Genomic DNA, 230,686 nt, shown 5'->3' with positions numbered 1-230,686 from the left:
GATAAGAGTTTACTTGATTTTGCTAGTAAGCAATATAATTCTAGTATTTTACGATTCCATTACCGGTCAAAGTATAGTGAATTAATTAATTTTTCAAATGCTGCTTTCTATGATAATAATTTAATTATGATTTCAAATAAGACAAAAAAAGATTTTCCATTAAAATTAATTGATGTTCCCAATGGAGTATGAAAAAACCGCGGGAATATTCCTGAAGCAAAACGAATTGTTATGTTACTAAAAGAAATTATTACAATTCGAAAACAGCAAGAAACAATAGGAGTTGTTACTTTTAATGAAGTGCAAAAAAACTTAATTTGACAATATTTAACTGATGAATTTGAAAAAACACCAGCATTAGAACAAGAATTACATCGAATGCATAATGGCCGTAATGAAGGATTATTTGTTAAAAATCTTGAAAATATTCAAGGTGATGAACGTGATATTATTATTTTTTCAATTGGTTTTGCCCGAGATGAAAATAATAAATTTGCACAATTTTTTGGTCCTTTATCGCAAGCAGGTGGTGAGAATCGCTTAAATGTGGCAATTACGCGGGCTAAAGAAAAAATTTATATTGTTAAGTCATTTCCATCAGCATTAATTTCAGAAGATTCAAAACATCCTGGTCCGCGGTACTTTAAATATTATTTGGAATATGTTGAACAATTAAACCGTGGTAAAGATCAAGAAAACAAAGTATTAGCAAAGTTAACAACAGCAAAAAGCTATGACCAAGAACAGCAAATTTCTAAAATTAACCGACAATTTACAACAGAAGTTGCAACTGCTTTAACAGCAGCCTTAAGTGGTTATGAACGTTATCAAATTGCAACATATACAGTGCAAGGAACTTATCAAATTGATGTTACAGTATATGATCAGAAAAAGGACCATTATGTATTAGGCATTATTTGTGATGATTTAACATATCCAATTGGGGTTGAACAAAAAGAATATGATTTTTATCGTCAAAAGTATTTGGTTGACCGCGGATGAAAAATTGAAGCAATTTTACATAGTAATTGGTTATTTAAAAATTACCAAGCAGATATTATTAATAGGATTGTCCAAAAAATTATTGGTAAATAGGAGGCCTTATGAAATTTGATTTAACTAAAATTAAAAAAATAAAAAATCTTAAGGATTTAGAAATATATTTATTTAAAACATATTTACCAAAAAATGGTAATCGGATTATTAAAGCAGAATTATTAAATTTAATTCATACTTATTTTCCAACCGTAACTTCTGACCAGGCAAATCAATTTATTACATTATTAAAAGATAACCGGGTTATTTTTCTCCGCGGATATCATTATGTTGGTAATGAAACATTAGAATCATTTAGTCGACAAGAACAAGAAAAAGAAGACATAGTTGAACCATCTGTGTCGCCTTCAACAAAGTCAATTGCGAAGTTAAGTTCTAATTTTGAACAAAAAGAAAAATCTGAACCAACAGCAAAAGTAACATCACAACGCAAAACAATTGATTTTAGTAGTCTATCTTTCTCAGACCGGTATCTCAATTTTATTCAGTTATTATATCCAATTAAAAATGAAAAGGAAAAACCTGTAATTGCTTTACATGATATTCCTGATTTAATAGTTAATAATTCTTCTAATGAAGAAAAATATTTTAAATTTAACAAACAACATATTATGACAAATGATGACGATAATTATATTGACCCAACAAAACGGAATATTATTTTAAAAGATGACCCTGAACCAATTGACGAAGAACCTTCGGAATGAACAACTGTTAAATCAGAAAAGTTAACATTTGATTTTTCTAATCCAACTAGTTTTGAAGCAATTTGACGAAAAATGAGTATTAGTCAATATCGAAAATATTTTTTATCATATCATCAAATTAGGTCGTTTCAGTATCAAGGGTTGAATAAGTTTTTTATTGATTATTTATTATCTTTACCAATTAATGATAAATTAATTACAAATTATTATAATAATGTAATTGTGAATAAAAAAATTTATCAAGCTTTGTATGATAATTATTTACGAAACCGGATTAAGTATACCTTTTTAATTGATTATAATTTATTTTATGATGTTCCTTTAATTCAAAAGAACCTTGATAAATATCATAAAGAAGTTAAAATTGCTGCTGAAAAAATTATTCTTAATTTATTTATGCAATTTTTAAGTTCAATTTTTAATGTTAATGAAAAAAAATTACAAATTATTCCAGAAGTTATTAGTCAAATTAAATCTTTTTATTGATCATTTAATCAAAAAATGCATTTATTTGAATTTAAAGATTATATTTTTTCAACAAACCCAAAATGAAAAGAAGAATATGCAATGAATTTTATTAACTTTTTTGAAGGATATAAATTTATTTCAAATCAACAAGCAATTAATTTAATTATTGATCATTTGGAAAGTGATAAACTATTAGAATTATTAAAAAAAAATATTAATAAAATTAACTTTAAAAAAACAACAATTAATGACCATGTCCTATGATATGATGTTAAAACTAGTTGTCATTTATTAGATAATGAATTAACATATATTAAAGGAAACTTATTAAATAATATTCAAACTATTTTCGAAAAGACAATTAGTTAAAAAGTGCTATTAAGATTAACTTAATAGCACTTTTTTAATTAAATATTTATAAAAATATTATTTTATAACATTTTATCTACAAATTGTTATACTCTTTTAAAGTAATTATTGGCCGATGTCATATAGTTTTCTACTGTTTTTAATGATTCACTAGTAAAATGTTTAATACATCAGTCATAGTTTTAGGTGTAGGTGATGTTAAAAAAAAATAATCGCCGTTGTTAAATACATATACTTGCGATGAATTACTTTTTCTTGCTCCTTGTAATTTAATAAAACTATCATTAGGAAATAATCAAGTAGGTTTTTTAAACCTAGCATTATATTGATAATGATCACCTTTTCATTTTTTAGTAGGATTAAGAATTAAACCTATTTTATATAATGCATCTTGAATATCTTATTGCATTTCATCAGTATCAGCACTATTTAGCCGAAAACCATATATTGCTATTTTTTTATCTTTATGTGCTAATACTACACAACTTAATAATGCTATTAATTCATCAATAGAATATGTTTTACCCCGCTTTACGACTACCTGCTAAATTAATCTTATTTGCTATATATTCTGTATTATTTAATAAAATAACTACTATTCTAGTGAGATAACTATATTCATATAACATTGCCATTATATATCACGACCATTCGTTATATTAATTACTGGTGGAGTATAATTTATTTCAGTTTCATTTTCACTGCCATAATACTGTGCATATACTTATACATCCCCTTAGTTTCATTTAAGAGATATAATTTTATATTATTTTCTAATATTCGTATTTTCATTTTTAAGGTATTATAAGCAATAATATTGCTATTTTTAAGACTTGCATATTAATCTTCTTCTAATTCACAAAAGATTAATAAGGTTTCTTTTGTAGCAAGTTTGTAATTATTTTGTATACAATAATCATCAAATTTACTTATTTTTACATCAATATTCCGCTTTTTTGCATCTTTTCACCAATTAATTCCCACTTTTGCCATCTTTTTTACCTCTTTTGTCATCACCATTCTACAAAAAAATATCAAAAAGTAAAATAAAAAAAGACTTTTGCAAGTCTTTATTCTTAGTAATTTTTAAACAAGAGATTAAGGGTTGAATAATTCTACTTGTATTAAATTACATCATCATCTTAACATATTTTAATAAAATGTCAATAAAATTTTAATTTTAATGCATAAATATATATTAAGAAATGATTGAACAAATCTTATGAAAAAGAAAAAATATAAACATTTTATTCTTGATGAAAGATATAAATTAAAAGAATATTTAGAATGCGAAATATTTAAAAATAAAAATGGTATACCTAATTATTTTAAAATAGGAAAAGTAATGAATAAAAGCCCTAATACAATTAGATTAGAGGCTAAAAAACTTAAAGAAGAATATGATCCTGAAAAAGCACATAAAGATTATAAACGAAAGCGTAAAAAATCTATTAAATATCTAATAATTTCAAAAAAAGTTGTAAATTATATAAGAGAAATTTTAAGTAAAAAAATTTGGTAGTCGAAAAAAAGCTTATTTTTTATAAAAATTATAAATAAAGTAATTAAATACAAATTAAATTAATCGCTTATTAGAGCGATTTTTTTAATTGCATTATTCATCAGATAGTATCTTTAAAATTAAAAATTAACCTATTTTCTCCATCTGTGATTTATTATATTTTTTCGGTTTAACAGCTAATAATATCATTTTTTAATAAAGTGTAGTATACCACAGACATTTTAAAGATTACAAGAAAATAACAAAAATAATAAAAATATTTATTTATAATAATGTAAAAAGTGTTTAAGCATCTTTAATTACCTCATTTATTTTAGGTAATTCTTCTTTATAAAATTGAATAACAATATTAGAGTTAGAAACATTTATATCTTTAACATATTTCTCAACATATAACTTTTTACCCCCGCCATATTTGTCATTTAATAAAGCCAATTCCAATTCTATTTCTAATTTATTTATCATATCTTCAATAAAATCAGCAGTTTTTGTATCAATTTCATCTTTTCAATTATCAAATGGTAGTTTTAAATAGTATAAATATGCTCTTTTATTACTTAATTTGTCTCCTTTTTTCCTCAAAAAGTCCTTAGTTTTCCCTGAAATAGTCTTAAAAGTTACCATTTTTTACTTCTTTTTGCATATTAAAATTGCTATTATTTAAATAATATGTTTAAATAAAAGAGTAATATAAAACTTATCAAGAACTAAAAACTTAACAAAATGTATTAAAGAACTTAATATTATTTTTATTATGTTTATTTTACATCAAAATAAAAAGAAAGTAAACTTAATTACTTTCTTTTTTTTGATATAAACAGTTTTAATAGACAAAAATTACTAATTGTTTACATTATAATTTTATAACTTTAAAAATAATTGTCAATAGTTTTTTAAAAAATAGTGTATAAATAACTTTAAAAAGATTGGAGACAAAATATATGAAAGATTATACACATGTAAAATATGATGAACGAGATTTATTTGAGGATTTATTATCTTCTAATGCTTGTAAAAAGAAAAATGGAACAATTAATATGTCAGAAATAGCACGACAAACAAATCGTGGAATTAATACTGTTAAAAGAGAAATTAATCGATTTAAAAAAATAGAAGATTATACAGCAGTTGAAGCACATAAAGATTATTATAAAAAACGAAAAAAATGTATTAAAAAACTACCTGAATTTACAGAAGAACAATTAAATTTTATTCAAATTAGATTTAATAAATATCGTGATACACCTGAGCAACTTATTTATCGTTATTTTTTTAAATTTAATGTTAAATTTCCTGCTTGTGTTAAAACTTTTTATAAATGAGTTCGTTTGGGTGAGTTTGGATTAAAAAAAGAAAATTTACGATATAGGGGTAAAAAATTTAAAACAAAAGGAAAAAAAGATAATCGTGGTCAATTAACTAATTTTAAATCAATTTGAAACATTGAAAATAAATTTTCTAATGTTGGATGATTTGAAATGGATACTGTTGTTGGAAAAAACCATCAATCTTCTCTTTTAGTTTTAATAGAACAATCAAGTAAAAAATACTTTGCAATAAAATTAGAAAATAATACTGCTAATGAGGTTTTTGAAAAGTTTAAAGAATTAGTTAAAGTAAATAATTTAATTGGGAAAATGAAAGGAATAATAACTGATAGAGGAAGAGAATTTTATAAATGAAGAGAATTAGAAATATTCGCTGAAACACAAATATATTTTTGTGATGCTGGTAAACTTCGTCAAAAACCTTTAATTGAATATATGAATAGTGAATTAAGACATTGATTTTATAAGGGAACTGATTTTAATAAAGTTAGTCAGAAAAAATTAAATTGAGTAGTTAATGATGTAATTAATGAAAAAATACGGCCCTGTTTAAATTGAATAAGTGCAAAAGATATATTTTTACAGAATATTAAATAAATTTATTAAAATTACTTAATAAATCCTTTTTAGTGTGCTTAAATATGGTTAAATTAAGCTATATTTATAAAATATTTTATTTTTTTAAAAAAGAGTTGCATTTATTTTAAATGATGTTATCATCAAATTAACAAGAGACAAAATTTGCTGTTTGAATATACTTGATGCATTTAATTGATATATTATTTTGGATAATTTCTTTATATTGTGTTGGTTTGGTATTTTGATTGTTGTTTGCTTTGCAGTGTGTTTATTTTGTGTGATGATTGTGAAAAAATATTTTTTATCAGTTAAACGCTTTTCGGTTAGTTCAGTTTATTTGAGATAATCTGTTATCAGTTATTATTGGTAAATTAGGAACTGGTAAAACATTACTTTTAACTTATTTATTGCAAACTATGAAATTATTGACAGATGAAATTTATAGTAATTATCCGTTAGAAGATGATAAAGTTAAAGTTTTAACATTTAAAAATTTAGATTTTACCGATAGAGTTTAGGTTGACAATACAAATTATAAAATAAGGATAAAACACCACCAGCTATTTTTGCGAATATCATAACTATATTGATTATAATATTATTAGGAATTGTTAACTTTAATAATAATTCATTAAAATCATTATTTTTATATGTAATTAAAATAAAAATTTAATTTCATGTGAAATTAAAATTAAAAATATGATAACATCTAAGATATATATGACCATGTTTAAATATTACTTGGTAAATGATAATTAGTTATAAAAATTTAAATTAAATAACATTTATATTAACTAATTAAAATAGTAATTACTTATTATGTTATTTAATTTAAATTTTGGAAAGGAAAAATGAGAGCAATTGTTTTATTATTGCTGGCAAGTACATTATTTCCAAATTCAATGACATATTATTATTTTCAAAGCCAAAGTAACAAGTTACAACAAGATAATTATGCAATGAATAATATAAACCTAATGCGAACAAAATCTGTTGCTCCAATTTATCCAACTTTTACAAAAACTTTTAATAATGGTTTTTACAATTACCAAGTTCGCCAACAACAATCAGCTGTTAAACGATATGAATATGCGATTGATATTTCACAATATGCCAACAATAACAATGAATTTTTTAATTATTATAATTCAATTAACATTGACTTTAGTTTAAGTTTTTTTCATCATAGTGATTATAATAATACGATAACCAAAAAGATCCAAAATAAAAGTAGTGCTTACCCAGATAACTATAGTTCTTTTATTGGGCAAGTTAATTCACGTGGAGCAGATAGGGGTTGGAGTACTGATTGAAATGATTTTTTAGCAGTTTATAGTAAAATTTTTAGCGATGATACCAATACTCATGAAGGAATTGCTTGAGATTATCAAGTTAGTGGAAATATGTTTTATTTTTATGTTTATATTGTCGTTGTTGCTGGAGGAAATGACAAACCAACAAGTGCTGGAGCAGGGGTAAACATTAAATCATTAACCTTTAATTCTATTCATGATGCTAATAAATTAAAAAATAAATTAAATGCTGCCTTAAGTAAGACATTAGATTTTACATCGGATTATTCTGGTAGTTTAACAGATGCTCGTAATATTAATGATCCGTCGGGTCAGGATAATGATTTACCAACAAAATTAAATGAAATCATAAGAGAACAACTAGGTAATGAATATAGTAGTTGAAAAAATTTTATTTTACCACCGGCCTTTTCTGATCAAACCCGAAAAGCAACAACTTTAATTAAATTTCGTGACCCAGAAACTACCCAACAAGAAGTATGAGAATTTTTAACTCCAATTAATATTCGCTTAAGTAGTGGCTATTGAGTAAATGAAATTTCAAAACGATTACATATTATTCCAGGAAAAATTGTCGATAAAAATGATTCAACAAAGGGGATGGTTACTGATGAACCTGAAACATTAGTACCGCCAAATATTGCTAAAAGTTATGGTGGAAAATATCGTTATTATACTTCAGTGGGAATGGAATTTGATGCTTTAAAGCAAGCTGATGATGGAACAATTAATCCGGAATATGTTGAAATTAATGGTCAACCAGTTTCAGTACTAGATAATAAATTTAGTGCAACGTTAGAAGACACCCGCATTAATGGTAAAAATAACCAAAATACTTATTTAATTGATATTTACTATGAGGATAGAGCTTATCAAGAAAAATATACCGTTGAAATTGTTATTGAAACCCTTGTTCCTAATCTACAATTAAAATGATATGCTTGAGATCCAAATAATAATCCTGATCAAGCCGAACTGGTGAAAAAGACCTTACCAGATGGTAAGCCCAATCCAAAATATGACTCGGAAATTAATCCAAACACTGGAACTAAAACACAAATTTTGTGAGTTAAACATAAGTCAGAAGTGCCAACGCCACTTGACCCTTTAAATAAAAATGGAGAAGTAATTGACCCAAAGAAAAATCCACAAGATTATGACTTAGGTTTTATTGCAGAAGGTTCAATTTCCGAAATGGGAGTGAACCAAGTTTTTAATGATGTCAATATTAATTCAGTTTATCGCCGTGCTGTTAATGCTAACAATTTATTAGGGGTTGCGAATCCTACCAATCGTCAAAAAAACCAACAAATTCAATCTGATCAAACAGGTAATTATTGAGCAGATACTGGAATTTGACATTATACTGTAACAATGGCAGATTTAACAACTGCCCAAAAGTATGTGATTATTGGTGTAGAATATCAAAATAAATATCCTCGCTTTTTAGATATTATTAACAATAATCAAGCGGTTGAATTTTGATCAACTATGCATGGAATGCATTTAAAAAATTATTTAGTTGATATTAAAAAATTAAATACTGAACAAATGTTAGCTTTAAACTATGAACAAGTAGCTAGTTACTGAAAAGAATATGCTAGTGATATTATTGCCCAAAAAGTTCCTCCCGATCCAAATCCAGCAAATTATTATGATATTTCAGGAAATTTCCCAACAATTAAAATGAATGAAATTGACACAACTAAAATCCGTACCTTAGTCCTAGCTTATGCCCAAAATTATATTAATCAAAAAGTAAGCGGTGCTGTTTTAGGCAATGACTATGCGGTTGTTACGAAAGATGGGTTTGATATTAGTAGTAACCCAGATGCTTTACAACCATTGCTATATAACACAACAAGCCCAAAATATCTTTATATTAAAATTAAAGCAAAACCGTTATCATCATTACTAATTGGGGAAGCAAAGGGAAGCATTAAAAATTTAAAAAATTATGACCCCGAAAAAGTAGTTGATTTATCAAAAATTAATTTTAAAAATGGGAAATATAATTTTGAAGGTTATACTGTTGAAAAAATAAAACAATGAATTATTGGTAATATTAATAAAGGTTTATATCCAAAATATTCGCAATTAGTTTTTAATCAAGATTATGGCATTTCAATTAATAACATCCCACCTGAGGATGATAACGATAATAATGTTCCTGGATATTTTGATGATATTTTTTTTAAAGACTTTTTAGATAATACAACACAAACAAAGAAAATAACTATTTTTTTATATGCCAATAATGCTAGTGATTTAACAACCGGAATGACATCATTTAGTCTTGAAAATGATGTTAATGCAATTGTTCCTCCAGATATTCCTCCAGGACCAATTGATCCAATTGATCCTAATAAACCAATTATTCCGGAAGATAATTCAAATAATGGTTCTGATAAAAGATACTTGCGATGATTATTACCAGTTATTATTATTCCAATAATTGGAATAATAATTGGTGGAGTATGATTTTACTTTCGATTTAAAAAAAGAATCCGCTAGAAGTATTGAGATAACAGAAAAATAATTGTTAATTTAATTTAAATTTGGAATTAATTTGATAAAAGCATTATCGTGCTTTTTTATGTATTATTAATATAGTATTTTTCTTTTTCGTAAACTGACTATTATATGATGTAAGGTACCATATATATTTAAGACCACTAAGGTGGTTTTTATCGTTAAAAAGATATTTTAAGCAAAGGAGTATTTAATATATGGAAAAAATTAATAATATTGTTAAACAAATAGAACAAGTAAAACAAATCTGTGGTGATGATTTCAAAAATGATCTAACAAAATGGCACATGAGACATTAAAAATGGTTTATGAAGAATTAAAAGAGGCCCAAAATGGAAACAATTAAAAAATTAGTAAATGAAGCACTTGCTGAATCTTGAAGAGATGGAAATAATATTGTTGAAGATGAACCACATAAATATAACAGTTTGGAGGAATAATTATTCCAAAGAAAATGCAAAAATTGGTCAGAAGAAACTGCAATAGAACATGATTTAGAACCTTGTGATTGTATTAGCGCGGGGTGGTGGTGAATTATGTTGTGCTTGTTGTGAATAAGCAATGTTTGGATCAGAAGAAGATGAATAGTATATTTTAAAAAATATTTATTTAATATAAAATAAAAAGCTAGGGAAAAAATTATGAAGAAACTATTAAAAAAATAAAACAACTAAAAGAAATTAAAAAAATATATCAATATGCTGTGCGATGAGCAGCAGATATTCCACATATTAAATTTAAAAAAAGTACAACATAATTATTTCAAAATTTATTAATTTGCACTTCTATTACACGATGCCAATTATTAAAATGCTAAAAATGATTTGCTATTTTAAAAATTTTGTTAAATTTTTTAAATTATCAAAAATTATCATTTTCAACAGTTCCTAACAATATTATTAATTAATTTAGAGAATAAAATATGATAAAATAAAACAAGAAAGGAACGATAATCATGGCAAATAAAGTATTAGTAATTTATGGAACGGTTAGTCCTAATGAAAAATCATATTCAAAAGCTTTAGCAGCTCGTTTTCTTAAATATTATCAAGCAGCAAATGCAAACGATGAAATTATTCTTTTAGATTTAAACGAAACCCCAATGGCCCTTAAAACACTTACGCGTGATAATTTTGGCACTTATTTTAATGCAGAGGATACTGATGTTTATATTAATCAATTAAAAGAAGTGCAAAAAGTTATTGTTGTATGTCCAATGAACAACTTTAATGTTTCTGGCTTAATGAAAAATTACTTAGATCATGTGTTAGTTGCAGATAAAACATTTTCATATAAATATGCAAAAAAAGGTGATGCAATCGGGTTATTAACAAATTTAAAAGTACAAATTTTAACAACTCAAGGAGCTCCTTTTGGTTGATATCCATGGGGAAATCACACCGAATATTTAAAAGGAACATGAGAATTTGTTGGTGCTACTGTTAATAAACCAATTCTTGTTGCAGGAACGAAAGTTGCTCCAACCAATGTCCTAAGTCCAGATGAGTTAATTGACCAATATGATGAAGAAATTCAAAAAGTTGTTAAAACATTTTAATAAATAATAATTAAAAATAATATTTAAAGAAAATTGCAATGAAAAGAATCGAATTTATTAATAATTTAAAAGTTATTGCTAATGAATATGCAGATTTTAAAGCAGAATTAGATGAAAAATATAAAATATAGCAAAAAGTTATCTCAAATGATAATAATCTAAAAGAAATAATAATCTTAGAAGAACTATCAGACATTAAAAATTTTTATAATGAATTATTTAATGGGGTAGTTTTACAATATTTTCACAATTATAAAGATAAAGAAAATATTGTAATCTGAAACTGATAGCAAAAATGAAAACATATTACAAACAGGTAATTCAATCTTTTATACAGGGGTAATAAAACATGTCTCAAATGTAGTATATAAATCAGCAAGATTAGAAAAATTAACTAAAGAACAAACGATAAAAATTTATAAAGAACATATTGCAACACAGTAAGAACAAAACCAAGAAATTGAAAATAAAAGATAAAAAGAGCAAAGTGCTCTTTTTATTTGTTTAAATTTAGTTAAAAAATAAATTTAAAAACTGCTAGTTTATACTAGCAGTAGTGTAAATAATAAATTTGGGCCTTGTCTGTTTTTAATAATAAACTAATAACTTATTGTGCTCAAACAGAAGTTATAATTTGAGGAACTACTTCAATTAAGTTAATACCAACACTATTACCCTGATCATATGATGGAATATTTCAGACATATCATTGTGCAATTAATAATGCAGCAACAATTCCCGCGACAGTTACAATTTCTGGGATTGTGCTTAATAAGGCTGCAATAACTCCGCCAACTTATCCTAAATCATTTTGAACTTTGGTTAATAAAGCATGATTTAAGTATAAGTGTGAGTAAACAAAATAATAATCCCATTTTTTAAATTTTTAATATTTGTTAGATTAATATTTGATTTATTATTTTGATAAAATTGTTGATATGTTATTCCTAGTTTTTCCTCGGTTTTATATTATGTGCAGTTTTATTGTATGTATTATTGAAAAATGTTGTATTCGATAATAATAATGCCGGGGTAGTTGCCAACGTAATTGATTCAACACCAACTAAGATATTTTTATAACCAAACATTATTAATAATCTCCTGTAAAAATATCTATATTGACACCGTAAATATTATTTACACTTTAATTATATCCTTATCATTTTATGGCACAATTAATTTAGTGATAATTATTAAAATATCAATTTTTTTCCCATTTTTAAGCTTAAAATTGTAAATAATTTGCCTTTTAAAAAAATAAGTTATATTTACTTCCTAAATTATAAGTGAAAGTATAAATATTAAATTTTAAATATTAGGATAATTAATGCAAATAAAATTATTATCTAAATCTTTTTTGTTTATCCTAAATTTGGTATAATTACTTTAGTTAAATGGGTGATTAGATGGAAAATAACAAGTTTAATTATTATAATTGAGCAAATAACAAATGAGGGAAAAAGTGACAAATATCACAAGAAACTAAGCAACGGTTATTAACTTTATTGGGAAAAATCCACTATGTGCCATTATGAAAACCAGTTGATATTACAATTGACTTAGATACTCAACAGTTAATTATTCCAAAAAATCTTGCTTTTTTAGCACAAAAATATCAATTACCACAAACAACATATTATCTTTTTAAATATAATAATATTAATAACATTATGCTAGAATGTAATTACATTATTAGTAATTATTCAAAAATTATTGAAGCTAAAATTGATCAAAATTTTGTTTCATTAAAATGAACATTATCATATGGTGCTTACTTTTTTAAAGAAATTACTAATTATATCCTGGCACAAGATACAATCTTAGAAACTTATCGGGAAACAAAAAATCGAAAGCAACGATTATTATTTCGTTTTCAAAACCAACGTGCATTTAAGAAAAGTAAATGAAAGGAAGAATAAATTTTAATGAAAATTCGGTTAGACCAGTTAATGGTTAATAATAATTTAGCTCCTTCACGTGAAAAAGCTAAAGCAATGATTTTAGCAAACAATGTTTTAGTTGATAATGTCCCAGCTTTAAAACCAGGTGAACTAGTAAAAGAAAATAGTATTATTAAATTACGTGGTGAACCATTAAAATATGTTTCCCGAGCAGGGGAAAAGTTAGCCAAAGGTTTAACTGCTTTTAATTTAACCGTTAAGAACCTAGTTTGCCTTGACATTGGTGCTTCAACTGGTGGTTTTACCGATTGTTTATTACAAAATCATGCTAAAAAAGTTTATGCTGTCGATGTTGGGACAAACCAATTAGCTTGAAAGTTACGCAATAATCCACAGGTTGTTTCATTAGAGAAAACTAATTTTCGATATGTTACTAAAGCATTATTTGCCCCTGATGAAATTGAATTTGCTTGCTGTGATGTTTCTTTTATTTCATTAGATAAAATTATTCCATCTTTAAAAGATATTTTATTATTAAATCATTATGCTTTTTTCTTAATTAAACCACAGTTTGAGAATACAAAAGAAGCTGTGAAGAAAGGAAAAATTAATCATAAAGCAACTCACTATGATGTTATTAAAAAAATATTTACTTTAGGTATTAATAATGGTTTCAGTGTTATCAATTGTGACTATTCTCCAATTTTAGGAAATAAAAAGAAAAACATTGAATTTATTTGTTTATTACAACGAACAGTAAATCCGATTAATTATATTGCCGACGAAGTTATAGCAACAATAATTGAAAATACTTGAAATACTTTATTATCATAATAATATTTTAGTATATAATACTCTTATAAAAGAAGGGAGGAAGCAACTTTTATGGCAGTAGGAAGAATGAGCGGCGATGTTAAAAATTTGCTTGCAAAAGATCATCTTCAAGTTGGTGACAAAGTATCATTTAAAGCTGATATGGTTGATTGACAAGATTTTGAATTAGCAACCATAATAAAAGAATATAAAGTTATTTCCGCAGTACCCAGTATAGATACCAGTGTTTGTTTAACACAAACAAAACAATTTAATGAAACAATTATTAGTAAATATCCTAATTTTCAATTAATAACAATTTCACGTGATTTGCCATTTGCTTTGAAACGAGTATGTGAAGCTTTTATTAATTTAAACCATATTCTATTATCTGATACTAATTATCGTGAATTTGGAACACAAACAAAATTATACTTTCCATTTAATAACTTATTAGCACGAAGTGTAATGGTTTTAGATCAAGACAATAAAATTATTTATTTACAAATTGTTTCACCAACTTCTTCTGAACCAAATTATGAAGAAGTTTATCAATTTTTAGATACTATTTAAAAATAAAAACTTGTAATGAAATAAAAAAATGTTTCTTTTAACTAAATATTTCCAGTTAAAAGAAACATTTTTAATTTAAATATTGAGAACATTCAATATTTGAAAAATAATATTTATTTAACTTAATTTGTTAAATTGTTCTTATAAAAAAGATATTATTGAATTACAAGCAATAGCATTACTTGCTCCAATTGCCGAAAAACTAATTGCTCCTAGAATTGCTAAAATTTTTTTCATTTTTTATATGTTTCCTTTATATTCAATTAATATTATCGATAATCTTATTGTATTTTTTTCAAGTTTAAACTTAAATTAAATAATTATAAATTATTTTAAATAAAATAAGTTATTTTTTTAATTTTTAACATAAATTACCAAATTATTTCATCAAACCCTTAATAATCAACATTTTTGAAAGGAATAACATTGTTAATTTTTACTAAAAAATATATACTAAAATTTGTATTAACCCTTAAAGATAAGTTTTATCATTCATCGGCATTAATGTTTTTACTATTGGCGCCGATAATTTTTTGATAAGAGAGGTGTTTATTACAATTATTTTATGAAAGGAGAACACAAAAACTATGGCTTTCGAAAATAACAATTCAACTGAAACAAAAAAAAGATTAGCAATGCCAGATAGTGTCTTCATTGGCTGCGAACAACATGCTGAAGAATGTAAAAAATGTGCTGCAATGCAAGAATCACAAAAATCAATTTTATCATGCCAAATGTGTGAACAACCGGTTTTTTTCTGTCGCTCAAAACCTTGTGAGTATAAATTGCATTGTATCAATCCGGATTGTATTAAATCAAAACATAACTTTGTTTTTGTTGGCAAAAACAATATTAATAAAACAAAAAAATATTATGATCAACAATTACAAAAATAATTTAGGGAAAACTAATACTTAAACCTTCTTTCTCAAGAAAGTTTTTAATTTCTTAAATTTAGTATAAAATTTTTTTATAAAATGCATTTTGTAATCGAAGTGCAACGAATCAACTTTGAAAAGAGTTGATTTTTTAATGGAAAGAAAACATTATTTTATTTTGCGTTTTTTAGTAATTAAGTATGGAAAAGATAATATTATTAATATTGTTAATAAGATTACAAAACAGAAGATGACATTCGTTTTATTCGACGTTTAACACGTGTTTTATCAGAATGGGGGCAAACAGTTGAAAGTATTATTAATCAGTATTTAACAACAGTAAAAATAATGCATGAGTACTTTGTTGAGCAAAGTATTAAATATGCCGATATTATTGTACCATATTATGAAGAAAATGAAATTGCAATTGATATTATTGCAACAAAAATTAAGGTGTTATTACTTGATAAAAAATAAAAAATCCCATTATTATTGCTTTTTTTAAGGTATAATAATGATTGTTGTAATTAAAAAACAGAGAGGAACAGAGAGAACACCATGAATGAAGAAATTTTGTTAACTAAAGAGGGAATTAAAGACTTACAAGAAGAATTAGATAATTTAATTAATGTTATTCGTCCCGAAGTTATTGAAGAGTTAAAAGAAGCTCGTGCACAGGGAGACTTATCAGAAAATGCTGATTATGATGCAGCACGAAACCGTCAAGCAGAAGTTGAAGGACGAATTAAAGAAATTGAATCACTATTAACAAAAGCAAAAGAAATTAAGGAAGTTAAATCAAAAACAGGAATTATTAAATTGGGAAGTACAGTAACATTTACTAATTTATTGATTAATAAAAAATATGAATTAAAAATTGTTGGTGCTGTTGAAGCTAATCCTTTTGAAAATACAATTTCAAATGAATCACCAATTGCAAAAGCTATTATTGGCAAAAAAGCTGGAGATTTAGTTGAAATTAAGGGAATTCAAGAACCTTATAAAGTTAAAATTTTAACTGTAGAATAAATAATAAAAAAAACAATTTTGTATTGACATTGTCAATATTTTTTTTTTTTTTTTTTGCTAAAACAAAAATGATGTTCCAACTGAAATTTATATTTTAGAAGATTATTAACTGTAATAACACATTAATAGCATTTTTAACTTTTATCATTGTATTACTCAATCCAGTTCAAATAGAATCCATGTTATCTGAAATAGTAAAGTATCTGTACCTAGAAAATTAACAGCTGTTGTATTATTTTTTCCATACTTAGTTACTAAAAACCGCAAAATAAAATAATGTTTTCTTTCTGACAAAAATCAATTCCTTTGTTATTTTATTGAACTTTATATTATAATTTACAAAAAATATTATTAAATATTTAAAAACGGAAAATTATTTTCTTTGTTTTGAGGATATCATAGAATTATCTTAGTGTTGTCTAAGAAAGGAAGGAGTATAAAAAAAATGAAAAAACTTTTAAGTTTTAAGTACATTAACAATTGGATCAACTGCTATTTCAACAGAATATGCAATGTATACTTACAATTTAGAAAATAATAGTAAATTATCAGGAGAATGAAATTATGGCGGAAAATAATTTTATTGAAAGGATAATTATTTAATTACTAATGTTAGGAAACCAAAATTAAGAAATTTTATTCCAGTAATTTATGATACTGAAGTACAAATGAGGAAGATAAAACTGCTTTAGAACAAAGTAAAAAAGTTCTTGAAGTATAAATTACATATGATGCAACAAGTCACAATACTAGTCTTAAAGCAGAGATAGAACTAAAAAAACTAAAGATTAATAAGTTAACAAAATAATCACAAGAAAAAGTTTATACTTTGGAAATGGAAGTTACTTAGTTAAAAGCGAAGTTAGCAGATAGTGAACAAAATAAACTTTCTTTAGAACAAAAAAAAAAAAAAGCTTGAATCTAATTTTAGATAAAGTTATTGAGGAGAAAAATGCTTTAGAAGGTGACTTTAAAAGCGGCACAAGAAAAAGTTACTGCATTAGAAGCATAATTTGCTGATTTGAAAACTAAGTTAAAAGGTAGTGAGTAAGAGAAAGTTAATGAGTTAACAGAAAAAGCACAAGGATAATTAATAAAAAAGTTGCAAAAATAATGTTGTAACTTTTTTATTCAAATTGAAAGAAAAAAAGAAATGAAAAAATATTATCATTATATGGAATGATTAGTATTATTGGACATAGTATTTCAACTTCAATTGTAAATATTTCACATCAAAATCAAGATAAAAATATTATTATTATTTCATAAAATGAAGAACAAAATAAAGCAACTAAACAATTTGGAATAAAAATAGAATATAAAAATATAAATGAAGATTCAAAACCTAATGATTATTATAAAAAAAAAAAAAAAAACAATAAATTTAAAAAAATAACAAAGTAATGATGGAGTAAAATAAACGTTTGATGATACCTTATTTTAATAAATATTTATTTACTAAAATAAAATTTCTAAGAAAAAGATAAATTTATGTTTTTTAATTAATTTAATTATAACATAAAAGTAATAATTTACAATAAAAAAATAATAATTCGCAAATTATTTAATAAATTTATTTTAAATCATTGATTTTTACTTTAAATTAAAATAATAATTATATTTTTTTTTATTTTTTTGTTTAATTTATTAAGATAAAACTCAATTAAATTAACACCATTTTCTTTTGCCATTTTTTATTGCAATCATTTTTTTAAAAACTTTTTTACTATATGATTTAGCACTATATCCTTTTAATAATTTTACATTATGCGAAATTTGTGGTTCAGTATAAGACCCTATATATCAATCCTCTTTATAAATTTTAATACCCTCAGAATTATTTTTGATATATTTAATGAAATCTTTGATTTTATCTTTTTTATCTTTTAAGAATGGATATTCTTTAATATTTTTTCTTGTAATTATTTTTTTTAAATATTTTATTGTTTCATCAGGATTGCCATTTTTAAATAATTTATTCATATCTAATTATGAACAAATATTATTTGTTTAATTAGAAATGAAATTATTATCGTTGAAACAACAAAAAAATTTAACTGATGGTGGCGCTTGATTTGTTGGGTTGTTAATCTTAATTTCTTTTTTTGATATTATTAAAATTAGTTTAGATAGTTATCAGATTGCACAAGAAACAAAAAGATAAAATAATTTTTTACAGTAATTAAATAACAATGATGATAAAATAAGAATAAGACATAGTAGTTAAATTTTATATGTATAATGTTTAATTATAATAAAAATAATTTTTATTTATTTTAAAAATAAAAAACAAAAAAATTATTATAATTTTAACAATTTTAAACATTTTGTATTATACCACATACATTTTAAAAATTACAAGAAAATAACAAAAATAATAAAAATATTTATTTATAATATAAAAATATCATAAAATAAATAAATAAAAAATACAAAATTAAACAAACTAAAAATTAGTTTAAATACAAAAACTTAATAATTTAAATTTTAAAAAACCGAATTCCTAACTCAACATCCGACTTATGTTTTGCTCTTTTACCTTCTGCTGTTCGTTCTACTGATTTTGTTTTTTAAATTTCATAATCCGTTATATCTTGAAAAATCCCAATTCGCATAATAAAAAACGATTAAAAAAATTAAACCCTTTCTTAATAACTGGTTTTTTCAATGAAATTGGAATAATAATTCCACTTGCTAACTGGTTAATATTATTTCAAATCATACCCTCACGCTGAGCAGTAAACAACGCACGATTACCAAAATGTCTCGCTAAAACAATTCACGGTTATTTTACCACTATGAACTTTTTTCTCATCGTGAGGACTAGTTTCATCAATATACAAATAACTTTCATCAAATAAAATAACACTATCATCGGGTGGAACTGGTTTTGTTCTATCTGTAAAATCTAAATTTTTAAATGTTAAAACTTTTACTTTATCATCTTCTAACGGATAATTACTATAAATTTTATCTGTCAATAATTTTATAACTTGCAATAAATAAGTTAAAAGCAATGTTTTTCCAGTTCCTAATTTACCAATAATTACCGACAACGAATTATCTCAAATAAATTGAACTAACCGAAAAGCGTTTAACTGATAAAAAATATTTTTTCACAATCATCACACAAAATAAACACACTGCAAAGCAAACAACAATCAAAATACTAAACCAACACAATACAAAGAAATTATCCAAAATAATAAATTAACCAAACTAAACAAAAGCATTGAACCACTAATATAACAATAGTTTTTAAAGAAAAATATAAACTTTTTCATTATTTAAAATACCCAACTATCTTAAAAACCATTCACATTAAAAACCAAGTAAAAGACCAAATCACAATTCAAATACCAACCATTAAAGTTAAATATTCATTTTGTGTTAAATTCCACATTGTAATACTTTCAACATTCGTTTTATCTATAAACAAAAATATATGAATAAAAAACTCTTTTAATTTAATTCAATCATTTTGCATATTTAAAAACTCCACATTTTTTGAATAAGTTTAAAAAACATTCCAAAAAACAAAACAATAAATAACACAAACGATATAATATATAAAAACTCAGGACCATTTGCACCAATAATATAACTAACAAATTGAACTCAATAATCATATAAACTCATTTAATTTAAATCTTCCAAATCTTTAATTAATTGTTGCTCTTTTTCAACAGTTCAATTTATTAAATTATTATTGTTATTATTTGCTTTTACTTTTTTAGGTTCACTTGAAAATAATGCTTCTTTCATTTTAGTAAAATAATTTTGTTTATATTGATTATATAAATTGATTAATTCTGTTCCAGTTAAATATTTTCAAATATTTCGCTTTAAATTTTCATCATACTTTATAATAGGCTAAGAATTATCATAAATCAAACCGATTGCTACTTGCTCTAAATGTTTTTCACTCGAATAAATAAACTTATTACTCAACCAAAAACCAATATGGCGATTATGATTGGGTAAATTAATAAAACTTGCTTTATCTGTTGTAAAAGGGATAAATTCCTTACTAATAAAATAATTTTCTACATTCTGATTTTTCTTAATATAATTACTCAATTTTATCAACTCCTTCAATTTGTCAATATTGAATTAATTTTTCTTTTTCAACATCAAAATCCACCTTACATTCAAAAATATATTTCATATACATAATATTCGAAAAAATAATACTTATAAAAGCAAATACAGACATAATAATTTCAAAGAATGGAAAATCTTTACCATAACTTAATATTGAAATATAAATAAAAAAACTTAAAATAAATAAATTAATAATATGTCCAAAAAAACAAATCAAATTTAATCAAAAAATATCATTAATAAAATTTTTATTTATTTTTTTATATTCCTTAGTTGTTTTAAATTTCATATCCATAATATAATCTCCTAACTAAATATTTGTTTAATAAACAATGTTATAAATAATGTTTATATAATGTTTATTTATTGTAATAAACACTGATTATTAACAATGTTATAAATAATGCTAATATATTGTTTATTTAATGTTTAATAAACACTGTTAATAAACATTGTTAAATATATAAAATAATAAAAATTGGCACACTGAAAATAACTATTAAGAACTTTAATAGTAAATATAATAAGTTCATTTTTCTATTTAATAAATTCATTTTTTACATCAAATCACATATAAAAAATAGTGTGCCACAGTTAAAATATATGATAAATAATAAATACTAAAATTCTTTAACCATAAAACGGAAAAAGCTTAATACTTTAATAATCAAAAAAATTGCAAACGGAATTAAAATAATTCACGCATCGCCTAAAAAAACCATTATCTCAGGTAAAATATTTGTTATACCTTCTTTAACTTTTCATAATGCACTAGTTAATCCAGTTCAAATACCAGTCATCCCCTCAGTCATAGTTTTAGGTGTATTTGCTAAAAAATTAACTGCTGTTATTAAATACATATCTAACATTATTTTTTATCCTTCTTTCTTTCAATTATTTTTTTATCTTTTTTCTTTCCTCGAATTTGTTTAATTTTTTGAAAAATTGATAAACCAATTCAAGCAAAAATCCCCAATAAAATAATAATACTAAATATTATTGTTAATCAAGTTGGCACAATATAACTCCCTTCTAAAAAATTAAAAAATTGAAATTTGCAAACTCGCTCCGCTCGCTGTCTCTTCGCTCCATTAAAAAACATTATTGAATAAATTATTCCGCTAATAAATTACGCGGAATAATTTATTCTTTTACTTTTTAATTTCAATATCTTTTGCAATCTTATTAACAGTATTAATAACATTATCTTTACCATACTTTTTTACTAGCGACTGCAAAATAAAATATTGCTTTGTTTGCATAATTTCAACTCCTTAAATTAAAAATATTAAAAAAATTTACTTTCCAAAACTGTAAAAACCAAAAATACAAAATGTATGTGGTTTCTACACAATTTTAAACATTTTAATATTTGTCATTGATAATTAAGACAAAATACGATATAATAATTTTAGTTGTAAATAAACAATTTTTAGAAATTAAATATGAAAATAGAGGTGGAAAATAAATGATCGGCGTAATTTCAACAGCATATTTCACAATGAAAGATAAGCACAGTATTAAAACAGTAAAAAAATATTGGTGAAAGAACTGTGTAATTCAACATGTTAAATACCATGGAAAAACTTTCATTATAGCAACAGTAGGATATGGTAAAGCAAATGCTGCAATGGCAATTACTTACTTATTAGAAAAATATCCTGGTTTACAAACAATTTTAAATGTAGACTTAGCATTGTCAACAAACGATAAACATGACACAGGAGACACAACAATATCAACAAAATTTATTTATCGTGATGCTGACTTAACAGTTTTTAAAGATATTAAATATGGACAAATTGTTAATGAACCTGAATCATTCCAATTCGATGGTGAATTCGCTAAAGTTGTTAAAGACTTTAAATTAGGGTTAACAGAAGGAGTCACTGGAACAGCAGATATGCTGATTTATAACTCAAAACAATTTAAGGAAATGGTTGATAAATATGGGCATACTATTGATGTAATTGATACTGAAGCAGGGGCAATTGCACAAGTTGCTAAAAAATCAAGTATTAATTATATTGCTTTAAAAATTATTTATAATAATGCATTATCACCATGAGATAATGATCCAATTCATAAATTTAAAATGTATGAAACAGTTAATACATTAAAATATTTATTAAGAAGATTATTTAACTTATTAAGCTCAAATTATATTATTGATTTATCACAATCTTCACAAGATGATTTAGATTCAATTAATGAATTATTTGAAATTAAACATGACCAATGAATTAAATTATTTAAACCAAATACACATAAAGTATTATCAGGGTTTGGGCCTTCATTAATGTTAGTTGATAAACAAGAAAAAACTCCTGTTGCATTAGATATTATTCAAGTAATGCGTTCAAAAACAAAAGAAGCAGAAGGACCAAGTAAAGTAATTTTAGGGGAAGATGAATGAAAAAATGCTCCTAAAAAATGATTACGTAAATTATTATTTTTAGAACAAGTTCGTTTCAATGATGATGAATTATTATGAAATAAATCAGCAAAATATGATTTAAATAATGAAAAATTATATAAAATTGAAACAGTTGCAAATGAAATAGCAGCAACAATTGCTGAAAAATGTCAAGATAAATCATCATATACATATAATGGTGCAACAGTACAACAAAAATACTTATTAGTAAATTGTGATGCAAAAGTTTCGTTTTACATTACCCATAATCAATCACATGAATTTGTGGAAGATAAAAACTTTGGAACACAATTAGTAAGTAATGAATTTGTTAAATACTTAAATGAATCATTGAAAGATGTTGACTCACCATATCAACAAATTGTTGTTTATATGACAATTCCAGCATTAGATTATCGAAAAATTCCAGTGTTTATTCCTTCAAACAAAGGAGCAAACAGAGGTGTTAAATTTGGAACTTTAAACCAAAAGTTACAACGAGATTATACTGTAGTTGATATTACAAGAAATGATTATGATCCAATCAAAGTTGGTTCATTCAAAGTTACAATTCGTTTAAAAAGTGAATAATTAATTAATTTTATTAAAAAACAACCAAAAGGTTGTTTTTTAATTTTTAAATAATGTTATACTTATTAGTAATAATTAAGGTTAAGAAAGGGGATGGAATAACAAAAAATGGTTAACGAAGAAGAAAAAAGCTTAACAGCAGAAGGATATAGTAACAACACTGGAGTTAACCCTGATAGTATTACAAACAAACCATCAGATTTTTATCCGAAAGAAAAAACAACGGAAAGAAAAACCCGTAGTCGTGAACGGATTTCACGAAAAGAATTTAATTTACGTTTTAAAGATTATTTTAAATCACGTTTATTCCGTGATTATGCTTATATTATTTTTGCTGCTTTTTTAGGAATGGCTAGTTATGATTACTTTATTGCAGTAACAACAAGTAATGGAATTACTCCAAGTGGAATTGGAGGGATTGCCCGTGGAATTGCGGTTGGAATTTGACCAAACCAAGATCAGTTACAAATGCAAACAAGTATGTACTGAGTTTTTTATTTTGTGTTTAATATCCCATTATTTATTTTTGGTGTAATTAAAGTTGGACTTCGTTTTTCTCTTCGTACAATTGTTTATATTGGTTTGCAAAATGGTTTTCACTTTGTATTTGCTTATATCCCAATTATTAATCCGCAAAAATTATTTTTTATTGTTAATTATAATAGTTTAAATATTTTTAGTAATTATGGTGGAATGTACCAGATTTGATTATATGTTTTTGCAGCGGTAGCAGGAATTTTAAATGGAATTGCTTATGGTTTAGTTTATAAGGGGGGAGCATCAACAGCTGGAACTGATTTTGTTTTTGCTTATTATTCAGCTAAAAAGAAAATTTCAATTGCTAATTATAATCGAATTGTTAATTATATTATTATTGTTGTAATGTTAGCAATTTACACAACATTATTAAGTCGTAGTGAATTAACAAGTATTTATTTTGGAAAAAACTGAGCAGCACATATTGATCAAATTCAACGCCTTGGTTTTAAAATTGATGATGGTGGTTTATATGGTAGTGATTTCACTAGTCATAAAATTAAATACTTCTTTGGTCCCGCCTTATTTGCTTCATATTTATTTGTCGTAGTACAAGCAATTACAATTGATATTATCTTCCCGAAATTTAAATATCGTAGTTTAATGGTTATTACTTCAAAAGCAGATGCTATTGTCTCAGGGTTAAAATATGTTCATTATCCTAATGATATTATTCGTTTACCAGCACGTGATCATTATGAAGGCAATGATCTTAATAATGAAGTTATTATTGTTTCCACTTCATTTTTAGAATATAAGAAAATTAAAGCTGCGATTATTGTTTCTGATCCAGAAGCTAAAATTTTAGCTCATAAACTAGACAAACTTATTGCTAATTATAAAGTAGATAAATATTAATCTTTTTGGCTGTTATGTATTATTTAAGGGTTTTAATTAATATCTTAGAAATTGTGGAATAAAAAATACTACTTACTTATTTAGAATGTATTACTTTTAATTTTATTGTCAATATATTTTTATATTTTTTTAAATTTTTCCATGACAAAAATACATTTTTATTAAAGTTATTTAATTTATTAGATAAAATTAAAATGAAATGTGTAAAATGAAGTGTAACAAATCTTTACTAATTAAATAATATAATAAAAAATAAAAAAATCAACAATAAATTTAAAAAAATTAAAAATATTTTTAATTTTTCTTTATATTTTACATATATTTACACACTAAAAAATAATTAGAAAATAATTTTCTTAATTCACTATTCATATATTTAATTAAAGGTTAAAATAGAAGATTGATGGTTTTTACCAACAACAGTATCCATTTTAAATCATCCAACATTAGAAAGTTTATTTTAAATGTTTCAAATTGATTTAAAATTAGTTAATTGACCGCGATTATCTTTTTTTTCCTTTTGTTTTAATTTTTTTACCACTATAACATAAATTTTCCTTTTTTAATCCAAATTCACCTAAACAAATTCATTTATACAATGTTTTAACAGAAACCGGAAATTTAACTTCAAATTTCAAAAAATAATGATAAATAAATTCTTTCGGAGAATCATGATATTTACTAAGTCTAATTTTCATAAAATTAATCTGTTCTTCTCTAAAATTACATCTTTTATTATTCTTTTTTCTTTTCTCATAATACATTTTATCTGACTTATAAGGACTATATTCTTCAATCGTTTTAAAACTATTAATTTCTCGTAAAATAGTACTACTATGTCTATTCAAACATTTAGCAATTGCAAAAATATTCTGCTTACCATTATTTTTTAAAAACATTTTTGATAATAATAAATAATTGCTCTAATTTAACCTTATCCATAAAACTTAAATGACTATACATAACATTTATATACCTTTCATTAACTTATAAAATTTTTAATATTTAATACGAATAATTAATATATAATTGATATATAATAAAATCAATTATATATAAAACAATAAAAAAGAACAATATATATGAAAAAATTACTTAGCATATACTAACATATAATATTATTCGACAAGTTTTTTTTGTATTTCGTTAACTCAATGTAAAATAAAGGATGAAGTAGGACAAAAAAACCGACCCTTATTGGGTTGGTTTTTTTATTTAAAAACAACCATAAAAAGGAGATGAAAAAAATATGTCTAAAAATACTATTATTAAATGTAGTAAATGTGGAATACCAAAGCAGTTTCATACAGTTAACCATCGTGAAAAAACAGAATGATTTGAAGATGTTTATTACACTGAATATTAAAATTTTGTTTTTTTAAAAACCTTAAATTTTATAAAACAACTCTAAAAATTAAATATATTGGCTCTACAAGTGTTTAATTTAAAATTACATATTTTTTTAGGGAAGGTTCTCCAACAAGGCATTTCCGCCGGCATGAAACCATTAGAGCTGTTAACTTGTTTTTTTGCGATTTTGTAAATTAATGACTTTGATTAAGATAGACGCGTAGTGGTGCATTCATAACTATTAATTGCAAGGATAAAAATAAAATCGTGTGCGTAGAGGTTAAATAACTTTTAAGAACTGGGTAAGGATTTCTTAATTAATCTACTAGTGGGGACTTGATGAGGAGGTACTTAATACTACAAGTAACTACAAAATGTAGAACATTGTAGTACTTTGTAGTTAATTGTAAAAAGGAGAATTTAAAAATGACTATGAAAAAGAAACTTTGTTTAAAAAAAAGATATTGGGGTTATTGCTTTACATGTAATAAAGAAAATGAAGAAGAAATTGAAAATAGATTGATTAAATACACACTTGGACAAGATGAAATTACCCACGAACATTGAGCATTAAATACTAACTACACTTGTAATTTTATCGTGAATATCTATGGCGCTACTTACTTTGAATAAATTAAAGAAACTGTTCCACTATACTTATTTGGATTTCCAGTTGCTAATGCGCCAGTAGATGTAATATTAGTGAATGTTGCATCTCCAGTTTGATAACTAGTATTTTTTGTTTTAATAGCAGTTTCTAATTCTGCTGTTGTTGGTGTATTGCCTGCCATTGTTATTTGACCTAAATTAGGTTGTGTAATAACTGTTGATAAGGGTTGTAAATAATTATGTTTAATAATTGCTTTGGGTTCAACTACTGCTCCACCTAATTCTAAAATTCTTTCCATAATTAAAGTATTACCCATACCAGTACCTAAACCAGCAGGACCAATTCTTAATGGGGTATGGTCTTTTTTACGCAAAATTAATGGGTCATATTTTTTGCTAAATTTAAAGGCGATTGCATTAACACCATTTGGTAATAGGCTAATTGTTCCTTCTGAACCATCTTCATTAATAATTGGTAATTTTTTAGGAACCATATAGTATGTTGTTCCTTCAACGGTTTTCATTGCTCCACTTGTTGAAATTACACTGTTAATTTGGTCATTTGCTCCAAGTTGTAACTGTAATTTATTACGAATTCCACGGATAAAATTTGCTGAACCCAAGACAACTGTTTCTGATGGAGTAAAACCATTTTCATATATTTTATCCATAATTTCATCATGGATTTGTAAAGCATTTGTATCATCTGCTTTATTTCCTTTAATAGTTGTAACTTCTCCTTTATTAATAATTTCTAAAATTTTATTACGTTTATAAGCAACTTCAGTATCAATTGCTTGTTCAATATCAGCAGCTCAAAGATTAGGGTTAAAATCACTTTCTATGGGGTCTAATTTACGAGTAAAAAGTAAAATTGTATCTAATACAACAGTTCCATCCTCAAATTCTACTGCTGAATATTTTAACAAATTATCATCTGTATTGAATACTTGCCCATCTTTTCCTAAACCTTGTTTATATTTAATATTTTTCTTTATTTTATATTTTAAACTAAATTTATTTGAATCTAGTCAAGCAAATAATGCTTCTCAGCTTAATTTTTGTTGATAAGTTTTTAAGTATCATTGTTCAAATGTTTCTTTATCATTAACTGTTGCTTGGTTTACAATATCACCAAAAATTCTTTGTGGATTTTGTGCCATAATTTTATTCCTTCTTTCTATTTATTAAATACATTGTCTGTATCTAAAATATTGTTTTGTTTTTCTTTTGTTTTTGGTATTCCACCAGTATTAACTGTTTGTACCTTAATTAATTCATCATAAACACTTTGCAATTGTGTTTTGATAACTTCAATATCATCAGTAATGTCATAAGATTTTAATAAAACATTCTTAAATTATTCATTATCAGTTAAAGAATTAATAAAATCAATTATTTCAATTTGTTTTAATTGAATTGTTTGTTGTTCAATTTGTGAAGTTAATTCATTATTTTTTGTTTGTAATTCGGTTAATTGTTGATTACTATTTTCTAAATTACTTGCATTAAATTCTTCAACTTCATCAGTATTTTCTAAAATAATTTCAGCAGTTTTAATATCTAAGCTGCCATCTTCATTTTTAATTGGTTCATTATCTTCATTGATAAGAACATATTTTACATTTTTTAATGCCATTGATTTTTACTCCTATTTTTTAATATTTGTATTTGTTCTTTTTCTAATAGCTTTTTGTATAATTTCAAAACTATCTACCCTAAAAGATAAAAAATAGCGTTTAGTTTTTATATTTAACTGATTAAAAACTGAGCCTTTAATTTTTATTTCATCATCTTTTTTTAATTTCAAAAACTCATTTAAAATCAATGGATTATATATTGATAATGTTAAATAATTTAATCCCTCTCATTTACATTTAGCAGAGCAAGCATCAACTTCAACACCCCCCCCCGCAACCAGTTCCTTAATTTTAGTTTTAATCGGATTTTCATGTAATCTAACAGTTAATTCTAATTTATTAACTTTTTTATTTTTTATTTTAGGTTTATTAGTTATTGATTTTTTAGATAAATTACTTTTTGTTTGTGCCATTTTTATTAACTCTGTAGTATACAAGGCCTAGGAAAAGGTGGCCAAGTATTTAATACCGATGATAACTTATTAAAATACTCAACTGTTAAGTTTGAAGATGCTCTACTCCTTGTTTAAAAAATTCAATAATTGTAAAAATAAAACTAGTCAAAAATACTAAAACAACTAAACCAAAAAATGAATTTTATTTTTAACCGTGTTTTTAAAATTGTTTTTAAATAATAACTTAAAACCTGTCATTTTTCCACATTCTTTCTTCTTCTCTTTTGTTAATATTTGAATTTAGTTAAAATAAAGATTAGGTGGTGTTGTTTGTTTTTTAAATTGTGTTAATAATTCTGTTTTACGAAGATTATCAACAACCGTAGTTCTTGCTTGATTAATAGAACCAAAGTTAAAATTATAACCGTGATATTGGCCAATTATAATATTGTCATTTACTTTAAAATCAGATAAGTGTGGCAGATTATTCGGTGTAATTCTTCATTGGGAACTAATATCACTAATTGTTAATGTTTTAAAAATGGTTTTAAAGATATCATTATAGATATTAATTAATAATGTTTTATTTAAATTAATTTTAAGTTGATTAATTTAATCTTTTCTGATGTTTTTTAACAAAAATTAATAAGATAAAATTTATTAAAGTTATTAGTAAAAAAAACAATACCAAGAGGTAAGAAAACAGCTTTGCGCATAGTAAAATGTAGGTTATATGCTGCAAAAAAATTAAAAATTAAAATTAACAAGCATAATAGATTAATTCATTGTCAAGCTACAATTTTATCATTCTTTTTAAGAATAATTTTTTGGTAAATTTGATTAATTGTTAGTTTAATTTTTTCAATTTTTTTTCGTTAATCATTTTGATCCTTTCATAAATAAGTTATTTTTTTATCTTATATATGATATTATAAAATTAATTAGAAAAAAAGGGAGACCTTAAAATGAAAGATTATAATTTAATTATAGGAAGTTATGTTAGTATGAGCAAACAGCAAAATTATTTGCTTGGTGCTTTAAATGAAAGTTTAAATAATAATGCTAATGCAATGATGATTTATACAGGACCACCCCAAAATACTATTCGCGTTAGTACGGAGCAATTTTTTATTCCAGAATTTTATCAACAATTAAAAGAACATCATTTTGATATCAATAATATTATTATTCATGCTCCTTATATTATTAATTTAGCAAACACAACTAATCCTAGTACTTTTGAAATAGCTGTTGAGTTTTTAAAAAAAGAAATTATTCGTGCTGATGAAATTGGAATTAAAACAATTGTTTTACATCCCGGAAACTCAGTTGGTGCACCAGAACAAGTTGGATTAGATCGCATTATTGAAGGATTAAATTTAGTTTTAACACCTAATCAAAAAGCAAAAATTGCTTTAGAAACAATGGCTGGTAAAGGAAGCGAATTAGGAACAAATTTTACACAACTAAAATATATTATTGATAATGTTAAATTAAATGATAAATTAGGAATTTGTTGAGATACTTGTCATATGCATGATGCTGGTTATTGCTTGACAGAAGCATTAGATGATATTATTATAAAATTTGAGCAATTAATTGGTTTAAACCGGTTATTATGTTTACATATTAATGACAGTAAAAATCCTTTAAATGCCCATAAAGATCGGCACGAAAACATTGGTTATGGTTACTTGGGATTTGAAACCCTTTTAAAAATAATTTATCATCCTAAATTAGATGGGATGATTAAGATTTTAGAGACACCATATGTAGGAGAAAAGAATCATGCATTTGCTCCTTATAAGGATGAAATTGCGATGATTAAGGCAAAACATTTTACTGACCCATTTCAACAAAATTCTAAAATAAAAATATATTTAGGAGAATAAAAATGTCCGCAAAGAAAATTATCGATAATTTGTATCTTGGTGATCGTCATAGTGTTCCACAAGATGCTGCGTTAGTAATTAGTTGTGCTGAAGAAATTTATCGCGAACAAATTCAAAAATATAATATTAAAAATGATAATCAAGAATATCTTTGAATTGATGACAAACATGTTTATTTTAATTTTAAGGATTATCCAACATTACAAGAATTAGATCTTAATATTGTAATTCAATCATTAAAGATTATTGATAATAATATTAAAAATAAAAAAATTTATGTTCATTGTGTTTGAGGAATTAACCGTAGTGCATCAATTGTTTTTATGTATTTAGTAGCAAAAGGATACATTAATAATGATGACTTTGATAGTGCATTGGAGCAATTTGAACGAATTTATCCCTATATCAATCCAAATCCAGGTTGGTTTGATTTTTTGCTAAATGAGTTTCCATATAGTCACTTAATTTCGAATTAAAAAAACTAGGTAATTAAGTAGTTTTTTTAACGTTTATTTTTACAACACTCACATTTTTTATTAACACAATCTGTACAAGAAATACAAATTAAGCAAGAACGACAACCAACTTTTGGTTTACTACAAGTACGACACGAAAAACAATCATGATTTTTTGCGGGACAACACATATTCATATCATTCACCTCTATTTTCTTTCCAATTTTTATTTTATCATAAAAGGTTTTATTATTGTTGAATTTTTTTTTGTTGTCATTCTTGATAATATTCATCAATTAATAGTTTTAATTCTGGAACAAGATCTTCTTGTTTACATGATTTATAAATTTTACCTTTTTTAAAAATAATTCCACCATTTTTACCACCAGCAATCCCTAAATCAGCTTGTTTAGCTTCTCCTGGGACCATTAACAACACAACCTAAAATGGCAATTTTTAATGGAATTTTTAAATCTTTTGTATATTCTTCTAATTCTTTTACAACGGGGAAAAGGTCATATTCTAAACGACCACATGTTGGGCAAGCAATTATATCAACAATGTTATCATAAAGTCCTAATGAATTTAACATTCGTTTACCAACTTCCACCTCTGCTATTGGATCAGTTGATAAACTAATTCGGATCGTATCACCAATACCATTAAAAAGAAGCGGTGACAAACCACTACATGATTTAATTGTTCCGGTATGATGACTACCAGCTTCAGTAATCCCTAGATGAAGGGGATAATTTCATTCTTTACTAGCTAAGGTATAAGCTTCAATTGCCATTAATGGTTCGGTTGCTTTTAAAGATAAAATAATATCATAAAAACCAAGATGTTCTAAAATTTTAATATGACGACGAGCACTTTCAATCATTGCTTTGGGAGTTCAACCATATTTATTTACAAGATCTAATGGCAAACTACCAGAATTAACCCCAATTCGGATTGGAATCTTTTTTTCAAGACATTTTTTAACAACTTTTTTTGTATTTTCAATACTTCCAATGTTTCCTGGGTTAATTCTAATTTTACTAATACCAGCATCAGCAGCAATTAAAGCAAATTCATAATTAAAATGGATGTCTGCAACTAATGGACAAGGAGAACGTTTAACAATTGTTTTTAAAACAGCAGCATCATCTTTTCCTAAAACAGCAATTCGAACAATTTCACAACCTTCTTGATATAGTTGTTTGATTTGCGTTAAAGTAGCTTCAACATCGTGTGTTTTTGTATTAGTCATTGATTGAATAACAACTTTATTTTGTCCGCCAATTTGAACATTACCAACCATTACTTTTCGTGTATTATTTCGTTTATTCATTTTTTGCGCGTCCTTATCTTTTTAATCTTTTTGGTATGTTATTGTAAATGGTAGGGGAAATTCTAAACACCAGTAGGGGATTAAAATTCTACTAATAAACAACTCAGTACTTTAATTTATTACAAAATTGTTACCTAAATTCTTTAAAATAATTTCAAAATAATCATACGACTAAATGCAAAGAAATACAAGACTAAAATTAGTTTTTCATTATTTATGCTGTTTTGTTTTAATTTTATTTTAATTTTGTTCTAAAATGTAAATTGTAGAATAAAGTATAACAAATTTAAAAAATCTAAAAAGTTATTTAAATCTTATTGAATTTTATTTTTTGAACTATATAATAATAAATGTCTAGGGAAGTATAAGAATTGTACTTTTATTAAAATAATAAACAGCACAAGTTTAGCCCTATCAATATGACCATACTTTGTATTATATTATCTTATACTTCCATGGATACCCTAAAAAACAATTTCACCCGGATTGTTTTTTTTTATTTTAATTGCTTTTTGATAAAAAAGAAGTTATGATATAAGTATAAAAATAAATTATATACCTGTATATACTAATAATATGGTCTAGTGTTTCTACGTCTTACCATTGGAAAAAGACGCTATAGGTTAATGCTTTTGCTTTTTAAACATTAACCACTCATTTAAATGAAAAACCAGGTTGATCTTTTTTTTTTTTTTTTACAAACATTAAGTAAAAAAGGAGCAAAAAATATGAAACGAATTTTACAAAGTTTGATGATGATAAGTATCATTAGCACTTCATTGAGCAGTGTTTTTGCTTGTGTAAAGAAGTATAATTTTGATAATAGTATTTGGGTTATTACTGACGGGGGAACTGTAAATGATCTTGCTTTTAATCAATCCGCATGAGAGGGAGCAAGTAAATATGTTTTTGCACAAAAAAATCAAATTGTTCCACCACAAAATTGAAAAAGTTCAAACTGACGAGCAAGTTACTTTGAATCAGTTAGTCAAACGCCTGGTGATTATAAAAATGCTTATATTACATCTTCAATTACAGGAACAAAAACACTAGTTTTACCTGGTTTCAACCATGGTAATACCATTGGTTGAGCAGCGAGTTTAGTTGATAATATTATTTATATTGATGGAAGTAGTCAGAACATTCATCTTAATATGGACCAGAAGGCACCATTAGCAAAAAATATTATTGGAATTACTTATCAAGCTGAAGCTTCTGGCTTTTATGCGAGTTTAGCAACAAGCATTTATTTAAATGCGCACAAAAACGAATATAATGGACAATTAAAAGTTGGTAGTTATGGTGGGATGGATAATCCAGTTGCTGTTTCAAATTATATGTGAGGTTTTTTAGTTGGAATTGATTTATTTAATACTATTATTAATTCTTCAGTAAATAGTAAATGAAATAATATAAAACATAATATATTAAACCAAGTCCAAAATATTAATCCAGAAATAACAACTTTACAATCAATTGTTAAAGTGCAAAATGTTTTAAAACAGAATGAATCATGATTTTCACAATCATTTCAAGCTGGTGATGGCAAAATTATTAGTGATGAATTATTAGCTCGTGGCGCTAGTATTATTTTTCCGGTTGCTGGTGCACAAGTTCAAGATACAATTAATCAAATTAAAGTTAATAAAGTCAATGTTAAGATAGTTGGTGTTGATACCGAACAATCTAAAATTTATGGCGAAAATTATGTTGTGACTAGTGCTTTAAAACAAATTGCCACTTCAACTTTTGATGCATTAAAAAATATTTATTCAGCACAATGTGGGTATGATGCACAAAATAATATATGAGATGAGACAAAACAAACAAGTAATTGTTGAATTAATACTAGCCAAACTTCTCTTGACCATCCAAGTTGAACAGGGATTGAAACAACAAAATGAGTTAAACAAGATTTAGTTGATTTTTTACATAATACAACTGATGATCATAGCAAAGATACTTTGTTTGATAAGATAGTAAAAATATTACAATATGCTTACAAAAGTGGAATTGATAATCATGCCCCAATTTCCGCACAAAATTTTATAAATACTTTACAAAATACATATGAAACACAAACAAAATTAAAAACATATTTATTAGCAGCAATTGAAAAGGTGTTATAATTTTCTTAAGGCTTATGAAAAATGATTTAAATTATGTAAAATGAAGTGCAACAAATCTTTATTAATTAAATAATATAATAAAATTTTATTTTATCCATATTTAAACACACTAAAAAATAATTTATTAAATTTTAATTAATAAATTTATTTAATATTCTGTAAAAATACTTCTTTTGCTTTTTTTCAATTTAAACACGGTCGAAATTTATCATTTATAATATTAACTACTGAATTTATTCTTTTCTGACTAACATTATTAAAATCAATTTCCTTAGAAAATCAATGTCTGAATTCACTATTCATATATTTAATTAAAGGTTTTTGTTGTGGTGAACCAGCATCACAAAAATATACTTGTGTTTCATAAAATATTTCCATTTCTCTACTAAATTTTTTACCTATATCAGTTATTATTACTTTAATTTTTCCAACTAAACCATTAATTCTAACTAATTCTTCAAGTTTTTTTAAAACCTCATTAGCAGTATGATTTTTTAATTTCATTACAAAATAATTTTTACTTGATTGTTCTACTAAAACTAAACAACTAGATTGATGGTTTTTTTCAACAGCATCCATTTCTAATCAACCAACATTAGAAACTTTATTTTCAATATCTCAAATTGACGTAAATCTTTCATTTAATTTTCCACGATTATCAGGTCTTTTCTTTGTTCTATTTTTTCTACCACCATTTAATAAATTTTTCTTTAACAAACCAAAAAGACCTAAATGAATTCATTTATACAATGTTTTAACACAAGAAGGAAATTTAACTTAAAACTTTAAAAAATAACGATAAATAATTTCTTTTTACGCTTTTTTTATAGTCTTTATGTGCTTCAACTGCTGTATAATTTTCGATATTTTTAAATCTTTTAATTTCTCTTTTAACAGTATTAATATCTCTTCCTATTTGTCTTGCTATTTCTGATAAATTAAGCGTACCATTTTTCTTTTTACAAGAATTAGAAGATAATAAATATTTAAAAAATCTTCGTTCATCATATTTTACATGTGTATAATCTTTCATATATTGAATCTCCAATCTTTTTAAAGTTATTTATACACTATTTTTTAAAAAAATATTGACAATTATTTTTAAAGTTATAAATTTAAATTGTAGGAAGTTTAAAATTTGTATCTTTAAAAACTTTTTTTACAAAAAAATAAACATAATAAAAGTAATATTAAGTTCTTTAATACATTTTGCTAATTTTTTATTTCTTAATAAGTTTGTTTATACTCTTTTATTTAAACATATTGTTTAAATAAAAGCAATTTTAATATGTAAAAAGGAGTAAAAAATGAAAGAATTTAATCCAAAAACAGCAAGTTTAGCAACTTTTTATCGTAAAATAGAGCAATTTTGAGAAAATAAATCACCTAATAAACAATATACTTTGAATGATTTAACCAATGAATTCAATCTTTCTCGCAAGTGAAGATATTATAATTATGCGATCGAGAAGATAGTTTCTTTACTTGAAAAACAAATTTATAGAATTAAAAGTGAAATAATTAACTTTATGATGAAATCACCTCATGGTGCTAAATTATATTGACAACGAGCATTTAATTATAAATATTCACTGAAAGAAAAACAATTGGAACAAGAATTAAACTTAAATAATCAAAAACCAATAATAGTTAATTTACAAACTGATATTAGATATATTAAAAATGATGATAAGGATGAAAATGATGATGCTTAATCATTTTACTTATTTGTTAGAAACACCTTATTGGTTATTACAAAATAGTAGTATTGGTAATAAATATCCCTTTGCTAAGAAATATGAGTTAGTTAATGAAATTAATCAAATTGGAACACAATATAGTGGTAAGATTATTTAAAATATAAAAATGTTTGGTGAATTATTAAAAATTAGTTTATTAATTAAAGAACCAATTTGTATTATTGCTAGTATGTATTGGAGTAAAGAATTAAAAGATAGTGTATTTCAAAATATATGAAATATGTTAGATGAAAATCATATTCCTTATACTATTAATTCAAATAAAAAACAACTCTAACAAGAGTTGCTTTTTTGCCGCTTCATCGTACACGATGCCTGTACAAAATGAACAAGAGAATGTTCAAATCAATGTTATTCAAAATAAAAAGCCATATAATTTATGTCGAGCAGTATGTATTATAGCAATTGTTATATCATCGTTAGCATTGATAGGTTTTTCAATTGGTGGTTTAATATTAGGTTTAATATTATTAGTAACAGGCACTATGAGTTATGGTTTTTATATGGTTACTAGGATTTTTTATTTAATAATTGCTGGAATCGAAATAATACCAATTATTATGTGTAATAATGTTTTAAAAGGAAAAGCATAATCAAATATTGCAGCGGGCGTTATTGCTTTAATTTTTTAGATTTGATTAGTGGTCTTTTAATTTTAATTAGTAAATGTAAATATAAAAATGAAAAACCACAAATATTAGCTACTAATTAGTTACACTTTAATTAACAATTAAATTACTAACAAAGTTATTATTTCAATAATAACTTTTTAATTTATAATTTAAGCAAATAAATTACCAATTAGTATTATTTTTTTGCAAATAATTTGAAAAATAAGTTAAATTACTTTTTATTTTTCTTTTTACAAGATAATATAAATATATTATTTAAATAAAACGAGGTATAAATAATGAAAAAACTATTAAGTATTTTAAGCATTCTTTTATTAGGTACGACAAGTAGATTTGGAATGTATGGTTGTGTAACAAAAGGTAACAATTTAGCAAAAACTAATGAATATACATCAAAAGCGAATCAAGATATTGAAACGTTCTATGAAATAATAACATTAATTAAAAATAAAATCAAAACTTGATGAAATAGTAAGGAACTAATTGATACTAATAATTATTTTAATGATATTGCTAAATTCAATGAATTTATTACCACTTTAAAACCAGGTGAATCACAAATTTTTATTGGTGCGGAAATTAGCAAATGATCTTTTTTAGAACAGTTAATTAATGATTTTAAAAAAGAAATTAATAATATTAATAATGAACTTGTTATTACTTATCATAATTTTTATCGTAAAATAGAAAAAGAATTTCCAATATTATTGTCAGATGATAGTATTAGATTAAAAGTAAATAAAATTAATTTTAATAACATATCAAAATTAATTGCTAATAATGAAGAAAATTTAAATGCAATTACAATTAATTTTGATATTAATTATTCAGTTAAATTTAAAGAATTTGACCAAGTTTATGAAAGTAATGAGTTAGTTGTTGCAAGTAATAATATGAAAGTTCTAACTAATGTTCAAGAAAAAGTTGAATCATGATTTATAAACTTTATTAATGATTTATTTATTAAGCAAGAAAATAAAATTACTGATATTTCAAATCAACATTTTAATGATATTAATATGAATAATACAATTTGACGAACTATTAAACAAGAATTAGATAAAAACAATATAATAACTAATTCTCAACCTTATTTTTCTAAGTTTTTTGATACTTTAAATTTACAAAGTCGATTTTATAAACCTGATTCAATATTAGCCTTAGTGGGGGAAGGGTATCAACCAGATAAATTAACCGCAGAAAACTTTTTAAAACTTTATAAAGAACATAACAAGATTATTCTTAGTGAAGATAAATATTATTTAAAAGCAGACATAACAATTTTTTTGCCAACTAATTTAACAATTGAGAATTTACCTTTTAAAGATAAATCTTCACAATGAAGAACATTAAAAACACCAATTAAAGTTTTAGTACCAAAAGATAAAGTTGATCAACAATTACAGCAATTTGCAGAAAAAACAATGGCATTTTGACGTTATTATCAATTAGAAACTTATGATAATAAACTTGTTTTTAAGATGAACCAAGCAGATTTTGATGTTTTACTTAAAAAAGTTAGTTTATTTAAACCAGAAAATTTAATTGATGCAAAAATGACACTAATTTTTGAGACTATTTTTAATCTTTTTAATAATACTGTGACTGATACAGAAAAGATTAAATGATTAATTTATAAACCTAATATAGCAGATTCAACAGAAAAAGAAGAAGTTATTTCAAAATTTAAAATGGAAACAATAAATGATGATAAAAATATTACAATTAAACTATTTAGAAACCATTATTCTAATGGAGATTATCCAATTTACTTTATAAATCTATCTTACAATGATTTTGGTTATAGTTTCTTTTTTAATCCTAATAGCAAAGAAAGTAGTATTAAAAATGATGATTATTCATTTTTACAAACAATAGAATTTAAGGTTGTTTAAGTTTATATTAATTATTAAGAAACAAAGTGGTGTTATCGATTAGACAACACCACTTTGTTTCACAGTTTTTTATTAAACTTAATTTTACATTAATTTATGAATAATGTTATAATAATATGAGAAAAATATAATGAAAGTTATAAAGGTGATGGTAATGAAAATATATGTTCTAAAAAAATATCAAAAATTTATTAATATTTTCTTTATTATTTTTTTTGCTTATATTTTATTTTCATCATCGTTTTCAATTATTGATATTGTGGGTAATTATAGTTTTTTAAAAATTACATTAAATTTATTTTATCTTATTTGATCAAGTTTTATTTTTCTCTTTTTTATGGGAATTTTAGTTCAAATTTTGATTAATTTTAAACAATTAAAAAAGACAACAATTTCAGAGTGGAAATTAATTTTATTTTCTAATTGACAAATTATTATTTTATGACTTTGTAATATTGTTTTAATTTCATATATATTATTTTTTGGTTATACTTCAATAATTTTTCAATTGCAAAATATAATTACATATGAAACAATATATTCTTTTTTAGTTATTTTATGCTATGTTTTTTATGCAATTTTTACTATTAGTTTTATTGTAATGTTAATATTGTTTCGCTTATATATAGGTTATTTAAAAAACATTAATGATGTGATTGCTTCTAACTACTATACATTTTGTAAATGTACTTTAACTAGTATTGTTATTTTCCAACAAAGTCAATTAAAAATATCAATTTTACTAATAATTTATCCAAATTATAATTTTAATCAATGATTTATTAAAAAAACTAGTATTGTTGATAATCTTCGTAAAACAGAATTATTAACACAATTTAAAAAACAAACAACACCACCTAATCTTTATTTTAACTAAATTCAAATATTAACAAAAGAGAAGAAGAAAGAATGTGGAAAAATGAGATGTTTTAAGTTATTATTTAAAAACAATTTTAAAAATACGGTTAAAAATAAAATTCAATTTTTTGGTTTAGTTGTTTTAGTATTTTTGACTAGTTTTATTTTTACAATTATTGAAGTTTCTAAACAACGAGTAGATAATAACTATAATACTTTTATTTCTGAACAATTAAGTAATCAACATGATTTTGTTGTTAGTTTTACTAATACTACTTATGTTAAAAATTCAAATGGGGAATCAGATCAGTTTGAAAAAATTACAGATAGTGGGGTTCGTCAAAATGCAATTTTAGAATTTATTAAAGAACAATTAAAAAATTGAAATGAACATTTTATTTATAATCGTGTTGAAGCACGAACATTTAGTTTGGAAAAAAATAAAGTTATTAAAGCAGTAACATTAAATCCTTATCAAGAAATTGATAAATTTATTGTTGCTAATGGAATGCCGTTAAGTTTTTATATGAAATATTTATTATCGATTAATGAAGAAACAATGCATTGGATTTATTTGACGCCTGAGTTTGCTCGTAAAAATAAAATTAAAATTAATGATATTATTCGATTACAACCCGATAGATATGGAACAACAATTAAAGTTGCTGATAGTGAATTAAAAGGTGTTGATTTAACTTCATATGAAAGAGAAGATATTAATAAATGATTGCCAAAATCACCATATTCAAATGAAAATTGGTTTCGAGTGGTTGGGTTTGGACAATCAGCGGATTATGTTACACCAATTATTGATGCAGGACATCCGTTTCCAAATATGAAAAATGAAGGAATTGCATATTTAGATCCGCGATTATTTGGCTTAGTTGAAGATACAGTTGGTAATAAATATCCTGTAACAAAGTTAGATTTAACAGAACAAATTTTAATTCCAGAAAGTCAATTAGAACGAGAAATTTATTATATTGGAAAATTTCAACAGACAAAAGTTGACCAAATGCGAAGTAATTATAGTCAAACAATTAATAATTATTTAAATACTGAACAGGGAAAACATATTGGTTTAAATGGATATTATGTTAAAACACTATCAAATGGTTTACCAATTGCTACTTTTCGGACAGATAATCGTTATGAATTTGCAAAACGAATTACATACTTTACATCAACATTAAGTGATTTTATTAGTGGTTCTTATATTTTAATTACAATTTTACTAATTATTTCGTTCTTTGTATTAATTTTAGTTGTTCGTCGACAAATTGATGCAACTGGCCCACAAAATGGATTGTTACAAGCATTAGGATATCGTCGTTGTGTATTAACCTTTAGTTATATTTCCTATCCATTAATGATTGCATTAATTGGGGGAATAGTTGGTTATGGAACGGGAATTAGTGGCCAATTTACTGTTAAATATTTATTTGGTTCATATTTTAATTTACCATATGGAAATTTTGTATTTGCACCATTAGCATTAATAACTTGTGTATTATTTATTTTTGCTTTACTAATTTGTGTCACAATGATTAGTGGAACAATTATGATGGTTTCAAGAACACCACTACAATTAATTCGTAAAGAAAAAACAGTTTCACATGGTCGTTTTAAAAAAATTGTTTATAAAATGTTTGCAATTTGCAAAACATTTGATGCACGATTTCAATCAGTACAATTATCTAATTCAATTGGAAAAATGGTAGGGGTATCTTTAACAATGATTATTAGTACCATTATGATTACGGTATCAACAACAATTCCAATTATCTTACAAAATAATATTCGTTATTCATACGAAGGAGATAATTATAAAACCCTACTTGAATATAATAGTCCGATTTATAATTTACCAACAACTTTTTTGCGAACATATGATCCAAGTCAAAAACCATGAGATAGTAAAAATAGTTTTTTAACTAATACAAATATGACAACAGATGTTAATCAATATCTTACTGATTTTGAAACAGGGCAAATTAATTCTGAAAATTTTTCTCCAACTTATCAAGCAGATGATATGCGATCATTGTTATATAGTAATATTTCAAAAGAATTTTTGCAAAGTAATAAATTAACTTCAAGTAATCCGGGTTTATTCAAAGCAATTTGTAGTACGACATGAGGTGATTACAATGATTTTGCTCTAAATCTTTTAACAAAATCAACTATTGAAAAATATTTGCGAACAACAGAAACAGCTCGTGAACATATTAATATTTTAGAAAAATTTCGATTATTTTATTGAAAATATCGGGAAACTGTTGGTTTAAACATTAAACGTTCAGATTATTTTAATTCACGAGGAAATTTAAATCTAAATGATAAGTTAATAAACAATATTTTTACCCAAAGTGATTATAAACGAGATTTTGGAGAAGGAAATCCAACGATTACATTAGCTAATAATCATTTTCGTTCAGCATTAGAACAACCATTGTCGGTATCGTTTTATGATGTTTTAAATTCAGCAACAGGAAGTAACTTTAATACAAGTTTAAAAAAACCAATGTATGATTTATATAATTGAATTTATGCTTACTTTGTAGAAAATGTTAATCAATGTTTTATTCAAGGAGTATATTCACGTTCTACGCAAACTGTTCGGTTAAAAATGCAAGAAGCATTTAATCAAAACAATGGTAATTTTAATTTAACCTTCGGAGTAATTCCGTTTAATCCATTAACAGATGATCGGGGAACAATGATTAATGCTGAATTAAATAGTATTAAGTTTAAGATTTACGGAATTAATCGTACATTTAAAAACCAAGAATTAACTAATAAAAATGGTGCGAATTTAAATGAAAAATTATTTACAGCAAATAATAATATTGTTTTAAATGAATCATTAGCTAAACGATTAAATGTTACAGTTGGAAATCAAATTAGTCCGTATTTGATTCGCAAAGAATTAGTTGATAGGAATCAAGGTGTTATTTCTGATCAAATTTTACAAGGTTGAGATGGAAGTGATGTAACAGGTGATGATGATCAAGCACAAGGGCGAGTTGGTAAATTAATGTTTAATGGTGATAATAAATATAAAAATAAGGTTATAGATGAAAATAATGAATATGTTTTAGAAAGTAAAATTGATGCACTTGACCCAAATTTTACAAAACCATCAATTTTAAACAATAAAATTAATGATGGAAGTTATCGAGTAAGTAATCAAATGAACAATCAAACTTTTACAGTTGTTGGTATTACTAATCAATATGGTTCACCACGAGCTTGAATTAATGAAGAAAGGGCACAACAATTACTAAAATATGATAAAACACGGAATTATTTATTACAATTGTTTTTAAATGAATGAATGAATTCATTTATCAGGAAGAATCCTGAATTAACACCATCAAGAAAAGAGAGTTTAAACTTGTTAGAAAAATTTATTAAAGACCATTCAAGTACACCTGTTAATAACTTATGAAATAAGTTTCTTGAATATTGAAGCGTACATCAAAGTTCAGTTAATTGAATTGCTGTCTTTGAAAATGAATATCCGATTTTTAATTATAAAATTTCTAATAGTGCTAAAATTGATGATATTGAAGCAGGACTAGGAACAAGTCAATTATTTGGTGACTATAGTTTTTATGGTTTAAATGGTGGTATTAGAAGTGAAATTTCTTATCCATCATATGCAAATAGTACTTTTGGCAGTTTAATGCCAATTGCTTCAGCACAAGCAATTTTAGGAAATATTTCAAAAGCAGTTAATGGAATTATCTTCTTTATTATTGGAATTTCGTTTGTATTAAGTTTTATAATTATTATTTTAACAAGTAATATTATTATTGCAGAAAACCAAACAATTATTGCAACAATGAAAGTATTAGGATATCGAAATCGATATATCACAAAATTAGTTATTGGAATGTATATTCCTATTATTGTAATAATGACAATTACAGGTTTTGGTTTTGGATGATTATTCTTAATTATTTCTAATATGATATTAATCCGAATTGGAATAGTTTTACCACTGTTTATGAATGTCATGATTCCATTTATTGCAATTGTAAGTGAATTATTATTATACTTTATTGCATATTTAATTAGTTGATTCAATATGAATCGAATTAATCCATTGATTGCAATTATGAATGCGGATTAAGGAGGAATTAAAATAAAAAAATTATTAGCAACTATTGCCGTTGGAATTCTAGTTTCAGGACCAGTAATGTCTGTAGTTAGTTGTACTAAAAATGATAATTGAAATAATATTCCAGTTGATCCACCAGTTTTGCCAGTTGAAGTAGCTGGTTTTGTTGGAGTTGATTTTAAAAAAATTGATCCACAAAATAATAAACAAACTATTCCTGAATTATTCCGGCAATTAGCGCAATTATTTCAAGGAACAAAATGAAAATTTAATCAGTTAATAAAAAATTATAAATTTAATAATCAATCAAAACCAATTGATAAAATTGATTTGTATTGTAATGGTCAATATGAATTGAACTTTAGTGATGGAACAAATTTAAATACAATAAAAATTAATAAAATAGTAACAACTTCCAGCCATTTAGCTGATAAAGTAAAGAGTATTGATTTAGGACAAATTACTGATGCACGACCAAAAACAATTTTAATTGCCACTATTTTTAACAATATGCAACTTATTTCAGAATTAGATAAGTTTGGTGAGTATTTTATTGGACCACAAACATCAGAAATATGAAACCGACAAATTGATAAAGTTGATAAAATTATGATTGAACCTGATCAAACTGGAGCAATTTTAATTTCAGGAAAAGACCATTGGTCAGAAGATAATAACCCAAGAACAGATTATTATGGTTCAGTTAAAGTGTCTTTTTCTGTTGTCCCACCTAAACCTCCAATAGTAAAAGAGGATTTAGGACAAATGAAGTTAACAACAAATTTAGGTAAATTACCAAAAGTAAATATTTTACAAGTAATGATGATGTTTATTAGTGTTAATTTTGTTAGCCAGTTAAATCGACTAAGTGTTTTATTAAATGATTTATATTTAGAAATTAACCCTGATAACAAAGGTGGAACAATTACTGCTTATGATAAATCAGAATACTATACTGGTAGTATTAAAATAAGTTTTAGTTAATTACATATTAATAAAAATTATTTGCAGTAATTTTATAATTATGCAATTTAGACAGAATATTAAATTAGGTATCTCTCAAACCGCTTAACGGGCGGTTTTTTATTTGCAATCGTACGATAAAATAAGGATATTTTCAGGTATTTTAAAAGTTATATACTATTTTTCATTGTTGTCAAATTTTAATCAGTTTGTTATCTTTATATTATTTATTTAATAAGATGACTGAATAAGATGATATTTTGACTAGTTATAATTCCTTATTTTATATAATAAACAAATAGTAGGTAGAAATGATGCATCGTGTAATCGAAGTGCAACAAATCAACTTTGAAAGGGGTTTATTTTTTAATGGAAAGAAAACATTATTTTATTTTGCGGTCCTTAGTAATTAATAATGAAAAATAAAATGAATAAATTATCTGTGTAATTTATTAGCGGTAATTTATTCAACATAGTTTATTTTGAGCGTAGCGAACACGCGAAGCGTGTCGCGATATTTTTAGAAAAGAGATGTAATATATTATTTTTAGAAAGGAATTATATTATTTATATTGAAAGTTTTAAACTATTTATAGTTTCCTCGTACGAAACTTTTAAAAGTAATTTAGTGTTTTTTTATTTGGAAGGAGTTTATAAAAATTAATAATATTTTTATTCAAGATAATTTAACAAATAAAGGTATAAAACTGGAGTTAAAAATACTGAAAAAAATGATAAAAAACTATTAAATAATCGTATTCGCACCCAAGGAAATTGTATTCGTAAAGCATATCATAATTTTTCAAATTCAAAAAATTTAAGTTTTCTTACTTTAACTTATGCAAAAAATGAAACAGATATTAAAAAATGTAAAAAAGACTTAAAGTTATTTTTTAATAATATTAATCGTTGATGAAACAATCCTATTCGTTCTAAAAATCATAAAGAAATTTTAAAATATATGTATACTTATGAGTATCAAAATCGCGGAGCAGTTAACTTTCATATAATATTAAACCAAAAAATACCTAATAGTGTAGTACAACAATATTGAAAACACGGTTTTAATAAAAATATTAAAGTTCGTGCAGGTTCGAATGAAGATGTTGTTAAATATCTTGCCAAATATATTGTAAAAAATGCTAATAATGATAAGTCACAAAATCATTATTATTTTAACATTAAAGCATATCAATTTAGTAAAAATTGTAAGAACTTCAAAGTAAAAGTTGGTGTTATTGAATTATCAGAACAAGATTTAATTTATTCAGTTAAAAATAACTTGAATTATTTTTCTTTTGGTAATAAAAATGGTTATAAAATTGGTTTTAGTTGTAATAGTTATTATGGTTTAGAGAAGTTTAGAGAATATAAAAAATATGTTTCTACTGATAGAAAAATATTTAGAAATTTAGTTAAAAATACTAATTTTACTGTTAATAAAAATACCAATTTAAGGTGTTAAAATAAAAAAATGAGTAAAAACGATAGTCGGAAAAAAGTTGAGGTTTTATAAAAATTATAAATAAAGTAATTAAATACAAATTAAAGTAATCTCTTATTAGAGTGATTTTTTTTAATTGCATTATTCATCAGATAGTATCTTTAAAATTAAAAATTAACCTATTTTCTCCATCAATTAGTTAATTTTTATAATTTCCTTTCTGTGATTTATTATATTTTTTTGGTTTAACAACTAATAATATCATTTTTAATAAAGGTACTATCTGATGAATAATGCAATACTAAAACTTAATATTTTGAATGCTTAAAGATGAATAACTCATCTATGGCACGAAGCCTTAAAGAAAGTGTGAAAGCGATTGGATTTACCCATATTTATTTTTTTAATTCTCAGCGGGGTTAGTCGCCCGCGAAATGTCAGAGCGTGTGTTTTTGCTTGTTTCATAAAAAGAGTGCTGTTAAACCTAAAAAAACAATATCGGACACTAAAAAAACAAGAGGGAGGAGCTCCAAAAGGTTATTTTCTTTATATAAAGTTGTGTAGGGATGGATGAAACGTAATTAATAACTGGGTAAATTGTTTGTTTATTTCCGTGGAGGGGTAAACTCTATAAAAATATTCTACCGCCCCCGCTCACCCACAAAGTGAAGCGGGCGGCGAAGTAAATAAATAATAAAATAAATTATTTACTAAATATAAAAATATTAACTAATAAAGGAATATTATGTTTTTTTTACAGAAAGGAAAAAAATTAAATGAAAACATTAAAAGATATGATTAAAGATTTAACAGGAGTTACTGTTGAAAAAGAAAAATTAAATCAATATTTAGAAAGTGAAAGATTAGATTTAGAAGGTGCTAATTTAGAAGGTGCTAATTTACACCGTGCTAATTTAAAAGATGCTAATTTAAAAGATGCTAATTTAGAAGGTGCTTATTTAACTGGTGCTAATTTAAAATATGCTTATTTATGTGGTGTTAAAATCACCAAAAAACAATTAGAACAATTAACTATTATTGAGGAGGATAAATAATGACTATAACAGAATCAATTAAATTTGATAAATTACAAGAAGAAAATGAAGCACTTAAAAAAGAACTTGCTGAATTAAAAGAACAACAATTATATAAAGAAGATTTTGATGAATATTGTCAATATGTAAATGGTCGAAGAGAAGATACTTTTATTATAAAAGATAAATCTTTATATAAAAAATTACCTAGTAAGGATGTGGAATATGAAAAAGTTAAATAAAAAAATTATTAATAAATTAAATGAATTGATGCTTAGAGGTTATCCAGTTTCACAAAATAAAATTACTGATGAACACTGAACATTAGGTTTACGCAAAAATAATTAAGGAGTATAGATAAAATGACAGAATATAAAAGTTTGTATATTAATAAAACTTGAGATGAAATAACAACATCGTTTGACTGAGTTAATTATAAACCCACTAATTGCCGTATTTCACATCATAAAAAACATTATGATTTGCAATGTTTAGAATGAGCCAAAATGTATTTAAATTTATTTAAAGATAAATGAAATTTAATTGTTTCTTATATGGAACATTACAAAATTAACGATATTTTAGATTTAGCTTCCGATGGGTGAAAAATATTACAATTTGAGAAAAAAATAAATCAAATAAATTAAAATATATTATTGCAATTGACCCCGCTGGAATTGGGCAAACTGGTATTATTATTTATAATGTTTTGAAAAAGAAAATAATTAATAATATTACTTTTAATTCTAATTCTGAAGAAGAAGCAATAAATAATATCTATATATAACTCCTAAAGGTTGATGAGATTTTGGTGCTCATATTAAAAATGCGGTGATTTGGATTGTTAATACTATTCCGGGAGTTAAACAAGTTAACGAGTTAGCGAGTGGTGTTGGCAAGGTTTTTGAGACAGTATATAGTTTTTTTAGTCAAATATTTGAGGTATGAAAATTTAATCCTGCATTGTATAGTACAATAACAAATATTTTTTTATTAATATAAAAAAGGAACTGTTATTCAGTTCCTTTTTGTTCTTTTCAGTCAGTAATTTCACCAGTGTTTTCGTTGATTCCTGGTGTTTCAGGTTCACCAACCCCATTTCAATAATATAAACTATTTACTATATATCAAATGTCTTTAATTTTAACTCCATTATTTCACACATTACCAAATAGATTATTAATATCATCATTTTTAAATTTAATAATTTTTCAAGTTTTATCTTCTCGTTGTTTTTTTGCTGATATTATATAAAATTTATTATTACGTGTTTTAAATTCATGATTAAATGTGCTATTTATAGTTTTTCAATTACTATTTTCTGGTGGTTGTTGTGGTTTTAGTGTAGTTTCTGCTTTATTGCCCTCGTTTTTACTATTATTATTTGATTTAAGTGTTTTACAAGCAATTAAACTTGTTGTGCTTGTTGCTGTAATATTTAAAATGTATGTGGTATACTACAAGTAAAAAATACTTTGCAATAAAATTAGAAAATCATACTGCTAATGATGTTTTTTAAAAGTTTAAAGAATTAGTTAAAGTAAATAATTTAATGGGTAAAATAAAAAGAATAATAACAGATCGAGGAAGAGAATTTTATAAATGAAGAAAAATGGAAATCTTTGTTGAAACACAAGTATATTTTTGTGATACTGGTAAACATCGTCAAAAACCTTTAATTGAATATATGAATAGTGAATTAAGACATTGATTTCATAGGGGAACTGATTTTAATAAAGTTAGTCAGAAACGATTAAATTGAGTAGTTAATGATGTAATTAATGAAAAAATACGGTCCTGTTTAAATTGAATAAGTGCAAAAGAAATGTTTTTGCAGAATATATAAACAATAAATATTTAAAAATGTACATTAATTCATAAAATATGTCATTAAAATAATAAAATATGTATCTATTAATTAAAATTTAATAAATGCTTTTTTAGTGTGCTTAAATATGGTTAAATTAAGCTATATTTATAAATTAATTTAATTTTTTCAAAAAAGAGTTGCATTTGTTAAAAAAATTAGTAAAAAATATAATATAGAAATGATGTTATCATCATATTAACAAGAGACAGAACTTGCTGCTTGAATATACTTGATGCATTTTATTATTTTCTTGTAATCTTTAAAATGTATGTGGTATAACTACATTTTTAATATTAAAGGCAGCTAATTGCCCTGTATAAATTTGCGTTCCAGTCATTACCATTGTAAATTCATCAATATAGTCTTTAATTTCATCTAGTAAATGGGATGAAAAAAAGACATTTTTACCACGAAGTGTTAATTGTTTTAAGTAAAAAATAATTTTTTTTCGATTATTAATATCTAATCCCGCTTCTGGTTCATCTAAAATTAAAATTTCAGGATCATGAATAATACCTTGAATAATCATTACTCTTTTTTTCATTCCTGATGAAAATGAATTAACATCTTTATCACGGTGTTCTCAAATTTCTAATGATTTCATTAAATATTCAATGCGGTCACGAAGATATTTCTCTCTTAAACCATTTGTTTTTCCTAAATATTTTAAAAAATTATAAGAAATAATATTTTCAGGAAAAGTAACAAACTCAGGAACATAACCAATCATTTTTTTCATACTAATTTTTTTTGCTTTTTTACCAAAAATTATAATATCACCATGAAAGCCCTTTAAACCACCAATTAAAGATTTAATGAAAACTGTTTTTCCACTTCCAGAAGCACCTAAAATGACATGTAATTTTCCATGACTAACATTAAAATTAAATGGACCAACAATACTATTTTTAAACTTTTTGCTAAAATTACGCGAAGCAATTGCCACATCGCTAAGTACTAATGCATTATTATTCATGTTTTAACATCTCCTTTCACCCTGCTCTTAAGTAATATTTTTGCGACGTAAAATTAAATAAGCATTAATTAAAAATAAACCAGATATTCCTAAATAAACATATAACAATAAATTAATATTTAAAAATGGGAGTACATCAAGGTCAACTTTTTCATCTTGTTGTAATGTTATTGGAAAATCTTGATAACTCATTAAATAATTGTTTTGAATACTAAAATCAATATTACTTCGTTGCAATGGTTCAAATCAAAATGTAACATATGATAAAGAACTTGTTCAAATTTGATTTCAATGTTCAATAATATTAATTTTAGAAATTAATTCATAAGTTTGAATTAAATCATTATATTTTTGTCATTCGGTATTTATTTTAATTAGTACACTTTCAAGTAATTTATAATCCATTATTTTTTTTAAAATATTAATTTCAATTTCTCTTAAAACATAAAGTGTTTTAATTTCAAAACCATCTTCAATTTTATCTTCGGCGCCAAAATAATTAAGAATTCAATCTTGAAACTCAGTACCATTATCATATTCTGAATCAACTGGTAATATCCCAGTTCGAGCAAATTCAGAACGAAAAACATTTACTTGATTAAATCCATTTGGCTCAGATAACTTTCGTTCTTCTGTTCCTACTTTACTATCAGATGATGATAAACTATAATATGATTTATCTAAATCAAAGTAAAATAATGAATTTCCATTTAAATCATTTGTTCTAAGATACAATTCTCACGATTTTGCACTTCTTCCAATAAAGTTAATAGCATCAAGTAATTCTTGATGAATTTCATTATTTGAATCTAATTCTTCTGGTGATTTGAAAAAGAAATTTGTCGCAAAGTTTACTTTCATTTGAAGATTACTCCCGCCAACTTTATTAATAATTTCAAAAATGGTTTCATCCTTATTATCATATTTATATTTTGTTATTTTATCTCACTTATTAAGTTGGCTAATTGTATAACTATCTTCTTTTGGTTTTGTTAAACCTAATGATTGATAAAATTCTAATCGTTTAATTCGCAAAGTAGGATCACTTGTAATATTTTCATAGTCTCGCGTTTTAAAAACTTTATCTAAATCATCATAATCTCACGAATTATAAAAATCTCAAATTTTGCTAGTTAAATTATCATATTTAATTAATTTTTTTTCTAAATTTCTTTTAAAATTAATTGTACTTTTAATAATATTTACAGGATAAGGTTGCTTAGTCATATTACTGTCAACAAATGATAAATCAATTGTATTAGCCAAACTCATAATTAACGAATATGGCATCCCACCAACTAAAAATAAACTACAGAAAATAACAACAATTAATAAAACTACTTGTGAATTTAAAAAAGTTACCGCAAATAAAATACCACTTGATGCAAAAAAAGATAATGCTAAAGAATATAAAAATAATTTCAATAATAAATTTTGATAAACTTGTAAATATTTTGGATCATTTTTAATTAAATAACCAATATAACCAATTCCTAAAGCAAATAAAATAATTGTTCCTAAGAAAAAGATAATCAAAATTCAAAGTGAAATTAATTTTAAGAAAAATAAAGTAAATCGAGAATATGGTTTGGAAATTAAAAGTAAATATGTCCCATCTTCAAATTCTCGACCAAAAATTTTAATGATAACTAACAACACAAACAATAATAATAAAATATTATTAAAAATAAACACTCCGTATTGAAAATTTTTTAAAAAATCATAAATATTTGTTGAAGATAAAAAAAGAGCAATTGCAATTGCACCAAATAAAACAAGTGACAATAACACTAAAACTCAAACTGCCATTGAACGGCTAATTTTAAAAATTGAAAATGATATTATTGAATATCATGAATTTGATTTACCCTTTTTAAGCATTTTATTCTCCATCTATTTTCTTAAATTACTCAATTTATGTCTCTTAATTTTATAGCAAGGTATTCATACAATATGTATTTTATCATTTTTTAATTTGTTTTACTAGTATAACTAATTTTTAAATTATATTTAAAATTACCTTGTAAGTGAAATTGATCAAACGCTTGTTCATGAACATATGGCATAATATTAATAATTTTTTCATTATTTTTTAAATCAACAAATTTTAAAATAATTTTTAAGTATTTGATATCACCGTTTTGATAAATATTTGTAACTTCAAGTTTTACTCGATATTGTTTATTTAGTACTAATGCTAAATTATTTTTTTGGGCTTGGGAAATTTCAATTCTTGTCCCTAATGTTGGTAAATAAGCTTGTCATGCATCAATAGTAAAGACCATTTAGTTATTATCATATAATTTTAAAAGATAATTAAAACGTTTTGTAAAATCTGTTCGCTCATATTTTCCCACTATACCACCCTTTAAATCAACAACACCATTGATATTAATAACACCAGAAGCAATGTAGTTAATCAAGTTGGCATAATACATCTCCTTTCATAAATTAAAAAATTGAAATTTGTAAACTCGCTCCGCTCGTTATTTCTTTGCTCCATTAAAAAACACTATTTAATAAATTATCCGCTAATAAATTACGAGGAATAATTTATTCTTTACTTTTTAATTTCAATATTTTTTTGCAATCTTATTAACAGTATTAATAACATTATCTTTACCATACTTTTTAACTAGCGACTGCAAAATAAAATATTGCTTTGTTTGCATAATTTCAACCTCCTATAATTAACTTAAAAAAGTTAATTAAATTAATAGTTAACTTTTTATCGGTTCGCATTTACAATTTACACCGTTATAAAATGATTCGTTATCCAAGAGTTAAGTTAAAATAAGATAATTGAAAATTAATTAATTTTAATAATAGAAAAAATGAATTTTCAAAACCAAATAATAAATGATATGTTTATGTTCGTCAATTTTGTAGTGAATATAAATATGAAAAATTTTATTTTGATGATAATTTTATAAAAAATCAAAATACACACTGACAACATTTAAAAAATGGAACAGATTTTATATGAAAAAATAATTCTGTTTATTGTTTTAGCAGAAGCAATGAACCCCAAATACCAACTATCGACAAAAATACCGGTGAAATTAGTTACTGAAATACTTATCAAGAAAATTACGTAAAAAAAAATTATTGATTTTTCTTTAACTGTTGTTTTGCAAGAAAATATTAGAGTTTAACAAGGTGGTAGTACGGATTATGAAAATCCTAATAAGGTTGGAACAAAGCGGATAATTTTTGATTTTAAGACGGTTGATGAATTGGATGTTAAAAATATTAAAAAAGCAATTTATCGGATGATTTTGACTGTTGATGAAGCAAATATATTTATTTCGGGTAGTTTAGAGTTGAATAATGTTAATAGTGATGATTTGAGTTTTAATTTTAGTTTTATGCGAACGGTAACGGGTGAAGTTTTTAATTTTAATGGTTCAATTTATTCATTAATAAATAATAAATATTTAAGATATTATCAACAGTTTAACGGTCAATTTGATTTATTTAATTTTTTACAGTCGTTTTTTGCAAGTGCTTTGGTGCCAGTGTTTCAAAATCGTAGTTCGTTTATTGAAAATGGATATATTGATAATTTACAGTATGATACTGTTTTAGTTAACTTTTTTACGTTGAAATTGCAAAATTTTAATAATATTTTATTGAGTGAAAATATTAATGATAAATTGCAATTTGATAAATTATTAAATAGTATGTTTAAGATTTCACAGAAATTTTATACTAATTATTTACGAACGATTTTTGATTTATAAAATAATACTTATGTTTAAGATTATAATAAAAAATATGGTTTATTAGTAAATAATGGTTTTAAAATTTATCCACGATATTTTTATTTTTCAGATAAATATAAGCAATTAGATATTAAATTATATTCAGCATTTAAAAATCGGTTTTATACCATTAATAATTATGGTAGTTTTTTAATTATGATATTAAGTTAAATTCGGGTTATGTTTTTGGTGGTGATTTACAAAATAAATATGGTTTGCAATATAAGAAAATTGAAGAACAAAAAATCGATTATAATGTTTTTGAATTGCAAGCACAAAAAGAAAATGATATGTATCGTTATTATGATTTTAATTTTGGGATTTATAATTGACAAGAGATAAATAGTGGTGGTTTGTTCCCCGATAAACAATAATGACAAGTACAATATGTAACGCCTGAGGGTTGATGAGATTTTGGTGCTCATATTAAAAATGCGGTGATTTGAATTGTTAATACTATTCCGGGAGTTAAACAAGTTAACGAGTTAGCGAGTGGTGTTGGCAAGGTTTTTGAAACATTATATAGTTTTTTTAGTCAAATATTTGAGGTATGAAAATTTAATACAGCATTGTATAGTACAATAACAAATATTTTTTTATTAATTATCTTTATGAAATTTGTGCGATTAATATAAAAAAGAAACTGTTATTTAGTTCCTTTTTGTTCTTTTCAATCTGTAATTTCACCGGTGTTTTTGTCGATAGTTGGTATTTGGGGTTCATTGCTTCCGCTAAAACAATAAACAGAATTATTTTTTCATATAAAATCTGTTCCATTTTTTAAATGTTGTCAGTGTGTATTTTTATTTTTTATAAAATTATCATCAAAATAAAATTTTTCATATTTATATTCACTACCAAATTGACGAACATAAAAATATCATTTATTATTTGGTTTTAAAAATTCATTTTCTCTATCATTTTTATCAATTAATTTTCAATTACTATTTTCTGGTGGTTGTTGTGTGTTATATGATAGTTCTGGTTTATTATTTCCTCTGTTTTCATTATTATTTCGTTTTTCACAACTGATTAGTGTTGTTGTGCTTGTTACTGTTAATCCGATTGCTCCTATTATGCTAAGTCATTTTTTCATATAGATTACTCCTTTTTATTGTTTTATATATAATTGATTTTATCATATATCAATTATATATAAATTATTCGTATTAAATATTAAAAATTTTATAAGTTAATGAAAGGTATATAAATGTTATATATAGTAATTTAAGTTTTATGGATAAAGTTAAATTAGAACAATTATTATTATCAAAAATGTTTTTAAAAAATAATGGTAAGCAGAATATTTCTGTAATTGTTAAATGTTTGAATAGACATCGTAGTACTATTTTACGAGAAATTAAGCGTTTTAAAACGATTGAAGAATATAGTCCTTATAAGTCAGATAAAATGTATTATGAGAAAAGAAAAAAGAATAATAAAAGATGTAATTTTAGAGAAGAACAGATTAATTTTATGAAAATTATACTTAATAAATATCGTGATTCTCCGATAGAATTTTTTTATCGTTATTTTTTAAAATTTGGTGTTAAATTTCCGGTTTCTTTTAAAACATTGTATAAATGAATTCGTTTAGGTTTTTATGGATTTTTAAAACAAAATTTACGATATCATGGTAAAAAATTTAAAACAAAAGGAAAAAAAAGATAATCGTTGTCAATTAATTAATTTTAAGTTAATTTGAAACATTGAAAATAAACTTTCTAATGTTGGATGATTTGAAATGGATACTGTTGTTGGAAAAAACCATCAATCTTCTCTTTTAGTTTTATTAGAACAATCAAGTAAAAAATAATTTGCAATAAAAGTAGAAAATCATACTGCTATGGAATTTTAGCAAAATTTAAAGAGATGGTTATAAATAATAATTTAATGGGTAAAATAAAACGAATAATAACGACCGCGTAAAATATTCGGTTGGTATAAAATTTCCAAAAACTAAGAAAAAGATAAATATAAAATTCTATCTTTTTTAATTAGGTTAAAATTGTCGTTAACCTTGTTTAGTTTAAAAAAATAACAGCAAAACCAGTCAAATAAAACTCTCCTACTTGGAATATCGTAAAACCAAGCAAGCGAGGATAAACAATATAGGGGTGGTCGTACCGCTACGACATAATGCAGGCAATTCTTTTAGGCAATATAAAATAGTTATTGTGGTTTCGGGATAAATCTTTAACCTGCAATATTTAATGGGTAAGTGTTCCACAATAAAAAAATTTAGAAATCTTACTATTTGTAAGGAGGATTTGAAAGTGTCTTTAAAAGAACTCTGTTGAAAAGAGTTAAAAATTAAATTAGCAAATAAAACAATATCGATTAATAAATGTCAGTGTTATATCAATGAGTACTTTACAAAATTAACCAAAAACAAAAAAGGTGGCTGATATTATAAAAAGTATGCTCGGCATTGCTTAGCAAGATTAGAATTTATTAATAAACAAAAAATAAGTTATAATCTTTGATTTTTTACTTTACAATGCCAAAATAATCATCAAGTTGTTAAAAAATTAATTTTTAAAAAAATAAATAATGAATTATTAATATCAAAAATTAGAAAGGAAAAATTATATGGTTGAAAATAATATCAAAAATACAATTAGCAATTTAATTAACGAAATTAAAACAACAACAGAAAATAATTTAAGTAATTTAGAACAAATTATGGAAGCTTTAATTGACAAAGTTAATAATATTGAAAATATTTTAAATCAAATACGATAAAAAAAAATAAACCAACTATTTATTGAAATTAGTTGGTTTATTATTTCTGATAAATAAAAAAAGAAAGGATATGAAAAAAATATGTCTAAAAATACTATTATTAAATGTAGTAAATGTGGAATATTAAAAAAGTATCATAAAGTTAATCATCGTGATGTAAATAAATGAATTGAAGATTTTTATTATACTGATTATTAAAATTTTTATTTTTTTTTTAAAAAACCATAAAAAATTAGAATTATTGAGGAAGATAAATAATATGAAAACAATACAAAATATGATTGCGGACTTAACAGGAGTTACTGTTGAGCAAGAAGACATATATTTATATTTAGAAAATGAAAAATTAAATTTATATGATGCTAATTTACCTTTTGCTAATTTAGGGCATGCTGATTTAACGAATGCTTGTTTAGAAGGTGATAAAATTACAAAAAAAACAATTAGACCAATTAATTATTGAGTAGGATGAATAATGACTATAACAGAATCAATTAAATATGACAAACTTGAAGCAGAACATGAAGCACTTAAAAGCAAAAATCGAACATTTGAAGCAGAAAATTAAGAACTTAAAAAAGAACTTACTGAATTAAAACAACAACAATTATATAAAGAAGATTTTAAAACATTTGATTATTGTATTAATTGTGGAAATTAATTTTCTTTTGACCGGTGCATAACTTGTGGGTGAAAAAGGATAATTGATTTAAAAGATAATTCATTATATGACAAATTACCTAGTAAGGAGGAGTAAGGAGGATAAATAATGGATGTAATAAAAAGTGAAAATCAAATTATTAAAACAAAAAAAGATTTAGAAAATATTGAAAATGATAATTATTGAGATAATGGTTTTTATTTAGGATACAACAAATATGAAAAAATTACTTAGTTTATTAACGATATTTTCATTATCTTTTACAAACACAGTGAATTTGATTAGTTGTGATAATATTGCAAATAACAAACCAAAATTGCCACCATCAAAAACAAAATTACCAATAGTAAAAGATGTTTTTTTACTATGAAAAATTAAAACAAGAAATTACAGCAGAAATTAAAGAATATGATGAAGTAATTAAATAAATTGAAAATAGTAAAAATGATTATGAAAATGAAGAAGAATATCAAACAGAATTAAAACAAACGCAAGTAGAAAAATTTATTAAAATGTCTGAACTAAATAATTGTGAATATCAAATTTTACTATGTCAAAAAGAAAATGATTTTACAGACGAACAAAAACAACAAGTAATTAAGTTGTTAGAAAAACAAATAAATAACTTAAATAGTGCTTTAAATTCACTAAGTGAAATTAAAAATAGTGATTTTAATCAGAAAGATTTAGAAAAAATTAAAACAAAGATTAAAAATACAAAAATTATTTTAGATGAAATTAAAAACAATTAAGAAAGGAATGAATTTAATGTGAAAAAATTTTTTAAAAAAGTATGAAAAAATGATATTTTTAAAATTTGTTTAATGAGTTTATTGATAACAATAATAACAATATAATTAAAAATAAATACGGATTATTAATAACACTTGGGTTAAGTTTAGGTTTTTATTGTTGGTTTTTTATTTTGTTTTATTTAGTAAAATGAAGAGTAAAGAAACTGCAATTAAAACAACTGATAAAATAGATTTTGGAGATAGTAAATGATTAAGTATAAAAGAAATTGATGATATTAGTGATAAAGTTAATATCAAAGATAATTATAAAATACTGGTTTTGTTTTTAACTGTAATAAAAACAAAAAAAATTTATTGTTTAACTTAAAAAATAATATTCATAGTGTTATTGTTGGTTCAACAGGAAGCGGAAAAACATAAGGAATAGTATTGCCAAAAATTTATTTAAACGGAAAATCAACCACTAAACCAAATATTATTATAACCGACCCTAAGGGAGAATTATATAATTTAACCAGTGGATTTTTAGTAGAAAATGGTTATAAAATAAAAGTTATTGATTTTCGTAATTTGGAAAAAGGAAATACTTGAAATCCACTAAAACTAATTTACCACGACTTTATTAAAATTTTAATTACCAATAACGAAAAAGAAAAAATAAAGTGAAAAATAAAATAATCATACTTGCTGAATTATTTCAAAATTCATCTTCAATATTTTTGTCAATTAACATACGACTAAGTGATCTAATCTTATCTTGAATTAGAATATTATGAAGATAAAATAAGCAAAAATAATTTAACAACAGAAATCGAAGAAAATTTAAACAAAGAATTATTTTTCAACAAATTTAATATGGCGTCTGTTGCTGCCATTGCTAGTATTAAAAAAGATCTAGTTAAATGACTTAATAATCGAAAAAATACCAGCATTGCCAAAATAACCGCAAGCCAAGTTTTGGTTGATAGTAAAGAAAATCGAACACTAGATGCTATTTTAATGACTGTGGAAAAAAGTTTAGAAATATTTAACAATGATTTTATTCGCAATTTAACATCCCAAAATGATATTAATTACAATGATTTTATCGAATATCCAACAGTTTTATATATCATATTTAGTGACAAAAATGATAATTACTATAAATTAATAGCAATATTAATTAGTCAAATTTATCAATTTTTAACAAATAAAGCAAGTGAAACAATCGAACAAAAATTAGAAAAATCAGTATATTTTATATTAGATGAATTTGCTAATTTAACAAAAATAAAAAACATTGAAAAATGAGTTAGTATTTCGCGCAGCATAAACATATTTTTTCAATTTATTTTACAAGATATTAACCAATTAAAATTAAATTATGGTGATACAATAGCAAAAATTATTTTAAATAACTGTGGGATGCATATTTTCTTACATACCAACGTTTTAGAAACAATAAAATATTATAGTGAATTATTTGGAACAAAAACAATTGAACAAATTAGTATTAATGAAAATAAAAGCAATATTAGTATTTCAAAAAATTTAAAAAGTCATCCCTTAATGTTAACTAGTGAGTTAGCAAATTTAAAACAAGGGCAAGGAATTGTTAAAATAGCACGCTATAAACCAATGAAAATAACTTTAAAACTATGAAAAGATTTAAAGTTAGTAGAAAAAACAAACATATTTCAATTAAAAGAAATTAATTATATAAATTTTAATAAATAATATTTTTATGATATTAAAAATAACAAAAAAGAAATAAAAAAAATTAAATTAATGAATTTGTCAATTTAACAACAACAGAAATTAAGACAAATATTAATAATTTAAAAATGCAATTAAGAGAGTATGAAAATACAAATTATAAATCTATTCAAAATAAAACAATGATAAATTTACTTTTACAAAAAATCAAAAACCTTGAAATAGAATTAAACAAAAAACAAGAAAATCAATAATTATTCTGAAAAGGAATAATTATTTTTTATAAATAGTAAGATTTCACAAAGTGGTCAAGCTGGAACACTAAAAAATAAACGAAGTGGGAGGATATCTGTAAGGTTAATCAACTAATTAAATTAGTACTACATGGGGCAGAAGAGTAGTCGCAAGTGATTAACTAAACCATACCTAGGGGAAACTATACTTAAATGAGAAAAAGCAATAAAATTATTTAACAAATAACTAGTAAATCTATCTTTTTCTAACAATTTTAATATAATAAAATTAAAATATTATTACTTTAATAAAAATTTGGTTTTTTATTATATAATGAAAATAATTAAGTATTTATAATCAAAATTAATAGAAAGAGTTAAAGATGGAAAATAAATATATTAGTGAATCAGAATTAGAAAAAAAGCTTATTAGTAAATTAAAAATTGAAGGTTATGAATATATAAAATTAAATAATGAAGAAGATATTAAAACTAATTTTAGAAATCAAATTTTTAATCATAATAAAAATGAATTAAATAATAAACCATTAACTGATAAAGAATTTGAAAAATTATTATTTAAAATTACTGGTAAAAGTACTTTCAATTCTGTAAAAATATTAAGACAGAAAATTACAATTGAGCGTGATGATTTTGAAAAAGTGGATTTAGAATTATTTAATAAAGATAAATGATGTGATAATATTTTTCAATTTACTAATCAATTAAAAATAAAAAGTATTTTTCAAAATAGATATGATATAATAATTTTAATTAATGGTTTACCTTTAATACAAATTGAGTTAAAAAAACCAGGAATAAATTTTAAAGAAGCTTTTAATCAAATTAATAAATATAAAAAAGAATCTCATAAAGGATTATTAAAATTTATTCAGTTTTTTATAATTTCTAATCTTATAGATACTAAATATTTTTCAAATAATGATGGTAATATTTTATTTGAAAATTATTTTTATTGAACTGATGAATTAAATAATAGAATAACTAATTTATTTAATTTTACCAAAAATTTTTTAAATAAATGTCATGTTAGCAAAATGATTGCAAGATATATGATTATTAATGAAAGTAAAAAAATATTAATGATAATGAGACCTTATCAAATTTATGCATTTGAAAAACTTATTAAAATAGCAAGTGAAACTAATAATAATGCTTATATTTTAAATACAACTGGATCTTGAAAAACTTTAACTTCTTTTAAATTAAGTCAAATTTTAAAATATATGCCAGAAAAAGAAAAAATATTTTTTTTAGTTGATAGAAAAGATTTGGATTTTCAAACCATTGAAGAGTTCAATAAATTTGAAAAATATAGTGTTTATTATATTAAAAGTATTTATAATTTAATTAAAAATATTCAAGATTCCACTAAAAAAATAATATTAACTACAATTCAAAAAATGACTAATGCTTGTAAAAATGAAAAATATAAATCAATAATGGCTAAATTTAAGAATAAGAAAGTGATTTTTATTATTGATGAATGTCATAGAAGTCAATTTGGAAAAATGTATGTTAGTATTAAAAAAATTTTCGAACATGCACAATATTTTGGATTTACTGGCACACCACGATTTGAACAAAATAAATCAGAAGATGGAAGAACAACAGCTGATATATTTCATAAATGTATCCATAAATATTTACTTAATAATGCAATAGCAGATGGTAATGTTTTAGGTTTTAATGTTGACTATATGGAATTAATTAGAAATAAAAAAGACACTAATGATGAATTGATTGAAGATATTAATAATGATGAATTATTAATAGTTGATTCCAGAATTAACTTTATTTCAAAAAATATAATTGAAACATTTTCAAAAAAAACACACGGAAAGAAATATAATGCTATATTTGCTGTTAAAAATATTAATATGGCAATTAAATATTATAAAACATTTAAAAATTTAAAACATAATTTAAAAATTGCTTCAATTTTTACATTTGAAGCAAATGAAGATTTAAATAATAAAGATTTTTCTTTTAAAATAGAATTAGAAAAAATAATTAAAGATTATAATATAAACTTTGATACTAATTTTAATATCAGCAGATTTAATGATTATTTTATTGATTTACAAAAGAAAGTTAAAAACAAAGAAATTAATTTATTAATTGTTGTTGATATGTTTTTAACAGGTTTTGATTCACCCTTAACTAGTTCATTATATTTAGATAAATTATTAAAATATCATAAATTAATCCAAGCATTTTCACGAACAAACAGAATTATAAATATTACTAAACCATTTGGTAATATTTTTTGTTATCAAAATACTAAAAAAACTGTTGATGAAGCAATTTTATTGTTTTTTAATAGTATAACTACTGATCAAATATTAATGAAACCATTTGATTATTATGAACTAGAATTTATTAAGTTAGTGAATAAATTAAAAAAAGATTATAGTTTTGCTTATGATGTAAGAAATGATGGTTACGAAGTTAAAATTAAAGAATTTATTTTTTTATTTAAAGAAATAGCAAAAATATTATTAAAATTAGAAACATTTATTGAATTTGATATTAATCAAAGTAAATATAATTTTAGTGAAAATGAATATAATGAATTTAAATCTCGTTATTTATCATTTAGTGATGAAAAAATTAAAAAAGAAAAATTATCTGTATTAGCAGATGTTGATTTTGAACTAGAATTAATTTATAGTAATAAAATTAATGTTCATTATATTTTAGAATTATTAAAAAAAATAGATTTAAACAATATTAAAAGAAAAGAAAAACAAATTAAAGAAATAAAAAAAGGATTATTAGAATCAACTGATCCAGTATTAAAATATAAATCAGAATTAATAAATTCATTTATTGAAAGAGTTATTCCTACTCTTAAAAATACTGCAGATTTATAAGTATTATATGAACAATTTTGTGATAAAAAATATGAACAACAAATAATTAAAATTAGTAAAAAATATAATATAGATAAATTAGATATTAATGAAATTATTAGTGAATATCGTTTTATTAATCAATTGCCTTCTAACTTAATTAGAGAAAAAATTAATCAACAATATACTGAAAAAATAGCTATTAATAAAAATATTTCTAAAATAAAAGCAAAAAATAAAGTAAAAAAAGAATTAGAATTAAATATAATTAATTTAATTAATGAGTTTGAAAGTTAGGAAAAAAATATTATGACAACACATGAAAAACAAAATTTACAACAACAACAATTATTTTCTAAATTATGAGATATTTCTAATACTCTACGAGGGACAATGGAACCATCCGAATATAAAGAGTATATATTAGGATTAATATTTTATCGTTATTTATCAGATAATGTACAATCTATAATAGAAAAAGATTTAAAAATAGAAGGAATTGATTATCAAACCGCTTTAACTAATGAAAAATATCGCAATGATTTTTTAGAAGTTTTATATGATAATGATAGTGCTGGATATTATATTGAACCAGAATATTTATGACAAGAAATAATTAATAAAATTAATATTGGAAAATTTGATATCTTCTTATTAAGAAAAGCATTTAAAAAATTAATTGAATCAACAACTGGTCATTTGTCAGAAAAAGAATTCGAAAATTTATTTTATTCTGTTGATTTAGATTCTAGTAAATTAGGAAAAACAGAAACAGAAAAAAGTAAAATAATTGCTAAAGTAATGTTAAAAATTAATGAAATTAATTTTGAAATTAATGAGTCGGAAATTGATATTTTAGGTGATGCTTATGAATATTTAATTAGTAAGTTTGCTTCTGAATCAGTAAAAGCAGCAGGTGAATTTTATACACCACAACCTGTTTCTAAATTATTATCTAAATTAGTTAGTCAAGGAAAAGCGGAAATTAAAACTGTTTATGATCCAACATGTGGTTCAGGTTCATTATTATTAAGAGTATATAAAGAATTAAAAATTGGTCATTTATATGGTCAAGAATTAAAAAACAATTCATATAATATAGCAAGAATGAATATGATGTTGCATGGTTTAAAGTATAATAAATTTGATATTTATAATGGTGACACATTAGAAGATGATGGTTTTAAAGGACAACAATTTGAAATAATTGTTGCAAATCCGCCATATAGTGCTCATTGATCGGCAAATCAAAAATTTTTAAGTGATGAAAGATTTAGTGCATATGGAAAATTAGCACCAAAAACAAAAGCTGATTTTGCTTTTATTCAAAATATGATTTATAAATTATCTGATAATGGCGTAATGGCAGTTGTTATTCCTCATGGCATTTTGTTTAGGGGCAATGCTGAATTAATTATTAGAAAATATATGATTGAAAAAAATTGAATTGATACTATTATTAGTTTACCAGCTAATATGTTTTATGGTACATCAATTCCAACTTGTATTATTGTGATGAAAAAATGTAAAATTGATAATTCAATTTTGTTTATTGATGCTTCGAAAGAATTTCAAAAGCAAGGAAATAAAAATACTTTAACCGATGAAAATATTATTAAAATTATTAATATTTTTAATAAAAGAAAAACTATTGATAAATTTTCTAATTTAGTTGATATAGAAATAATTAAAGAAAATGATTATAACTTAAATATTGCTCGTTATATTGATAATACAGAAGAAAGAGAAATTATTAATATTAAAGAATTACAAGATAAATTAATTAATAATAAAAAAGAAATTCAAAAATTAGATGAAGAATTTAATTTAATGTTAAAAGATTTGGTGATTAATAATGAATAAATCTCTGGTGCCAAAAATTAGATTTAAAGAGTTTATTAATGAAAATAATTTTCAAAAAATAATATTTAAAAAAAACGATATTATCAAAATTAAAACAGGAAAATCTGATACAAAAAATGCATTAGAAATTGGTAAATATACATTTTTTGATAGATCTGAAAAAATTAAAAGAAGTAATAAATATATTTTTCATGGTGAGTATATTATTATACCAGGTGAAGGTTCATTTTTGCCTACTTATTTTAACGGTAAATTTGATTTACATCAAAGAGCTTATGCACTTACATCTGTTAATAAATCAAAAATTATAAATAAATATCTTTTTTATTTTATTATTAAAAATAATAAAAATTTTAATACATTTTCTGTTGGAACAACAGTTTCATCTTTACGATTATCTAGTTTTGAATGAATTTTTAAAAAAGAGTGACCCAAAATAAGTGAACAAATAAAAGTGGCACATTTTTTTACTATTATTGATAGAAAAATTGAATTAATTAAAGAACAATTAAGTTTATTAGAAAAACAAAAACAATATTACTTAAAGAATATGTTTACAAATGAAAAAAGTTATCCAAAAATTAGATTTAAAGACTTTAATGATGAATGAAAAAAATATAAAATTAATGAAATTTATAAATTAAAAAGAGGATGTGTTATAAGCAAAGAAATACTTTTAAAAAATAAAGAAGCTAATTTTTTTCCTGTATATTCATCTCAAACATCAAATAACGGAATAATGGGTTGAACTAATAGTTATCTTTTTGAAAAAAATAAAATTATTTGAACAACCGATGGTGCTAATGCTGGTACTATTAGATTTGTGAATGAAAACTTTTATGCATCTAATGTTTGTGGAGTTTTAATTGGTAAAAAAGATCATTATAATAATTATTCATTTGCTATTTCAATTAGTTTAGAAGCAAAAAAACATATAAATAAAAATGGTAATCCAAAGTTAATGAATAATATTATGGGAAATATTAATTTTTATAATTCAAAATTAAAAAATGAACAAAATTTAATTGGACATTTTTTTAGTATCATTGATAGGAAAATTGAATTAGTCAAAGAACAGTTAAGTTTCTTAGAAAAACAAAAACAATATTACTTAAATAATATTTTTATTTAATTTATGGTTTATATCTGATTTTTACATAATTTTGTTGTTTTTGTAAATGTTTATATTTGAAAAATATAAGAGTATTTAAATAGAATAAATTATTTTTTTAAAAAATTAAAAAACTATTTCTGAAATATATTTTGAATCATTATAAAATTTTACTATCATTTAATAATTTAAAAGGAATACAGGTATATGTTAAATATTTTTAGTAGTATTAATTTTAGAAAAAAAGTAAATATTGATATTAATGAAACAGGAAAAAGATTAATATTAAAAGAATGATCAAAAATTGATTAAGAATTACGAAAACAAAATTGTAATGGCCAAAATGGCTATATTATGTGAGGTAAAAGACCTTTTACAGAAAAGACAGAGTATGGTGATATTACCTTTTTTAGAACATTATTTCGTTTTTTTTAATAAAGATACTAACAAATATCAATTTGTTTTCTTATTTGATAAGAAAGTCGGAAGAAAAAAACGAAGTAGAATTAGTATTTTTATTAAAATAGCAATTTGAAAATTAATGGATAGTGCTAAAAGACAAAGAAATATTATGGATATGTACCCAAAATTAAATATATTAAAGATGACAATCACAAACATTAATAAGGAAATTAATTTTTATAAATTATTTAAAGAACAATTAAAAAAAGACTGAAAAAATAATTGTTCAAACACCATATTTGTATGCTGGCGTTGATGATTCTTTTAGTAATTTAACAAAATATAGAAAAATAGAAAAAAATATGTTTAAAACAGCATATTTTCATACTGGGTATGATGGAATAAAAAGCACTAAAAGTAAAAATGTTATAAAAGATAAAAAAATTTTTATTGTTATAAAATCAGTAAAAAATAAATACTATATTATTAAAAAATATAAAAAAGAATTTTTACATTTTTTAAATCAAAATTTTAATATTGAAAATTATATGTTAACGCTGGCTGGTGATGGAGCAAAATGAATCCAAAAATTTGCTAATAAAATTGGTGCAATTTTTATTTTAGATCAATTTCATTTAATGAAAGAATTAAAAACAATATTTCCTTACAGAAGAAGAAAACTTACTAAAAATTTAACCGATAATGAAAAAATAAGAAAACAAATTTATTGAGATATAAATAAATTATTTAAAAATGGCGTTCCTGATGAAGCAATAAAATATTTAAAAAAATTAATTACAAAAAAATATTAAAGAATATTCATTCTTAAAAGATAAAAAGGAAAAAATCAAAGATTTCATTAAATATATAAAAAATAATTCTGAGTGTATTAAAGTTTATAAAGAGGATTGATATATGGGGTCTTGTACTGAACCACAAATTTCGCATAATGTAAAATGATTAAAAGGATATGGTGCTAAATCATATAGTGAAAAAGTTTTTAAAAATATGATTGCAATAAAAATGGCGAAAGAAAATGGTGTTAATTTAATTGAGTTTTATATTAATAAATTAAACAAAAAAAATGAAAAAGAATATAATTATTATTTTAAAAATGAATATAAGCATAATAAGCAATTTTTGATAAATAAAAATGTTGTTCACCAATCACAAGGTTTTGTTTAAAATTTAAAGAAAAAATCAATAATTTAAAATAAATTTATTAAATAATTTGCGAATTATTATTTTTTTGTATTGTAAATTATTACTTTTATGTTACAATTAAATTAATTAAAAAAGATAAATTTATTTTTTTCTTATAAATTTTATTTTAATATGTAAATATTTATTAGAATAAGGTATCACCAACCTAGTAATTTACTCTCTCAATAATAACTGATAGAGGTAAAGATTTTAGTAAATGAAGATAATTAGAAATATTCGATAAAACACAAGTATATTTTTGTGAAGCTGGTAAACCTCGTCAAAAACCTTTAATTGAATATATGAATAGTGAATTAAGACACTGATTTCCTCAGGGAACTGATTTTAATAAAGTTAGTCAGAAACGATTATATTGAGTATTTAATGATGTAATTAATGAAAAAATACGGCCCTATTTAAATTGAATAAGTGCAAAAGAAATATTTTTAAAAAATATTAAATAAATTTATTGTATCGTGTATATTCAAGTTCCAAATTTATATCTCTTGTTAATTTGATGATAACATCATTTAAAATAAATGCAACTCTTCATTTATAAAATTCTTTACCTCTGTCAGTTATTACGCCTTTTATTTTACCCATTAAATTATTTACTTTAACTAATTCTTTAAACTTTTCAAAAAATTCATTAGAAGTATTATTTTCTAATTTTATTGCAAAGTATTTTTTACTTGATTGTTCTACTAAAACTAAAAAAGAAGATTGATGGTTTTTTCCAACAACAGTATCCATTTCAAATCATCCAACATTAGAAAATTTATTTTCAATGTTTCAAATTGATTTAAAATTAGTTAATTGACCACGATTATCTTTTTTTTCCTTTTGTTTTATATTTTTTACCCCTATATCGTAAATTTTCTTTTTTTAATCCAAACTCACCCAAACGAACTCATTTATAAAAAGTTTTAACACAAGCAGGAAATTTAACATTAAATTTCAAAAAATAACGATAAATAAGTTGCTCAGGTGTATCACGATATTTATTAAATCTAATTTGAATAAAATTTAATTGTTCTTCTGTAAATTCAGGTAGTTTTTTAATACATTTTTTTCGTTTTTTATAATAATCTTTATGTGCTTCAACTGCTGTATAATCTTCTATTTTTTTAAATCTATTAATTTCTCTTTTAACAGTATTAATATCTCTTCCCGTTTGCCTTGATATTTCAGATAAATTAATTGTTCCATTTTTCTTTTTACAAGCATTAGAAAATAATAAATCTTTAAAAAATCTTCGTTCATCAAATTTTACATGTGTATAATCTTTCATATATTGTATCTCCAATCTTTTAAAGTTATTTATACACTATTTTTTTAAAAAACTATTGACAATTATTTTTAAAGTTATAAAATTAAAGTATAACAAGTTTCAAATTTGTATCTCTAAAAACTTGTTTTACAAAAAAGACTTGAAAAATTCTTTTTTTAATTGTAAAATAAACATAATAAAAATAATATTAAGTTCTTTAATACATTTTGCTACGTTTTTAGTTCTTGATAAGTTTGTTATTACTCTTTTATTTAATCATAATGTTTAAATAATAGCAATTTTAATATGCAAAAAGGAGTAAAAAATGAAAGAATTTAATCCAAAAACTGCAAGTTTAGCAACTTTTTGTCGTAAAATAGAGCAATTTTGAGAAAATAAATTATCTGATAAACCATATACTTTGAATGATTTAACCAATGAATTCAACCTTTCTCGTCATTGAAGACAAGAAATTTATCGGAGCGAAAAGATAGTTCCTTTGCTTGAACGACAAGTTGATAAAATTGAAAGTGAATTAATTAAAGCAATGGTTAAAACACCTGATGGAGTAAAAACATATTGACAACGAGCATTTAATTATAAATATTCACTACAAGAAAAACAATTAGAACAAGAATTAAACTTAAATAATCAACAGCCAATAATAGTTAATTTACAAACTGATATTAGAGATATTAAAAAAGAGAGTGATAATGATGCTTAATCATTTTACTTATTTGTTAGAAACTCCTTATTGGTTATTACAAAATAGTAGTATTGGTAATAAATATCCCTTTGCTAAAAAATATGAATTAGTTAATGAAATTAATCAAATTGGAACACGATATAGTGGTAAGACTATTTCAAATATTAAAATGTTTGGTGAATTATTAAAAATTAGTTTATTAATTAAACAACGAATTTGTATCATTGCTAGTATGTATTGGAGTAAAGATTTAAAAGATAGTGTATTTCAAAATATATGAAATATGTTAGATGAAAATCATATTCCTTATACTATTAATTTATCAAATTTTACTTTTACTTTATCAAATGGTAGCAAAATATATTGTAAAGGTTTACATTCACCAAGTCGAAAAGAAAAATTAAAAGCTTTTGCTGATTTGAATAAATATAAATTAGTTATTGATTGAAGAGAAGAATGTGACCAATTTCAACAAAAAGATTTAATTGATTTAGAATTTGCTATTCGTGGTTATCAAAATAAAATAACAATTAATACTTGTAATCCTGAAAGTTTAAAAAGATATATTGTTGGTTATTGTAATGAATTATTACCTTTTAATGAAGAAATAATGCGTAGTAAATATGAACAAATTAAATATATCGAAAAATGAAATATGAAGATTATTATTCATTATTCTAGTTGAAGACTTAATACTTATTTAAGTAATGATATTGTAAGAGATCAATTAGAAAAGGAAAGAAGATGACCATCAAGAGCAAGAGTATGAAGTTGAGGATTACCTGGACAAGTACAAGGTGCTGTATTTGCTAAATATCTTAAATTTACTAAATTAACTTGAACTTTTGATAAAATCCTTGCTGGTGTTGATTATGCTCAAGCAGATAGTCCAAATGCACATAAAACAAGTGCTAGTTTATGAGTAGTACCATTTCCTGATGGGTCAATACCTATTTTTATCAAGTTGCTCAATCCTCATCATTATTATTAATTACTGGTGTTACATTTGAGATATCATCTTCTTTAACGACATTATCATTTGTGTCTGCTATTTCTGGATAAGATGGGGATTATTTATTATTATTTGATAATGGTTCGTCGCTAATTTGCCTCTTATTTTTGGCGACATCAATATCTTTAAATGAAATATATTCAAAATTACCATCTTCTTTAATTTCTTTTTCATCTAAATCAATATCTGAAATATCAATTCCCATTTCTAATGCTAATTTACGATATAATTTTTATTCAACCATTTCTTTTGGTCATTTATTTCAAGGTGAATATTCACTATTTCCACTTGGACTACTATTTTTTAATCGTTCAATATCTGCTTTTCTTAATAAAATACCTTGATAATTTCCATTTTTATCTTTTGCAAAAGCATAAGCACCAATAATCTCATTATAATCACTAGTATTTGCATTAAAATTAATTTCATGTATTTTAGGACATGAATTTAAACTATCTCATTCAAATTTCTCACCTTACCAAAAATTAACCATTTATTACTTAATTTAATAATACTTAATGCTGTAATTTTATATTATCAGCAGTATTAACTAACTGCATATAACTTTGTCCATTTTTCGTTTTTAATTCTTCAAGTGCTAAAATATTTTCTTTTAAATATTTATCATTAACTTTTAATTCATATTTAATAATTGCACCTTTAATATATTGTTGTAATTCAGTTATCATTTTATTTCACTCCTTTATTTATTTTGAATTTAATACCTTTAATACCAATAGTATTAGTATTTACATTACTATCTCATTGTGCTTTAATTTCATTTTTAACAATTTTTTCATCAATAACTAAATAAGTTTTAATTAATTGAACTAATTCATATTGATTAGCATTTTCTAAAAAATCATTATCAATGCCCAGTATTTCAATATCTTTTATTAATATTTTTTCTTTTATTAAATTAATACCAATTTTTTTAATTCTTTTTGTTCTAATGATTTATCAATTTGCTCAATTTGTTCCATTACACGAACTTGTTCATCTTGAATTTGGTCTATATCAAGACCCATATCTGGTGTTAAACTATTTGTTTTTTCAAGTAATTCTTGTTTTTTTAATTCTTGTTCTTTAAATAATTCATTTTGTTTTTTAATGCGTACTTGATTAATATTATTTTTAATTTCAATTTTATGATTTTCAATACATTTTTCTAAATTAATAGTATTAGTACAAATCCGATTTAAATCACCTTTAAATGGTTTAATTATTTCTGATAGTTCTTTAAAAACAATATATACTTTACTTACAAGACTAGGAATATCTTTTAAATACACATCTTTATAATCATTAGTATTATATAATAATTACGATGACGATAAATAAATTCTGCTAATTCTTGGCCATTTTCATCCATTCATTTTTTAATATTTAATGCTTTTAAACTTAATTCTTTAAAATCATTATCTTTAATAACAAAAGGAAAAGAAATATTTTGAACTATATTATTCATTATTTAATTTATTCTCCTTATTAGGTAATTGTTTTTGTTTTAATTCAGTAAGTTCTTGTTCAAGTGCATCATTTTCTTCTTGTAATTTATCAAATTTAATTGATTCTGTTATAGTCATTATTCATCCTCCTCAATGTTGACATTTAATCACATCCCTTTCTAACAATATTTATCTGTACAACTTTCACACACATATCTTAATTTTGCTTTAAAGTTTTGCCTTAATTCTCTTGAAGAACATTCATGAATAATAAATTTAATTTCTTCTAGTGTATATCTATCATCAGGAAATATTCAAACAGTAGTATAATAAGGAATTTTTTCATAATTGTCTTCTTGACAATCTTCACAATATTTTCTATTTGCCATTAGTATTATGCCTTTCTAAAATCTTCTTTATATAATTGTTGTTGTTTTAATTCAGCAAGTTCATTTTCGTAATATAACATTTTATTTCTAATTTCATATAATTTAAATAATTTATCATCTACATTTGTTTGATGCTTAGAACAAATAAAATCTATAATATCTTGTATTTGTTCTATTTCTTTAACTGTTTTTGTCATTATTAATCCTCCTCAATAATAGTTAATTTTTCTAATTGTTTTTTAGTGATTTTAACACCAGTTAAATAAGCACCTTCTAAATTAGCATCTCATAAATTAGCATCTTCTAAATCTAATCTTTCACTTTCTAAATATTTATTTATTTTTTGTTTTTCAACAGTAACTCCTGTTAAGTTTTTAATAATTTCTTGTATTGTTTTCATTTTATATTTCCTCAAAATTCTTTTCTTCAATTAATGTCTCAATATAGTCATAAGCACTCTCTTCTGAATGACATTCTTCTAATGCTTCATTAAATAAATCTTCTTCAGTATAAATATTTCCATTTTCATCTTTATACATATTATTTATTCTCCTTGTCATTCAATTTTTTCTAAATTAATAATAGTTTTTTCACTGTAAAATATATTTTTAGCAGTAAGCTCTGCTTCAATATATGTATAAAAAAACTGAATATTAAATCCAAATTTATCTTTTGATAATAATAAGTATTTATATTTTTTCATAATTTAATTCCTCCTAATTTTTTTAGTATTTAATGCTCAATATTCGTGGGTAATTTCATCTTGTCTAAGTGTGTATTTAATCAACATATTTTCAATTTATTCTTCATTTTCTTTATTATATGTAAAACAATAACCTCAATATCTTTGTTTTAAACATATTTTCTTTTTCATAATCATTTTTAAATTCTCCTTTTTACAATTAACTACAAAGTACTACAATGTTCTACATTTTGTAATTACTTGTAGTATTAAGTACCTCCTCATCAAGTCCCAACTAGTAGATTAATTAAGAAATCCTTGCCCAGTTCTTAAAAGTTATTTAACCTCTACGCACACGATTTTATTTTTATCCTTGCAATTAATAGTTATGAATGCACCACTACGCGTCTATCTTAATCAAAGTCATTAATTTACAAAATCGCAAAAAAACAAGTTAACAGCTCTAATGGTTTCATGCCGGCGGAAATGCCTTGTTGGGGAACCTTCCCTAAAAATATGTAATTATAAATTAAACACTTGTAGAGTCAATTATTTAATTTTTAAAGTTGTTTTATAAAATTTAAGGTTTTAAAAAAACAAAATTTTAATATTCAGTGTAATAAACATCTTCAAATCACTCTGTTTTTTCACGATGGTTAACTGTATGAAACTGCTTTGGTGTTCCACATTTACTACATTTAATAATAGTATTTTTAGACATATTTTTTTTCATCTCCTTTTAATGGTTGTTTTTAAATAAAAAAACAACCCTTTAACAAGAGTTGTTTTTTTGGAGCTTCATCGTACACGATGCATTTTTATTTATTTATTTTATGATATTTTTATATTATAAATAAATATTTTTATTATTTTTGTTATTTTCTTGTAATCTTTAAAATGTATGTGGTATACTGCACCTTTCTGTTTATTTTTATCTTTTTTTACTATTAATTTCTTGTTCTTTTTCTAAAATTTGTTGTAAATGTTTAATTATTGTTGTAGTAATTATTGATTGGTAAACATGACAAAGTTTAATTTCAATGTCATTAGTATAGTAACAATACTGCCTAAAAAAAACATGACTAGCATTTGGAACATTAGTTATATAATGACTAAAAAGATCTCCTGTTATTGATTCATATGCTGCAATTGTCATTTGTTTTTGTTGGAGTAATTGTACTAGTTCTTTAATCATTTTTCCTTTTACCTCATAAACTTTCTTTAATATTATACATTTATATAATATAATATAATATGTAAGTAATATTAACATATCAAGAATAAGATATTTTTAGAAAAGAGGACTTAAAATGAATTGAGCTAATCGTATTACATTAATTCGGATTTTTTTAATCCCATTTATTATTGCTTTAATGGTAATTGTTCCATTTGAAAATAATTCCTTATATAATAATGTATGAGATCAATGTTTAACAATTAAAGGAGATAATGTTACTTATTCATTACCAATTAGTTATTTAATTGCTGGGATTTTATTTATTATTGCTAGCTTAACTGACTTATTAGATGGTTTTATTGCTCGTCGCTACAATCAAGTCACAACATTTGGCAAATTTTTTGATTCAATTGCCGATAAATTACTAACAAATACTGTTTTAATTGTCTTTGCTTGTGCAAACATTATTCCAGTTTGAATGGTTGTATTGTTAATTGCTCGCGATTTTGTAATTGATGTTGTTCGCCAAATTTTAGCAACACAAAAAGTGATGATGGCTGCTAATCAATTAGGACGTGTGCGAGCAGCAATGGAGATGTTTGGAATGACAATTTTATTTTTTATTGGTTTTCGTATGTTTAAAGGTCATTCTTTAAAAACGGGCCAATGAGATGAATTTGGTTGAATAAACCAAATTATTATGATTCCAATGTATTTAGCAACTGTATTATCATTAACGGCAGCAGGAAATTATATTTTCTTAAATCGTAAAACATTATTTGATATGACAGTTATTAAAAAACCAAAATTAGAAAATGGACAAGAAAATAATGAAAAAAACAAATAGTAATAGTTTAGAATGAGCTGTTGTTACTGGCGCTAGTAAAGGATTAGGATATTGTTATTGCGAAGAATTATTAAAACTTGGTTATAATGTTGTTGCTGTTGCTCGTGATACAACCCCTGTTACTGCTTTACAACAAAAATATCCAACACAAACAATTAAAATGATTAATTATGATTTAAGTAATTTAGAAAATTGTGAAAAATTATTTAATAATGTTGCAAAAGATAATGTAACAATTTTAATTAATAATGCTGGATATGGTGTATGAGGTTATTTTAATGAATCTAATTTAGAACAAGAAATGAATATGATTGATTTAAATATTAAAGCGCTCCATATTTTAACAAAATTATTTGTACAACGTTTTATAGCGCAACAACAAGGACGTGTTTTAAACATTGGTAGTTTAGCGGCATTTACGCCAGCCCCAGTTTTTGCTAGTTATTATGCTTCAAAAGCTTATGTCTTAAGTTTGGGAGTGGCTATTAATACTGAATTGAAAAAAACAAAATCACCAGTTCGAGTTATTGCCTTATGTCCAGGACCGTTAAAAACTGATTTCTGAAATCGAAGTAGTAACCAGAAAAATGCAAAATATCATTCAACAGTAAAAGTTATGAATACATCTACTTATGCTCGAAAAAGTTTATTAAAAGGATTAAAAGTAAAAAGAAAAAATTATATTGTAACAGGTGGTGTTAATAAAATTGTAAAAAAATTAACAAAATGAAGTCCCCAAAATTGAGTATTAACATCGGTTTACAATTATCAAAGAAAACGAAAATAAAAACAACAACATTGTTGTTGTTTTTATTTTTTATATTTCATGTTCTTTATCTGAGATACATATCCTTCTCAATATTATCAATTTCGTTAAGAATTTTTTGATATTGTTGACCTTGTTTCGAAATATTAGATGTTATCTTTTTTCCTCGCAAAACAAAATCTTCCCCATTTTATTTTGCTATTTTAGCAAGGGCTTCATAATATTGTTTTTCTAATTCAGCATTAGTCGTTCTGATCTCATAATAGTTTCAGCTTTGTCAAAACCCATTTTAATTAAAACATGATTAATTGCACCACGTGCTATTTTAAAAGCTTGTTATAGATCACCAATTACTTTCCAACTTACTCTTTTTAGTTTGTTTTTTACTTTCATATTAAATTTTTCTTTTAATAAAAAGTTATTTATTTTAAAATATTAAAATATCAAGGAAAGGGGCTTTGCCCCTAAGTCGCTACGCGACTTTTGCCCCTTTAAGTAAGGTGGTGCGTGGATAAACCACCATACCACCTTACTTTTTTACCAATAACATTACATTAAAAGTCCGTTAACCATTGCTAAAACCAATATAGAACTTAACATAATATTAAATGTAATATCAAAAGCAAATAAATTACTAATATTATTAAACAATTCAGACACATTACTAAACACATGTACTATTTCATTAACAAATTTATAAATTTCTTTCATACCAGGCAAATTATTACAATCTAAATTGTCGCATTTTAAATGTGAATATCTAAACGGTATCAAACACCTTTTTTATATGGTAATTTTTAAATTTTTCCACCATTAATTTCATTTTGTTAATCTTTAACATTATATATACTAAAATTAAAACCATTAATTAAAATAGACCCATCTTCTGTTAATCTGTTTGTATTAAATCTAATTAAATTAAAACCTTGATATTTTGACCTATCTGTCATATATAATAATTTTATTGATTAAGTTCATTTTCATTATTAAAAGGTAAAATACGTATAAGCATTATACAACTGCACTTTTGGTTTTAAATAATAAATATTTGTATCAGGAAATCTTAAAATATTAAAAACCATTGATTTTGGATATAATAAAAAACCATTTTTTACAAAAAACACAAAACCTAAATTACCATTATCAGATATAAATAAATACATTTTCTAAAATTAGAAATATCAAATATAATTATTAAAACATTAGAATAAAAATAATCTAAAACTTGAAATAAATTATCCAATGAATAAAAATTTTGTTTAAAATCATTAATAAAATAATTACTGTTAGTTTTTTTAAGAATATCCATATTAATCAATTCTTTATAATTAAAATTTAAAACTAAATAATTCATATCAAAATGTTTATAATTTTGATTAGCAGTAAGACAGAGTTATCTGTTTTAAACTCATCTGTAATATTTTCAAAGTTTTTAAAAAAGTTAGATGATGAAAACAACTTTATTAATGGTTATAAGTTTGCATCATCGCAAAAAGGTTATATTTTAACTAAAAATAAAACTATTCTAAATGTTATGGCAAAGTCATTAAGAGGAAGAGCTTTTAAACTTTTAGAAAGATCAAACAAAAAATCTGGTATGGATATTATGGATTTAATGAATGAGAGAATATTTAAGAATGAATAGAATAGTATTAGAGGGTATTGAGGTGTTGTAAAAACAACTTTTGCAAATAAATTAATGAATAATTTAAGTTCAAAAGGAATGATAATTCATTTAGATTCTAAAACACATAATACTTATGAATTATATTCAGAATTAAATAATAATACTTGTTCGAATATAATTTTTGATAAATATGCTTATGGCTAACTTGTATATTCAAAATTATTTAATAGAAAGGCTAAATTAACTGTTAATGATCTTGAAAAATTAGAATTAGAAATTGCTAATAAAAATGGATATATTGTTTATTATCAAGCTACTAAAAAAATAATTAAAAAAGCACATTTAGAAAGAAAAGAAGATTTTAATTGAAAACAATTAAAAAGAGCTGATAAATTATTTAAAAAATTATTTCTAAAAAGAAAAACAAAATGTTATGTCTTTATTATGAAAAAAAATGATAATTGCAAAAAATGCTACAGATGCTTTTGAACAAATATTAAATCAATTAAAAACAACAGGAATAAAAACATCACCACGAAACTTTTCAACTTTAGAACTTATTAATTGTCACATAGAAATTAAAAACCCTAATGATAACATTATTAATTCAAGAATTAGACAACCTAATTTGAATTACTTAAATGGAGAATTGGATTGATATTGATCTGGTAAGTCAGACTTGCCATCAGTCGCTAAATATTTAAAATTTTGAAATAAATTATATTCTAATTCAAATGAAGAATATGTTAATAGTGCTTATGGGTATCGAATAATGGACAATTCATATTTTACAAATAAAGGTTCATTTAACCAACTATAATGAGTAATTAATGAATTAAAAAATGACAATAATTCTTGTAGAGCAGTAATTAATATAAAACTTCCTCAAAATATGGAAGAAAGACAGGGAATAAATGATAACTAATACAAAAACATCAATTTTATTTGCTCAAAAGAAGTCAGTTATTAGAATTAAAGAATGAAATGATATATGAAATAAATATTCAATTATCTATCAAATTTAAAACGTAAAGTTGAAAATATTGTTGCTGTTTTTGATAATAAAAGTAAAAAAGAAAAATTAAGTTCAATTAAAAATTTAACTAGTGAAGAAGAAAAACAAATATTGGTTGAATTTTTAGGGCAGTATATATCATCTAATGATGTAGAAAAAAACGCAAAGATGGTGTTATTGCATATAAATATGAATGATGTCTAAGCGCATGTGCGGAGGCATTAATATCACATACAATAAAACCACAGCTAGGCCATGGAAACTTAGTTAAAGAAATGTTTAAAGAACAGCTTGAAAATAAAGATATTTCATTAAAAAATATGAAAATGGCTAAATGAAATAATGATGCTAATAATTCATTATATGAGCCTAAAAAGGGAGGTATTCCTATAATGAATTATCATACTACTGGTATTAGTAAAGCATTAAAAGAAATAACAGCAGTAAGATAGTAGTTCAAAAATTATTAATCTTACGAAAAAAAGAATATTTTAAAAATATTATCATTTTAGTATTACCTTTTTTAAGGAAATGTGTTTTAATAAATGTGTAAATAAGATACTTTTAAATTAAGCGTTTTAATGATTTACTATTTTTAAAAATAGTCTAAAATTTTTGTTAAACTCGTACCTAAAATAATATTCGAACAATATATATCCCCAACTTGTTTTCTTTTTTTTGTTTTAATTAATTTGTGGTAATTGTTGTACGAGGCGATTACCACATTTTTAAATGAGTTTTTAACTCATTTTTTTAATTTTAACACCTTAAATTTTTATTTTTATTAACAGTAAAATTATTATTTTTAACTAAATTAAAATAACTATCAGAACTAAAACCAATTTTATAACTATTTTTATCACCAAAAACAAAATAATTTAAGCTATCTTTAACTGAATAAATTAAATCTTGTTCATATAATTCAATAACAGCAACTTTTACTTTGGGGTTCTTACAATTTCTACTAAACTGATATGCCTTAATGTTTAAATCATAGTGATTTTGACTTTTATTATCATTTGCAGTTTTAATAATATATTTAGCAAGATATTTAACAACATCTTCATTTGTACCGCTACGAATTTTAATATTTTTATTAATACCATGTTTTCAGTATTGTTATACAACACTATTAGGTATTTTTTGGTTTAATATGTTGTGAAAATGAACCGTTCCGCGTTTTTGATACTCATAAGTATACATATATTTTAAAATTCCTTTATGATTTTTAGAACAAATAGGATTGTTTCATCAACGATTAATATTATTAAAAAATAACTTTAAATCATTTTTACATTTTTTAATATCTGTTTCATTTTTTGCATAAGTTAAAGTCAAAAAACTTAAATTTTTTGAATTTAAAAAATTATGATATGCTTTACGAATACAATTTCCTTGGGTGCGAATACGATTATTTCATAGTTTTTTATTATTTTTTCAGTATTTTTAACTCCCGTTTTATACCTTTATTTGTTAAATTATCTTGAATAAAAACATTATTCATTTTATAAACTCCTTCCAAATAAAAAAACACTAAATTACATTTAAAAGTTTCATACGAGGAAACTATAAATAGTTTGAACCTTTCAATATGATTAAGTGTTTATATTATAATTAAGTGTTTATATTTGAAAGTTATTTTTATTCTAATATATTATTTTTAATTTTGCAATATTTATTTTAGTAGTGATGTGCAGTTGTGGTAAAACTAAAATAATAAACATTCTTTTACCAAAAGCAATTAAAAATAATTAAATAAATTATTTAATGGTTTTTAATATTTTAAGATTTCCTGATACAGATATTTATTATTTAAAACCACAAGTGCAATTGTATAATGCCTATATGATAAATAGTACTAATGATTATTTTTCTTATTATTCAAATTGAGATTATAAGACTGATATTTTACCTTCTAATAATGATAAATATACTAAATCAATAAAATTATTAGACATGACAGATAGAACAAAATATCAAGGTTTTAATGTAATTAGATTTAATACAACTAGATTAACAGAGGATAGGTTTATTAAATTAATGGTTTTAATTTTAGTCTTTATAATGCCACTGATTGAAATAATGAAATTAATAGTGGTAATATTTGAAAAATACATTATAAAAGTTGTAGTTGATATAATATTGCTTGTCATATTCAAAATGCAACAATTTGGATTGTAAATAATTTTCCTGGTATGAAAGAAATTTATAAATTTGTTAATGGAATAGTACATGTGTTTAGTAATGTTTCTGAATTGTTTAATAATATTGGTAATTTGTTTGCTTTTGATATTACATTTAAGATTATGTTAAGTTCTATATTGGTTTTAGCAATGGTTAATGGACTTTTACGCTATTTTTAGTAGTAGTAAAATAATGTTGTTAAGAAAAAAAGTAAGGTGGTGTGGTGGTTTATCGACGCACCACCTTACTTAAAGGGGTACAGGTCGCAAAGCGACCTAGGGGCGAAGTCCCTTTTACTTGAATTAAGTAACACAATAGTAGAAAACAAAAATAAGTAAATTTGACAAAATAAAAATAATTAAATATAGTTAAATTATGTATATTAAATACATATAAATAAAAATAGAAAGGAATAATATATTATGAATATAAAAAAAATATTAAGTTTAATTGGAGCAACAGCGATAACAACAAGTGGAGTAGCACCATTAATGGCAATGATGCCAAATAATAAAAGTTCAAATTTTTCAACAGCAGAAAGTAGCAGCTCTGTTACTCGTGGAGAAGATAAAGTATTAAAAAATTATTCATATAAAGATGATAAAAAACAAAAACATTTTTTTGCAGATTGAATTATTTATTTATCTTTAGGAACAATTCAAAATCTTTATCAAATTTTAAATAATGTTGAATTAAATGATACACAAAAATCAGAACAAATGATACAATTTGTAGTCACAAAATTAATAGAAATTAATCCTAATGATGATACCAATGATTTTGTATCAAATTTGAGTAAAATTTCACCAACAGTACAACAACAGATTTTTTATAATGATTTTTTTTGATCACTTCCTAAAATTTTTTCTAAAACTTTAATAGAAACTAGTAATAATGGTATTGCAATTATTTTAAATAGTAATGGAGAGGTTATTCATCTATTTCCTCAATAATTATTTTTTATTAAATTAATATTTTTAATTAAATTAAAATTGTTAATTACAATAAATTAATAATATTAAAATTAACAATATAATCTAAATTAGAATAAAAAAACATTTATCTAAATGTTTAATGTATTCAAACCAATAAAGGTTTTCTGACCGGAAACTTTAAATATAAGTAAATGTTTTTTTTATTTTTATTTTAGATTATTTTTATTTTAGAAAGGAAAAACAAAATGAAGGTAAATATGAATCCTTATAATCGTTTGACTGGAGAAGTTCTATACAGACCTTATATTGATAGTAGTAATTTTGTTAATCAAAAATATTATGTTAAAAAAGTATATTTTGGTTAAAAAAGTATATTTTGGTCCTTATATTAAAACGATTGTATTACCGTTAGAATGTATTAATAAATTTGGTAAAGGCAATCTAAATGGTATTAAAAATACTGGCAAAAATGAAACTAAATTAGTAAATAGTCGTATTCGTTCACAAGCAAGTTGTATTCGTAAAGCAATTCATAATTTTAGTGGTTGTAAAAATATGGGTTTTTTAACCTTAACTTATGCTGAAAATATCCAAAATATTAAATTACTTATGAATATCAAAAAAAGGAAGAATACATTTTCATATCATATTTAGTGAATATATCCCTAATAAAGTAGTTATAAAATGTTGGCCTTATGGATATAATAAAAATTTACCGGTTGAAACTGGTACAAATGAATTTGTTAGTAAATATGTTGCTAAATATATTGTAAAAGCACAAAGCGAAGAAAAAAAGTAAAAATATTTATGACTTAAATATAAAGGAATATCAGTTTAGTGCTAATTATACTGACTCTATTGTTAAAGTTGGTGTTATTGAAATGTGTGAAATGGAATTAATTGTTTCATTAAAAGCAACAAAACATAATTTTATGTTTAATAATAAAGATGGTTATTTAATGGGTATTAGCATTGATGGTGATTGAAATAAAGATTATTTTTGACAAATGTAAGAATATCTCCCATATTATAAAAAAATATTTCGTTTTTTTCATAAAATATCTGATTTAGATAGATATCTAATACGGAAAAAATACGATAAATACCTTGATTTAGGTAAACAAAAGTACATTTAAAAAAGTACCTTCCAAATGGAAAGTACTAGTGTGTAGCATAGTTCTGGCCGAACTTATACCACAATATTAATTAAAACAAAAAAACAAGTTGGGGATGTAAATTTATAAATAAATTTATTTTTTGCTTTGAAATATGTAGTTGACATATTTATTTTGTTATGTAAAATGAAATTAGAAATAATAATATAGCATTTAGTTATATTTATTGTTTCAAACCAATAAAGGTTTTCTGGACGGAAACTTTAAATATAAGTAAATGTTTTTATTTTGTATTTATATTTACATTCATTTTGTATTAATTTTTTATTAAATTAGTTTTTATTTTTTAACATTTATATTATTTAAAGTTTTAAACCTTGTGAAACCTTTATTTACATATATGTCCTTTAACAAGAGTTGTTTTTTTGGAGCTTCATCTTACAGGATGCATTTCTTTATTTTTAAAATTTTTTTCAACTTTAACTTAATTAATTTTGATATCACCCTCAATATGACAAATAATATTATATTTTAATGCTATCTTTATTTTTTTAATTAATTCAATTGTTTTTAATAAATTTTTTTTGTTATCAATAACATAAGGTAAATGACAAATTAAAAAATCTAATAATAACTCATAATTTCCAGTAAAAAAATATATTTTTTTAATTTATATTTTAATTTATGAATTTTGTTTTTATTTCGATATGGGAATAAGTCTTTAAATATTTTTGCTAAATGAAATTTATCTAAACTATTATTGTTTGAGAAAATGGTTCTTGTTATTGCTGAAATTGTGTTAATGAAAATATTGCTTTAATTAATAATTATTATTCTAGGTTAGATTATGACAAAAAATAAAGATAAATTAATTGCTAAATTAGAGGAATTAATGTTAAGGCCATATTCAGTTTCAGCAGATAAAATTACAGATGAATATTGAGTACTACCGGAAAAAAAATTAGAATGAAAAAGAATGAAAATAAATTAAATATTAATTGAGACTGAATTATTTTTATAGTTTCTTGTTTGTTATTAGTTGTTTTGTTTATATTGTTTTTTGTTTATGTTGGAGTTTTTTAATGAAAAAACAAACTAAGTTATATAAACAGTGATTAGAATATTTAGTTAATGTTATACTTCAATGTTTACCTATAAAAATACCATTATTTATGTTAATAAAAGCAATTAAATTGTATCTTAATCATAACGTTATTGATATTGGTGTTATGGAAGAACAACATTTTAAGTTATTAGTGGAGCAAGTCAAAAATTATATGTTAAATATGGAAAGTGAGAGTGATAATTAATGACTGTTTTTGCAACAATTATTTTAGTAATTACAATATTAATGTTATTAGTTTTTTTAACAATTAATACGATATTTAAATTTAAAAATAAGTATTTAATTTGTCCGCATTGTTCTAAAAAAGTAGAATTTAAAGAATGGGGAAAACGAAAAATTAAAAAAGCAGATAAGTTTGTTGAATAAGTTAATATCAATAAAGTACCTTCTCAAGTATAAAAATTAATTTTAGTTTTTAATGTTAATTACTAAAATCAAGATTAGAGTATGCGAAGGTTTTATTATTAAATAGAAAGTGTTTTAAGTGAGGTGTTATTGATGAATGTAAATTTCTTAGCTGGTTCTGTATAACTAGTTTCATCTTTTTTAATCATTTCTTTAATATATTGTGGTGTAGTTTGTTTTAATTCAACTTTTAAACATGCTTCACGAATTATTTTGGAATATACCATTTTAAAATAATATGTTCCTCAACCACCATTACCATTTTTTTCCACTAGGTGATAATTGTTGTAATGCTTCAATTTCATCTTTACTTAAAACAGCACCAGTTGTTGAATTATCTTCAAAAATAATAGTACAATATGCACCCAATACCTTTGTTTTATTATTTCTATTTCTTTTAAAAGGATCAGTATTATGTTTTACCATTTTAAAATTAATATTATCTCATTCATAAATATCTCCATCCATAACTATGTCATATTTAATATCTTTAACTGGTTTTTTACTAAAATTACGAACAATTTTTTCTCAACTATAACGATTACGATTATATCTAATTCCTCCCTTAGCATCTTGATAAATATAATAATCTTCGCCAATTAAATTACCAATTAATGTTTCTTTAAAAATATTAACAATAACAGTTGCTTGATTACTACGACTAGATAAATTTAGATTAACACTACTAGTTAATATTTCATTAATTTTATGTAAAGCTAATTCTACATTTATATTTTTATTAATTTGTTCTTGATTTTTTATAAAAGCAATTTTTAATTTATTTATTATTTCTCCAATAGGAGTTAATTTTGTCTTGTTATTTTGTTGTAAATTTATTATTTTATTTCACTCCTTTATTTATTTTGAATTTAATACCTTTAATACCAATAGTATTAGTATTTACATTACTATCTCATTGTGCTTTAATTTCATTTTTAACAATTTTTTCATCAATAACTAAATAAGTTTTAATTAAATTAATTAGTTCTAATTTATTTGCATTTTCTAAAAAATCATTATCAATTCCAATTATTTCAATATCTTTTATTAATATTTTTTCTTTTATTAAATTAATACCAACTTTTTTTAATTCTTTTGGTTCTAATGATTTATCAATTTGCTCAATTTGTTCCATTACACGAACTTGTTCATCTTGAATTTGGTCTATATCAAGACCCATCTCAGGTGTTAAATTATTTGTTTTTTCAATTAATTCCTGTTTTTTTAATTCTTGTTCTTTTAAAAACTCTTGTTGCTTTTGTATGCGTGCTTGCGTCATATTATTATTAATTTCAACTCTATATCTTTCAATATAATTTCTATAATTAGTAATTATTTTTCCAATTCTATTATGTTCATCTAATAATTTTTGAATAAGTTCTAATCATTCTTTAAAAACAAAATTATTTTTAGTAATAGCACTTGGAATATCTTTTAAATGTACATTTTGATAACCATTTAAAGCATAATGATTAATATGTCTAAAAATATACTCAGTTAATTCTTGTTTATTTTCTTCTTTAAATTTTTGAACATTATATGCTAAAATACTTTCATTTTTAAAATCATCTACTTTTAAAGGAAATTGAAATGTAATGCTATTTACTGTATTTTTTACAATATCACTCATTTATTTCACCTCCTTATTAGGTAATTTTTTATATAAAGATTTATCTTTTATAATAAAAGTATCTTCTCTTCGACCATTTACATATTGACAATATTCATCAAAATCTTCTTTATATAATTGTTGTTCTTTTAATTCAGCAAGTTCTTTTTTAAGTGCTTCATTTTCTTCTTGTAATTTATCAAATTTAATTGATTCTGTTATAGTCATTATTTATCCTCCTCAATAATAGTTAATTGGTTTAATTGTTTTTTGGTGATTTTAACACCACATAAATTAGCACCAGTTAAATTAGCATATGCTAAATCAACACCAGTTAAATTAGCAACATATAAATTAGCACCACATAAATTAGCACACCCTAAATAAGCATCTTCTAAATTAGTACCACGTAAATGAGCACCGCGTAAATGAGCAAATCCTAAATCAGTACCTTTTAAATTAGCACCAAATAAATCAGCACGGTGTAAATTAGCACCAGTTAAATTAGCTTCTTTTAAATCAGCACCTCTTAAATGAGCATCATATAAATAAGCATCTTTTAAATATAATTTTTCACTTTCTAAATATTGATTTAATTTTTCTTGTTAAACCTCAATACTAGTTAAGTCCGCAATAACATCTTTTAATATTTTCATTTTATATTTCCTCCAAATTCTTTTCTTCAATTAATGTCTCAATATAGTCATAAGCACTCTCTTATGAATAACATTTTTCTAATGCTTCATTAAATAAATCTTCTTCAGTATAAATATTTCCATTTTCATCTTTATACATATTATTTATTCTCCTTGTCATTCAATTTTTTCATCTTCTAAATCAATAATAGTTGTTAATCACTCTTGTTGATTTTCAACTTTAGCAGTTATTTTTGCCTCTTTTAATGTATAAAATGATTTAGTTATAACTTCATTTTCATATTTCATTACTAATAAGTATCTTTTTTCCATAATTTAATTCCTCCTAATTTTTTCTAGTATTTAATGCTCAATGTTCAGCAGTAATTTCATCGTGTGAAAGTGTTTATTTAATCAATCTATTTTCAATTTCTTCTTTATTTTCTTGATTACATTTAAAACAATAACCTCAATATCTTTTTTTAAAACATATTTTATTTTTCATAGTTACCCCCATTAATTAACTAAAAATGACTACAACTTTGTAGTTGTTTTTTCTTTGTTGTGCCAGAGAATTATCTCTCTTCATCCGCACCATTTCAGGTTAAAGCGTTCAGTTTTTAAAATAAATCTACTTGCACCTTGAAGAGCCTAATGCTATACGCAAATTTATTTATAAAGTCACTATCTCTATTTTTATTGTCGTTTGATATTAACCTTGGACTTATCACGACTATCACTTGTTAAAGTGTCTATTATTTCCAGACTGTTTACTGTTGGGTTAGACCACCAAAATATCTATTAAATTGTTAGATTGATTTTCAAATAAAAAAACAACCCTTTAACAAGAGTTGTTTTTTTGGAGCTTCATCGTACACGATGCAATTTTATAAAATTATTTATTAAATTTCCTTAGGAACTGCGTTCATAATCTATTTGATTAGACTCTAATTCTTCTACTGTATCAAAAAATTCATCATTATCATCGGTTCTATCATTATCAATCATTTGTTCACTATTTGAATGTGAAGGTGAAGCTGTATTAACTTCAATAATAATTTCTTTAAATTTATCAGAAAGATCTTGATTTGAAGCTGAAATATGTGACATCATTTTTAAGATGTCAAAATTATCTAAAACAATTTCAATTTGTCTAAAGTCAGGTTCTAAATACTCATATATATTATCTCTTTTTGCAATCTTCTTCATTTCTTCAAGTTTACGCTTTGCCTTTCTTTCAACTTGTTTGTAATATATTTGAGCATTAATAACAATATCTTGTTGAACATTAATTTTTTTTCTTTCTTCTTTTGTTCTTATATTAACTCATTTATTATAATTAGTTCAATAGTATTTTTTTTTCAATAACCAATTTTTTGCACTATTTGATTTTTTGCTAATTTTATCAGCAATAAAATTTCATGCTGATTTAGTTTTTTTATGTACATTATTCGTTCATACTATTACTTTATATATTAAATATATTTTTCCTAAATTTTCAAACATTTTTTCTAAATAGCCCATAATATTAATATGCCCCTTTCGCAACTGAAAAGAATAAAATTGATATTTTATTACTTTTCCATTTTATATTTTTAATTTATGTTTTTTCTACTCTTTATAATATATATCATTTAATGTAATTATTTTTTTAAATGAAATAATTTATAATAATTTATTAATAAAAACAGTTAATTAAAGTCATTTATTTTAAGAAATATTAACCATTTCATAAAATCATTTACAATACTAACTTTACCATATTAATTTTAAATTAACAAACCGCTAAGTTAAAAATCTGATTATGAAACGTGTAAAATGAACTGCAACAAATCTTTATTAACTAAATAATATAATAAAAATTACAAAAATCAACCATAAATTTAAAAAAAATTAAAATATTTTAATTTTTCTTTTATTTTATCCATATTTAAACACACTAAAAAATAATTTATTAAATTTTAATTAATAAATTTATTTAATATTCTGTAAAAACATTTCTTTTGCACTTATTCAATTTAAACAGGGTCGTATTTTTTCATTAATTACATCATTAACTACTCAATTTAATCGTTTCTGACTAACTTTATTAAAATCAATTTCCTTAGAAAATCAATGTCTGAATTCACTATTCATATATTTAATTAAAGGTTTTTGTTGTGGTGAACCAGCATCACAAAAATATACTTGTGTTTCAGCGAATATTTCTAATTCTCTTCATTTATAAAATTCTCTTCCTCTATCAGTTATTACGCCTTTAATTTTCCCAATTAAATTATTTACTTTAACTAATTCTTTAAACTTTTCAAAAACTTCATTAGCAGTATGATTTTCTAATTTTATTGCAAAATATTTTCTACTTGATTGTTCTACTAAAATTAAAAGAGAAGATTGATGATTTTTACCAACAACAGTATTCATTTCAAATCATCCAACATTAGAAAATTTATTTTCAATGTTTCAAATTGACTTAAAATTAGTTAATTGACCACGATTATCTTTTTTTCCTTTTGTTTTAAATTTTTTACCACGATATCGTAAATTTTGTTTTAAAAATCCATAAAAACCTAAACAAATTCATTTATACAATGTTTTAACAGAAACCGGAAATTTAACACCAAATTTTAAAAAATAACTATAAATAAATTCTATCGGAGAATCACGATATTTATTAAGTCTAATTTTCATAAAATTAATCTGTTCTTCTGTAAAATTACATCTTTTATTATTCTTTTTTCTTTTCTCATAATACATTTTATTTGACTTATAAGAACTATATTCTTCAATAGTTTTAAAACGTTTAATTTCTCTTAAAATAGTGCTACTATGTCTATTCAAATATTTAGCAATTACAAAAATATTCTGCTTACCATTATTTTTTAAAAAAATTTTTGATAAAAATAACTGTTCTAATTTAACTTTATCCATAAAACTTAAATGACTATACATAGCATTTATATACCTTTCATTAACTTATAAAATTTTTAATATTTAATACGAATAATTTATATATAATTGATATATGATAAAATCAATTATATATAAAACAATAAAAAAGAACAATATATATGAAAAAATTACTTAGCATAATAGGAACAATCGGATTAACCGCAACAAGTACAACAACATTAATCAGTTGTAATAAAGAAAATAATAATGAAAACGAGGCAAGTAATAAACCAAAACCATCACCAAAACCATCACCAAAACCATCACCAAAACCATCATATAACACACAACAACCACCAGAAAATAGTAATTGAAAATTAGTTGATAATTCTAAAGAAAATTTAGAAAAAGAATTTAAAGTAAAAAATGATAAATGATATATTTTAATATTTGCTAATAAATTTATATTAAAAGAAAAATATGATGAAAATAATAAAATTAAACTTTTTGATTTTAATAATACAGCTGATGGAAAAACATATAAAGGAATAAAATTTGGTACTACAAAATATGTAACTCTAGATAACTTAGTTTTTTATCGTTGAGATGGTGGTTTAAATGAACCTGAAACATCACCAATCAACAAAAAAACCGGTGAAATTACTGATTGAAAATAACAAAAAGGAACTAAATAACAGTTCCTTTTTTATATTAATCGCACAAATTTCATAAAAATAATTAATAAAAAGATATTTATTATTGTACTATACAACGCAGGATTAAATTTTCATACCCCAAATATTTGACTAAAAAAACTATATACTGTCTCAAAAACCTTACCAACACCACTCGCTAACTCGTTAACTTGTTTAACTCCCGGAATAGTATTAACAATTCAAATTACGGCATTTTTAATATGAGCACCAAAATCTCATCAACCCTTGGGAGTTACATATTGTACTTGTCATCATTGCTTATCAGGGAATAAACCACCACTATTTATCTCTTGTCAATTATAAATCCCAAAATTAAAATCATAATAACGATACATATCATTCTCTTTTTGAGCTTGCAATTCAAAAACATTATAACCGATTTTTTGTTCTTCAATTTTTTTATATTGCAAACCATATTTATTTTGTAAATCACCACCAAAAACATAACCAGAATTTAACTTAATATTATAATCATTAGAAACCGAAAAATCATAATTAAAAACACTACCATAATTATTAATCGTATAAAACCGATTTTTAAATGCTGAATATAATTTAATATCTAATTGCTTATATTTATCTGAAAAATAAAAATATCGTGGATAAATTTTAAAACCATTATTTACTAATAAACCATATTTTTTATTATAATCTTAAACATAAGTATTATTTTATAAATCAAAAATCGTTCGTAAATAATTAGTATAAAATTTCTGTGAAATCTTAAACATACTATTTAATAATTTATCAAATTGCAATTTATCATTAATATTTTCACTCAATAAAATATTATTAAAATTTTGCAATTTTAACGCAAAAAAGTTAACTAAAACAGTATCATATTGCAAATTATCAATATAACAGTCATAAAACCAATACCAAATATCGCAATTGCTGCCACCAATAAAACTAATTTAATCATTATTTAACACCTCTTTTAATTTTTGCTTGTTGTCTAATATTTTGACGTTTAATTTCTCGTTTAACTTGTTGCTTATTACTATTGTGATAAACTTTTTTACCTATTCCAATATCTTTTCGTACGGTTGATGAATATGCTTGCAAAACACCATTATTAACTGTTGAACCTAAATTATTATATTGTGTTGATGTCCCGTGAATTGCATAAATCGATAATTTAATAACCATAAAAAATATTAAAAAATAAGCAATTGACGTATTTGTCATCGGTAATTTTGTATTTCAAATTACATCAAAAATAAACAAAAATATATCAAAAAAAATACTAAAAATCTTGTCTTAATTACTATTATTATTTTCATCTAATAAATTAATCATCTTTCTTGTTTCTTTTCTCTTTTTTAGGTTTTAAATTTTTTTTCAAAATATCAATATCAAATAACTCCAATCGCTCTTTAACACTCAATTTTGTTATTTTCAACCAATAATATTCTTTTTTATTAAAAATTTCATCATTTTTTTAATCAAGCACAAATTTTAACCATTGACTATCATACTTATTGGCAAATTCAAGCGGAATAATTATTTTAAAAAACCGAATTCCTAATCCAACATCCGACTAATGTTTTACTTGTTTACCTTCTGCTGTTCGTTCTACTGATTTTGTTTTTCAAATTTCATAATCCGTTATATCTTGGAAAATTCCAATTAGCATAATAAAGAAACTATTAAAAAAATTAAATCCTTTTTAGCAACAGGTTTTTTCAATGAAATTGGAATAATAATGCCACTTGCTAACTGGCGAATATTATTTAAAATCATACCCTCACGCTGAGCAGTAAACAACGCACGATTACCAAAATGTCTCGCTAAAACAATTCACGGTATTTTACCACTATGAACTTTTTTCTCATCGTGAGGACTAGTTCCATCAATATACAAATAACTTTCATCAAATAAAATAACACTATCATAAGGAGGGGCGGAATTAAAATAATTCACGTATCACCTAAAAAAACCATTATCTCAGGTAAAATATTTGTTATATCTTCTTTAACTTTTCATAATGCACTAGATAAACCAGTTCAAATACCAGTCATATCCTCAGACATAGTTTTAGGTGTATTTGCTAAAAAATTAACTGCTGTTGTTAAATACATACCTAACATTATTTTTTATCCTCCTTTCTTTCAATTTCTTTTTTTCTTTTTTCTTTCTTTGAATTTGTTTAATTTTTTGATAATTTGATAAACCAATTTAAGCAAAAATCCATAATATAATAACAACACTAAATATTGTCGTTAATCAAGTTGGCATAATATAACTCCCTTCTAAAAATAATATATTACATCTCTTTTCTAAAAATATCGCAGCACGCTTCGCGTGTTCGCTATGCTCAAAATAAACTATATTGAATAAATTAACGCTAATAAATTACGCGGATAATTTATTCATTTTCTTTTTCATTATTAATTACTATTTTATTTATAGTATTAATAACAATATCTTTTCCATACTTAATTACTAAGGACCGCAAAAGAAAATAATGTTTTTTTCCATTAAAAAATAAAGTCCTTTCAAAGTTGATTTGTTGCACTTCGATTACACGATGAAAAAAGCGGTATACTTAATCTAAGTTTCCACAAATAATTTGTTAATTTTAACTTGCATTTTAAAAGTAAACTTTATATTATTATTTTAACAACTTTAAAAAGCAATTTTGGATGTTACGGGAATTAGGTGTGAATCCTAGGCTGACCCAGCACCTGTAAAGTGGATGAAAGCTAACATCATTCCATTGAGAAAATATTTCTTGAGAAGGAATAGTGAGTAAAGTGAAACTAAGCCAGTAGACCGATCTAAAAAAACATTGGTAAAATATCAATGTTGCACTTATAGTTATTATCTCTGGGGTTAGATGATTAATTATTTATTAGTGAAAACTATTAAATAATAATTTGAAAGACGTCAAAAAGCGTTTTTTAGTTGTTAATTTAAAGCAGTAATCCTATCAAGAGGTATTATTTAAAAGATAATAAATAATAAAATTAATTAATAATTAAAAGTTTAATAGCATTTGATTTAAAATAGTTTTATTTTTGCTATTTGTCTTAAACTTTTAATTAAAATAATCGTAAAAATTAAACATCATTTATGTGAATATGCAACAATATTCTTTTTCGTTTTTTTTAAATATCCTTACTTTTTAAATAAAAATAGCATTGATAGGTATTTATTGGTAATTAAATTAAGCGGAAAAGAGAGGAATAAAAAATGACACCACATATTAATGCCAAAAAAGAAGAAATTGCAAAAGTTGTTTTAATGCCAGGAGACCCATTACGGGCAAAAACCGTTGCTGAGAAATATTTAACAAATTTAAAATTAGTAAATGAAGTTCGAAATATGTTAATGTATACTGGCAAATATAAAAACATTGAGGTAACAATTGCTGGAAGTGGAATGGGTTGTCCAAGTATTGGAATTTATTCATACGAATTATTTAAGTTTTATGATGTTGATTATATTATTAGAATTGGTTCAGCCGGAAGTTATAATCCAAATATTAAAGTTTATGATATCTTTAATGTTCGTGAAGCATTTGGCGAAAGTAATTATGCAAAAATTGCAGCTAATATTGATAATAATTTAATTGCTGCAAGTGAAAAATTATTTAATGAAATTGAAACTGTAGCACAAGAAAAAGGAATTAAAACTCACACGGGAATTGCTCATGCAGCAGATGTTTTTTATCGTTATGATGATTCATTAGACTTTACTCATACTCATAAGTTAGATGTTGTTGAAATGGAATCATATGCTTTGTTTACTAATGCAATTGTTACTCAAAAACATGCAGCAACATTATTAACAGTTTCTGACCATCTTGTAACTAAAGAAGTTACTACGGCATTGGAACGCCAAAATAATTTTATGACAATGGTTGAATTAGCATTAGATACTGCTGTTCAATTAATTGGTTAAAAACGAAAGGAGCAATAAAATGAAAATTGCAGTCTTTGGAACCGTTGGAGCAGGAAAAACAAAAGTTAGTGAAGAATTATGTAAACAATTAAACTATAATTTATTTAAAGAACCACTAGAAGAAAATCCATATTTTAAAGATTTTTACCAAGATATGGAAGGATTTGCCTTTAAAATGCAAATTTATATGTTAACAACAAGAATTGAGCAATTTTTCAACATTAATAATTTAGAGGATACTGTTTTTGATCGCACAATTTTAGAAGACCCTGTTTTTGTGCGAGTTTCCTACTTATTAAAAATTATGAATGAAATTGATTTTAAAGTTTATAATCGTTTTTTTCAAAATGTTATTGTTCCAATTTTGAATAAAAAATTAGGCTTTGATGTCATTATTTATTTAAAAGTTTCAACTGAAAAAGCGGTTGAACGAATTAAACAACGTGGACGTCAATTAGAATTAGAAACCCCATATTATTACTGGGAAAAGTTAAATGAACAATATGAAATTTTATATCATGAATTAAAAAATGATTATCAATTTATTGTTATTGATGCTGACAGTGATGATTTTTCAGAAAAAATAAGCATTATAAGGAGGAAATTAAAATGAAAAGCAAAAATAATAATATAGAAACAAAAAGTTTAAGTAATTTAAGAATTTTAGGACTAGATCCTATTATTTATAATAAAACTGGCCACCCAGGGATTGTATTAAGTGCAGCACCACTGATGCAAGCAATTTATTTAAATAATTTAATTGCTAATCCGGCAGTACCTGATTGAATTAATCGTGATCGTTTTGTATTATCTCCAGGACATGCTTCAACCTTACAATATGCAATTTTACATTTAGCTGATTATAATTTAACAATTGATGATTTAAAAAATTATCGTCATATTAATTCAAAAACGCCAGCTCATCCAGAATATGGTGTTACTCCTGGAGTGGATAATTCTTCTGGTCCCCTAGGACAAGGAGTTGGCTATGGAGTTGGAATAGCATTAGCTGAACAACATTTAGCAGCTAAATTTAATAAACCAGATTATAAAATCATTGACCATTATACTTATGTTTTATGTAGCGATGGTGATTTGCAAGAAGGCGGAGCAATTGAAGCAATCCAATTAGCTGGGGTATGAAAATTAAATAAATTAATTATGTTATATGATTCAAATGATTGCCAATTAGATACAAAATGTGATGATGTTTTAAAAATTGATTATCAACGTTTTTTTGAAGCACAAAATTGAAATTATATTCGAATTGAAAACGCAGATGAGGATCTACCAGCAATTCAAAAAGCAATTGAACAAGCACAAAAATCTGATAAACCAACATTAATTGAATGTAAAACAATTATTGGTTATGGGCATCCAAAACAAGGTTCACCTATGCATTCTTCACCATTTACTCCCGAGGAGATGGAACAAGTAAAAGCATTTTATGATTTTAATCATCCTCAATTTTATGTTGATAATGATGTTAAAAAACATTGACAAGACACTTTTGCTAAACGAGGAGCAACAAAATATGAAGAATGAAAGAAAAAAATAACTTCTTACAAAGCAGCATTTCCAAAGGAATATGAAGAATTATTTGTAATTCCATCGGTTGATTTAAAAGCTTTTGAAGCGTTATTAACAACTGATAAAGATAAAAAAGCAGGAACACGAATTATTATGGGTGATGTGTTTAAATATTATCAACAAAAGTGTTTAAATAATATGTTTGGAGGTAGTGCTGATTTGGGAACTGCAACCAAAATTATTGGTTATAATGGTTCATGAACAACATCAACACCACAAAATAATAATGTTCATTTTGGAGTGCGTGAATTTGCTGCCGGAACAATTAGCATTGGTGTTGAATTACACCAAGGTTTGAAAGGATTTAATTCAACATTTTTAATTTTTGCTGATTATATGAAACCATGTATTCGAATGGCTTGTATTCAAAACTTACCCGTAATTTTTGCTTTTTCACATGATTCAATAGGTGTTGGTTTTGATGGAAAATCACATCAGCCAGTTGAACAATTAGCAATGCTACGAAATTGTCCGAATTTAAATGTGTTTCGTCCAGCGGATATTAAAGAAGCAATTGGATGTTTGAAAGCAAGCGTAGAAGCAAAAAGTGCTCCATCAGCTTTAATCTTATCGCGACAAGATACCCCATATCAATTAGCAGAAACATGTTGAGAACAAACGTTAAAAGGGGGATATATTGTTGTTGCTGAAGATGAGACAAAACCATTGGAGGCAATTATTATTGCAACAGGAACTGAATTAGCACCAGCAATTGTTGCAGCTAAGACAATTAAGAAAAATATTCGTGTTGTATCAATGCCCTCTGTTGAATTATTTGAACAACAGTCAAAAGAGTATCGGGAAAAAATTGTACCAAATAATATAACAAAAGTAATTGCAATTGAATTTTCAAATGATTATGTTTGATATAAATTTGTTGGTAAAACTGGCTTAATGTTAGGTGTTGATGATTATGGTTTATCGGGAAGTGCGGATGCTGTTATTAAGTATAAGCAATTAGATCAAACTTCTATTATTAATAGAATTACAGCATATTTAGGAGAATAATGATTACATTAGAAAAACTATTAGAATATAAAACTTTTTATGTAATTCGAAATCATAATTATGTTGTTGCTCAACAAATTTGTGAACAGTTAATTAATTTACAAGTTAAATGTTTAGAATTAACTTTCACAATTCCTAATGTTGCAGAATTAATTAGTTTTGTTCGTAACAAGTATCCAACAATTGGAGTTGGAGCAGGAACAGTTTTAACATTAGAACAAGCAATGCAAGCAGCAACAGCCGGAGCTCAATTTTTAGTAGGGCCAGTTTTTAACCAAGCAGTTAGTGAATATTGTCATCAAAATAATTTACTGTATATTCCGGGGGCAATGACACTACAAGAAGTTAATAATATTGTTAATGCTAAATGAGAAATTATTAAAATTTTCCCAGCAACAGCATTAAAATTAAATTTTATTCAAACAATTAAAACATTTTTTCCAACAAAAGTTTATATGGCTTCAGGAGGAATTAATTTAACAAATTATGAAGAAGCAAAAAACTTAGGATATGATTTAATTGCTATTGGTGCTTTTATCACTGGTGATATTAATAGTACAGGTCTTGATATAAAAAAATTTAAAAAATTTGAAACAATAATTAATCAATAAAGGAGAAAAAATAATATGAGAGATAATAAAAAAGTAATTTACAATGCGGGTAGTATGTTTACTGAGGCCCAATGAAACACAAGAAAACGTGAAGGAGATATGTTACGTGAAATGTTTCCAGACTTTATTATTGAAAATCCAGTTGATTTTGAAACAAATCAAAAAGAACGTCCTACAAATAAAGCAATTTTTGAATTAGATTATGTTGGTTTAACTGAAGCAGATTATGTTATTTTAGAATTAGATGGTTGAGATTCAGGAACTCATATGGAATTTGGTTTAGTAGTTGAACAAGCAATTCATAATAAAAATAAATATTTATTCCCAATTATTTCTGACTTTCGTTTACATCAAGGAATATTAAAAGGAGAATATCCTGGTTTTGGTTTAAACGAAATGATTACAGGAGCATTATATTATGAACCATTAAATAATGGTGATGTTCCTCAAATGACATTATGTAATTCGCATAAATTATCTTGTGAAGCAATTAAAGCTATTGAAACGGGAAGAATTGAAGAGTATCGAAAAAGATATGATATTAAAGATATTTTTAAAGAAAGAGAAGATACTTTATATCATGGTTTTGATTGTTTTATTTAAATTAATTAATAAATTAATGAAGAGTTATATTATTTATAACTCTTTTTATTTTATGCTGTGAAATTAATAGAAAAGAATTATAAAAAAATTATTGGATATAAAAAATAAATAGTTAAAGAATAATAACCATTTTATTATTTAATGCATTTTGTAATCGAAGTGCAACAAATCAACTCAGAAAGGAGTTGATTTTTTAATGGAAAAAAACATTATTTTCTTTTGCGGTCCTTAGTAATTAAGTATGGAAAAGATAATGTTATTAATAGATTTGAAATAATATTCGTCAGTTAGCAAGTGGCATTATTATTCCAATTTCATTGAAAAAACCTGTTGCTAAAAAAGAATTTAATTTTTTTAATTGTTTCTTTATTATGCGAATTGGTATTTTCCAAGATATAGCGGATTATGAAATTTGAAAAACAAAATCAGTAGAACGAACAGCAGAAGGCATGCAAAAACAAGAGAACAAGGATATAGGAGAGTGCATAAATAATGATTAAATTAGTTTTATTGGTGGCAGCAATTGCGATATTTGGTACTGGTTTTATTACTGTTATTATTAATCAATTTACATCAGCAAAAATATTATTATGGATTTTTATAATTCTGATAATTGGTTGATTTGATTATTTGGCAGAATGGCAGTTTTGTTTAGTCATCCGTTAATGTTAACAATATTGAGTTTATATATGTCATAAGATAATAACCCAAGAATAGTTTATTATGGTTCAGTTAAAGTTTCTTTTTCTGTTGTCCTACCTGAACCTCCAATAGTAAAAGAGGATTTAGGACAAATGAAGTTAACAACAAATTTAGGTAAATTACCAAAATTAACTATTTTTAATTACATAAAAAACCGCTAATTAGCGGTTTTTATTTGTTTGAATAAAATATTTATTTTTAATTTAATAATATAGTATAATTAATTAAATTCCTTTTTTTGAATAAATGTGGTTTAATTACAATAAAAAAAATTGTTCCATAAGAAAATTATATAATGTAATAATTATAAAATGTATTAAATTATTTTAAATTAATTATATAAGGAGTTTTTATGTTGAAAGATATTTTTTATATTGTCGAAGAAGAAATGTGCAATAAATATTGAAATCAATTAGCACAAGCAATAAAAGAAGTTAAAAATAATAACCCGCAAGAAATTAATAATTTAATGTTTTTCAAATATTATTTGAAAGATCAAATTACTGCACTTGCTTCAAAGGTTATTATAATTATTAAATTTAATAATAATTTTTATACATTATTTTGAAAACAAGATTTATTAAAATAAGAGATTAATAGTGATAACGTGGAGTCAAAGTATCTTCCACAAGGTTTAATATTAAATGAAAAAATTGTTAATGATGTTATATTAAGCTTAAAAAATAAGAATAATCAACATTATAATTTAAATGATAACAAAAATTTAAATGTTTTAAGTAACAACAATTCAGTATTATTTGATGATAATATGTTAGGTTAATTTCTACCAATCCCCGTTTCTAATGCAGAAGTTATTCAAATTACTAATGTTAAACGAAAAAGTAAACATTAACTTTGAATTTTAGTAATTATTTCTGTTTTCTTATTAACAAGCGGGATTGGTGTTATTGGTTATGAAATGCATTGGCAATCATCTCATTCTAATTTAGTTAATTCTAAAATTATTGCAAGGGATGATAATCCGGTTGGTGAAGTTAAAGATTAAAATAAAGGGGATAACTATAAAGATAATGAGAATAAAGATACTATTTAAAATACAATAATTTTGATGACCAAATTATTGAGGAAGAAATAATTGATATTTCACAATATAGTTATGATTTTACTAAAAATCCACTGAATTTAATTGAAGTACAGGCATTAGATATTGATTTAATTAAACCAGAATTATTAAAATTATTAGAGGTTTTTCACCCATCAAACATTATTAGAAAATAACAAACTAAAAATTACATTACTGCAAGAACCAGAAATGATAAATGATAACGTCTAATATATTATTCTGCTGCAATTAGATGCAATAAATATTAAAAGATATACTGGGCAAGCAGCTTTACATCTTGGTGTTAAGATCAAACCAGTAGTTGCTTCTGGTGTTATTAATATCAATGGTGTTGTTGATTTAAACGGTGGTATAGTGGTAAAATATTAGCGAAAAGATTTTACAAAACGTTTTAATTCTATTTTAAAATTATATGATAATAACTCAATGATCTTTACTATTGATGCATGACAAGCTTATTTATCAGCATTAGGGACAAGAATTGAAATTTCCCAAGCCCAAAAAATAATTTAGAATCAGTACTAAATAAACAATATCGAGCAAAACTTGAAGTTACAAATATTTATCAAAACGGTAATATCAAACACTTAAAAATTAGTTGAAAATTTGTTGATTTAAAAAATAATGAAAAAATTATTAATATTATGTCATATGTTCATGAACAAGCGTTTGAACAATTTCACTTACAAGGTAATTTTAAATATAATTTAAAAATTAGTTATACTAGTAAAACAAATTAAAAAATGATAAAATACATATTATATGATTACCTTGATGAATACCTTGCTATAAAATTAAGAGACATAAATTGAGTAATTTAAGAAAATAGATGGAGAATAAAATGCTTAAAAAAGGTAAATCAAATTCATGATATTCAATAATATCATTTTCAATTTTTAAAATTCGCCGTTCAATGGCAGTTTGAGTTTTAGTGTTATTGTCACTTGTTTTATTTAGTGCAATTGCAATTACTCTTTTTTTATCTTCAACAAATATTTATGATTTTTTAAAAAATTTTAAATACGGAGTGTTTATTTTTGATAATATTTTATTATTATTGTTTGTGTTGTTAGTTATCATTAAAATTTTTGGTCGAGAATTTGAAGATGGGACATATTTACTTTTAATTTCCAAACCATATTCTCGATTTACTTTATTTTTATATTCTTTAGCATTATTTTATTTTGCATCAAGTGGTATTTTATTTGCGGTAACTTTTTTAAATTCACAATTAGTTTTATTAATTGTTGTTATTTTCTGTAGTTTATTTTTAGTTGGTGGGATATCATATTCGTTAATTATGAGTTTAGCTAATACAATTGATTTATCATTTGTTGACACTAATATTACTAAGCAACCTTATCCTGTAAATATTATTAAAAGTACAATTAATTTTAAAAGAAATTTAGAAAAAAAATTAATTAAATATGATAATTTAACTAGCAAAATTTGAGATTTTTATAATTCGTGAGATTATGATGATTTAGATAAAGTTTTTAAAACGCGAGACTATGAAAATATTACAAGTGATCCTACTTTGAGAATTAAACGATTAGAATTTTATCAATCATTAGGTTTAACAAAACCAAAAGAAGCTAGTTATACAATTAGCCAACTTAATAAGTGAGATAAAATAACAAAATATAAATATTATAATAAGGATGAAACCATTTTTGAAATTATTAATAAAGTTGGCGGGAGTAATCTTCAAATGAAAGTAAACTTTGCGACAAATTTCTTTTTCAAATCACCAGAAGAATTAGATTCAAATAATGAAATTCATCAAGAATTACTTGATGCTATTAACTTTATTGGAAGAAGTGCAAAATCGTGAGACTTGTATCTTATAACAAATGATTTAAATGGAAATTCAATATTTTACTTTGATTTAGAAAAATCATATTATAGTTTATCATCATCTGATAGTAAAGTATGAACAGAAGAACGAAAGTTATCTGAGCCAAATGGATTTAATCAAGTAAATGTTTTTCGTTCTGAATCTGCTCGAACTGGGATATCACCAGTTGATTCAGAATATGATAATGGTACTGAGTTTCAAGATTGAATTATTAATTATTTTGGCGCCGAAGATAGAATTGAAGATGGTTTTGAAATTAAAACACTTTATGTTTTAAGAGAAATTGAAATTAATATTTTAAAAAAAATAATGGATTATAAATTACTTGAAAGTGTACTAATTAAAATAAATACCGAATGACAAAAATATAATGATTTAATTCAAACTTATGAATTAATTTCTAAAATTAATATTATTGAACATTGAAATCAAATTTGAACAAGTTCTTTATCATATGTTCCATTTTGATTTGAACCATTGCAACGAAGTAATATTGATTTTAGTGTTCAAAACAATTATTTAATGAGTTATCAAGATTTCCCAATAGCATTACAACAAGATAAAAAAGTTGACCTTGATGTACTACCATTTTTAAATATTAATTTATTGTTATATGTTTATTTAGGAATATCTGGTTTATTTTTAATTAATGCTTATTTAATTTTATGTCGCAAAAATATTATTTAAGAGCAAGGGGGAAGGAGATGTTAAAACATGAATAATAATACATTAGTACTTAGCGATGTGGCAATTGCTTCGCGTAATTTTAGCAAAAAGTTTAAAAATAATATTGTTGGTCCATTTAATTTTAATGTTAGTCGTGGAAAATTACATGCCATTTTAGGTGCTTCTGGAAGTGGAAAAACAGTTTTTATCAAATCTTTAATTGGTGGTTTAAAGGGCTTTCATGGTGATATTACAATTTTTGGTAAAAAAGCAACAAAAATTAGTATGAAAAAAATGATTGGTTATGTTCCTGAGTTTGTTACTTTTCCTGAAAATATTAGTTCTTATAATTTTTTAAAATATTTAGGAAAAACAAATGGTTTGCGAGGGAAATATTTTCGTGACCGCATTGAATATTTAATGAAATCATTAGAAATTTGAGAACACCGTGATAAAGATGTTAATTCATTTTCATCAGGAATGAAAAAAAGAGTAATGATTATTCAAGGTATTATTCATGATCCTGAAATTTTAATTTTAGATGAACCAGAAGCGGGATTAGATATTAATAATAGAAAAAAAATTATTTTTTACTTAAAACAATTAACACTTCGCGGTAAAACTGTCTTTTTTTCATCCCATTTACTAGATGAAATTAAAGACTATATTGATGAATTTACAATGGTAATGAATGGAACGCAAATTTATACGGGGCAATTAGCTGCCTTTAATATTAAAAATAGTTATTATCTAGTGACTAATAATCCCCAATCAATGATTCGTTATTTTAATTCAAACCGAGTGCCAAACTGATATGATCGAGCAAATAATTCATTAAATTTTGTTTTAAATTCACCATTACATTTATATTATGTTACTCAATATGCATTAAAAAATCAAATTAAAATTTCTAAAATTAGTGAAGTTGAATTTTCATTTGATTTTCTATTACAAAAATTAAATATTACGCTACCTCCTAATATGACTACTAATCGTAAATTACGAAATAAACAGTTGAAGAAATAGCAACAAGGTTAATTAACCAGCATAAATTTTAAATGTAATTTTGTTTACCTAATGCTCAATGTTCATCTGTAATTTCATCTGCTGAAAGTGTATATTTAACTAATCTATTTTCAATTTCTTCTTCATTTTCTTTATTACATGTAAAACAATAACCTCAATATCTTTTTTTAAGACAATATTTCTTTTTCATAGTTACCTCCATTTATTTAATAATCTGAAATCATATTTTTATGTTTTCCACCAGACATATATTGTTTTCCTTCTTTCGTTCTCTTTTCAGGGATGCAACGCTCAGTTTTTGAAATTAAATCTACTTGCATACATATGAAGGACCGAATGCTATCTTTTTTTAAACTCCAACCAACCACACATTTCACAAATTTAATTATTTAAGTCACTATCTCAATTTTTATTGTCATTTGATATTAACCCTGGGTTTATCACGACTATCGTAATTTATTGCGTCTATTATTTCTAGGCTGATTACCGCTGGGCTAGACCGCCTGTGTGGAAAAAAACACCTAGTTATTTTAAAAAAATGTCCCACTCTGCTATTAAGTTGTTTTTCAAAAGTTGTTTTTCAAATAAAAAGCAACTCTAACAAGAGTTGCTTTTTTATCGGTTCATCGTACAGGATGTCTTTTATTGACAATATTTTTAAACCACTAGATTATAAAATTATTTGTACTGAAGACTTGTTTTTTAACAATATTAACCCAGATTTCTTAGTTTGGTCATTTATTAAAGAAAAACTAAAAAAGGAAAAAATTAAATTTTATGATAATGTTCACTTAACGCTGACAACTAATGTGAATAATAAATTCTTTTATATTACGAGTTGTTTATATAAAAGTGGTTTTTTTGTTGGCTTGAGAGGGAGAGGGGTATCATTAGAAAAAATTGACAGTAGAAAACTTTTTAAAATTTTATAAAAAAAATATGCCAACAGATGGTGATTATTAATTATATAAGAAGAATTCTATACAATTTTAGGCCAAACCAAAGTAGAATTGAAAATTTATTATTTCCAAAACCAAATAGTGCAATATTTTTTAAAACAAAAATTAGGGTTTTAGTTGTGAAAGAGAAAGTTGATTTAGATTTACAGGAATTTGCGGAAATAGTAATAGATTTTTGAAATTATTATAAATTAGAAACATGGAAGGATAATTATTGTTTGGTTTTTAAGATACGGCAAAATGAGTTTGATGCATTAGTTAAAAGTGCTAATGTTTGAAAGCAAAAAGTAGAAACAAAGGAATTTACGCCAATTTTTAGACCCATTTTTAATTTTTTTAAAGAAAAATATAAATTAGATTTAAATTCTAAGTTCAAGATATACATAAATAACCACCGGAATCAAAAATATAAAATTAATTTAATCAAAAAGCAAGGTTTTTTTTGCTGTAGAAGTATTTATATCATTATGATATAAATTTTTATAGTTTCTTTATTAGACCTAAGCAGTAAACAAGTTATTAATGGTTATTAATGATAGTGACTTTGTATTTTTACAGATGCTAGAATTTAAGGTTGGTTAATTTTTATAAAAATAAATTAAATAGTAAAAAAGATAATTACTGAAGAAATTAATAATATTCCAGCAATGATTAATAATATTTTTCGTGTTTTTTTAATTATTGCTTCTTCGTCAGTTAAAGTGGGTTGATAACGGCGACGATGATCATTAAAGTAAACTATAGCTTGCTTATTTTTATATCAGCCTAAAATTAATCAGATTAATAAAATTAAAACAAAGAAGCTAACAACAATTCATTCTGTTTTTTTTATATCTTTAAAAGCAAAAATTCCTAATAAAAAACTAATTCCAAGTAAAAATGCACTAGTTGAAATAGCAATTAAATAATGGTATCAAGTAATTTTTTTTAGTTTTTGATAAGTTTCTAATTTTATTGTTTGATTATGGTATGTTTCTTCAACAATTTCTTTAACTTCTTTTTCATGAATTTCTTTTTCTTCACGTTTTAATTTATTTAATTCTTTAAACATATTTTTCTTTTTTGACATTATTTCCCCCACATTAATATTTTTTAAATTTATTATTAAATTATATTGTATTTTTATAAAAAGTAAATTATAATTACATAATATAAAATTATATTTTGTATCAAGTACATTATTTTAAATAAGTTATTTTAAGCACATTATTTTATTAATATTTGATAAAAGGGACATTTTATTTTTTCTTAGAACTAGGGAGGGAAATATATGAAAAATATTAAAAAAGATAAAGATATTTCTAAAACCAATTTTGATATTAGTAAAGAATATGATAATAAGTTTGTTAATGTTGATTTAGATTATCAACAAGCAAATAAACGAACATCACTTTTTACTGAAATGAAATATAAAATGGCAATTTTTAATCATCACCGTCGGGAGTTTTTTGATCGTTTTCCATTAATAAGTTATTCATTAAAAAGAATCTTTTTTGCAATTATTACTTTATTGCTAGCAATTTGTGTAATTTTTATTTTATTGCGATTAGTAACTCCCGATGATATTTATATTAAAGACATTGATATTGATAAATTAAAAATTTTACCAGGTACACCAGAATATAATGCTTTATTGGAGCAAAAAATGAAAATTTTTGGAGTATATGGCTCAATTTGAAGTCAATTAGGAACATATTTACGAAATATTATGCCTTTTATTAAAAAAACAATAATTATTAATAGTGCTTTTGATACAATAACTGGTGAATTAGTTGGTGAAAAAGTTACAACATGATTTTACTTAGGAGTTGTTTTTTCAACAGCAGTAGCAGAACCAGGAGAATTAGTGTCAGATATCTTTGTAAGAGCAATTCCATATTCATTTGGTTTTGGGTCAGTTGCAGTGTTATTAGCTTATTTAATTGGTGTGCCATTAGGAATCAATGCGGCACAAAATAAAGAACGTGGCGTTGATAATACCATTAATTCTGGGTCAATTATCTTTTTAACAATTCCACCGGTTGTTTTAGTAGTGGGGATTTATTTAATTTCAATTAATGTTTTTTATGCTCATGGTTTATTTAGTTCGGGAACTTTTGATACTAAATTTTGGCCAGTATTTGCAATTTTTTTAATGATAACACCACCAATTGTTATTAATACAAGACGATATGTTATTGATGAAATGACTGCTGATTATACTAAGTTTGCCCTATCAAAAGGCATGACTAATCGTTATATTTTCTATATTCATATTTTCCGTAATGCTGGGATTCGAATTTTTCGTTTATTACCAGCAGCTTTTTTAACAACAATTTTTGGGGCAAGTATCTTTGCTGAACAAAATTGAGCAATTCCAGGTATGAGTAAATTTATTGTCTCGGGTGTTGGAAACAAGGATTCCTTTGTTGTCATGGGATATATTCTATTAACAGCAACGGCTGGAATTGTTACTAGTTTAATAGCCGATATTATGATGGCGATATTAGATCCAAGAGTAAAATTAACAAAATAAAAAGAGGAGAAAAAATGATGCGAAGAGTTACATATGAAGAGTTACTTGATTTTCAAAGTTATGATATTAATAATTTAGATCCAAGTTTATTTGAAATTGTTGGTCCTCAACTAGAAGAGAATGAACGAATTTTAACGAAATCATATCGTTATTGAAAAGTAGTTGGTCAAATTTTAATTACTAAAAAAACGTTTATTGTTTGTTTATTATTATTACTTGCAATTATCTTATTAACAGCGATTGTCCCAATTGGTAAAGTTGCGAACCCATTACCTGCTGATTTACCAATTACTAATTATCAACAACCTTTAGCTCCAAATGCAACTTATTTATTTGGACTGGGGATGAATGGTGAGAATTATTGAGATAAAATTTGAATTGGAATGCGAACAACCTTATTATTTACATTAATAATTGCCTTAATTCAAATTTTAATTGGTGTTATTGTTGGTTCAATTTGAGGATTTTCTAAAAAATTTGATATTTTATTTATTGAAATTACACGATTTTTAAATTTAGTACCAACACTAATTTTATGATTAATTATTATTTTTGCTTTAGGTAAAACAATGCCCGTAATTATTTTTGCCGTATCACTTACTAGTTGAATTACTTTGGCAGAGGTTATCCGAGTCCAAATTATTTTAGTCCGAAATACTGAATATAATCTTGCTTCAAAAATGTTAGGAACATCTGGATCAAAAATTGTGACAAAAAATATTATGCCACGAATTTTACCATTAATTATTCAAACAGCATCATTTGCTGTACCAATGGCTATTGCAATTGATTCAACATTAAATTACTTTAACTTTGGTTTTGTCCAAGGACGTGAAAATACAACATTAGGATTTATTTTAAATGAAGTATTAGCATCTAGTAAGTGACAAGATTATCCACATTTATTAATTATTCCTATTTGTTTTATTGCTGGAACATCGGTTTTATTTTTCTTATTCGGAAAAGTATTTGCTGACTCATTAGACCCCAAAAACCATTATAAATAAAAATAACGTATTAAAAGGAGATATTGCTTTATGGAAAAAGAAATTGTTATTTCAATTAAAAAATTAATAATAAAATTTAAAACTCGTGCCAATGTTTTAACTGCTATTCGAAATATTTCTTTTGATATTTATGATGGTGAAACATTAGCAATTGTTGGTGAGTCAGGGAGTGGTAAGTCAGTTATGACTAAAACATTTACTAATATGTTAGAAAGTAATGGCTGAATTAGTAATGGTTCAATTGTTTATTCGCCTTCAAAAAATATTTTATCGGATGATTTAGCGTATTTTCGAAAACCAGTTCATTTAGTTGATTTCCATAAAATTTTATTAGATAATAACCTACAAAAAAATATTATTAAGTATAATAAAAAACAAATTATTAGAACAACACAAAAAATCAAAATGATTAATAATTTGGAATTAACTAATTTGCAAACAGCAATTATTGATTTACAAAATAAAATTGAAGTGTTAAAAAAACAAATTAGTTTTAGTTATTCAAACCGAATTAATAATAAAATAGGAAAACTTAATGCACAATTAAAGGAATATAAAAATCAACAAGAGATGTTGTTAAATCCTGAATTAAAACAAAAAAAGATTGAATTTTTACAAAATCAAATTGTTGGTTATAAGAATGAAATTTACAAAATTAAAAAATTAACTTGAAGTGAAAAACGATTATTAGGGAAAAATATTCAGTTTTTAAAAAATTATTTTGAGCAAAAAATTATTCCTTTACCAACAGAATTTAGTAAAATTCAAACTTATTTTAGTAAAAAAACTTATACCGATGGGATTCGCTATCGGATTAACAAATTAAATCAGTTAATGGCAAGTGGAAAACCTTTGGATGCTGCTAATTTTGCTAATGTATATGAAGAATGAAATTTAATTAAAAATTTTGAATTTATCAATAAATTAAAAGCGGCAAAACAAATTAGTAAATTACGTGGTCCAACAATAGCAACAATTTTCCAAGATCCAATGACATCGTTAAATCCATTATTATCAGTTGGCTTTCAAATTTCAGAAGTATTACGAAAAAATCGTAAAATGTCACGAGCAATAGCAAAAAAAACAGCAATTGAATTACTAGAAAAAGTTGGAATTCCAAAGGCTAAAAAGCGTTATCATGATATCCCAGGAATGTATTCGGGTGGAATGCGCCAAAGGGTAGTTATTGCAATTTCTTTAGCTTGTCAACCAAAAGTTTTAATTTGTGATGAACCAACGACAGCCTTAGATGTTACAATTCAAGCACAAATTCTGGATTTAATTAAATCATTACAAAAAGAATATAAATTTACTGTTATTTTTATTACACATGATTTAGGCGTTGTAGCAAATATTGCTGATCGGGTTGCTGTAATGTATGCTGGTCAGATTATTGAGTATGGAACAGTGAATGATATCTTTTTTGATCCAAAGCACCCTTATACTTGAGCGTTATTATCTTCTTTACCACAATTTGGTCAAAAAGGAGAAGACCTTTATTCAATTTCTGGTTCACCACCATCATTATATGCAAAAGTATATGGAGATCCATTTGCTCCTCGTAATCAACATGCGATGAAAATTGATTATTTATTAGAACCACCAATGTTTAAAGTAAGTGAAACACATTATGCAAAAACATGACTATTAGATCCACGAGCTGCAAAAGTAACAAAACCAAAGCAATTACAACAGTTAGAACAAATTAAAAATGATACAAAGGTAGGTGATTAAGATGAACAAAAACGAACAAGAACAGTTTATTATGGTTCGCGATTTGTTAATTCAATTTCGCCAAAAAAATAAAAAAGTAAATGCAGTTAAAAGGGCAAATTTTGATATTTACCGTGGAGAAATTTTTAGTATTGTTGGTGAGTCGGGAAGTGGTAAAACAACGATTGGCCGTGCCATTGCTGGTGTGCAACCAATTAAAGATGGAACCATTTATATGGATAAGCATTTGATTCGGGGAAAACCACCACAATTATATAAAATTAATTTAGATATTAATGAAAAATTGCGATTATTACGAAATAATAATATGTTATTAAATAAAAATTTAAGTAACTATATTAATAATTTAAAAATTAGTTATTATCGTTATTTTGAAAATAAAAAATATGTTGTTAATACGAAAGAATTAATACCCTATACAAATAAGAAATATTTAATAACAACTAACCTTGAATTAAAGAAAGTTGATTTACTAAATTTTAATCATAGTAACAATCATTTTACATTAATAAAAGAAATGTATGAACATAATTTAATTTTATTAAAAGATATGTTAAAAGATTATCAACGAATTTTTTGTTTTATGGATAATTTGCATGAATGAATTCCATCATTATCTCTTGCCCTAGAAGAAGAAATCAAAGGTCGTGTCCGCGGAAATATTGAAATTATTGAAGGAAATATTTTATTAGGGCATCAAATTTATAAAGTTTTTTTAAAATTAGAAGAAAATCGTAATGCTCTAAAAGAAAACCTTGTATTAGAACAAGCACAAAAATATTATGATGCTTCTTTTGAACAATTAGCAAATTTATTATCAATTCATACTAAATTGTTAAATGAAATTTATTTTTTACATAAAAATCAACGGGCAGTTTTTATTCTTTTTGTTCCGAAGAGAAAACGAAAAAAATATATTTTAAGTTATAATAAAAGTTTTAATGTTTTTAAAAATGATTTTAAAAAGGCATATTTACAGGAATTACAAAAATTGGAATTAGAATCGCAAATAAATCAACAAGCAATTATTGCCTTACAGCAAGCATATCAAACTAGTACTTTAATGATAAAAATTGCAACAACAAATATGGCAAAGACATTGAATGAATTAGCAACCACGTCTAATTTGAAAACAAGTTTAGCAGCATTACCAAATAATGAATGAAAAGAAGGATTAATGATTTTGATTAAGAAAAGTGCAACAGTAGAACAGCAACAAATGATGCTTGCTGATTTATCATATTTAGCACGACATGGGGTTTTTCGTGATCAAACAACAATTAAATTATATTATCAATTAGTAGGTAAGAAATATAAAACTTCAGAATCGGAGATTATTACTTCTAATCGTTTATTAGATTTATTAGATTTACCATTAATTGATGAAATTGTTAAAAATGCGGAATTGTTTAAATTACCCACAAGGCGAGAAAAACGTTTACAAAAGAAAAAAATTCAAATGATTTTTCAAGATCCATCTTCGTCATTAAACGATCGAATTTCAGTTGAAGAAATTATTGGAGAAGGGTTAACAAATTTTCCTGAATTATATCAAAATGATACTGCTCGCCAGTTATATTTAACTTATTATAATAATAATTTAGGAAAAAATGAAAAACCATTAAAGTTAGAACAAATTAAAGATCGTGATGTTAAACATTTCTTAATTTTAAACATTTTAAAAGAGGTTGGATTACTACCAGAACATTTATCACGTTATTCACATGAATTTTCAGGGGGACAACGACAACGAATTGGTATCGCTCGGGCATTAATTATGAAACCACAATTTATTATTGCTGATGAACCAATTTCAGCATTAGATGTTTCAATTAGAGCCCAAGTTTTAAACTTATTAAAAAAATTTCAACAACAATATAATTTAACTTATATTTTTGTTGCCCATGATTTATCGGTTGTTCGGTTTATTGCTGACCGAATTGCTGTTATTTATCATGGTCAACTTGTTGAATTAGCAAAGGCTGAAGATTTATTTACTAATCCATTACATCCATATACGCGTGCATTATTATCAACAATTCCGTTACCTAATCCAAATTATGAAAAAGAAAAAGTTCATTTTATCTATGAACCAGAAAAAGAACATTGAGATTACTTATTTGATTTACCAGAGTTTACTGAAATTAAAACGGGGCACTATTTATTTGGTAATTCACGTGAAATTGCTGCAGCAAAAGCTAAACTTGCTTTGACAGTTGGCAGAAAGGAGGTGTAACGATGTTTAAAAATAAATTGGCATTTTTTGCTAGTTTTACGGCAATAACAACAGTAACACCATTAGTTGTTTCATGTGGAATTAGTTTAGATTTGTTAGAAAATCGTTTAATTACAGATAATGCTTTTCGTTCTATTTTTAAATCCCCCCTAACATCATGGTCAAGTGCATCAACAATGTTAGTTGATGATAATAAAATTTTAGCTGATGTTCTTGGAACATTAGTAGCAATTGATAAATATAATCGTAGTTTCGGTGATCTTGCTGAGCAAAAAGATAAAACATCAAAATATGTTGGAATTCCTAATGCTGATCAAAGTGAATGAAAATATAAAATTTCACCAAAAGCAAAATGATTTGATTATCAAGGTAATTTTAAACGGCAAGTTAAAGCTAGTGATATGATTAATACTGCTAAGTTTGCTTTATTTCCAAAGAATTTATCGGCAACATCAGGATTATGACGAACTTTTATTAGTGGGGCACAAGAAATTTGAGATTATTTTCAGGCAGGTAATTATCAACCAGATTATTATAATGATCCAAATTGAAAAAAATTAGGAATGACAATTAATGAAGCTGATGATGAAATTACCATTAAATTAACAAAGTCAGCAGAATATTTTGATACTTTAATGACTTATTTAGCTTTTGCACCATTACCAGAAAAGGCGTTACGACAAAGTTATAATTATGGGACCAATTATAAAAATATTTGATATTCAGGAGCATATTTAGTTGAAAAATATAGTTCAACTTCACAAATTTTATTGCGAAAAAACCCTGCTTATCGACATGCCAAATTAACATACATTGATAAATTAAATTATACTTATTTAGCAAATAATGATGTTTCGCGTGAACGTGTTTTATTTGAATCAGGTGATATTAATGATTTTCTAGTTGAACCAACAGATAGTAATGGTTGAAAGAAATATGTTGGTTCTAATCCTGCTAATCCAATTTTTAGTGGTTCATCAAGTATTATTAATCCTGAAGCAATAACAAGTACAATTATTCATAATTATGCGAATAGTGATATTTTAAATTCAAACCCAGCTCGTGCTAAGCAAGCATTAAATGCAAGTAAGGCGTTACAATATGATAAAGTTCGAAAATATTTAGCAACCCAACTAGACCGTAGTAAATATGTTAAATATTATTCCGAAGCCCTAGATGATTCACCAACTTCCAAGTTTTTACGAAATGTTTATACTGCACGTTATTTTGTTTATAATGGGGATGTTGATTATGCATCATATGTTGAAGAAGCATATGCAAACCATTTTTTAGATGGTAATGCAATGGCTGCCAGCCAACTATTAAAAGATGGTAGTGATGCTTTATATCATAACAAAGATTTATTAAAAAATGATGATAACATTTTAAATGATATTCGCACTTGATTACAAAAAAATATTGGTGCTTCACAAGTTGAATTTCGTTTTTTAATGAATGGAGCACACACATTAACAATTAATAAATTTTTATTGAATATGATTGACTCATTTAACGCTGAAAATGATGTAATTAAAATTATTCCAGATATTACTGTTGATGCTACAGAATATGGAACCCGTCGTAAAAAAGCCGATTGAGATATGCAAGCAGGAGGATGATTACCAGATTATGCTGATCCATATACTTACTTACATACCTTTTCCTTAGGTGGTGATTTACAATATTATTTTGGAACTTCACGGATTTTTAGTGACCTAAAATTAACGAATAACCTTGCACCAGACTATGCAACAATTAAGGATCAATTGAGTAATCCATATTGAAATCTTTTAAAAAATACAACAGCAATTGAAAATTTTTATAATGTTTTTAAAAATTATACTAACCAAGTTGTGGCAAGTGATGAAATTACTGATCCCGTTCACTTAGCTGATCGTTATCGAGGTTTTGCCGAAGTTGAATTTAATGCTATTTATACTAATTTTATGTTTATTCCAGTTTATGTTCCAAATGGATCATATCAAATTCGAATTTCATATGTAACACCACGAACACAAGTTACAATTGGGTATGGTAGTTCAAAACATAAACATTGAGGAATGGTTTTAAATCCGTATTTACTAACGACACAAGAGCGACAAATTATTGAAAAACGTTATCAACAACAATTAGCAATTATTCAAACTGATTATAAGGCGTTTAGGGAGGATTATTAATATGAAAAAGTTGTTAACATCTTTTACGGCTTTAATGATTATTAGTATTCCTGCGACTGTTGTTAGTTGTGTTAGAATGGAAACGCGTGATCGTAGTAAAATTTCGTTATCTTTATTTAAAAGTGAATTATCTTTAATTCCTGTTTTTGAAACACAACAACCAACCACAAAAGTAACTGAAACGATATTTCAAAATGCAGTTTATGATGCATTAGAAACAAACGAATATCATGGTGAAATTCGAAATGCGGAATTAAAATTTATTTATTATGACAAAAATGGCATTTCAAAATCGTGAACTGATTTACCTTGACAACCACTAACAAGTGGCGGTGCAAAGACAGCATTATTATGAGTACAAATTATTGCTAATAAGAATAGTATCCATTTTACAGATAAAACTGATATTATTTCAATAACATTATATCAAAACCAACCACTTGCATTAGATACCATTACATTTAATTATGAAGCGAAAGTGTTAAAAGCCTTATCAGTTGAGAATATGATGGCCTATTTTGCTATCTTAAATCCAAAATTTTATTTATCAACCCGTCATTTTGCAATTACTAAAACAACTGATTATGTTATTATTAAGGCATTATCAACCTCAAATCGATATTGTGGTGAAAATCGTATTAATATTTAGAGTTATCTTACAATTTTATAAAATTAAAATATTTGGAGAAAATTTGTTTAAAAAAAATTTTCTCCTTTTTATTGATTTTAATAACTATCTGTTTAAAATTACGATATAATTAAACTAGGAACAATAGAAAAGGAAGAAGAAGATGATTAGTGTAAACGATTTCCGCCCGGGATTAACGTTTCAATATGAGGGTAATATTTACGTAGTAATTGAAGCACAACATTCAAAATCTGGTCGTGGGCAAGCGCATGTTAAAACAAAAGTTAAAAATTTGCGTAGCAATGCAATAACAAATATTACTTTCACTGGTGGTGATAAAGTTAAAAAAGCAATAATTGATAAGGTTGAAATGCAATATTTATATGATGATGGTACGAATGTCATTTTTATGGATACGCAAACTTATGAGCAATTAGAAATTCCCTCAACTAATTTAGTTTGAGAAAAAAAATTTTTAAAAGAAGGAGTAATGGCTTCTGTTACCAAATATGATGGTGAAGTATTGGGAATTATTTTACCAGATAAGGTCGATCTAACAGTTACTGAGGCAGAAGTAGCAGTAAAAGGTGATACTAGTTCTGGTGCAATGAAAAAAGCAGTGCTAGAAACTGGCTGAGAATTACAGGTTCCGTTGTTTATTAAAAAAGGAGAAGTTATTACTGTTTCAACTAGTGATGGAAAATATTCCGGACGAGCTTAATTTTAACAATTTATAAAAGGAGAAATTGAAGATGAATAATAATTTTAATGAATTAACAATTGAAAATAATCATCGTGGGACAATTGTTGTTAGTTTATTAACAATTAAAAAGATTATTTTATATGCAATCCGGGATATGACTCACCAATATTTTGCAGATAAAGTTGAATGTCTCATGATTGATAATTCATTATTGTACATTTATATTAGTGGAAAAGTAATGGCAAAAGAAAACCTAAATGATTTAACAGTTGAAATTAATGAAGCAATTATGAAAGAATTAAGTTATTCGTTACAAATTAAACCAAAAAATATTAGTATCACTTATCATAATTAATAATTTAATAGCGAAGTAACTATAGAAAAAAATGTTGCTTTCAATGATAGTATTATTTTATATTAAAAATTTATCGAAACTTGTATGTAGTATGCCACATACATTTTAAAGATTACAATAAAATAACAAAAATAATAAAAATATTTATTTTATAATATAAAAATATCATAAAATAAATAAATAAAAAATATAAAATTAAACAAACTAAAAATTAGTTTAAATACAAAACTTAATAATTTAAAATTATTTAATTAAACTATTCAAAAAGTTAAATGGTGTCTTAAAATTTAAAGACTTATGCACTCTTTCAAAATTATAAAAATAATAATAATCATTTAATTTATTCTGTAAACTAACGACATTTAATATTTTTTCTTCAAATACAAATAATTTAGTATAATTTTGATGAAATCTTTCAATCTTACATATGAAAATATTTTTTGTTTTATTTTTTTATAATATTTATTTTTATAATTTTTACTTAAAAAATTTTTTAATTTTGCTTGTAAATCAAACAAATTAAAATTATGTAGAATACATATTATATTTTACGGCAAAAGCATAAATAAAATCAGTTAAATCATTTAAAAAATTTTCCTTTTTAACATCATAAAATTTTTCAACCATATATGTATTTTTTCAACTATCTCACATTTGATAAAAACTAAAAAAAGATGAACTTGGTTTATCATAAACAACTCCTGTTGAATAACTATCTTGTAAAAAATCCAAATACCATTTATCATTAAACAATAATTTTTTTGATGTTTTTAAAGTTGGATTAATAAAATAATTTGTCTCCGACCAATTTTCAAAAAAACTGCTGCGTAAAAACATCGTATTAATAAAATCAGTTTCATTAATACCTTTATCAGTACTATTCTCTCGTTTAAGCGTATAATGCTCTCCATTTAAGGGTATAAACGCCGTTAAAGTAATAAATGGAATAACCAAACCTAAAAAAGTTAAAATAAATATAGCAAATAAAGATAACGATTTTTTCATAAATTTAACTCCTAACTATACAATGTTTTTGAAACAATAAACCCAACAATATATAAACTCGATATTGTTAACATTAACGGATGACTAAACAAAACTGCCATTCTACCAAATAATCAAATCAACCAAGTATCAGAATTATATAAATCCATAATAATATTTTTTGCTGATGTAAGTTGATTAATAATAACAGTAATAAAACCAGTTCCAAATATAGCGATTGCCGCCACCAATAAAACTAATTTAATCATTATTTAACACCTCTTTTAATTTTTGCTTGTTGTCTAATATTTTGACGTTTAATTTCTCGTTTAACTTGTTGCTTATTACTATTCTGATAAACATTTTTACCAACATTAATACCTTTTCGTACAGTTGATGAATATACTTGCTAAACACCATTATTAACTGTTGAACCTAAATTATTATACTGTGTTGATGTGCCGTGAATTGCGTAAATTGATAACTTAATAACCATAAAAAAGATTAAAAAATAAGCAATCGACGTATTTGTCATAGGTAACTTTGTATTTCAAATTAAATCAAAAATAAACAAAAATATATCAAAAACAAAACTAAAAATCTTGTCTCAATTACTATTATTATTTTCAACTAATAAATTAATCATCTTTCTTATTTCCTTTCTCTTTTTTAGGTTTTAAATTCTTTTTCAAAATATCAATATCAAATAACTCCAATCGTTCTTTAACACTTAATTTTGTAATTTCTGACCAATAATATTCTTTTTTATTAATAATTTCATCATTTTTTAAATCACGCACAAATTTTAATCATTGACTATCATACTTATTGGCAAATTCAAGCGGAATAATTATTTTAAAAAACCGAATTCCTAATCCAACATCCGACTTATGTTTTACTCGTTTACCTTCTGCTGTTCGTTCTACTGATTTTGTTTTTCAAATTTCATAATCTGTTATATCTTGAAAAATTCCAATTCGCATAATAAAGAAACGATTAAAAAAATTAAATCCCTTTTTAGCAACAAGTTTTTTCAATGAAATTGGAATAATAATTCCACTTGCTAACTGGCGAATATTATTTCAAATCATACCCTCACGCTGAGCACTAAACAACGCACGATTACCAAAATGTCTCGCTAAAACAATTCACGGTATTTTACCACTATGAACTTTTTTCTCATCGTGAGGACTAGTTCCATCAATATACAAATAACTTTCATCAAATAAAATAACACTATCATCGGGTGGAACTGGTTTTGTTCTATCTGTAAAATCTAAATTTTTAAATGTTAAAACTTTTACTTTATCATCTTCCAACGGATAATTACTATAAATTTTATCTGTCAATAATTTCATAGTTTGCGATAAATAAGTTAAAAGTAATGTTTTACCAGTTCCTAATTTACCAATAATTACCGACAACGGATTATCTCAAATAAATTGAACTAACCGAAAAGCATTTAACTGATAAAAAATATTTTTTCACAATCATCACACAAAATAAACACACTGCAAAGCAAACAACAATCAAAATACTAAACCAACACAATACAAAGAAATTATCCAAAATAATAAATCAATTAAACTAAACAAAAACATTGAACCACTAATATAACAATAATTTTTAAAGAAAAATACAAAATTTTTCATTATTTAAAATACCCAACTATTTTAAAAACCATTCACAAGAAAAACCAAGTTAAGAACAAAATAACAATTCAAATACCAACCATTAAAGTTAAATATTCATTTTGCGTTAAATTCCACATTGTAATAGTTTCAACATTTGTTTTATCTATAAACAAAAATATATGAATAAAAAACTCTTTTAATTTAATTCAATCATTTTGCATATTTAAAAACTCCACATTTTTTGAATAAGTTTAAAAAACATTCCAAAAAACAAAACAATAAATAACACAAACGATATAACATATAAAAACTCAGGGGCATTTGCACCAATAATATAACTAACAAATTGAACTCAATAATCATATAAACTCATTTAATTTAAATCTTCCAAATCTTTAATTAATTGTTGCTCTTTTTCAACAGTTCAATTTATTAAATTATTATTGTTATTATTTGCTTTTACTTTTTTAGGTTCACTTGAAAATAACGCTTCTTTCATTTTAGTAAAATAATTTTGTTTATATTGATTATATAAATTGATTAATTCTGTTCCAGTTAAATATTTTCAAATATTTCGCTTTAAATTTTCATCATACTTTATAATAGGATAAGAATTATCATAAATCAAACCAATTGCTACTTGCTCTGAATGTTTTTCACTCGGATAAATAAGCTTATTACTCAACCAAAAACCAATATGGCGATTATGATTGGGTAAATTAATAAAACTTGCTTTATCTGTTGTAAAGGGGATAAATTCCTTACTAATAAAATAATTTTCTATATTCTGATTTTTCTTAATATAATTACTCAATTTTATCAACTCCTTCAATTTGTCAATATTGAATTAATTTTTCTTTTTCAACATCAAAATCCACCTTAATTTCAAAAATATATTTTATATGCATAATAATCATAAAAATAAATGATATAAAAGCAAATACAGACATAATAATTTCAAAGAATGGAAAATCTTTACCATAACTTAATATTGAAAGATAAATAAATAAACTTAAAATAAATAAATTAATAATATGTCCAAAAAAACAAATCAAATTTAATCAAAAAATATCTTTAATAAAATCTCTCTTTATTTTTTTATATTCCTTAGTTGTTTTAAATTTCATATCCATAATATAATCTCCTAACTAAATATTTGTTTAATAAATAATGTTATAAATAATGTTTATATAATGTTTATTTATTGTAATAAACACTGATTATTAACAATGTTATAAAAAATGTTAATATAATGTTTATATATTGTAATAAACAATATTTATTAACAATGTTATAGATGAGAATGTTAATGTACTGTTTTTTTAATAAACAATGTTATTAACAATGTTAAATATATAAAATAATAAAAATTGGCACACTTAAAAATACTATTTAATTTTTAACAATATTTATTAAAATATAAAATTATTCAATCAAATCATATAAATAGTTAGTGTGCCACAACTAAAATATATGATAAATAATAAATACTAAACTCCTTTAACCATAATACGGAAAAAATTTAATATTTTTATAATACAAAATATAGCAAACGGAATTAAAATAATTCACGCATCGCCTAAGAAAACCATTATCTCAGGTAAAATATTTGTTACACCATCTTTAACTTTTCATAATGCACTAGTTAATCCAGTTCAAATACCAGTCATCCCCTCAGTCATAGTTTTAGGTGTAGGTGTTGTTGTTGTTAAAAAATTAACCGCCGTTGTTAAATACATACCTAACATTATTTTTTATCCTTCTTTCTTTCAATTTCTTTTTTATCTTTTTTATTTCCTTGAATTTGTTTAATTTTTTGATAAATTGATAAACCAATTCAAGCAAAAATCCCTAATAAAATAATAATACTAAGTATTGTTGTTAATAAAGTTGACATAATACATCTCCTCTCTAAAAATTAAAAAATTGAAATTTGCAAACTCGCTCCGCTCGTTATTGCTTTGCTCCATTAAAAAACACTATTTAATAAATTATCCGCTAATAAATTACGCGGAATAATTTATTCTTTTACTTTTTAATTTCAATATCTTTTGCAATCTTATTAACAGTATTAATAACATTATCTTTACCATACTTTTTCACTAGCGACCGCAAAATAAAATATTGCTTTGTTTGCATAATTTCAACTCCTTAATTAAAAATATTAAAAAAAATTTACTTTCCAAAACTGTAAAAACCAAAAATACAAAATGTGTGTGGTTTCTACAAACAAATTAAAATTATTAATAATATATTTCATTAATTTACACCTACCATCAAAAATATATAAAATTAATATTTAATACAAAATAATTAATATATAATTGATATATAATAAAATCCACTATATATAAAACAATAAAAAGGAGCAATATATATGAAAAAATTACTTAGCATAATAGTAGTAATCGGATTAACCGCAACAAGCACAACAAGTTTAATTGCTTGTAAAACACTTAAATCAAATAATAATAGTAAAAACGAGGGCAATAAAGCAGAAACTACACTAAAACCACAACAACCACCAGAAAATAGTAATTGAAAAACTATAAATAGCACATTTAATCATGAATTTAAAACACGTAATAATAAATTTTATATAATATCAGCAAAAAAAACAACGAGAAGATAAAACTTGAAAAATTATTAAATTTAAAAATGATGATATTAATAATCTATTTGGTAATGTGTTAAATAATGGAGTTAAAATTAAAGACATTTGATATATAGTAAATAGTTTATATTATTGAAATGGGGTTGGTGAACCTGAAACACCAACAATCAACGAAAACACCGGTGAAATTACTGACTGAAAAGAACAAAAAAGAAACTAAATAACAGTTCCTTTTTTATATTAATCGCACAAATTTCATAAAAATAATTAATAAAAAAATATTTGTTATTGTACTATACAATGCAGGATTAAATTTTCATACCTCAAATATTTGACTAAAAAAACTATATACTGTCTCAAAAACCTTGCCAACACCACTCGCTAACTCGTTAACTTGTTTAACTCCCGGCATACTAGCAATAATACAAATTAGTTCTTTAATTAATAAACTAATTTTTAATAATTCACTTTTTAATAATTCACCAAATATTTTTATATTTGAAATAATCTTACCACTATATCGTGTTACAATTTGATTAATTTCATTAACTAACTCATATTTCTTAGCAAAGGGATATTTATTACCAATACTACTATTAGAAACTTTATTTTCAATATTTCAAATTGACTTAAAATTAGTTAATTGACCACGATTATCAGATCATAATAGGAGCAATCGGATTAACCGCAACAAGCACAACAAGTTTAATTGCTTGTAAAACACTTAAATCAAATAATAATAGTAAAAACGAGGGCAATAAAGCAGAAACTACACTAAAACCACAACAACCACCAGAAAATAGTAATTGAAAAACTATAAATAGCACATTTAATCATGAATTTAAAACACGTAATAATAAATTTTATATAATATCAGCAAAAAAACAACAAGAAGATAAAACTTGAAAAATTATTAAATTTAAAAATGATGATATTAATAATCTATTTGGTAATGTGTGAAATAATGGAGTTAAAATTAAAGACATTTGATATATAGTAAATAGTTTATATTATTGAAATGGGGTTGGTGAACCTGAAACACCAGCAACCAACGAAAACACTGGTGAAATTACTGATTGAAATACTTATCAACAAAATTTTGTAAAAGAATTTATTAATTATTCTTTAACTGCTGTTTTGCAAGAAAATATTAGAATTCAACAAGGTGGTAGTGCGGATTATGAAAATCCGAATAAGGTTGGAACAAAGCGGATAATTTTTGATTTTGAGACGGTTGATGAATTAGATGTTAAAAATATTAAAAAAGCAATTTATCGGATGATTTTGACTGTTGATGAAGCAAATACAATTATTTCAGGTAGTTTAGAGTTAAATAATGTTAATAGTGATGATTTAAGTTTTAATTTTAGTTTTATGCGAACGGTAACGGGTGAAGTTTTTAATTTTAATGGTTCAATTTATTCATTAATAAATAATAAATATTTAAGATATTATCAACAGTTTAACGGTCAATTTGATTTATTTAATTTTTTACAGTCGTTTTTTGCAAGTGCTTTGGTGCCATTGTTTCAAAATCGTAGTTCGTTTATTGAAAATGGATATATTGATAATTTACAGTATGATACTGTTTTAGTTAACTTTTTTACGTTGAAATTGCAAAATTTTAATAATATTTTATTGAGTAAAAATATTAACGATAAATTACAATTTGATAAATTATTAAATAGTATGTTTAAGATTTCACAGAAATTTTATACTAATTATTTACGCACGATTTTTGATTTAGAAAATAATACTTATGTGCAAGGTTATAATAAAAAATATGGTTTATTAGTAAATAATGGTTTTAAAATTTATCCACGATATTTTTATTTTTCAGATAAATATAAGAAATTAGATATTAAATTATAATTCAGCATTTAAAAATCGGTTTTATACCATTAATAATTATGGTAGTGTTTTTAATTATGATTTTTCGGTTGTTAATAATTATGATATTAAATTAAATTCTGGTTATGTTTTTGGTGGTGATTTACAAAATAAATATGGTTTGCAATATAAGAAAATTGAAGAACAAAAAATCGGTTATAATGTTTTTGAATTGCAAGCACAAAAAGAAAATGATATGTATCGTTATTATGATTTTAATTTTGGGATTTATAATTGACAAGAGATAAATAGTGGTGGTTTGTTCCCCGATAAACAATAATGACAAGTGCAATATGTAACGCCTGAGGGTTGATGAGATTTTGGTGCTCATATTAAAAATGCGGTGATTTGGATTGTTAATACTATGTATTGGAGTAAAGAATTAAAAGATAGTGTATTTCAAAATATATGAAATATGTTAGATGAAAATCATATTCCTTATACTATTAATTTATCAAATTTTACTTTTACTTTATCAAATGGTAGCAAAATATATTGTAAAGGTTTACATTCACCAAGTCGGAAAGAAAAATTAAAAGCTTTTGCTGATTTGAATAAATATAAATTAGTTATTGATTGAAGAGAAGAAAGTGATCAATTTCAACAAAAGATTTAAGTGATTTAGAGTTTGCTATTTGTGATTATCAAAATAAAATAACAATTAATACTTGTAATCTTGAAAGTTTAAAAAGGTATATTGTTGATTATTGTAATGAATTATTACCTTTATGTTTTTCACAAGTTCATAAAACTTTATTTGATAAAAATTCTTCTGTAATGAATGATATTACCTGATAACAATCATTAACATCACATATTTTTTTGTTGTTTAATTATCATTACCCCCTTTTAGGAGTTGTTTTTTATTTCAAATAAAAAACAACTCTAACAAGAGTTGCTTTTTTTGCCGCTTCATCGTACACGATGCCTGTGCTTTAGTCGGCATTACAATGGATTATTTTAATAAAGAAGTTAAATTAACAAAATAGAATTTTTTTTTTGGCAATTATTTCGTTATAATATAATTAACTGGGTTCAATGAAAATAATTTAATAGTTTTAAAATAATTATAAATTAGAAGGGAAAAATATAATGTTAAACAATCTTTCAAAGAAAATGAAGTTTATTTGACTAGGAATTTTAAGCGTAGTTCTTAGTATTTTTTTAATTATAGGAATTGGGTTAAATTTATTAATAGTTTATAAATTTATTAATAGTTTAAAAACTCAAATTCAACGAGCATTTCCACAGGGAAAGTTTGTAATAAATAGTAAGATTAAAATTTATGAAACGCTAACTAATACTGTTTTAAAAACATCATATGAAGCTGATATTTTATCATCGTTAAATTTTTATGAAAAACCAGATGAAAATGAAACAATCAAACAAAAGTATTTACAGTTTGCCTAGACATGATTTATAATCACTGGGGACCAACCATCAAAAAACACGAAAATATTGATTTATATAATGTTGGGCTTGATTTAATTGAATTTGATAAAACAGTTGCATTTAAATTTCATTCGTATTGGTATGTTAATACTGGCACTCAATGAATGTTTAAAAGTGGTGGGATTAAACAAATGTTTAGTGCAGCATAAGCAAGATTTTTTAATTGCATATTTAAAAATCAAACTTTATTATTAACAAGATAGGTTCCAATTGATTTGTTGACAACTAACCCATTGATATAACCCATTGATATCAGAGTAGGGACACTGTTTTTATTTTAATGTGACCATTTTTATTAGTTATCATTGGACCAATTATTTTTATAATTATTATTATTAGAAAAAAGAATTAATAAAGGAGAAAAAATATGAAAAGATTTTTTACTTTACTTGCTGTTTTGAATGTAACAACAGGGAGTACTAATATGGTTACGAGTTGTACGATTGAACAAGGCTGACATCTCAATGCTGATGATTCGTTATTATTAATTGGAAAAGATATTGATAAATCAAAAGCAATTGATGATGCAAAAAGTAATTTACAATTTACAAATTATTATATTTTAGGGGATAGTTTAAGTGATTCGCATGGAATTGAAAAACTAATAAAAAATAGTTTTAAATTAGATATTAAAATTGGAACTGATGATCCAAGTGATTTAGAAAATTATCAAAATGGCAGTTTTACAAATGGAAATACAGTAGCTGTTTTATTAAATGATAAACTTGGTTTTGATGAAATTAAACCAGGAATTCCAAATGATCGTGATAGTGATTTTGGACGCAATTATGCAATTGCTGGGGCAACTGCTGCAGATGTTGCAGGAACAGCAGGGGTATTATTAAATCGTGTTACAATTGAAAAACAAGCTCAAGCATTAGTTACCCAGCACAAATTGCGTTCTACAGACTTAGTTTTATTTGAAATAGGAGGCAATGATTTGTTTCAAATTATTGATACAACAAATCCGCAGGTGGAGTTACAAATGATGCAACAAAGTGTTGAACGAATTAAAATAGCATTATTTACCTTATTAAATAATGGGGTTCGAAAAATATTATTTTCTGATGCACCAAATGTCAGTATAATTCCACGTTATAATAACAATAACCAAGATTCGGATGAGAATTTAAAAAAACGTGCAAATAATATAGCAACCGAATTTCATTCTCGTGTAACAAAAATGATTGAGTTAGCAAATAGCTATTACAATAATGCAATTCGAAATTGAGGACTATTTGATAATTTACCTGTTTTAATGACAGAATTTAAAACGCGTCATCCGCAGGGCAATGTAACAGTTAATTTTAGATCAGGATTAGATTTAGATTTTATGAAAATTATTGAAGAAGAAAAGTTAAATGCGCAACGTAATCCAGCATTACCATTCAATGCTAATGTTGATGATTATTTCTTTTTTGACATTGTTCATCCAACAAGAGAAGTTCATCAGTTAGCAATGGAACATTATTATCAAACTGTAAAGGAGTGAACTTAACATGAAAAAGTTATTAGCGTATTTAGGGAGTTTGACATTACTAACAACTTCAGTTGCCCCAACAATTGGGTGTCTTAATCCTGAAAGTAATGCTCCACCATTAAGACATTATCAACCAAGTTTAGATGCCTTAAATAGTCAAGTTGCCAAAATGGCTTACATTAGTGATCAACATAAATATGATTTTAATTATTTAATGTATCAGTTTGCTCAACCAATGTATTTAAAAGACTTACCAACACAACCAGCCCAACAAGAAAACTTTCAAGAATATAATCGCTATTCTGAATTATTTAGTCGATATTATGGGAATGCTTATTTAAAAAGCGATTTAAAAACAAATTTAAACTTAACCAATTTTTTTAAACCAGAACAAGCAAATAAAATGATTTCAAATGTTGCTCAATGAGGTTCACAAATTTTTAATATTTTTACTAAAAAAGGATTACATGGTTTATTAACATTAATTGCAAACGGTCATTTATTAAATGAGTTCTTATCACCAACAATTTTAAAATTTGCAAGTGATATTCTTGACCAAGAAACATTAATTTCTTTACTTAATGCTTTTGATGATTCAATTTACCAAGGAATGACTTATCAAGAATCCTTGACATCGGGAATGATTGGTCTTGTTAATGCTGTCAATGAATTAACAGGGAAGTCAGGACGATTTGACTATAAAAATAAAACAAATTTACAAGCAACAGCATACAACTATACAACAGCGTTTAAGACCTTTGGAACAACAATTGTCGAAATAATGCAACAAAAAATTAATTTTAAATTTAATCTAATTAATAATTTGACAGCAATTAGTGAAGTCATTCGGTTTAGTCGCATTGTCCTAAATTATTTACAACAATTTGATGCAAATCAAGATGTGACATGAAATGATATTGTCAGAGTTCGCTCGGCTTCTTATCAACTTGATTCAAAAATAGATTTACAACAAATTATGCGGAATTTATCACAATGATTAGGAGATTCAACCGGGAAGAGATTACAAACATTAATGGCCATTTTATTGCAAAGTTCTGAACATCATCAAATTAGTCCGATGCTTTGAAAAAATCTTTCCTTTTTAGTAACAGAAGATTTAACACCAGCTGGGTTATCCGCTTTTGGTAAAGTTATCATTAATATTTATCAACCCCTTGATTTATTTGGAACAAAAGGTTATACAGGAAATTTAGTATGAGATTTAATTAATACAATCGCGGCTGGTGAAACATTAAATGATATGGTTACTTTTTTAACAAACTCATTAGTTGAAAAAAACTTACCAGCAAATTTAAAACCAATTATCACCAAAATTGTTGATAATCAAAATGCGGTTAATGATTTATTCTTGGAATTATATCACGGTGATATCTTAGGTGATATTTTGACAATGTTATTACCAAATTCATCTGTTTCAAAAATTAAAAATTTAAAAATGGTTTTTACAGAACCATTACAAAATTGATTACCAAATAACGAATTAACTAATTTTATTAAACATAAAAGTATTGTTGAAGTTTGTAAAGAAATAACCGCATCAATAAATGAACCAGTATTTATTGATGCAAAAGATGTTTATCATCTATTTGACCAGTTTTTAACACCAACTACGAATCAGTCATGACTTTTGCGTGATGCCTTATTAAACCCAGATTGTTTTTTAGAAATATTAGGATTTAAAGATAAGATAATTATTGACAATAGTCCCTTATTTTATTTAAATTCTATTTTAGAAAACATCAAAGGAATCAATGGTGTTTTTACAACTTTAACAAAATATCTTACTGATTTTAATAAAAGTCAAAATGTTATTTTACAAGAAATGCAAAAGACGATTGCTAAAATAGATGTTACTGTTCTAGCACAACCAATGTATAATGTTTTTGAATATCAAATTAATGATAAAACTATTACAATTACTGTTGAATTACATAATAATAAGTATTTTATTAGTAAAATTATAATGAATTAAAGATGCTAAAAGGTTATGATTTATAGAAAAAAATAATCTTTTTTATTGAAAATTGATATAATTAAATAATAGCAAGAAATGAGGGTTTTAAATAATGGCAAAGAATATTTTTGGTAAAAAAAAGAATCGCAATTTATTACTAAATTATTTTAAACCATCCATTTATGTGAAAAATGTTAATAAAATTAATCTTGAATCATTAAAAAAACATGGAATTAAAGTCTTTATTTGTGATTTAGATAATACTTTAACCCCATTTTACCGTGGTATTCCGAATACTGATAATTTAAATTTAATTCAAAAGATCAAGGAATTAGGGATGATTTTTGTGTTAGTATCAAATAATGCCCGAAAACGAGTTGAACGGTTTGCACAAAAAGCGGGTATTGAACATTATTATTGAAATGCTAAAAAACCATTATTAAAATATTTTCGTGTGATTTCACGGCAATTTAATACTAATCCTCATGAAATGATTATGGTTGGTGATCAATTAATTACGGATGTTTTATTCGCTAATCGAGCCCACATGGAAAGCATTTTAGTTGTCCCAGTAACAGGTGTTAATGAATCAAACAGATTAATGCGTTTATTAGAAAATTTACTTTATAAACGGTTAGCTCAAAAAAATATTTTACATAAAGGTTTCTTTGATGAAGGAGAATATGGATTAGACTATGATATCTTATAAGAAGTGCCCTGGTTGTGGGGTTATTTTACAAACTACAACCCCAAACAATCTTGGATATGTGGAAACATTAACGCAAGATTATTGTTATCGTTGTTTTCGGTTAACTCATTATAATGAACTAGTTACTTATAATATAACAGCAATTGATTTTCTTGCAAAGTTACGGCAAGATTATCATTTGAATTGACATTATTTTTATGTTTTAGATGTTTATGATTTGGATGGAACACGGAATTTGGAATTAGAACAACTATTACAAAATAATAAAGTAACTTTAATTATTAATAAAATTGATTTAGTAAATAAATTAATTAATGCTAATAAAATTATTACTTATATTAGTGAACTTTTTCGAAATTCAGTGCTTTTTTCAAAAATAGAAGATATTATTTTAGTGAGTGGTTTAAAAAATTATGGTTTAGATGAATTATGACGATATATTAAGCGCCAAGATAATGATCTTGTTTTTGTTGGTAGTTCTAATACAGGAAAAAGTACATTATTAAATAGTTTAATTAAGTTAATTAACAAAAAACAAAAAATTACTGTTTCGAATAACCTTGCAACAACATTAGATAAAATTGTTGTTAATTTGGGAACGAGACAGAAAGTTTATGATACTCCTGGTATTATTAATAAGCATAGTCTGCTTCCATATCTTGCCGAAAATAATAAAAATATGCTTACTAAACAATTATTAAAACCAATTACATTTCAATTGTCTGCAGAGCAAACAATTTTTTATGAAGAATTAGCTAGTTTTTCATATCTGATGGGTTTAAAAACAAGTTTTCATTTTTATAAAAATAACAATTTGAAATTACACCGTACCAAATTAAGTAATAAAGATTATTATTTTACCCAGCATCTACCAACTGCTGTTGTTAGATTACAAGATTATCAAGAATGAAATGAACGAATGATCGAAATTAAGGAACTAGGTAATTATTCGCTCTTTATTGCTGGCTTAGGATGAATTAGTTTTAAAGGGCAAAGTGGTCAAAAAATAATGGTTGGAACCCATCAAAACATTAAAATTACACTACGAAAACAGTTTATTTAGTTTTATAATTAAAAGTAGATAAGTAGAAAGGAAATAAAAGATTATGAATCTTGTTAAAAAATATCCTTATGTAATTACTAATTTAGATGACACAATTGCAGGGAAAGGTTATATAATTAATCCTGAAACATATTAAGCACTACAAACATATCAACTAGCTAGTGATTATTACTTGTTTTTAGCTTAAGGACGATTAGACTTAATGGCAAAAGAATATTTTGCAAAATTAAAAATTAAAACACTAATTATTTCCTGTAATGGGGCGTTAATTCGTGACAGTTTAACAAATGAAATATTATATCAACAATCTTTACCACAAGCATTAGCTCTTGCCGTGTTAACAAAGGCCATTGCAGCAAATGTTGTTCATATTGTTTATACTGCTAATATGGTTTATGGTCATCCTGAATCTGGTAGGATTGCTTTTATGGTAAAGTATAATGCCCAATTAGATAATGATGGAAATTGAAGTTTTAAAAATTTTATTCCCTTTTAATTCATCAACTGAATTAGATCAAGTCCAAACGATTTATCATTTTTTTAAAGCTGCAGCTGATGGTGTTTTCTCTCAAAAAGATTTGTTTGATATTCAAGCATTAAATATTAATAAGAGTCATGCTTTTAAAAAATTATGTGCTTTAAAAGGGTATGATCCACAACAATTTTTTTATGGGGATAATTATAATGATCTTGAACTTGCTAAAATTATTGGTTATACTGTTGCGATGGGGAATAGTGTCTTAGAATTAAAAAAAAATTGCTAATACAACAACAATGACAGTTACCGATAATGGGATTTGTGAACATCTTTTTACCAAAGTATTATCAAAAGAACAACTAGCAGAATTTCTTCCCCAAGTTAAAAATGTTTTATTTAAAAAAATTTTTTTATTTATCAAGTTTTTGCTTTTTATTATGATATAATTATTTTATGAAGATGTGAAATTTTACAAGAGACACCAAACAAAAGTTCTATGTTGACGGTTCTTCATTTATGAACAAAGATAGTAAGAACAAATTTGTTTTTAAAATATTAAAAATTATTGCCTTAACTGTTGTTATAACACTTTTTATTGTAGGAAGTATTTGAGACCGCCAAATTGCAAAAGAAATTGGTGATTTAAATGATAATGGTGTTGTCAGTTGATTAAGTTTATTTTGAGATAAACTAGCTTATACAATGACCGTTCCATTTATGTTTGCAGGAATAGGGATTTTATTAGAAAGTTTAAATATAAAATATAAATCAAAATTTAAATTCTTAGGAATTATCATTATTATTGTTTATGCTTTATTTATAATTTTATTTACCTTAATTATTAGTTGAATTATTTATCAGCAATTAACATTTTCTGCTTTTGGTGGTAAAGGAAGAGATTATTGATTTGGTCTTGATAGAACAAGCACAATCGTTGCAATGACAATTCAAATTAGTATTGAAGTTATATTAATGGGAGGGATTGCTTGATTTTTAAGAGTTAAATTTTCAAAACGAGATGATTTATTAACTAATAATTATTGAATTGATGCCTTAAAAATATTTGTAGTGTTTGCGCTTTTTGGTATTACTTTTGATCCACTTTTAAAAATTTTCTTTGGACGACCATATTGAGTCCATGTTGATTATCAATATGTTATTGACCATTTACCAGATAGTTGAACAAAAAAACCAACTAATGTTATTAATGCTGAATATTTAGATTGGTGACAAATTCAAGGTTTTAAAGCTGAATACTGAGCTTTCTTATTAAGAAAAGTAGGGGAAGGAACGCATCACTGAAGTAATAAGGCATTTCCATCTGGTCACATGAATTCATCATCAATGCCTGTTTATGGTTTTTTGTTATATTTCATGAATGAAAAACGTAAACAAAAGATTACTTGCTGAAAATGATTCATATTTGGATTTTTTATTGCAAATATTGCAATGATGGCATTTATGCAAATTCTTTCAAGAACACATTACTTAACTGATTTAATGTTTAGTTTAATAATTTTATTAATATTCTTTCAATTAGTTGCTTATGCAACTGACCATGTCATTTATAAAGTTTTATCATTAATTTGAAACAAACAAAACAAACGCTATTCGATGGTTAAATTGAATAATGGTCAGAAAACAATTTTATTGCTTGATATTGATGGTGTTTTATGAATTGTAGCAAAAGTAATAACTGCAAAAATTAATAAATCTAAAAAATATAAATATTGACATCGTGACAATATTATTTACAAAAAATAAGAACTGGATGTTTGATATAGTCTAAAAATTAAAAAAATCTAGATTATATCTAGATTGTTAAGGTAACTTATAGTAAACAATGGATAATTTTTCAAATTATCTATCATATGAATTATCTATCATATGATTGTTCTTCATTTTTTTCTTTTGTTTTTTCATGTAATTCATTCATAACATCCATAAAGTTTGTAAAAACTTCTTGGTTAATTTCTGGAGATTGTGCACGAACTTGGTTATGAATTTGGGCTTGTTTTTTTGTCATTGCTTGTCGTTTTGCGATTTCTTTTCCGCCTTCTTTAAGCAAATGATCTGTAAATTCAGCTGCATCTTTTTTGTTAAAACCAAGTTTCTTTAAAAATGAATTAATTCCTTTTTTGATTGATTTATAAGTTTTTTTTAAACTTTCTTTAATTTCTGATGTAAACCCCATATCAAAATTTTCTTTCTTATTATTTAATTAGTTTAATTAAAGTCATTTATTTTAAAAATAATATTAATATTTTTAAAATCATTTACAATATTCACTCTATCATAATTATTTTAAATTAGCAATATTTTTAAGTTAATAATAAAAAATATACTTATTTTTACCAATTTAATATAAGAAAAGGAAAAATTTAAATTTTTCCTTTTCTTATATACTATTTTTATTAATTATTTATTATGTTCATATTCTAAATTTTTTAATTCAGGATTAGATTCTTCATTAGGAATTTTATTTTGCTCATTTCAATAAAAAACAGCATATGATTTTTGAAAAATACCTCAAACCTTTCTTGTTGAATCAATTGTTACAATACGAAAATCTTCGGGTTGAACTAGATCCATTGGTTGTTATTAATAACATTAAATAATCTTTTCTTTTTGCAGTTGCTGTTCGCATAACATCATAAATGTCCCGCTTTTCCATCATTGCTACTTCATTTTATCGCGCTTAACTTTTAAAATTTTATTTAAGTTAGGATTAATAAAAATCATTCGCCGCATTTCTTAGTAAACTCTTTTTGCTTAATCTCGTTTGGTTGCAATAGAATAAAGTTCGGCATTTGCTTCATTATCTAAAATTAAACTTTTTAAAGCGATTACAGAAGCAAGGGCGGTTTTTCTGTTTACTCTTCCGACAATTAAGAGTGCTTCTTTAAATCTTCTTAAATTTGTTTTTTTATCATAAAAACCATAGTTTTTATATGTTATATCGTTTGTGTTATTTATTGTTTTGTTTTTTGGAATGTTTTTTAAACTTATTCAAAAAATGTGGAGTTTTTAAAAATGCAAAATGATTGAATTAAATTAAAAGAGTTTTTTATTCATATATTTTTGTTTATAGATAAAACAAATATTGAAAGTATTACAATGTGAAATTTAACTCAAAATGAATATTTAACTTTAATGGTTGGTATTTGAATTGTTATTTTGTTATTAACTTGGTTTTTCTTGTGAATGGTTTTTAAGATAGTTAGGTATTTTAAATAATGAAAAAGTTTATATTTTTCTTTAAAAATTATTGTTATATTAGTGGTTCAATGATTTTATTTAGTTTAATTGATTTATTATTTTGGATAATTTCTTTGTACTGTGTTGGTTTAGTATTTTGAATATTATTTGCTTTACAATATGTTTATTTTGTGTGATGATTATGAAAAAATATTTTTTATCAGTTAAATACTTTTTGTTTAGTTCAGTTTATTTGAGATAATATGTTATCAGTTATTATTCGAAAGTTAGGTACCGGTAAAACATTACTTTTAAATTATTTATTGCAAACTATGAAATTATTGACAGATAAAATTTATAGTAATTATCCGTTGGAAGATGATAAAGTAAAAGTTTTAACATTTAAAAATTTAGATTTTACCGATGGAACAAAACCAGTTCCACCCGATGATAGTGTTATTTTATTTGATGAAAGTTATTTGTATATTGATGGAACTAGTCCTCACGATGAGAAAAAAGTTCATAGTGGTAAAATACCGTGAATTGTTTTAGCGAGACATTTTGGTAATCGTGCGTTGTTTAGTGCTCAGCGTGAGGGTATGATTTGAAATAATATTCGCCAGTTAGCAAGTGGAATTATTATTCCAATTTCATTGAAAAAACTTGTTGCTAAAAAGGGATTTAATTTTTTTAATCGTTTCTTTATTATGCGAATTGGAATTTTTCAAGATATAACAGATTATGAAATTTGAAAAACAAAATCAGTAGAACGAACAGCAGAAGGTAAACGAGTAAAACATAAGTCGGATGTTGGATTAGGAATTCGGTTTTTTAAAATAATTATTCCGCTTGAATTTGCCAATAAGTATGATAGTCAATGATTAAAATTTGTGCGTGATTTAAAAAATAATGAAATTGTTAATAAAAAAGAATATTATTGGTCAGAAATTACAAAATTAAGTGTTAAAGAACGATTGGAGTTATTTGATATTGATATTTTGAAAAAGAATTTAAAACCTAAAAAAGAGAAAGGAAATAGTAAAGATGATTAATTTATTAGTTGAAAATAATAATAGTAATTGAGACAAGATTTTTAGTTTTGTTTTTGATATATTTTTGTTTATTTTTGATGTAATTTGAAATACAAAGTTACCGATGACAAATACGTCAATTGCTTATTTTTTAATCTTTTTTATGGTTATTAAGTTATCTATTTATGCAATTCACGGCACATCAACACAGTATAATAATTTAGGTTCAACAGTACAAATGGGGGTGTCAAATATTTATTCTGCTACTGCTCGTGGTGTTTTTGATACTAAACAAGGTATGCGAAAACATATTAAAGAGCGTAAACAATTTAAAATTAATCGTAATAAAAAACAATTATCAAGTTTAGCAAAACAAGCAAAAACAAGAGAACAAGGATATAGGAGAATGCATAAATAATGATTAAATTAGTTTTATTGGTGGCGGCAATCGCTATATTTGGAACTGGTTTTATTACTGTTATTATTAATCAACTTACATCAGCAAAAAATATTATTATGGATTTATATAATTCTGATACTTGGTTGATTTGATTATTTGGTAGAATGGCAGTTTTGTTTAGTCATCCGTTAATGTTAACAATATCGAGTTTATATATTGTTGGGTTTATTGTTTCAAAAACATTGTATAGTTAGGAGTTGAATTTATGAAAAAATCGTTATCTTTATTTGCTATATTTATTTTAACTTTTTTAGGTTTGGTTATTCCATTTATTACTTTAACGGCGCTTATACTCTTAAATGGAGAGCATTATACGCTTAAACGAGAGAATAGTACTGATAAAGGTATTAATGAAACTGATTTTATTAATACAATGTTTTTACGCAGTAGTTTTTTTGAAAATTGGTCTGAAACAAATTATTTTATTAATCCAACTTTAAAAACATCAAAAAAATTATTGTTTAATGATAAATGGTATTTGGATTTTTTACAAGATAGTTATTCAACGGGATTTGTTTATGATAAACCAAGTTCATCTTTTTTTAGTTTTTATCAAATGTGAGATAGTTGAAAAAATACATATATGGTTGAAAAATTTTATGATGTTAAAAAGGAAAATTTTTTAAATGATTTAACTGATTTTATTTATGCTTTTGCTGTAAAATATAAGATGTATGATGTGTCTAAAAAAATTGTCGACAATGTTGAGCGTTATAAAGAAAATCATTATCCAAGAGTTAAGTTAAAACAAGATAATTGAAAATTAATTAATAATAATAATTTAGTAAATGAAATTCAAAATATAAATAATAAATGATATTCAGTTATTTTTAATTTTGAATCTTATAAAATTGTTAAATTTTGTAATTCTGATTACGAAACTGATGTTGATTTTAATAATTTAAGATTAATGAAAGGAAATGATGGAAATTTATATCTATATGAAAAATGAAAATCTCCATTACCTATTGCAGATATTAAATTTTTAGTTTATCGTTGAGATGGGATTGGTGAACCTGAAACACCAACAATTAACGAAAAAACTGGTGGAATTACTGACTGAAATACTTATCAACAAAATTTTGTAAAAGAATTTATTAATTATTCTTTAACTGCTGTTTTGCAAGAAAATATTAGAGTTCAACAAGGTGGTAGTGCGGATTATGAAAATCCGAATACGGTTGGAACAAAGCGGATAATTTTTGATTTTGAAACGGTTGATGAATTAGATGTTAAAAATATTAAAAAAGCAATTTATCGGATGATTTTGACTGTTGATGAAGCAAATACAATTATTTTCGGTAGTTTAGAGTTAAATAATGTTAATAGTGATGATTTAAGTTTTAATTTTAGTTTTATGCGAACGGGAACGGGTGAAGTTTTTAATTTTAATGGTTCAATTTATTCATCATTAAATAGTAAAGATTTAAAATATTATCAACAATTTAGCGGTCAGTTTGATTTATCTAAGTTTTTACAGTTGTTTTTTGCAAGTGCGTTGGTGCCGGTGTTTCAAAATCGTAGTTCGTTTATTGAAAATGGTTATATTGATAATTTGCAATATGATACTGTTTTAGTTAACTTTTTTGCGTTGAAATTGCAAAATTTTAATAATATTTTGTTGAGTGAAAATATTAACGATAAATTACAATTTGATAAATTATTAAATAGTATGTTTAAAATTTCACAGAAATTTTATACTAATTATTTACGAACGATTTTTGATTTAGAAAATAATACTTATGTTCAAGGTTATAATAAAAAATATGGTTTATTAGTAAATAATGGTTTTAAAATTTATCCACGATATTTTTATTTTTCGGATAAATATAAACAATTAGATATTAAATTATATTCAGCATTTAAAAATCGTTTTTATACGATTAATAATTATGGTAATGTTTTTAATTATGATTTTTCGGTTTCTAATGATTATAATATTCAATTTAATTCTGGTTATGTTTTTGGCGGTGATTTACAAAATAAATATGGTTTGCAATATAAGAAAATTGAAGAACAAAAAATCGGTTATAACGTTTTTGAATTACAATCTCAAAAAGAGAATGATATGTATCGTTATTATGATTTTAATTTTGGGATTTATAATTGACAAGAGATAAATAGTGGTGGTTTATTTCCGGATAAACAATAATGACAAGTACAATATGTAACGCCTGAGGGTTGATGAGATTTTGGTGCTCATATTAAAAATGCGGTGATTTGGATTGTTAATACTATTCCGGGAGTTAAACAAGTTAACGAGTTAGCGAGTGGTGTTGGCAAGGTTTTTGAGACAGTATATAGTTTTTTTAGTCAAATATTTGAGGTATGAAAATTTAATCCTGCATTGTATAGTACAATAACAAATATTTTTTTATTAATTATCTTTATGAAATTTGTTCGATTAATATAAAAAAGGAACTGTTATTTAGTTCCTTTTTGTTCTTTTCAATCAATAATCTTACCGGTGTTTTTGTTAATGGTTGGTAATTGTGGTTCACCCTTACCATCTCAACGATAAACTAAAAATTTAATATCTGCAATAGGTAATGGAGATTTTCATTTTTCATATAGATATAAATTTCCATCATTTCCTTTCATTAATCTTAAATTATTAAAATCAACATCAGTTTCATAATCAGAATTACAAAATTTAACAATTTTATAAGATTCAAAATTAAAAATAACTGAATATCATTTATTATTTATATTTTGAATTTCATTTACTAAATTATTATTATTAATTAATTTTCAATTACTACCTTCTGGTGGTTGTTGTGGTTTTGGTGTTATTGATTTATTTTCTTCTTTATTATTATTTGGTTTTTCAGATTTTTCACAGCTGATTAGTGTTGTTGTGATTGTTGCTGTTAATCCGATTGTTTCTAAAATATTTATTCATTTTTTCATATATATTGTTCCTTTTTATTGTTTTATATATAATTGATTTTATTATATATCAATTATATATTAATTATTTTGTATTAAATATTAATTTTATATATTTTTGATGGTAGGTGTAAATTAATGAAATATATTATTAATAATTTTAATTTGTTTGATTTACAAGCAAAATTTAAAAATTTTTTAAGTAAAAATTATAAAAATAAATATTATAAAAAAATAAAACAAAAAATATTTTCATATATTAATTTGTGTAATGATTATTATATTAATAATGATAAATTTTTGTTGAAAGATTTAATTAAAAAATATTTTAAAAATAAGTTTTCAACTTTTTATTATTGAGCGAATAGAATTTTAATTGCATATAAAAATAATGATTTTAATAAATTGTTATTAAAGTCAACAATTCCTAATAATATTAATTATCAATATAGTAAAGATGTTCGTCAAAATATTTGTAATTTATATTTTGAATATTGTAATAAGTGTGCTGGTGGTGTTTTATCTTTGTTTTATAATTTAAAAAAAGGGATTCATGGAGAAGAATTAAAAAATAAAGCACCAAAAAATTTAAAAACATTTTTTCGTTGACTTAAAAAAGATGAAAGATGATTAAAAATAAAAAATAAAATTAAAGAAATTAAAAAACAACATCCAAGATATGAAGTTAAAGAAATAGGTTTATTACAGATGGACGCTAAATATTTTGTACCAAGTAAATTTCCAGTTGATAAAAAGTATTATGTTTATGATTTTATTGATGAAAAAACAAGATTAGCATTAGGATATGTTTATGATAAATTAAGTATTGATAATGCTATTGATTCTGTTAAAAAAGCAATTAGTGATTTTAAAAATATATTTGGTGTTAAAATAACACGGATTAGAACTGATAACGGTTCTGAATTTATTAATAATTATCGGAATAATCAAAAAAATAATGTTAAAGAAACTAATTTTACTCAATTTTTAAAAGATAAAAATATTTTTCATCAGACAACACCCGTTCGTTCTCCACAGTCAAACGGCAAGATTCAAAGATTTCATCAAAATTATACTAAATTATTTGTATTTGAAGAAAAAATATTAAATGTCGTTAGTTTACAGAATAAATTAAATGATTATTATTATTTTTATAATTTTGAAAGAATTCATAAGTCTTTAAATTTTCAGACACCATTTAACTTTTTGAATAGTTTAATTAAATAATTTTAAATTATTAAGTTTTGTATTTAAACTAATTTTTAGTTTGTTTAATTTTATATTTTTTATTTATTTATTTTATGATATTTTTATATTATAAATAAATATTTTTATTATTTTTGTTATTTTCTTGTAATCTTTAAAATGTCTGTGGTATACTACAAAACTGGTATTATTATTTATAATGTTTTGAAAAAGAAAATAATTAATAATATTACTTTTAATTCTAATTCTGAAGAAGAAGCAATAAATAATATCTATTTAATATTAAATGAGTTTAAAAATAAAATTTGTTCTTATTTAAGCAAAGTTATTTTAATAATTGAAGATTACCAACTTCATAAAGGTTTAAAAATAAAAAACCCATTATCTACTCCTAAATTTATTGGTGGTTTAAAAGTTTTATGTAAATATTTATATGTAAATATTTATTTAACTTAAATTATGTTTTACAATCGCCAGTTGTTAAGAAAAATTATATTTATAAAGGAAATATTAAAATGACGGAGCATGAATTAGATGCTTGAAAACATTTACAATATTTTTTAGCAAAAGGAGTTAATAAAAATGGCACAAACAAAAAGTAATTTACATAAAAAAACAATAACTAATAAACCTAAATTAAAAAATAAAAAAGTTAATAAATTAGAATTAACTGTTAGATTACATGAAAATCCGATTAAAACTAAAATTAAGGCACTGGTTGCGGGGGGGGTGTTGAAGTTGATGCTTGCTCTGCTAAATGTCAATGAGAGGGATTAAATTATTCAACATTATCAATATATAATCCATTGATTTTAAATGAGTTTTTGAAATTAAAAAAAGATGATGAAATAAAAATTAAAGGCTCAGTTTTTAATCAGTTAAATATAAAAACTAAACGCTATTTTTTATCTTTTAGGGTAGATAGTTTTGAAATTATACAAAAAGCTATTAGAAAAAGAACAAATACGAATATTAAAAAATAGGAGGAAAAATCAATGGCATTAAAAAATGTAAAATATGTTCTTATCAATGAAGATAATGAACCAATTAAAAATGAAAATGGCAGCTTAGATATTAAAACTGCTGAAATTATTTTAGAAAATACTGATGAAGTTGAAGAATTTAATGCAAGTAATTTAGAAAATAGTAATCAACAAATTACCGAATTACAAACAAAAAATAATGAATTAACTTCACAAATTGAACAACAAACAATTCAATTAAAACAAATTGAAATAATTGATTTTATTAATTTTTTAACTGATAATGAAGAATTTAAGAATGTTTTATTAAAATCTTATGACATTACTGATGATATTGAAGTTATCAAAACACAATTGCTTAGCATTACGTGTAGCAAAAATTAATGGATTAAACTTAGTTAAAGAAATGTTTAATGAACAACTTGAAAATAAAGACATTTCATTGGAAAATATAAAAATGGCTAAGTGAAATAATAATGCTAATAATTCATTATATGAACCTAAAAAGGGAGGAATTCCTGTAATGAATTATCGCACTACTAGTATTAGTAAAGTATTAAAAGAAATAACAGCAGTAAGATAGTAGTTAAAAAACCAGTAATATTACGAAAAAAGAATATTTTAAAAATATTCTCATTTTAGTATTCCCTTTTTTAAAGAAATGTGTTTTAATAAATGTGTAAATAAGATACTTTTAAATTAAGCGGTTTAATGATTAACTATTTTTAAAAATAGTCTAAAATTATTGTTAAACTGGTACATAAAATAATATTCGAACTTAAATTAAAAAATACTTGAAAAATTTTTGCAAATAAAATATAATAATAATGTAGTTAAAACAGGTTGCATAAAGACTAATTAGTTATTAATATGGTCCAATTTTAATGATTAGTTATATTTTTAATTATATGTTTCCTTTCTAAAAAACTACAAAATGAAACCGACATTGCAAATAAGTACTATTTATAATTGTATAATCATTTAACGGTCCAAAATATTACTTTTATAATAACTAATTGCAATGTTGGTTGAAAAAATCTATATGTTGCCTTTAAGCGTTTTACTGTTAGTAAAACGCTTTTTTTTATAGCAAAATTAACTAGATAAGTTTATAATTAAAATAGAGTATAAACAACAGAGGGGAATTATTTTACATGCAAAATGGATTAGAAAAGCAGTTAGAAGATACGTTTAAAAGTTCCGAGCAAGCAATGTTTGATGCTTTATTAAAAAGTTATTATTTAGATGATGATCAATTAGATTATTTGCATAAACACTATCGACCAATTTTTACTTTTGATGATAATGAAGCATGTATTTGTTTAAGTAATGAGCAATATGCAAATTGTTGCAAAACGAAGGTGTTAAATTCAACTAAAAATCGTGCTCAATATATTTCAATTTTACAAGCAGTAGGGGACTTAACATTAAAAGAACAATATATTGAACAAGAAACAAAGCATTATCAACAAGTTTTAAAAAAATGTATTAAACAAAAATGTATTTTACAAGAATGTAATAATAAAGTTGGTCAGCATAATCTTTATTCGCTTGATATTAGTAAAAATCATTATTATTTAAATCGTTATCATTCTAAATATTTTTTTAAAAATATTAAAACATCTTTTTTAGATTTAACATCAACAGAGAAAGTACCTTATTTTTTTAATGTTTTTTGTCAAAAACATTTGAATGAATATCTTCAGTCAAACAAAACGCTTGTACCGCAGTTAGAAGCATTATTAATGAATATTAACGATAATTTAGTGGATCATCAAGAAGTTTATGAAACATATATTAATTATTATTATAGTTTAAGTGTTGCTGAACAAGTGATTTTAACAATTAAACTTCGCCGAATTATGAAATTAGCGTTAGTTTATCAATTAGAATTATCACGTTTATTAAATGATTTAGATAATCAACAACATAGCTATGTTGTTAAAAAAATAACTTTGCCAAAAGAAATTCATTCAATTGTCTGTAAGGATATTATATTAGCACAATTAACTCCAATAACTTTTCAAGCAATTAATTCACCGAATAATCCGTTTTTACCAAATAAAATTTTATACACAGGATTAGTTAATAATGCGAAAAAAGGGGAAATTCATTTTATTTATCATAAAAATAATCGGATTTTAAATACTTACTTTGCTGAATGAGAAGAAAAAAATAAAAATGAAAAACAATGACAAAATTATCTATCAAGTATTATCATTAATCAAGGAACCCATTTTTTAATTAATAAAAAATATTATGATAAACTAAATCAAAAAACAAAAGATTTAATTAATATTTATTATTATAATAGGTTTGAACAACCACGAAATTCAGCAGAAGAATTAATGCTCCAAACTTTTATTAATAATTTTAATAATGGCATTAATATTTTAAAATAGGAAGTTGATGAAAATGACAATCTTAGGATGAATTATAATTGGATTTTTTCTTAGTTTATTATTTATTTTTATTGGTTTTTTATGATGATTTTATCAAAAAAAACAACAACTTTTTTTTCAAATTTTTAAACAACTAGAAGTTGAAAATCAAGAATATATTAATAATAATTTATCAAAATTAACTTTGCAAGAAATTAACGTTAAATTTAAATTAGAGCCAGGTGAAAAAGTATTTAGTAATATTCCTGTTACTGTTTATCTTCAACATAAATTAAAAAATAATCAAACTCATTCCAAATATACAATTCCATTTGAAAATGGAATTAGTGTTGGTTATGGGCAAGGTAAAAGAATTAAAGAAATGTATCAAATTCCATATCAAAATGGTCATATGTTTATTACAAACCAAAGAATTTTAATTATAAATGAAGACATTACTACAACTTGACCATTAAGTGAAATTAATAATCTTGAATTAAGTATTTTTCGAATTAATAATATTCTATATCAAGGCTTTTATTTATATACGGAACAAAAACGTTTTATGATTATTGTAAAAGGTTTAGAAACGCCATATCTAATTTATAAGGTGCGAAAGTATGAATCATAATTATTTAATTGGAATTATTTTATTTAGTACTATTTTAGGTGTTGCGATAATTATTGTTGCTATTTTAGCTTTATGCCAGCAACAAAAAATAAAAAATTTTAAACAAAAGAAAAATGAACTACAAAAAATGATTGATAACAATCAAACATTGTTAAATGATAATTTAGTCGTAATTAAAATTAAATATGAATTGCCAAAAAATGAAATTTGTTATTATCAAGCACCAATTATTGGCTATGAAATAACAAAACCAAAAGAACTTCAACAAAATATCTACTACTTAACTCAACAAATGAAAGAGCAATATTATATCGAATACTTGGCTGGTTATTTAAATCTTACTACTAATAATGGTAAGAAAACAATTAATGGAACCATTTATGTTACAAATTACCGCTTAGTTTTTGAAACTAAAGATCAAAATCTTATTATTTGATTAAAAAATATTAATTTTGTTTTACCAAGTATTTTTAATCTTAATGGTTTTTATCAAATCGGTTTTTTTATTAGTACTACTGAAAAAATTTATCGCTTTATTACAAATGATGTTAAAATATCAATGACAATTTTTAAAATATGACAACAAAATAGGGGAGGCTAAATAAACAATGAAAATGCATATTATTTTAGTTTTTTCATTAATCTTAATGTTAGCTTTATATACTTTTCATACTTTATTTTTTATTCATTATCAAAAACAAAAAGAAAATAATAATACAATTAAAGAATATAAATGAAAAGCAATGATAATTTTTATCTTTATTACCATCTATCTGCTTTTAATTCCACTTAATATTTTTATTATTATTGATTATATTTTATTAATGACTTTATCAAATATCTCAAATACATTTGCTTATTTATTTGTAATTATGGCAATTTGTAATTATGGCTTAATTTTAAGTTATTTAATTATTCAAACATTAGTTAATAATAGTTTATGAATTAAAGTAAATGATGAAACCATTTTCTTTTTAGATGAAGAAATTATCTTATCGCAAGTGATTGGTATTGATATCAATGGTTTGTTTAATAAAGTTATTTATAAAGTTGATGGAGAAATTGAAAAAAAAGTTATTGTTGGGAAAAAAACATTTGAATTTTTAGAACAAATTAAATTAACAAATTAAAAAGCAATCAACTCGTTTTCCCAGCAGGTTGATTGCTTTTTTCTGTTTGGGTAACAAAAATAATTATATTGGCGAAATAAGGATTTATGTAAATTATTTTTTTATGTTAACTTAATTAATAAAAAGAAAAGATAAGAGATAACATAAAGGGGAGAGATAGTAGTATAATTATAAATCCTTTATATAATTATTCTGTTTACTTTATAGATTTAGGAAAAATACTTTTCCTTATCCATAGTATACTATTAATATTAAAATAATACAATATTTTTTTATTTTTTAATAAAATAAAATATTTTTCCAAAATAAAAATATGAACTTTGCTAGCATTTTTCCATAATGTTAGTTATTTACCTTTATAAATTTCTAACGCTTTTTTAACAGACATTTTGTAATCAACTATTTTATTAATTGTGGGGCGGTTTTTTAAAAACTTATTACAATATTTTGCTGTTGGATCATATTTTTTTTGTTGTAACTCAGGATTAAAAATTCGAAAAAATGGTTGAGCATCAAATCCCGTCCCTGCTGCTCATTGTCATGAGCATTGATTTATAATAGGGTCATAATCTATTAACTGTTGAGCAAAATATTGTTCGCCTTTACGTCAATCAATTTGTAAATTCTTAACTAAAAACGAAGCACAAACCATTCTTGCTCGATTATGTAATAACCCTGTTTCTTTTAACTCTTTCATTCCAGCATCAATAAAATCATAACCAGTTTCACCATTTTGCCACTTTTGTAATCATTCTGGATTATTTATACAGTCAATTGTTATTTTTTTATTTCAATTTTCACTAAAAGATCATTGTTGATGTAATTGCGCATTATAAGTTACTTGATAATAAAAATCTCGCCATGCTAATTGACGCGCAAAAGCGTTATCAAAAACACAAAATTTTTCAATGCTTCAAAGATAACATTGTCGAATTGAAATAACACCAAATTTTAAAGCAGTACTAATTTTTGCTGTACTAGTTTCTAAATCAACAAAATCACGAGTTTGATGATAGTTTTGATCTAACTGAAAAATTGCTGTTTTAATTTTTTCAGCTACTAATGGTAAATTAAAATCACTAGATTTAACATTTGTAATGTCTTGTAAAATCTCAAGATTTTTTAATTGTTGGGGCAAAAAGGATTTAACCTTATAAGTAACAATCTTATTATCGTTAAAATGTCCTTTTAATTTATTTCAAAATGGTGTAAAAACAGTATAATATCCATTTTGAGTAGTTTTTATTGTTAATGGTTCTATTAATACATAATCATCAAATTCACGATAAATAAAATTATAGTCTTTTGATAACTGACGCATTGCTTTACTTCGGTTAAGAGCAAATGGTGTATAATCACGGTTTGTATATATTTTATTAATTTTATAACCTTGGTCTAATAAAAATTTAATTCCGGTTTGTTCATTTTCACTTTTTAGAAAATTAACATGAACCTTTTTCCTTAATTGTTTTAAACAATGAACCATTGCTTGAAAACTACGAGGTGAAAAATAATTATTTGCTTTTATTTGTTCTTTTGTAAAAATAAATAATAAATAAATTTTATCTTCTTCATTAGCCAACTGAGCAAGACCAAGATTATCTTCAATTCTAAAATCACGATGAAAAATAAAAATGTTCATTAATTACAACCACTTTCTAATTTATTTTTTATCATTATACTATAAATATGCTGTCACATAAAAAAATATTAAATTTAATCTAATACACATTTATTCCAATTTAAGTTATAATTATATATAGATATTAAAGAGAAACGGGGAGTTAGAATGGGAGTACCAACATTTTGTCCAATTCATTTAAAAATTCATGAATGTTCAAAAAATATTAATAAAGCTATTTCAAGAGCAACTGAAAATAAGATTAAAGTAAAAATGAATCGAATGCTAAATCCAGCTACAACTAGTAATGAACCTATTAAACCAGCAGTAGTTGAAAAGGGAACAATTCAATATATTTTAGAAAATGCTAAAAAAAATAATGAAAACATTAAACACAAATTAGGATTTACAAATGAAGATGAAAAAGCGATTGGTGTTGATGAAAATAATATTAAAGCAAAAATGGCTCGTTTACGTGCTGCAGTTACCAACCAACAAGAAGTAGGTGAAAGAGATAATAATAATTTATCTTCCCTTACTCGTACTAGTAAAGTTGAACCAACTATTATCTTAACTGCAACAGAAATTGAAGCTTTAATTGAAAAAGCTGTTGTTAAAGCAATTTCAAAAGAAAAAAATAATAAAAAGAAAAGGGGAAAATAAAAAAAGATTTACTTCCCCTTTTCTTTTTATTATTCTGGTTAAATATATTTCGTTAAGTCAGTAACATCTTCTGGCCGAATTAACGTAATTTCTATTGTTTTTTATATCACTAGCAATTTTCTAGTGATTTATTTTATATGAAATACCAATACTATTTGGTAATCCAATATTTTAAATAAATATCAGTTACATCAATATAACACTCATCAATTGAAGCCACTTCAATTTTGTCAGTATCATGCATACTAAATAAGGTCCTGGAAAATTTCTTTTGTCTTATTAAAGGCCAAAGGGTCCTGTATATTTATAAATTTTTTTAAAAATAAAATTATAACCAAAAATATATGTAAACTGAATACTTCGTGAATAACTACGAGCAATAATTCAATCATCATATAACTCCGGAAACTGTTTTTTAACAAATTGTCGCATTTCTGTTTCATATCAATTTTCTAAATTTTGCTTAAAATGTCCATTAAAACTTAATAAAATTAAATATGCTGCAATAATAAAAATTAATAATAAATTTAAAACTCCATAGCGATTAATAAAGTAAAAGAAATTGCTATGATCTAACAAGGCGGGATTAGTTTTTAGAATAACAATAAAAATAATTGTAAATAATGAGACAATAATAAAGAATAACAATAATAATGGTGGAGCCAAATATAATAAGAAATGAATTGTTTGAACATGTTTATTTTTTAAATATAATTGGGTTGCAAAAAATGTTCGCCCTAAAACATAATCTAATCCCATCCCCGATAAAAAATAAGACTGATTAAATAATTGTAAATCATTAATATAAAATGTTTTCTTTTTATAAGAATGTGTAATTAAAACTTGGCCTTGTTTACGAACAACTTTTAAACCAGTAATTTTCTTTTTTGTTAAATAGCGATCAATTACTTCTAATGAAATCATTGATTGACTTGGAGCATTATTTAAATTTGGAATTGTAACTAAAATATTTCGGTAAGATAAAATTAAAAAAATTAATATAATAATATTAATCGCAATAAAAAATCCAATTAAAATAAAGGCTATTTCACTATTTCCTAATATCATCGTAATCATCCTCTACTATATATTATAACTTGAAAGTGTAAACATTAATAGGTTATTGTGTTAAAAAATATTTTTTCTTTTCTTTTTACTCTAATTGTTATCTTTTGTAAGAGTTGTTTCCTCAATTAATTCAATCTCCCCAGTTTTAACTTTTTGTAATCGTTCTTTAACTATTGATAAGGATAATAAACTACCATTATTTAATTTCATTTGTAACAATTTTTTTCGTTCTTCATTATTGGGATCAGATGCTAATTTTAATAAACGCAAACGTTGTTCATAATTTAAATTATTTGGATCTAGCACATCCTCATCATTAATAAAGATTGCTTCTTTTTTACTTGAATTAATATTTATTTTAGCATTTTTTAAGATATTGCTCATTGTTAATGATTCATTGTCTAAGATTTCATCTGAAATTAGCGGTATTCCATCATTACTATTAGATAAGGATAAATTATCATTATTTTTACCCTGTACTTTTGAAAGTAAAACTGGATTATTAAAATATTTTTGGTCAGAATAAACCTCATCACCACCAACGCATGGAGTGGCGTCTAGTACAACTTGAGCTGGTTTATTTAATAATTCTTCTAATGATTTAGGAACATAAAAACTATATTTTCGGCGTCCTTCAATCCGTGGTTCTTGAACTCGATTTCGTAGAACATCTAATTTATGCGTAATTAAATTAGCTTTTGATTTTTGCCAACGATCATAAATTTGATTAACATCAAGTGCTGGAGTAACCATATCATTTTCATTAAATGGAACAAATCGATTCTTATTATTTAAATTTAATTCATCTAAATCAGTTAATTCTGTTGCTTGGTTAATTTCTGCCCCTTCTATTGGTTGAAATTCAGAATAATCTAATTCATCATAATTATCATTGTGATCAAAAACATCATTTTGAACATTATTTTGTTTAACATTAAATTTATTATTGTAATATGAATATGTCTCAAATTCATTTGTTAATCTAATAATTTTATCAACAGAATTTTGATTATTATTTAATATCGTTTTATTTTGCAAAATTGAAGTTGGTCGTTTTGCTGGATCAAATTCATTTGGGTCATAATCATCTCAATAATCAATTACTTTTTTATTATTTTCCATTATTAAAACCCCCATACTTTTTTACCTATTTATTATACTATAAAATTAAGGTGAAAAAAAGGGTTCAGATAGACATTGTTATTGCAATTGCAATATTAGTATTATGATGTAAGAAACTTAATTCTTTTGTAAACTTAATTTCTTCTGTTGATTTAAGTGGTTTACGACTTATTTTAGCAATTACAATTCCAATTGGAGCAAAAAACAAGTATGATAATGATCTGGTATGACCCAAACCAATAATGCACCGGTAATAACAATAATTGGTAAATCTTCAGCTAAATTTAACCCCGCTAAATTTAAAACACTAACAAATATTACTGATAAGTAAAATAAGACATGGCCAGTTAAATAAATATATTTATAAGTGGTAATCCGTGCTAATAAAATATTTAATAACATTTCACAAATCATAATTAATGATCCAGCTAACACAATTTTTGGTAAACTATTTAAAAATAACCCAAGAATAACATCATTATTAGTAATAATCCCATTAATTCCAAACAATAAATTAAAAGCACTTCCTAATTTACCAACTTCACCAGCTAAAATCCCAGCTCCCCCACCAATAATTAAAAACCCGATAGTTGTTTTAATTGTTGCTGAAATTGTTTCGGTTAATTTCTTGCATTGTAATAAACAACCAACAAGAGCAAATAAACCAATTAAAATTGCCAATGTACCAAATAAATTCTTTAAAGAAATTTAAAACATAATAGCCAGCTGTTAAAGATAAAAAACTTGACATTTTTATCCCTCCTTGCTAATTATCATATTTTTAGTATTAAAATAACGAAGGTTTCTTCTAACATCTTAAATCAAGATAACATATGTAATATATGTTATGTTGATTTTATTTTTTTTCTTTTTTTTGCCATTTGTTTTCTTCTTTTTGGTAATAACTAGTAAAATTGTAAATTTTTTGCAAATTTATGCAAAAGTATTTCTAATGTTAATTATTTGGTAAAACAAAGTATTACATTATTGGCAAAAGATATTAAATCTAATTTTATTTTGCACGTTTCATTGAATTCATAACCTTTTTAATATCTGCTTCGGACGGTTTGCGTCCCATTTGCATATACATTGCCCGAATTTGTTTTTCAGTAATTGGGGGATTATCACGTAATTGTTTTTGCACAATTTTTTTGGTAATTAAAAATCCTAAAATCCCACCAATAACTAAACAACCAATCCCAATAATAAGCCCTCCTCATCAAGGCATTCTTGTTGTCCTCCTTTTTTATAATAAGTAATTATTAGCATAATTCCTATAATATTTTAACATATTTTTTAAAAAAAGTTTTATTTTCCTGGTTTTTTGTGGAAACCATATACATTTAAGACCAGTTCTATCGTTAGATTAAGTATACCAATTTTTTATTAATTTTTAAATCAACTAAATTAAATTTAAAAAATGACAAAGTACATTCAAATGCATTAGTAGCAGCCAATTTATTTCAGCCAGGACTTTCGTCTCTAATATTCGTTTTTTCGTAATTAAGACATTTATATAATTCATCATATAGGTAACCATATTTTTTATAACTATATCTTCACCATTAATATTTTTAGTAACAGTTAAATTTTTTGAAAAATATATTTTTTCAGAAGATAACAAGCGTTTTATCGTAAAATGTCGATCAACTATTTTTCATCCTTTTTCACCCGTAACCAAAATCCGACTAATACTATTTTCAAGATTTTTTTTAATCTCAATTATGATTAATAATTAATTTTTCTCGAACAAAATCGTCTACTGTTCGTGCATCATGCCTTGAAATTGATTGTTTTTCTAAAATATAAATTTCAGTTGGAACATTATTTTTGTTTATTTCTACCCCAACTAAAATTTGGGTAGTATTCATTATTTTTAGGTTTTTAATAAAATTAAGTAATTAGAAACAAATTATGTCCCGCTTATGGCTAAATGATAACAAAATTTTTAAAAAATTCAACCTTTTTAAAAATTATATTTTTAATTAAATAAATAATCTTATAAAATTATGAATTTTGCCACAATAAAAAGTACTTTTTAAAGTTATTACTAATTTTAAAAAGTTTTTTATTTATGAAACATGTAAAATGAAGTGCAACAAATCTTTATAAAATGATAAAAATTGGAACACTGAAAATCATCACCTAAGAAAACCATTATCTCAGGTAAAATATTTGTTATATCTTCTTTAACATTATATAACTTGTACTGTTATCTTGGATTGTGGTATTTTACTGAATTTGTAATTTAAAATTCAATTGAATAGTCAATTGGTTCATCGTTTAATTGTGATAACATCTTTTATGATGGTTTTAACATTATTATTGTCCTCCTTGCTCTTAATTAAGAGCATTGATAATAAATTCATTATTTTTTAATTGTATGTTTAAAGTGGCATTTACTTGTAATTTAACATCAACAATTAACTCATCAATATTTTTAATATTGAATGTTCTGCTGTTTAAAATAGCATTATCATATTTAATTAACTTAATAATAAATTCAGTTAATTTAATTTCTCTAATGTATATCATTTGTTCATAAGAAGCGTTTGTTTGAATATTTACTCCCACAACTTCTTCGGCTTGATTTTGTTGTGCTCCTTTAGCAATAGCGGGAACATGATGATGATTTAAACAATTTTTGCTTTTAAATTATTTCAACGTTCAAGTTTTTATTTTTTTCTTCAATTGATTTATCAAAAATTTTAATTAAGTTATTTTCATAAGCTACTAAAATTTCATTATCATATAATTCTAAATCAATTAAACCATGAAATAACATATAGCCTTTATATTTTTTATTTGACTCTTTTTTTACATTATCTTTTATAGATCTAGCTCAAAAACTCAATTGGGGAATTATACCAATTAAAAATCAGTCTTCTTTAAATTTATCTTTAAAAACAAAACAAGAAGCTAATATAAATGAACGTTCAGGTGTATTAATGAAAATCGAACCCGATTTCGTATTTTTGTGTTCGAGCATGACATCCTGCTTCACAGTTCAAAATTTCACGCATAAACTTTCTCTTTTCTTAAATTTTTTAATAATTTTGTTGTACTTTTTTTAAATTTAATATGTGGAATATCTGCTGTTTTAACAGAAACATCACCATAAATTGGTGTTCTAATATAATTTCTTGTAACATATTATGTTATTTTTGGTTTAGTTGTTTTTTTTAATTGTTTTAAACTGTAAAAAATTAGTTTCTTTAAATGTTCTTCATTCACTTATAATTATAAATTATTTATTTCTTTTTCTTAAATCAATAATTTAATATCTTTTTCTAGTTATTTTCTTAATTTAATTATACATAAAAATATCCATAATCAAAAACAAAATAAATCTCTTCACTCAAAATAAAAAAAGACAATAAAGAATATTACCTTTGCTATAGTTTTAATATTACATAAAAATCATATTGCTAGTTATTGTTATATATTTATTATTTTAACTTAATCCCTAATTCATTCAACTGTTTCTCCTCAACTGGACTTGGTGAAGCTGTCATTAGATCAGTTCCTGTTGTATTCTTCGGAAAAGCAATCACATCTCGAATTGATTCACTATTCGTTAAAATCATTGCTAACCGATCAAGTCCAAATGCAATTCCACCATGGGGTGGAACACCATAATTAAAAGCATTTAAAAATCAACCAAATTTGTTCTCAATTTCTTGGTTTGATAATTCTAATGATTTAAACATTCGGGTTTGAACTTCACTTTGGTTAATACGAATGCTTCCTCCCCCAATTTCATAACCATTTAAAATTAAGTCATAAGCATCAGCACGCGCAGTTGCCATTTTCTGCTCAAAATTATCAATAAATTCACTAGTTGGCGCGGTAAAAGGATGATGAGCTGCTTCATAACGTTGATTTTCATCTGATCATTCATATAATGGTCAATTAACAATTCATAAGAAGTGATATTCATTCTGTGGAATTAAAGCAAACATTTTAGCTAATGCTACTCGGACTGCTCCTAAAGCTTGGCAAGTAACTGCTTTTTCATCACTAACAAAGAAGAATGTTCCAGTTTGTTTATTACATTTTTGTAATAGTTTTGCTTTTTCATCATCACTAAGTACTTTTGCAAGTGGTCCTTCTCAATTTTTCTTTTCTTGCTTAACTCATGCTAACCCTTGTGCTTTGTTTTGCTGGGCAATCCGTGTTAATTCTTCAACTTGTTTTTTGCTGACTAATTTGGGAAGAAAAATCACTTTTAAACTCAACTCCTTTTTTAAAGCTGTTGCAAAGACTCTAAATTCAGTTTTCGCAAAAATATCTTTTGCATCAAATAACTTTAAATCATAACGTGTATCTGGTTTATCAGTGCCATATTTTTCAATTGCTTCATTATAATCCATCCGAAGAAAGGGAGTTTTAATTTTAACTTTCATCACATCTTGCATAATTGTTTGAAATAATGTTTCAACAAAATGGATAATATCATCGCGCTCAACAAAACTCATTTCTAAATCTAATTGCGTAAATTCTGGTTGACGATCACTTCGTAGGTCTTCATCGCGAAAACACTTTGCAATTTGAAAATATTTATCAAATCCAGCTAACATTAATAACTGTTTAAACAATTGCGGTGATTGTGGCAACGCATAAAAATTATGGGGATTTAAACGCGAGGGAACTAAGAAATCACGGGCACCTTCTGGTGTTGATTTGTTTAAAATTGGTGTTTCAATATCAATAAATTGATGATCATGACAAAATTGCCTAATTGTTTGCACTAATTGATTTCGTAACATAATTTTTTGTTGCATTATTGGTCGACGTAAATCTAAATAACGATATTTCATTCGAACATCTTCTAACGCATCAGTAACATCATTAATAATTAATGGCGGTGTTTCGGCTTTTGATAAAATTGTGACTTGTTTAGCTGCAATTTCAATTGCACCGGTTGGTAATTCTAAATTCTTACTTTTTCGTTCAATTACAATACCTTCAACACTAATAACAAATTCATTTCTAATTGTTTTAATCATGGCATATTGGGGATGCTCTGGTTGGACAACAACTTGTGTAATACCTGTTCGATCACGTAAATCTAAGAAAATAATTCCCCCTAACCGACGATTCTTTGCCACTCAACCACTTAAAACAACCTTTGCTTTAACATTTTTTAATGTTAATTCACCACAAGTATGTGTTCTCTTCATTATTTTTTCTCCTTACTTAAAACTGTAATAATCTTGTCAAACTTAACTTCTTGTTCTTTTCCTGTTTGTTGGTTTTTAATTTTTACAACGTTTTTTTTCAATTCTTCATCACCAATAATAATAGAATTCTTTGCTTTCAAACGCTCTAATGATTTAAACTGAGCTTTAACACTACGTGTTAAATAATCACAATCAACACAAAAACCACTTGCTCGAAGTAATAACAACAAAGAAGTAGCAAAATAACGCGCATTATCAGATAAACAAATTAAATAAGCATCAAGATAAGCCTCATCAGCTAGGACAATATCATTCGCAGCTAAAGTTAATAACAATCGTTCTAATCCTAAAGCAAAGCCTACAGCTGGATAATCTAAGCTTGGTTCAAAGGTGTGTACTAATTGGTCATACCGTCCACCACCTAGTAAAGTTAATTCTCGCTCTGCTTCCCCAATCACAATTTCAAAAACAACGCCAGTATAATAATCTAATCCTCGTACTAATTGCGCATCTAAGGTAAAAGGAATTCCTAATTTAGTTAACAACTTTTGAATTGCCACAAATTCTTCATTTTCTGTTGGGGTTTCATAATCATAAATCTTTGGCGCATTACTAAATTTATCATGATCAATTTTGCAATCTAATACTCGTAATGGATTCTTTTGTACTCGAATTTGACAATTAGCACATAATGTTTGTTCTTGGAAGAAAGTTGTTAAGACACCAAGATACTTTGTTCGTGCTGCTCCAATTGTTAAATAATTTAGTTTTAATGTTAAGTTTGTTAATCCAAGTGTTTTTAATAAATTAAAACCAAGTAAAATAACTTCAACATCTAATAAATAATTCTTAGCTCCGACCACTTCAACTCCAAACTGATTAAATTGACGTAAACGGCCATGTTGAGGTCGTTCATAACGAAACATATTCCCAAGGTAAAATAATTTTAATGGTAATTCATATTTCCCATATAGTTTATCTTCAATAATACTGCGAATAACAGGTGCGGTTCCTTCTGGACGTAAAACAAATGCTCGCTCTTTTTTATCTAATAACTCAAACATTTCTTTGCTAACAATATCGGTTTCTGATCCTACTGAACGCACAAATAAATCTTTTGCTTCGAAAATTGGAGTTCTAATTTCATGATAGTTATATTGCATAGCAAGACTACGCAACATTAATTCTAGGGCACTTAATTCACTTGCTTTTTCATAATAAAGATCTTCAGTTCCTCGTGGTTTTTGCATATTCATAACTTTCTTCCCTTCTAAATAAAAAACTAAAAGATTGCTTAGGAACGAAAAATCGCGGTGCCATCCTATTTAATTATCTTTTAGTTAATGCGCTTACTTGTTAAAATCTATTAAATTTTATCTTCATGTTGTCATCACGCTTTAAAATTCCAATAGTTTCTACCAGCCACTATTTCTTTGTTCAATTATTGTCAATAATAATTTCTTTCAATTAAAATTATACCTATTTTTTTTAGAAAGGTAAAATAAATTAGCAATTTATCTTTTAAAAACCATTCATACATTCAATCAAAATAAATTGAATTTTTAAAATATTGATTATATATATCAAAATAAAATTTTATTATTTTATTTATTATTTTATTATAATTAGATAAATATTGTAGAAATTACACACATTTTGTATTTTTGGTTTTTACAGTTTTGGAAAGTAAATTTTTTTTAATATTTTTAATTAAGGAGTTTAAATTATGTAAACAAATCAATATTTTATTTTGCGGTCGTTAGTGAAAAAATAAATATTATAAAAAAATAAAACAAAAAATATTTTCATATATTAATTTGTGTAATGATTATTATATTAATAATGATAAATTTTTGTTGAAATATTTAATTAAAAAATATTTTAAAAATAAATTTTCAACTTTTTATTATTGAGCGAATATAATTTTAATTGCATATAAAGGCATCGTGTATATTCAAGTTACAAATTTATATCTCTTGTTAATTTGATGATAACATCATTTAAAATAAATGCAACTCTTTTTTAAAAAAATAAAATATTTTATAAATATAGCTTAATTTAACCATATTTAAGCACAATAAAAAGGATTTATTAAGAATTTTAATAAATTTATTTAATATTCTGTAAAAATATTTCTTTTGCAGTTATTCAATTTAAACAGGGCCGTATTTTTTTATTAATTACATCATTAACTACTCAATTTAATCGTTTCTGACTAACTTTATTAAAATCAGTTCCCCTATGAAATCAATGTCTTAATTCACTATTCATATATTCAATTAAAGGTTTTTGACGAAGTTTACCAACATCACAAAAATATACTTGTGTTTCAGCGAATATTTCTAATTCTCTTCATTAAATTATTTACTTTAACTAATTCTTTAAACTTTTCAAAAACTTCATTAGCAGTATGATTTTCTAATTTTATTGCAAAATATTTTCTACTTGATTGTTCTACTAATATTTGTCGTGCTATTTCTGACATATTAATTGTTCCATTTTTCTTTTTGCAACTATCAGATAAAAATAAATCCTTAAAAAATTTTCTCTCATCAAATTTAATATGTGTATAATCTTGCATTTATGAATCTCCAATCTTTTAAAGTTATTTATACACTATTTTTACAAAACTATTGACAATTATTTTTAAAGTTATAAAATTAAGGTATAATAATTTTTAAATTTGTATCTCTAAAAACTTGTTTTACAAAAAAGACTTGAAAAAGTATTTTTTTAATTATAAAATAAACATAATAAAAATAATATTAAGTTTTTTAATACATTTTGCTAGGTTTTTAGTTCTTGATAAGTTTCTTTAATACTCTTTTATTTAATCATAATTATTAAATAATAGCAATTTTAATATGCAAAAAGGAGTAAAAAATGGCAAATTTTAGAACAATTAGCGACAAAACTACAGCATTTTTACAACAAAAAGGCAACAAATTAAGTAATAAAAGAGCATATTTATACTATTTAAAACTACCATTTAATAATTGAAAAGATGAAATTGATGCAAAAGCTGCTGATTTTATTGAAGATATGATAAATAAATTAGAAATATAGCAAGAATTATCATTATTAAATGACTCCTATGGGGGGTAAGAAAATTTATTTTGATAAATATGTTAAAGATATAAATGTTTCTAACTCTAATATTGTTATTCAATTTGATAAAGAAGAATTACCTAAAATAAATGAGGTAATTAAAGATGCTTAAACACTTTTTACATTTAGATGAAATACCAAGATGGTTTTATCAACAAAATATTCCTAATGCATACTTATTTAAGTAATGATATTGTAAGAGATCAATTAGAAATGGAAAGAAGATGACCATCAAGAGCAAGAGTATGAAGTTGAGGATTACCTGGACAAGTACAGGGTGCTGTATTTGCTGAATATCTTAAATTTACTAAATTAACTTGAACTTTTGATAAAATCCTTGCTGGTGTTGATTATGCTCAAGCAGATAGTCCAAATGCACATAAAACAAGTGCTAGTTTATGAGTAGTACCAGTTCCTGATGGGTCAATACCTATTTTTATCAAGTTGCTCAATCCTCATCGTTATTATTAATTACTGGTGTTACATTTGAGATATCATCTTCTTTAACGACATTATCATTTGTGTCTGCTATTTCTGGATAAGATGGGGTAAAATTTATATTATTTGATAATGGTTCATCGCTAATTTGCCCCTTATTTTTGACGACAGTAATATCATTAAAAGGTATATATTCAAAATTACCATCTTCTTTAATTTCTTTTTCATCTAAATCAATATCAAAAATATCAATCCCCATTTCTAATGCTAATTTACGATATAATTTTGCTTCAACCATTTTTTTTGGTCATTTATTTCAAGGTGAATATTCACTATTTACACTTGGACTACTATTTTTTAATCGTTCAATATCTGCTTTTCTTAATAAAATACCTTGATAATTTCCATTTTTATCTTTTTCAAAAGCATATGCACCAATTATTATTTCATTATAATCACACCAATAGTATTAGTATTTACATTACTATCTCATTGTGCTTTAATTTCATTTTTAACAATTTTTTCATCAATAACTAAATAAGTCTTAATTAAATTAATTAGTTCTAATTTATTTGCATTTTCTAAAAAATCATTATCAATTCCAATTACTTCAATATCTTTTATTAATATTTTTTCTTTTATTAAATTAATACCAACTTTTTTTAATTCTTTTGGTTCTAATGATTTATCAATTTGCTCAATTTGTTCCATTACACGAACTTGTTCATCTTGAATTTGGTCTATATCAAGACCCATATCTGGTGTTAAACTATTTGCTTTTTCAAGTAATTCTTGTTTTTTTAATTCTTGTTCTTTAAATAATTCATTTTGTTTTTTAATGCGTACTTGATTAATATTATTTTTAATTTCAATTTTATGATTTTCAATACATTTTTCTAAATTAATAGTATTAGTACAAATCCGATTTAAATCATCTTTAAATGGTTTAATTATTTCTGATAGTTCTTTAAAAACAATATTTACTTTACTTACAAGACTAGGAATATCTTTTAAATTCACATCTTTATAAGCAGTTGTAGCATAATAATTACGATGACGATAAATAAATTCTGCTAATTCTTGCCCATTTTCATCCATTCATTTTTTAATATTTAATGCTTTTAAACTTAATTCTTTAAAATCATTACCTTTAATAAGAAAAGGAAAAGAAACATTTTGAACTATATTATTCATTATTTAATTTATTCTCCTTATTAGGTAATTGTTTTTGTTTTAATTCAGTAAGTTCTTGTTCAAGTGCATCATTTTCTTCTTGTAATTTATCAAATTTAATTGATTCTGTTATAGTCATTATTCATCCTCCTCAATAATATATAATTGTTCTAATTGTTCTTCTGTGATTTTAATACCATATAAAATATTTATTTAATAAACAATGTTATAAATAATGTTCATATAATGTTTATTTATTGTAATAAACACTGATTATTAACAATGTTATAAAACAATGTTATAAATAATGCTAATATATTGTTTATTTAATGTTTAATAAACACTGTTAATAAACATTGTTAAATATATAAAATAATAAAAATTGGCACACTGAAAATAACTATTAATAACTTTAATAGTAAATATAATAAGTTCATTTTTCTATTTAATAAATTCATTTTTTACATCAAATCACATATAAAAACTAGTGTGCCACAGTTAAAATATATGATAAATAATAAATACTAAAATCATTTAACCATAACACGGAAAAAGTTTAATACTTTAATAATCAAAAAAATTGCAAACAAAATTAAAATAATTCACGCATCGCCTAAAAAAACCATTATCTCAGGTAAAATATTTGTTATACCTTCTTTAACTTTTCATAATGCACTAGTTAAACCAGTTCAAATACCAGTCATACCCTCAGTCATAGTTTTAGGTGTATTTGCTAAAAAATTAACTGCTGTTGTTAAATACATACCTAACATTATTTTTATCCTCCTTTCTTTCAATTTATTTTTTTTCTTTTTTCTTTCCTCGAATTTGTTTAATTTTTTGATAAATTAATAAACCAATTCAAGCAAAAATCCCCAATAAAATAATAATACTAAATATTATTGTTAATCAAGTTGGCATAATATAACTCCCTTCTAAAAATTAAAAAATTGAAATTTGCAAACTCGCTCCGCTCGTTGTCGCTTCGCTCCATTAAAAAACACTATTTAATAAATTATCCGCTAATAAATTACGCGGAATAATTTATTCTTTTACTTTTTAATTTCAATATCTTTTGCAATCTTATTAGCATTATTAATAACATTATCTTTACCATACTTTTTCACTAGCGACCGCAAAATAAAATATTGCTTTGTTTGCATAATTTCAACCTCCTATAATTAACTTAAAAAAGTTAATTAAATTAATAATTAACTTTTTATCGGTTGGCATTTACAATTTACAATTGATAAAATAATAAAAAGACTTACTGAAGATATACTACTACAAAATAGAAATTAAAAAAAATTTTAAAATTAATATTTTTTTATACTTTCCTCCTATATTTTAAAATTTATTCTGGTTTTAATCACTGCCCCAGTTTAAATTTGGAGTTATATCTAAAAATTCAATTCACACACCATTTTCTTTATCTCATTTATAATTATTTTTAAAATTTAAATTTAAAAGTTGTTCCAATATTTTTAATAAAATTAACATAATTTTGAAATAATTAAAAATTAATTTAGTGTAAAAACCATTGACACTTAAGACAACTAAATTCTTTAATATAAACTTAGACAGAATTAAAATAATAGCAAGTAATAAAATTATATAAAAAGGGTTAAGTTTTTCTTTAACCCTTTTTTCACATTAATAAAGTATTAAACATCTTCTTTATAATATTTATTTCATGATGCAATATCATTACTATCATTCTTATTAACTGGTTCTAATGATGGCCGTTTTTCTAAGTCAATTTTGTCTTCAACATTATTATTCTTTTTCCGCGAATCAAGGATAAATTCTTTATCTGGTGCTGTCCGATTTTGTAACGCTTGAATTTGCATTCTAATTCGTGACATCGTTAATTTTTTATCTTTAAATTCAATCATTCACTGGATTGGTAATATTAATGGGTCAAGTTTTTTCCCATTACGAATAATTATTAATAGCATATTAATAAATTTACCAAATCCTTCTTCCCCTTTTCAATGTTCCATTTCTAATGGATCATACATTAATTGATTTTTAACCAAATCATAATTGGACGCATGTGCTTCTGTAATTTTTTCTGCTCATTCTATTTCAGGAATTAAATAAAAATTAGTTGATAAACTACAATTAAATAAATGTTGTTGATTTTTAAATAATGAGAAATTAAACTTATCAACAATAATGGCACTAATACTAATTGTTAAGCCAGTTAAATCAGTTACTTCTTTCATTCATTGAAAGATTGTTTGAACATAACGAAGAATAAATTTTAATTTTCCTGACGAATAAAGAATTGTTTTTCAGCTTTCATAATCAAACTGATATTCTGCATCATGTCGTACTTCACGAATATTTTCATCAGGTTCTAATGCTAAGAAGTCTTCAACTGATAAAATAATCATATCTTTTTTCATATGGTTTGTTTCTCCTAGGTGACATATCTTATTGACACATTTTCTACTTAATTATATCATAAAACTAAGGAGAAAATTAGGTATTAGGGAGGTGATTTAGCGCCTATATTGGATATTTAATAAATTATTTTCTTAACATATTAATTTTATTATTTTATCTTAAAATAATTCATATAAAATTATTAAGAACTTCCTTTTTTCTATTACATTTTACATAAACTGCTTGCAAATTTTCAATAGAATTATTTCCTCTCTATGATTTCGACTTTTTATGATCTAAATTTTATCTATAAATACTATTCTGTTGATTTTCAACACTTTCATGAGTACCATATATAATAGTTTTTTTTACAAATTCCGCAAAGTTTATGGTCACCAGCTTCATCTTGTTATTTTGATTTACAATTACATTTTTTTTGCCTTATATCAAACCATTTTTGTTTGTTGATCTAGTTTCATATAGTAAATATTCCTTTCTATTATTTATAAATTATTAGTTTTATTTTGTTAATTATTATTAGTTTTATATTAAATTAATCCCTACTAATTCAAGGAAAGGAGCTTCGCCCCTAAGTTGCTCCGCGACTTTTGCCCCTTTAAGTAAGATAGGTCAAAATATCAAGGTTTTAATGTAATTAGATTTAATACAACTAGATTAACAGAGGATAGGTCTATTTCAATTAATGGTTTTAATTTTAGTCTTTATAATGTTAAAGATTGACAAAATGAAATTAATGGTTGAAAAATTTGAAAATTACCATATAAAAAAGGTGCTTGATACCATTTAGATATTCACATTGAAAATGCGGCAATTTGGATTGTAATAATTTGCCTGGTATGAAAGAAATTTATAAATTTGTTAATGGAATAGTACATGTGTTTAGTAATGTTTCTGAATTGTTTAATAATATTAGTAATTTATTTGCTTTTGATATTACATTTAATATTATGTTAAGTTCTATATTGGTTTTAGCAATGGTTAACGGACTTTTAATGTAATGTTATTGGTAAAAAAGTAAGGTGGTATGGTGGTTTATCCACGCACCACCTTACATATCTAATAATTTTATTGATTGAATTCATTTTCATTATTAAAAGGTAAAATACGTATAAACATTATACAACTGCACTTGTAGTTTTAAATAATAAATATCTGTATCAGGAAATCTTAAAATATTAAAAACCATTGATTTTGGATATAATAAAAAACCATTTTTTACAAAAAATACAAAACATAAATTACCATTATCAGATGTAAAATAAATACATTCTCTAAAATTAGAAATATCAAATATAATTATTAAAACATTAGAATAAAAATAATCTAAAACTTGAAATAAATTATCCAATGAATAAAAATTTTGTTTAACATCATTAATAAAATAATTACTGTTAGATTTTTTAAGAATATCCATATTAATCAATTCTTTATAATTAAAATTTAAAACTAAATAATTCATATCAAAATGTTTATAATTTTGATTAGCAATAATTGGCATAAATAAATATTTTATAATTTCTCAATTAAAAGTAAATTCATATTTTATATTGTTTTTATAAATAAAAATATTTAGCAATTTATTTGGCGTTTTATAATCTATTATTAATCTACCCAAAGAACCCTTAGAAATATTTCTTAAATTTCAACTTAATCTATAATTTAAAGCAGAATTTTTAATTCTATTAAATCAATAATTATCATCATTTTTATCAGCACTTACATTTGGAATAAAAGAAGTTATAATTCCAAAACTAAAAGCATAATTACTAGGATCTAAACCTTGCATAAAATAATCTTGTCGCAATATTTAAGTAAAATTAAAATAAACTATTGTCATAATTATTAGAAAGGTATATAATAATTTAACATTTTATTTAAGTTTAATACCTTGTTTGTTGTTTTTCACTTTACAAATATTATTGATCTTTTTCATCAACTTCATTAAAAATATGATAACGATGTTTGTATCAAAATAAATATAAAACAATACCTACAATGATAGCTGAAATTAAATCATTTAACCCTAATAATATAAAATAATAAATATTTCTAATAATTGTTTTCGCATTGTTTTAACACCCTAAACAATAAAAATAATCTTTAATAATACCCATAATATTAATTCCAAACGTCATATATAACTGAAAAATAGAATGTGTAGCAATAATAAATAACTGTGCTACTAATTTATAAAAATCATTAGCAAACTCCAAATAATGTTTAACAGTAGAAAAACCTAAATTTGTTGCCACAACAATATTAGCAATAAAACCAAACCCAAAAGTCAAACCAATAACAAAGAAAAATATTAATTTTAACATTATTTAACTCCTTTTTTTATTTTAATTAATTTGTAGTAATTGTTGTACGAGGCGATTACCACATTTTTAAATGAGTTTTTAACTCATTTTTTTATACTGATATGCTTTAATGTTTAAATCATAGTGATTTTGACTTTTATTATCATTTGCAGTTTTAATAATATATTTAGCAAGATATTTAACAACATCTTCATTTGTACCGCTACGAATTTTAATATTTTTATTAATACCATGTTTTCAGTATTGTTATACAACACTATTAGGTATTTTTTGGTTTAATATGTTGTGAAAATGAACCGTTCCGCGTTTTTGATACTCATAAGTATACATATATTTTAAAATTCCTTTATGATTTTTAGAACAAATAGGATTGTTTCATCAACGATTAATATTATTAAAAAATAACTTTAAATCATTTTTACATTTTTTAATATCTGTTTCATTTTTTGCATAAGTTAAAGTCAGAAAACTTAAATTTTTTAAATTTGAAAAATTATGATATGCTTTACGAATACAATTTCCTTGGGTGCGAATAAGATTATTTCATAGTTTTTTATCATTTTTTTCAGTATTTTTAACTCCCATTTTATACCTTTATTTGTTAAATTATCTTGAATAAAAACATTATTCATTTTATAAACTCCTTCCAAATAAAAAAAACACTAAATTACATTTAAAAGTTTCATACGAGGAAACTATAAATAGTTTGAACCTTTCAATATGATTAAGTGTTTATATTTAAAAGTTACTTTTATTTTAATATATTATTTTTAATTTTGAAATATTTATTTTAATGATGTGCAGTTATGTTAGTTAATTAATTTAATTAATAAATAATATTTTAAAATCATATACAATAAATTTATTATACCATATTTTTTGTAAAGTTTATATTTAATGATAAACAAACTAGTTTTTTGCGGCAGCAATTTATTAATTATATATAAAAAATACCTAATTTCTATTTTATATTGTATTCTCATCAATATTTTTATTATTTTCATTTTCATGTTCTATTGAATTTAATTGTTCATTAATTGATTTAATTTGTTCTTTTTGTCAATTTGATAAGTTTGGTTTAATGGTAGGATTGGGAATTATTCTGTTTGTAAAACTTCTTGGTTTTGGTTCCACTTTTCGTAAATTATTTTTTACTTTCATAATTTCTCCTAATAAATCATTAGTTTTAGTAACACTTTCTGATCTTGGTTCCACTTTTCGTAAATTATTTTTTACTCTCATAATTTCTCCTAATAAATCATTAGTTTTAATAACACTTTCTGATCTTGGTTCCACTTTTCGTAAATTATTTTTTACTTTCATATTTTCTCCTAATAAATCATTAGTTTTAGTAACACTTTCTGATCTTGGTTCCACTTTTCGTAAATTATTTTTTACTTTCATATTTTCTCCTAATAAATCATTAGTTTTAATAACACTTTCTGATCTTGGTTCCACTTTTCGTAAATTATTTTTTACTTTCATATTTTCTCCTAATAAATCATTAGTTTTAGTAACACTTTCTGATCTTGGTTCCACTTTTCGTAAATTATTTTTTACTTTCATATTTTCTCCTAATAAATCATTAGTTTTTGATTGTTCTAAAATTTGATTTGAGACAACTGTTGTTTGTGTATTTTTATTTTTAACGTCTGGCATATCTTTACTTTGCTTTGAAAATAAAGTATCAAATTCAGCAAGAATATTTTTATAAAATTCTACAAGTTTTTGATTATTAATTTTTTCTTTACTATCATCATTTTCAAGATTGTTATTTTTTAAAAGTGCTAAATTTTCTAACAATTGCTCTTCATTTTGTTTATTTTTAAGTTTTTTATTTTTTTGAAATTTTAAAATTAATCATGAAATTAAAGCACCTAACGGACCAAATATAAATGAAGAACAAATAAAAAAAGAAGTTTTGTAAAATTTTTTCTCATCTTTATTTGCCATATTTATTCCATTACTTTCTATAATTTTTTAAGTTATTTACTTATAATAAAAGTCATATACTAGATAAATAATACAATATTTAATCATTTCTAGCAATACTATTATAAAAGAAAAAAAATCAATTTTTTAATTGATTTTTAATAAAAAATAAATCTTGTTTTTTACTATCGACCATATGATTCATCTTCTTCAGTTTCTGTTGTTAAATTTTGATTAAATTTTGTTCGTGGTAATGGTACTGGTGCTTTTGCTACTGTTTTTAATGATGATTGTTTTTCTTCTGCTAAAAAACTATTTAATTCGGTTAGCATAGCTTTATATTTATTAGATTCTGTTTGATCATTACCATATGTTTTCTTTACTTGTGGTTTTAATGGTTCTACTAAACCTTTAATTTCTGGATTTGGTGTAGATAACAAATCAATTTTTGTTTTTAATTGTTCCGGTTTTAATGGTTCTACTAAACCATTAATTTTTGGATTTGGTGTAGATAACAAATCAATGTTTGTTTTTAATTGTTCAGGTTTTAATGGTTCTACTAAACCTTTAATTTCTGGATTTGGTGTAGATAACAAATCAACTTTTTTCATTTCTTCATTTAAAAATTTACTTATTTCAACTTCTACTGCATTCAAAGTTCGTGTTGTTGCTTCTTGAACCTGACTTTTATTAAGACCAAGTTTTGTTAACATTGTTTTAATTGATTTTCTAATTGATCGATAAGATTCTTTTAAAGCTCCTTTAATTTTTGATGTAATTTTCATCTTATTATTCTTTTTCTATGTTTAATTAATCTAATAAAATAATTAATTAAAGTCATTTATTTAAAAATATAGTTAATATTTTTAAAACCATATACATTTTATAGATTATCATATTTATTGTAAATTATCATCTAAAATTAAAAATTTTAGAAATTTTATTTTTAAACTCATTTAATATTAAATAGATATTATTTATTGCTTCTTCTTCAGAATTAGAATTAAAAGTAATATTATTAATTATTTTCTTTTTCAAAACATTATAAATAATAATACCAGTTTGCCCAATTCCAGCGGGGTCAATTGCAATAATATATTTTAATTTATTTGATTTATTTTTTTCTCAAATTGTAATATTTTTCACCCATCGGAAGCTAAATCTAAAATATCGTTAATTTTGTAATGTTCCATATAAGAAACAATTAAATTTCATTTATCTTTAAATAAATTTAAATACATTTTGGCTCATTCTAAACATTGCAAATCATAATGTTTTTTATGATGTGAAATACGGAAATTAGTGGGTTTATAATTAACTCAGTCAAACGATGTTGTTATTTCATCTCAAGTTTTATTAATATACAAACTTTTATATTCTGTCATTTTATCTATACTCCTTAATTATTTTTGCGTAAACCTAATGTTCAGTGTTCATCAGTAATTTTATTTTGTGAAACTGGATAACCTCTAAGCATCAATTCATTTAATTTATTAATAATTTTTTTATTTAACTTTTTCATATTCCACATCCTTACTAGGTAATTTTTTATATAAAGATTTATCTTTTATAATAAAAGTATCTTCTCTTCGACCATTTACATATTGACAATATTCATCAAAATCTTCTTTATATAATTGTTGTTCTTTTAATTCAGCAAGTTCTTTTTTAAGTGCTTCATTTTCTTCTTGTAATTTATCAAATTTAATTGATTCTGTTATAGTCATTATTTATCCTCCTCAATAATAGTTAATTGTTCTAATTGTTTTTTTGTGATTTTAATACCACATAAATAAGCACCTTTTAAATTAGCACCTTGTAAATTAGCATCTTCTAAATTAGCACCCTCTAAATTACCATCGCTTAAATTAGCACCTTCTAAATCTAATCTTTCACTTTCTAAATATTGATTTAATTTTTCTTTTTCAACAGTAACTCCTGTTAAATCTTTAATCATATCTTTTAATGTTTTCATTTAATTTTTTTCCTTTCTGTAAAAAAAACATAATATTCCTTTATTAGTTAATATTTTTATATTTAGTAAATAATTTATTTTATTATTTACTTACTTCGCCGCCCGCTTCACTTTGTGGGTGAGCGGGGGCGGTAGAATATTTTTATAGAGTTTACCCCTCCACGGAAATAAACAAACAATTTACCCAGTTATTAATTACGTTTCATCCATCCCTACACAACTTTATATAAAGAAAATAACCTTTTGGAGCTCCTCCCTCTTGTTTTTTAGTGTCCGATATTGTTTTTTTCGGTTTAACAGCACTCTTTTTATGAAACAAGCAAAAACACACGCTCTGACATTTCGCGGGCGACTAACCCCGCTGAGAATTAAAAAAATAAATATGGGTAAATCCAATCGCTTTCACACTTTCTTTAAGGCTTCGTGCCATAGATGAGTTATTCATCTTTAAGCATTCAAAATATTAAGTTTTAGTATTGCATTATTCATCAGATAGTACCTTTATTAAAAATGATATTATTAGTTGTTAAACCAAAAAAATATAATAAATCACAGAAAGGAAATTATAAAAATTAACTAATTGATGGAGAAAATAGGTTAATTTTTAATTTTAAAGATACTATCTGATGAATAATGCAATTAAAAAAAATCGCTCTAATAAGCGATTACTTTAATTTGTATTTAATTACTTTATTTATAATTTTTATAAAACCTAAGCTTTTTTCCGACTATCAAATAAAAACATTTATTTATATTTAAAGTTTCCTGCCTGAAAACCTTTATTGGTTTGAATACTTAAATATAACTAAATGTTATAAATAATATTCTAATTTAATTTTATATAACAAAATAAATATGTCAACTATTACATATTTTTATAACAAAAAATAAATTTATTGATAAATTTACATCCCCAACTTGTTTTTTTTGTTTTAATTAATTATGTGGTATGGGTTCTGCCTGAACTATACTGCACAACTAGTACTTTCCATTTGGAAGGTACTTTTTTTAATGTACCTTTGTTTACCTAAATTAATGTATTTATCATATTTTTTCCGTATTCGGTATCTATCTAAATCAGATATTTTATGAAAAAACCGAAATATTTTTTTATCATATGGAACATATTCTTCCATTTGTCAAAAATAGTCTTTATTTCAATCACTATCAATGCTAACACCCATTAAATAACCATCTTTATTATTAAACATAAAATTATGTTTTGTCCCTTTTAATGAAGCAATTAATTCCATTTCGCACATTTCAATAACACCAACTTTAACAATAGGGTCGGTACAATTAGCACTAAAACGATATGCCTTGATATTTAAGTCATAAATATTTTTGATTTTTTTATCACTTTGGGTTTTGATAATATATTTAGCAACATATTTACTAATAAATTCATTTGTACCGGTTTCAACTGGTAAATTTTTATTATATCCATAAGGTCAACACTTTCTAACTACTTTATTAGGGATATATTCACTAAATATAATATGAAAGTGAACTGCTCCGCGATTTTGATATTCATAAGCAACAAGATATTTTAAATCTTTATATTTATTTTTCTTATATTTAGAAAAATAATAATTTAATCTCCTAATAAATAATCTAAAATGATGATTCGCTTTTTTAATATCTTGGACATTTTCAGCATAAGTTAAAGTTAAAAAACCCATATTTTTACAACCACTAAAATTGTTAATTGCTTTACGAATACAATTTGCTTGCGAGCGAATACGACTATTAAATAATTTTGTTTCATTTTCACCAGTATTTTTAATACCAGTTAAATTACCTTTACCAAATTTATTAATACATTCTAACGGTAATACAATCGTTTTAATATAAGGACCATAGTATATTTTTTTAACATAATATTTTTGATTAACAAAATTACTACTATCAATATAAGGTCTATATAAAACCTCGCCAGTTAAACGATTATAAGGATTTATATTTACATTCATTTTTTATTTTCCTTTCTAAAACAAAAATAAAAAAACATTTACTTATATTTAAAGTTCCCTGCCTGAAAACCTTTATTGGTTTGAATACATTAAACATTTTCATAAATGTTTTTTTATTCTAATTTATTTTTTATTATAATTTAATTTCTTATAATATTTCACTTGGTTTATTTATATTTAAAATAATTAATTATTATTTATAATAATTATCAACATTTTCTAGATGAATATTTATTTACTAAATCTATGAATATTTGAGATTTTGCTATTTTTTCTTTCATTCTACTATATTTATTTTTATCCAAAGAACCATTTAAACTACAAAAATTTTCTAATGGACTTATCATAATATTTGAACTATTAATATAAGTATAATATTCTTTTAATTCAGTGTCGTAATCTTCTTCTTTACTTTTATTTTCTAATTTAACTTCTAATTCTTTTATTTTATTTTTACAATTAAAACTATCACAAAATTGACAATAATCTTTTTTAAATTTTTCTATTTCATATTTAGAATTATTTTGACTCATTGCCATTAAAGGTGCTACTCCGCTTGTTGTTATCGCTGTTGCTCCGATTAAACTTAATATTTTTTTTATATTCATAATATATTATTCCTTTCTTTTATATATATATATATATATATATATATATATATATATGTATTTGATATACATAATTTAACTATATTTAATTATTTTTATTTTGTCAAATTTACTTATTTTTACTTTGGGACTGTTGTGTTACTTAATCAAGTAAAGGGGCTTCGCCCCTAAGTCGCTCCGCGACTTTTACCCCTATTTAAGTAAGGTGGTGCGTGGATAAACCACCACACCACCTTACTTTTTTACCAACAACATTATTTTTACTACTACTAAAAATAGCGTAAAAGTCCATTAACCATTGCTAAAACTAAAATAGAACTTAACATAATCTTAAATGTAATATCAAAAGCAAACAAATTACCAATATTATTAAACAATTCAGAAACATTACTAAACACATGTACTATCCCATTAACAAATTTATAAATTTCTTTCATACCAGGCAAATTATTTACAATCCAAATTGCTGCATTTTGAATATGACAAGCAATATTATATCAACTACAACTTTTATAAGGTATTTTTCAAATATCACCACTATTAATTTCATTATTTCAATCAGTGGCATTATAAAGACTAAAATTAAAACCATTAATTGAAATAGACCTATCCTCTGTTAATCTAGTTGTATTAAATCTAATTACATTAAAACCTTGATATTTTGTTCTATCTGTCATATCTAATAATTTTATTGATTGAGTTCATTTATCATTATTAGAAGGTAAAATATCAGTCTTATAATTTCAATTTGAATAATAAGAAAAATAATCATTAGTACTATTTATCGTATAAGCATTATACAACTCTACTTGTGGTTTTAAATAATAAATATTTGTATCAGGAAATCTTAAAATATTAAAAACCATTGATTTTGGATATAATAAAAAACCATTTTTTACAAAAAATACAAAACCTAAATTACCATTATGAGATGTAAAATAAATAAATTCTCTAAAATTAGAAATATCAAATATAACTCTTAAAACATTAGAATAAAAATAATCTAAAATTTGAAATAAATTATCCAACGAATAAAAATTTTGTTTAACATCATTAACAAAATAATTACTGTTAGATTTTTTAAGAATATCCATATTAATCAATTCTTTATAATTAAAATTTAAAACTAAATAATTCATATCAAAATGTTTATAACTTTGATTGGCAATAATCGGCATAAATAAATATTCTATAATTTCTCAATTAAAAGTAAATTCATATTTTATATTGTTTTTATAAATAAAAATATCTAACAATTTATTTGGCGTTTTATAATCTATTATTAATCTACCCATAGCACCATTAAAAATACCGGCTGAATTTCAACTTAATAAATAATCTCATGCAGTATTTTTAATTTTATTAAATCAATAATTACTATCATTTTTATCAGCACTTACATTTGGAATAAAAGGAGTTTCAACACCAAAACTAAATGCATAATTACTAGGGTCTAAACCTTGCATAAAATAATCTTGTCGTAGCATTAAAGTAGACTGAAAATCATATTCATTTGCTTTTGCATAAGTTAAATCACTAAAACTATCATTATTTCTTGTTTCTACTTTACAAACATAACTAATATAATTTATAGTTGTAACACTACAAAAAAGAAATATTCAGCCAAATATTAAATAAAAAATAATAAATATATCTAATAATCGTTTTCGCATTGTTTTAACCCCCTAAACAATAAAAATAATTCTAATACCCATAATAATAATTCCAAACGCGATATATAACTGGAAAATAGGATGTGTCGCAATAATAAATAACTGTGCCACTAATTTATAAAAATCATTAGTAGACTGCAAATAATGTTTAACAGTTGAAAAACCTAAATCTGTTGCAACAATAATATTAGCAATAAAACCAAACCCAACAGTTAAACCAATAACAAAGAAAAATATTAACTTAATCATATATAGACCCCCAACTTATTTTTTTATTCTTTGAGTTGTATGTACTCTTTTAAAACCTTGTTCTCTTGTTTTTGCTTGTTTTGCTAGACTTGATAACTGTTGTTTATTACGATTATTTTTAAATTGTTTACGGTCTTTAAAATGTTTTTGCATACCACGACCAGTTTGAAAAACAAACGACACACTGCCCTTAACGCCTCTTGCTACACTAGAACTTGCTTCTAAACTTGCACGAGAAACTGAACTTAAACCACGAGAACTATTAACTAATAATAAAACAACATTTATAACACCACCAATTACTCAAATTACAAATAAAGGAATATTTGTACCCGGCAATTTTAATGTTCACATTCAGTCCATTATTTTCATAAAAATATCAACTATGGTATTAATAGCACCATTTCATACATCATTAGCAAATAAATTAATCATTATTTATAACTCCCCCAAATTTTTTAATAAATGTTCCATACCCATCTCTCTTAATTCATTAAGCGTAATATCTTTTTTAACAATACTAGGTCAATTTTGTTTAATATAACTTGGTACTTTATCATTTTTTAAATCACGTACAAATTTTAAATATTTACTATCATATTGCATTGCAATAGATAAAGGGATTGTTATCTTAACAAAATTAATACCAATATCTTTATTAGATTTTTTGCGAACTCTTTTACCGTTTGCTGTTCGTTTAACTGTTTCTGTTTTTCATACTAAATAATCATCTAAATCATCAAAAAAACCTATTTTCATTTTAAAATAAGGAAAAAATATACTTGGTTTAATACATTGCATAGGAACAATAATCATATTAGTAATTTCTCTATATTCAACTCAATTTTGATTAATTCGTTGTCCAGCAAAAATAATATTATTATCAAATTGACGACATAATAAAAAATATGGAATTAAACCATTAAACTTTTTATTATTTTCTTCTGGTTTAGCACCATTCATATATAAAAATATTTCATCAAATAAAATTAAACTATCGTTTGGTGGTATCTTATAATTTTTATTTTTAAAATCCAAATGGTTTAAACCTAAAACTCCAATTTTTTCATCATTAATAAAATAATTAGAATAAACATTATCAAACTTAGCAATTTGCGATAAATAAGTCATCAATAAAGTTTTACCAGTACCCAAAGCACCATTAATAATTGATATTGGACTACTTTTAACAATTTTAATTAATTTCCGTGTTTGGAAAAGATTACTAAAAAAAGACCAAAAGAAAATAATATTAAAAATTACTAAAAAAATAAAAAGAATAATATCTATAACTGATGTAGAACTAAAATATATAAACTGTAAATTAAAACAAACAATAAAAAAATAGAACAAAATATTTGCCATAAATCAATTTACATATCAATAAGAAACTTTAATATTTTTTTGTCTTCTAAATAAATTAAAATAATTTTTAAACATATATCTACACCACCAATCTAATTGTTTTATATAAAATAAATATTGATAATCAAATTAAGAAAAATACTACTAATCAAACACCTATCATAATCACTGCATAAGTAGTATTATCAATAGAACCACCAACAAAGTTATCAATTTTAGTTTTTGGAATAAAATAAAAAATCTGCAAAAGTCCTTGATATATTCGTTGCAAAAAAGTATTTCAGTCCATTATTTTATTCACCTAAAAATACAACTCAAAATTAAAAATAACATTCCAAAAACAAGTATTAAAAATACAACAAATATAACAATATCTAAAATAGGAGGATGATTAACTCCAAAAATAATTGTCATAAATTCATAATATAAATCTCACACACTTCGCATTTTTCTTATTCCTTTCCTAAATGTTAATTACTAAAATCAAGATTAGAGTTTATTATTAAATATTAATAACCGTGGATTAACTTTCTGATTGTTTCAATTCCTAAAACCACAAACATTAAAACTAACGGAATAATTAATAACATATGTGACCCTAAAAAAGTAATAAATCAGTTAGTAAATGTAATCGCTCAATCAGCAAGAATAGCAGCAAAATCGCCTATTTGCTTAATAACATCAGCGTCACCCGCTAAAAAATTTACATTCATCAATAACACCTCACTTAAAACACTTTCTATTTAATAATAAAACCTTCGCATACTCTAACCTTGATTTTAGTAATTAACATTAAAAACTAAAATCAATTTTTATACTTGCGAAGGTATTTGATTGATATTAACTTATTCAACAGACTTATCTGCTTTTTTAATTTTTCGTTTTCCCCATTCTTTAAATTCTACTTTTTTAGAACAATGCGGGCAAATTAAATATTTATTTTTAAATCTAAATATTGTATTAACTGTTAAAAAAACTAATAACATTAACATTGCAATTACTAAAATAATTGTTGCAAAAACAGTCGTTACGGTCATTAATTATCACCTTTACTTTCTATATTTAACATATAATTTTTGACTTGCTCCACTAATAATTTAAAATGTTGTTCTTCCATAACACCAATATCAATAACATTATGATTAAGATACAATTTAATTGCTTTTCTTAACATAAATAATGGTATTTTAATAGATAAACATTGATGTATAACATTAACTAAATATTCTAATCGCTGTTTATATAATTTAGTTTGTTTTTTCATTAAAAAACTCCAACATAAACAAAAAACAATATAAACCAAACAACTAATAACAAACAAAAAACTATAAAAATAATTCAATCTCAATTAATATTTAATTTATTTTTATTCTTTTTCATATTAATTTTTCTTTACTATTGCTCAATGTTCATTATTAATTTCATTTGATGAAACTGGATATGACCTTAACATTAATTCCTCTAATTTAGCAATTAATTTATTTTTATTTTTTGTCATAATCTAACCTAGAATAATAATTATTAATTAAAGCAACATTTTCATTAACACAATTCCAACAATAATGAGACCCATTTTCTCAAATAGTATCACTAACACAAACTATACATAACTGTTGTTGCATATTAAGTATTGCTTTCTGTTATTGATGAATTACTAGAATATTTGTTAATAAAATCTTGTTCGGTTTCATAAGGCAATATTTTTGATATTTTACCGTTAAAACCAATTTCTACATTATAGAAACTACCTTCAATCATTTCGGGCAAACTATTTTGAAATTCACTATCTTTACGAACCCATTTATCTTGGTATTCTTTACCAATTATTTTTTTACCTTCAACTCGTAAAAATGTATATACATCATAATAATTTTCTTTATTTGACTTATCTTTAATAACTTGATTAAACTTAATATCACTTAAATAAACTTTAAACATAACTAAAAAATTCCTTTCATTTACATATATGTAAATAAAGGTTTCACAAGGTTTAAAACTTTAAATAAAATAAATGTTAAAAATAAAACTAATTTAATAAAAAATTAATACAAAATGAATGTAAATATAAATACAAAATAAAAACATTTACTTATATTTAAAGTTCCCTGCTAGAAAACCTTTATTGGTTTGAATACTTAAATATAACTAAATGTTATATGTAATATTCTAATTTAATTTTACATAACAAAATAAATATGTCAATTAATATAACTAAAATAAAAAATATTAATTCCATAATTTTTTAAATTTATTAAATTATTAAACTTAATCCCTTGAATATATATATATATATATATATAATGGAAACTGTGGTATAGGTCCTGCTAGAACTATGCTACACAATAGTGCTTTCCATTTGGAAGGTACTTTTTTTTATGTACCTTTGTTTACCTAAATAAAGGTATTTATTATATTTTTTCCGTATTCGGTATCTTTCTAAATCAGATATTTTATGAAAAAACCGAAATATTTTTTTATCATATGGAACATATTCTTCCATTTGCCAAAAATAATCTTTATTTCAATCACTATCAATACTAACACAGGTGATTCCATAAAACGAACAGTATCAAATGAAGGAACATCATATTTAAAAGTTAACATTTGATCCATCAAAACCATTGCTCTTCTTACTCCTACGGATTGTTGTTCAGCACCCGCAGATGTATCATAATCATTTCCTCAAACCATTCTTTCAGGAAAAACATATTGTCCTTGTTCAAAAGGACCCGCCATTGAAATTTGTTCAGCAGACATCATCATCATTTCAGTTGCATCAATATATTGACTATCTGCTTCTAAAATTTTTTTAATTTGTAAAACTGCAACATCACCGATTGCTTTTTCTGTTGGACTATTTCCACCAATTTGAAAAAGAGTAGGTAATGCAACACTTGATTTTCCACCTATTTTTGCCATAGGTTAATCCTCCTTATTTTCATTGTAAATTTTTAGCAATTTCAATAATATCTTCATCAGTTTTAGCACCATTTTTCTTAATTTCTTCTAAACGATTAGATTTAATTTCTTCTTGTCTTTTTAACATTTGATCAATAACTGATCCACCATCAACAGTACCATCAACTTGATTTATATTATATTCTTCTGCTATTTTATTTATTCTTTCTTGTTTAGATAAGTCATTATATTTTTCATTATCAATTAATGAACTAATAATTTTTTTATCTTTATCTGTAAAATTTTGTAAATATAATTCATTTTCTAATAAATTACTTTTATTTTTTAATTCTTGTAGTTGAGAATTAACAGTTTCTCAATCTGTTTTTTCAACTACATCTTCACGATTTTTAATTGATTCACGAATTTGTTTTGCTTGAGCATCTAATAATTCATTAACTGCTTGTGCTTTTTCATCATCAATATTTAAAATCTCTTTAATTTTTTCTACATTTGCCATTATTTTGCGCTCCTTATTTAAGTGTTGGATTAACTTTAAGTGTTGGATTAACACTTTTAACAAATTATAGTTAAGACTCTTTTTGGGAAAAAGATTAAACCATTACCTTTATTATATACTATTATTTTACCAATACAATACTTTTTATATATAATTACTAAACAAATAAGATAAAAATGTTATAATATAAATGAAATGAGGTAAAATAAATGATATTTTTAGATTTTTTAAAGGAAATTAATATGAAAAGTAATTTAGTTATTTGTTTTAATAATAAACAGTATAAATTTAGTAAAAAAGAATATTTTAAAAGAGATAAATTTAATAATCTTAATTATTTAGTATATATACCAGATTTAGATAAATGTAAAATTGTTGATATTGAATTTATAACCAAAAAATACAATGACAATTTAAAAATTACATTAGTATAAAAAAAGTCTAGCATTTTTGCTAGACTTTTTTATTTAATTTCATAATTCTCATAAATTTTTATACATTCTTCTTTTGAAATAATTTTATTAACTATCATAACTATTGTTAATAATATCATATTATTTACTAATAAAATATATTTTGTATATAAAAAATACTAAACTTAATATATTTCATTGCTAATTTAGGCCTTAAAATGCTTAATAGCATTAATAAAAAGAGATTTAATTATTTCTTTTTTTAATTCTTTTTAACAATCATAGTATCAAGCATATTTTTATATTCTTTATCTTGATTTGCCATATATACCATTGTTTCTTTAAGTTTTATTTGAAATTCTTTAAAGTGAACAGAACACAACTGAACAGGTCAATCACCTTGCATTTGTCTTACTAAATTACCATTTTTATCTTTTTTAAATTTTCCTAATACTTTATTTTTACAATCAGGCATTTCACAATTTAATGATTTCTTAATAACTGCCATTTTATTCATCCTTAACTTTTATATTACCATCATTATCAAGAACTAAATCAGGTTCTTGTGTATCTAAATTTCAACGGTAAACTGATTTAAAATAATCATTTAAATTATTTCAATTATGAAATTTAGTCTCTTTTCCTTGATAAGTTTCATATACATATAGTAAATTAATATCATTATCTAATCTTAATAAAAAATTTGGTTTATCATTTTTATCATAGAAAATTATTTCTTCTTTTCTTTCTTCTCTACTATTATTAAACTTACTTAATAAAAAATTATTTTTTGCTTTTCAAATTACATAATATCATTTATTATCAACTGTATTAAATGGTTTTTCTTGTGGTGCTATTCATTCTAAATTATCTTTAATATTTTCATCTGTTGTATCTATTTTATTTTCTGCTTTAAGTTTTGTTAATTCTTCAGGTGTATATTTATGTGTTTTATTTTTATCACAAGCAACTAAATTTGTTGCACTTACTACCACTAAACTAATTGCACCTATTATACTCAATAATCTTTTCATTTTTATACCTCTTTATTATTTTAATTACATAATTATTATAGCACAATGAATTAACTAGATGGAATAAATGTAATACTAATAGGATTAATATTATTATTTTTAAGACATAAAAGTTTTTTATTATTTATATTAAATTCTATACTATCATATTCAGTAGGTGTTGGGTGTTCATTTGTACCTCAATATCAAACATCTCCGTACCCTTCAACTCCCATAAATTTAGGAATCATAGTTTTTGATATTCTTATTTTTAATTTAAAATCAGAAGTATATCATGCTTGTATATATAATTCTTTAATTTTATTGTCATCATTATTAGATAATTTAGTTATTTGTAATAATAAATAAAAAAATGCGTTTCCCAAAGAAGTTTTATATTTAGTTCTATATTCTTTTTCTGGTAATCCATTAGTTTCACCAGTAAATAATGTTTTTATTTTATTTTTTTCTATATTAGCAAGATCATAAATTAAACTACCATTAAAATTAACATTATCTATTTGTTTAAGTCCTTGTTTTACAAAACCCAAACTTCCCAAAGTACCTAATTGGTCTGAACAACCAGAACGACCAACTAAAATTTCAACATCTTTATTTTTAAAATAATCTTTTTTTGCTTCTTCACAAATAATTTGTATATTATTAAGATTATTAAATTGAATTGATGAATAAGCATGTAAAAATTGTTCTAAAGTAGTAATTGTTGGACTAATTTTTTTTAAATCAATTTCAATTTCACTATATCCAAAATATTTATTATTTTCATCAAAAAAATTATTATGAGCAGTATTATAGGGTGGTGTAATTTTTTTACATTGTCCTTTTTCAATCGCATTAAATGACATAGTTAAAAATTCTTTAATAATATCAACAGTATAAGGTTTATATGTAAATGGATCAGGTGGTAATACTGCTTGAGGGTAAAAGAATGTTGTTTCTTCAAGTAAATCATAATCTAAAGCACTTGTTTTAATAACACTATTTCATGCTTGAACATTGCCATTTGGTTTAATAAATTTAGCCATTGTTTGTCATTCACCTTGAAAATTTTGAAATGCAGTAATATTATCATTTAAAGTAAATGGATTTTCTGAATATGTTGTAATTTTAAAATTAGTTTTACCAATAGTTTGTAAATTAATTAAATCAATAACATAACTTTCTAATGTTCCATCAGTAGTTGGATTAAATTCTAATTTTGTATCTAAATCAGTTAATTTAGTATCTTTATCTAATGCTTGAAAATCTTGCGATAATATTACAATTTCATCAGTACCATTATTAACATTAATTCTATTTTGTCCTAAATCAATAGTTGAATAAACTTTACTTCCTAAATCTGTTCCAGTTGATGAATAATAATGTGTTCTAATTTTATCTGTTAATTTAAGCATACAACCAAATGTTAATGAATTACTTCCAATTAAACCACCAACTTGATCTTCTGTTTCATTACGAAACATATCATAAGGAATATTACCTTTTCCAGCACTTTTATCTTTTCATAAACTATTTTGAATAATTTCATAACTTAAATAATCAATAAAAGCATTTAATTGTGCTATTTTTGGTATTAATTTAGTATTTTTTTGTCGCATTAATTTAACTGGTAAACCTAAATCAAAAAATGATATTATTTTACCAACAATAGGTAAATTATTAAGACTAAATTTAGTAAATTCATTAACATCTCAAGGTAATAATGAAACTGATGAATGAGTATAACGATTGGCATTTAATACATCATGAAATGATGAAGATTTTAATTTTGAATAATCAAATGAAGCAACACCAAAAGGTTCTTTTTTATATTCAGGATCTTGATAAATAAATTTACGAATTTGTTTAGTATCATAACTTCCAGATGGTTTAAATTGTAATCCACTATCTCAAAAAGGAACTTTATTAGAATTTGTTTTTCTAGTAGCTTCTAAATCACTACCTAATACACCTTCAGCATTTTTCTTTGCTAATGGATCTGCTAATGCATTAAAAATATTAGTTCATTCACCATAAGTAGTTTGATTAACTGGTTTTAATCCTTGTAAATTATATAATATATTTGCAGGATTAGAATTAGTTAATAAAGTATCAGGCATTCCACTTAATTCATCTGAAAATAATAAATCTCGTGGTTGATATACTCTTTTATTAATTTGACCTGTTTTAATAGGGCGACCAATAACAGTTAAAGAAGTAAAAGCAGTTAAACCTAGTACTTTTAAATCAATTCATTTAACACCTATATCTTTTGCTAATGTTGGGTCATAATCAACAACTCCATCAATAATTCTTGGGAAAAAATAACCTTCACCGATTGCACCATGTTGAATTTTTTGTCATATTGCCATACCTGATTTAGATAAATGATCATTAACACTACTAAATGTAATTTCTTGAAATAAAAACTTTTTATTATCAAAAGGATCATAATAATCTGTAATGTTAGAAATATATAATCATTGAATAGATTGATTATATTCATAAGTATTAATAGTTTCTCCACCAATATTTTCATTATTTTTATTTAAAACAACATAAAGGTTTAATTCATCATTTTGACCAAATTGTTTATCTGTTGATAATAAAGTATATTGGCGTTGAGTTGAAATACCTTGAAAAATAGGATCAGGAGTTCCTTGTGAAGAAAAATATGCACCACTAGTACTATTTTGTAAATATGCTTCATACACATCACCGCGATTAGTAGGGTAATGCATTGGATTAATAATTTTAGTATAAAAATTATCAGCATCTTTAAAATCTTTTTGTTCAGTCCCTTTATTAACTTGTTTTAATTTAAAAGCATTTTTTCATTGAGCAATAATTGTAGCATTACCAGTAATAGCAAGTGTAAAATCTGAATAATCTTGGGGAATACTATTAATTGGTTTATATCCACTTGTAGTTAATGGAATAACTCCATTTGTAATAACAAAAGGGAAAATAAATCATTTATCTAATTCTTGGATTTTACGCTTAATAACTTTACTATCAGTAGATGCCATTCGCATTGCAGTATATAATACTTGATTATTAATTTGTATTAACTCTTTATTATTATTTTTGTTTAAATTCATCTTTTATACCACCTGTATTTTTATTTTCTTCATTATCATTTTCTAACCCAAAATTATCATTATATTCCATTTCTTCTTTATCAATTTTTTCAACTTCTTTTTTAGCAAAAGTCATTGGAATACTATCAACAATATGAATATACTTTGCTCGAGACATTGTACCATTTTCTAATCTTGTATTATTTGTATCAACTAAACGCATTTGATCAATAATTCCTGCTGGTTTAAATTTTAATGAGTAAGGGCGTTCAATTCTATCTCAATTATTATTTTCATTAATTCAATATTTATGAAATATTCATCAACAATCAAATAAACGATATAAATAATCTAATAAAAAATCTTGTCATACTGCTTGTGATTCAATATCTTCTGCTTGCATAATTAATGTTTGATTTTGATTAGTATAAGTTCCTTGTTCATCTGCTTGTCAACTTAAACCAATTCCACGAAATACAATTTTTAAAATATGATCAGTATCTAAATTATAATCATTTGAATTATATTGTCCTTGAGTATAATTAACAGTTGAATTACCACTTTTTTCATCATAATTAGCATTTACATTTTGAATAACAAAATCACTTTCATAATCATTTCAAGATTTTTTATTATTTTTTATAGCATTAATTTCTTCACTATTTGCTTGAATAAAACCTCTGGCACGACTAAATCTTCTTGTTTTCTTTTTAATAAATAAATTATCTTGTAAATCTTCAATTAATCACATAGTAGGAAAAATATCAGGATAAGCACTTAACATTGTGCTTGATGCTTGACCTTGTAAATTAGCTTTAATAAAATTAGGAACTTGAATTAATGGAAAACGACCTAATTTATTAATATATGTTCTTTTTTCAATTCTTAAACTTTTATCTATTTTTCCACTAACTACTCCTGATTGAGTATTTTCATCATTAGGATATGAATCAATTTGAATATATTTATCATTAATAATAACATGAAAGATATAACCAGTATCATCTTGATTTGGTAATATTCAAATATCTGCTGATTGTTCTTCTTCGTTAATTTTAGATACAAAATTAGTAAATAATGCTGTTCCTAACATAACATCTAAATCACCATCACGAGTTTCATATATAAACATAACAGCAACACCTAATAATGATTTAGTTCATGACATTTTAATTAATTTTTCATATATTTTTCTTTTATGATATCAATTTTGTCAATGTATTAATGCTTTTTCATCTTCACTATCACAAAGTAATCCCCTTCCTATTTCCATTCTTACTTTTCTTTGTGCAACAATTAAAGGAACATTTATTTTTCAATCACGATTATTAAATGATAATCAATTATTTATATTATTATTCATTTTTATTTACTCCTAATCTAGCAAGATGACAAATTAATATCTTACTGTCTTTTTCTACTTTATCTACTTTTAAAACTTTATAATCATTTTTATATTTATAAACAAAAATATTATTTTTAGGAACATTCTTTTTATACTTCCCAATAATTTTATCCATATCAATTAAATATATATACATATTAAACATACTCCCTTATTAATCTATTAGTTGATGATTGAACAATATCTCTAATATATTCACTTAATGCATAATAATCAGCATCAAATTCATCATCATATAAATCTACTATTTCTTCTTTTCCACCATTTGGTTTTTCTTTTCATTGAATCATTGGATATTCTTTATTACTTTCTTCCAATATTAAATCATGGGTCATTTTATCAGTAATCATTAATGCAAGAAATGAATTAACTCTATTAGTAACATTTCATATACTTTTATCAACTTCTTCAAATCTTAATAATGTGCCATATTTATATTTTCTTTTTTCCTTATTAAGAACATCAATAAATGCTTTTCCACCACCACCATAATCAACATTAATAGTTAAACCATTTTCAATAAAAATAGTACTATTTTTTAAACTAGATAAATAAAATTGAATTATATCATGTGCTTGTTCAAATACATTTCTATGTTCCATAGTTGCATTAGAGTGAGTATATTTACCTATTTTATGTACTTTTTTTAAAGTTGAATTATATACTCATAAACTAGCACTTGTTTTATGTGCATTTGGAATATCTGCTTGAGCATAATCAACACCAGCAAGGATTTTATCAAAAGTTCAAGTTAATTTAGTAAATTTAAGATATTCAGCAAATACAGCACCTTGTACTTGTCCAGGTAATCCTCAACTTCATACTCTTGCTCTTGATGGTCATCCTCTTTCCATTTCTAATTGATCTCTTACAATATCATTACTTAAATAAGTATTAAGTCTTCAACTAGAATAATGAATAATTATAGTTTTAGTAAACTTTTTATCTTTTTCATAATAATTAATTTTAAATTTACCTATTTGATCATATTTTAATCGCATTAATTGTTCATTAAATGGCATTATTTCATTACAATATTTAATAATATATCTTCCTAATGATTCAGGATTAGATGAATTAATAATAAATTTTCTTTTAGCACCACGAACAGCAAATGATAATTCACTAATATCTTCTTGTGTTAATTGATCTGCTTCTTCTCTTCATTCAATCGCAAATTCATAATTATTTAAGTCAGCAAATGCTTTTAATTTTTCTCTTTTAGTTTGTGAATGTAAACCTTTACAAAAAATATAAGTACCATTATCTAATGTAAAAGAATTCTCTGATAAATTAACTTTATAATTAATATTCATATCATTAAGAGTATTTTGAATATTTTTAAATACTCCATTTCTAATATCTTTATTCATTTTCATAACAGCAATAATAAATATTGGTTTATTAACTAATAATGATATTGCACAAGACTTACCAATAGGATTATCTTTAATTGCAAATGTTTTAGCACTATAACGACTTCCTATTTCATTATATTCATCAGCAGGATTATATATTTCTTTTCAAGGTGCATTAGGAATATTTTGTTGATAAAACCATCTTGGTATTTCATCTAAATGTAAAAAGTGTTTAAGCATCTTTTATTACCTCATTTATTTTAGGTAATTCTTCTTTATCAAATTGAATAACAATATTAGCATTATTTATATTTGTGTCTTTAACATATTTATCAAAATAAATTTTCTTACCCCCCCATAGGAGTCATTTAATAATGATAATTCTTGCTCTATTTCTAATTTATTTATCATATCTTCAATAAAATCAGCAGTTTTTGTATCAATTTCATCTTTTCAATTATTAAATGGTAGTTTTAAATAGTATAAATATGCTCTTTTATTACTTAATTTGTCTCCTTTTTTCCTCAAAAAGTCCTTAGTTTTCCCTGAAATAGTCTTAAAAGTTACCATTTTTTACTCCTTTTTGCATATTAAAATTGCTATTATTTAAACAATATGGTTAAATAAAAGAGTAACAAAAAACTTAGCAAACTTATCAAGAACTTAAAACGTAGCAAATGTATTAAAGAACTTAATATTATTTTTATTATGTTTATTTTACAATTAAAAAAAGACTTTTTCAAGTCTTTTGTTTTGTAAAACAAGTTTTTAGAGATACAAATTTGAAACTTGTTACATCTTAATTTTATAACTTTAAAAATAATTGTCAATAGTTTTTTAAAAAATAGTGTATAAATAACTTTAAAAGATTGGAGATACAATATATGAAAGATTATACACATGTAAAATATGATGAACGAAGATTTTTTAAGGATTTATTTTTATCTGATAGTTGTAAAAAGAAAAATGGAACAATTAATTTATCTGAAATATCAAGGCAAACGGGAAGAGATATTAATACTGTTAAAAGAGAAATTAAGAGATTTAAAAAAATAGAAGATTATACAGCAGTTGAAGCACATAAAGATTATCATAAAAAGCGAAAAAAATGTATTAAAAAACTACCTGAATTTACAGAAGAACAATTAAATTTTATTCAAATTAGATTTAATAAATATCATGATTCTCCAAGAGAATTAATTTATCGTTATTTTTTAAAATTTGGTGTTAAATTTCCTGCCTGTGTTAAAACTTTTTATAAATGAGTTCGTTTAGGTGAATTTGGATTAAAAAAAGAAAATTTACGATATAGGGGTAAAAAATATAAAACAAAAGGAAAAAAAGATAATCGTGGTCAATTAACTAATTTTAAATCAATTTGAAACATTGAAAATAAACTTTCTAATGTTGGATGATTTGAAATGGATACTGTTGTTGGAAAAAACCATCAATCTAGTTGTTTAGTTTTAGTAGAACAGTCAAGTAGAAAATACTTTGCAATAAAATTAGAAAATCATACTGCTATGGAAGTTCTATCAAAATTTAAAGAGATGGTTATAAATAATAATTTAATGGGTAAAATAAAAGGAATAATAACTGATAGAGGAAGAGAATTTTATAAATGAAGAGAAATGGAGATATTTGCTGAAACACAAGTGTATTTTTGTGATGCTGGTAAACCACAACAAAAACCTTTAATTGAATATATGAATAGTGAATTAAGACATTGATTTCATAAGAAAACTGATTTTAATAAAGTTAGTCAGAAACGATTAAATTGAGTAGTTAATAATGTAATTAATGAAAAAATACGGCCCTGTTTAAATTGAATAAGTGCAAAAGAAATATTTTTACAGAATATTAAATAAATTTATTAAAATTACTTAATAAATCCTTTTTAGTGTGCTTAAATATGATTAAATTAAGTTATATTTATAAAATATTTTAATTTTTTAAAAAATAGTTGCATTTATTTTAAATGATGTTATCATCAAATTAACAAGAGATATAAATTTGGAACTTGAATATACACGATGCATTTTTATAATACAAAATATAGCAAACGGAATTAAAATAATTCACGCTTCACCTAAGAAAACCATTATCTCAGGTAAAATATTTGTTATACCTTCTTTAACTTTTCATAATGCACTAGTTAATCCAGTTCAAATACCAGTCATACCCTCAGTCATAGTTTTAGGTGTATTTGCTAAAAAATTAACTGCTGTTGTTAAATACATACCTAACATTATTTTTTATCCTCCTTTCTTTCAATTTCTTTTTTATCTTTTTTATTTCGTTCAATTTGACGAATTTTTTGATAAATTCCTAAACCAATATAAAGAAAAATCCCCAATACAATAAGAATACTAAATATTGTCGTTAATCAAGTTGGCATATTACATCTCCTCTCTAAAAATTAAAAAATTGAAATTTGCAAACTCGCTCCGCTCGTTGTCGCTTCGCTCCATTAAAAAACATTATTGAATAAATTATTCCGCTAATAAATTACGCGGAATAATTTATTCTTTTACTTTTTAATTTCAATATCTTTTGCAATCTTATTAACAGTATTAATAACATTATCTTTACCATACTTTTTCACTAGCGACCGCAAAATAAAATATTGCTTTGTTTGCATAATTTCAACTCCTTAATTAAAAATATTAAAAAAATTTACTTTCCAAAACTGTAAAAACCAAAAATACAAAATGTGTGTGGTTTCTACACTTTTTTAATATCTTGGACATTTTCAGCATAAGTTAAAGTTAAAAAACCCATATTTTTACAACCACTAAAATTGTTAATTGCTTTACGAATACAATTTGCTTGCGAGCGAATACGACTATTAAATAATTTTGTTTCATTTTCACCAGTATTTTTAATACCAGTTAAATTACCTTTACCAAATTTATTAATACATTCTAACGGTAATACAATCGTTTTAATATAAGGACCATAATATACTTTTTTAACATAGTATTTTTGATTAATAAAATTACTATTATCAATATATGGTCTATATAAACATCGCCAGTTAAACGATTATAAGGATTCATATTTACCTTCATTTTGTTTTTCCTTTCTAATTTTTATTAAAATTATCAATATCTTTTTTATTTTTTCATTAACAATACCATGTTTAAATGCTCAAATATTATAACCAAATACACAACCACAAAAACAACATCATAAATAAACAAAAAACAATATAAACCAAACAACTAATAACAAACAAGAAATTATAAAAATAATTCAGTCTCAATTAATATTTAATTTATTTTTATTCTTTGCCATAAATTCAATTTTAAAAATAAGAACTCTTTCTAAAACCTAATTTTAAAATACGTTTCTTTTTTTGATTATGTTTTTGTTTCTTAAAATTAACTGTTTTCATAATCTAACATAGAATAATAATTATTAATTAAAGCAACATTTTCATTAACACAATTTCAACAATAATGAGACCCATTTTCTCAAATAGTATCACTAACACAAACTATACATAACTGTTGTTGCATATTAATTATTGCTTTCTGTTATTGCTGAACTACTAGAATATTTATTAATAAAATCTTGTTCGGTTTCATAAGGTAATATTTTTGATATTTTACCGTTAAAACCAATTTCTACATTATAAAAACTACCTTCAATCATTTCGGGCAAACTATTTTGAAATTCACTATCTTTACCAACCCATTTATCTTGGTATTCTTTACCAATTATTTTTTTTACCTTCAACTCGTAAAAATGTATATACATCATAATAATTTTCTTTATTTGACTTATCTTTAATAACTTGATTAAACTTAATATCACTTAAATAAACTTTAAACATAACTAAAAAATTCCTTTCATTTACATATATGTAAATAAAGGTTTAACAAAGTTTAAAACTTTAAATAAAATAAATGTTAAAAAATAAAACTAATTTAATAAAAAATTAATACAAAATGAATGTAAATATAAATGCAAAATAAAAAAATTTACTTATATTTAAAGTTTCCGTCCAGAAAACCTTTATTGGTTTGAATACTTAAATATAACTAAATATTATATGTAATATTCTAATTTAATTTTACATAACAAAATAAATATGTCAACTACATATTTCAAAGCAAAAAATAAATTTATTTATAAATTTAAATCCTCAACTTGCTTTTTTTTTTTTTTTTGTTTTAATTAATTATGTGGTATAGGTTCGTCCAGAACTATGCTACACACTAGTATTTTCCATTTGGAAGGTACTTTTTTTATGTACCTTTGTTTACCTAAATTAAGGTATTTATCATATTTTTTCCGTATTAGGTATCTATCTAAATCAGATATTTTATGAAAAAACCGAAATATTTTTTTATCATATGGAACATATTCTTCCATTTATCAAAAATAGTCTTTATTTCAATCACTATCAATGCTAACACCCATTAAATAACCATCTTTATTATTAAACATAAAATTATGTTTTGTCTCTTTTAATGAAGCTATTAATTCCATTTCGCACATTTCAATAACACCAACTTTAATAATTGGGTCAATACAATTAGCACTAAAACGATATGCTTTGGTATTTAAGTCATAAATATTTTTGCTTTTTTCATTACTTTAGACTTTGATAATATATTTAGCAACATATTTACTAATAAATTTATTTGTACCAGTTTCAACCGGTAAATTTTTATTATATCCATACGGTCAACATTTACTAACTACTTTATTAGGAATATATTCACTAAATATTATATGAAAGTGAACTGCTCCGCGATTTTGATATTCATAAGCAACAAGATATTTTAAATCTTTATATTTATTTTTCTTATATTTAGAAAAATAATAATTTAACCTTCGAATAAATAATCTAAAATGATGATTCGCTTTTTTAATATCTTGGACATTTTCAGCATAAGTTAAAGTTAAAAAACCCATATTTTTACAACCACTAAAATTGTGAATTGCTTTACGAATACAATTTGCTTGCGAGCAAATACGACTATTAAATAATTTTGTTTCATTTTCACCATTATTTTTAATCCCCGCTGGATTTCCTTTACCAAATTTATTAATACATTCTAAGGGTAATACAATCGTTTTAATATAAGTACCATAATATACTTTTTTAACATAATATTTTTGATTAACAAAATTACTATTATCAATATATGGTCTATATAAACATCGCCAGTTAAACGATTATAAGGATTCATATTTACCTTCATTTTGTTTTTCCTTTCTAATTTTTATTAAAATTATCAATATCTTTTTTATTTTTTCATTAACAATACCATGTTTAAATGCTCAAATATTATAACCAAATACACAACCACAAAAACAACATCATAATTTACCTAATGAATTTATTTCTTCACCTTGCTTTTTACATTCAGGACAAATATTATCAATATAATATTTGCGTTATATATATATATATATATATATATATATATATATATATATATATATATATATATATATTAATTTTTACTTTCTAAAACAAAAATAAAAAAACATTTACTTATATTTAAAGTTCCCTGGTAGAAAACCTTTTTTGGTTTGAATACATTAAACATTCTGATAAATGTTTTTTTATTTTTAATTTAAATTATATTTTTAATTATAATTTATTTTTTATTTTTAAATGCGTTAAATTCAGCATCTAATTCTTCTGAAGTTGGATTGTATAATCCATGTCTTCATAAAAATGAATAAATTTGATTATATAGTTATTCTGCTCCTAAATTTAATAATTTTTCTTCTAACTCTCCAATTTTATTACTTAATTTTGCTAATATTACTAGAACTTGCTTCTAAACTTGCACGAGAAACTGAACTTAAACCACGAGAACTATTAACTAATAATAAAATAACATTTATAACACCACCAATTACTCAAATTACAAATAAAGGAATATTTGTACCCGGCAATTTTAATGTTCACATTCAGTCCATTATTTTCATAAAAATATCAACGATGGTATTAATAGCACCATTTCATACATCATTAGCAAATAAATTAATCATTATCTAATTCCCCCAAATTCTTTAATAAATGTTCCATACCCATCTCTCGCAATTCATCAATCGTAATATCTTTTTTAACAATACTAGGTCAATTTTGTTTAATATAACTTGGTACTTTATCATTTTTTAAATCACGCACAAACTTTAAATATTTACTATCATATTGCATTGCAATAGATAAAGGAATTGTTATTTTAACAAAATTAATACCAATATCTTTATTAGATTTTTTACGAATTCTTTTTCCGTTTGCTGTTCGTTTAACTGTTTCTGTTTTTCATACTAAATAATCATCTAAATCATCAAAAAAACCTATTTTCATCTTAAAATAAGGAAAAAATATACTAGGTTTAATATATTGCATAGGAACAATAATCATATTAGTAATTTCTCTATATTCCACCCAATTCTGATTAATCCGTTGTCCAGCAAAAACAATGTTATTATCAAACTGAATACATAATAAAAAATATGGAATTAAACCACTAAACTTTTTATTGTTTTCTTCGGGTTTAGCACCATTCATATACAAAAATATTTCATCAAATAAAATTAAACTATCGTTTGGTGGTATCTTATAATTTTTATTTTTAAAATCTAAATGGTTTAAACCTAAAACTCCAATTTTTTCATCATTAATAAAATAATTAGAATAAACATTATCAAATTTAGCAATTTGTGATAAATAAGTCATCAATAAAGTTTTACCAGTACCCAAAGCACCGTTAATAATTGATATTGGACTACTTTTAACAATTTTAATTAATTTCCGTGTTTGGAAAAGATTACTAAAAAAAGACCAAAAGAAAATAATGTCAAAAATTACTAAAAAAATAAAAAGGATAATATCTATATTTAGAAAAATGATATTTTATTTTTTGAATAAATAACTTAAATTGATAATTAGCCTGTTTTACATCTTGCATATTTTCTGCATAAGTTAAAGTCGTAAAACCTAAATTTTGACAACCATTAAAGTTATGAATTGCTTTGCGAATACAATTTGCTTGCGAACGAACACGACTATTTAATAATTTAGTTTCATTTTCTCCAGTATTTTTAATCCCAGTTGAATTTCCTTTTCCAAAACTATTAATACACTCTAACGGTAAAACAACCGTTTTAATATATGGACCATAATATACTTTTTTAACATAATATTTTTGATTAATATAACATTCTGAATTTATATAGGGTTTATATAAATTTTCCCCCGTTAAACGATTGTATGCATTTATATTTACATTCATTTTTTATTTTTCTTTCTAAAACAAAAAATAAAAAAACACTTATCTTATATTTAAAGTTTCCTCCCGAGAAACCATTTATTTTGGTTTGAATACATTAAACATTTGGATAAATGTTTTTTTTATTCTAATTTATATTATATTTTTAATTTTAATATTGTCAATTTTTCCGTTTTCTGCTGTTGTGTTACTTAATCAAGTAAAAGGGGCTTTGCCCCTAAGTCGCTCCGCGACTTTTACCCCTATTTAAGTAAGGTGGTGCGTGGATAAACCACCACACCACCTTACTTTTTTACCAACAACATTATTTTTACTACTACTAAAAATAGCGTAAAAGTCCGTTAACCATTGCTAAAACTAAAATAGAACTTAACATAATCTTAAATGTAATATCAAAAGCAAACAAATTACCAATATTATTAAACAATTCAGAAACATTACTAAACACATGTACTATTCCATTAACAAATTTATAAATTTCTTTCATACCAGGCAAATTATTTACAATCCAAATTGCCGCATTTTCAATATGAATATCTAAACGATATCAAGCACCTTTTTTATAAGGTAATTGTCAAATTTTTCCATCATTAAGTTCACCACTTCAATCAGTGGCATTATAAAGACTAAAATTAAAACCATTAATTGAAATAGACCTATCCTCTGTTAATCTAGTTGTATTAAATCTAATTACATTAAAACCTTGATATTTTGTTCTATCTGTCATATCTAATAATTTTATTGATTGAGTTCATTTATCATTATTAGAAGGTAAAATATCAGTCTTATAATCTCAATTTGAATAATAAGAAAAATAATCATTAGTACTATTTATCGTATAAGCATTATATAATTGCACTTGTGGTTTTAAATAATAAATATCTGTATCAGGAAATCTTAAAATATTAAAAACCATTGATTTTGGATATAATAAAAAACCATTTTTTACAAAAAAGACAAAACCTAAATTACCATTATCAGATGTAAAATAAATACATTCTCTAAAATTAGAAATATCAAATATAACTCTTAAAACATTAGAATAAAAATAATCCAAAATTAGAAATAAATTATCTAACGAATAAAAATCTTGTTTAACATTATCAACAAAATAATTACTGTTAGATTTTTTAAGAATATCCATATTAATCAATTCTTTATAATTAAAATTTAAAACTAAATAATTCATATCAAAATGTTTATAACTTTGATTGGCAATAATCGGCATAAATAAATATTCTATAATTTCTCAATTAAAAGTAAATTCATATTTTATATTGTTTTTATAAATAAAAATATCTAACAATTTATTTGGCGTTTTATAATCTATTATTAATCTACCCAAAGAACCCTTAGAAATATCTTGTGAATTTCAACTTAATAAATAACTTCAAGCAACATTTTTAATTTTATTAAATCAATAATTACTATCATTTTTATCAGCACTTACATTTGGAATAAAAGGAGTTTCAACACCAAAACTAAATGCATAATTACTAGGGTCTAAACCTTGCATAAAATAATCTTGTCGTAGCATTAAAGTAGACTGAAAATCATATTCATTTGCTTTTGCATAAGTTAAATCACTAAAACTATCATTATTTCTTGTTTCTACTTTACAAACATTACTAATATAATTTACAGCTGTAACACTACAAAAAAGAAATATTCAACCAAATATTAAATAAAAAATAATAAATATATATAATAATCGTTTTCGCATTGTTTTAACCCCCTAAACAATAAAAATAATTCTAATACCCATAATAATAATTCCAAACGCGATATATAACTGAAAAATAGGATGTGTCGCAATAATAAATAACTGTGCCACTAATTTATAAAAATCATTAGTAGACTGCAAATAATGTTTAACAGTTGAAAAACCTAAATCTGTTGCAACAACAATATTAGCAACAAAACCAAACCCAACAGTTAAACCAATAACAAAGAAAAATATTAACTTAATCATATATAGACCCCCAACTTATTTTTTTATTCTTTGAGTTGTATGTACTCTTTTAAAACCTTGTTCTCTTGTTTTTGCTTGTTTTGCTAGACTTGATAACTGTTGTTTATTACGATTATTTTTAAATTGTTTACGGTCTTTAAAATGTTTTTGCATACCACGACCAGTTTGAAAAACAAACGACACACTGCCCTTAACGCCTCTTGCTACACTAGAACTTGCTTCTAAACTTGCACGAGAAACTGAACTTAAACCACGAGAACTATTAACTAATAATAAAACAACATTTATAACACCACCAATTACTCAAATTACAAATAAAGGAATATTTGTACCCGGCAATTTTAATGTTCACATTCAGTCCATTATTTTCATAAAAATATCAACTATGGTATTAATAGCACCATTTCATACATCATTAGCAAATAAATTAATCATTATTTATAACTCCCCCAAATTTTTTAATAAATGTTCCATACCCATCTCTCTTAATTCATTAAGCGTAATATCTTTTTTAACAATACTAGGTCAATTTTGTTTAATATAACTTGGTACTTTATCATTTTTTAAATCACGTACAAATTTTAAATATTTACTATCATATTGCATTGCAATAGATAAAGGGATTGTTATCTTAACAAAATTAATACCAATATCTTTATTAGATTTTTTGCGAACTCTTTTACCGTTTGCTGTTCGTTTAACTGTTTCTGTTTTTCATACTAAATAATCATCTAAATCATCAAAAAAACCTATTTTCATTTTAAAATAAGGAAAAAATATACTTGGTTTAATACATTGCATAGGAACAATAATCATATTAGTAATTTCTCTATATTCAAATCAATTTTGATTAATTCGTTGTCCAGCAAAAATAATATTATTATCAAATTGACGACATAATAAAAAATATGGAATTAAACCATTAAACTTTTTATTATTTTCTTCTGGTTTAGCACCATTCATATATAAAAATATTTCATCAAATAAAATTAAACTATCGTTTGGTGGTATCTTATAATTTTTATTTTTAAAATCCAAATGGTTTAAACCTAAAACTCCAATTTTTTCATCATTAATAAAATAATTAGAATAAACATTATCAAACTTAGCAATTTGCGATAAATAAGTCATCAATAAAGTTTTACCAGTACCCAAAGCACCATTAATAATTGATATTGGACTACTTTTAACAATTTTAATTAATTTCCGTGTTTGGAAAAGATTACTAAAAAAAGACCAAAAGAAAATAATATTAAAAATTACTAAAAAAATAAAAAGAATAATATCTATAACTGATGTAGAACTAAAATATATAAACTGTAAATTAAAACAAACAATAAAAAAATAGAACAAAATATTTGCCATAAATCAATTTACATATCAATAAGAAACTTTAATATTTTTTTGTCTTCTAAATAAATTAAAATAATTTTTAAACATATATCTACACCACCAATCTAATTGTTTTATATAAAATAAATATTGATAATCAAATTAAGAAAAATACTACTAATCAAACACCTATCATAATCACTGCATAAGTAGTATTATCAATAGAACCACCAACAAAGTTATCAATTTTAGTTTTTGGAATAAAATAAAAAATCTGCAAAAGTCCTTGATATATTCGTTGCAAAAAAGTATTTCAGTCCATTATTTTATTCACCTAAAAATACAACTCAAAATTAAAAATAACATTCCAAAAACAAGTATTAAAAATACAACAAATATAACAATATCTAAAATAGGAGGATGATTAACTCCAAAAATAATTGTCATAAATTCATAATATAAATCTCACACACTTCGCATTTTTCTTATTCCTTTCCTAAATGTTAATTACTAAAATCAAGATTAGAGTTTATTATTAAATATTAATAACCGTGGATTAACTTTCTGATTGTTTCAATTCCTAAAACCACAAACATTAAAACTAACGGAATAATTAATAACATATGTGACCCTAAAAAAGTAATAAATCAGTTAGTAAATGTAATCGCTCAATCAGCAAGAATAGCAGCAAAATCGCCTATTTGCTTAATAACATCAGCGTCACCCGCTAAAAAATTTACATTCATCAATAACACCTCACTTAAAACACTTTCTATTTAATAATAAAACCTTCGCATACTCTAACCTTGATTTTAGTAATTAACATTAAAAACTAAAATCAATTTTTATACTTGCGAAGGTATTTGATTGATATTAACTTATTCAACAGACTTATCTGCTTTTTTAATTTTTCGTTTTCCCCATTCTTTAAATTCTACTTTTTTAGAACAATGCGGGCAAATTAAATATTTATTTTTAAATCTAAATATTGTATTAACTGTTAAAAAAACTAATAACATTAACATTGCAATTACTAAAATAATTGTTGCAAAAACAGTCGTTACGGTCATTAATTATCACCTTTACTTTCTATATTTAACATATAATTTTTGACTTGCTCCACTAATAATTTAAAATGTTGTTCTTCCATAACACCAATATCAATAACATTATGATTAAGATACAATTTAATTGCTTTTCTTAACATAAATAATGGTATTTTAATAGATAAACATTGATGTATAACATTAACTAAATATTCTAATCGCTGTTTATATAATTTAGTTTGTTTTTTCATTAAAAAACTCCAACATAAACAAAAAACAATATAAACCAAACAACTAATAACAAACAAAAAACTATAAAAATAATTCAATCTCAATTAATATTTAATTTATTTTTATTCTTTTTCATATTAATTTTTCTTTACTATTGCTCAATGTTCATTATTAATTTCATTTGATGAAACTGGATATGACCTTAACATTAATTCCTCTAATTTAGCAATTAATTTATTTTTATTTTTTGTCATAATCTAACCTAGAATAATAATTATTAATTAAAGCAACATTTTCATTAACACAATTTCAACAATAACGAGACCCATTTTCTCAAACAGTATCATTAATACAAACCATACATAACTGTTGTTGCATACTAACTATTGCTTTCTGATATTGCTGAATTATTAGAATATTTATTAATAAAATCTTGTTGTTTATTGTATGGAACAACTTTAACAACGCTAACTTTGTTATATTTTCTTCCCGTTTTTCTATCAGTGACAACCGGAAATTTAATATCAATTAAATAATAATTACCTTTTTTCATTTCTGGTAATTCATTAGCCAATTTACTTTCTTTTCAAACCCACGAAATTATATATTCGTCTGGCATTGGCATATCATCTTCATCAAGTTGCATAAAGGTAAAGATATCAAAAAATAAACCTTTATTATCATTTTTTTCACCATCTTTTTCTTTACTATCCATTTGATGGTTAAAATCAATTTGAGCTAATAATACTTTATACATAATAAAGTACTCCTTTCTTCACTTAATTAAGTAAATAAAGGTTTCATATAGTTTAAAACTTTAAATAATTATAAATGCTAAAAATAAATTAACAATAATTAAACTTATTAAAAAAATATTCTATTAAAAAATGAATGTAAATATAAATGCAAAATAAAAACATTTACCTATATTTAAAGTTTCGTGGATAGAAACCATTTATTTTGGTTTGAATACTTAAATATAACTAAATGTTATATATAATATTCTAATTTAATTTTACATAACAAAATGAATATGTCAACTACTACATATTTCAAAGCAAAAATAAATTTATTTATAAATTTACATTCCCAACTTGTTTTTTTTTTTTTTTTTGTTTTAATTAATTATGTGGTATAGGTTGTGGATAGTCTATACTGCACGATTAGTACTTTCCATTTGGAAGGTACTTTTTTTAATGTACCTTTGTTTACCTAAATTAAGGTATTTATCATATTTTTTCCGCGTTATATATCTATCTAAATCAGTTATTTTATGAAAAAATCGAAATATTTTTTTATCATATGGGATATATTCTTCCATTTGTCAAAAATAATCACTATGTCAATCACTATCAATACTAATACCTAACATATGCTTTTTTTGTTTATCAGCAAACATATAAAAATGTTTTACACCACACAATGCCATTTTTAATTCTTCTTTTGTCATTTCAATAACACCAACTTTAACAACTGGGTCAGTACAATTTGCACTAAAACGATATGCTTTAATGTTTAAATCATAAATATTTTTTGATTTTTCTTGACTATATGATTTTACAACATATTTAGCAACATATTTACTAACAAATTCATTAGTACCAGTTTCAACTGGTAAATTTTTATTATATCCATAAGGCCAATATTTTCTTATTAATTTATTAGGAATATATTCACTAAATATAATATGAAAATGGACTGCTCCGCGTTTTTGATACTCATAAGCAACTAAATATTTTAAATTTTCATATTTATTTTTTTTGTATTTAGAAAAATGATACTTTATTTTTTGAATAAACAATTTAAATTGATAATTTGCTTTTTTAACATCTTGTAAATTTTCAGCATAAGTTAAAGTAGTAAAACCTAAATTTTGACAACTATTAAAGTTATGGATTGCTTTTTGAATACAATTTCTCTGTGAACGAACACGACTATTTAGTAATTTAGTTTCATTTTTACCATTATTTTTAATACCAGTTGGATTTCCTTTACCAAAATTATTAATACATTCTAACGGCAAAACAACTGTTTTAATATAAGAACCATAATATACTTTTTTAACATAATATTTTTCATTAATATAACATTCTGGGTTTATATAGGGTTTATATAAATTTTCCCCTGTTAAACGATTATATGCATTTACATTTACATTCATTTTTTTATTTCCTTTCTAAAACAAAAATAAAAAAACATTTACCTATATTTAAAGTTTCGTGGATAGAAACCATTTATTTTGGTTTGAATACATTAAACATTTTAATAAATGTTTTTTAATTCTAATTTAAATTATATTTTTAATTTTTCACATTGTCAATTTTTTTATTTTTCTTGATTTTTTTTCATTTTCATAAATTATAAAATTATTAAGATTAATTAATCATAGAATTGGAGGAATTATTATGCCATTAGTTAATAAACCAAGTGGAATAAAAAGTATAAAAAATTTAGGAAAAATAAATGAAGAAACATATGGAAAAATAGTTTCTATTACCACAACTAACGAAAAAATTGGTAATTTAGAAAAGACCGTAGTTTTTGTTGCTACTGATAAAGGATATATTTTAAAAATTAGTTAATTTTTCTTAAAAACTCTGTTTAATATACAGAGTTTTTTAGTTTACTCTATATTATTTTTTTCTTTCTGCTGTTGTGTTACTTAATCAAGTAAAAGGGGCTTCGCCCCTAGGTCACTTTGCAACCTGTACTGTAGGTCAACATTTTAAAATAAAATCATTATTAATATATTTATTAAAAATAATATGAAAATGAACGGCACCGCGTCCTTGATATTCATAAACTACTAAATATTTTAAATTTTTATTTGTATTTTTTTATACTTAGAAAAATAATATTTTACACGTTTCAAAGTATTAAATTATTATCAATAATTTAAATATAAAAACAAATTAAAAAGAGACTTTATCTAAATATTTTTTCAACCAAATTATAGACAATGATTTAAATACCTAGATGTAATCTTTTTTTACAATCTAAGTTTTAGAATAACATAGTTAACTTTTTTGTCAAATAAAAAAGTAAGAATTAGGGTCAAAATAATAATTCTTACATTACTCATTATATATATAGAAGGGGAAAAGAAATAAAAAAAGCGAAGGTTTAATTTTGATCTTTTCGAATAAAAATACATTTATAGTTTAATGTTTTTTATTATTATTTATATTTATTATTTATATTATTTATTATTTATATTATTTTTTTAAATCTCATTCACTTAAATTTCATCTAAATTTATTCTCATATTTTTTATTTTTAGTGTAAAAATTAATAGTGTAAATAATATATTCGGATACTTTTTGTATTCTTGAATCTTGTTTTTTAAAAAAAATATCACTATTTTCTTTTAATTTAATTTCTGCATAACCATTAACATATTCATAATTAAAATCTTTATCTTCTAAAAAGATATCTATAATCTCTAAGTTTTCAATAAATATTTCTTTAGAAAAAAATCTTTCATTTTTCTTTTTTAATTCATTAAATATTTTTTCACTACTAACTTTATTTATATATCCAATGTTTGTACTACTAATCATGTTCTGTAAAGTTGGTGCTTTTTTTTGATTATTTGGCATCATTGCCATTAAAGGTGCTGCTCCACTTGTTGTTATAGCTGTTGCTCCTATTAAACTTAAAATTTTTTTCATAGCTAATAATTCCTTTCTTTTTGTGTTTATTTAATACATATACTTTTATTATATTTATCATTTTTATTTTGTCAATTTTTCTTGTTTCTCCTGTTGTGTTACTTAATTAAATTATTAATTTATTTTATTATACTTCATATTAAACTTTAAAAAAGTTTAAAAACCTTAAACCTTATTTTCTAATTCCTAATTTTTCAATGATTGCTTTATATTCATTAAAATCAGTTTTGGTTAAATATGCAAGCAAGTGTTTTCTTTGTGCTACTTTTTGCAATAAACTTCTTCTTGATACAATATCTTTTCGATGTACTTTTAAATGTTCATTTAAATTATTAATATCTTCTGTTAAGATTGCAATTTGAACTTTTGTTGAACCAGTATCTTTGGCATTTTGACCAAACTTTATAACTAATTCTGCTTTTTTTTCTTTTGAAACCATTACTATTTTCTCCCTTCATTTAGTGGCTTATTTATGTTAAAACAAAGAATTTAAGAAAGGGTTATCTTAAATCAACGAAATAACAACCTCATTAATATTATGCTTTTTTAGCAAAAAAAGCAAGGGTATTAACTAAATCTTGTTCTAAAAGCGTAACTAATTCTACTAAATTATTAATTTTAATATTTTCTCGAAGATATTTTTTAAAATAAACAATGATTTCCTGACCATATAAATCCAAATTAGCATTTAGCAAATATGTTTCAACAACTTCTTTCCCTTCAAATAACCGATAAGATGTCATTGAAAGATAAATTTTACCTCGTGCTAATGTTTCTGTTACATAAACACCATAGGGTAAAATTACTTTTTGTGGCAAATAAATATTTGCCGTTGGAAAATTAATTTTTCGTCCTAATTGTTTTCCTGGTTTTACTTCTCCACGTAAATTATAATCTTCATACAATAATTTATTTGCTGATGCTAAATCATATTTTAATAAAAAATTTCGAATTATTGTTGAAGAAAACAAATTATTTTGGCGATTAATTAAATAAACATTTTCTTGACCAGAAAAAGCAATAATATCATTAAAATCCCCTTTACGATTTTTTCCAAACCGAAAATCAGAGCCAATGACAATTTTTATAACATTAAATTGTTTTTTTAAAATTGTTAAAAATTGTTGTGCAGATAAATTTATAAATGCAGTATTAAGCGACACTTCTAAATAATAATTAAATCCTAATTTTTCAACAATTTGTTGTTTTGAATGATTATCTACTATTTTTGTATTTGTTTGTTGAAAAAAATCACTGACACTTTGTGACATAGTAAAAAATAATGTTGCAAGGTTATACTGTTTTTTAATTTCCATTAAACGTGTAATTAATTTTAAATGACCTTGATGAAACCCATCAAACAAACCTAAACAAGCAACTTTTGGTTTCTTATAACTTGGCTTATTTCATACTAAAATTTTCATTAATAATGATCATCCTTCTCTCTGTAATCTTGGTTTTTAGGTTCAATATGTCCTCATAATCCACGTTGACAGGCATAAACATGTTTTCCAATATGTTTATAAATTGCTAAAACATTTTTATTTTTATTAATAATAAAAATAATTGGGTCAGTATGATTAATAATAACAATAGGTTTTCCTTGCCGAATTTCTTCATCATGATGATAAAGCAATAATTGTTGATTATTAATAAATAAACCATCATACATCGATATTAACTCATTAAAATTTACTGCTTCAGGGTTAATTGCTTTAGATAGCATAAAATTTCCTGATTGCGTACGGCATAAAGCTGTAACAGTAGCAATAGTATTTAATTTTGCCGCAATATCAATCACTAAACTTCTAATATATGTTCCTTTAGTACATAACACACTAAATTTAATTGTATGATTATGTGCATCATATTTTTTTAATTTAATTGCCTTAATTGTAACAGTTCGTGGTTTAATTTTTACTTCTTTATCTTGGCGTGCGTACTCGTAAAGTTTTTTACCATTAACTTTAATAGCAGAATATTTTGGTGGATATTGTTCATACATAAATCCATTAAATTCATTAAAGATTTTTTTTAATATTTTCTTTTGAATCTTAAATGGTGCTGTTTCATTAAGCACATTCCCAGTAATATCACCAGTATCTGTCTCAACAAATAATCGCATTTCAACATCATACGCTTTATCTGCTGTTAACAAATATTCACTCATTTTCGTAGCATTATTCACTAAAACAACTAACATTCCTGTTGCTAATGGGTCTAATGTTCCTGCGTGACCAATTTTATTAATCTGCAATTTTTGTTTAATTTCTTGAATAACCTGATTACTTGTTTTTCCTGTTGGTTTATTAATTAAAAAAATACCGTCATGCATAATAACCACCCCGCTTCCTGAAATATTATATCACTTTTTAATATATTCATAACACTGATTAAAAAAGTACCTTATTTTTATCGTATTTTTTACAAAATTAATTGATTATTAGAAAAATATAGTTTATGATATTTATGTATGAAAAATAAATATTGTTACATTTATATCTTTCTTAAATTATTCTAGTCTTTCATTTTATGCTAAAATTTGTATTTTGTGACAATATTTAAATCTAAAATAATCTTAAAGTTTGTTTTTCATACGTTTTTAAAAATTAATTGAAGTTTCTTATAGGCTGTTCATTTTTCTTCAATTAATTTTTTTTATTTGTATAAAACAAAAAAATACTTTTAAAATCTTGCAATTTCAAAAATGTATGTTATTATTAAAAATGTCTTAAGTAGACAAATAAGTAAATCAAAATAAGAAAATTGGACATTTTAGGTAATCTTTATTTTTTAATAAAATAAAGCAACGAATACAGATAAATGTATTAAATACCTAAATGGCCTTTAAAATTAATAAAATATCTCAAAAAATATAAAAAATAGGACTCTAGTCCTATTTTTTATATTAATTTATTATCTTGTAAAATGGCAACTAATCCTTTAAAAAGTAAATCTTTATCATAATGGTAAGTAACTAATTTTTTAATGTAAACAGCATTGCCTCCTGTTAAAATTACTTGTGGTTTTATTGCTTCAGTTGCAAGTTGGTTAACAAAAGCAGTAATTGCTAATAAATGACCATTGACTAATCCAATATTGATTGCTTGTTTAGTATTTTTTCCTAAAGTCGCATTGTCATAAGAAAAATTAAATTTTTGTAATAATTGTGCCCGTTCAAATAATGCTTCTGCTGCTGTTTCTAAACCTGGCATAATAATTGTTCCTAAGAGAATTCCTTGTTTTAGTAATGAAATTGTTGTTGCTGTTCCCATATTAACTAAAATAACATCTTGTTTAGGAAATAAAACTAATGTTGCATATGAACCAACAATTAAATCAGCACCCAGATTGCAAAGATTAGTAATGTCTGTTTTTAATCGCTCAGTAAACAAATTTTTTTTAACTTGATAAAAAGGAATTTTTAAATCTGCAACTAATTGATAAAATAAATCATCTCACATTGGCCGAACAGAAGATAAAGCTAATAATGTAAGATCTGTTAAAACTAATTTTATTGTACTTAAACCAGTTATTATTTTTTGCCGAAAATTCTTTTCATCAACTAATTCGCTACTAGACATTGTTAAAAAAACAATAATCTTTTTTTGAGAATTAAGAATTGCAAATTTAATTGCTGTATTACCAATATCAACTAATAATTTCATTACTGTGTTCTCTCCTTTATTAATTCACTAATTGCTGCTAAAATTTCTTTTACAATAATAATTTTGTTTTGACTACGAATTAGTTGATGCCCTTTTTTGTTAATAAAATGATTTCATTTTGATCATTATCCATAACATTAATTTAATTGATAATAATTAAATTTAAATTTTTGTCAATTAACTTTTTACGAGCATAATCTAAATCAAAATTATTTTGAGCACTAAAACCAACTAAAATTTGGTGCTGTTTTAACTTACATAATTCAGATAAAACATCAACATTAGGAAGTAATGATACAGCAAGTTGAGGATTTTTTCGCTTGCTAATTTTTCCTTTAATAGGAACCGCAACTTGATAATCATTTAAAGCAGCGCACGCAATATTAATGTCTTGTTCTTTATACGTTTTTAACATTGCTGTTAACATTTCATTGTTTGTATTTGCTTTAACATGTTCATAATAAATTGGAAAATCACAATCATCAACAATTGTTGTTAAAGAACAGTTTGTTCATGTTAATACAGTATGCGATGCATTTCCCATTTTCCCGATCGAATTATTTGTCAAATAACGAATATCATCTAAATATGTTTTTGTTCGCCCAAAATTAAGCATAACTTTTTTTATCTTTTCACAATTTTTTTCAAACTAAAAATTGGTTTATTTCCTTTAAAACATCTTCTCATTCTCAGGCACGACCAATCCCAATCATATTGAAAGCAAGCATTCCTAAACGAAGTTCATAAATTTGATTCCCATCTACTATTAATTGTGCTAAATTCCGTAAATTAGTTGGTGATAAATACATTTTACTATTCATTGCAGGAAAAATCATTTTATAACTTTGAGTATCACTATATACTAAACTCGCTAACGTATTTGTAAAACCATGAGCAATCTGAGCAATAAAGTTCTATGTTGCTAGGTAAACAACAAATAAATCAGCTTGCTCAGCGCAATTGTAATATGTTTTGATAAGTCTTTTTTATCATAATATTGTTTCATAAAAATTTAGGTTTTTGCTGTTGTTGGTCAATTCTTTAAAAATTTTAAAGCATATTGTGTTAAAAGCAATTCAACATCATATTCTTTCTTCAATGCTTCATATAAATGAAGACCCTTATGAGCAGCAATGCTTACCGTAATAACTAAAATAATTTTTGCCATCTTAACACCTCACTCATTGTTATAATTATATAATTAAAAATCGATATATTAACATAAATATATCGATTTTTAATTATTACCTTGTTGTTTTCTTTGCAAAAAAACAGCCTGCATTCTTCGTTGCGATTCGGAAATAATTCCTTCTACTAATTCTTGTCATTGTTGTTGCTCTAAATAACGGCAATAAAATTTACGAATAATATTTAATCGTTTACCATAACGTTATTGGGCAAAATATTTTACCTTTTTTAATATTGAAATATAGGCATATTTTAAATCTAATGGTTTTTGATAAATTTTTTGATAAACCTGTGAATATTCTTTTAATTAACTCGGTTATCTTATATTCTAAGGCTTTTGTTCGTTCAATAATCATTCGTTTTAAAATTTCATCTTTTTGTGTTGAATTATATTTTGAACTTTTCATAACATAATACAATTTTATTTCTAATGCTAAGACATGATTATTATGTGATATAATTTTTTCATTATTCACAATCATTGATAATTCACGAATAACATTATCATAAAATTGGCTACAATTGTTCTCTCCTAAAGTTGACATTTTTTAACCCCACATAATAAATAGTTTTTAAATCCTTATAAATAGTTTCAATCAAGTACCTTTCTCATAATATAGTATTATACCGTATATTTATTATTTTTAATTAAAAAATTAACTAGGAAAAGTTCTAATTCATAGTTTTTATCCTTTAATTATCATTACCAATAACATAATCATCATTTTTTAAGTTATCAACAGAAGTCATAATAGCTTGCAATCGCATATAATAATTTGATGATGAAATAATTGGATATTTTTTATCAAAATAAACCTTAATATATGTCAATTTTTTACGATAAGTTGTTAATCATTTATGTGCAATTAAATTTAGTTCCTCCATAATCTCTCGTTGATTAACACTTATGGCATCTTTTCGTTTTGCCGGATCCAGTTTTTTAAATAGACCTGTTGCTTTTTGTTTAAAATTAATTGCATAATCAATAAAACCAACTACCCCTGAAATTTTAACTGGTGTAACATAAATTCCTAAATCATGATTACGGCAGTAATCATACTGAATTAGCGAAAAATTAGTATTTTTAAACTCTGATTGAACATAATTTAAATCATTAAATTCTTTAATATTATAAATTTTAAAATCCACATAATAATCATATGGTGTTAAAAAGCAATTATTGGTATATCAACTATAGCGTGAAATTGATTCAAAAATTTCTTCTTCAATAAATTCCAATTCACGAAAATAATATGTTTCTGTTTTTCAAAACCGTTCTAAAATATAAAAAATTAATTCTTCACCATCAATATTATTTAAAAATCAATTTTTTTGAAAATTAATATTACGATACTTCATTAAATCTTGTTTTTCAATCCGCTTATTAATATCAATTTTTTGTAAATAATTATCATATCTTTTTGTAAAATATTCATAAAACCATCGTAAAGTTAAGGTATATAAAATATAATAATATGGAAAATCATTTTTCAAAACAAACTTAATAAGTTTTATTAATGTTCGTAATAAATTATTAGAAATCTTATTAGCTTTATTAAAACCATGGACAACTTGAATAACATTATCATTTTTTTCAATTCCATTTCGTCAAAAAATATATGTTAATTCTCCCTCTGTTTTTTTTTTATAACAAAAAGGAATAATTCTTACAATAAAATTAATTTCATCGTTAACTTGATATTCTAAATAACCATCATTTTGACTATCCTTGATAACTGTTCCTTTGGTAATATTTTTGCGCATTTCATTTAAAACAACTTGAAACATTTGTTCACGTAAGCCTGTTTTATTTTTAGGATGATACTTAATAATGGCTAATTCTAACTCTAACTTGTCATATTTTGTTAATGTTTTAAAACCATATTCACCAAGAGCAATTGTTTGATAACCTAATTTTTGAAAACTATTTTTATAAATTCTAAAAATTTCCTGCATTTTTTTTCGAATATTAGTTGCTAAATTAAGTTGTTTACTAACAACACTATTTAATTCTAAAAACTTTGCTTTTTTCTGCATTAAGTTCGCCCCTATTTTCTACTTAAAAATATTATAACAAAAATTATTTAATATTTATAATCTCATCATTCACAACATCAATGCTAACAGCATTAGGAACTTTATTTAAACCCGGCATCGTAATAATATCTGCTAAATAAGCAATAAAATATTCTGCTCCTGAATTAATTTTTAAGTCACGAATAATAATTTGATCATCATAAAGATTTTTATTACCAAAAATTGTTTGATGATTTTTAGCCATACAAACTGGTCAATGTTGATATTTTGTATTTTGTTGATAAAAATCAATCTTTGTTTGTGCCAAGGGACTAAAAACAATTTTTGTTGTTTGATAAATTTTTGTACAAATTATTTTAATTTTTTCAGTAAGCGATGTTGTTGATGGATTAAATAATAATTGATATTGTTGTGGTTTTTCAATTTCTTTAAGAATAATTTTAACCAAAGTTGGATTATCTTTAATTCCGAAATGATATGTATTATTAATTCCAAATGGAATTTTTTGTTTTTTTAACCATTCAGTCACGACAAAAATTTCTTCAGGAGTGTCAGTTGCAAATTGATTTAAACAAACAACAAAATTTAAATGGTAATTTTGAATAATTTTAATATGATATTGTAAATGTTCTAATCCTTTTTTCAAACTACCTAGATCAGCTGTTGCTAATGTTGTTTCAATAGCACCACCATGTAATTTTAATGCTCTAATTGTTGCTACTAACACGGTACAATCTGGTGTATATTCCTTGTTTAAATTAATAATATCATTAAATTTTTCAAACCCTAAGTCACTCCCAAATCCAACTTCACTAACAACATAATCACTTAATTTTAATGCTAAATTTGTTGCAATTAAAGAATTTGTCCCATGGGAAATATTTGCAAATGGCCCACAATGGATTAATAATGGTGTACCATATTTTGTTTGTGCTAAATTTGGCAATAAAGCATTTTTTAATAAGGCTAATAATGAACCCGTAATTTTTAATTCGTGTAGGTAAATTGGTTCATTATTCAAATTATAAGCAACTATTGCTTGGTCTAAACGACGACGTAAATCATCAAAATCTTTACTTAAACCTAAAATCGCCATAATTTCGCTAGCAGCAGTAATTTGGAAATGTTCTGAACGATGTAATTTATCATTAATTTTTATTTCAATATTTCGTAAAGCACGATCATTAACATCCAAACAACGTTGTCAAACAATTTTTTTAGGATCAATTTGCAGTGGATTTCCTCAATAAAGAAGGTTATCAACCATAGCACTGACCATATTATTTGCTGTTGTAATTGCATGAAAATCACCAGTATAATGTAAATTAATTTCATTTTCTGGTTCCATAATGCATTCGCCGCCACCGGTTGCTGAGCCTTTTAATCCAAACACTGGTCCTAACGATGGTTCTCGTAATGCTAAAGTTGTTTGATATCCTAAATGATTCAACATATCAGCAATACCAATTGAACAAGTTGTTTTTCCCTCTCCTGGTTTGGTTGGATTAATTGCTGTGACTAAAATAAACTTTGCTTTTTTAGGTAAATTAATAAAATTAAAGGCTTTTACTTTTGCCATATAATCACCATATTTAATTAAGTCATCATCTATTAAATTAATTTTTGTTCCAATTGTGATAATTTTTTCCATTTTCTTTTACTCCTTTTAATTAATAATGTCCTATTTTTAGGAAGTGTCAATAATTTTGGTAGTATTCATTATTATTGGGTTTTTAATAAAATTAAGTAATTAAAAACAAATTAAGTTTTACTTATGAGTTTTACTTATGACTTAAATGATAACAAAATTTATAAAAAATTCAACTTTTTAAAAAAAATAATTTTTAATTAAATAAATAATTTTATAAAATTATGAATTTTGCCACAATAAAAAGTACTTTTTAAAGTTATTACTAATTTTAAAAAGTTTTTTATAAAGATAAAAATTGGTTTTGTATTTGATTTAAATAAAAAATATTAAATTTAATTTAATGAATAATTATATTTTATGTTATCGTTCTGAAAAAGGTAATCGCCATTATAAAACTCTACTTGGCGAATATCTTCGTGCCATAGATCGGTTATTCATCTTTAAGCATCAAAATATTAAGTTTTAGTATTGCATTATTCATCAGATAGTATCTTTAAAATTAAAAATTAACCTATTTTTCCCTACAAATTAGTTAATTTTTATAATTTCCTTTCTGTGATTTATTATATTTTTTCGGTTTAACAATTAATAATATCATTTTTAATAAAGGTACTATCTGATGAATAATGCAAATAAAAAATCGCTCTAATAAGCGATTACTTTAATTTGTATTTAATTACTTTATTTATATTTTTTATAAAAAATAAGCTTTTTTCTTACTACCATAATTTTTAAACACGATGCTATTTTAAAAATGCTAAGATTTTGTATTTAATTATTTAACTATTTCATATACAATAATTTATATACAGGTATTTTAACATAGAAATATTTTAGCATAGAAAAGAGCAAAAATTTAATGGATAAAACAAAAATAATTGATGGGAAAACGGTTAGTGAATTAATCAAAGTAAAAATAACTAAACAAATTTTAAAAATTAAGGCAAAAAAGCAACGTCTACCTGCCTTAACAATTATTCAAATTGGTAATAATAAAGCTAGTACTACTTATATTAAAAATAAAAAAATTGCTTGTGAAAAAGTTGGCGTTACTTGTAATGTATTAAATTATCCAGATAGTATTGTCGAATCAGCTTTAATAAAAATTATTAATGACTTAAATAATAATTCTAACATTGATGCAATTCTTGTTCAACTTCCATTACCAAGGCATATCAATAGTGAAAAAATTATTAACACAATAACAACTAAAAAAGATGTTGATGGGTTTACTCCAGAAATATTAGGCAATTTAATGCTTGGACATTATAACTTATTGCCAGGGACGCCCAAAGGAATTATCGCCCTTTTAAAACACTACCAAATTCAATTAGCAGGACAGCATGTTGTAATTATTAGCCGTAGTAACATTGTTGGTAAACCCCTTGCTAATCTTTTAATAAATGCCTCAGCAACTGTAACAGTTTGCCATTCACAAACAAAAAATTTATCTGTTTTTACAAAACAAGCTGATATTTTAATTTCTGCCTTGGGGAAAGCTAAATTTGTTACAGCAGAGATGATTAAAGAAAATGCTATTGTGGTTGATGTTGGAATTAATCGTGATGAAAATAATAACTTATGTGGTGATGTTGACTTTAATAATGTTTTATCAAAAGTAAAAATGATTACCCCTGTTCCTGGCGGAGTTGGGCCAATGACAATTGCCGCATTATTAGAAAACATCTTATATCTTTATCAATTAAATCAAGAAACATGCTTGGTACTTTGATAAGGTTTCTTATTTTAAATTTTGCAAGATTGCTTCAATATTATTCGAATTTTCTAATGAATGATCAAAAACAAATTCTAAATCCGGACAACGATAAATTTCTAATTTATGCGCTAATTTACTTCGAATTTCATTTTTATAATTCTGAACAATATTGTGAAGTTCTGCCTCTGATTTATTTAATAATGATGAATAATAAACCTTTGCATGACTCAAATCATTTAATAATTTTACAGCATTAATTGATATAGTATTTAAAATTTCATCACGAATTTCTCGTTGCATAATAATTGTTAAATCACGGGTAATCAAAGATTGCATTCTTTCAACTTTAATTTTATTTGCCATTATCTCACCTTTTTCTAACTTACTAGCATTATAACAAAGCATTTTATAAAAAAAATAATTTTATTAATAAACAAAATTATTTTTAAAAAGAACTGAAAAAGTATTAGATGTCATTAAAAAAAACAATTTTTATGTGATAGTATGTAAAATATACCAAGGAGGGACTATGAAACGTTGAAATTATCGGATTTGATACAAAGATTATCTCTGATATTATAAAGTAATAATTGCCAGTTTAGCTTTTGGATTTTTAACTTATGGATTTTACATGGATATTTTTAAAGAATTTTGATATGTAAAAGAAACAAAACTTACTAGTTTGAAAAATTATGACATCTTATTAAGTTTTTATTCTGTTCAAGTTAATATCATAACTATTACTTGGTTAATATTAGCAATTTTTAATCATCATCGTGAACAAAAAAGTTGATTTTTTTCAACTAATGCTAAATTAAGTATTTTAAACTGAAATTTATTAATGTTTTTTATTTTTTGAATTGGAATTATTATTGATTATAAAAACGGAGAAGTAACAATTTCTGAATATAGTAAAGCACAAATTAGTTGTACTGTTGTTACTCATTTTATTATGCCAATTCTCTTTTTTGGTTATACCTTCTTGTCATTTAGTGATCATCGTCTTAGTTGAAAAAAAGACTTTTTACAAAAAGATTGATGAATTAGTTTAAGTTATCCATTTTTTTATTTAATGTATGTTATTGTGCGGGCAGCAGCTTGAAAACGAGATGGCAATATTACTTGAACATATCCTTATCCATTTTTAGACATTGATAATCCAATTATTTCAGGATTATCAAGAGTACAAGCAGCATGTTTTATTGCTTTTATTTTTATTATTGTTTTTACTATTTTTCACATTAGTTTGCATAGTCTTAACAATGGTATATACCGTGTTTTTAATAAAAATCAAAATAAAAAAAGAAAATAGTGATAAATAAAGTTATTTATCACTATTTTCTTTTTGCAGTTGTAATAAAATTTATTATTGCTATTAAATATTCCGTTGAATTATGATATATTCCGCGAACATGATAACAATCAAAAACAATTCGACGACTAATTTTTTGTTTTTCATACTTACGCTTATTCTGATAAGCTACCCGCCCCATTATATATGGTGTTGCATGATCTTTCTTATTCAAGATATATAACACTGGTAATTTTGCTAATGCTTCCAGATTCTCACCAGGATTAATTTTTTCTGGATCATAACCGCGTGCTTCAATGGCATAACGACGAATTGCATAATAATGTTCATAATAATTAACTTTTGTCTTTAACATATAATAACGATATAAAACATTTAAATTAATAATTGTTGAATCTAAAACAGCACTATTAATTAATTTATTTTTATCAAATGCAAATTTTAAATATTCCATAATAACAAAAGTTCCCATTGACCAACCATGGAAATTAAGTTCCTTTAATTTTGGATCAATTTTAGTTTGTAAAAAATCAACTACTGCTGCTAAATCATATTTCTCATAGTAACCCATTGTTGTCATTTTAGTAGTTGATTCGCCATGATTTCGTTGGTCAAAAACAAGAATATTATAACCTAATCGAAGATAAATTAAACCAAAAAAAATTGCACGGAATTTATGTGAATTTAATCCGTGAACAACAATAACTCATTTTTTATTGTTGTCATTTTTTAATCATGAACGAATTGAAACTCCTTTTAACATCACATCTTCATAACCAGGAATATCATATTTCTGAATATCTCATTTTTGTGCTAATTCATCAGAAGTTAATGCCATTGTTTCAAGATGCAAACGCTTGGTTAAATCCATAATATACTTTTTACAATATGCTTCTAAATCATTATCAGTTTTTTTTCATCAAGTATGATGAGTTAATAAAAATCGTTTGTCATGAAAAGCATAAAATATTTTAATATAAATAGCATTATTATGCATATATTCTTGTAATTGATCATCAGGAACAAGATGATAACTATGGTCAGTAACAAAATCTTGTTCAAAATCTTCCTCATCTTTATGTTTCTTGACCATCCTACTGTAAATCCTCCTTCGTGAAGCCATATGGTAGTAAATCTTTAATTGTTAAAACATATGATTCACCTTTTTGATTATAAATTTCAATTGGAATTCGATGATCAACTAATTCTCATAAAAATTGCCGGCATATTCCACAAGGAGAACCTGCTTGTTTACTGTCAGTATATAAGTAAAATTTTATAATATCTGTTTTACGATAACCTAACGCATAAAACTGAGCTAAAGCTATCCGTTCTGCGCAAATCGTAGCAGCATATGCTGCATTTTCAACATTAACACCAATAACTTCTTTACCATCTTTTAACAAACAAATTGCACTAACACGAAAATTTGAATATGATGCATAAGCTTTTTTACTTAATAATTTTAACTTTTCAAAATAAGTTGGCATTTCATTAACTCCCCTTTTTAACTAATGTGTAAATATAACTTAATAACATCCACCAACGGTGGTAACATTATTAATAATCCAATTGCAATTGCTAAAATAGAATTAATTAATGTTGCCGCGGCACAAATATCTTTAATTTTTTTTGCTTTAATATTATATTCAAATGATAATAAATCAACAAAATTTTCAACCATTGTATTAATTAACTCAAAACCAATGACAATTCCAATGGTTAATAATAAAATTGCTCATTGAACATATCCAAACTGGTTAGGAACCATTTTTTGTAATCAAATTCCCAGACCAATAACAACTAATGACACAATAAAATGAATAATTAAACTTGATTCTTCTTTAATTGCTGTATAAATTCCACGAAAAGCATTTGAAAATTTATTCCGTAATTTAAAAAATATTTTTTTCTTGACTGGTGACTCTTTTGCCATTATATATTCCTTTCTTCTTTCTGTTTTTATTTTATTGGAATTCGGTTAATTTGTAAATCATTTAATACTTTTCGTTGTAAATTAAACATTTTTTCTTCATCAGTCGGAGTTTGATGATCATAACCTAAAATATGTAACATACCATGAGTAAATAAAAAAGCAAATTCACGACGAAGAGAATGGTTATATTCAGCAGCTTGGGCGAGGGCTTTTTCATAGCAAATAAAAATATCCCCTAAACTGCGCAGTCCGGTTAATTGAAATAAATCAATCTTATTTTCTTCTTCTAAAGCAAAGGTAATAACATCAACAACATAATCTTTGTTACGATATTTTCGATTAAGTTCTAATTGTCCTTGTGCATCAACAATAATTAATGATAATTCTAATGGCTCAGTTATTGCTAATAAAGTTTTAATTTTTTTGAAAATTGCATTAAAATCATCTTGATATGGTTTAATATCAAACTTTGTTTCATTATAAATCACAAAATCATCTTTCATTACCTCACCAGACCCTTCTCTTTTTTTATTATAACAAATTAAATCATTATATTTAGTAAATAATCTAATGTTGTTTGCAAACCAATTTCCATTTTAGCTGATAAATATCAAATATTAATAATAAATTCTTGCTGATTTAAAATAAGATAATAATTATTTTCTCTTTTAACTTGCGTTATAATTATTTGCCATTGTTTCTTTACAAAATATTTTTTTACTTGTTGTCCTGGTTTAATAACTAAATGTTCCTGATGGGGAACAAAAATATAAGTTAATTCATCGTACAGGATGCAGTTTCATTACCACTATTTGCAAGTTGCGGATTAAATCTTTTCCCAATTGCTTTAAATGGTGTTGCAATTCCAATTCCAATTTGGCGGAAGAATCCTTTTGTTCCACCTCCGCGTGCTGCTCCAACTAGTTTACTTGTGGAAAGTGTTGTGACCCCAAGTCCAAAGCCTACTAACCCAACAATCCCAGCTCTTGAACTCATTCCCTCGATGGCGTGTAAGAAATGGCGAAAGTCAAGGGGTTTTTCTTGGTGAGATTGACTGCTTGCTGTTTCATTATCCCCTCAATCACCACCAGAACCCATTGCGTTCATTGTTTTATCTGCCATACTAGTTCCACCCATCGCCATTGATCGTTTGGCTCTTTTACTTTTGGCAAATCCGAATGCTTTTCAGTGAAATTTATGTTATAAAAAAGAAATTATATTATGTGAAGAACATTGATTACAAAATTATCAATTAGAAAATTTAATTATAAATAAAAAAATTAGGAGGAATTAAATTATGAATAAAAATTACTTATTAGTAATGAAATATGAAAATAAAGTTATAATTAAATTAATTTATACATTAGAAAAGGCAAAAATTACTGCTAATTAAGTGGGTAATATGCAATTAAAAACTAATATTCTTGAAAAGTTATAGGAAATTATTAATTTTAATGATGATACTGTTAATGGTATTATTGTACAAACTATTTTAAATTTTGCTAAAGTATCAAATGAAAATTTTATCATTAATGATGTTGCAGAAACATCACATACAAGTGTTTTATCGGTGACAAAGTTTTGTAAAAGTTTAGGTTTTACAGGATGAAAAGAATTTTATATTTTTTTTCGCTATGAATTAGATAATTTAAAAAAACTTAATCATTTTTATCGTCTTAATTTATCAAAAAATACTGTTAATTATTTAATATCAAACCATAGTGCAATGATGACAAAATTATTAAATTTATTTTAAAAGAAAATTAACCGATTATAGAAATTAATTTAACAACAAAAAAACCGATTATTGCAAATTATTAATGATCGGCGCAAAATGTATACCCACTAAATTATTTATAATCATTTATTTATTATTTTTAATGCAATTTTAACAATGATTAATTAAAAAAATACCCAGCACAAGTTTTCTGAGTATTTTTTATTATGATTTATTATGATAAATATCTCAATCTTCTAAGACCATATGTTTAATAAAACGATTCATTCATAAGTCAGAATTGGCCTCCGTTTGTAAGTTTCCAACTTCACCCGTTTCGAACCCAACATAATTTCCATTTTTAATATAGACGTAAGTTGGCAATCCAGTTAATCCTAATGAATCAGCAGTAATTGTTTTGTCAATTTCACGATTAATTTTATGAGCATTTTGCTCTTGTGTTACAATTCAATCAGCAATTTTTTTTGCTCATTTTTCTTTTCAAATACCATTATAATCTTTAATGTTATCAGTAATAATTAAGCGAGTGTTTTTAATTTTTTCTTGCTCATCAGCACTAATGGGATATGTTTTTAAAGCATATTGGGCACCAAAATTACCTGCTAAATACTTGTCATATTTATCATTACCATAACCATTTTTATTATATAAATCTGGAATTGTTGTATCTGTTGTATTTTGACAATGAATGCAATTCTTTGCTGAAACCATAAAAATAAAACTTTCTTTATTGTTTATACCATTGATGAATTGGTTGTAATATGACATATTTTGATCTGAACAAGTTATTGTTGCTTTTATTGTTGTTGTTGCGAGTGTCATTGCTGCCATTGTACTTAGCAGTTTTTTCATTTCTATTCCTCCCCAAGAATTATTTTATATAATTGTCTATCTATAACTATACATTATTTTTTATATTTTTAAAGTTAAATCTAAATATTTTTATGGTGTTATTTAGTAGATAATTATGAGAGAAAAGTATATAATGATAAAAAATAATACAGATTTTAAAGGAGAGTAAATGATGATGGATATAACCACAACATTGGCTGTGTTACTTCCAATAATGATTATTTAATGATTATTTTATTAATTTTTTCAATTTTTTTCGGTTTCAGAAACAGATATTACCTCAATTAATGTTATTCGTTTAAAACAAATGGCAAAAAAATATTATTAAACGAAAAAAAGAGCAACAAATAAAAAAATTCGTCGAGCAAAACAAGTTTATAAATTCGTCAAAGATTATGATCGTACTTTAGCTGTAGTATACCACATACATTTTAAAGATTACAAGAAAATAACAAAAATAATAAAAATATTTATTTATAATTATAAAAATATCATAAAATAAATAAATAAAAAATATAAAATTAAACAAACTAAAAATTAGTTTAAATACAAAAACTTAATAATTTAAAATTATTTAATTAAACTATTCAAAAAGTTAAATGGTGTCTGAAAATTTAAAGACTTATGAACTCTTTCAAAATTATAAAAATAATAATAATAATAATAATAATTTAATTTATTCTGTAAACTAACGACATTTAATATTTTTTCTTCAAATACAAATAATTTAGTATAATTTTGATGAAATCTTTCAATCTTACCGTTTGACTGTGGAGAACGAACAGGTGTTGTCTGATGAAAAATATTTTTATCTGTTAAAAATTGAGTAAAATTAGTTTCTTTAACAGTAAATAATGTTCGTATAATGTTTATTTATTGTAATAAACACTGATTATTAACAATGTTATAAAAAATGTTAATATATTGTTTATTTAATGTTTAATAAACACTGTTAATAAACATTGTTAAATATATAAAATAATAAAAATTGGCACACTTAAAATAACTATTAAGAACTTTAATAGTAAATATAATAAGTTCATTTTTCTATTTAATAAATTCATTTTTTACATCAAATCACATATAAAAACTAGTGTGCCACAGTTAAAATATATGATAAATAATAAATACTAAACTCCTTTAACCATAATACGGAAAAAATTTAATATTTTTATAATACAAAATATAGCAAACGGAATTAAAATAATTCACGCATCGCCTAAAAAAAACCATTATCTCAGGTAAAATATTTGTTACACCATCTTTAACTTTTCATAATGCACTAGTTAATCCAGTTCAAATACCAGTCATACCCTCAGTCATAGTTTTAGGTGTAGGTGCTGTTGTTGTTAAAAAATTAACCGCCGTTGTTAAATACATACCTAACATTATTTTTTATCCTCCTTTCTTTCAATTTCTTTTTTATCTTTTTTATTTCGTTCAATTTGACGAATTTTTTGATAAATTCCTAAACCAATATAAAGAAAAATCCCCAATACAATAAGAACACTAAATATTGTCGTTAATCAAATTGGCATAATATAACTCCCTTCTAAAAAATTAAAAAATTGAAATTTGCAAACTCGCTCCGCTCGTTGTCGCTTCGCTCCATTAAAAAACATTATTGAATAAATTATCCGCTAATAAATTACGCGGAATAATTTATTCTTTTACTTTTTAATTTCAATATCTTTTGCAATCTTATTAACAGTATTAATAACATTATCTTTACCATACTTTTTCACTAGCGACCGCAAAATAAAATATTGCTTTGTTTGCATAATTTCAACTCCTTAATTAAAAATATTAAAAAAATTTACTTTCCAAAACTGTAAAAACCAAAAATACAAAATGTGTGTGGTTTCTACAGTTAATATTTTCACTCAACAAAATATTATTAAAATTTTGCAATTTCAACGCAAAAAAGTTAACTAAAACAGTATCATACTGTAAATTATCAATATATAAATTTTCAATAAACGAACTACGATTTTGAAACACAAGAGTTGCTTTTTTCCTACTTCATCCTTTATTCTATAAAATTTAGATAACAATGGAATGAAAAAAATTTGATAGTTTAATAAAAATATTTTCCTAATCTAACTCATCGATACGGTCTTTTACTACTTCCTCAATTTTTGCTAGCACAGTAAAAAATTCTTCAAATTCAAACTTTTTAATTTGATTACATACATGTTGGACATTATTTAAATCCATTTTAACCTCCTTTCAAGCAAAAAATTACCATCCTAAGTTAACTTTTCCTTGCAAATATAAAACTTTGTTTAACAACAAAGTTTTATATTACTTTAACATTAAAATCATATTGTTTCATAACTTCTGGTTTGTCCGTTACTAAATATAAAACATCTTTAACGTCATAAAATTTAAAAAACCCAACTTTATCAAATTTTGTACTATCAGCTAATAAAATTTTAACCTGAACCCGTGCTAAGGCTGCTAATTCAACCCGCGCTTCTTCTTCATTACTTTTGAAAACAGCGCCAGTTTTATCAATTGTATTTGCTGAAAAAATAACTTTTGAAAATTGAATTAATGATAAACTTTCCTCACAAAACGAACCATAAAAAGCTTGTGATTTTTCTCGTAATTTACCTCCAAATAAGACATTATATTTAACATTAGGATTATCTTTTGCCAATTGTAAAATTCGAAATGAATTAGTGACAACTTTTATTGGTTTATCAATTAAAGTAACAAAAATTTCACAAGTTGATCCTGCTCCGACAAAAATAACATCATTTTTTTCTAACAAATTTGTTAACTTTTTTCCTATAATCATTTTTTTATCAAAATTAATACTACTTGTTCGAACATTAATATTACATGTTTTATTATGAACTCCTAAAAAATTAATACCACCATAATACATTGTAATAATTCCTTCATTTTCAAGTTCTTTTAAATCACGGCGCGCAGTTGTTGCTGAAATATTATATTTTCGAACATATTCAAGAACATGATTCATTTCGTGAAAAATTTTTTGACACAAATATGCTAATAATAAATCTTTTCGTTGGACTCGATGGATAATTCTCTACTCCTTTCATTGTTTAATTCTGTACTTAATTATTATACCGAAAAAAAGTTATTTACCAAAATGTTCCAAAAATTTTCTTAAATTTTCAATAAGTTTTTTATTATGCAATAATTGATATAATTCAACATCACTTGCTTTTTGAATTGCACCAATACTTTCAAAATGGTGATTTAATAATTTAATTCGTTGTTTTCCAAACCCCGGGATTGTTTCTAGAATACTTGTTGTCAAAGCTTTTGTTTGCCGGCGGCGAAAACTAGTAATTGCAAAATTATGAACATTTTCTTGCATTCTTGTTAAAAATAAAAATAAACGGCTACTTTTATCCAAATATACTTTATCTTTTTTTAAATTAAGTAAATGGTCAGTTTTATGATGATCATTTTTAACTAAACCAACCACGGGAATTGATAAATCTAATTTTGCTAGTTCTTTTAAACAAGCATTAACTTGTTGAATCCCACCATCCATAATAATTAAATTGGGAAGGGCTTGTTCTTCTTGAATAATCTTTTGATAACGACGAGCAACAACCGCCGCAATACGGTGCGTATCATCTTGATATGGAATTTCTAAATTATACTTACGATAATCATTTCGTGATGGACGACCATTTTTATAAACAATAACCCCACCAGTCACAAACTCATTATTAATATTAGCAATATCAATCATTTCAATTAAATATGGTAATTCTGATAAACCTAAAATCATTTGTAACTCTTTTAAAACTTCAGCATTATTTAATTCTCGTTGGGCAGTTGTCTGGTATTGGACATAAGATTCATAACTATTTTCAGTCGCTAATTTCATAATTTTTTTTTCAATTGGTGTTTTAGGATGAAAAACACCATTATCAAATAACAAGTTTAATTCTGGTAATGCAATTGCCTTGTTAACAATTATTTTTGTGGGTAAAATATTTTTTTGATAAATATTTTGCAAGTATAAGCGGTATAATTCTTGGTAATCTTCAGCAAAATCAAGATGATAATATTCATAATCTTTATAGCTTAATTTTCCAGCACGATAAAATAAAGTTGTTAATACTAAATGCTCAGTAGTTTGATATAAACTAATCACATCTAAATCATCATTTTGATTTAACATTTCAACTGTTTGTGATGATAAAGTTCAGTCTAAGTTTCGAATTAAAACTTTTAATTTATGTGCTTCTTCAAATTGTAAGTTATCTGCGGCTTGAAACATTCGTTTCTCTAGTAGTTTTTTTGTTTCAGTAAAATTACCTTTAAAAAAATTATGAACTTTTTTAATCATTTTTGTATAATACTCTGAAGGAACTGATTTAAAACAAGCACCTGAGCATTGATTAATATGATAATAAAGGCAAGGTTTTCCAAGATTTCCTTTACAACGACGTAAAGGATATAATCGTTCTAAGACTTTAATAATTTCCCGCGCATGACTCCCTTCTGGGAATGGTCCATAATAGCTAGCATATTTTTGATGAACATTACGAACATACAAATATTGAGGGTCTTTTTCTTTTGTAATTACAATATAAGGATAATGTTTATCATCATTTAACAAAATATTGTATTTTGGTTTGTACTGCTTAATTAAATTATGTTCTAAAATTAGTGCCTCTTTTTCAGTTTTCGTAATAATTGTTTCTAAACGAACTATTTCTTGAACTAAGCGGGTTGTTTTATAATTATACACTTTGTTAAAATAAGAACTAACACGACTTCGTAAGTTTTTTGCCTTTCCAACATATAATACTTGATGATAATTATTGTAAAATAAATAGCATCCTGGTTTAGTTGGTAAAATCTCAACTTGCTCTTTTAACGATAATTTTTCTGACATTTTTCATTCTTCCCCTTATGTTTGTTAATATTTTATGCTTAATTAAAACAATTAGCAACTCATCATAAAAAATCCAAGATAAGAAAACGGACTTAATATTAAAATAAAAAAACTACTTTTCATAAAAGTAGTTTTGTTAATTTTTTAACGCTTGTTTTGATTTTTCTACTAACACTTTAAATTCATTTGGATTATGAATTGCTAATTCTGATAACATTTTACGATTTACTTCAATGTTAGTTTTATTTAAACCATTCATAAATTGTGAATACGACATATCATGTTCACGTACTGCAGCATTAATTCTTTGGATTCATAATGAACGAAAATCTCTTTTACGTTGCTTACGATCACGAAAAGCATACGCTCATGATTTCATTACTTGTTCTTTTGCTTTTTTGTAATGCGTTGATTTTGTTCCAAAATATCCTTTTGCTTCTTTAATAATATTTTTGCGACGTTTTCTTGTTGTTGGTCCGCCTTTAACTCTTGCCATTTGTTAATACTCCCTTCTCTTTCTTTATTCTTGTAATAGTTGTTTTAATCGACTCTGATCAGTTTGGTCCATTAAACCAGCTTTACGTAAATGACGTTTTTGTTTTGTTGTTTTATTTTGGGCTAAATGTGAAGTATATGCATGCGCAATCTTTCATTTTCCTGTTCCTGTTATTTTAACTCTTTTTGCTAAAGATTTTTTCGTTTTCATTTTTGGCATAAATTTTCCTCCTTGTCTTTTCTTTTAAAAGTTAATTTAATTAATTATTTTTTTGGTACAACATACATATCTAAAAACAAGCCATTTAACTGGGGTTCTTTTTCAATCTTTGCCAAATCTTTAATATAACTAAAAAATTTATCTAATGTTTTTTTGCCATATTCAGGTCTTGCAACTTCTCGACCACGAAACTTTAAAGAAATTTTAACACGGTTTCCATCAGTTAGAAATTCACGCACTTTTTTTGCCTTAAATTCCAAATCATGTTCACCAATTCCTGTTCGTAAACGCATTTCTTTATTTTCAGTTATATGTTGATTTTTCTTATTTTCTTTGTCTTTTTTCTTTTGTTCGTATTTATATTTTCCATAATCAACCAATTTTGCTACCGGTGGATTTGAAGCAGCTGATACTAACAATAAATCTAAACCTTTTTCTTCAGCAAAACGAACTGCTTCATTTCGCCCTAAAGGACCAACTTTATTACCATCATCTAAAATAATTAAAACTTCACGTGCTCTAATATCATAATTTACTTGCTCAATATTTTTATTGTTTTTAGTGGGTTGATTCATCCAATACCTCCATTTTAATTAATTAAAAAAACGCTCAAAAGTAGCGCTTTCATTAACAAGAATTATCTTCTTAAATGATTAAAATATAATCATTAAAAACTTTAATTTTATCTTGTAAAACCTATTAACCACACTAAAGGGCATAGGTGAGCATTAGCTACTTTAACATTTTTCAATATTAATTATATGATTTTTTTTTAATTTAGTCAATAATATTAATAAGATATTTTAAATTAACTTACTAATCAAAATCATTATATTCTTCTACTCTAATTGTTGCTGAAACTCTTTTAAAATTTGTTGTTCTGCTTTTGACAACAAACCATTAGTTGTTACTAAACTATCAAAATTAGTTAATTTATCTAAAGGAACTTGTAAACTTTCAAAAGCAATAGTAGCTTTTTTTAATTGATAACTAAAAATTGCTAATACCGCAACAACTTCCAAACCAGCCGCTTGTAAAGTTTTAACAACTTCAATAACTGACCCACCGGTAGAAATTAAATCTTCAATGACTACAACCTTTTGTCCCCTTTCATAGACTTCTTCAATTTGATTTTGTTTTCCGTAACCTTTCTTAATACTACTAACATACCAAAATGGTAATTATAATAAATGTACTAATAGAGCAGCATGGGTAATTCCTGCTGTTGCTGTTCCAAAAATATTATCAATTTTATCTTGTCCGAAATTAGTATTAATAAGTTCAACAAACCTTTTGTGGAAACCATATACATTTAAGACAAGTTCTATCTTTAGATTAAGTATACCACTTTTTTATTAATTTTTAAATCAACTAAATTAAATCTAAAAAATGACAAAGTACATTCAAATGCATTAATAGCATCCAATTTATTTCAACCAGGACGTTCGTTTCTAATATTCGTTTTTTCGTAATTAAGACATTTATATAATTCATCATATAGGTTTACGCGGATAATTTATCCATTTTCTTTTACATTATTAATTACTATTTTATTTACAGTATTAATAATATTATCTTTTCCATACTTAATTACTAAAAAACGCAAAATAAAATAATGTTTTCTTTCCATTAAAAAATCAACCCCTTTCAAAGTTGATTTGTTGCACTTCGATTACAAAATGCAAAATATTAATCATATTTTTTTGCATCCAAATTATTATATTTAGGAATTAAATTTTTATCTATTTTAAATAATATTTTTTCAATTTCTAATAAACTATTTAATTCTTCTACAGTAAATTTTTTTAATTCTTTTTTCAATTCACCTTGAACAACTACTGCAATACTTTGCAAAATTTTATTTTCTGTTACTTCTTTTCTAAATTTTAAAACTACTTTATTTTTAGTAATGATATCAGTCATTGCTAATTTTGTTGTGCTTGTCAAAAATTTTTAATTTCAAAATTTAAACCCATTTTTTGAAATATTTTTTCTTGATTGGCAAAATTTAATAATTTTTGTTGTCTCATTCCTGTACCTAATTTTCCAAATTCATTAACATAAAAAAACAAATTTAATAATGTATTTTTCAAATTAACATTTTTATTTAATATGTCATTAAATTCCATTACTAAAAAATTTGATAATAAGAAAATGGCTATTCTTGTTGTAGAAATTGTTAATTGTGTTGCATTTAATCCTTGCACAACTGCATCTCCTAAACCACCAGTTAACACTCCTAAATAAATAGCAATAAACTGAAATCTTAACATTTTTAAAAATATTAAAAATCAATTTTCATTTTGTATATTTGGTTGATATAATATTTTTTTTATATAGGTAAAAATACTTCTACTTTAAATGCACCACCATCTTGTTACAATTGATTTGTAAATAAAGCAGCAATTTTAAAAACACCATACAAATTTGTTAATCTTCAATTATTTTGAAAAAAAAGTTTGTATTGTTTTAAATGTAACTGCCATGACTAACCTCCAATAATTGTTTTACTTTGTGGATCAAATCTCATTTATACATTTTCTGTTTCATTATTTAGAACTATTTTGTTCAGATTCATTGGTTTCTATAACTGGTCCTGTTCCTGAATTTCTTTTTACTTGTTCTTTTAAAATAGTCAATTCTTTCTCTAAATAATCAATTCTTTCTTTTTTTTCTGTCTCTTCTAAACAGCTATTGCTGTAGCTTCTTTTTCAGCCTTTTTAGTTTTCTATTCACTTTGTGTTGTTTTATATTCTTCAATGGCATTATTAATTACTTAATCTAAATTAAAGTCTTCAATGACATAAGTGCCATCCTCATTTTTTAATTGGTTCACCATTACCATAAAATTTTAAAATCTTTAACATGTTAAATTTCCTCCTATCAGTAATTGATGCACTATTTTTTGTTAAAAGTCAAGTATTATTTTTTTCGATATTTTTCTTTTAAAATTCCAACACGATTAATTTCCTGAATATTTTTTAAAATCAAAATATTATTTTTATTCATTCTATTAAAATCGTTTGTTATTATACTCTTAATATGAAAAACATCATCTATACTACATCTTTAAAAACAAAACAAGAAGCTAATATAAATAAACGTTTAGGTGTATTAATTATATAACTAATTACTTCATTTCCACATTTTTTATACGGTTTAATTGATGTTTTATGTATTCCATAGTTTGAAATATTTTTCTTTTTATTATTTTGTTTATGTGGTTCATAAAAACTACCATCTTCTTTTTTAGAAAATTCATCACAAAAATACGAACTCGGGTTCGTATTTTTGTGTTCGAGCATGGCATCCTGCTTCACAGTTCAAAATTTCATGCATAAACTTTATCTTTTCTGTTATTAAATTAATAAATTTTTCAATAATTGTGTTGTACTTTTTTTAAATTTAATATGTGAAATATCTGCTGCTCATCGCACAGCATATTGATGTATTTTTTTAATTTCTTTTAGTTGTTTTATTTTTTTTCATAGTTTTTTCATAATTTTTTTCCTAACTTTTTATTTTATATTAAATAAATATTTTTTAAAATAAACTATTCATCTTCTTCTGAACCAAACATTGCTTCTTCACAACAAGCACAACATAATTCACCACCACCCCGCGCTAATACAATCACAAGGTTCTAAATCATGTTCTATTGCAGTTTCTTCTGACCAATTTTTGCATTTTCACTTTGGCATAATTATTCCTCCAAACTGTTATATTTATGTGGTTCATCTTCAACAATAGTATTTTCATCTCTTAAAGATTCATCTAACATATGTCCATGTATTCAAACTCTTCCACCATCAGGTAAATCACAACTATGATTAACTTAATAAAAATCACTTTTCTTTAGTCGATTATGACAATACATTTCTAATTTATCAATGTCTGATAACAAGATTCCATATTGTTTATCTTTTTCAGCAAGTGCTTCATCTAATAATTTTTTAAATTTATTTTATAGTTCATATATTTGGTTATAAATCATTCTATAAGAATTATCACTTATTATTGAATCATTTAATCATATATTAAAATAATCAAATTTTTCATCTACTAATTTTTTAATTGTTTCCATTTTGGGCCTATTTTAATTCTTTATAAACCATTTTTAATGTCTCATGTGCCATTTTGTTAAGTTATTTTTTGAAATCATCACCACAGATTTGTTTTACTTGTTCTATTTGTTTAACAATATTATTAATTTTTTCCATATATTAAATACTCCTTTGCTTAAAATACCTTTTTAACGATAAAAAACCACCTTAGTGGTCTTAAATGTATTGGTACCTTACAAAAACAAAAAAATATTATAATCTTAAGATTAAAATTCTGATTTTGTCATTGAATTAATGCCTCCACCACCTAAAATTATTTCACGTGCATAAACAGGAATTACTTTCCGTTTTGGAAAACATTTTCGTAATACCATAATTGCTTTTTGATCATAAACTGGATCACCAAAAATTGGACAAATCAGCGCTTTGTTAACAAAATGAAAATTAATATAACTAGCAGGAAGACGAAAACCTGGCATTCGATGTTTAAAACGTAAACTATATTCACGGTCAGTTGCTTCACGTTGGGTTAAAAATAATGGGAGTGGTTGATAAATTTTAGTAATTTTTAGTTTTCGCCCTTTGGCATCAGTTGTTGATTCTAACAATGATAAAGCTTCGATACTTCGTTCATATTGTGGATCATCTTTATTATCTGTTCATGCTAATAAAACATGTCCGGGTTCAACAATTTGAAGTAAATTGTTAATATGACCACATGCCTCATCATTATATAGTCCCATTGTAATTCAAATAATTTTTTTAACATTTAAATATTGCTTTAAATATTGTTCAATTTTAAATTTTGTTAAAGTTGGATTTCGATTTGGGTTTAATAAACATTCTTCTGTTGTATATAATGTTCCTTCGCCATCAACATGAATACTCCCACTTTCTAGCACTAACGGACAAGCATAATAATCAACATCGCTAGTATTTGCCATTGTAATAGCCACGTTATTATCCACATTATAGTCTCAGTTAAAATGTTTTGCTTTTAACATTAAACTATTTTGCATTCCTCAGCCATTAAATTCAAAACTAACTGCACGGCGTTCTCTCTTTTCATTTATTAAATAAAGTGCTCCTATATCACGTGCCCAACTATCATAATAATTTGTTTTTACTAAGTTAATATTACTATTTCCTAGCATTTTTTTAACTCGTAAATAATTCTGTTCATTAACAATCATTTGGACTGGTTCATAATTACTAATAATTTTAGCAACTAATTCAAAAATTTTTTGCGCGGGAAAAGCATTTTTCTGTCAATTATCTTTCATATATGGTCATATCATTCAAGTTTGTAAATGATTACTTGCTTCTGCTGGCAAATAAAACCCATCTTCTTGCGGAGTTGTTGTTAATAATTTACTCATTTTATAATTCCTCCGTTCTAAATAGCACCGACTATTTTATTATTAATAAAGAAAAATATAATTAAAAAATATTATTTGTTTTAAATAAAAAATAATATATAAATAATTATTAATAATAATTATTTTTAAACAAAGATTTTAAATATAGATATTTTTTTAATCATTTTGATTTAAAACAATCAATTTCAAAAGAAACTGGTGAAGATGACATAATTTGACTAATACTTGCGATACAACGTGTAATCATTTTGCCCTGAGGTTTTAATTTACAAAGAACCTTAATTTTGTTTGTTAAAGCAAAATTTAAATTTAAACAAAGATTAAAAACTTCTGTTGCGGCAGTTGAATTAATAATTTTAAGTTTAAATGAATCTCATTCTTTTTCTAAATGTTTTTGATGATAATTAACCCGTAATTTATCAACTTGGATTTCATTTTGATATAAAATAATATCTGTCATTTCTGATTGTTTAATATAATTTGAACCTAAATCAAAAAAACATAATTGTAAATAATCAATTTCAAAAATATTAACTGCCATTTCTTCACCAATTTTCCTCATATCTTATTATAACCTTATCATAAATACAATAAACTAGCAAATATCTTGTGTTAAAAATAAAGTTAAAATTATGTTATCAAATAGAGGGTAATTGTTTTTCTTAAAATTAATTAATACAACAAAATACTTATTTTTGATTAATTGTAAATTTATAACAATTAAAGTAGTAATCCTTTTTAGTTAAATGATCTAACATCATAATCCTGGTTTTATTTTATAATATTTATTACGAAAATTAAACATAAATATTAGCAAATATTTATCCATTAAAAAGTTTTTTCCACTTTTAGTTTATCATAATTTTGGGGTTTAAAAAAAGAAATATAATTTTCCTGAAAAAAAATATTTTTTTAAACTTTATTAACAATTTGTTCATTAATTAAAATAATAAACTTATCAAAAGTAGTAGTAATTTGGTCTTCTTGTCCATAAATTCGATAAGTAATTATTTTTTTATCCCGTTCTTGGTCACCAATCACAATTTGATATGGAATTTTAGCAACTTGTGCTTCTCGAATTTTATAACTTAAACGCTCATCACGATCATCAATCATTGTACGTAATTTTAACTTTTTAAATTGCTGATGTAATTCATTAACATATTCCAAATGATGCTCATTATTAACTGGGATTATGACAATTTGTTTTGGAGATAATCAAAATGGTAAAACCCCTTTTGTTTGTTCTAATAAAATTGCAATAAAACGCTCATAAGTTCCAATTAAACCACGATGTAACATTACTGGTCTTGCTTTTGCTCCTGTTGCATCAATATAACTTAAATTAAATTTTTTTGGTAATAAAAAATCAAATTGTAGAGTTGAAACAGTAATTTCATGGTTTAATGCTGTCTTAATTTGAATGTCTAACTTTGGCCCATAAAACGCTGCTTCGCCAATCATTGGCACATATGGAATTTTTAAATCATCTAATGCTTTTTGTAGAATTTGTTCAGCATGATTTCACATTTGATCATCATCATAATATTTTTCCTTATTTGTTGGATCACGTAATGACAATGAATAATAATCAACAGTAATTTTTAAATCTGTTAAAACTTCATTAATTAATTTAAAACAACGTTTAAATTCTTCTTTTAACTGATCATAACGTAAAAAGATGTGTGAATCAATTAATTGCATCATTCGCACTCGCTCGAGTCCTGTTAAGCTTCCCGATGTCTCATAACGATGTAAAATGGCATGCTCAGCAATCCGTAATGGTAATTCACGATAACTACGTTGTTTATAATTATATACAGCAATATGGTGCGGGCATGCCATTGGCCGTAAAACACTAATTTCATTATCTTGTGCCATTGGTGCAAACATATTTTCTTGATAATGATCCCAATGACCAGAAATTTTATACATTTCACTAGTTCCAATAACTGGTGTATCAACCTCAATAAAATCATATTCTCATTCTTTTTCTCGGATATATTCTTGTAGTACTTTTTTTAATGCCATTCCATTTGGTAACCAAATTGGTAAACCAGGTCCAACTAATTTATCAAAAGTAAAGATTTCTAAATCCTTTCCAATTTTACGATGATCGCGTTGTTTACGCTCTTCATATGCTAATAATATTTGTTCAAATAATTCACGCGAAAAATGTGAACTTCCAGTTAATCGTTGCAACATTTTATTTTTAGCATCATCTTGTCAATACACTCCTGCTAAACTTCAAAGTTTTAATACTTTAATATGTTTTAAAGTTGTAACTGGATAAGTATTTGGCAAATATAATTCATTGCCAAGTAAGTATCCGGCTTGTTCTGCCCCTGTTTCTAGACAAAAAGTTAATAAATAAGGATTATTATCATCCCTATATCATTTTTTTGCATCGGTCAGGGTCCCTAAAACAGGTGTAATAACAAGATTATTATTAATTAATTTTGTTACTTCCTGTTCTAAAACAATAAGATCGGTTTCTTTTAAATGTGGTTCAACATCAAAGTCAATTAAAAAGGTATCATCTTGTACCACAATTTTAGCAATTTTAGCGGTTGGATGTAAATTAGTAATTGCTTTTGCTACTATTAATGCTGTTGTATTATGCAAAATTGATAAGGCTAGCGGTGATTTATCAGTAATAATTTCTAATGGCCCATCAGTTGTTACTAAATAGTCTAAACTACGAATTTGACCAGCAAAAACCCCACCAAAGGCAGCTTTCCCTAGACTTGATGCAATACTGCTGGCAATAGCATGAATTGTTTGTGGACTTTTAAATTCACGAACTTGCCCATCTGGTAATGTAATTTTAATCATTTGTAATCTTCCTTTCCTAAAAATAAAACTCGCTTCCAATATTATTAAAACAATAATACTAGGAGCGAGTTCTTCGCGGTACCATCCTAATTAAATTAAGATTTAACCTAATTTATCTTTCACACTTAATAACGAAAAGTGCTTAAACGTAAACTAACCGTTGTTACTAGTAATCTAATCGTTCTTTTATTAAGTTTCCATCATCCTTAACTTGCTGAGAAAAGAGGAAGATTAGACCATGGGTAACTAGTTTAATTATTTAATTGTAATTTCTTTAATTTCTTCGTTGCGCGCAAATAAAATTGTTGAACCAATTTTTGCTCCTCATTTTTTTGCAACTTCACAAATTGCTTTTTCATCTGTTTTAAAAGCTTCATAATTATCAACTTTATTCATAAAAATTGAATGCCACGATCCAAAGGCAGTATACAATTTTGGAAGTGGACTAACTCCTAAAATTACTACATTCGGGCGGAATTTTGAAATTGTTTTTAATAATTCTCCGGTGTTTGAAACAACAACAGCATATTCATATTTTCCATATTTACATTTATTTGCTAATTTTTTAGCAATATCAGCGCGTGGTCCTCTTGTTGAATTCATAGCATCTTCTAATTGCTTTTCATAATATAATTTTGAATAAAATTCATGCTCTGCTCGTTTATTAATCATTGCCATCGTATGAACAGTAATAAATGGATAATCACCATTTGCTGATTCACCTGATAACATTGTTGCATCAGATCCTAATTCTGTTGCAAAATAAACATCAGTAACTTCTGCTCGTGTTGGCGATGGATTTTCTGTCATTGTTTCTAACATTTGTGTTGCAACAATAACAATTTTTCCTGCTTCACGACATTTACGAATAATAATTTTTTCTCAATATGGAACATCATAATAAGGAATTTCTAAACCTAAATCTCCCCGCGCAACCATAATTCCATCCGATGTGGCAATAATTTCATCAATATTATTAATTCCAATTTGTGATTCAATTTTAGCAATAATTTGAACATGCTCAGCTTTACACTCTTTTAATAATTTTCGAATTTCTTTGATATTACCAGCTGTGTTAACAAATGATACTGCAATATAATCAATTCCTTGTTCAACTCCAAATTTAATATCATTAATATCTTTTTCAGCTAAAAATGGTAATGTAAAGTCGACCCCAGGTAAATTAATTCGTTTATTTGTTTTAACAATATGATGGTTGAAAGCTTTTGTTTCAATAATTCCTGGCTTAACACCAGTAACATTTAACTGTAATTTCCCATCATCAACTAATACTACGTCACCAACTTTTAAGTCCTGTGACATATCATATGAAACAGTAATTTCCGTTCCAGTTCCTTCACGGCTTTGATATTCCTTTGGTAATGAATAAATTGTAACTGTTGCACCAGCAACAATTTCTTGCTTCCCATCTTTCATTATTCCAACACGAATTTCTGGACCTTTAGTATCTAATAATACTGAAATTGGTTTACCAATTTTAGCACTAACTTCTCGTGCTCACACAATTCGTGCTCCTTGTTCAGCATGATCTCCATGTGAAAAGTTTAAGCGAATTGTGGTCATTCCTGCTTTAAACAGTTCTTCAAGGGCTCCCGCTGAATGGGTACTTGGCCCAATTGTTGTAATAATTTTTGTTCTTTTCATTTTCTCGTTAATATTAAAGTTATCCATTCTCTTGATAATC

The 230,686-nt window shown here is 24.0% G+C and carries 289 protein-coding genes, 25 pseudogenes and 2 riboswitches (1 of these 316 cut by a window edge); of the genes and pseudogenes, 137 read left to right on the top strand and 177 right to left on the bottom strand.

What is annotated here, in order from left to right; all coding sequences use genetic code 4:
* A protein-coding gene (locus SKUN_RS04465) for an AAA domain-containing protein (RefSeq protein WP_053391025.1) crosses the window boundary here: on the top strand, positions 1-1,095 show its end. It extends 2,568 nt beyond the left edge of the window; only the last 1,095 of its 3,663 coding nucleotides appear in the window; its start codon lies beyond the left edge, outside the window; the stop codon is at positions 1,093-1,095.
* An 8-nt stretch (positions 1,096-1,103) separates the two neighbouring features.
* Positions 1,104-2,600 carry a hypothetical protein gene (locus SKUN_RS04460; protein ID WP_053391024.1) on the top strand — a complete coding sequence of 499 codons (1,497 nt, stop codon included), beginning with the start codon at positions 1,104-1,106 and terminating at the stop codon, positions 2,598-2,600.
* An 840-nt stretch (positions 2,601-3,440) separates the two neighbouring features.
* On the opposite strand, the gene SKUN_RS09300 is transcribed toward SKUN_RS04460, so the two are convergent.
* Complete coding sequence (locus SKUN_RS09300; RefSeq protein WP_158500777.1) at positions 3,441-3,593, bottom strand: hypothetical protein; 153 nt, start codon at positions 3,591-3,593, stop codon at positions 3,441-3,443.
* A gap of 229 nt (positions 3,594-3,822) precedes the next feature.
* Here SKUN_RS09300 and SKUN_RS04455 point away from each other — a divergent pair.
* A pseudogene (locus tag SKUN_RS04455) lies at positions 3,823-4,113 on the top strand (IS30 family transposase); the annotation flags it as partial.
* Between the two features lie 294 nt (positions 4,114-4,407).
* On the opposite strand, the gene SKUN_RS04450 reads toward SKUN_RS04455, so the two are convergent.
* Positions 4,408-4,746 carry a hypothetical protein gene (locus SKUN_RS04450; protein ID WP_053391022.1) on the bottom strand — a complete coding sequence of 113 codons (339 nt, stop codon included), beginning with the start codon at positions 4,744-4,746 and terminating at the stop codon, positions 4,408-4,410.
* Between the two features lie 317 nt (positions 4,747-5,063).
* Between SKUN_RS04450 and SKUN_RS04445 the strand changes: the two genes are divergently transcribed.
* From SKUN_RS04445 to SKUN_RS04405, 8 genes and pseudogenes are all read left to right on the top strand, one after another.
* Positions 5,064-6,047: an IS30 family transposase gene (locus SKUN_RS04445; RefSeq protein WP_053391021.1), complete on the top strand. Its 984-nt coding sequence runs from the start codon at positions 5,064-5,066 to the stop codon at positions 6,045-6,047.
* Positions 6,048-6,211: 164 nt separating this feature from the next.
* Positions 6,212-6,541 (top strand): annotated as a pseudogene (locus SKUN_RS04440) (hypothetical protein); the annotation flags it as partial.
* Positions 6,542-6,880: 339 nt separating this feature from the next.
* Positions 6,881-9,856, top strand: a complete 2,976-nt coding sequence (locus tag SKUN_RS04435) for an Mbov_0399 family ICE element protein (RefSeq protein WP_053391019.1) — start codon at positions 6,881-6,883, stop codon at positions 9,854-9,856.
* Positions 9,857-10,829: 973 nt separating this feature from the next.
* The gene (locus tag SKUN_RS04430; protein WP_053391018.1) at positions 10,830-11,432 is read left to right on the top strand and encodes an FMN-dependent NADH-azoreductase; all 603 of its coding nucleotides are present in this window, start codon (positions 10,830-10,832) and stop codon (positions 11,430-11,432) included.
* A gap of 578 nt (positions 11,433-12,010) precedes the next feature.
* Positions 12,011-12,289, top strand: a complete 279-nt coding sequence (locus SKUN_RS04420; protein WP_235510943.1) for a hypothetical protein — start codon at positions 12,011-12,013, stop codon at positions 12,287-12,289.
* Between the two features lie 549 nt (positions 12,290-12,838).
* Positions 12,839-13,351 carry a hypothetical protein gene (locus SKUN_RS04415; protein ID WP_053391017.1) on the top strand — a complete coding sequence of 171 codons (513 nt, stop codon included), beginning with the start codon at positions 12,839-12,841 and terminating at the stop codon, positions 13,349-13,351.
* Positions 13,352-13,357: 6 nt separating this feature from the next.
* Complete coding sequence (locus SKUN_RS04410) at positions 13,358-14,167, top strand: TlyA family RNA methyltransferase (protein ID WP_053391016.1); 810 nt, start codon at positions 13,358-13,360, stop codon at positions 14,165-14,167.
* Positions 14,168-14,218: 51 nt separating this feature from the next.
* Positions 14,219-14,719: a thiol peroxidase gene (locus SKUN_RS04405; RefSeq protein WP_053391015.1), complete on the top strand. Its 501-nt coding sequence runs from the start codon at positions 14,219-14,221 to the stop codon at positions 14,717-14,719.
* A gap of 141 nt (positions 14,720-14,860) precedes the next feature.
* On the opposite strand, the gene SKUN_RS09295 is transcribed toward SKUN_RS04405, so the two are convergent.
* Complete coding sequence (locus SKUN_RS09295; RefSeq protein ID WP_235510942.1) at positions 14,861-14,956, bottom strand: lipoprotein; 96 nt, start codon at positions 14,954-14,956, stop codon at positions 14,861-14,863.
* Positions 14,957-15,306: 350 nt separating this feature from the next.
* Between SKUN_RS09295 and SKUN_RS04400 the strand changes: the two genes are divergently transcribed.
* The 3 genes from SKUN_RS04400 to greA all read left to right on the top strand — a co-directional run bounded on the left by SKUN_RS04400 (position 15,307) and on the right by greA (position 16,626).
* On the top strand, positions 15,307-15,615 hold the full coding sequence (locus SKUN_RS04400; protein WP_053391014.1) for a hypothetical protein: 309 nt from the start codon (positions 15,307-15,309) through the stop codon (positions 15,613-15,615).
* A 237-nt stretch (positions 15,616-15,852) separates the two neighbouring features.
* On the top strand, positions 15,853-16,074 hold the full coding sequence (locus SKUN_RS04395) for a nucleoside/nucleotide kinase family protein (protein ID WP_327196286.1): 222 nt from the start codon (positions 15,853-15,855) through the stop codon (positions 16,072-16,074).
* Positions 16,075-16,155: 81 nt separating this feature from the next.
* Positions 16,156-16,626 (top strand): transcription elongation factor GreA, encoded by a 471-nt coding sequence (gene greA, locus SKUN_RS04390; RefSeq protein ID WP_053391013.1) that lies wholly within the window; start codon positions 16,156-16,158, stop codon positions 16,624-16,626.
* Positions 16,627-18,294: 1,668 nt separating this feature from the next.
* On the opposite strand, the gene SKUN_RS04380 is transcribed toward greA, so the two are convergent.
* Positions 18,295-18,609, bottom strand: coding sequence for a hypothetical protein (locus SKUN_RS04380; RefSeq protein ID WP_053391012.1), 315 nt, complete (start codon positions 18,607-18,609; stop codon positions 18,295-18,297).
* Positions 18,610-18,661: 52 nt separating this feature from the next.
* On the opposite strand from SKUN_RS04380, the gene SKUN_RS11335 reads away from it, so the two are divergent.
* Positions 18,662-18,790, top strand: coding sequence for a hypothetical protein (locus tag SKUN_RS11335; RefSeq protein WP_268794798.1), 129 nt, complete (start codon positions 18,662-18,664; stop codon positions 18,788-18,790).
* A 319-nt stretch (positions 18,791-19,109) separates the two neighbouring features.
* Here the strand turns inward: SKUN_RS11335 and SKUN_RS04375 are convergent.
* The 7 genes and pseudogenes from SKUN_RS04375 to SKUN_RS10640 all read right to left on the bottom strand — a co-directional run.
* Positions 19,110-19,910: pseudogene (locus tag SKUN_RS04375) on the bottom strand (hypothetical protein); the annotation flags it as partial.
* On the bottom strand, positions 19,910-20,113 hold the full coding sequence (locus SKUN_RS04370) for a DUF2649 family protein (protein ID WP_053391011.1): 204 nt from the start codon (positions 20,111-20,113) through the stop codon (positions 19,910-19,912). The pseudogene SKUN_RS04375 and the gene SKUN_RS04370, both read right to left, overlap by 1 nt.
* A gap of 2 nt (positions 20,114-20,115) precedes the next feature.
* Positions 20,116-20,265: a hypothetical protein gene (locus SKUN_RS09290; RefSeq protein WP_158500776.1), complete on the bottom strand. Its 150-nt coding sequence runs from the start codon at positions 20,263-20,265 to the stop codon at positions 20,116-20,118.
* Positions 20,266-20,706, bottom strand: a pseudogene (locus SKUN_RS04365) (DUF3627 domain-containing protein).
* On the bottom strand, positions 20,699-21,025 hold the full coding sequence (locus SKUN_RS04360) for a hypothetical protein (RefSeq protein WP_053391010.1): 327 nt from the start codon (positions 21,023-21,025) through the stop codon (positions 20,699-20,701). The pseudogene SKUN_RS04365 and the gene SKUN_RS04360 overlap by 8 nt, the downstream one beginning before the upstream one ends.
* Positions 21,026-21,350: 325 nt before the next feature.
* A complete protein-coding gene (locus SKUN_RS04355) occupies positions 21,351-21,599 on the bottom strand; it encodes a hypothetical protein (protein ID WP_053391009.1) in 249 nt (82 codons plus the stop codon).
* The gene (locus SKUN_RS10640) at positions 21,599-21,832 is read right to left on the bottom strand and encodes a hypothetical protein (RefSeq protein ID WP_053391008.1); all 234 of its coding nucleotides are present in this window, start codon (positions 21,830-21,832) and stop codon (positions 21,599-21,601) included. Before SKUN_RS10640 ends, SKUN_RS04355 begins: the two co-directional genes overlap by 1 nt.
* Before the next feature lie 366 nt (positions 21,833-22,198).
* Between SKUN_RS10640 and fib the strand changes: the two genes are divergently transcribed.
* The gene (fib, locus tag SKUN_RS04345; RefSeq protein WP_053391007.1) at positions 22,199-23,737 is read left to right on the top strand and encodes a cytoskeletal motor fibril protein Fib; all 1,539 of its coding nucleotides are present in this window, start codon (positions 22,199-22,201) and stop codon (positions 23,735-23,737) included.
* A gap of 108 nt (positions 23,738-23,845) precedes the next feature.
* Complete coding sequence (locus tag SKUN_RS04340) at positions 23,846-25,132, top strand: YitT family protein (protein WP_053391006.1); 1,287 nt, start codon at positions 23,846-23,848, stop codon at positions 25,130-25,132.
* Positions 25,133-25,520: 388 nt separating this feature from the next.
* Here SKUN_RS04340 and SKUN_RS04335 read toward each other — a convergent pair.
* Positions 25,521-26,095: pseudogene (locus SKUN_RS04335) on the bottom strand (IS30 family transposase); the annotation flags it as partial.
* A gap of 813 nt (positions 26,096-26,908) precedes the next feature.
* On the opposite strand from SKUN_RS04335, the gene SKUN_RS04330 reads away from it, so the two are divergent.
* Entirely contained in the window at positions 26,909-27,115 is a 207-nt protein-coding gene (locus tag SKUN_RS04330) for a hypothetical protein (RefSeq protein WP_053391004.1), read from the top strand.
* Here SKUN_RS04330 and SKUN_RS04325 read toward each other — a convergent pair.
* The 3 genes from SKUN_RS04325 to SKUN_RS04315 form a co-directional block, all read right to left on the bottom strand.
* On the bottom strand, positions 27,103-28,254 hold the full coding sequence (locus SKUN_RS04325; protein ID WP_053391003.1) for a hypothetical protein: 1,152 nt from the start codon (positions 28,252-28,254) through the stop codon (positions 27,103-27,105). The two genes, SKUN_RS04330 and SKUN_RS04325, sit on opposite strands and share 13 nt — an antisense overlap.
* Before the next feature lie 197 nt (positions 28,255-28,451).
* Positions 28,452-28,730, bottom strand: coding sequence for a hypothetical protein (locus SKUN_RS04320; RefSeq protein ID WP_053391002.1), 279 nt, complete (start codon positions 28,728-28,730; stop codon positions 28,452-28,454).
* Between the two features lie 12 nt (positions 28,731-28,742).
* Positions 28,743-29,144 carry a hypothetical protein gene (locus SKUN_RS04315; RefSeq protein WP_053391001.1) on the bottom strand — a complete coding sequence of 134 codons (402 nt, stop codon included), beginning with the start codon at positions 29,142-29,144 and terminating at the stop codon, positions 28,743-28,745.
* A gap of 947 nt (positions 29,145-30,091) precedes the next feature.
* Between SKUN_RS04315 and SKUN_RS04310 the strand changes: the two genes are divergently transcribed.
* Positions 30,092-31,018 carry a deoxyribonuclease IV gene (locus SKUN_RS04310; RefSeq protein ID WP_053391000.1) on the top strand — a complete coding sequence of 309 codons (927 nt, stop codon included), beginning with the start codon at positions 30,092-30,094 and terminating at the stop codon, positions 31,016-31,018.
* A 2-nt stretch (positions 31,019-31,020) separates the two neighbouring features.
* Positions 31,021-31,494, top strand: coding sequence for a dual specificity protein phosphatase family protein (locus tag SKUN_RS04305; protein WP_053390999.1), 474 nt, complete (start codon positions 31,021-31,023; stop codon positions 31,492-31,494).
* 228 nt (positions 31,495-31,722) lie between these two features.
* Here the strand turns inward: SKUN_RS04305 and ispG are convergent.
* Positions 31,723-32,806, bottom strand: a pseudogene (ispG, locus tag SKUN_RS04300) (flavodoxin-dependent (E)-4-hydroxy-3-methylbut-2-enyl-diphosphate synthase).
* Between the two features lie 539 nt (positions 32,807-33,345).
* Positions 33,346-33,445, top strand: a riboswitch (purine riboswitch).
* Positions 33,446-33,534: 89 nt separating this feature from the next.
* Between ispG and SKUN_RS04295 the strand changes: the two are divergent.
* Positions 33,535-34,935 carry a BMP family ABC transporter substrate-binding protein gene (locus tag SKUN_RS04295; protein ID WP_053390998.1) on the top strand — a complete coding sequence of 467 codons (1,401 nt, stop codon included), beginning with the start codon at positions 33,535-33,537 and terminating at the stop codon, positions 34,933-34,935.
* 144 nt (positions 34,936-35,079) lie between these two features.
* Here SKUN_RS04295 and SKUN_RS04290 read toward each other — a convergent pair.
* Positions 35,080-35,968: pseudogene (locus SKUN_RS04290) on the bottom strand (IS30 family transposase).
* A 274-nt stretch (positions 35,969-36,242) separates the two neighbouring features.
* Here SKUN_RS04290 and SKUN_RS04285 point away from each other — a divergent pair.
* From SKUN_RS04285 to SKUN_RS08410, 15 genes and pseudogenes are all read left to right on the top strand, one after another.
* Positions 36,243-36,650: a hypothetical protein gene (locus tag SKUN_RS04285; protein ID WP_053390997.1), complete on the top strand. Its 408-nt coding sequence runs from the start codon at positions 36,243-36,245 to the stop codon at positions 36,648-36,650.
* Entirely contained in the window at positions 36,640-36,792 is a 153-nt protein-coding gene (locus SKUN_RS09285) for a hypothetical protein (RefSeq protein WP_158500775.1), read from the top strand. The genes SKUN_RS04285 and SKUN_RS09285 overlap by 11 nt, the downstream gene beginning before the upstream one ends.
* Positions 36,793-36,801: 9 nt before the next feature.
* On the top strand, positions 36,802-36,972 hold the full coding sequence (locus SKUN_RS09280; protein ID WP_158500774.1) for a hypothetical protein: 171 nt from the start codon (positions 36,802-36,804) through the stop codon (positions 36,970-36,972).
* A 34-nt stretch (positions 36,973-37,006) separates the two neighbouring features.
* On the top strand, positions 37,007-37,288 hold the full coding sequence (locus SKUN_RS04280) for a hypothetical protein (protein ID WP_235510936.1): 282 nt from the start codon (positions 37,007-37,009) through the stop codon (positions 37,286-37,288).
* A 317-nt stretch (positions 37,289-37,605) separates the two neighbouring features.
* Positions 37,606-39,222, top strand: a complete 1,617-nt coding sequence (locus SKUN_RS04275) for a hypothetical protein (protein ID WP_053390996.1) — start codon at positions 37,606-37,608, stop codon at positions 39,220-39,222.
* A 154-nt stretch (positions 39,223-39,376) separates the two neighbouring features.
* Complete coding sequence (locus SKUN_RS04270; RefSeq protein ID WP_053390995.1) at positions 39,377-40,099, top strand: hypothetical protein; 723 nt, start codon at positions 39,377-39,379, stop codon at positions 40,097-40,099.
* Between the two features lie 42 nt (positions 40,100-40,141).
* Positions 40,142-44,218 carry an ABC transporter permease gene (locus SKUN_RS04265; RefSeq protein ID WP_053390994.1) on the top strand — a complete coding sequence of 1,359 codons (4,077 nt, stop codon included), beginning with the start codon at positions 40,142-40,144 and terminating at the stop codon, positions 44,216-44,218.
* Positions 44,219-44,284: 66 nt separating this feature from the next.
* Positions 44,285-45,190, top strand: coding sequence for a hypothetical protein (locus SKUN_RS04260; RefSeq protein ID WP_235510935.1), 906 nt, complete (start codon positions 44,285-44,287; stop codon positions 45,188-45,190).
* A gap of 724 nt (positions 45,191-45,914) precedes the next feature.
* The gene (locus SKUN_RS10630) at positions 45,915-46,634 is read left to right on the top strand and encodes a rolling circle replication-associated protein (RefSeq protein ID WP_456299947.1); all 720 of its coding nucleotides are present in this window, start codon (positions 45,915-45,917) and stop codon (positions 46,632-46,634) included.
* Between the two features lie 755 nt (positions 46,635-47,389).
* Positions 47,390-47,668, top strand: coding sequence for a pentapeptide repeat-containing protein (locus tag SKUN_RS04250; RefSeq protein WP_053390992.1), 279 nt, complete (start codon positions 47,390-47,392; stop codon positions 47,666-47,668).
* A complete protein-coding gene (locus tag SKUN_RS04245) occupies positions 47,668-47,889 on the top strand; it encodes a hypothetical protein (protein ID WP_053390875.1) in 222 nt (73 codons plus the stop codon). The genes SKUN_RS04250 and SKUN_RS04245 overlap by 1 nt, the downstream gene beginning before the upstream one ends.
* The gene (locus tag SKUN_RS11330; protein ID WP_268794797.1) at positions 47,873-47,995 is read left to right on the top strand and encodes a hypothetical protein; all 123 of its coding nucleotides are present in this window, start codon (positions 47,873-47,875) and stop codon (positions 47,993-47,995) included. Before SKUN_RS04245 ends, SKUN_RS11330 begins: the two co-directional genes overlap by 17 nt.
* A 14-nt stretch (positions 47,996-48,009) precedes the next feature.
* On the top strand, positions 48,010-48,294 hold the full coding sequence (locus SKUN_RS04240) for a hypothetical protein (RefSeq protein WP_053390991.1): 285 nt from the start codon (positions 48,010-48,012) through the stop codon (positions 48,292-48,294).
* The gene (locus SKUN_RS04235; protein WP_053390990.1) at positions 48,249-48,434 is read left to right on the top strand and encodes a hypothetical protein; all 186 of its coding nucleotides are present in this window, start codon (positions 48,249-48,251) and stop codon (positions 48,432-48,434) included. Before SKUN_RS04240 ends, SKUN_RS04235 begins: the two co-directional genes overlap by 46 nt.
* A gap of 29 nt (positions 48,435-48,463) precedes the next feature.
* Positions 48,464-48,649 (top strand): annotated as a pseudogene (locus SKUN_RS08410) (spiroplasma phage ORF1-like family protein); the annotation flags it as partial.
* 11 nt (positions 48,650-48,660) lie between these two features.
* Here the strand turns inward: SKUN_RS08410 and SKUN_RS08840 are convergent.
* Complete coding sequence (locus SKUN_RS08840; RefSeq protein WP_144416763.1) at positions 48,661-48,810, bottom strand: DUF3688 family protein; 150 nt, start codon at positions 48,808-48,810, stop codon at positions 48,661-48,663.
* 299 nt (positions 48,811-49,109) lie between these two features.
* Here SKUN_RS08840 and SKUN_RS04230 point away from each other — a divergent pair.
* A pseudogene (locus SKUN_RS04230) lies at positions 49,110-49,493 on the top strand (transposase); the annotation flags it as partial.
* A gap of 283 nt (positions 49,494-49,776) precedes the next feature.
* Here SKUN_RS04230 and SKUN_RS04225 read toward each other — a convergent pair.
* The 4 genes from SKUN_RS04225 to SKUN_RS09275 all read right to left on the bottom strand — a co-directional run bounded on the left by SKUN_RS04225 (position 49,777) and on the right by SKUN_RS09275 (position 52,916).
* The gene (locus SKUN_RS04225; protein ID WP_235510933.1) at positions 49,777-50,493 is read right to left on the bottom strand and encodes an ATP-binding cassette domain-containing protein; all 717 of its coding nucleotides are present in this window, start codon (positions 50,491-50,493) and stop codon (positions 49,777-49,779) included.
* Positions 50,494-50,520: 27 nt separating this feature from the next.
* Positions 50,521-52,374, bottom strand: coding sequence for an ABC transporter permease (locus SKUN_RS04220; RefSeq protein ID WP_053390988.1), 1,854 nt, complete (start codon positions 52,372-52,374; stop codon positions 50,521-50,523).
* Between the two features lie 89 nt (positions 52,375-52,463).
* Positions 52,464-52,778 carry a hypothetical protein gene (locus SKUN_RS04215; RefSeq protein ID WP_053390987.1) on the bottom strand — a complete coding sequence of 105 codons (315 nt, stop codon included), beginning with the start codon at positions 52,776-52,778 and terminating at the stop codon, positions 52,464-52,466.
* Positions 52,779-52,916, bottom strand: coding sequence for a hypothetical protein (locus SKUN_RS09275; RefSeq protein WP_158500773.1), 138 nt, complete (start codon positions 52,914-52,916; stop codon positions 52,779-52,781). It abuts the gene before it with no gap.
* Between the two features lie 783 nt (positions 52,917-53,699).
* Here SKUN_RS09275 and SKUN_RS09845 point away from each other — a divergent pair.
* The 3 genes and pseudogenes from SKUN_RS09845 (at position 53,700) to SKUN_RS11765 (ending at position 54,892) form a co-directional block, all read left to right on the top strand.
* Complete coding sequence (locus SKUN_RS09845) at positions 53,700-54,236, top strand: spiroplasma phage ORF1-like family protein (protein ID WP_408640746.1); 537 nt, start codon at positions 53,700-53,702, stop codon at positions 54,234-54,236.
* Positions 54,237-54,275: 39 nt separating this feature from the next.
* Positions 54,276-54,428 carry a spiroplasma phage ORF1-like family protein gene (locus tag SKUN_RS11770; RefSeq protein WP_408640744.1) on the top strand — a complete coding sequence of 51 codons (153 nt, stop codon included), beginning with the start codon at positions 54,276-54,278 and terminating at the stop codon, positions 54,426-54,428.
* Positions 54,419-54,892: pseudogene (locus tag SKUN_RS11765) on the top strand (spiroplasma phage ORF1-like family protein). Before SKUN_RS11770 ends, SKUN_RS11765 begins: the two are co-directional and overlap by 10 nt.
* 11 nt (positions 54,893-54,903) lie before the next feature.
* On the opposite strand, the gene SKUN_RS04205 reads toward SKUN_RS11765, so the two are convergent.
* On the bottom strand, positions 54,904-55,353 hold the full coding sequence (locus SKUN_RS04205) for a lipoprotein (protein WP_053390986.1): 450 nt from the start codon (positions 55,351-55,353) through the stop codon (positions 54,904-54,906).
* Positions 55,354-55,472: 119 nt separating this feature from the next.
* Here SKUN_RS04205 and SKUN_RS04200 point away from each other — a divergent pair.
* From SKUN_RS04200 to SKUN_RS08835, 18 genes and pseudogenes are all read left to right on the top strand, one after another.
* A pseudogene (locus SKUN_RS04200) lies at positions 55,473-56,177 on the top strand (IS30 family transposase); the annotation flags it as partial.
* A 356-nt stretch (positions 56,178-56,533) separates the two neighbouring features.
* Positions 56,534-56,863, top strand: coding sequence for a hypothetical protein (locus tag SKUN_RS04195; protein WP_053390985.1), 330 nt, complete (start codon positions 56,534-56,536; stop codon positions 56,861-56,863).
* Positions 56,850-57,002: a hypothetical protein gene (locus SKUN_RS09270; RefSeq protein WP_158500772.1), complete on the top strand. Its 153-nt coding sequence runs from the start codon at positions 56,850-56,852 to the stop codon at positions 57,000-57,002. The genes SKUN_RS04195 and SKUN_RS09270 overlap by 14 nt, the downstream gene beginning before the upstream one ends.
* 259 nt (positions 57,003-57,261) lie before the next feature.
* Positions 57,262-57,570: a pentapeptide repeat-containing protein gene (locus SKUN_RS04190; protein WP_053390984.1), complete on the top strand. Its 309-nt coding sequence runs from the start codon at positions 57,262-57,264 to the stop codon at positions 57,568-57,570.
* Positions 57,571-57,771: 201 nt separating this feature from the next.
* Entirely contained in the window at positions 57,772-57,897 is a 126-nt protein-coding gene (locus tag SKUN_RS11325) for a hypothetical protein (protein ID WP_268794796.1), read from the top strand.
* Positions 57,881-58,066 (top strand): lipoprotein, encoded by a 186-nt coding sequence (locus SKUN_RS04185; protein WP_053390983.1) that lies wholly within the window; start codon positions 57,881-57,883, stop codon positions 58,064-58,066. The genes SKUN_RS11325 and SKUN_RS04185 overlap by 17 nt, the downstream gene beginning before the upstream one ends.
* Positions 58,067-58,175: 109 nt before the next feature.
* Entirely contained in the window at positions 58,176-58,415 is a 240-nt protein-coding gene (locus SKUN_RS04180; protein ID WP_053390982.1) for a hypothetical protein, read from the top strand.
* Positions 58,416-58,605: 190 nt separating this feature from the next.
* Entirely contained in the window at positions 58,606-58,785 is a 180-nt protein-coding gene (locus SKUN_RS04175; RefSeq protein WP_144416762.1) for a hypothetical protein, read from the top strand.
* Between the two features lie 62 nt (positions 58,786-58,847).
* A complete protein-coding gene (locus tag SKUN_RS04170; protein ID WP_053390980.1) occupies positions 58,848-59,096 on the top strand; it encodes a type IV secretory system conjugative DNA transfer family protein in 249 nt (82 codons plus the stop codon).
* A gap of 177 nt (positions 59,097-59,273) precedes the next feature.
* On the top strand, positions 59,274-60,134 hold the full coding sequence (locus SKUN_RS04165) for a type IV secretory system conjugative DNA transfer family protein (RefSeq protein WP_053390979.1): 861 nt from the start codon (positions 59,274-59,276) through the stop codon (positions 60,132-60,134).
* Between the two features lie 595 nt (positions 60,135-60,729).
* Positions 60,730-63,243, top strand: coding sequence for a type I restriction endonuclease subunit R (locus SKUN_RS04160; RefSeq protein WP_053390978.1), 2,514 nt, complete (start codon positions 60,730-60,732; stop codon positions 63,241-63,243).
* A 123-nt stretch (positions 63,244-63,366) separates the two neighbouring features.
* Positions 63,367-63,519, top strand: coding sequence for a hypothetical protein (locus SKUN_RS09265; RefSeq protein WP_158500771.1), 153 nt, complete (start codon positions 63,367-63,369; stop codon positions 63,517-63,519).
* 12 nt (positions 63,520-63,531) lie between these two features.
* Positions 63,532-65,085 (top strand): type I restriction-modification system subunit M, encoded by a 1,554-nt coding sequence (locus SKUN_RS04155; protein ID WP_053390977.1) that lies wholly within the window; start codon positions 63,532-63,534, stop codon positions 65,083-65,085.
* On the top strand, positions 65,078-66,217 hold the full coding sequence (locus SKUN_RS04150) for a restriction endonuclease subunit S (RefSeq protein ID WP_053390976.1): 1,140 nt from the start codon (positions 65,078-65,080) through the stop codon (positions 66,215-66,217). The genes SKUN_RS04155 and SKUN_RS04150 overlap by 8 nt, the downstream gene beginning before the upstream one ends.
* A 283-nt stretch (positions 66,218-66,500) precedes the next feature.
* Positions 66,501-66,926 (top strand): hypothetical protein, encoded by a 426-nt coding sequence (locus tag SKUN_RS04145; RefSeq protein ID WP_053390975.1) that lies wholly within the window; start codon positions 66,501-66,503, stop codon positions 66,924-66,926.
* A complete protein-coding gene (locus SKUN_RS04140; RefSeq protein WP_053390974.1) occupies positions 66,898-67,410 on the top strand; it encodes a UPF0236 family transposase-like protein in 513 nt (170 codons plus the stop codon). Before SKUN_RS04145 ends, SKUN_RS04140 begins: the two co-directional genes overlap by 29 nt.
* Positions 67,411-67,513: 103 nt before the next feature.
* Positions 67,514-67,783, top strand: a complete 270-nt coding sequence (locus SKUN_RS04135) for a hypothetical protein (RefSeq protein WP_053390973.1) — start codon at positions 67,514-67,516, stop codon at positions 67,781-67,783.
* 203 nt (positions 67,784-67,986) lie between these two features.
* A pseudogene (locus SKUN_RS08835) lies at positions 67,987-68,265 on the top strand (IS30 family transposase); the annotation flags it as partial.
* Between the two features lie 88 nt (positions 68,266-68,353).
* On the opposite strand, the pseudogene SKUN_RS10625 reads toward SKUN_RS08835, so the two are convergent.
* A pseudogene (locus SKUN_RS10625) lies at positions 68,354-69,092 on the bottom strand (IS30 family transposase); the annotation flags it as partial.
* A gap of 304 nt (positions 69,093-69,396) precedes the next feature.
* Here SKUN_RS10625 and SKUN_RS04120 point away from each other — a divergent pair.
* On the top strand, positions 69,397-69,795 hold the full coding sequence (locus tag SKUN_RS04120; RefSeq protein ID WP_053390970.1) for a hypothetical protein: 399 nt from the start codon (positions 69,397-69,399) through the stop codon (positions 69,793-69,795).
* Positions 69,785-70,768, top strand: a complete 984-nt coding sequence (locus SKUN_RS04115) for a phage terminase large subunit (protein ID WP_053390969.1) — start codon at positions 69,785-69,787, stop codon at positions 70,766-70,768. The genes SKUN_RS04120 and SKUN_RS04115 overlap by 11 nt, the downstream gene beginning before the upstream one ends.
* A gap of 79 nt (positions 70,769-70,847) precedes the next feature.
* Here the strand turns inward: SKUN_RS04115 and SKUN_RS09260 are convergent, their stop codons facing one another.
* The 11 genes from SKUN_RS09260 to SKUN_RS04085 all read right to left on the bottom strand — a co-directional run bounded on the left by SKUN_RS09260 (position 70,848) and on the right by SKUN_RS04085 (position 74,503).
* On the bottom strand, positions 70,848-70,994 hold the full coding sequence (locus SKUN_RS09260; RefSeq protein WP_158500770.1) for a hypothetical protein: 147 nt from the start codon (positions 70,992-70,994) through the stop codon (positions 70,848-70,850).
* A 310-nt stretch (positions 70,995-71,304) separates the two neighbouring features.
* Positions 71,305-71,478, bottom strand: coding sequence for a hypothetical protein (locus SKUN_RS09255; protein WP_158500769.1), 174 nt, complete (start codon positions 71,476-71,478; stop codon positions 71,305-71,307).
* A gap of 225 nt (positions 71,479-71,703) precedes the next feature.
* The gene (locus SKUN_RS04110; protein WP_053390968.1) at positions 71,704-72,081 is read right to left on the bottom strand and encodes a hypothetical protein; all 378 of its coding nucleotides are present in this window, start codon (positions 72,079-72,081) and stop codon (positions 71,704-71,706) included.
* The gene (locus tag SKUN_RS04105; protein ID WP_053390967.1) at positions 72,072-72,257 is read right to left on the bottom strand and encodes a hypothetical protein; all 186 of its coding nucleotides are present in this window, start codon (positions 72,255-72,257) and stop codon (positions 72,072-72,074) included. The genes SKUN_RS04110 and SKUN_RS04105 overlap by 10 nt, the downstream gene beginning before the upstream one ends.
* The gene (locus SKUN_RS11320) at positions 72,250-72,375 is read right to left on the bottom strand and encodes a hypothetical protein (protein WP_268794794.1); all 126 of its coding nucleotides are present in this window, start codon (positions 72,373-72,375) and stop codon (positions 72,250-72,252) included. The genes SKUN_RS04105 and SKUN_RS11320 overlap by 8 nt, the downstream gene beginning before the upstream one ends.
* Positions 72,376-72,416: 41 nt before the next feature.
* On the bottom strand, positions 72,417-72,626 hold the full coding sequence (locus SKUN_RS04100; RefSeq protein ID WP_053390966.1) for a hypothetical protein: 210 nt from the start codon (positions 72,624-72,626) through the stop codon (positions 72,417-72,419).
* A 5-nt stretch (positions 72,627-72,631) separates the two neighbouring features.
* Positions 72,632-72,823: a hypothetical protein gene (locus tag SKUN_RS04095; protein WP_053390965.1), complete on the bottom strand. Its 192-nt coding sequence runs from the start codon at positions 72,821-72,823 to the stop codon at positions 72,632-72,634.
* Positions 72,824-72,825: 2 nt separating this feature from the next.
* A complete protein-coding gene (locus SKUN_RS04090) occupies positions 72,826-73,026 on the bottom strand; it encodes a pentapeptide repeat-containing protein (protein ID WP_053390964.1) in 201 nt (66 codons plus the stop codon).
* 1 nt (position 73,027) lies between these two features.
* Positions 73,028-73,165 carry a hypothetical protein gene (locus SKUN_RS09250; RefSeq protein ID WP_158500768.1) on the bottom strand — a complete coding sequence of 46 codons (138 nt, stop codon included), beginning with the start codon at positions 73,163-73,165 and terminating at the stop codon, positions 73,028-73,030.
* A 5-nt stretch (positions 73,166-73,170) separates the two neighbouring features.
* Complete coding sequence (locus SKUN_RS09245; RefSeq protein ID WP_158500767.1) at positions 73,171-73,329, bottom strand: hypothetical protein; 159 nt, start codon at positions 73,327-73,329, stop codon at positions 73,171-73,173.
* 910 nt (positions 73,330-74,239) lie between these two features.
* A complete protein-coding gene (locus SKUN_RS04085) occupies positions 74,240-74,503 on the bottom strand; it encodes a CinA family protein (RefSeq protein WP_053390963.1) in 264 nt (87 codons plus the stop codon).
* Positions 74,504-74,618: 115 nt separating this feature from the next.
* Here SKUN_RS04085 and pgsA point away from each other — a divergent pair, with 115 nt between their 5' ends.
* The gene (gene pgsA / locus SKUN_RS04080; RefSeq protein ID WP_053390962.1) at positions 74,619-75,332 is read left to right on the top strand and encodes a CDP-diacylglycerol--glycerol-3-phosphate 3-phosphatidyltransferase; all 714 of its coding nucleotides are present in this window, start codon (positions 74,619-74,621) and stop codon (positions 75,330-75,332) included.
* On the top strand, positions 75,316-76,119 hold the full coding sequence (locus SKUN_RS04075; protein ID WP_053390961.1) for an SDR family NAD(P)-dependent oxidoreductase: 804 nt from the start codon (positions 75,316-75,318) through the stop codon (positions 76,117-76,119). Before pgsA ends, SKUN_RS04075 begins: the two co-directional genes overlap by 17 nt.
* 528 nt (positions 76,120-76,647) lie before the next feature.
* Here SKUN_RS04075 and SKUN_RS09830 read toward each other — a convergent pair.
* The 3 genes from SKUN_RS09830 to SKUN_RS09825 form a co-directional block, all read right to left on the bottom strand.
* The gene (locus SKUN_RS09830) at positions 76,648-76,809 is read right to left on the bottom strand and encodes a hypothetical protein (protein ID WP_200903027.1); all 162 of its coding nucleotides are present in this window, start codon (positions 76,807-76,809) and stop codon (positions 76,648-76,650) included.
* 116 nt (positions 76,810-76,925) lie between these two features.
* Positions 76,926-77,048, bottom strand: coding sequence for a hypothetical protein (locus SKUN_RS11315; protein WP_268794876.1), 123 nt, complete (start codon positions 77,046-77,048; stop codon positions 76,926-76,928).
* Positions 77,049-77,084: 36 nt separating this feature from the next.
* Positions 77,085-77,261: a hypothetical protein gene (locus SKUN_RS09825; RefSeq protein ID WP_200903026.1), complete on the bottom strand. Its 177-nt coding sequence runs from the start codon at positions 77,259-77,261 to the stop codon at positions 77,085-77,087.
* A 197-nt stretch (positions 77,262-77,458) separates the two neighbouring features.
* On the opposite strand from SKUN_RS09825, the gene SKUN_RS04060 reads away from it, so the two are divergent.
* The 4 genes from SKUN_RS04060 (at position 77,459) to SKUN_RS09240 (ending at position 79,192) form a co-directional block, all read left to right on the top strand.
* Entirely contained in the window at positions 77,459-77,743 is a 285-nt protein-coding gene (locus tag SKUN_RS04060) for a hypothetical protein (RefSeq protein WP_053390958.1), read from the top strand.
* A 54-nt stretch (positions 77,744-77,797) separates the two neighbouring features.
* Positions 77,798-77,929, top strand: coding sequence for a hypothetical protein (locus SKUN_RS11310; RefSeq protein WP_268794875.1), 132 nt, complete (start codon positions 77,798-77,800; stop codon positions 77,927-77,929).
* Positions 77,930-78,158: 229 nt separating this feature from the next.
* On the top strand, positions 78,159-78,545 hold the full coding sequence (locus SKUN_RS04055) for a thymidylate synthase family protein (protein ID WP_053390957.1): 387 nt from the start codon (positions 78,159-78,161) through the stop codon (positions 78,543-78,545).
* A gap of 470 nt (positions 78,546-79,015) precedes the next feature.
* On the top strand, positions 79,016-79,192 hold the full coding sequence (locus SKUN_RS09240) for a hypothetical protein (RefSeq protein ID WP_158500766.1): 177 nt from the start codon (positions 79,016-79,018) through the stop codon (positions 79,190-79,192).
* Between the two features lie 667 nt (positions 79,193-79,859).
* Here SKUN_RS09240 and SKUN_RS10620 read toward each other — a convergent pair.
* Complete coding sequence (locus SKUN_RS10620; RefSeq protein WP_235511355.1) at positions 79,860-80,078, bottom strand: helitron helicase-like domain-containing protein; 219 nt, start codon at positions 80,076-80,078, stop codon at positions 79,860-79,862.
* A 429-nt stretch (positions 80,079-80,507) separates the two neighbouring features.
* On the opposite strand from SKUN_RS10620, the gene SKUN_RS04045 reads away from it, so the two are divergent.
* The 9 genes from SKUN_RS04045 to SKUN_RS04025 all read left to right on the top strand — a co-directional run bounded on the left by SKUN_RS04045 (position 80,508) and on the right by SKUN_RS04025 (position 84,466).
* Positions 80,508-80,921 (top strand): hypothetical protein, encoded by a 414-nt coding sequence (locus tag SKUN_RS04045; protein ID WP_053390956.1) that lies wholly within the window; start codon positions 80,508-80,510, stop codon positions 80,919-80,921.
* Between the two features lie 14 nt (positions 80,922-80,935).
* Positions 80,936-81,103, top strand: coding sequence for a hypothetical protein (locus tag SKUN_RS09820; RefSeq protein WP_197735363.1), 168 nt, complete (start codon positions 80,936-80,938; stop codon positions 81,101-81,103).
* Between the two features lie 243 nt (positions 81,104-81,346).
* A complete protein-coding gene (locus tag SKUN_RS04040; RefSeq protein ID WP_053390955.1) occupies positions 81,347-81,877 on the top strand; it encodes a hypothetical protein in 531 nt (176 codons plus the stop codon).
* A gap of 321 nt (positions 81,878-82,198) precedes the next feature.
* Positions 82,199-82,513, top strand: a complete 315-nt coding sequence (locus SKUN_RS04035; RefSeq protein ID WP_053390954.1) for a hypothetical protein — start codon at positions 82,199-82,201, stop codon at positions 82,511-82,513.
* Positions 82,437-82,658: a rolling circle replication-associated protein gene (locus SKUN_RS11895; protein ID WP_456299945.1), complete on the top strand. Its 222-nt coding sequence runs from the start codon at positions 82,437-82,439 to the stop codon at positions 82,656-82,658. The genes SKUN_RS04035 and SKUN_RS11895 overlap by 77 nt, the downstream gene beginning before the upstream one ends.
* A gap of 82 nt (positions 82,659-82,740) precedes the next feature.
* The gene (locus SKUN_RS11305; RefSeq protein WP_268794874.1) at positions 82,741-82,872 is read left to right on the top strand and encodes a hypothetical protein; all 132 of its coding nucleotides are present in this window, start codon (positions 82,741-82,743) and stop codon (positions 82,870-82,872) included.
* Positions 82,873-83,821: 949 nt separating this feature from the next.
* Positions 83,822-83,965 (top strand): hypothetical protein, encoded by a 144-nt coding sequence (locus tag SKUN_RS09815; protein WP_200903025.1) that lies wholly within the window; start codon positions 83,822-83,824, stop codon positions 83,963-83,965.
* 91 nt (positions 83,966-84,056) lie between these two features.
* A complete protein-coding gene (locus SKUN_RS04030; RefSeq protein WP_053390953.1) occupies positions 84,057-84,284 on the top strand; it encodes a hypothetical protein in 228 nt (75 codons plus the stop codon).
* Positions 84,284-84,466 carry a hypothetical protein gene (locus SKUN_RS04025; protein ID WP_053390952.1) on the top strand — a complete coding sequence of 61 codons (183 nt, stop codon included), beginning with the start codon at positions 84,284-84,286 and terminating at the stop codon, positions 84,464-84,466. Before SKUN_RS04030 ends, SKUN_RS04025 begins: the two co-directional genes overlap by 1 nt.
* A 98-nt stretch (positions 84,467-84,564) precedes the next feature.
* Here SKUN_RS04025 and SKUN_RS04020 read toward each other — a convergent pair whose 3' ends face one another.
* From SKUN_RS04020 to SKUN_RS03995, 8 genes are all read right to left on the bottom strand, one after another.
* Complete coding sequence (locus tag SKUN_RS04020) at positions 84,565-84,810, bottom strand: hypothetical protein (RefSeq protein WP_158500765.1); 246 nt, start codon at positions 84,808-84,810, stop codon at positions 84,565-84,567.
* Positions 84,761-84,973, bottom strand: a complete 213-nt coding sequence (locus SKUN_RS04015) for a recombinase family protein (protein ID WP_053390950.1) — start codon at positions 84,971-84,973, stop codon at positions 84,761-84,763. Before SKUN_RS04015 ends, SKUN_RS04020 begins: the two co-directional genes overlap by 50 nt.
* Positions 84,974-85,346: 373 nt before the next feature.
* Complete coding sequence (locus tag SKUN_RS04010; protein ID WP_053390949.1) at positions 85,347-86,135, bottom strand: hypothetical protein; 789 nt, start codon at positions 86,133-86,135, stop codon at positions 85,347-85,349.
* Positions 86,136-86,342 (bottom strand): hypothetical protein, encoded by a 207-nt coding sequence (locus tag SKUN_RS04005; RefSeq protein WP_053390948.1) that lies wholly within the window; start codon positions 86,340-86,342, stop codon positions 86,136-86,138.
* Positions 86,342-86,677, bottom strand: a complete 336-nt coding sequence (locus SKUN_RS11760) for a pentapeptide repeat-containing protein (protein WP_408640743.1) — start codon at positions 86,675-86,677, stop codon at positions 86,342-86,344. The genes SKUN_RS04005 and SKUN_RS11760 overlap by 1 nt, the downstream gene beginning before the upstream one ends.
* Positions 86,678-86,914: 237 nt before the next feature.
* Positions 86,915-87,082 carry a hypothetical protein gene (locus SKUN_RS09235; RefSeq protein WP_158500764.1) on the bottom strand — a complete coding sequence of 56 codons (168 nt, stop codon included), beginning with the start codon at positions 87,080-87,082 and terminating at the stop codon, positions 86,915-86,917.
* 579 nt (positions 87,083-87,661) lie between these two features.
* Positions 87,662-88,273 carry a hypothetical protein gene (locus SKUN_RS04000; RefSeq protein WP_235511354.1) on the bottom strand — a complete coding sequence of 204 codons (612 nt, stop codon included), beginning with the start codon at positions 88,271-88,273 and terminating at the stop codon, positions 87,662-87,664.
* A gap of 450 nt (positions 88,274-88,723) precedes the next feature.
* Positions 88,724-89,698 carry an IS30 family transposase gene (locus SKUN_RS03995; RefSeq protein WP_053390947.1) on the bottom strand — a complete coding sequence of 325 codons (975 nt, stop codon included), beginning with the start codon at positions 89,696-89,698 and terminating at the stop codon, positions 88,724-88,726.
* 119 nt (positions 89,699-89,817) lie between these two features.
* On the opposite strand from SKUN_RS03995, the gene SKUN_RS09230 reads away from it, so the two are divergent.
* A complete protein-coding gene (locus tag SKUN_RS09230; protein ID WP_053390946.1) occupies positions 89,818-90,315 on the top strand; it encodes a lipoprotein in 498 nt (165 codons plus the stop codon).
* 29 nt (positions 90,316-90,344) lie between these two features.
* On the opposite strand, the pseudogene SKUN_RS03985 reads toward SKUN_RS09230, so the two are convergent.
* The 6 genes and pseudogenes from SKUN_RS03985 to SKUN_RS09225 all read right to left on the bottom strand — a co-directional run.
* A pseudogene (locus tag SKUN_RS03985) lies at positions 90,345-91,214 on the bottom strand (spiroplasma phage ORF1-like family protein); the annotation flags it as partial.
* A complete protein-coding gene (locus SKUN_RS11890) occupies positions 91,181-91,276 on the bottom strand; it encodes a hypothetical protein (protein ID WP_456299944.1) in 96 nt (31 codons plus the stop codon). The pseudogene SKUN_RS03985 and the gene SKUN_RS11890, both read right to left, overlap by 34 nt.
* Positions 91,276-91,608 carry a hypothetical protein gene (locus SKUN_RS03980; RefSeq protein WP_235511378.1) on the bottom strand — a complete coding sequence of 111 codons (333 nt, stop codon included), beginning with the start codon at positions 91,606-91,608 and terminating at the stop codon, positions 91,276-91,278. The genes SKUN_RS11890 and SKUN_RS03980 overlap by 1 nt, the downstream gene beginning before the upstream one ends.
* Before the next feature lie 37 nt (positions 91,609-91,645).
* Positions 91,646-92,256, bottom strand: a pseudogene (locus tag SKUN_RS11625) (hypothetical protein); the annotation flags it as partial.
* Positions 92,145-92,444, bottom strand: coding sequence for a hypothetical protein (locus tag SKUN_RS03970; RefSeq protein WP_235511352.1), 300 nt, complete (start codon positions 92,442-92,444; stop codon positions 92,145-92,147). The gene SKUN_RS03970 and the pseudogene SKUN_RS11625, both read right to left, overlap by 112 nt.
* 278 nt (positions 92,445-92,722) lie before the next feature.
* Positions 92,723-92,872, bottom strand: a complete 150-nt coding sequence (locus SKUN_RS09225) for a hypothetical protein (protein ID WP_158500763.1) — start codon at positions 92,870-92,872, stop codon at positions 92,723-92,725.
* 108 nt (positions 92,873-92,980) lie between these two features.
* Positions 92,981-93,152, top strand: a riboswitch (cobalamin riboswitch).
* A gap of 397 nt (positions 93,153-93,549) precedes the next feature.
* Between SKUN_RS09225 and deoD the strand changes: the two genes are divergently transcribed.
* The 13 genes and pseudogenes from deoD (at position 93,550) to SKUN_RS03915 (ending at position 103,408) form a co-directional block, all read left to right on the top strand.
* Positions 93,550-94,260 (top strand): purine-nucleoside phosphorylase, encoded by a 711-nt coding sequence (gene deoD / locus SKUN_RS03965; RefSeq protein ID WP_053390945.1) that lies wholly within the window; start codon positions 93,550-93,552, stop codon positions 94,258-94,260.
* 19 nt (positions 94,261-94,279) lie between these two features.
* Positions 94,280-94,894 (top strand): deoxynucleoside kinase, encoded by a 615-nt coding sequence (locus SKUN_RS03960; RefSeq protein ID WP_053390944.1) that lies wholly within the window; start codon positions 94,280-94,282, stop codon positions 94,892-94,894.
* On the top strand, positions 94,870-96,858 hold the full coding sequence (locus SKUN_RS03955) for a transketolase family protein (protein ID WP_053390943.1): 1,989 nt from the start codon (positions 94,870-94,872) through the stop codon (positions 96,856-96,858). The genes SKUN_RS03960 and SKUN_RS03955 overlap by 25 nt, the downstream gene beginning before the upstream one ends.
* Entirely contained in the window at positions 96,858-97,469 is a 612-nt protein-coding gene (locus tag SKUN_RS03950) for a bifunctional 4-hydroxy-2-oxoglutarate aldolase/2-dehydro-3-deoxy-phosphogluconate aldolase (protein WP_053390942.1), read from the top strand. Before SKUN_RS03955 ends, SKUN_RS03950 begins: the two co-directional genes overlap by 1 nt.
* Before the next feature lie 15 nt (positions 97,470-97,484).
* Entirely contained in the window at positions 97,485-98,072 is a 588-nt protein-coding gene (locus SKUN_RS03945) for a nucleoside 2-deoxyribosyltransferase (RefSeq protein ID WP_053390941.1), read from the top strand.
* A 141-nt stretch (positions 98,073-98,213) separates the two neighbouring features.
* Positions 98,214-98,363 (top strand): hypothetical protein, encoded by a 150-nt coding sequence (locus SKUN_RS09220; protein WP_158500762.1) that lies wholly within the window; start codon positions 98,214-98,216, stop codon positions 98,361-98,363.
* A pseudogene (locus SKUN_RS03940) lies at positions 98,339-98,551 on the top strand (hypothetical protein); the annotation flags it as partial. The gene SKUN_RS09220 and the pseudogene SKUN_RS03940, both read left to right, overlap by 25 nt.
* Positions 98,552-98,564: 13 nt before the next feature.
* A pseudogene (locus tag SKUN_RS03935) lies at positions 98,565-98,770 on the top strand (hypothetical protein).
* Positions 98,771-99,126: 356 nt separating this feature from the next.
* Positions 99,127-99,363 (top strand): hypothetical protein, encoded by a 237-nt coding sequence (locus SKUN_RS10610; RefSeq protein ID WP_235511350.1) that lies wholly within the window; start codon positions 99,127-99,129, stop codon positions 99,361-99,363.
* Between the two features lie 18 nt (positions 99,364-99,381).
* The gene (locus SKUN_RS10605; protein ID WP_235511349.1) at positions 99,382-99,555 is read left to right on the top strand and encodes a hypothetical protein; all 174 of its coding nucleotides are present in this window, start codon (positions 99,382-99,384) and stop codon (positions 99,553-99,555) included.
* Positions 99,556-100,304: 749 nt separating this feature from the next.
* Positions 100,305-100,598, top strand: a complete 294-nt coding sequence (locus SKUN_RS03925; RefSeq protein WP_053390939.1) for a hypothetical protein — start codon at positions 100,305-100,307, stop codon at positions 100,596-100,598.
* Positions 100,599-100,699: 101 nt separating this feature from the next.
* Positions 100,700-102,403, top strand: a complete 1,704-nt coding sequence (locus SKUN_RS03920; protein WP_053390938.1) for a hypothetical protein — start codon at positions 100,700-100,702, stop codon at positions 102,401-102,403.
* A 27-nt stretch (positions 102,404-102,430) separates the two neighbouring features.
* On the top strand, positions 102,431-103,408 hold the full coding sequence (locus tag SKUN_RS03915) for an ABC transporter ATP-binding protein (protein ID WP_053390937.1): 978 nt from the start codon (positions 102,431-102,433) through the stop codon (positions 103,406-103,408).
* 28 nt (positions 103,409-103,436) lie between these two features.
* On the opposite strand, the gene SKUN_RS09215 is transcribed toward SKUN_RS03915, so the two are convergent.
* Positions 103,437-103,598 carry a hypothetical protein gene (locus SKUN_RS09215; RefSeq protein ID WP_158500761.1) on the bottom strand — a complete coding sequence of 54 codons (162 nt, stop codon included), beginning with the start codon at positions 103,596-103,598 and terminating at the stop codon, positions 103,437-103,439.
* Between the two features lie 888 nt (positions 103,599-104,486).
* Between SKUN_RS09215 and SKUN_RS09210 the strand changes: the two genes are divergently transcribed.
* Positions 104,487-104,843 carry a hypothetical protein gene (locus tag SKUN_RS09210; protein ID WP_158500760.1) on the top strand — a complete coding sequence of 119 codons (357 nt, stop codon included), beginning with the start codon at positions 104,487-104,489 and terminating at the stop codon, positions 104,841-104,843.
* A 122-nt stretch (positions 104,844-104,965) separates the two neighbouring features.
* Here SKUN_RS09210 and SKUN_RS03900 read toward each other — a convergent pair whose 3' ends face one another.
* A complete protein-coding gene (locus SKUN_RS03900; RefSeq protein WP_053390934.1) occupies positions 104,966-105,436 on the bottom strand; it encodes a hypothetical protein in 471 nt (156 codons plus the stop codon).
* A 201-nt stretch (positions 105,437-105,637) separates the two neighbouring features.
* Between SKUN_RS03900 and oppB the strand changes: the two genes are divergently transcribed.
* The 8 genes from oppB to SKUN_RS03860 all read left to right on the top strand — a co-directional run bounded on the left by oppB (position 105,638) and on the right by SKUN_RS03860 (position 115,722).
* On the top strand, positions 105,638-106,882 hold the full coding sequence (gene oppB / locus SKUN_RS03895) for an oligopeptide ABC transporter permease OppB (RefSeq protein WP_053390933.1): 1,245 nt from the start codon (positions 105,638-105,640) through the stop codon (positions 106,880-106,882).
* A 17-nt stretch (positions 106,883-106,899) separates the two neighbouring features.
* Entirely contained in the window at positions 106,900-107,889 is a 990-nt protein-coding gene (gene oppC / locus SKUN_RS03890) for an oligopeptide ABC transporter permease OppC (RefSeq protein ID WP_053390932.1), read from the top strand.
* A gap of 30 nt (positions 107,890-107,919) precedes the next feature.
* The gene (gene oppD / locus SKUN_RS11620; RefSeq protein WP_053390931.1) at positions 107,920-109,623 is read left to right on the top strand and encodes an oligopeptide ABC transporter ATP-binding protein OppD; all 1,704 of its coding nucleotides are present in this window, start codon (positions 107,920-107,922) and stop codon (positions 109,621-109,623) included.
* Position 109,624: 1 nt separating this feature from the next.
* Positions 109,625-111,859, top strand: a complete 2,235-nt coding sequence (gene oppF / locus SKUN_RS11615) for an oligopeptide ABC transporter ATP-binding protein OppF (protein ID WP_053390930.1) — start codon at positions 109,625-109,627, stop codon at positions 111,857-111,859.
* A gap of 2 nt (positions 111,860-111,861) precedes the next feature.
* The gene (locus SKUN_RS03875) at positions 111,862-114,036 is read left to right on the top strand and encodes an ABC transporter substrate-binding protein (RefSeq protein WP_053390929.1); all 2,175 of its coding nucleotides are present in this window, start codon (positions 111,862-111,864) and stop codon (positions 114,034-114,036) included.
* A gap of 1 nt (position 114,037) precedes the next feature.
* Positions 114,038-114,685, top strand: a complete 648-nt coding sequence (locus tag SKUN_RS03870) for a hypothetical protein (RefSeq protein ID WP_053390928.1) — start codon at positions 114,038-114,040, stop codon at positions 114,683-114,685.
* 142 nt (positions 114,686-114,827) lie between these two features.
* Complete coding sequence (gene efp / locus SKUN_RS03865) at positions 114,828-115,385, top strand: elongation factor P (RefSeq protein WP_053390927.1); 558 nt, start codon at positions 114,828-114,830, stop codon at positions 115,383-115,385.
* Positions 115,386-115,416: 31 nt separating this feature from the next.
* Positions 115,417-115,722 carry an MMB_0454 family protein gene (locus tag SKUN_RS03860; protein WP_053390926.1) on the top strand — a complete coding sequence of 102 codons (306 nt, stop codon included), beginning with the start codon at positions 115,417-115,419 and terminating at the stop codon, positions 115,720-115,722.
* Positions 115,723-115,965: 243 nt separating this feature from the next.
* Here SKUN_RS03860 and SKUN_RS08395 read toward each other — a convergent pair whose 3' ends face one another.
* From SKUN_RS08395 to SKUN_RS08390, 11 genes and pseudogenes are all read right to left on the bottom strand, one after another.
* Positions 115,966-116,088 (bottom strand): hypothetical protein, encoded by a 123-nt coding sequence (locus tag SKUN_RS08395; protein ID WP_235511377.1) that lies wholly within the window; start codon positions 116,086-116,088, stop codon positions 115,966-115,968.
* A gap of 174 nt (positions 116,089-116,262) precedes the next feature.
* Positions 116,263-116,727: pseudogene (locus tag SKUN_RS03855) on the bottom strand (spiroplasma phage ORF1-like family protein); the annotation flags it as partial.
* 11 nt (positions 116,728-116,738) lie between these two features.
* A complete protein-coding gene (locus tag SKUN_RS03850) occupies positions 116,739-116,975 on the bottom strand; it encodes a hypothetical protein (protein ID WP_053390909.1) in 237 nt (78 codons plus the stop codon).
* Positions 116,975-117,352: pseudogene (locus SKUN_RS11755) on the bottom strand (hypothetical protein). Before SKUN_RS11755 ends, SKUN_RS03850 begins: the two are co-directional and overlap by 1 nt.
* Entirely contained in the window at positions 117,345-118,358 is a 1,014-nt protein-coding gene (locus SKUN_RS03840; protein ID WP_053390924.1) for a hypothetical protein, read from the bottom strand. The pseudogene SKUN_RS11755 and the gene SKUN_RS03840 overlap by 8 nt, the downstream one beginning before the upstream one ends.
* Positions 118,358-118,561, bottom strand: a complete 204-nt coding sequence (locus SKUN_RS03835) for a DUF2649 family protein (protein WP_015988088.1) — start codon at positions 118,559-118,561, stop codon at positions 118,358-118,360. The genes SKUN_RS03840 and SKUN_RS03835 overlap by 1 nt, the downstream gene beginning before the upstream one ends.
* A gap of 2 nt (positions 118,562-118,563) precedes the next feature.
* Positions 118,564-118,713, bottom strand: coding sequence for a hypothetical protein (locus tag SKUN_RS09205; RefSeq protein WP_015967972.1), 150 nt, complete (start codon positions 118,711-118,713; stop codon positions 118,564-118,566).
* On the bottom strand, positions 118,714-119,154 hold the full coding sequence (locus tag SKUN_RS03830) for a DUF3627 domain-containing protein (protein WP_083436098.1): 441 nt from the start codon (positions 119,152-119,154) through the stop codon (positions 118,714-118,716).
* On the bottom strand, positions 119,147-119,473 hold the full coding sequence (locus tag SKUN_RS03825) for a hypothetical protein (RefSeq protein ID WP_053390685.1): 327 nt from the start codon (positions 119,471-119,473) through the stop codon (positions 119,147-119,149). The genes SKUN_RS03830 and SKUN_RS03825 overlap by 8 nt, the downstream gene beginning before the upstream one ends.
* A gap of 357 nt (positions 119,474-119,830) precedes the next feature.
* On the bottom strand, positions 119,831-120,088 hold the full coding sequence (locus SKUN_RS03820; RefSeq protein ID WP_053390922.1) for a hypothetical protein: 258 nt from the start codon (positions 120,086-120,088) through the stop codon (positions 119,831-119,833).
* On the bottom strand, positions 120,088-120,237 hold the full coding sequence (locus SKUN_RS08390) for a hypothetical protein (protein WP_083436097.1): 150 nt from the start codon (positions 120,235-120,237) through the stop codon (positions 120,088-120,090). The genes SKUN_RS03820 and SKUN_RS08390 overlap by 1 nt, the downstream gene beginning before the upstream one ends.
* A gap of 480 nt (positions 120,238-120,717) precedes the next feature.
* Here SKUN_RS08390 and SKUN_RS03815 point away from each other — a divergent pair, with 480 nt between their 5' ends.
* Together SKUN_RS03815 and SKUN_RS08825 are read left to right on the top strand one after the other, a co-directional pair.
* Complete coding sequence (locus tag SKUN_RS03815) at positions 120,718-120,972, top strand: lipoprotein (protein ID WP_053390921.1); 255 nt, start codon at positions 120,718-120,720, stop codon at positions 120,970-120,972.
* Between the two features lie 55 nt (positions 120,973-121,027).
* Positions 121,028-121,174, top strand: a complete 147-nt coding sequence (locus SKUN_RS08825) for a DUF3688 family protein (RefSeq protein WP_144416757.1) — start codon at positions 121,028-121,030, stop codon at positions 121,172-121,174.
* Positions 121,175-121,189: 15 nt separating this feature from the next.
* Here SKUN_RS08825 and SKUN_RS11885 read toward each other — a convergent pair whose 3' ends face one another.
* Positions 121,190-121,432, bottom strand: a complete 243-nt coding sequence (locus SKUN_RS11885) for a spiroplasma phage ORF1-like family protein (protein WP_456299946.1) — start codon at positions 121,430-121,432, stop codon at positions 121,190-121,192.
* A 530-nt stretch (positions 121,433-121,962) separates the two neighbouring features.
* Here SKUN_RS11885 and SKUN_RS03805 point away from each other — a divergent pair.
* From SKUN_RS03805 to SKUN_RS03765, 11 genes and pseudogenes are all read left to right on the top strand, one after another.
* Positions 121,963-123,215 (top strand): annotated as a pseudogene (locus tag SKUN_RS03805) (spiroplasma phage ORF1-like family protein); the annotation flags it as partial.
* A 205-nt stretch (positions 123,216-123,420) separates the two neighbouring features.
* Positions 123,421-123,642, top strand: coding sequence for a hypothetical protein (locus SKUN_RS03800; RefSeq protein WP_053390919.1), 222 nt, complete (start codon positions 123,421-123,423; stop codon positions 123,640-123,642).
* A 294-nt stretch (positions 123,643-123,936) separates the two neighbouring features.
* Positions 123,937-124,254 carry a hypothetical protein gene (locus tag SKUN_RS10575; protein WP_235511348.1) on the top strand — a complete coding sequence of 106 codons (318 nt, stop codon included), beginning with the start codon at positions 123,937-123,939 and terminating at the stop codon, positions 124,252-124,254.
* A 2-nt stretch (positions 124,255-124,256) separates the two neighbouring features.
* Positions 124,257-124,445 carry a hypothetical protein gene (locus tag SKUN_RS10570; RefSeq protein WP_235511347.1) on the top strand — a complete coding sequence of 63 codons (189 nt, stop codon included), beginning with the start codon at positions 124,257-124,259 and terminating at the stop codon, positions 124,443-124,445.
* 218 nt (positions 124,446-124,663) lie between these two features.
* Positions 124,664-125,794, top strand: coding sequence for an SGNH/GDSL hydrolase family protein (locus tag SKUN_RS03790; RefSeq protein ID WP_053390918.1), 1,131 nt, complete (start codon positions 124,664-124,666; stop codon positions 125,792-125,794).
* 1 nt (position 125,795) lies between these two features.
* The gene (locus SKUN_RS03785; RefSeq protein ID WP_053390917.1) at positions 125,796-127,769 is read left to right on the top strand and encodes an MOLPALP family lipoprotein; all 1,974 of its coding nucleotides are present in this window, start codon (positions 125,796-125,798) and stop codon (positions 127,767-127,769) included.
* Positions 127,770-127,863: 94 nt separating this feature from the next.
* Entirely contained in the window at positions 127,864-128,460 is a 597-nt protein-coding gene (locus SKUN_RS03780; protein ID WP_053390916.1) for a YqeG family HAD IIIA-type phosphatase, read from the top strand.
* Positions 128,447-129,523 (top strand): ribosome biogenesis GTPase YqeH, encoded by a 1,077-nt coding sequence (gene yqeH / locus SKUN_RS03775; protein ID WP_053390915.1) that lies wholly within the window; start codon positions 128,447-128,449, stop codon positions 129,521-129,523. Before SKUN_RS03780 ends, yqeH begins: the two co-directional genes overlap by 14 nt.
* 202 nt (positions 129,524-129,725) lie before the next feature.
* Positions 129,726-130,019: an HAD family hydrolase gene (locus SKUN_RS10565; protein WP_235511346.1), complete on the top strand. Its 294-nt coding sequence runs from the start codon at positions 129,726-129,728 to the stop codon at positions 130,017-130,019.
* Complete coding sequence (locus SKUN_RS10560; RefSeq protein ID WP_235511345.1) at positions 129,979-130,287, top strand: HAD hydrolase family protein; 309 nt, start codon at positions 129,979-129,981, stop codon at positions 130,285-130,287. The genes SKUN_RS10565 and SKUN_RS10560 overlap by 41 nt, the downstream gene beginning before the upstream one ends.
* Positions 130,288-130,517: 230 nt before the next feature.
* Complete coding sequence (locus SKUN_RS03765; protein ID WP_144416756.1) at positions 130,518-131,765, top strand: phosphatase PAP2 family protein; 1,248 nt, start codon at positions 130,518-130,520, stop codon at positions 131,763-131,765.
* A gap of 112 nt (positions 131,766-131,877) precedes the next feature.
* On the opposite strand, the gene SKUN_RS03760 is transcribed toward SKUN_RS03765, so the two are convergent.
* From SKUN_RS03760 to SKUN_RS11750, 3 genes are all read right to left on the bottom strand, one after another.
* Positions 131,878-132,195, bottom strand: coding sequence for a hypothetical protein (locus tag SKUN_RS03760; RefSeq protein ID WP_053390913.1), 318 nt, complete (start codon positions 132,193-132,195; stop codon positions 131,878-131,880).
* 224 nt (positions 132,196-132,419) lie between these two features.
* Complete coding sequence (locus tag SKUN_RS09200) at positions 132,420-132,593, bottom strand: hypothetical protein (protein WP_158500759.1); 174 nt, start codon at positions 132,591-132,593, stop codon at positions 132,420-132,422.
* A 180-nt stretch (positions 132,594-132,773) separates the two neighbouring features.
* Positions 132,774-132,890: a hypothetical protein gene (locus tag SKUN_RS11750; RefSeq protein ID WP_408640742.1), complete on the bottom strand. Its 117-nt coding sequence runs from the start codon at positions 132,888-132,890 to the stop codon at positions 132,774-132,776.
* 144 nt (positions 132,891-133,034) lie between these two features.
* Between SKUN_RS11750 and SKUN_RS03750 the strand changes: the two genes are divergently transcribed.
* From SKUN_RS03750 to SKUN_RS03730, 5 genes and pseudogenes are all read left to right on the top strand, one after another.
* Positions 133,035-133,238: a DUF2649 family protein gene (locus SKUN_RS03750; protein ID WP_053390912.1), complete on the top strand. Its 204-nt coding sequence runs from the start codon at positions 133,035-133,037 to the stop codon at positions 133,236-133,238.
* Positions 133,238-134,251 (top strand): hypothetical protein, encoded by a 1,014-nt coding sequence (locus SKUN_RS03745; protein WP_053390911.1) that lies wholly within the window; start codon positions 133,238-133,240, stop codon positions 134,249-134,251. The genes SKUN_RS03750 and SKUN_RS03745 overlap by 1 nt, the downstream gene beginning before the upstream one ends.
* Positions 134,244-134,648, top strand: a complete 405-nt coding sequence (locus tag SKUN_RS03740) for a hypothetical protein (RefSeq protein ID WP_053390910.1) — start codon at positions 134,244-134,246, stop codon at positions 134,646-134,648. Before SKUN_RS03745 ends, SKUN_RS03740 begins: the two co-directional genes overlap by 8 nt.
* Positions 134,648-134,884, top strand: coding sequence for a hypothetical protein (locus tag SKUN_RS03735; protein ID WP_053390909.1), 237 nt, complete (start codon positions 134,648-134,650; stop codon positions 134,882-134,884). The genes SKUN_RS03740 and SKUN_RS03735 overlap by 1 nt, the downstream gene beginning before the upstream one ends.
* Positions 134,885-134,895: 11 nt before the next feature.
* Positions 134,896-137,103 (top strand): annotated as a pseudogene (locus SKUN_RS03730) (spiroplasma phage ORF1-like family protein).
* 11 nt (positions 137,104-137,114) lie between these two features.
* Here the strand turns inward: SKUN_RS03730 and SKUN_RS03725 are convergent.
* Positions 137,115-137,600 carry a DUF3688 family protein gene (locus SKUN_RS03725; RefSeq protein ID WP_053390908.1) on the bottom strand — a complete coding sequence of 162 codons (486 nt, stop codon included), beginning with the start codon at positions 137,598-137,600 and terminating at the stop codon, positions 137,115-137,117.
* A 117-nt stretch (positions 137,601-137,717) separates the two neighbouring features.
* Here SKUN_RS03725 and SKUN_RS03720 point away from each other — a divergent pair, with 117 nt between their 5' ends.
* The 9 genes from SKUN_RS03720 (at position 137,718) to SKUN_RS03680 (ending at position 143,910) form a co-directional block, all read left to right on the top strand.
* Complete coding sequence (locus SKUN_RS03720) at positions 137,718-138,806, top strand: IS481 family transposase (protein WP_053390907.1); 1,089 nt, start codon at positions 137,718-137,720, stop codon at positions 138,804-138,806.
* A gap of 138 nt (positions 138,807-138,944) precedes the next feature.
* Positions 138,945-139,241 carry a hypothetical protein gene (locus SKUN_RS03715; protein WP_144416755.1) on the top strand — a complete coding sequence of 99 codons (297 nt, stop codon included), beginning with the start codon at positions 138,945-138,947 and terminating at the stop codon, positions 139,239-139,241.
* 126 nt (positions 139,242-139,367) lie between these two features.
* On the top strand, positions 139,368-139,562 hold the full coding sequence (locus SKUN_RS03710; protein ID WP_053390905.1) for a hypothetical protein: 195 nt from the start codon (positions 139,368-139,370) through the stop codon (positions 139,560-139,562).
* Between the two features lie 218 nt (positions 139,563-139,780).
* The gene (locus SKUN_RS03705) at positions 139,781-140,152 is read left to right on the top strand and encodes a hypothetical protein (RefSeq protein WP_053390904.1); all 372 of its coding nucleotides are present in this window, start codon (positions 139,781-139,783) and stop codon (positions 140,150-140,152) included.
* A 22-nt stretch (positions 140,153-140,174) separates the two neighbouring features.
* A complete protein-coding gene (locus SKUN_RS09195; protein ID WP_158500758.1) occupies positions 140,175-140,351 on the top strand; it encodes a hypothetical protein in 177 nt (58 codons plus the stop codon).
* A 571-nt stretch (positions 140,352-140,922) separates the two neighbouring features.
* Positions 140,923-142,170: a hypothetical protein gene (locus SKUN_RS03695; RefSeq protein WP_053390902.1), complete on the top strand. Its 1,248-nt coding sequence runs from the start codon at positions 140,923-140,925 to the stop codon at positions 142,168-142,170.
* A gap of 13 nt (positions 142,171-142,183) precedes the next feature.
* Complete coding sequence (locus tag SKUN_RS03690) at positions 142,184-142,780, top strand: hypothetical protein (RefSeq protein WP_053390901.1); 597 nt, start codon at positions 142,184-142,186, stop codon at positions 142,778-142,780.
* Complete coding sequence (locus tag SKUN_RS03685) at positions 142,770-143,381, top strand: hypothetical protein (protein ID WP_053390900.1); 612 nt, start codon at positions 142,770-142,772, stop codon at positions 143,379-143,381. The genes SKUN_RS03690 and SKUN_RS03685 overlap by 11 nt, the downstream gene beginning before the upstream one ends.
* Before the next feature lie 7 nt (positions 143,382-143,388).
* A complete protein-coding gene (locus SKUN_RS03680; protein WP_053390899.1) occupies positions 143,389-143,910 on the top strand; it encodes a hypothetical protein in 522 nt (173 codons plus the stop codon).
* A 346-nt stretch (positions 143,911-144,256) separates the two neighbouring features.
* Here SKUN_RS03680 and SKUN_RS03675 read toward each other — a convergent pair whose 3' ends face one another.
* Positions 144,257-145,552, bottom strand: coding sequence for a cryptochrome/photolyase family protein (locus SKUN_RS03675; RefSeq protein ID WP_053390898.1), 1,296 nt, complete (start codon positions 145,550-145,552; stop codon positions 144,257-144,259).
* A 147-nt stretch (positions 145,553-145,699) separates the two neighbouring features.
* Here SKUN_RS03675 and SKUN_RS03670 point away from each other — a divergent pair, with 147 nt between their 5' ends.
* On the top strand, positions 145,700-146,194 hold the full coding sequence (locus SKUN_RS03670; protein ID WP_053390897.1) for a hypothetical protein: 495 nt from the start codon (positions 145,700-145,702) through the stop codon (positions 146,192-146,194).
* Positions 146,195-146,473: 279 nt separating this feature from the next.
* On the opposite strand, the gene SKUN_RS03665 is transcribed toward SKUN_RS03670, so the two are convergent.
* The 10 genes and pseudogenes from SKUN_RS03665 to SKUN_RS08380 form a co-directional block, all read right to left on the bottom strand.
* Entirely contained in the window at positions 146,474-147,262 is a 789-nt protein-coding gene (locus SKUN_RS03665; protein WP_053390896.1) for a hypothetical protein, read from the bottom strand.
* A 90-nt stretch (positions 147,263-147,352) separates the two neighbouring features.
* Positions 147,353-148,384, bottom strand: coding sequence for a hypothetical protein (locus SKUN_RS03660; protein ID WP_053390895.1), 1,032 nt, complete (start codon positions 148,382-148,384; stop codon positions 147,353-147,355).
* A gap of 40 nt (positions 148,385-148,424) precedes the next feature.
* Positions 148,425-149,135, bottom strand: a pseudogene (locus tag SKUN_RS03655) (PTS transporter subunit IIC); the annotation flags it as partial.
* 261 nt (positions 149,136-149,396) lie between these two features.
* Positions 149,397-149,612 carry a YneF family protein gene (locus tag SKUN_RS03650; RefSeq protein WP_053390894.1) on the bottom strand — a complete coding sequence of 72 codons (216 nt, stop codon included), beginning with the start codon at positions 149,610-149,612 and terminating at the stop codon, positions 149,397-149,399.
* A 484-nt stretch (positions 149,613-150,096) separates the two neighbouring features.
* Positions 150,097-150,255 carry a hypothetical protein gene (locus SKUN_RS09190; RefSeq protein WP_158500757.1) on the bottom strand — a complete coding sequence of 53 codons (159 nt, stop codon included), beginning with the start codon at positions 150,253-150,255 and terminating at the stop codon, positions 150,097-150,099.
* A gap of 469 nt (positions 150,256-150,724) precedes the next feature.
* The gene (locus SKUN_RS03640) at positions 150,725-150,958 is read right to left on the bottom strand and encodes a hypothetical protein (RefSeq protein ID WP_053390892.1); all 234 of its coding nucleotides are present in this window, start codon (positions 150,956-150,958) and stop codon (positions 150,725-150,727) included.
* Positions 150,959-151,034: 76 nt separating this feature from the next.
* Positions 151,035-151,373, bottom strand: a complete 339-nt coding sequence (locus SKUN_RS03635) for a hypothetical protein (RefSeq protein ID WP_053390891.1) — start codon at positions 151,371-151,373, stop codon at positions 151,035-151,037.
* Between the two features lie 460 nt (positions 151,374-151,833).
* Positions 151,834-153,567, bottom strand: coding sequence for an aspartate--tRNA ligase (aspS, locus tag SKUN_RS03630; RefSeq protein ID WP_053390890.1), 1,734 nt, complete (start codon positions 153,565-153,567; stop codon positions 151,834-151,836).
* Positions 153,567-154,823 carry a histidine--tRNA ligase gene (hisS, locus tag SKUN_RS03625; RefSeq protein ID WP_053390889.1) on the bottom strand — a complete coding sequence of 419 codons (1,257 nt, stop codon included), beginning with the start codon at positions 154,821-154,823 and terminating at the stop codon, positions 153,567-153,569. Before hisS ends, aspS begins: the two co-directional genes overlap by 1 nt.
* Before the next feature lie 853 nt (positions 154,824-155,676).
* Positions 155,677-156,031, bottom strand: a pseudogene (locus SKUN_RS08380) (IS30 family transposase); the annotation flags it as partial.
* 419 nt (positions 156,032-156,450) lie between these two features.
* Between SKUN_RS08380 and SKUN_RS03615 the strand changes: the two are divergent.
* Genes SKUN_RS03615 through SKUN_RS03610 form a run of 3 tightly spaced genes read left to right on the top strand, consistent with a single transcriptional unit; the run spans position 156,451 to position 157,146 of the window.
* A complete protein-coding gene (locus SKUN_RS03615) occupies positions 156,451-156,633 on the top strand; it encodes a hypothetical protein (protein WP_053390887.1) in 183 nt (60 codons plus the stop codon).
* A 28-nt stretch (positions 156,634-156,661) separates the two neighbouring features.
* The gene (locus tag SKUN_RS11300; RefSeq protein WP_268794873.1) at positions 156,662-156,787 is read left to right on the top strand and encodes a hypothetical protein; all 126 of its coding nucleotides are present in this window, start codon (positions 156,662-156,664) and stop codon (positions 156,785-156,787) included.
* Positions 156,788-156,804: 17 nt separating this feature from the next.
* A complete protein-coding gene (locus tag SKUN_RS03610) occupies positions 156,805-157,146 on the top strand; it encodes a hypothetical protein (protein WP_053390886.1) in 342 nt (113 codons plus the stop codon).
* Here SKUN_RS03610 and SKUN_RS03605 read toward each other — a convergent pair.
* From SKUN_RS03605 to SKUN_RS03590, 6 genes are all read right to left on the bottom strand, one after another.
* Positions 157,112-157,411 (bottom strand): hypothetical protein, encoded by a 300-nt coding sequence (locus SKUN_RS03605; protein ID WP_053390885.1) that lies wholly within the window; start codon positions 157,409-157,411, stop codon positions 157,112-157,114. The two genes, SKUN_RS03610 and SKUN_RS03605, sit on opposite strands and share 35 nt — an antisense overlap.
* 143 nt (positions 157,412-157,554) lie before the next feature.
* Entirely contained in the window at positions 157,555-158,307 is a 753-nt protein-coding gene (locus tag SKUN_RS03600; protein WP_053390884.1) for a hypothetical protein, read from the bottom strand.
* Complete coding sequence (locus SKUN_RS11295; protein ID WP_268794794.1) at positions 158,300-158,425, bottom strand: hypothetical protein; 126 nt, start codon at positions 158,423-158,425, stop codon at positions 158,300-158,302. The genes SKUN_RS03600 and SKUN_RS11295 overlap by 8 nt, the downstream gene beginning before the upstream one ends.
* A 385-nt stretch (positions 158,426-158,810) precedes the next feature.
* A complete protein-coding gene (locus SKUN_RS03595) occupies positions 158,811-159,059 on the bottom strand; it encodes a hypothetical protein (protein ID WP_053390883.1) in 249 nt (82 codons plus the stop codon).
* 25 nt (positions 159,060-159,084) lie between these two features.
* Positions 159,085-159,207 carry a hypothetical protein gene (locus tag SKUN_RS08375; RefSeq protein WP_083436095.1) on the bottom strand — a complete coding sequence of 41 codons (123 nt, stop codon included), beginning with the start codon at positions 159,205-159,207 and terminating at the stop codon, positions 159,085-159,087.
* Between the two features lie 743 nt (positions 159,208-159,950).
* Positions 159,951-160,697, bottom strand: coding sequence for a hypothetical protein (locus SKUN_RS03590; RefSeq protein WP_053390882.1), 747 nt, complete (start codon positions 160,695-160,697; stop codon positions 159,951-159,953).
* 837 nt (positions 160,698-161,534) lie between these two features.
* Here SKUN_RS03590 and SKUN_RS09800 point away from each other — a divergent pair.
* Positions 161,535-161,696, top strand: a complete 162-nt coding sequence (locus tag SKUN_RS09800; protein WP_200903021.1) for a hypothetical protein — start codon at positions 161,535-161,537, stop codon at positions 161,694-161,696.
* Between the two features lie 92 nt (positions 161,697-161,788).
* On the opposite strand, the gene SKUN_RS09795 is transcribed toward SKUN_RS09800, so the two are convergent.
* From SKUN_RS09795 to SKUN_RS03480, 23 genes are all read right to left on the bottom strand, one after another.
* Positions 161,789-162,484 carry a hypothetical protein gene (locus SKUN_RS09795; protein ID WP_053390881.1) on the bottom strand — a complete coding sequence of 232 codons (696 nt, stop codon included), beginning with the start codon at positions 162,482-162,484 and terminating at the stop codon, positions 161,789-161,791.
* 286 nt (positions 162,485-162,770) lie between these two features.
* A complete protein-coding gene (locus SKUN_RS03580) occupies positions 162,771-163,019 on the bottom strand; it encodes a hypothetical protein (RefSeq protein ID WP_053390880.1) in 249 nt (82 codons plus the stop codon).
* A gap of 246 nt (positions 163,020-163,265) precedes the next feature.
* The gene (locus SKUN_RS10555) at positions 163,266-163,604 is read right to left on the bottom strand and encodes a helitron helicase-like domain-containing protein (RefSeq protein ID WP_235511344.1); all 339 of its coding nucleotides are present in this window, start codon (positions 163,602-163,604) and stop codon (positions 163,266-163,268) included.
* 381 nt (positions 163,605-163,985) lie between these two features.
* Entirely contained in the window at positions 163,986-164,972 is a 987-nt protein-coding gene (locus SKUN_RS10550; RefSeq protein WP_053390879.1) for a hypothetical protein, read from the bottom strand.
* Positions 164,973-165,136: 164 nt separating this feature from the next.
* Positions 165,137-165,736, bottom strand: a complete 600-nt coding sequence (locus SKUN_RS03565) for a hypothetical protein (RefSeq protein WP_053390878.1) — start codon at positions 165,734-165,736, stop codon at positions 165,137-165,139.
* 124 nt (positions 165,737-165,860) lie between these two features.
* Positions 165,861-166,097: a hypothetical protein gene (locus SKUN_RS03560; protein WP_053390877.1), complete on the bottom strand. Its 237-nt coding sequence runs from the start codon at positions 166,095-166,097 to the stop codon at positions 165,861-165,863.
* Positions 166,052-166,336, bottom strand: coding sequence for a hypothetical protein (locus SKUN_RS03555; protein ID WP_053390876.1), 285 nt, complete (start codon positions 166,334-166,336; stop codon positions 166,052-166,054). Before SKUN_RS03555 ends, SKUN_RS03560 begins: the two co-directional genes overlap by 46 nt.
* A gap of 14 nt (positions 166,337-166,350) precedes the next feature.
* Positions 166,351-166,473: a hypothetical protein gene (locus SKUN_RS11290; RefSeq protein ID WP_268794797.1), complete on the bottom strand. Its 123-nt coding sequence runs from the start codon at positions 166,471-166,473 to the stop codon at positions 166,351-166,353.
* Complete coding sequence (locus SKUN_RS03550) at positions 166,457-166,678, bottom strand: hypothetical protein (protein ID WP_053390875.1); 222 nt, start codon at positions 166,676-166,678, stop codon at positions 166,457-166,459. Before SKUN_RS03550 ends, SKUN_RS11290 begins: the two co-directional genes overlap by 17 nt.
* Positions 166,678-166,926: a pentapeptide repeat-containing protein gene (locus SKUN_RS09790; RefSeq protein WP_053390874.1), complete on the bottom strand. Its 249-nt coding sequence runs from the start codon at positions 166,924-166,926 to the stop codon at positions 166,678-166,680. The genes SKUN_RS03550 and SKUN_RS09790 overlap by 1 nt, the downstream gene beginning before the upstream one ends.
* A 965-nt stretch (positions 166,927-167,891) precedes the next feature.
* Entirely contained in the window at positions 167,892-168,899 is a 1,008-nt protein-coding gene (locus SKUN_RS03540; RefSeq protein ID WP_053390873.1) for a rolling circle replication-associated protein, read from the bottom strand.
* A gap of 206 nt (positions 168,900-169,105) precedes the next feature.
* Positions 169,106-169,507 carry a hypothetical protein gene (locus tag SKUN_RS03535; RefSeq protein WP_053390872.1) on the bottom strand — a complete coding sequence of 134 codons (402 nt, stop codon included), beginning with the start codon at positions 169,505-169,507 and terminating at the stop codon, positions 169,106-169,108.
* A gap of 269 nt (positions 169,508-169,776) precedes the next feature.
* The gene (locus tag SKUN_RS08800; RefSeq protein ID WP_053390871.1) at positions 169,777-171,180 is read right to left on the bottom strand and encodes a spiroplasma phage ORF1-like family protein; all 1,404 of its coding nucleotides are present in this window, start codon (positions 171,178-171,180) and stop codon (positions 169,777-169,779) included.
* 12 nt (positions 171,181-171,192) lie between these two features.
* Positions 171,193-171,429 carry a hypothetical protein gene (locus SKUN_RS03525; RefSeq protein WP_053390474.1) on the bottom strand — a complete coding sequence of 79 codons (237 nt, stop codon included), beginning with the start codon at positions 171,427-171,429 and terminating at the stop codon, positions 171,193-171,195.
* 15 nt (positions 171,430-171,444) lie between these two features.
* Complete coding sequence (locus tag SKUN_RS08360) at positions 171,445-171,864, bottom strand: hypothetical protein (protein ID WP_083436082.1); 420 nt, start codon at positions 171,862-171,864, stop codon at positions 171,445-171,447.
* Positions 171,865-171,867: 3 nt separating this feature from the next.
* Positions 171,868-172,869, bottom strand: coding sequence for a hypothetical protein (locus tag SKUN_RS03515; RefSeq protein WP_053390870.1), 1,002 nt, complete (start codon positions 172,867-172,869; stop codon positions 171,868-171,870).
* A 4-nt stretch (positions 172,870-172,873) separates the two neighbouring features.
* Positions 172,874-173,083, bottom strand: a complete 210-nt coding sequence (locus tag SKUN_RS03510) for a DUF2649 family protein (protein ID WP_053390476.1) — start codon at positions 173,081-173,083, stop codon at positions 172,874-172,876.
* Positions 173,084-173,303: 220 nt separating this feature from the next.
* A complete protein-coding gene (locus tag SKUN_RS03505; RefSeq protein WP_053390477.1) occupies positions 173,304-173,507 on the bottom strand; it encodes a hypothetical protein in 204 nt (67 codons plus the stop codon).
* Between the two features lie 132 nt (positions 173,508-173,639).
* On the bottom strand, positions 173,640-173,831 hold the full coding sequence (locus SKUN_RS03500; RefSeq protein ID WP_053390478.1) for a hypothetical protein: 192 nt from the start codon (positions 173,829-173,831) through the stop codon (positions 173,640-173,642).
* The gene (locus SKUN_RS03495; protein ID WP_053390479.1) at positions 173,831-174,058 is read right to left on the bottom strand and encodes a hypothetical protein; all 228 of its coding nucleotides are present in this window, start codon (positions 174,056-174,058) and stop codon (positions 173,831-173,833) included. Before SKUN_RS03495 ends, SKUN_RS03500 begins: the two co-directional genes overlap by 1 nt.
* A 359-nt stretch (positions 174,059-174,417) precedes the next feature.
* A complete protein-coding gene (locus tag SKUN_RS03490) occupies positions 174,418-174,732 on the bottom strand; it encodes a hypothetical protein (RefSeq protein ID WP_053390480.1) in 315 nt (104 codons plus the stop codon).
* A 498-nt stretch (positions 174,733-175,230) separates the two neighbouring features.
* A complete protein-coding gene (locus SKUN_RS03485) occupies positions 175,231-175,713 on the bottom strand; it encodes a hypothetical protein (protein WP_053390869.1) in 483 nt (160 codons plus the stop codon).
* A 13-nt stretch (positions 175,714-175,726) separates the two neighbouring features.
* On the bottom strand, positions 175,727-176,212 hold the full coding sequence (locus tag SKUN_RS03480) for a hypothetical protein (RefSeq protein ID WP_053390868.1): 486 nt from the start codon (positions 176,210-176,212) through the stop codon (positions 175,727-175,729).
* Between the two features lie 242 nt (positions 176,213-176,454).
* Between SKUN_RS03480 and SKUN_RS03475 the strand changes: the two genes are divergently transcribed.
* Complete coding sequence (locus SKUN_RS03475) at positions 176,455-176,646, top strand: hypothetical protein (RefSeq protein WP_158500756.1); 192 nt, start codon at positions 176,455-176,457, stop codon at positions 176,644-176,646.
* A gap of 241 nt (positions 176,647-176,887) precedes the next feature.
* On the opposite strand, the gene SKUN_RS03470 is transcribed toward SKUN_RS03475, so the two are convergent.
* From SKUN_RS03470 to SKUN_RS03440, 7 genes are all read right to left on the bottom strand, one after another.
* A complete protein-coding gene (locus SKUN_RS03470) occupies positions 176,888-177,133 on the bottom strand; it encodes a hypothetical protein (protein ID WP_053390866.1) in 246 nt (81 codons plus the stop codon).
* Between the two features lies 1 nt (position 177,134).
* Positions 177,135-177,659 carry a lipoprotein gene (locus SKUN_RS03465; RefSeq protein WP_053390865.1) on the bottom strand — a complete coding sequence of 175 codons (525 nt, stop codon included), beginning with the start codon at positions 177,657-177,659 and terminating at the stop codon, positions 177,135-177,137.
* Positions 177,660-177,709: 50 nt separating this feature from the next.
* On the bottom strand, positions 177,710-180,739 hold the full coding sequence (locus SKUN_RS03460; protein ID WP_053390864.1) for a hypothetical protein: 3,030 nt from the start codon (positions 180,737-180,739) through the stop codon (positions 177,710-177,712).
* Positions 180,720-182,081, bottom strand: a complete 1,362-nt coding sequence (locus tag SKUN_RS03455; RefSeq protein ID WP_053390863.1) for a hypothetical protein — start codon at positions 182,079-182,081, stop codon at positions 180,720-180,722. Before SKUN_RS03455 ends, SKUN_RS03460 begins: the two co-directional genes overlap by 20 nt.
* Positions 182,074-182,259: a hypothetical protein gene (locus SKUN_RS03450; protein WP_053390862.1), complete on the bottom strand. Its 186-nt coding sequence runs from the start codon at positions 182,257-182,259 to the stop codon at positions 182,074-182,076. Before SKUN_RS03450 ends, SKUN_RS03455 begins: the two co-directional genes overlap by 8 nt.
* Position 182,260: 1 nt before the next feature.
* Entirely contained in the window at positions 182,261-183,721 is a 1,461-nt protein-coding gene (locus tag SKUN_RS03445) for a PBSX family phage terminase large subunit (RefSeq protein WP_053390861.1), read from the bottom strand.
* A 66-nt stretch (positions 183,722-183,787) separates the two neighbouring features.
* Positions 183,788-184,051: a hypothetical protein gene (locus SKUN_RS03440; RefSeq protein WP_053390860.1), complete on the bottom strand. Its 264-nt coding sequence runs from the start codon at positions 184,049-184,051 to the stop codon at positions 183,788-183,790.
* Between the two features lie 314 nt (positions 184,052-184,365).
* Between SKUN_RS03440 and SKUN_RS03435 the strand changes: the two genes are divergently transcribed.
* A complete protein-coding gene (locus tag SKUN_RS03435; RefSeq protein ID WP_053390859.1) occupies positions 184,366-185,349 on the top strand; it encodes an IS30 family transposase in 984 nt (327 codons plus the stop codon).
* An 84-nt stretch (positions 185,350-185,433) separates the two neighbouring features.
* Here SKUN_RS03435 and SKUN_RS03430 read toward each other — a convergent pair whose 3' ends face one another.
* The 21 genes from SKUN_RS03430 to SKUN_RS03345 form a co-directional block, all read right to left on the bottom strand.
* Entirely contained in the window at positions 185,434-185,730 is a 297-nt protein-coding gene (locus SKUN_RS03430; RefSeq protein ID WP_235511343.1) for a hypothetical protein, read from the bottom strand.
* Positions 185,730-185,879 (bottom strand): hypothetical protein, encoded by a 150-nt coding sequence (locus tag SKUN_RS08355; protein WP_083436094.1) that lies wholly within the window; start codon positions 185,877-185,879, stop codon positions 185,730-185,732. The genes SKUN_RS03430 and SKUN_RS08355 overlap by 1 nt, the downstream gene beginning before the upstream one ends.
* A 526-nt stretch (positions 185,880-186,405) precedes the next feature.
* Positions 186,406-186,552 (bottom strand): hypothetical protein, encoded by a 147-nt coding sequence (locus tag SKUN_RS09185; protein ID WP_158500755.1) that lies wholly within the window; start codon positions 186,550-186,552, stop codon positions 186,406-186,408.
* 451 nt (positions 186,553-187,003) lie between these two features.
* Positions 187,004-187,222, bottom strand: a complete 219-nt coding sequence (locus SKUN_RS03420) for a hypothetical protein (protein ID WP_053390857.1) — start codon at positions 187,220-187,222, stop codon at positions 187,004-187,006.
* On the bottom strand, positions 187,197-187,319 hold the full coding sequence (locus SKUN_RS11285; protein ID WP_268794872.1) for a hypothetical protein: 123 nt from the start codon (positions 187,317-187,319) through the stop codon (positions 187,197-187,199). The genes SKUN_RS03420 and SKUN_RS11285 overlap by 26 nt, the downstream gene beginning before the upstream one ends.
* Positions 187,320-187,861: 542 nt before the next feature.
* Complete coding sequence (locus SKUN_RS11280) at positions 187,862-187,987, bottom strand: hypothetical protein (protein ID WP_268794871.1); 126 nt, start codon at positions 187,985-187,987, stop codon at positions 187,862-187,864.
* Positions 187,988-188,086: 99 nt separating this feature from the next.
* Positions 188,087-188,407, bottom strand: a complete 321-nt coding sequence (locus tag SKUN_RS03410) for a rolling circle replication-associated protein (protein ID WP_053390855.1) — start codon at positions 188,405-188,407, stop codon at positions 188,087-188,089.
* 143 nt (positions 188,408-188,550) lie between these two features.
* Complete coding sequence (locus SKUN_RS09180) at positions 188,551-188,697, bottom strand: hypothetical protein (RefSeq protein WP_158500754.1); 147 nt, start codon at positions 188,695-188,697, stop codon at positions 188,551-188,553.
* 553 nt (positions 188,698-189,250) lie between these two features.
* Positions 189,251-189,499 carry a hypothetical protein gene (locus SKUN_RS03405; RefSeq protein ID WP_053390854.1) on the bottom strand — a complete coding sequence of 83 codons (249 nt, stop codon included), beginning with the start codon at positions 189,497-189,499 and terminating at the stop codon, positions 189,251-189,253.
* Positions 189,492-190,310 (bottom strand): hypothetical protein, encoded by an 819-nt coding sequence (locus SKUN_RS03400; protein ID WP_235511376.1) that lies wholly within the window; start codon positions 190,308-190,310, stop codon positions 189,492-189,494. The genes SKUN_RS03405 and SKUN_RS03400 overlap by 8 nt, the downstream gene beginning before the upstream one ends.
* The gene (locus tag SKUN_RS03395) at positions 190,288-190,749 is read right to left on the bottom strand and encodes a hypothetical protein (RefSeq protein ID WP_053390853.1); all 462 of its coding nucleotides are present in this window, start codon (positions 190,747-190,749) and stop codon (positions 190,288-190,290) included. The genes SKUN_RS03400 and SKUN_RS03395 overlap by 23 nt, the downstream gene beginning before the upstream one ends.
* A gap of 316 nt (positions 190,750-191,065) precedes the next feature.
* Positions 191,066-192,469 carry a spiroplasma phage ORF1-like family protein gene (locus SKUN_RS08795; RefSeq protein WP_053390852.1) on the bottom strand — a complete coding sequence of 468 codons (1,404 nt, stop codon included), beginning with the start codon at positions 192,467-192,469 and terminating at the stop codon, positions 191,066-191,068.
* 12 nt (positions 192,470-192,481) lie between these two features.
* On the bottom strand, positions 192,482-192,718 hold the full coding sequence (locus tag SKUN_RS03385; protein WP_053390851.1) for a hypothetical protein: 237 nt from the start codon (positions 192,716-192,718) through the stop codon (positions 192,482-192,484).
* Positions 192,719-192,733: 15 nt separating this feature from the next.
* Positions 192,734-193,153 (bottom strand): hypothetical protein, encoded by a 420-nt coding sequence (locus SKUN_RS08345; protein WP_083436082.1) that lies wholly within the window; start codon positions 193,151-193,153, stop codon positions 192,734-192,736.
* A gap of 3 nt (positions 193,154-193,156) precedes the next feature.
* On the bottom strand, positions 193,157-194,158 hold the full coding sequence (locus tag SKUN_RS03375; RefSeq protein ID WP_053390850.1) for a hypothetical protein: 1,002 nt from the start codon (positions 194,156-194,158) through the stop codon (positions 193,157-193,159).
* A gap of 4 nt (positions 194,159-194,162) precedes the next feature.
* Entirely contained in the window at positions 194,163-194,372 is a 210-nt protein-coding gene (locus tag SKUN_RS03370; protein WP_053390476.1) for a DUF2649 family protein, read from the bottom strand.
* Positions 194,373-194,592: 220 nt separating this feature from the next.
* Positions 194,593-194,796, bottom strand: a complete 204-nt coding sequence (locus SKUN_RS03365; RefSeq protein WP_053390477.1) for a hypothetical protein — start codon at positions 194,794-194,796, stop codon at positions 194,593-194,595.
* A gap of 132 nt (positions 194,797-194,928) precedes the next feature.
* Positions 194,929-195,120 carry a hypothetical protein gene (locus tag SKUN_RS03360; protein ID WP_053390478.1) on the bottom strand — a complete coding sequence of 64 codons (192 nt, stop codon included), beginning with the start codon at positions 195,118-195,120 and terminating at the stop codon, positions 194,929-194,931.
* Positions 195,120-195,347: a hypothetical protein gene (locus SKUN_RS03355; protein ID WP_053390479.1), complete on the bottom strand. Its 228-nt coding sequence runs from the start codon at positions 195,345-195,347 to the stop codon at positions 195,120-195,122. The genes SKUN_RS03360 and SKUN_RS03355 overlap by 1 nt, the downstream gene beginning before the upstream one ends.
* Positions 195,348-195,706: 359 nt before the next feature.
* Positions 195,707-196,084 (bottom strand): hypothetical protein, encoded by a 378-nt coding sequence (locus SKUN_RS03350; protein WP_053390849.1) that lies wholly within the window; start codon positions 196,082-196,084, stop codon positions 195,707-195,709.
* A 393-nt stretch (positions 196,085-196,477) separates the two neighbouring features.
* Entirely contained in the window at positions 196,478-197,488 is a 1,011-nt protein-coding gene (locus tag SKUN_RS03345) for a rolling circle replication-associated protein (protein WP_053390848.1), read from the bottom strand.
* Positions 197,489-197,732: 244 nt separating this feature from the next.
* Between SKUN_RS03345 and SKUN_RS09175 the strand changes: the two genes are divergently transcribed.
* Complete coding sequence (locus SKUN_RS09175) at positions 197,733-197,909, top strand: hypothetical protein (protein ID WP_158500753.1); 177 nt, start codon at positions 197,733-197,735, stop codon at positions 197,907-197,909.
* Between the two features lie 51 nt (positions 197,910-197,960).
* On the opposite strand, the pseudogene SKUN_RS11880 reads toward SKUN_RS09175, so the two are convergent.
* The 12 genes and pseudogenes from SKUN_RS11880 to SKUN_RS03300 all read right to left on the bottom strand — a co-directional run.
* Positions 197,961-198,149: pseudogene (locus tag SKUN_RS11880) on the bottom strand (rolling circle replication-associated protein); the annotation flags it as partial.
* Between the two features lie 393 nt (positions 198,150-198,542).
* Entirely contained in the window at positions 198,543-198,998 is a 456-nt protein-coding gene (locus SKUN_RS03340) for a hypothetical protein (RefSeq protein WP_053390847.1), read from the bottom strand.
* Between the two features lie 172 nt (positions 198,999-199,170).
* On the bottom strand, positions 199,171-199,437 hold the full coding sequence (gene rpsO / locus SKUN_RS03335; RefSeq protein ID WP_053390846.1) for a 30S ribosomal protein S15: 267 nt from the start codon (positions 199,435-199,437) through the stop codon (positions 199,171-199,173).
* A 97-nt stretch (positions 199,438-199,534) separates the two neighbouring features.
* Complete coding sequence (locus SKUN_RS03330) at positions 199,535-200,422, bottom strand: riboflavin kinase (RefSeq protein WP_053390845.1); 888 nt, start codon at positions 200,420-200,422, stop codon at positions 199,535-199,537.
* Complete coding sequence (truB, locus tag SKUN_RS03325) at positions 200,422-201,333, bottom strand: tRNA pseudouridine(55) synthase TruB (protein ID WP_053390844.1); 912 nt, start codon at positions 201,331-201,333, stop codon at positions 200,422-200,424. Before truB ends, SKUN_RS03330 begins: the two co-directional genes overlap by 1 nt.
* A 568-nt stretch (positions 201,334-201,901) precedes the next feature.
* Positions 201,902-202,666 (bottom strand): type III pantothenate kinase, encoded by a 765-nt coding sequence (locus SKUN_RS03320; protein ID WP_053390843.1) that lies wholly within the window; start codon positions 202,664-202,666, stop codon positions 201,902-201,904.
* Positions 202,667-202,808: 142 nt separating this feature from the next.
* Positions 202,809-203,282: a phosphopantothenoylcysteine decarboxylase gene (locus SKUN_RS10545; protein WP_235511342.1), complete on the bottom strand. Its 474-nt coding sequence runs from the start codon at positions 203,280-203,282 to the stop codon at positions 202,809-202,811.
* On the bottom strand, positions 203,275-203,532 hold the full coding sequence (locus SKUN_RS11275; protein WP_268794891.1) for a flavoprotein: 258 nt from the start codon (positions 203,530-203,532) through the stop codon (positions 203,275-203,277). The genes SKUN_RS10545 and SKUN_RS11275 overlap by 8 nt, the downstream gene beginning before the upstream one ends.
* 146 nt (positions 203,533-203,678) lie before the next feature.
* Positions 203,679-203,834: a flavoprotein gene (locus SKUN_RS11270; protein ID WP_268794870.1), complete on the bottom strand. Its 156-nt coding sequence runs from the start codon at positions 203,832-203,834 to the stop codon at positions 203,679-203,681.
* A 211-nt stretch (positions 203,835-204,045) separates the two neighbouring features.
* Positions 204,046-204,399: a hypothetical protein gene (locus SKUN_RS03310; RefSeq protein WP_235511341.1), complete on the bottom strand. Its 354-nt coding sequence runs from the start codon at positions 204,397-204,399 to the stop codon at positions 204,046-204,048.
* Positions 204,400-204,547: 148 nt separating this feature from the next.
* Complete coding sequence (locus SKUN_RS03305; protein WP_053390842.1) at positions 204,548-205,891, bottom strand: hypothetical protein; 1,344 nt, start codon at positions 205,889-205,891, stop codon at positions 204,548-204,550.
* Between the two features lie 43 nt (positions 205,892-205,934).
* On the bottom strand, positions 205,935-207,542 hold the full coding sequence (locus SKUN_RS03300; RefSeq protein ID WP_053390841.1) for a formate--tetrahydrofolate ligase: 1,608 nt from the start codon (positions 207,540-207,542) through the stop codon (positions 205,935-205,937).
* A 340-nt stretch (positions 207,543-207,882) separates the two neighbouring features.
* Between SKUN_RS03300 and SKUN_RS11265 the strand changes: the two genes are divergently transcribed.
* Both SKUN_RS11265 and SKUN_RS03295 read left to right on the top strand, forming a co-directional pair.
* Positions 207,883-208,008, top strand: coding sequence for a hypothetical protein (locus tag SKUN_RS11265; RefSeq protein WP_268794869.1), 126 nt, complete (start codon positions 207,883-207,885; stop codon positions 208,006-208,008).
* A gap of 393 nt (positions 208,009-208,401) precedes the next feature.
* The gene (locus SKUN_RS03295) at positions 208,402-209,277 is read left to right on the top strand and encodes a bifunctional 5,10-methylenetetrahydrofolate dehydrogenase/5,10-methenyltetrahydrofolate cyclohydrolase (RefSeq protein WP_053390840.1); all 876 of its coding nucleotides are present in this window, start codon (positions 208,402-208,404) and stop codon (positions 209,275-209,277) included.
* Between the two features lie 6 nt (positions 209,278-209,283).
* Here SKUN_RS03295 and rbfA read toward each other — a convergent pair whose 3' ends face one another.
* Positions 209,284-209,622, bottom strand: a complete 339-nt coding sequence (rbfA, locus tag SKUN_RS03290; RefSeq protein WP_053390839.1) for a 30S ribosome-binding factor RbfA — start codon at positions 209,620-209,622, stop codon at positions 209,284-209,286.
* Between the two features lie 166 nt (positions 209,623-209,788).
* Here rbfA and SKUN_RS03285 point away from each other — a divergent pair, with 166 nt between their 5' ends.
* Positions 209,789-210,571, top strand: a complete 783-nt coding sequence (locus SKUN_RS03285) for a hypothetical protein (protein WP_053390838.1) — start codon at positions 209,789-209,791, stop codon at positions 210,569-210,571.
* A 22-nt stretch (positions 210,572-210,593) separates the two neighbouring features.
* Here the strand turns inward: SKUN_RS03285 and SKUN_RS03280 are convergent, their stop codons facing one another.
* The 5 genes from SKUN_RS03280 to SKUN_RS03260 form a co-directional block, all read right to left on the bottom strand.
* Entirely contained in the window at positions 210,594-211,664 is a 1,071-nt protein-coding gene (locus SKUN_RS03280; protein ID WP_053390837.1) for an alpha/beta hydrolase, read from the bottom strand.
* A gap of 1 nt (position 211,665) precedes the next feature.
* Positions 211,666-212,061 (bottom strand): cytidine deaminase, encoded by a 396-nt coding sequence (gene cdd / locus SKUN_RS03275; protein WP_053390836.1) that lies wholly within the window; start codon positions 212,059-212,061, stop codon positions 211,666-211,668.
* 17 nt (positions 212,062-212,078) lie between these two features.
* Entirely contained in the window at positions 212,079-212,507 is a 429-nt protein-coding gene (locus tag SKUN_RS03270) for a diacylglycerol kinase family protein (RefSeq protein WP_004028208.1), read from the bottom strand.
* 26 nt (positions 212,508-212,533) lie between these two features.
* Complete coding sequence (gene ybeY / locus SKUN_RS03265; RefSeq protein ID WP_053390835.1) at positions 212,534-213,010, bottom strand: rRNA maturation RNase YbeY; 477 nt, start codon at positions 213,008-213,010, stop codon at positions 212,534-212,536.
* Between the two features lie 271 nt (positions 213,011-213,281).
* Complete coding sequence (locus SKUN_RS03260; protein ID WP_053390834.1) at positions 213,282-213,650, bottom strand: hypothetical protein; 369 nt, start codon at positions 213,648-213,650, stop codon at positions 213,282-213,284.
* Between the two features lie 427 nt (positions 213,651-214,077).
* Here SKUN_RS03260 and SKUN_RS10535 point away from each other — a divergent pair, with 427 nt between their 5' ends.
* The gene (locus tag SKUN_RS10535; protein WP_235511340.1) at positions 214,078-214,263 is read left to right on the top strand and encodes a hypothetical protein; all 186 of its coding nucleotides are present in this window, start codon (positions 214,078-214,080) and stop codon (positions 214,261-214,263) included.
* Positions 214,264-214,449: 186 nt separating this feature from the next.
* Here the strand turns inward: SKUN_RS10535 and SKUN_RS03250 are convergent, their stop codons facing one another.
* The 20 genes and pseudogenes from SKUN_RS03250 to pyk form a co-directional block, all read right to left on the bottom strand.
* Entirely contained in the window at positions 214,450-215,097 is a 648-nt protein-coding gene (locus SKUN_RS03250) for a hypothetical protein (protein ID WP_053390833.1), read from the bottom strand.
* Positions 215,098-215,667: 570 nt separating this feature from the next.
* Positions 215,668-215,853, bottom strand: coding sequence for a hypothetical protein (locus SKUN_RS08330; protein ID WP_235511375.1), 186 nt, complete (start codon positions 215,851-215,853; stop codon positions 215,668-215,670).
* A 384-nt stretch (positions 215,854-216,237) separates the two neighbouring features.
* The gene (locus tag SKUN_RS03245; RefSeq protein ID WP_235511339.1) at positions 216,238-216,486 is read right to left on the bottom strand and encodes a hypothetical protein; all 249 of its coding nucleotides are present in this window, start codon (positions 216,484-216,486) and stop codon (positions 216,238-216,240) included.
* Complete coding sequence (locus SKUN_RS10530; RefSeq protein ID WP_053390782.1) at positions 216,486-216,719, bottom strand: hypothetical protein; 234 nt, start codon at positions 216,717-216,719, stop codon at positions 216,486-216,488. Before SKUN_RS10530 ends, SKUN_RS03245 begins: the two co-directional genes overlap by 1 nt.
* A 247-nt stretch (positions 216,720-216,966) precedes the next feature.
* Positions 216,967-217,098: pseudogene (locus SKUN_RS03235) on the bottom strand (spiroplasma phage ORF1-like family protein); the annotation flags it as partial.
* Positions 217,099-217,191: 93 nt separating this feature from the next.
* Positions 217,192-217,314: a hypothetical protein gene (locus tag SKUN_RS11260; RefSeq protein ID WP_268794868.1), complete on the bottom strand. Its 123-nt coding sequence runs from the start codon at positions 217,312-217,314 to the stop codon at positions 217,192-217,194.
* 82 nt (positions 217,315-217,396) lie between these two features.
* Positions 217,397-218,122, bottom strand: coding sequence for a DeoR/GlpR family DNA-binding transcription regulator (locus tag SKUN_RS03230; RefSeq protein WP_408640741.1), 726 nt, complete (start codon positions 218,120-218,122; stop codon positions 217,397-217,399).
* A gap of 84 nt (positions 218,123-218,206) precedes the next feature.
* Positions 218,207-219,988, bottom strand: coding sequence for an excinuclease ABC subunit UvrC (gene uvrC, locus SKUN_RS03225; protein WP_053390830.1), 1,782 nt, complete (start codon positions 219,986-219,988; stop codon positions 218,207-218,209).
* A 136-nt stretch (positions 219,989-220,124) separates the two neighbouring features.
* Complete coding sequence (gene rplT / locus SKUN_RS03220) at positions 220,125-220,484, bottom strand: 50S ribosomal protein L20 (RefSeq protein WP_053390829.1); 360 nt, start codon at positions 220,482-220,484, stop codon at positions 220,125-220,127.
* A gap of 24 nt (positions 220,485-220,508) precedes the next feature.
* Positions 220,509-220,703, bottom strand: a complete 195-nt coding sequence (gene rpmI, locus SKUN_RS03215) for a 50S ribosomal protein L35 (protein WP_053390828.1) — start codon at positions 220,701-220,703, stop codon at positions 220,509-220,511.
* 44 nt (positions 220,704-220,747) lie between these two features.
* Positions 220,748-221,278, bottom strand: a complete 531-nt coding sequence (infC, locus tag SKUN_RS03210; protein WP_053390827.1) for a translation initiation factor IF-3 — start codon at positions 221,276-221,278, stop codon at positions 220,748-220,750.
* Positions 221,279-221,542: 264 nt separating this feature from the next.
* The gene (locus SKUN_RS11255; RefSeq protein ID WP_268794888.1) at positions 221,543-221,830 is read right to left on the bottom strand and encodes an orotate phosphoribosyltransferase; all 288 of its coding nucleotides are present in this window, start codon (positions 221,828-221,830) and stop codon (positions 221,543-221,545) included.
* Positions 221,831-222,392: 562 nt separating this feature from the next.
* Positions 222,393-222,626, bottom strand: a complete 234-nt coding sequence (locus tag SKUN_RS03200; protein WP_053390826.1) for a hypothetical protein — start codon at positions 222,624-222,626, stop codon at positions 222,393-222,395.
* Positions 222,627-222,628: 2 nt separating this feature from the next.
* Complete coding sequence (locus SKUN_RS03195; RefSeq protein ID WP_053390825.1) at positions 222,629-222,976, bottom strand: hypothetical protein; 348 nt, start codon at positions 222,974-222,976, stop codon at positions 222,629-222,631.
* A gap of 783 nt (positions 222,977-223,759) precedes the next feature.
* The gene (locus SKUN_RS03190; RefSeq protein ID WP_053390824.1) at positions 223,760-224,008 is read right to left on the bottom strand and encodes a hypothetical protein; all 249 of its coding nucleotides are present in this window, start codon (positions 224,006-224,008) and stop codon (positions 223,760-223,762) included.
* 54 nt (positions 224,009-224,062) lie between these two features.
* The gene (locus SKUN_RS09170; protein ID WP_158500752.1) at positions 224,063-224,203 is read right to left on the bottom strand and encodes a hypothetical protein; all 141 of its coding nucleotides are present in this window, start codon (positions 224,201-224,203) and stop codon (positions 224,063-224,065) included.
* Positions 224,204-225,033: 830 nt separating this feature from the next.
* Positions 225,034-226,146, bottom strand: a complete 1,113-nt coding sequence (gene aguA / locus SKUN_RS03185; RefSeq protein ID WP_053390823.1) for an agmatine deiminase — start codon at positions 226,144-226,146, stop codon at positions 225,034-225,036.
* Positions 226,147-226,255: 109 nt separating this feature from the next.
* On the bottom strand, positions 226,256-226,708 hold the full coding sequence (locus tag SKUN_RS03180) for a hypothetical protein (RefSeq protein WP_144416752.1): 453 nt from the start codon (positions 226,706-226,708) through the stop codon (positions 226,256-226,258).
* 350 nt (positions 226,709-227,058) lie between these two features.
* Positions 227,059-228,981, bottom strand: a complete 1,923-nt coding sequence (gene thrS / locus SKUN_RS03175; protein WP_053390822.1) for a threonine--tRNA ligase — start codon at positions 228,979-228,981, stop codon at positions 227,059-227,061.
* Between the two features lie 255 nt (positions 228,982-229,236).
* Positions 229,237-230,673 (bottom strand): pyruvate kinase, encoded by a 1,437-nt coding sequence (pyk, locus tag SKUN_RS03170; RefSeq protein ID WP_053390821.1) that lies wholly within the window; start codon positions 230,671-230,673, stop codon positions 229,237-229,239.
* Positions 230,674-230,686: the final 13 nt, after the last annotated feature.

Origin of the sequence: Spiroplasma kunkelii CR2-3x, from assembly GCF_001274875.1 — a bacterium.
GTDB lineage: Bacteria > Bacillota_I > Bacilli_A > Mycoplasmatales > Mycoplasmataceae > Spiroplasma > Spiroplasma kunkelii.
This window is presented reverse-complemented; position numbering and strand designations above follow the sequence as displayed.